219 protein-coding genes, 8 pseudogenes, 2 riboswitches and 1 other annotated feature (1 of these 230 only partly in view) are annotated in these 230,686 nt (G+C 34.3%); of the genes and pseudogenes, 158 read left to right on the top strand and 69 right to left on the bottom strand.

The window, feature by feature from the left end; translation table 11 throughout:
* From rarD to F0362_RS17295, 3 genes are all read left to right on the top strand, one after another.
* On the top strand, positions 1 to 381 hold the 3' portion of the coding sequence (gene rarD / locus F0362_RS17305) for an EamA family transporter RarD (protein WP_000535544.1). The gene continues 561 nt to the left of window position 1, outside the view; 381 of the gene's 942 nt are visible here — the last part of the coding sequence; the start codon falls outside the window, past its left edge; its stop codon occupies positions 379 to 381.
* A gap of 79 nt (positions 382 to 460) precedes the next feature.
* A complete protein-coding gene (locus tag F0362_RS17300; RefSeq protein WP_000447810.1) occupies positions 461 to 886 on the top strand; it encodes a divergent PAP2 family protein in 426 nt (141 codons plus the stop codon).
* A gap of 99 nt (positions 887 to 985) precedes the next feature.
* On the top strand, positions 986 to 2,839 hold the full coding sequence (locus tag F0362_RS17295) for a terpene cyclase/mutase family protein (protein WP_000928185.1): 1,854 nt from the start codon (positions 986 to 988) through the stop codon (positions 2,837 to 2,839).
* A 74-nt stretch (positions 2,840 to 2,913) separates the two neighbouring features.
* Here F0362_RS17295 and F0362_RS17290 read toward each other — a convergent pair whose 3' ends face one another.
* On the bottom strand, positions 2,914 to 3,063 hold the full coding sequence (locus F0362_RS17290; RefSeq protein WP_001035815.1) for a YfhD family protein: 150 nt from the start codon (positions 3,061 to 3,063) through the stop codon (positions 2,914 to 2,916).
* Positions 3,064 to 3,348: 285 nt separating this feature from the next.
* On the opposite strand from F0362_RS17290, the gene fabG reads away from it, so the two are divergent.
* The gene (gene fabG, locus F0362_RS17285) at positions 3,349 to 4,089 is read left to right on the top strand and encodes a 3-oxoacyl-ACP reductase FabG (RefSeq protein WP_000506443.1); all 741 of its coding nucleotides are present in this window, start codon (positions 3,349 to 3,351) and stop codon (positions 4,087 to 4,089) included.
* Positions 4,090 to 4,139: 50 nt separating this feature from the next.
* Here fabG and dhaS read toward each other — a convergent pair whose 3' ends face one another.
* The gene (gene dhaS, locus F0362_RS17280; protein WP_000080298.1) at positions 4,140 to 5,624 is read right to left on the bottom strand and encodes an aldehyde dehydrogenase DhaS; all 1,485 of its coding nucleotides are present in this window, start codon (positions 5,622 to 5,624) and stop codon (positions 4,140 to 4,142) included.
* A gap of 272 nt (positions 5,625 to 5,896) precedes the next feature.
* Between dhaS and F0362_RS17275 the strand changes: the two genes are divergently transcribed.
* The 6 genes from F0362_RS17275 (at position 5,897) to F0362_RS17250 (ending at position 12,524) form a co-directional block, all read left to right on the top strand.
* A complete protein-coding gene (locus F0362_RS17275) occupies positions 5,897 to 6,175 on the top strand; it encodes a YhdT family protein (protein ID WP_000800723.1) in 279 nt (92 codons plus the stop codon).
* A 3-nt stretch (positions 6,176 to 6,178) separates the two neighbouring features.
* Complete coding sequence (gene panF, locus F0362_RS17270; protein WP_001104810.1) at positions 6,179 to 7,612, top strand: sodium/pantothenate symporter; 1,434 nt, start codon at positions 6,179 to 6,181, stop codon at positions 7,610 to 7,612.
* A 108-nt stretch (positions 7,613 to 7,720) separates the two neighbouring features.
* Positions 7,721 to 8,668 carry a nucleoside hydrolase gene (locus tag F0362_RS17265; protein WP_073990662.1) on the top strand — a complete coding sequence of 316 codons (948 nt, stop codon included), beginning with the start codon at positions 7,721 to 7,723 and terminating at the stop codon, positions 8,666 to 8,668.
* A 115-nt stretch (positions 8,669 to 8,783) separates the two neighbouring features.
* Positions 8,784 to 9,893 (top strand): serine hydrolase, encoded by a 1,110-nt coding sequence (locus F0362_RS17260; RefSeq protein WP_000751360.1) that lies wholly within the window; start codon positions 8,784 to 8,786, stop codon positions 9,891 to 9,893.
* 222 nt (positions 9,894 to 10,115) lie between these two features.
* Positions 10,116 to 11,624, top strand: coding sequence for an argininosuccinate lyase (argH, locus tag F0362_RS17255; RefSeq protein WP_000813956.1), 1,509 nt, complete (start codon positions 10,116 to 10,118; stop codon positions 11,622 to 11,624).
* Between the two features lie 60 nt (positions 11,625 to 11,684).
* Positions 11,685 to 12,524 carry a GNAT family N-acetyltransferase gene (locus tag F0362_RS17250; RefSeq protein WP_002093485.1) on the top strand — a complete coding sequence of 280 codons (840 nt, stop codon included), beginning with the start codon at positions 11,685 to 11,687 and terminating at the stop codon, positions 12,522 to 12,524.
* Positions 12,525 to 12,559: 35 nt separating this feature from the next.
* Here F0362_RS17250 and F0362_RS17245 read toward each other — a convergent pair whose 3' ends face one another.
* Positions 12,560 to 13,309: a (S)-benzoin forming benzil reductase gene (locus tag F0362_RS17245; RefSeq protein WP_001271043.1), complete on the bottom strand. Its 750-nt coding sequence runs from the start codon at positions 13,307 to 13,309 to the stop codon at positions 12,560 to 12,562.
* Positions 13,310 to 13,425: 116 nt separating this feature from the next.
* On the opposite strand from F0362_RS17245, the gene F0362_RS17240 reads away from it, so the two are divergent.
* The gene (locus F0362_RS17240; protein ID WP_001116425.1) at positions 13,426 to 20,898 is read left to right on the top strand and encodes a DUF7507 domain-containing protein; all 7,473 of its coding nucleotides are present in this window, start codon (positions 13,426 to 13,428) and stop codon (positions 20,896 to 20,898) included.
* Between the two features lie 52 nt (positions 20,899 to 20,950).
* On the opposite strand, the gene F0362_RS17235 is transcribed toward F0362_RS17240, so the two are convergent.
* Positions 20,951 to 21,508, bottom strand: a complete 558-nt coding sequence (locus F0362_RS17235) for a CatB-related O-acetyltransferase (RefSeq protein WP_000966319.1) — start codon at positions 21,506 to 21,508, stop codon at positions 20,951 to 20,953.
* Between the two features lie 139 nt (positions 21,509 to 21,647).
* Between F0362_RS17235 and F0362_RS17230 the strand changes: the two genes are divergently transcribed.
* The 8 genes from F0362_RS17230 to F0362_RS17195 all read left to right on the top strand — a co-directional run bounded on the left by F0362_RS17230 (position 21,648) and on the right by F0362_RS17195 (position 26,772).
* Positions 21,648 to 21,989: an ASCH domain-containing protein gene (locus tag F0362_RS17230; RefSeq protein ID WP_001268354.1), complete on the top strand. Its 342-nt coding sequence runs from the start codon at positions 21,648 to 21,650 to the stop codon at positions 21,987 to 21,989.
* On the top strand, positions 21,986 to 22,381 hold the full coding sequence (locus F0362_RS17225; protein WP_000986157.1) for an NUDIX hydrolase: 396 nt from the start codon (positions 21,986 to 21,988) through the stop codon (positions 22,379 to 22,381). The genes F0362_RS17230 and F0362_RS17225 overlap by 4 nt, the downstream gene beginning before the upstream one ends.
* A gap of 86 nt (positions 22,382 to 22,467) precedes the next feature.
* Entirely contained in the window at positions 22,468 to 23,088 is a 621-nt protein-coding gene (locus tag F0362_RS17220) for an acetate uptake transporter (protein ID WP_000070943.1), read from the top strand.
* A gap of 139 nt (positions 23,089 to 23,227) precedes the next feature.
* Complete coding sequence (locus F0362_RS17215) at positions 23,228 to 23,671, top strand: flavodoxin (protein WP_149889909.1); 444 nt, start codon at positions 23,228 to 23,230, stop codon at positions 23,669 to 23,671.
* 16 nt (positions 23,672 to 23,687) lie between these two features.
* On the top strand, positions 23,688 to 24,587 hold the full coding sequence (locus tag F0362_RS17210) for a WD40/YVTN/BNR-like repeat-containing protein (protein WP_000449503.1): 900 nt from the start codon (positions 23,688 to 23,690) through the stop codon (positions 24,585 to 24,587).
* Between the two features lie 216 nt (positions 24,588 to 24,803).
* Positions 24,804 to 25,004, top strand: a complete 201-nt coding sequence (gene cspB / locus F0362_RS17205) for a cold shock-like protein CspB (RefSeq protein ID WP_001179148.1) — start codon at positions 24,804 to 24,806, stop codon at positions 25,002 to 25,004.
* Between the two features lie 189 nt (positions 25,005 to 25,193).
* Positions 25,194 to 26,039, top strand: coding sequence for an exonuclease (locus F0362_RS17200; protein ID WP_000786410.1), 846 nt, complete (start codon positions 25,194 to 25,196; stop codon positions 26,037 to 26,039).
* 385 nt (positions 26,040 to 26,424) lie between these two features.
* Positions 26,425 to 26,772, top strand: coding sequence for a hypothetical protein (locus F0362_RS17195; RefSeq protein WP_000609017.1), 348 nt, complete (start codon positions 26,425 to 26,427; stop codon positions 26,770 to 26,772).
* 451 nt (positions 26,773 to 27,223) lie between these two features.
* On the opposite strand, the gene F0362_RS17190 is transcribed toward F0362_RS17195, so the two are convergent.
* Positions 27,224 to 28,315: a DUF3900 domain-containing protein gene (locus F0362_RS17190; RefSeq protein WP_149889908.1), complete on the bottom strand. Its 1,092-nt coding sequence runs from the start codon at positions 28,313 to 28,315 to the stop codon at positions 27,224 to 27,226.
* A 114-nt stretch (positions 28,316 to 28,429) separates the two neighbouring features.
* Positions 28,430 to 28,756 carry a hypothetical protein gene (locus F0362_RS17185; RefSeq protein ID WP_000283716.1) on the bottom strand — a complete coding sequence of 109 codons (327 nt, stop codon included), beginning with the start codon at positions 28,754 to 28,756 and terminating at the stop codon, positions 28,430 to 28,432.
* A 381-nt stretch (positions 28,757 to 29,137) separates the two neighbouring features.
* On the opposite strand from F0362_RS17185, the gene F0362_RS17180 reads away from it, so the two are divergent.
* Both F0362_RS17180 and F0362_RS17175 read left to right on the top strand, forming a co-directional pair.
* The gene (locus F0362_RS17180) at positions 29,138 to 30,049 is read left to right on the top strand and encodes a VanW family protein (protein WP_000488649.1); all 912 of its coding nucleotides are present in this window, start codon (positions 29,138 to 29,140) and stop codon (positions 30,047 to 30,049) included.
* Between the two features lie 174 nt (positions 30,050 to 30,223).
* Positions 30,224 to 31,132, top strand: coding sequence for a VOC family protein (locus tag F0362_RS17175; RefSeq protein WP_000249862.1), 909 nt, complete (start codon positions 30,224 to 30,226; stop codon positions 31,130 to 31,132).
* 47 nt (positions 31,133 to 31,179) lie between these two features.
* Here F0362_RS17175 and F0362_RS17170 read toward each other — a convergent pair whose 3' ends face one another.
* Positions 31,180 to 31,698 (bottom strand): GNAT family N-acetyltransferase, encoded by a 519-nt coding sequence (locus tag F0362_RS17170; protein WP_001100446.1) that lies wholly within the window; start codon positions 31,696 to 31,698, stop codon positions 31,180 to 31,182.
* A 313-nt stretch (positions 31,699 to 32,011) separates the two neighbouring features.
* Between F0362_RS17170 and F0362_RS17165 the strand changes: the two genes are divergently transcribed.
* Both F0362_RS17165 and colA read left to right on the top strand, forming a co-directional pair.
* Positions 32,012 to 32,689: an MgtC/SapB family protein gene (locus F0362_RS17165; RefSeq protein ID WP_000052098.1), complete on the top strand. Its 678-nt coding sequence runs from the start codon at positions 32,012 to 32,014 to the stop codon at positions 32,687 to 32,689.
* Positions 32,690 to 32,891: 202 nt separating this feature from the next.
* A complete protein-coding gene (gene colA, locus F0362_RS17160; protein WP_149889907.1) occupies positions 32,892 to 35,807 on the top strand; it encodes a collagenase ColA in 2,916 nt (971 codons plus the stop codon).
* Positions 35,808 to 36,175: 368 nt separating this feature from the next.
* On the opposite strand, the gene F0362_RS17155 is transcribed toward colA, so the two are convergent.
* Positions 36,176 to 37,429, bottom strand: a complete 1,254-nt coding sequence (locus tag F0362_RS17155) for an ATP-binding protein (RefSeq protein ID WP_000513030.1) — start codon at positions 37,427 to 37,429, stop codon at positions 36,176 to 36,178.
* 636 nt (positions 37,430 to 38,065) lie between these two features.
* Here F0362_RS17155 and F0362_RS17150 point away from each other — a divergent pair.
* Positions 38,066 to 38,506, top strand: coding sequence for a hypothetical protein (locus F0362_RS17150; RefSeq protein WP_000773514.1), 441 nt, complete (start codon positions 38,066 to 38,068; stop codon positions 38,504 to 38,506).
* Positions 38,507 to 38,893: 387 nt separating this feature from the next.
* Here the strand turns inward: F0362_RS17150 and F0362_RS17145 are convergent, their stop codons facing one another.
* A complete protein-coding gene (locus F0362_RS17145; protein WP_149889906.1) occupies positions 38,894 to 39,247 on the bottom strand; it encodes a hypothetical protein in 354 nt (117 codons plus the stop codon).
* Between the two features lie 646 nt (positions 39,248 to 39,893).
* On the opposite strand from F0362_RS17145, the gene F0362_RS17140 reads away from it, so the two are divergent.
* Both F0362_RS17140 and F0362_RS17135 read left to right on the top strand, forming a co-directional pair.
* Positions 39,894 to 40,187 carry an ArsR/SmtB family transcription factor gene (locus F0362_RS17140; protein ID WP_000209596.1) on the top strand — a complete coding sequence of 98 codons (294 nt, stop codon included), beginning with the start codon at positions 39,894 to 39,896 and terminating at the stop codon, positions 40,185 to 40,187.
* A gap of 509 nt (positions 40,188 to 40,696) precedes the next feature.
* A complete protein-coding gene (locus F0362_RS17135) occupies positions 40,697 to 43,963 on the top strand; it encodes a VaFE repeat-containing surface-anchored protein (protein WP_000044814.1) in 3,267 nt (1,088 codons plus the stop codon).
* A 101-nt stretch (positions 43,964 to 44,064) separates the two neighbouring features.
* Here F0362_RS17135 and F0362_RS17130 read toward each other — a convergent pair whose 3' ends face one another.
* Positions 44,065 to 44,319 (bottom strand): SunI/YnzG family protein, encoded by a 255-nt coding sequence (locus tag F0362_RS17130; protein WP_002104927.1) that lies wholly within the window; start codon positions 44,317 to 44,319, stop codon positions 44,065 to 44,067.
* Between the two features lie 290 nt (positions 44,320 to 44,609).
* On the opposite strand from F0362_RS17130, the gene F0362_RS17125 reads away from it, so the two are divergent.
* Positions 44,610 to 45,353 (top strand): M15 family metallopeptidase, encoded by a 744-nt coding sequence (locus F0362_RS17125; RefSeq protein ID WP_001220647.1) that lies wholly within the window; start codon positions 44,610 to 44,612, stop codon positions 45,351 to 45,353.
* 303 nt (positions 45,354 to 45,656) lie between these two features.
* Here F0362_RS17125 and F0362_RS17115 read toward each other — a convergent pair whose 3' ends face one another.
* The gene (locus F0362_RS17115; RefSeq protein WP_002104930.1) at positions 45,657 to 46,001 is read right to left on the bottom strand and encodes an ATP-binding cassette domain-containing protein; all 345 of its coding nucleotides are present in this window, start codon (positions 45,999 to 46,001) and stop codon (positions 45,657 to 45,659) included.
* Between the two features lie 1,020 nt (positions 46,002 to 47,021).
* Between F0362_RS17115 and F0362_RS17110 the strand changes: the two genes are divergently transcribed.
* Positions 47,022 to 49,751, top strand: coding sequence for a sensor domain-containing protein (locus F0362_RS17110; protein ID WP_001225483.1), 2,730 nt, complete (start codon positions 47,022 to 47,024; stop codon positions 49,749 to 49,751).
* Positions 49,752 to 49,903: 152 nt separating this feature from the next.
* Here the strand turns inward: F0362_RS17110 and F0362_RS17105 are convergent, their stop codons facing one another.
* Complete coding sequence (locus F0362_RS17105; protein ID WP_000255295.1) at positions 49,904 to 50,548, bottom strand: TetR/AcrR family transcriptional regulator; 645 nt, start codon at positions 50,546 to 50,548, stop codon at positions 49,904 to 49,906.
* Positions 50,549 to 51,279: 731 nt separating this feature from the next.
* Here F0362_RS17105 and F0362_RS17100 point away from each other — a divergent pair.
* Positions 51,280 to 52,317 (top strand): glycosyl hydrolase family 18 protein, encoded by a 1,038-nt coding sequence (locus F0362_RS17100; protein ID WP_000769449.1) that lies wholly within the window; start codon positions 51,280 to 51,282, stop codon positions 52,315 to 52,317.
* Positions 52,318 to 52,689: 372 nt separating this feature from the next.
* On the opposite strand, the gene F0362_RS17095 is transcribed toward F0362_RS17100, so the two are convergent.
* Positions 52,690 to 53,193 (bottom strand): GNAT family N-acetyltransferase, encoded by a 504-nt coding sequence (locus tag F0362_RS17095; protein WP_000636222.1) that lies wholly within the window; start codon positions 53,191 to 53,193, stop codon positions 52,690 to 52,692.
* Positions 53,194 to 53,448: 255 nt separating this feature from the next.
* Here F0362_RS17095 and F0362_RS17090 point away from each other — a divergent pair, with 255 nt between their 5' ends.
* The 6 genes and pseudogenes from F0362_RS17090 (at position 53,449) to F0362_RS17065 (ending at position 57,226) form a co-directional block, all read left to right on the top strand.
* Positions 53,449 to 53,847 (top strand): DUF2871 family protein, encoded by a 399-nt coding sequence (locus F0362_RS17090; protein ID WP_000737890.1) that lies wholly within the window; start codon positions 53,449 to 53,451, stop codon positions 53,845 to 53,847.
* A gap of 129 nt (positions 53,848 to 53,976) precedes the next feature.
* Positions 53,977 to 55,368 carry an FAD-binding oxidoreductase gene (locus F0362_RS17085; protein WP_000406565.1) on the top strand — a complete coding sequence of 464 codons (1,392 nt, stop codon included), beginning with the start codon at positions 53,977 to 53,979 and terminating at the stop codon, positions 55,366 to 55,368.
* Between the two features lie 50 nt (positions 55,369 to 55,418).
* Positions 55,419 to 55,547: pseudogene (locus F0362_RS17080) on the top strand (transporter); the annotation flags it as partial.
* A 39-nt stretch (positions 55,548 to 55,586) separates the two neighbouring features.
* Positions 55,587 to 55,934, top strand: a complete 348-nt coding sequence (locus F0362_RS17075; RefSeq protein ID WP_001172067.1) for a DUF4260 domain-containing protein — start codon at positions 55,587 to 55,589, stop codon at positions 55,932 to 55,934.
* A 23-nt stretch (positions 55,935 to 55,957) separates the two neighbouring features.
* Positions 55,958 to 56,485 carry a GrpB family protein gene (locus tag F0362_RS17070; RefSeq protein WP_000813515.1) on the top strand — a complete coding sequence of 176 codons (528 nt, stop codon included), beginning with the start codon at positions 55,958 to 55,960 and terminating at the stop codon, positions 56,483 to 56,485.
* 141 nt (positions 56,486 to 56,626) lie between these two features.
* A complete protein-coding gene (locus F0362_RS17065) occupies positions 56,627 to 57,226 on the top strand; it encodes an FMN-binding negative transcriptional regulator (protein ID WP_000275803.1) in 600 nt (199 codons plus the stop codon).
* Between the two features lie 73 nt (positions 57,227 to 57,299).
* Here the strand turns inward: F0362_RS17065 and F0362_RS17060 are convergent, their stop codons facing one another.
* From F0362_RS17060 to F0362_RS17040, 5 genes are all read right to left on the bottom strand, one after another.
* On the bottom strand, positions 57,300 to 57,488 hold the full coding sequence (locus F0362_RS17060) for a Phr family secreted Rap phosphatase inhibitor (RefSeq protein ID WP_000592018.1): 189 nt from the start codon (positions 57,486 to 57,488) through the stop codon (positions 57,300 to 57,302).
* Positions 57,485 to 58,579, bottom strand: coding sequence for a response regulator aspartate phosphatase (locus F0362_RS17055; protein WP_001102702.1), 1,095 nt, complete (start codon positions 58,577 to 58,579; stop codon positions 57,485 to 57,487). Before F0362_RS17055 ends, F0362_RS17060 begins: the two co-directional genes overlap by 4 nt.
* A 255-nt stretch (positions 58,580 to 58,834) precedes the next feature.
* Positions 58,835 to 60,301, bottom strand: a complete 1,467-nt coding sequence (locus tag F0362_RS17050; RefSeq protein WP_000164898.1) for a protein adenylyltransferase SelO — start codon at positions 60,299 to 60,301, stop codon at positions 58,835 to 58,837.
* A 178-nt stretch (positions 60,302 to 60,479) separates the two neighbouring features.
* Positions 60,480 to 61,478, bottom strand: a complete 999-nt coding sequence (locus tag F0362_RS17045; protein ID WP_001202456.1) for an NADP-dependent oxidoreductase — start codon at positions 61,476 to 61,478, stop codon at positions 60,480 to 60,482.
* Between the two features lie 31 nt (positions 61,479 to 61,509).
* Positions 61,510 to 61,854 carry an ArsR/SmtB family transcription factor gene (locus F0362_RS17040; RefSeq protein ID WP_000571879.1) on the bottom strand — a complete coding sequence of 115 codons (345 nt, stop codon included), beginning with the start codon at positions 61,852 to 61,854 and terminating at the stop codon, positions 61,510 to 61,512.
* Between the two features lie 510 nt (positions 61,855 to 62,364).
* On the opposite strand from F0362_RS17040, the gene F0362_RS17035 reads away from it, so the two are divergent.
* Together F0362_RS17035 and F0362_RS17030 are read left to right on the top strand one after the other, a co-directional pair.
* Positions 62,365 to 63,978: an FAD-dependent oxidoreductase gene (locus tag F0362_RS17035; protein ID WP_000804118.1), complete on the top strand. Its 1,614-nt coding sequence runs from the start codon at positions 62,365 to 62,367 to the stop codon at positions 63,976 to 63,978.
* 574 nt (positions 63,979 to 64,552) lie between these two features.
* The gene (locus tag F0362_RS17030) at positions 64,553 to 65,497 is read left to right on the top strand and encodes a glycerophosphodiester phosphodiesterase (protein ID WP_001226355.1); all 945 of its coding nucleotides are present in this window, start codon (positions 64,553 to 64,555) and stop codon (positions 65,495 to 65,497) included.
* Positions 65,498 to 65,603: 106 nt separating this feature from the next.
* On the opposite strand, the pseudogene F0362_RS17025 reads toward F0362_RS17030, so the two are convergent.
* Positions 65,604 to 66,114, bottom strand: a pseudogene (locus tag F0362_RS17025) (DUF3916 domain-containing protein).
* Positions 66,107 to 66,958 carry a LysR family transcriptional regulator gene (locus F0362_RS17020; protein ID WP_000351717.1) on the bottom strand — a complete coding sequence of 284 codons (852 nt, stop codon included), beginning with the start codon at positions 66,956 to 66,958 and terminating at the stop codon, positions 66,107 to 66,109. The pseudogene F0362_RS17025 and the gene F0362_RS17020 overlap by 8 nt, the downstream one beginning before the upstream one ends.
* Before the next feature lie 86 nt (positions 66,959 to 67,044).
* Here F0362_RS17020 and F0362_RS17015 point away from each other — a divergent pair, with 86 nt between their 5' ends.
* Positions 67,045 to 68,277 carry an MFS transporter gene (locus tag F0362_RS17015; RefSeq protein WP_002039244.1) on the top strand — a complete coding sequence of 411 codons (1,233 nt, stop codon included), beginning with the start codon at positions 67,045 to 67,047 and terminating at the stop codon, positions 68,275 to 68,277.
* 112 nt (positions 68,278 to 68,389) lie between these two features.
* Here the strand turns inward: F0362_RS17015 and F0362_RS17010 are convergent, their stop codons facing one another.
* The gene (locus F0362_RS17010; protein ID WP_000798811.1) at positions 68,390 to 68,620 is read right to left on the bottom strand and encodes a hypothetical protein; all 231 of its coding nucleotides are present in this window, start codon (positions 68,618 to 68,620) and stop codon (positions 68,390 to 68,392) included.
* Positions 68,621 to 68,877: 257 nt separating this feature from the next.
* Between F0362_RS17010 and F0362_RS17005 the strand changes: the two genes are divergently transcribed.
* From F0362_RS17005 to F0362_RS16965, 8 genes are all read left to right on the top strand, one after another.
* Positions 68,878 to 70,005 carry a serine hydrolase domain-containing protein gene (locus tag F0362_RS17005; protein WP_149889905.1) on the top strand — a complete coding sequence of 376 codons (1,128 nt, stop codon included), beginning with the start codon at positions 68,878 to 68,880 and terminating at the stop codon, positions 70,003 to 70,005.
* A gap of 300 nt (positions 70,006 to 70,305) precedes the next feature.
* Entirely contained in the window at positions 70,306 to 71,463 is a 1,158-nt protein-coding gene (locus tag F0362_RS17000; protein WP_000758193.1) for an agmatine deiminase family protein, read from the top strand.
* A 322-nt stretch (positions 71,464 to 71,785) separates the two neighbouring features.
* Positions 71,786 to 72,202, top strand: coding sequence for a phosphate-starvation-inducible protein PsiE (gene psiE, locus F0362_RS16995; protein ID WP_000916784.1), 417 nt, complete (start codon positions 71,786 to 71,788; stop codon positions 72,200 to 72,202).
* 182 nt (positions 72,203 to 72,384) lie between these two features.
* Positions 72,385 to 73,317 carry a bestrophin family protein gene (locus F0362_RS16990; RefSeq protein ID WP_000233830.1) on the top strand — a complete coding sequence of 311 codons (933 nt, stop codon included), beginning with the start codon at positions 72,385 to 72,387 and terminating at the stop codon, positions 73,315 to 73,317.
* Between the two features lie 253 nt (positions 73,318 to 73,570).
* A complete protein-coding gene (locus F0362_RS16980; RefSeq protein WP_149889904.1) occupies positions 73,571 to 74,548 on the top strand; it encodes an agmatine deiminase family protein in 978 nt (325 codons plus the stop codon).
* 102 nt (positions 74,549 to 74,650) lie between these two features.
* Entirely contained in the window at positions 74,651 to 75,472 is an 822-nt protein-coding gene (locus F0362_RS16975) for a MerR family transcriptional regulator (RefSeq protein ID WP_000288097.1), read from the top strand.
* 183 nt (positions 75,473 to 75,655) lie between these two features.
* Entirely contained in the window at positions 75,656 to 77,398 is a 1,743-nt protein-coding gene (locus tag F0362_RS16970) for an amidohydrolase (RefSeq protein WP_000823350.1), read from the top strand.
* 107 nt (positions 77,399 to 77,505) lie between these two features.
* Positions 77,506 to 78,552 (top strand): agmatine deiminase family protein, encoded by a 1,047-nt coding sequence (locus F0362_RS16965; RefSeq protein WP_001244196.1) that lies wholly within the window; start codon positions 77,506 to 77,508, stop codon positions 78,550 to 78,552.
* 50 nt (positions 78,553 to 78,602) lie between these two features.
* On the opposite strand, the gene pepF is transcribed toward F0362_RS16965, so the two are convergent.
* Positions 78,603 to 80,390 (bottom strand): oligoendopeptidase F, encoded by a 1,788-nt coding sequence (gene pepF / locus F0362_RS16960; RefSeq protein WP_000137587.1) that lies wholly within the window; start codon positions 80,388 to 80,390, stop codon positions 78,603 to 78,605.
* A gap of 98 nt (positions 80,391 to 80,488) precedes the next feature.
* A complete protein-coding gene (locus F0362_RS16955) occupies positions 80,489 to 81,280 on the bottom strand; it encodes an arylamine N-acetyltransferase family protein (RefSeq protein WP_149889903.1) in 792 nt (263 codons plus the stop codon).
* Positions 81,281 to 81,497: 217 nt separating this feature from the next.
* On the opposite strand from F0362_RS16955, the gene amyS reads away from it, so the two are divergent.
* From amyS to F0362_RS16935, 4 genes are all read left to right on the top strand, one after another.
* Positions 81,498 to 83,039 carry an alpha-amylase gene (gene amyS / locus F0362_RS16950; protein WP_000919644.1) on the top strand — a complete coding sequence of 514 codons (1,542 nt, stop codon included), beginning with the start codon at positions 81,498 to 81,500 and terminating at the stop codon, positions 83,037 to 83,039.
* Between the two features lie 530 nt (positions 83,040 to 83,569).
* Positions 83,570 to 85,471, top strand: coding sequence for an endonuclease MutS2 (locus F0362_RS16945; RefSeq protein WP_001095216.1), 1,902 nt, complete (start codon positions 83,570 to 83,572; stop codon positions 85,469 to 85,471).
* 6 nt (positions 85,472 to 85,477) lie between these two features.
* Complete coding sequence (locus F0362_RS16940; protein ID WP_000256477.1) at positions 85,478 to 86,002, top strand: GNAT family N-acetyltransferase; 525 nt, start codon at positions 85,478 to 85,480, stop codon at positions 86,000 to 86,002.
* 160 nt (positions 86,003 to 86,162) lie between these two features.
* Positions 86,163 to 86,873, top strand: coding sequence for a histidine phosphatase family protein (locus tag F0362_RS16935; RefSeq protein WP_001042060.1), 711 nt, complete (start codon positions 86,163 to 86,165; stop codon positions 86,871 to 86,873).
* Positions 86,874 to 86,939: 66 nt separating this feature from the next.
* Here the strand turns inward: F0362_RS16935 and F0362_RS16930 are convergent, their stop codons facing one another.
* On the bottom strand, positions 86,940 to 87,905 hold the full coding sequence (locus tag F0362_RS16930) for a quinone oxidoreductase family protein (RefSeq protein ID WP_000645240.1): 966 nt from the start codon (positions 87,903 to 87,905) through the stop codon (positions 86,940 to 86,942).
* A 123-nt stretch (positions 87,906 to 88,028) separates the two neighbouring features.
* Between F0362_RS16930 and F0362_RS16925 the strand changes: the two genes are divergently transcribed.
* The 3 genes from F0362_RS16925 (at position 88,029) to F0362_RS16915 (ending at position 90,228) form a co-directional block, all read left to right on the top strand.
* Positions 88,029 to 88,922, top strand: a complete 894-nt coding sequence (locus F0362_RS16925; protein ID WP_000403868.1) for a LysR family transcriptional regulator — start codon at positions 88,029 to 88,031, stop codon at positions 88,920 to 88,922.
* 299 nt (positions 88,923 to 89,221) lie between these two features.
* Entirely contained in the window at positions 89,222 to 89,734 is a 513-nt protein-coding gene (locus F0362_RS16920) for a YjfA family protein (RefSeq protein WP_000473732.1), read from the top strand.
* 17 nt (positions 89,735 to 89,751) lie between these two features.
* A complete protein-coding gene (locus F0362_RS16915) occupies positions 89,752 to 90,228 on the top strand; it encodes a DUF2690 domain-containing protein (protein ID WP_000771157.1) in 477 nt (158 codons plus the stop codon).
* A 113-nt stretch (positions 90,229 to 90,341) separates the two neighbouring features.
* Here the strand turns inward: F0362_RS16915 and F0362_RS16910 are convergent, their stop codons facing one another.
* The gene (locus F0362_RS16910; protein WP_000902406.1) at positions 90,342 to 90,830 is read right to left on the bottom strand and encodes a DinB family protein; all 489 of its coding nucleotides are present in this window, start codon (positions 90,828 to 90,830) and stop codon (positions 90,342 to 90,344) included.
* Between the two features lie 192 nt (positions 90,831 to 91,022).
* On the opposite strand from F0362_RS16910, the gene F0362_RS16905 reads away from it, so the two are divergent.
* Positions 91,023 to 91,478: a DinB family protein gene (locus tag F0362_RS16905; RefSeq protein WP_001081119.1), complete on the top strand. Its 456-nt coding sequence runs from the start codon at positions 91,023 to 91,025 to the stop codon at positions 91,476 to 91,478.
* 192 nt (positions 91,479 to 91,670) lie between these two features.
* Positions 91,671 to 92,708, top strand: coding sequence for a DUF4003 domain-containing protein (locus F0362_RS16900; RefSeq protein WP_002039050.1), 1,038 nt, complete (start codon positions 91,671 to 91,673; stop codon positions 92,706 to 92,708).
* A 128-nt stretch (positions 92,709 to 92,836) separates the two neighbouring features.
* On the opposite strand, the gene F0362_RS16895 is transcribed toward F0362_RS16900, so the two are convergent.
* Positions 92,837 to 93,601, bottom strand: a complete 765-nt coding sequence (locus tag F0362_RS16895) for a DUF817 domain-containing protein (RefSeq protein WP_000499378.1) — start codon at positions 93,599 to 93,601, stop codon at positions 92,837 to 92,839.
* A gap of 275 nt (positions 93,602 to 93,876) precedes the next feature.
* On the opposite strand from F0362_RS16895, the gene F0362_RS16890 reads away from it, so the two are divergent.
* The 5 genes from F0362_RS16890 to F0362_RS16870 all read left to right on the top strand — a co-directional run bounded on the left by F0362_RS16890 (position 93,877) and on the right by F0362_RS16870 (position 97,943).
* Positions 93,877 to 94,911 (top strand): FecCD family ABC transporter permease, encoded by a 1,035-nt coding sequence (locus tag F0362_RS16890; RefSeq protein WP_000902729.1) that lies wholly within the window; start codon positions 93,877 to 93,879, stop codon positions 94,909 to 94,911.
* A complete protein-coding gene (locus tag F0362_RS16885; protein WP_000653816.1) occupies positions 94,912 to 95,928 on the top strand; it encodes a FecCD family ABC transporter permease in 1,017 nt (338 codons plus the stop codon).
* Between the two features lie 21 nt (positions 95,929 to 95,949).
* On the top strand, positions 95,950 to 96,849 hold the full coding sequence (locus tag F0362_RS16880) for an iron-hydroxamate ABC transporter substrate-binding protein (protein ID WP_000728189.1): 900 nt from the start codon (positions 95,950 to 95,952) through the stop codon (positions 96,847 to 96,849).
* Positions 96,850 to 97,064: 215 nt separating this feature from the next.
* Complete coding sequence (locus F0362_RS16875) at positions 97,065 to 97,616, top strand: GNAT family N-acetyltransferase (RefSeq protein ID WP_149889902.1); 552 nt, start codon at positions 97,065 to 97,067, stop codon at positions 97,614 to 97,616.
* 99 nt (positions 97,617 to 97,715) lie between these two features.
* Positions 97,716 to 97,943 (top strand): coiled-coil domain-containing protein, encoded by a 228-nt coding sequence (locus F0362_RS16870; protein ID WP_001047296.1) that lies wholly within the window; start codon positions 97,716 to 97,718, stop codon positions 97,941 to 97,943.
* A gap of 71 nt (positions 97,944 to 98,014) precedes the next feature.
* On the opposite strand, the gene F0362_RS16865 is transcribed toward F0362_RS16870, so the two are convergent.
* Positions 98,015 to 99,340, bottom strand: coding sequence for an ArsB/NhaD family transporter (locus F0362_RS16865; RefSeq protein WP_149889901.1), 1,326 nt, complete (start codon positions 99,338 to 99,340; stop codon positions 98,015 to 98,017).
* 261 nt (positions 99,341 to 99,601) lie between these two features.
* On the opposite strand from F0362_RS16865, the gene F0362_RS16860 reads away from it, so the two are divergent.
* Together F0362_RS16860 and bshB2 are read left to right on the top strand one after the other, a co-directional pair.
* Positions 99,602 to 99,952, top strand: coding sequence for a YojF family protein (locus F0362_RS16860; RefSeq protein ID WP_000407039.1), 351 nt, complete (start codon positions 99,602 to 99,604; stop codon positions 99,950 to 99,952).
* Positions 99,953 to 99,967: 15 nt separating this feature from the next.
* Positions 99,968 to 100,630, top strand: coding sequence for a bacillithiol biosynthesis deacetylase BshB2 (gene bshB2 / locus F0362_RS16855; protein WP_000439466.1), 663 nt, complete (start codon positions 99,968 to 99,970; stop codon positions 100,628 to 100,630).
* A 113-nt stretch (positions 100,631 to 100,743) separates the two neighbouring features.
* On the opposite strand, the gene F0362_RS16850 is transcribed toward bshB2, so the two are convergent.
* Entirely contained in the window at positions 100,744 to 101,487 is a 744-nt protein-coding gene (locus F0362_RS16850; protein ID WP_000768009.1) for an SDR family NAD(P)-dependent oxidoreductase, read from the bottom strand.
* Between the two features lie 577 nt (positions 101,488 to 102,064).
* Between F0362_RS16850 and F0362_RS16845 the strand changes: the two genes are divergently transcribed.
* From F0362_RS16845 to F0362_RS16795, 10 genes and pseudogenes are all read left to right on the top strand, one after another.
* Positions 102,065 to 102,454, top strand: coding sequence for a hypothetical protein (locus tag F0362_RS16845; RefSeq protein ID WP_000608945.1), 390 nt, complete (start codon positions 102,065 to 102,067; stop codon positions 102,452 to 102,454).
* 664 nt (positions 102,455 to 103,118) lie between these two features.
* Positions 103,119 to 103,397 (top strand): hypothetical protein, encoded by a 279-nt coding sequence (locus tag F0362_RS16840; RefSeq protein ID WP_000693588.1) that lies wholly within the window; start codon positions 103,119 to 103,121, stop codon positions 103,395 to 103,397.
* A gap of 419 nt (positions 103,398 to 103,816) precedes the next feature.
* The gene (locus F0362_RS16835; protein ID WP_000390465.1) at positions 103,817 to 104,041 is read left to right on the top strand and encodes a hemolysin XhlA family protein; all 225 of its coding nucleotides are present in this window, start codon (positions 103,817 to 103,819) and stop codon (positions 104,039 to 104,041) included.
* Between the two features lie 581 nt (positions 104,042 to 104,622).
* Positions 104,623 to 105,159 (top strand): DinB family protein, encoded by a 537-nt coding sequence (locus F0362_RS16830; RefSeq protein ID WP_001172124.1) that lies wholly within the window; start codon positions 104,623 to 104,625, stop codon positions 105,157 to 105,159.
* Positions 105,160 to 106,218: 1,059 nt separating this feature from the next.
* On the top strand, positions 106,219 to 106,443 hold the full coding sequence (locus F0362_RS16820; RefSeq protein WP_000486799.1) for a hypothetical protein: 225 nt from the start codon (positions 106,219 to 106,221) through the stop codon (positions 106,441 to 106,443).
* 188 nt (positions 106,444 to 106,631) lie between these two features.
* Positions 106,632 to 106,817: a hypothetical protein gene (locus F0362_RS16815; RefSeq protein WP_001253134.1), complete on the top strand. Its 186-nt coding sequence runs from the start codon at positions 106,632 to 106,634 to the stop codon at positions 106,815 to 106,817.
* A 434-nt stretch (positions 106,818 to 107,251) separates the two neighbouring features.
* Positions 107,252 to 108,580, top strand: coding sequence for a condensation domain-containing protein (locus tag F0362_RS16810; protein ID WP_000434823.1), 1,329 nt, complete (start codon positions 107,252 to 107,254; stop codon positions 108,578 to 108,580).
* Positions 108,581 to 108,844: 264 nt separating this feature from the next.
* A complete protein-coding gene (locus F0362_RS16805) occupies positions 108,845 to 110,044 on the top strand; it encodes a multidrug effflux MFS transporter (RefSeq protein ID WP_000758026.1) in 1,200 nt (399 codons plus the stop codon).
* A 113-nt stretch (positions 110,045 to 110,157) separates the two neighbouring features.
* Positions 110,158 to 110,862: pseudogene (locus F0362_RS16800) on the top strand (GNAT family N-acetyltransferase).
* A 517-nt stretch (positions 110,863 to 111,379) separates the two neighbouring features.
* Positions 111,380 to 112,771 (top strand): amino acid permease, encoded by a 1,392-nt coding sequence (locus F0362_RS16795; protein WP_001284434.1) that lies wholly within the window; start codon positions 111,380 to 111,382, stop codon positions 112,769 to 112,771.
* A gap of 45 nt (positions 112,772 to 112,816) precedes the next feature.
* On the opposite strand, the gene F0362_RS16790 is transcribed toward F0362_RS16795, so the two are convergent.
* Positions 112,817 to 113,836 (bottom strand): zinc-binding alcohol dehydrogenase family protein, encoded by a 1,020-nt coding sequence (locus F0362_RS16790; protein WP_000643755.1) that lies wholly within the window; start codon positions 113,834 to 113,836, stop codon positions 112,817 to 112,819.
* A 182-nt stretch (positions 113,837 to 114,018) separates the two neighbouring features.
* Between F0362_RS16790 and aiiA the strand changes: the two genes are divergently transcribed.
* A complete protein-coding gene (gene aiiA / locus F0362_RS16785) occupies positions 114,019 to 114,771 on the top strand; it encodes a quorum-quenching N-acyl homoserine lactonase AiiA (protein ID WP_149889899.1) in 753 nt (250 codons plus the stop codon).
* 40 nt (positions 114,772 to 114,811) lie between these two features.
* Here the strand turns inward: aiiA and F0362_RS16780 are convergent, their stop codons facing one another.
* From F0362_RS16780 to F0362_RS16770, 3 genes are all read right to left on the bottom strand, one after another.
* Positions 114,812 to 115,306, bottom strand: coding sequence for a hypothetical protein (locus F0362_RS16780; protein WP_000901693.1), 495 nt, complete (start codon positions 115,304 to 115,306; stop codon positions 114,812 to 114,814).
* A gap of 89 nt (positions 115,307 to 115,395) precedes the next feature.
* Entirely contained in the window at positions 115,396 to 115,860 is a 465-nt protein-coding gene (locus F0362_RS16775; RefSeq protein WP_000965810.1) for a DMT family transporter, read from the bottom strand.
* A gap of 13 nt (positions 115,861 to 115,873) precedes the next feature.
* Complete coding sequence (locus F0362_RS16770; protein ID WP_002155830.1) at positions 115,874 to 116,320, bottom strand: DMT family transporter; 447 nt, start codon at positions 116,318 to 116,320, stop codon at positions 115,874 to 115,876.
* Positions 116,321 to 116,428: 108 nt separating this feature from the next.
* Between F0362_RS16770 and yeiL the strand changes: the two genes are divergently transcribed.
* From yeiL to F0362_RS16750, 4 genes are all read left to right on the top strand, one after another.
* Positions 116,429 to 117,121, top strand: coding sequence for a transcriptional regulator YeiL (gene yeiL, locus F0362_RS16765; RefSeq protein WP_016091224.1), 693 nt, complete (start codon positions 116,429 to 116,431; stop codon positions 117,119 to 117,121).
* Positions 117,122 to 117,134: 13 nt separating this feature from the next.
* Positions 117,135 to 117,488: a glyoxalase superfamily protein gene (locus tag F0362_RS16760; protein WP_000632408.1), complete on the top strand. Its 354-nt coding sequence runs from the start codon at positions 117,135 to 117,137 to the stop codon at positions 117,486 to 117,488.
* 150 nt (positions 117,489 to 117,638) lie between these two features.
* Complete coding sequence (locus F0362_RS16755) at positions 117,639 to 118,682, top strand: flavin-containing monooxygenase (RefSeq protein WP_000653874.1); 1,044 nt, start codon at positions 117,639 to 117,641, stop codon at positions 118,680 to 118,682.
* A 280-nt stretch (positions 118,683 to 118,962) separates the two neighbouring features.
* Positions 118,963 to 119,211, top strand: coding sequence for a hypothetical protein (locus F0362_RS16750; RefSeq protein WP_000666948.1), 249 nt, complete (start codon positions 118,963 to 118,965; stop codon positions 119,209 to 119,211).
* A gap of 36 nt (positions 119,212 to 119,247) precedes the next feature.
* Here the strand turns inward: F0362_RS16750 and F0362_RS16745 are convergent, their stop codons facing one another.
* Positions 119,248 to 120,285, bottom strand: a complete 1,038-nt coding sequence (locus F0362_RS16745) for a serine hydrolase domain-containing protein (protein WP_001050191.1) — start codon at positions 120,283 to 120,285, stop codon at positions 119,248 to 119,250.
* Between the two features lie 100 nt (positions 120,286 to 120,385).
* Entirely contained in the window at positions 120,386 to 120,580 is a 195-nt protein-coding gene (locus F0362_RS16740) for a hypothetical protein (protein WP_000819659.1), read from the bottom strand.
* A 133-nt stretch (positions 120,581 to 120,713) separates the two neighbouring features.
* On the opposite strand from F0362_RS16740, the gene F0362_RS16735 reads away from it, so the two are divergent.
* Positions 120,714 to 120,995, top strand: a complete 282-nt coding sequence (locus F0362_RS16735) for a hypothetical protein (protein ID WP_000397728.1) — start codon at positions 120,714 to 120,716, stop codon at positions 120,993 to 120,995.
* Positions 120,996 to 121,024: 29 nt separating this feature from the next.
* Here the strand turns inward: F0362_RS16735 and F0362_RS16730 are convergent, their stop codons facing one another.
* Complete coding sequence (locus F0362_RS16730; protein WP_000171769.1) at positions 121,025 to 121,315, bottom strand: DUF3784 domain-containing protein; 291 nt, start codon at positions 121,313 to 121,315, stop codon at positions 121,025 to 121,027.
* Positions 121,316 to 121,439: 124 nt separating this feature from the next.
* On the opposite strand from F0362_RS16730, the gene F0362_RS16725 reads away from it, so the two are divergent.
* From F0362_RS16725 to F0362_RS16690, 8 genes are all read left to right on the top strand, one after another.
* Positions 121,440 to 121,721 carry a MazG nucleotide pyrophosphohydrolase domain-containing protein gene (locus F0362_RS16725; RefSeq protein ID WP_001028133.1) on the top strand — a complete coding sequence of 94 codons (282 nt, stop codon included), beginning with the start codon at positions 121,440 to 121,442 and terminating at the stop codon, positions 121,719 to 121,721.
* 34 nt (positions 121,722 to 121,755) lie between these two features.
* Positions 121,756 to 122,493, top strand: a complete 738-nt coding sequence (locus tag F0362_RS16720) for a glycoside hydrolase family 25 protein (protein WP_000739854.1) — start codon at positions 121,756 to 121,758, stop codon at positions 122,491 to 122,493.
* A gap of 136 nt (positions 122,494 to 122,629) precedes the next feature.
* Positions 122,630 to 123,403, top strand: a complete 774-nt coding sequence (gene bla2, locus F0362_RS16715) for a BcII family subclass B1 metallo-beta-lactamase (protein WP_000742460.1) — start codon at positions 122,630 to 122,632, stop codon at positions 123,401 to 123,403.
* A gap of 740 nt (positions 123,404 to 124,143) precedes the next feature.
* Positions 124,144 to 125,430: a hydroxylamine reductase gene (gene hcp / locus F0362_RS16710; RefSeq protein WP_002093521.1), complete on the top strand. Its 1,287-nt coding sequence runs from the start codon at positions 124,144 to 124,146 to the stop codon at positions 125,428 to 125,430.
* 486 nt (positions 125,431 to 125,916) lie between these two features.
* Entirely contained in the window at positions 125,917 to 126,237 is a 321-nt protein-coding gene (locus F0362_RS16705; RefSeq protein ID WP_000429488.1) for a PadR family transcriptional regulator, read from the top strand.
* Positions 126,238 to 126,312: 75 nt separating this feature from the next.
* Complete coding sequence (locus F0362_RS16700; RefSeq protein ID WP_000891987.1) at positions 126,313 to 126,654, top strand: DUF1048 domain-containing protein; 342 nt, start codon at positions 126,313 to 126,315, stop codon at positions 126,652 to 126,654.
* Positions 126,655 to 126,976: 322 nt separating this feature from the next.
* Positions 126,977 to 127,738 carry an ABC transporter ATP-binding protein gene (locus F0362_RS16695; RefSeq protein WP_149889898.1) on the top strand — a complete coding sequence of 254 codons (762 nt, stop codon included), beginning with the start codon at positions 126,977 to 126,979 and terminating at the stop codon, positions 127,736 to 127,738.
* Positions 127,739 to 128,488, top strand: coding sequence for an ABC transporter permease (locus F0362_RS16690; protein WP_000837814.1), 750 nt, complete (start codon positions 127,739 to 127,741; stop codon positions 128,486 to 128,488).
* A gap of 165 nt (positions 128,489 to 128,653) precedes the next feature.
* Here the strand turns inward: F0362_RS16690 and F0362_RS16685 are convergent, their stop codons facing one another.
* Positions 128,654 to 129,616, bottom strand: a complete 963-nt coding sequence (locus F0362_RS16685; RefSeq protein ID WP_000755055.1) for a helix-turn-helix transcriptional regulator — start codon at positions 129,614 to 129,616, stop codon at positions 128,654 to 128,656.
* 109 nt (positions 129,617 to 129,725) lie between these two features.
* Here F0362_RS16685 and F0362_RS16680 point away from each other — a divergent pair, with 109 nt between their 5' ends.
* Positions 129,726 to 130,205 (top strand): GyrI-like domain-containing protein, encoded by a 480-nt coding sequence (locus tag F0362_RS16680; RefSeq protein ID WP_000801034.1) that lies wholly within the window; start codon positions 129,726 to 129,728, stop codon positions 130,203 to 130,205.
* Positions 130,206 to 131,309: 1,104 nt separating this feature from the next.
* Positions 131,310 to 132,011: a hypothetical protein gene (locus F0362_RS16670; protein WP_000033277.1), complete on the top strand. Its 702-nt coding sequence runs from the start codon at positions 131,310 to 131,312 to the stop codon at positions 132,009 to 132,011.
* Positions 132,012 to 132,446: 435 nt separating this feature from the next.
* On the opposite strand, the gene F0362_RS16665 is transcribed toward F0362_RS16670, so the two are convergent.
* Both F0362_RS16665 and F0362_RS30990 read right to left on the bottom strand, forming a co-directional pair.
* Positions 132,447 to 132,668 (bottom strand): hypothetical protein, encoded by a 222-nt coding sequence (locus F0362_RS16665; protein WP_000265911.1) that lies wholly within the window; start codon positions 132,666 to 132,668, stop codon positions 132,447 to 132,449.
* Positions 132,669 to 132,686: 18 nt separating this feature from the next.
* On the bottom strand, positions 132,687 to 132,884 hold the full coding sequence (locus F0362_RS30990; RefSeq protein ID WP_002104975.1) for a hypothetical protein: 198 nt from the start codon (positions 132,882 to 132,884) through the stop codon (positions 132,687 to 132,689).
* A gap of 418 nt (positions 132,885 to 133,302) precedes the next feature.
* Between F0362_RS30990 and F0362_RS16655 the strand changes: the two genes are divergently transcribed.
* From F0362_RS16655 to F0362_RS16630, 6 genes are all read left to right on the top strand, one after another.
* Positions 133,303 to 133,935 (top strand): LysE family translocator, encoded by a 633-nt coding sequence (locus F0362_RS16655; protein ID WP_000254117.1) that lies wholly within the window; start codon positions 133,303 to 133,305, stop codon positions 133,933 to 133,935.
* Between the two features lie 98 nt (positions 133,936 to 134,033).
* Entirely contained in the window at positions 134,034 to 134,795 is a 762-nt protein-coding gene (locus tag F0362_RS16650; protein ID WP_000140994.1) for a glycosyltransferase family 2 protein, read from the top strand.
* A 583-nt stretch (positions 134,796 to 135,378) separates the two neighbouring features.
* Positions 135,379 to 136,101, top strand: a complete 723-nt coding sequence (gene sigI, locus F0362_RS16645) for an RNA polymerase sigma factor SigI (protein ID WP_002093524.1) — start codon at positions 135,379 to 135,381, stop codon at positions 136,099 to 136,101.
* Positions 136,091 to 137,428 carry an anti-sigma factor domain-containing protein gene (locus F0362_RS16640; RefSeq protein WP_016091222.1) on the top strand — a complete coding sequence of 446 codons (1,338 nt, stop codon included), beginning with the start codon at positions 136,091 to 136,093 and terminating at the stop codon, positions 137,426 to 137,428. The genes sigI and F0362_RS16640 overlap by 11 nt, the downstream gene beginning before the upstream one ends.
* A 204-nt stretch (positions 137,429 to 137,632) precedes the next feature.
* Positions 137,633 to 140,983, top strand: a complete 3,351-nt coding sequence (locus F0362_RS16635) for a trifunctional glycoside hydrolase family 18/polysaccharide deacetylase/glycosyltransferase family 2 protein (RefSeq protein WP_149889897.1) — start codon at positions 137,633 to 137,635, stop codon at positions 140,981 to 140,983.
* Positions 140,984 to 141,234: 251 nt separating this feature from the next.
* Positions 141,235 to 141,510 (top strand): ArsR/SmtB family transcription factor, encoded by a 276-nt coding sequence (locus F0362_RS16630; protein ID WP_000660069.1) that lies wholly within the window; start codon positions 141,235 to 141,237, stop codon positions 141,508 to 141,510.
* A gap of 284 nt (positions 141,511 to 141,794) precedes the next feature.
* Here F0362_RS16630 and F0362_RS16625 read toward each other — a convergent pair whose 3' ends face one another.
* On the bottom strand, positions 141,795 to 142,997 hold the full coding sequence (locus F0362_RS16625; protein WP_149889896.1) for an ankyrin repeat domain-containing protein: 1,203 nt from the start codon (positions 142,995 to 142,997) through the stop codon (positions 141,795 to 141,797).
* A 357-nt stretch (positions 142,998 to 143,354) separates the two neighbouring features.
* On the opposite strand from F0362_RS16625, the gene F0362_RS16620 reads away from it, so the two are divergent.
* Positions 143,355 to 144,155 carry an ABC transporter ATP-binding protein gene (locus F0362_RS16620; protein WP_149889895.1) on the top strand — a complete coding sequence of 267 codons (801 nt, stop codon included), beginning with the start codon at positions 143,355 to 143,357 and terminating at the stop codon, positions 144,153 to 144,155.
* A 261-nt stretch (positions 144,156 to 144,416) separates the two neighbouring features.
* Here the strand turns inward: F0362_RS16620 and F0362_RS16615 are convergent, their stop codons facing one another.
* Entirely contained in the window at positions 144,417 to 144,740 is a 324-nt protein-coding gene (locus F0362_RS16615) for a winged helix-turn-helix transcriptional regulator (RefSeq protein WP_001072967.1), read from the bottom strand.
* A 124-nt stretch (positions 144,741 to 144,864) separates the two neighbouring features.
* Between F0362_RS16615 and F0362_RS16610 the strand changes: the two genes are divergently transcribed.
* From F0362_RS16610 to F0362_RS16600, 3 genes are all read left to right on the top strand, one after another.
* Entirely contained in the window at positions 144,865 to 145,398 is a 534-nt protein-coding gene (locus F0362_RS16610; RefSeq protein WP_149889894.1) for an NAD(P)H-dependent oxidoreductase, read from the top strand.
* Positions 145,399 to 145,654: 256 nt separating this feature from the next.
* Positions 145,655 to 147,157: a class I adenylate-forming enzyme family protein gene (locus F0362_RS16605; RefSeq protein ID WP_149889893.1), complete on the top strand. Its 1,503-nt coding sequence runs from the start codon at positions 145,655 to 145,657 to the stop codon at positions 147,155 to 147,157.
* A 190-nt stretch (positions 147,158 to 147,347) separates the two neighbouring features.
* The gene (locus F0362_RS16600; RefSeq protein ID WP_149889892.1) at positions 147,348 to 148,124 is read left to right on the top strand and encodes a GNAT family N-acetyltransferase; all 777 of its coding nucleotides are present in this window, start codon (positions 147,348 to 147,350) and stop codon (positions 148,122 to 148,124) included.
* Between the two features lie 31 nt (positions 148,125 to 148,155).
* Here the strand turns inward: F0362_RS16600 and F0362_RS16595 are convergent, their stop codons facing one another.
* Complete coding sequence (locus F0362_RS16595) at positions 148,156 to 148,365, bottom strand: hypothetical protein (protein WP_000801649.1); 210 nt, start codon at positions 148,363 to 148,365, stop codon at positions 148,156 to 148,158.
* 84 nt (positions 148,366 to 148,449) lie between these two features.
* On the opposite strand from F0362_RS16595, the gene F0362_RS16590 reads away from it, so the two are divergent.
* From F0362_RS16590 to F0362_RS16570, 5 genes are all read left to right on the top strand, one after another.
* On the top strand, positions 148,450 to 149,199 hold the full coding sequence (locus F0362_RS16590) for a Nif3-like dinuclear metal center hexameric protein (protein ID WP_001027988.1): 750 nt from the start codon (positions 148,450 to 148,452) through the stop codon (positions 149,197 to 149,199).
* 164 nt (positions 149,200 to 149,363) lie between these two features.
* Positions 149,364 to 150,212 carry a phosphotransferase gene (locus F0362_RS16585; RefSeq protein ID WP_000355231.1) on the top strand — a complete coding sequence of 283 codons (849 nt, stop codon included), beginning with the start codon at positions 149,364 to 149,366 and terminating at the stop codon, positions 150,210 to 150,212.
* Between the two features lie 27 nt (positions 150,213 to 150,239).
* Positions 150,240 to 150,797: a DUF7010 family protein gene (locus tag F0362_RS16580; RefSeq protein WP_149889891.1), complete on the top strand. Its 558-nt coding sequence runs from the start codon at positions 150,240 to 150,242 to the stop codon at positions 150,795 to 150,797.
* 25 nt (positions 150,798 to 150,822) lie between these two features.
* A complete protein-coding gene (locus F0362_RS16575) occupies positions 150,823 to 151,650 on the top strand; it encodes an MBL fold metallo-hydrolase (protein ID WP_149889890.1) in 828 nt (275 codons plus the stop codon).
* Between the two features lie 16 nt (positions 151,651 to 151,666).
* On the top strand, positions 151,667 to 152,233 hold the full coding sequence (locus F0362_RS16570; protein WP_000855187.1) for an SGNH/GDSL hydrolase family protein: 567 nt from the start codon (positions 151,667 to 151,669) through the stop codon (positions 152,231 to 152,233).
* A 44-nt stretch (positions 152,234 to 152,277) separates the two neighbouring features.
* Here the strand turns inward: F0362_RS16570 and F0362_RS16565 are convergent, their stop codons facing one another.
* Positions 152,278 to 152,694: an SRPBCC family protein gene (locus F0362_RS16565; protein ID WP_000951541.1), complete on the bottom strand. Its 417-nt coding sequence runs from the start codon at positions 152,692 to 152,694 to the stop codon at positions 152,278 to 152,280.
* 79 nt (positions 152,695 to 152,773) lie between these two features.
* Positions 152,774 to 153,784: an aldo/keto reductase gene (locus tag F0362_RS16560; RefSeq protein WP_000040531.1), complete on the bottom strand. Its 1,011-nt coding sequence runs from the start codon at positions 153,782 to 153,784 to the stop codon at positions 152,774 to 152,776.
* Between the two features lie 613 nt (positions 153,785 to 154,397).
* Between F0362_RS16560 and F0362_RS16555 the strand changes: the two genes are divergently transcribed.
* Positions 154,398 to 155,459: an oxidoreductase gene (locus F0362_RS16555; protein ID WP_098141539.1), complete on the top strand. Its 1,062-nt coding sequence runs from the start codon at positions 154,398 to 154,400 to the stop codon at positions 155,457 to 155,459.
* 32 nt (positions 155,460 to 155,491) lie between these two features.
* The gene (locus tag F0362_RS16550; protein ID WP_000146293.1) at positions 155,492 to 156,229 is read left to right on the top strand and encodes a GntR family transcriptional regulator; all 738 of its coding nucleotides are present in this window, start codon (positions 155,492 to 155,494) and stop codon (positions 156,227 to 156,229) included.
* A 227-nt stretch (positions 156,230 to 156,456) separates the two neighbouring features.
* On the opposite strand, the gene F0362_RS16545 is transcribed toward F0362_RS16550, so the two are convergent.
* Positions 156,457 to 156,801, bottom strand: coding sequence for a winged helix-turn-helix transcriptional regulator (locus F0362_RS16545; protein ID WP_000860824.1), 345 nt, complete (start codon positions 156,799 to 156,801; stop codon positions 156,457 to 156,459).
* A gap of 527 nt (positions 156,802 to 157,328) precedes the next feature.
* Between F0362_RS16545 and spxA the strand changes: the two genes are divergently transcribed.
* The 8 genes from spxA to F0362_RS16505 all read left to right on the top strand — a co-directional run bounded on the left by spxA (position 157,329) and on the right by F0362_RS16505 (position 162,577).
* Entirely contained in the window at positions 157,329 to 157,724 is a 396-nt protein-coding gene (gene spxA / locus F0362_RS16540) for a transcriptional regulator SpxA (protein WP_000236192.1), read from the top strand.
* A 46-nt stretch (positions 157,725 to 157,770) separates the two neighbouring features.
* Positions 157,771 to 157,905, top strand: coding sequence for a BA3454 family stress response protein (locus tag F0362_RS16535; protein ID WP_000573525.1), 135 nt, complete (start codon positions 157,771 to 157,773; stop codon positions 157,903 to 157,905).
* A gap of 111 nt (positions 157,906 to 158,016) precedes the next feature.
* Entirely contained in the window at positions 158,017 to 158,151 is a 135-nt protein-coding gene (locus F0362_RS16530) for a BA3454 family stress response protein (protein WP_000573526.1), read from the top strand.
* Between the two features lie 218 nt (positions 158,152 to 158,369).
* Complete coding sequence (saiR, locus tag F0362_RS16525) at positions 158,370 to 158,783, top strand: Rrf2-family transcriptional regulator SaiR (RefSeq protein WP_001083461.1); 414 nt, start codon at positions 158,370 to 158,372, stop codon at positions 158,781 to 158,783.
* A 161-nt stretch (positions 158,784 to 158,944) separates the two neighbouring features.
* Positions 158,945 to 159,277, top strand: a complete 333-nt coding sequence (locus F0362_RS16520; protein WP_000987479.1) for an IDEAL domain-containing protein — start codon at positions 158,945 to 158,947, stop codon at positions 159,275 to 159,277.
* 296 nt (positions 159,278 to 159,573) lie between these two features.
* Positions 159,574 to 160,056: a DUF2975 domain-containing protein gene (locus F0362_RS16515; protein ID WP_000815888.1), complete on the top strand. Its 483-nt coding sequence runs from the start codon at positions 159,574 to 159,576 to the stop codon at positions 160,054 to 160,056.
* A 10-nt stretch (positions 160,057 to 160,066) separates the two neighbouring features.
* Positions 160,067 to 160,285 (top strand): helix-turn-helix domain-containing protein, encoded by a 219-nt coding sequence (locus F0362_RS16510; RefSeq protein ID WP_000974630.1) that lies wholly within the window; start codon positions 160,067 to 160,069, stop codon positions 160,283 to 160,285.
* 972 nt (positions 160,286 to 161,257) lie between these two features.
* Positions 161,258 to 162,577: an aromatic amino acid transport family protein gene (locus tag F0362_RS16505; RefSeq protein WP_001014167.1), complete on the top strand. Its 1,320-nt coding sequence runs from the start codon at positions 161,258 to 161,260 to the stop codon at positions 162,575 to 162,577.
* A 164-nt stretch (positions 162,578 to 162,741) separates the two neighbouring features.
* On the opposite strand, the pseudogene F0362_RS16500 reads toward F0362_RS16505, so the two are convergent.
* Positions 162,742 to 162,867 (bottom strand): annotated as a pseudogene (locus F0362_RS16500) (VOC family protein); the annotation flags it as partial.
* A gap of 476 nt (positions 162,868 to 163,343) precedes the next feature.
* On the opposite strand from F0362_RS16500, the gene F0362_RS16495 reads away from it, so the two are divergent.
* The 5 genes from F0362_RS16495 to F0362_RS16475 all read left to right on the top strand — a co-directional run bounded on the left by F0362_RS16495 (position 163,344) and on the right by F0362_RS16475 (position 170,295).
* Positions 163,344 to 163,715 (top strand): DUF1304 domain-containing protein, encoded by a 372-nt coding sequence (locus tag F0362_RS16495; RefSeq protein ID WP_000402901.1) that lies wholly within the window; start codon positions 163,344 to 163,346, stop codon positions 163,713 to 163,715.
* Positions 163,716 to 164,214: 499 nt separating this feature from the next.
* Positions 164,215 to 164,730: a heme-degrading domain-containing protein gene (locus F0362_RS16490; protein WP_002039094.1), complete on the top strand. Its 516-nt coding sequence runs from the start codon at positions 164,215 to 164,217 to the stop codon at positions 164,728 to 164,730.
* 549 nt (positions 164,731 to 165,279) lie between these two features.
* Positions 165,280 to 165,879 carry a nitroreductase family protein gene (locus F0362_RS16485; protein WP_000158953.1) on the top strand — a complete coding sequence of 200 codons (600 nt, stop codon included), beginning with the start codon at positions 165,280 to 165,282 and terminating at the stop codon, positions 165,877 to 165,879.
* A 340-nt stretch (positions 165,880 to 166,219) separates the two neighbouring features.
* On the top strand, positions 166,220 to 168,448 hold the full coding sequence (locus F0362_RS16480) for a putative mucin/carbohydrate-binding domain-containing protein (protein ID WP_172624227.1): 2,229 nt from the start codon (positions 166,220 to 166,222) through the stop codon (positions 168,446 to 168,448).
* Between the two features lie 149 nt (positions 168,449 to 168,597).
* On the top strand, positions 168,598 to 170,295 hold the full coding sequence (locus F0362_RS16475) for a M4 family metallopeptidase (protein WP_149889889.1): 1,698 nt from the start codon (positions 168,598 to 168,600) through the stop codon (positions 170,293 to 170,295).
* Between the two features lie 183 nt (positions 170,296 to 170,478).
* Here the strand turns inward: F0362_RS16475 and F0362_RS16470 are convergent, their stop codons facing one another.
* Entirely contained in the window at positions 170,479 to 171,474 is a 996-nt protein-coding gene (locus F0362_RS16470; protein ID WP_000647251.1) for a zinc-dependent alcohol dehydrogenase family protein, read from the bottom strand.
* Positions 171,475 to 171,787: 313 nt separating this feature from the next.
* Here F0362_RS16470 and F0362_RS16465 point away from each other — a divergent pair.
* The 8 genes and pseudogenes from F0362_RS16465 to F0362_RS16430 all read left to right on the top strand — a co-directional run.
* Positions 171,788 to 172,324 (top strand): annotated as a pseudogene (locus tag F0362_RS16465) (glucose-6-phosphate dehydrogenase); the annotation flags it as partial.
* 349 nt (positions 172,325 to 172,673) lie between these two features.
* Positions 172,674 to 174,158 carry a glucose-6-phosphate dehydrogenase gene (zwf, locus tag F0362_RS16460; protein WP_000445326.1) on the top strand — a complete coding sequence of 495 codons (1,485 nt, stop codon included), beginning with the start codon at positions 172,674 to 172,676 and terminating at the stop codon, positions 174,156 to 174,158.
* Positions 174,159 to 174,197: 39 nt separating this feature from the next.
* Positions 174,198 to 176,192 (top strand): transketolase, encoded by a 1,995-nt coding sequence (gene tkt / locus F0362_RS16455; protein WP_000193005.1) that lies wholly within the window; start codon positions 174,198 to 174,200, stop codon positions 176,190 to 176,192.
* Positions 176,193 to 176,304: 112 nt separating this feature from the next.
* Complete coding sequence (gene gnd / locus F0362_RS16450; RefSeq protein ID WP_001263676.1) at positions 176,305 to 177,198, top strand: phosphogluconate dehydrogenase (NAD(+)-dependent, decarboxylating); 894 nt, start codon at positions 176,305 to 176,307, stop codon at positions 177,196 to 177,198.
* Between the two features lie 198 nt (positions 177,199 to 177,396).
* The gene (gene fsa / locus F0362_RS16445; protein ID WP_000667695.1) at positions 177,397 to 178,065 is read left to right on the top strand and encodes a fructose-6-phosphate aldolase; all 669 of its coding nucleotides are present in this window, start codon (positions 177,397 to 177,399) and stop codon (positions 178,063 to 178,065) included.
* A gap of 361 nt (positions 178,066 to 178,426) precedes the next feature.
* Positions 178,427 to 179,752 (top strand): gluconate permease GntP, encoded by a 1,326-nt coding sequence (gene gntP / locus F0362_RS16440; protein WP_001057626.1) that lies wholly within the window; start codon positions 178,427 to 178,429, stop codon positions 179,750 to 179,752.
* Between the two features lie 109 nt (positions 179,753 to 179,861).
* Positions 179,862 to 181,403, top strand: coding sequence for a gluconokinase (gene gntK, locus F0362_RS16435; RefSeq protein ID WP_149889888.1), 1,542 nt, complete (start codon positions 179,862 to 179,864; stop codon positions 181,401 to 181,403).
* 120 nt (positions 181,404 to 181,523) lie between these two features.
* Positions 181,524 to 182,591: a lactonase family protein gene (locus F0362_RS16430; protein WP_000782234.1), complete on the top strand. Its 1,068-nt coding sequence runs from the start codon at positions 181,524 to 181,526 to the stop codon at positions 182,589 to 182,591.
* Between the two features lie 85 nt (positions 182,592 to 182,676).
* On the opposite strand, the gene F0362_RS16425 is transcribed toward F0362_RS16430, so the two are convergent.
* Positions 182,677 to 182,853, bottom strand: a complete 177-nt coding sequence (locus tag F0362_RS16425) for a DUF1272 domain-containing protein (protein ID WP_001162784.1) — start codon at positions 182,851 to 182,853, stop codon at positions 182,677 to 182,679.
* Between the two features lie 195 nt (positions 182,854 to 183,048).
* On the opposite strand from F0362_RS16425, the gene F0362_RS16420 reads away from it, so the two are divergent.
* Positions 183,049 to 183,870 carry a pentapeptide repeat-containing protein gene (locus tag F0362_RS16420; protein WP_000181437.1) on the top strand — a complete coding sequence of 274 codons (822 nt, stop codon included), beginning with the start codon at positions 183,049 to 183,051 and terminating at the stop codon, positions 183,868 to 183,870.
* Between the two features lie 50 nt (positions 183,871 to 183,920).
* Here the strand turns inward: F0362_RS16420 and F0362_RS16415 are convergent, their stop codons facing one another.
* The gene (locus tag F0362_RS16415; RefSeq protein ID WP_000814753.1) at positions 183,921 to 184,805 is read right to left on the bottom strand and encodes a DMT family transporter; all 885 of its coding nucleotides are present in this window, start codon (positions 184,803 to 184,805) and stop codon (positions 183,921 to 183,923) included.
* A gap of 348 nt (positions 184,806 to 185,153) precedes the next feature.
* Here F0362_RS16415 and F0362_RS16410 point away from each other — a divergent pair, with 348 nt between their 5' ends.
* On the top strand, positions 185,154 to 185,942 hold the full coding sequence (locus F0362_RS16410) for a glycosyltransferase family 2 protein (protein ID WP_000570311.1): 789 nt from the start codon (positions 185,154 to 185,156) through the stop codon (positions 185,940 to 185,942).
* Here F0362_RS16410 and F0362_RS16405 read toward each other — a convergent pair.
* The 5 genes from F0362_RS16405 to F0362_RS16385 all read right to left on the bottom strand — a co-directional run bounded on the left by F0362_RS16405 (position 185,911) and on the right by F0362_RS16385 (position 190,720).
* Positions 185,911 to 186,834 (bottom strand): NAD-dependent epimerase/dehydratase family protein, encoded by a 924-nt coding sequence (locus tag F0362_RS16405; RefSeq protein WP_000723096.1) that lies wholly within the window; start codon positions 186,832 to 186,834, stop codon positions 185,911 to 185,913. The genes F0362_RS16410 and F0362_RS16405 overlap by 32 nt on opposite strands.
* Entirely contained in the window at positions 186,831 to 188,054 is a 1,224-nt protein-coding gene (locus F0362_RS16400) for a class I SAM-dependent methyltransferase (RefSeq protein WP_000435756.1), read from the bottom strand. The genes F0362_RS16405 and F0362_RS16400 overlap by 4 nt, the downstream gene beginning before the upstream one ends.
* 12 nt (positions 188,055 to 188,066) lie before the next feature.
* Entirely contained in the window at positions 188,067 to 189,122 is a 1,056-nt protein-coding gene (gene rfbG, locus F0362_RS16395) for a CDP-glucose 4,6-dehydratase (RefSeq protein ID WP_000204568.1), read from the bottom strand.
* A gap of 1 nt (position 189,123) precedes the next feature.
* Entirely contained in the window at positions 189,124 to 189,891 is a 768-nt protein-coding gene (rfbF, locus tag F0362_RS16390; protein ID WP_000648793.1) for a glucose-1-phosphate cytidylyltransferase, read from the bottom strand.
* Positions 189,892 to 190,006: 115 nt separating this feature from the next.
* A complete protein-coding gene (locus tag F0362_RS16385) occupies positions 190,007 to 190,720 on the bottom strand; it encodes a hypothetical protein (RefSeq protein ID WP_000546526.1) in 714 nt (237 codons plus the stop codon).
* Positions 190,721 to 191,063: 343 nt separating this feature from the next.
* On the opposite strand from F0362_RS16385, the gene F0362_RS16380 reads away from it, so the two are divergent.
* The 4 genes from F0362_RS16380 (at position 191,064) to F0362_RS16365 (ending at position 194,110) form a co-directional block, all read left to right on the top strand.
* Positions 191,064 to 191,444, top strand: a complete 381-nt coding sequence (locus F0362_RS16380) for a MerR family transcriptional regulator (protein WP_002039109.1) — start codon at positions 191,064 to 191,066, stop codon at positions 191,442 to 191,444.
* A 119-nt stretch (positions 191,445 to 191,563) separates the two neighbouring features.
* Positions 191,564 to 192,892 (top strand): hemolysin family protein, encoded by a 1,329-nt coding sequence (locus tag F0362_RS16375; protein ID WP_000402262.1) that lies wholly within the window; start codon positions 191,564 to 191,566, stop codon positions 192,890 to 192,892.
* A gap of 52 nt (positions 192,893 to 192,944) precedes the next feature.
* A complete protein-coding gene (locus tag F0362_RS16370) occupies positions 192,945 to 193,358 on the top strand; it encodes an ATP synthase subunit I (protein ID WP_000613866.1) in 414 nt (137 codons plus the stop codon).
* A gap of 200 nt (positions 193,359 to 193,558) precedes the next feature.
* Positions 193,559 to 194,110 (top strand): DUF2179 domain-containing protein, encoded by a 552-nt coding sequence (locus tag F0362_RS16365; RefSeq protein ID WP_000938448.1) that lies wholly within the window; start codon positions 193,559 to 193,561, stop codon positions 194,108 to 194,110.
* A gap of 112 nt (positions 194,111 to 194,222) precedes the next feature.
* Here the strand turns inward: F0362_RS16365 and F0362_RS16360 are convergent, their stop codons facing one another.
* Both F0362_RS16360 and F0362_RS16355 read right to left on the bottom strand, forming a co-directional pair.
* Positions 194,223 to 194,462, bottom strand: a complete 240-nt coding sequence (locus F0362_RS16360; RefSeq protein ID WP_000747675.1) for a DUF3923 family protein — start codon at positions 194,460 to 194,462, stop codon at positions 194,223 to 194,225.
* A gap of 76 nt (positions 194,463 to 194,538) precedes the next feature.
* Positions 194,539 to 194,919 (bottom strand): hypothetical protein, encoded by a 381-nt coding sequence (locus tag F0362_RS16355; RefSeq protein WP_000727885.1) that lies wholly within the window; start codon positions 194,917 to 194,919, stop codon positions 194,539 to 194,541.
* Positions 194,920 to 195,291: 372 nt separating this feature from the next.
* Here F0362_RS16355 and F0362_RS30985 point away from each other — a divergent pair.
* A pseudogene (locus F0362_RS30985) lies at positions 195,292 to 196,205 on the top strand (tetratricopeptide repeat protein).
* A gap of 82 nt (positions 196,206 to 196,287) precedes the next feature.
* On the opposite strand, the gene F0362_RS16345 reads toward F0362_RS30985, so the two are convergent.
* Positions 196,288 to 197,484, bottom strand: a complete 1,197-nt coding sequence (locus tag F0362_RS16345) for an MDR family MFS transporter (protein ID WP_000834837.1) — start codon at positions 197,482 to 197,484, stop codon at positions 196,288 to 196,290.
* A gap of 112 nt (positions 197,485 to 197,596) precedes the next feature.
* Here F0362_RS16345 and F0362_RS16340 point away from each other — a divergent pair, with 112 nt between their 5' ends.
* Positions 197,597 to 198,139 (top strand): CGNR zinc finger domain-containing protein, encoded by a 543-nt coding sequence (locus F0362_RS16340; protein WP_002093554.1) that lies wholly within the window; start codon positions 197,597 to 197,599, stop codon positions 198,137 to 198,139.
* Positions 198,140 to 198,180: 41 nt separating this feature from the next.
* Positions 198,181 to 198,932 (top strand): annotated as a pseudogene (locus tag F0362_RS16335) (class I SAM-dependent methyltransferase).
* 297 nt (positions 198,933 to 199,229) lie between these two features.
* A riboswitch (cyclic di-AMP (ydaO/yuaA leader) is annotated at positions 199,230 to 199,372 on the bottom strand.
* Positions 199,373 to 199,415: 43 nt separating this feature from the next.
* Here F0362_RS16335 and F0362_RS16330 read toward each other — a convergent pair.
* Entirely contained in the window at positions 199,416 to 199,871 is a 456-nt protein-coding gene (locus F0362_RS16330) for a GNAT family N-acetyltransferase (protein WP_149889887.1), read from the bottom strand.
* 231 nt (positions 199,872 to 200,102) lie between these two features.
* On the opposite strand from F0362_RS16330, the gene F0362_RS16325 reads away from it, so the two are divergent.
* Together F0362_RS16325 and F0362_RS16320 are read left to right on the top strand one after the other, a co-directional pair.
* On the top strand, positions 200,103 to 200,351 hold the full coding sequence (locus F0362_RS16325) for a GlsB/YeaQ/YmgE family stress response membrane protein (RefSeq protein ID WP_000539733.1): 249 nt from the start codon (positions 200,103 to 200,105) through the stop codon (positions 200,349 to 200,351).
* 63 nt (positions 200,352 to 200,414) lie between these two features.
* Complete coding sequence (locus F0362_RS16320) at positions 200,415 to 201,536, top strand: AI-2E family transporter (protein WP_000416922.1); 1,122 nt, start codon at positions 200,415 to 200,417, stop codon at positions 201,534 to 201,536.
* Between the two features lie 28 nt (positions 201,537 to 201,564).
* Here the strand turns inward: F0362_RS16320 and F0362_RS16315 are convergent, their stop codons facing one another.
* The gene (locus F0362_RS16315) at positions 201,565 to 202,722 is read right to left on the bottom strand and encodes a 1-deoxy-D-xylulose-5-phosphate reductoisomerase (RefSeq protein WP_149889886.1); all 1,158 of its coding nucleotides are present in this window, start codon (positions 202,720 to 202,722) and stop codon (positions 201,565 to 201,567) included.
* 135 nt (positions 202,723 to 202,857) lie between these two features.
* Positions 202,858 to 203,065 (top strand) — a binding site (T-box leader).
* Between the two features lie 50 nt (positions 203,066 to 203,115).
* On the opposite strand from F0362_RS16315, the gene F0362_RS16310 reads away from it, so the two are divergent.
* From F0362_RS16310 to F0362_RS16285, 6 genes and pseudogenes are all read left to right on the top strand, one after another.
* A complete protein-coding gene (locus F0362_RS16310; protein ID WP_149889885.1) occupies positions 203,116 to 204,114 on the top strand; it encodes a tryptophan--tRNA ligase in 999 nt (332 codons plus the stop codon).
* Between the two features lie 221 nt (positions 204,115 to 204,335).
* Complete coding sequence (locus F0362_RS16305; protein WP_000845607.1) at positions 204,336 to 204,899, top strand: maltose O-acetyltransferase; 564 nt, start codon at positions 204,336 to 204,338, stop codon at positions 204,897 to 204,899.
* Between the two features lie 69 nt (positions 204,900 to 204,968).
* A pseudogene (locus F0362_RS16300) lies at positions 204,969 to 206,161 on the top strand (MFS transporter).
* Between the two features lie 122 nt (positions 206,162 to 206,283).
* Positions 206,284 to 207,324, top strand: coding sequence for an ROK family transcriptional regulator (locus F0362_RS16295; RefSeq protein WP_149889884.1), 1,041 nt, complete (start codon positions 206,284 to 206,286; stop codon positions 207,322 to 207,324).
* A gap of 46 nt (positions 207,325 to 207,370) precedes the next feature.
* Positions 207,371 to 207,751, top strand: coding sequence for a VOC family protein (locus F0362_RS16290; protein WP_001217527.1), 381 nt, complete (start codon positions 207,371 to 207,373; stop codon positions 207,749 to 207,751).
* A gap of 99 nt (positions 207,752 to 207,850) precedes the next feature.
* A complete protein-coding gene (locus F0362_RS16285) occupies positions 207,851 to 208,105 on the top strand; it encodes a YbeF family protein (protein ID WP_001292223.1) in 255 nt (84 codons plus the stop codon).
* 132 nt (positions 208,106 to 208,237) lie between these two features.
* On the opposite strand, the gene F0362_RS16280 is transcribed toward F0362_RS16285, so the two are convergent.
* On the bottom strand, positions 208,238 to 208,687 hold the full coding sequence (locus F0362_RS16280) for an NUDIX hydrolase (protein ID WP_000540494.1): 450 nt from the start codon (positions 208,685 to 208,687) through the stop codon (positions 208,238 to 208,240).
* Between the two features lie 17 nt (positions 208,688 to 208,704).
* Positions 208,705 to 209,544: a DUF2785 domain-containing protein gene (locus F0362_RS16275; protein ID WP_000355436.1), complete on the bottom strand. Its 840-nt coding sequence runs from the start codon at positions 209,542 to 209,544 to the stop codon at positions 208,705 to 208,707.
* A 123-nt stretch (positions 209,545 to 209,667) separates the two neighbouring features.
* On the opposite strand from F0362_RS16275, the gene F0362_RS16270 reads away from it, so the two are divergent.
* The 5 genes from F0362_RS16270 (at position 209,668) to F0362_RS16250 (ending at position 214,677) form a co-directional block, all read left to right on the top strand.
* Positions 209,668 to 210,390 carry an N-acetyltransferase gene (locus F0362_RS16270; RefSeq protein ID WP_070173518.1) on the top strand — a complete coding sequence of 241 codons (723 nt, stop codon included), beginning with the start codon at positions 209,668 to 209,670 and terminating at the stop codon, positions 210,388 to 210,390.
* A gap of 179 nt (positions 210,391 to 210,569) precedes the next feature.
* Positions 210,570 to 211,592: a tyrosine-protein phosphatase gene (locus F0362_RS16265; RefSeq protein ID WP_149889883.1), complete on the top strand. Its 1,023-nt coding sequence runs from the start codon at positions 210,570 to 210,572 to the stop codon at positions 211,590 to 211,592.
* 90 nt (positions 211,593 to 211,682) lie between these two features.
* Positions 211,683 to 212,627 carry a phosphotransferase family protein gene (locus F0362_RS16260; protein WP_149889882.1) on the top strand — a complete coding sequence of 315 codons (945 nt, stop codon included), beginning with the start codon at positions 211,683 to 211,685 and terminating at the stop codon, positions 212,625 to 212,627.
* Positions 212,628 to 212,675: 48 nt separating this feature from the next.
* Entirely contained in the window at positions 212,676 to 213,386 is a 711-nt protein-coding gene (locus F0362_RS16255) for a YjjG family noncanonical pyrimidine nucleotidase (RefSeq protein ID WP_000876835.1), read from the top strand.
* Positions 213,387 to 213,714: 328 nt separating this feature from the next.
* On the top strand, positions 213,715 to 214,677 hold the full coding sequence (locus F0362_RS16250; RefSeq protein ID WP_000955129.1) for a tubby C-terminal domain-like protein: 963 nt from the start codon (positions 213,715 to 213,717) through the stop codon (positions 214,675 to 214,677).
* Between the two features lie 79 nt (positions 214,678 to 214,756).
* On the opposite strand, the gene F0362_RS16245 is transcribed toward F0362_RS16250, so the two are convergent.
* The gene (locus F0362_RS16245; protein ID WP_000896311.1) at positions 214,757 to 214,957 is read right to left on the bottom strand and encodes a helix-turn-helix transcriptional regulator; all 201 of its coding nucleotides are present in this window, start codon (positions 214,955 to 214,957) and stop codon (positions 214,757 to 214,759) included.
* On the bottom strand, positions 214,945 to 215,304 hold the full coding sequence (locus F0362_RS16240) for a DUF3796 domain-containing protein (RefSeq protein ID WP_000859216.1): 360 nt from the start codon (positions 215,302 to 215,304) through the stop codon (positions 214,945 to 214,947). The genes F0362_RS16245 and F0362_RS16240 overlap by 13 nt, the downstream gene beginning before the upstream one ends.
* A 180-nt stretch (positions 215,305 to 215,484) precedes the next feature.
* Between F0362_RS16240 and F0362_RS16235 the strand changes: the two genes are divergently transcribed.
* From F0362_RS16235 to F0362_RS16215, 5 genes are all read left to right on the top strand, one after another.
* Positions 215,485 to 215,679, top strand: a complete 195-nt coding sequence (locus tag F0362_RS16235; RefSeq protein WP_000958861.1) for a hypothetical protein — start codon at positions 215,485 to 215,487, stop codon at positions 215,677 to 215,679.
* Between the two features lie 88 nt (positions 215,680 to 215,767).
* Positions 215,768 to 216,493, top strand: coding sequence for an ABC transporter ATP-binding protein (locus tag F0362_RS16230; RefSeq protein ID WP_000570205.1), 726 nt, complete (start codon positions 215,768 to 215,770; stop codon positions 216,491 to 216,493).
* A complete protein-coding gene (locus F0362_RS16225) occupies positions 216,486 to 218,144 on the top strand; it encodes a putative ABC transporter permease subunit (RefSeq protein ID WP_000036865.1) in 1,659 nt (552 codons plus the stop codon). Before F0362_RS16230 ends, F0362_RS16225 begins: the two co-directional genes overlap by 8 nt.
* Before the next feature lie 56 nt (positions 218,145 to 218,200).
* Positions 218,201 to 218,959 (top strand): SDR family oxidoreductase, encoded by a 759-nt coding sequence (locus F0362_RS16220; RefSeq protein ID WP_000716978.1) that lies wholly within the window; start codon positions 218,201 to 218,203, stop codon positions 218,957 to 218,959.
* A gap of 337 nt (positions 218,960 to 219,296) precedes the next feature.
* The gene (locus F0362_RS16215; RefSeq protein ID WP_000782529.1) at positions 219,297 to 219,998 is read left to right on the top strand and encodes a hypothetical protein; all 702 of its coding nucleotides are present in this window, start codon (positions 219,297 to 219,299) and stop codon (positions 219,996 to 219,998) included.
* A gap of 67 nt (positions 219,999 to 220,065) precedes the next feature.
* On the opposite strand, the gene F0362_RS16210 is transcribed toward F0362_RS16215, so the two are convergent.
* On the bottom strand, positions 220,066 to 221,001 hold the full coding sequence (locus F0362_RS16210; RefSeq protein WP_000790516.1) for a hypothetical protein: 936 nt from the start codon (positions 220,999 to 221,001) through the stop codon (positions 220,066 to 220,068).
* 71 nt (positions 221,002 to 221,072) lie between these two features.
* The gene (locus F0362_RS16205; RefSeq protein WP_001056341.1) at positions 221,073 to 221,549 is read right to left on the bottom strand and encodes a hypothetical protein; all 477 of its coding nucleotides are present in this window, start codon (positions 221,547 to 221,549) and stop codon (positions 221,073 to 221,075) included.
* Positions 221,550 to 222,056: 507 nt separating this feature from the next.
* Here F0362_RS16205 and F0362_RS16195 point away from each other — a divergent pair.
* Positions 222,057 to 223,109, top strand: a complete 1,053-nt coding sequence (locus F0362_RS16195) for a pyruvate kinase (RefSeq protein WP_000151137.1) — start codon at positions 222,057 to 222,059, stop codon at positions 223,107 to 223,109.
* A gap of 73 nt (positions 223,110 to 223,182) precedes the next feature.
* Here F0362_RS16195 and F0362_RS16190 read toward each other — a convergent pair whose 3' ends face one another.
* Positions 223,183 to 223,467 carry a DUF1292 domain-containing protein gene (locus tag F0362_RS16190; RefSeq protein WP_002039126.1) on the bottom strand — a complete coding sequence of 95 codons (285 nt, stop codon included), beginning with the start codon at positions 223,465 to 223,467 and terminating at the stop codon, positions 223,183 to 223,185.
* 157 nt (positions 223,468 to 223,624) lie between these two features.
* Positions 223,625 to 224,323 carry an NAD(P)H-dependent oxidoreductase gene (locus F0362_RS16185; RefSeq protein ID WP_073990651.1) on the bottom strand — a complete coding sequence of 233 codons (699 nt, stop codon included), beginning with the start codon at positions 224,321 to 224,323 and terminating at the stop codon, positions 223,625 to 223,627.
* Positions 224,324 to 224,433: 110 nt separating this feature from the next.
* On the opposite strand from F0362_RS16185, the gene F0362_RS16180 reads away from it, so the two are divergent.
* Entirely contained in the window at positions 224,434 to 224,814 is a 381-nt protein-coding gene (locus F0362_RS16180) for a winged helix-turn-helix transcriptional regulator (RefSeq protein ID WP_000340657.1), read from the top strand.
* Between the two features lie 253 nt (positions 224,815 to 225,067).
* Here F0362_RS16180 and F0362_RS16175 read toward each other — a convergent pair whose 3' ends face one another.
* The 3 genes from F0362_RS16175 to F0362_RS16165 form a co-directional block, all read right to left on the bottom strand.
* A complete protein-coding gene (locus F0362_RS16175) occupies positions 225,068 to 225,661 on the bottom strand; it encodes a hypothetical protein (RefSeq protein ID WP_000914493.1) in 594 nt (197 codons plus the stop codon).
* A 346-nt stretch (positions 225,662 to 226,007) separates the two neighbouring features.
* Positions 226,008 to 226,319, bottom strand: coding sequence for a hypothetical protein (locus F0362_RS16170; protein WP_044810051.1), 312 nt, complete (start codon positions 226,317 to 226,319; stop codon positions 226,008 to 226,010).
* Between the two features lie 161 nt (positions 226,320 to 226,480).
* Positions 226,481 to 227,758: a histidine--tRNA ligase gene (locus F0362_RS16165; RefSeq protein WP_000425306.1), complete on the bottom strand. Its 1,278-nt coding sequence runs from the start codon at positions 227,756 to 227,758 to the stop codon at positions 226,481 to 226,483.
* A gap of 345 nt (positions 227,759 to 228,103) precedes the next feature.
* Here F0362_RS16165 and ybaK point away from each other — a divergent pair, with 345 nt between their 5' ends.
* From ybaK to F0362_RS16150, 3 genes are all read left to right on the top strand, one after another.
* Positions 228,104 to 228,580, top strand: a complete 477-nt coding sequence (gene ybaK, locus F0362_RS16160; RefSeq protein WP_000710868.1) for a Cys-tRNA(Pro) deacylase — start codon at positions 228,104 to 228,106, stop codon at positions 228,578 to 228,580.
* 245 nt (positions 228,581 to 228,825) lie between these two features.
* A riboswitch (purine riboswitch) is annotated at positions 228,826 to 228,929 on the top strand.
* A 176-nt stretch (positions 228,930 to 229,105) separates the two neighbouring features.
* Complete coding sequence (locus F0362_RS16155) at positions 229,106 to 229,984, top strand: 5'-methylthioadenosine/S-adenosylhomocysteine nucleosidase (protein ID WP_000742447.1); 879 nt, start codon at positions 229,106 to 229,108, stop codon at positions 229,982 to 229,984.
* Between the two features lie 216 nt (positions 229,985 to 230,200).
* Positions 230,201 to 230,557, top strand: coding sequence for a hypothetical protein (locus tag F0362_RS16150; RefSeq protein WP_000896124.1), 357 nt, complete (start codon positions 230,201 to 230,203; stop codon positions 230,555 to 230,557).
* Positions 230,558 to 230,686 lie beyond the last annotated feature (129 nt).

The following is a 230,686-nucleotide window of genomic DNA, read 5'->3' as shown; positions in this document are numbered from 1 at the left end:
GAAACGATGTTAGTGACGCCGTTTGCGTTCATTTATCTCGTTATGACAGGGGTACATGGTTTCGGTTCATTTGGAGCTATTTCAATGCTATCGACGTTACTTTTAATAGGAGCAGGTATTGTTACAGCGCTACCACTATTTTATTTTGCAAAAGGAGCACAACTTATTCCGCTTTATATGGTAGGCTTTTTACAATATATTGCGCCAACGATTAGTTTAATTTTAGGTGTATTTGTATTTGGTGAACATTTTACAACTACTCATATGATGGCATTTTTCTGTATATGGGTTGCTTTATTTGTATTTTCAATAGCGAAGACAAAATTTTTAGTGCAGAAACAACCGAAATTTATAAAAAATAAATCAGCAAAAGTATCATAATGCGTAGTATTTTCTACGCATTTTTCTTTATACTGATACTATATAGAATTTCCATTATAGCTAGTAGGGAGCTGAGAACATGGAAACAATTTTACATAATGATCCGCTGATGGCTGCTGTAATTTCGTGGTTTATAGCACAGTTAACAAAAGTAGTCTTTAAATTAGTTAAAACGGGTGAATTTGATTTTGCAAAATTTTTTGCTTCAGGTGGGATGCCAAGTTCTCATGCTTCAACTGTTACAGCGCTTGCGACAGGTGTTGGAGTTGTGGAAGGTGTGGAAAGTACCATATTTGCAGTGGCTGCAATCTTTGCAATCATTGTTATGTATGACGCTTCAGGAGTAAGGCTTGCGGTAAGTAAACAGGCGAAAATATTGAATGAATTTTTTCATGGTAAACAAACAGAATATAAGAAGTTAAATGAGCTTGTCGGACATACACCGTATGAAGTAGTAGTCGGTGCTTTATTAGGGGTTATTGTCGGAGTGGGATATTGCTTATGAGCAGAACATAATATGTGTTCTGCTTTTCTTTGTTTTTACACATATTCGGTTGCTTTTTTGAATATCGTTATACGGATTTCGAAAGGGTAGGTGAATGCCTTGTTATTATATGGAAAAGTGCATGAAGAAATAGCGAGAAGGACAACTGCACTTCAAACGATGCAAAGGCAAGATGGTACGTGGAGATTCTGTTTTGAAGGAGCACCATTAACTGATTGCCATATGATATTTTTATTAAAATTATTAGGTAGAGATAAAGAGGTAGAACCATTTGTAAAAAGATTAGCTTCACTCCAAACGAATGAAGGGACATGGAAATTGTATGATGATGAAATGGGGGGCAATTTATCTGCTACCATTCAATCTTATGCTGCCCTACTTGCTTCGAAAAAGTATACAAAAGAAGATGCGAATATGAAGCGAGCGGAAATGTTTATTACAGAACGTGGGGGAGTGGCGCGTGCTCATTTTATGACGAAGTTTTTATTAGCAATTCATGGAGAGTATGAATATCCTTCGCTCTTTCATTTGCCAACACCGATTATGTTTCTGCAAAATGATTCCCCACTCAGTATATTTGAATTAAGTAGTTCGGCACGTATCCATTTAATTCCGATGATGTTGTGTTTAAATAAAAGGTTTCGTGTAGTGAAAAAGTTACTGCCTAATTTAAATCATATTGCGGGCGGGGGCGGAGAATGGTTTCGGGAGGACCAATCTCCAATGTTTCAAACATTATTAGGTAATGTGAAACAAATTATATCTTATCCGCTTTCCTTACATCATAAAGGAAATGAGGAAGTAGAACGTTTTATGAAAGAGCGTATCGATGAGAATGGGACGTTATATAGTTACGCAAGTGCTTCGTTTTATATGATTTATGCTTTACTTGCGCTAGGACATTCTATTCAATCGCCAATGATTCAAAAGGCTATAACGGGGATAACATCTTATATATGGAAGATGGAAAGAGGGAACCATTTACAAAATTCCCCGTCAACTGTATGGGATACAGCATTACTTAGTTATGCGTTGCAAGAGGCTCGTGTTTCGAAAGAAAGTAAAATGATTCAAAATGCGTCAGCATATTTATTAAAAAAACAACATAAGAAAAAAGCTGATTGGAGTGTGCATGCGCCCGCGCTTATTCCGGGCGGTTGGGGTTTTTCTGATGTGAATACGACAGTTCCTGATGTTGATGATACAACAGCTGTGTTAAGAGCATTGGCACAAAGTAGAGGGAACGGAAATGTGGATGATGCTTGGAAGAAAGGGACGAATTGGATTAAAGGATTACAAAATAATGATGGTGGTTGGGGAGCATTTGAAAAAGGCGTGACAAGCAAGTTATTAGCGAATTTACCAATCGAAAACGCAAGCGATATGATTACGGATCCTTCTACACCAGATATTACAGGCAGAGTGTTAGAGTTTTTCGGGACATATACGCAAAATGAATTGCCCGAGAAACAAAAACAAAGTGCAATCAACTGGTTAATGAATGAACAGGAGGAAAATGGATCGTGGTATGGAAAATGGGGCATTTGTTATATATATGGTACATGGGCAGTGATGACTGGCTTACGGGCGTTAGGAATTACTTCTGCTCACCCTTCTTTAAAACGAGCAACTTTATGGCTTGAACATATACAGCATGAAGATGGTGGCTGGGGAGAATCTTGTCAAAGTAGTGTGGAAAAAAGATTTGCTACTTTACCATTTAGTACACCATCGCAAACAGCATGGGCTTTAGATGCTCTTATTTCTTACTATGATAAAGAAACACCAGCTATTCGAAAAGGTATTTCATATTTGCTTGCGAATCCTTATGTAAATGAAAAATATCCTACTGGAACAGCTTTACCAGGTGGGTTTTATATTCATTACCATAGCTACGCTCATATATATCCGTTACTTACTTTGGCGCATTATGCAAAAAAATATAAAAAATAAACCGAGAGATGTTTCTCGGTTTATTTTGTTGGGTAGTAGGTCCCTGTTGAAAAGAATAAGGTTATGATTTCCCCTTATTTTTCTGTTGACTGGCGTTTTTGACGTGCATCAGCGGCATTTGCACGTGCGTTTGCTTCTAAGTCGTTGTGGTCAGCGAGTTCACGAGAGAACTCAACATCAATACCATCAGTGGCTTTGCTTTGTTTGAAATTTTTTTTGTTCATTCGACACAATCTCCTTGCACTTTATCCCGCATAGCGGGTAGTAAAACTCCCACCTCAAAATTCAGATGGAACAAAGAAGCTAGGTGGGAGATTAACTGCCCGTAAATGCCCGATTGGTGAGGGCTGATAATCAGTGGGGGATGAACAAACTTCCCACTGATTAAAGTTTCACTTTATGCGACGTTGCAAAGTTAGTTTGACACAAATAGACTTTTTTATACAAAGAGGATTTGGAAAGCAAAAAGCCGAAATATACAGTATAAGTAATAGAAATGGGGGATAGGGATGGGATTTTTAAATGGGAAAACAGCTGTTGTAACAGGTGGCGCCCAAGGAATTGGAAAAGAAATTGCACGAGTTTTTGCTAGGCTTGGGGCTAAAGTTTTAATTAGTGATGTAAATGAAGAAAAACTACAAAAAACGACACGTGAATTATCGGACGAAGGATATGAAGTAAGCTTATATCGATGTGATGTAAGTAATCAAAATGAAGCGAAATCATTAATTGAGTATGCAGTTCAAAAATTTGGGACACTGCATATTTTAGTAAATAACGCTGGAATTACAAAAGATGCAATGTTACATAAAATGGAGAAATCAGCTTGGGAACAAGTATTACAAGTAAACTTAACTGGCGTTTTTTATTGTATGCAGCCAGCTCTTCTTTATATGAGACAACAACAATATGGGCGCATTATTAATATTTCTTCAATAAGTAGAGAAGGGAATATTGGACAAGCAAATTATGCGGCAACGAAAGCTGGCGTTGTCGGTTTAACGAAAACAGCAGCGAAAGAAGTTGGAAGCTTCGGTATTACTTGTAATGCAATTTGTCCAGGATTTATGGATACGGATATGACAAAAACAATACCAGATAAAGTAAAAGAAAAAATGGTTGGAGCAATTCCGGTTGGTAGAATTGGAACGCCAGAAGATATTGCGAACGCGGCGGCCTTTTTAGCGTCAGAATACGCATCCTATATTACAGGGGAAGTATTAAATGTGAGCGGAGGGCTGCAAGTTTAAAGGAATACATAATGAAAAGAACCTGACCGAGTGGATCAGGTTCTTTCGATTTAATTTAAGTTTAACCAAACGCTCTTCACTTCTGTATAGTTATTTAATGCGTAAGATCCCATTTCACGGCCAAGACCAGATTGTTTAAATCCTCCAAATGGAGATGCTGCATCAAAGACGTTATAACAGTTTACCCATACTGTACCTGCGCGTACTTTACTTGCAACATAGTGTGCTGTCTTAACATTTTCTGTCCATACACCAGCTGCCAAGCCAAATTGTGATTTATTCGCACGTTCAATTACTTCATCAATATCGTTAAACGGTATTGCAGAAATAACTGGACCGAAAATTTCTTCTTTTGCGATTGTCATCTCATCATTGACGTCGGCGAATACTGTAGGAGAAACGAAGTAGCCTTGATCAAATGGATTACTTCCTCCACAAAGTACTTCAGCGCCTTCTTCAATCCCTTTTTCAATGAAGCCCATTACACGTTTTTGTTGTTCTTCGGAAACGAGAGGACCGATTGTAGTTTCTGGACTTAGACCAGCACCTTGATTTAATTTTTTAGAATAAAGGACGAGATCAGCCATGACATTATCATACATTTTCTTCGGAATAAATAAGCGTGATCCAGCAGAGCATACTTGTCCTTGGTTAAACATAACACCAGAAAGTGCACCAGGAATAGCGCGAGATAAGTCGGCGTCTGGTAAAATAATATTTGGTGATTTACCACCAAGTTCTAAAGTAACACGTTTTAATGATTCGGATGCTTGTCTCATAATTTGTTTGCCAACTGGAGTAGAACCAGTAAATGCAATTTTATCAACGAGTGGATGATTAACGAGAGCTTGTCCAGCTGATTCACCGAATCCAGGAACGATATTAATAACACCTTTCGGGAATCCAGCTTCTTCAATTAATTCAGCTAAGTATAGAGCGGATAGTGGAGTTTGTTCTGCAGGTTTTAAAACGATTGTACATCCTGTAGCAAGCGCCGCTCCCATTTTCCACATTGCCATAAGAAGCGGGAAGTTCCAAGGGATAATTTGACCAACGACACCAACAGCTTCATGGCGTGTATAGTTAAAGTAATCACCGGAAACAGGAATTGTTTGACCAACGATTTTCGTCGCCCAGCCAGCATAATAGCGCATATGCTCAATTGCAAGTGGTATGTCTGCTGCCATTGTTTCACGGATTGGCTTTCCGTTATCTAACGTTTCGAGCTGTGCAAGCTCTTCTTTATGTTCTTCCATTAAATCGGCAAGCTTGTACATAAGGCGGCTTCGTTCAGCAGTGCTCATGCGAGACCAAGGACCTTCGTCAAAAGCCATGCGAGCTGCGACTACAGCTTTATGAATATCTTCGCGACCAGCTTCAGAAACGATGGCAAGCGTTTCGCCAGTTGCAGGGTTAGGCGTTTTAAACGTTTTACCGGAAGCGCTTTCAACGAAAGATCCATTCACATATAACTTTTTCGTGCCTTGAAGAAACTTTTCTACCTTTTCATGAAGATTTACAGCTAGTTGACTCATTGTATAACCCCCTTGAAAATATAATGTAAACGCAGTACGAGACGGCGTTTATTCCGAAATCAAGGATGTAGGAACTAGATGGAAAGCCTCTAATTAAAATCATAATTAACAATTACTGAAAATTCAAATTTCATTTGTGTTACAATTGTAAAAAATATGTAATGTAAGAGAGTCTTCTATATAATTATAAAAAATCCTGCTTGTTTTTGCTTTCTAGTAGGAAAAACTAGAAGAACAATGGTACAATAATACATCGTGAGAGGAGGGAGAAAATGAAGAATTATCATGATGATCCACGCTTTCGAATCGCCCATAGAGAAGCGTTAATTGGTCTTGGACTTGCTATTATCAATTTTATAATATGGTACGGATTTGCTTATGGGCTTGGTAGTAAAAATCCAAGTGAATATACATATGTATTCGGTTTTCCAGCATGGTTTTTTTATAGTTGTATTGTTGGATTTGTCGTAATGGTTATTTTGCTTAGTTTAGTTGTTCGTTTTGTATTTCAAGATATTTCACTCGATGAGGAAGAAAAAAGTGAGGAATAATAGATGAATTGGTATGTAATCATTCCAATGATAATTTCGTTTATCGTTGTATTTTTAATTGGTATATATGCTTCAAGACGCGTGCAAGCGACTGCTCATAATAAATTTTTGCAAGAATATTTTCTTGGTGGACGTGAGCTTGGCGGTTTATTATTAGCGATGACAATGATTGCTACGTACGGTAGTGCAAGTAGTTTCATTGGTGGCCCTGGTATTGCTTACAATATGGGACTTGGATGGGTATTATTATCTGCGATTCAAGTTGTAACAGGGTATATCGTTTTAACAGTTATCGGTAAAAAGTTTGCAATTATTGCTAGGAAGATGGAAGCAATTACGCTTATCGATTATTTAAAAGGAAGATACAATAATAAAGCGGTTGTTATACTTTCGGCGTTATGTATTATTATCTTTTTATTTTCAGCAACAGTAGCCCAGTGGGTCGGCGGTGGACGATTAATTGAGTCGCTAACAGGTCTATCTTATACAACAGCACTATTTTTATTTACTTTTTCTGTACTTGTGTACGTATTAATTGGTGGGTTCCGCGCAGTTGCGTTATCAGATACGTTATTAGGTATCATTATGTTAGTTGGAACGACAATCATTTTAGTTGCTACTGTTATTGCTGGTGGTGGAATTGAAAAGATTATGCAGGAACTTGTTCAAATCAATCCGAATTTAATTACACCATTCGGAGCAGATGGTAGTTTAACGAAATCATATGTTACATCGTTTTGGATTTTAATTGGAATTGGCGTTGTCGGTTTACCACAAATTAGTGTGCGTGCTATGTCTTATAAAAATTCAAAAGCTATGCATCAAGCTCTAATCATTGGAACGGTTGTCGTTGGTACAATTATGATCGGGATGCATTTAACGGGTGTATTTGCACGAGTAGTACTTCCTGGTATAACGGTACCAGATAAAGTCATGCCGCTACTCGCGATGGAAGTGTTGCCGCCTTGGCTAGCTGGTGTTTTCTTAGCGGCACCAATGGCAGCGATTATGTCTACAGTAAATTCGCTATTGTTACTTGTAAGTTCATCGATTATTAAAGATATATATGTAAATTACATAAATAAAGATGCAGCAGACAGTACGATAAAAAAAGGAAGTTTGTGGATTACGGGTATTGTAGGACTGCTCGTTTATGCAGCGGCGATTAAACCACCAGATTTTTTAATATGGTTAAATTTATTTTCTTTCGGTGGATTAGAAGCAGCATTCATTTGGCCGATCGTCTTAGGGTTATATTGGAGAAAAGGGAATGCAACTGGAGCGCTTGCTTCCATTTTAGTTGGGGTAGGCTCATATATGTGTATTCATCTTTTCTACCCAAATCCGTTCGGTATACATACAGTTGTCTTCCCAATTTGCTTTGCGTTTATCGCTTACATAGTGGGAAGTATGATTGCTGTGAAAAAAACAGCATAGGCTAGATGAAGAACGTAGTCCGTATAGGACTGCGTTTTTTTTATATAAATTTCATCTTTTTTATTCTGTATATGTAGGGCTATTCATAAATTAATAACAACTGAGGGGATGGAGTTGAGGTCGATGAAAAAAGTGTTATTTTTAGGAGACCCGGGAATAGATGACTCTTTAGCAATTATGTATGGATTGTTGCATCCTGATATTGATATTGTTGGTGTAGTAACTGGATATGGGAATGTAACACAAGAAAAAGCGACAAGTAATGCAGCGTATTTATTACAGTTAGCAGGTAGGGAAGATATACCAGTTATTAATGGTGCGAAAATCCCTTTATCTGGAGATATTACAACGTATTATCCAGAAATTCACGGGACGGAAGGTTTAGGGCCAATTCGTCCTCCGAAAAACCTTTCTCCAAATATAAAGCCTTTTTGTGAGTTTTTCGATATTCTTGAAAAATATAAAGGAGAATTAATCATTGTTGATGCTGGTAGGTCAACGACATTAGCGACAGCGTTTATTTTAGAAAAGCCGATGATGAAATATGTAAAAGAATATTATATAATGGGCGGTGCTTTTTTAATGCCTGGCAATGTTACACCAGTGGCGGAGGCGAATTTTCATGGCGATCCGATTGCGTCACAGTTAGTTATGCAAAATGCGAAGAATGTAACATTAGTGCCGCTTAATGTTACATCCGAGGCAATTATAACGCCAGAGATGGTAAAATATATTACGAAACATTCTAAAACGAGTTTTAATAAGTTAATCGAGCCGATATTTACGTATTATTATAAAGCTTATAGAAAGTTAAATCCGAAAATAAAAGGAAGTCCAGTACATGACGTCGTTACAATGATGGTTGCGGCAAATCCATCCCTTTTAGATTATGTATATCGTCGTGTCGATGTAGATACAGCTGGAATTGCAAAAGGAGAAAGTATTGCAGATTTCCGTCCTCAACCTGATGCAAAAGCCTTGAAAAATTGGGTACGAATTGGTTGGTCATTACATTATAAAAAATTTCTTGAGGATTTTGTGAAAATCATGACGTAGACATAATAGGAGTATACAAGTTAAAATAATGGAGATGGTTATTTAAATGACCATCTCCATTATTTTGTTTTTTAAAGATAGAGAGAAGAGTTATACAATAGGAGAGGAATTTTACTTGAAAAAAACTATAGTATGCGCAGTAATTGTGGGTATTTTCGTTTTGCTAATATCGGGTAACTTTTTAGTGAAAAAAGTATGGAGTTCAAATAATGATGATGCACAGTATATTGCATCTTTTATTGAAGAACATAAAGATGAAAAAAATAGTGCGCTTCTAGTAAAGAGAAATGATAAAGTTGTTTATTCTGTAAATCCAAATGTTGTATTGCCAGTTGCTAGTACGATGAAATTAATTGTGGCGCTTGAATATACGAAACAAGTTACAGAAGGGAAAATTGACCCGGCTAGTTTCGTTTCAATTAATGATGTCAATCGATATTATGTACCGAATACAGATGGTGGTGCACAAGATAGATGGCAAAGGTATTTGGAGAAGACAGGCAAGATAACTGAAGGAGCCGTTACTTTAGAAGACGTGGCAAAAGGAATGGTTAAGTTTAGTTCGAATGCTAATGCGGAATATTTAATGGAAGTGTTAGGATTAGATAATATTAATCGAAATTTACAAAGTTTATCGCTCCCTGCACATCAACCACTATTTCCGATTGTTTCATCTTTATATATCCCAGGATATTTGCATAAAGAATTACATGTTCCAAAATATAAAATAGAGAAAAAATTAAAAGAAATGACTCAAGAGCAATATCGTGAATATGCGATGATTATTCATGAGCGCTTAAAAAAGAAGGGGTCATTATTACAGAAAGAAATTCCTCTTTATTTAGAGGAACGTTATGATAAAATTTGGTCAGATAGATTACCAGCTGCGTCCGCAAACGATTATATGGTATTGCTGCAAAAGGCAAACCATAAAGGTGGCCTGACAGAAGCTGAAGAAAAAGTGTGGGCGAGTATCGTTGAAACAGATATGAGTGCCAAGAAATATCGTAAAACATTCAGACACGCAGGACAAAAGAATGGGTATACGCCATGGACGGTTACAAAAGCGGTTTATGCTATGGATAAGCGCGGGAACTGTACAGAAATTGTATTCTTAGCGAATAATTTAAATGAAGATGACAGTGCAGAAATACGTAAACATTTAGCAAATTTACATTTCCAAGTGTTGCAAAGTGATAAGTATGATGCGACTTTTATTAAATAAACTCGGTGCATAAAGCACCGAGTTTATTTTTGTCCCGCTATTTGTGGACAGTAAGACTCCCATCTCAAAATTGGGCGAATGCGAGAGAGTTAGGTGGGAGTACAATTGCCTGTAAAAGGCCGATTGGTAAGGGCTAATTAAAGTTTCACTTTATGTATAAGCACTTTTTTACTATCTCTGGGTATGATGGGTAGTAATACTTAGGTGAAAGGGGAAAAGGTGATGAAACAGAGTAAAGAAGAATTTATAAAGAATGAAGGCGCTGATTTCCCTGGGAAAACATATGTGGATTGTGTATTACAACATGTATTTAATTTTCAGTATAACCACTTATTAAAAGATATGTTTCAAGTGCATAAAGCGCATATTATGATGCTGACTGAAGAAAGTTTAATAAAAAAAGAAGAAGCTACAGTTATATTAAAAGCACTAAAAAAGGTAGAAGGAATGCCCAAAGATCAATTGCGATATACAGAACAACATGAAGATCTCTTTTTTTTAGTTGAACATTTAATTTCTCAGGAAGCAAAGTGTGATTTTGTAAGTAATATGCATATCGGTCGAAGTAGAAATGATATGGGAGTAACGATGTATCGTATGAGCTTAAGACGATATGTATTACGATTAATGGAACACCATTTATTATTGCAAGAAAGTATATTGCAACTTGCTGATGATCATAAGGGAACAATTATGCCAGCTTATACACATACACAACCAGCACAGCCAACAACGTTTGGTCATTATATGTTAGCAATTTATGATACGATGCAAAGAGACTTAGAACGAATGAAAAAAACGTACCAAATTTTAAATCAGTCTCCGATGGGGGCAGCTGCACTTTCAACAACAAGTTTTCCGATTAAACGAGAACGAGTTTCTCATTTACTTGGATTTACAAATGTAATTGAGAACTCATATGATGCTGTCGCTGGAGCGGATTATTTATTAGATGTTAGCTCGTTACTTATGATAATGATGACAAATACGAGTAGATGGATTCATGACTTCTTATTATTAGCGACGAAAGAATATGATGGTATTACTGTTGCGAAGCCATATGTGCAAATTAGTAGTATTATGCCACAAAAACGAAATCCAGTTTCAATTGAGCATGCTCGTGCTATTACGAGTAGCGCTTTAGGAGAAGCATTTACAGTATTTCAAATGATTCATAATACACCATTTGGGGATATTGTCGATACGGAAGATGACTTACAGCCGTATTTATATAAAGGAATCGAAAAGACGATTCGCGTATTTTCTATTATGAATGCAGTCATTCGAACGATGAAAGTAGAAGAAGAAACGTTAAAAAGTCGTTCCTATAAACATGCAATAACGATAACTGATTTTGCAGATGTTTTAACAAAAAACTATAAAATTCCATTTCGGCATGCTCATCATGCAGCAAGTACGATTGCTAATATGTCATTGGTGCAGAAAAAGGAGCTTCATGAATTACATTTCAAAGATGTAAATATATACTTACAAGAAAAATTTAAAATACATTTATTGGAAAAAGAGTGGAAAGAAATTATATCGCCAGAAGCTTTTATTCAAAAAAGAAATGTATACGGAGGACCGAGTAAAAAAGAGATGGAACGAATGATTCAAAAGCGTAAAGAGTCATTTAAAAATGAAGAAGAGCGATTTGAAACGGAAAAACGGAGAATATTACGAGCTGAATATAATTTGAACATATTAGTTTCAAATATTATCGAATCGTAAAAGAAGGATTTAATGAATTAATCGCCAATACTTAATTAAAATATAAATGGAGAGAAGAGATTGTCGATGATTCAATTACACGTATATAAAGAGATTCTTCATTTTAAAGAAGATGTTACACCATTTTTAGAAAAGAATGAGCAGGAAAATAATTTAATGTTAGGTATATTACAAGTAGCTCAAGAACCGACGTTTATGGGGGTAGCGAAACGAGGAGAAGAAATTACAGTTGTATTTCTTCAAACAGAAGAGAAGATACAAATGATTGTTGCAACTTCTGAAAATTCGGAAGTAGATATAGTGAAACTTGCAAAAGAGTTATCGAAAGTATATCCGGACATTCCTGGATTGATCGGTAATAAGGAAATTGTACAGAAATTAGCTGAAGAGCTTGCGGTGTTAGAAAATAAGAAAACGAATGTTGTAATGAAACAAGGTGTATATGCATTACAACAAATTAAGAAGAAGTGGAACGAGGATGGAATTTTTCGAGAAATAACTAATGATGAGTTGCCATTAATAGAAAAATGGATATATCAATTTTGTGAAGATGTGAAGCTCCCAACTACGAAAGAAGAAGCGGAACAAACCGCACATACATTAATCACTAATAATCGTCTATTTGGTCTAGAAGTAGATGGGAAACTCGTTTCTGTAGCTGCAAAAACGAGACCAACTACAAATAATATAACAGTAAATTTCGTTTATACCCCGAAAGAAGCACGAAAAAAAGGGTACGCATCTAATTGTGTAGCGGCACTCAGTCAACGTATGTTAGACGAAGGGTACAAGACGACTACACTATATACTGATTTAGCCAATCCGACATCTAATAAAATTTATCAAGAAATTGGTTATGAACAAATTGCGGAGTCTGTGCTCATATTTTTAGAGAAGTAGAATAAAAAGGCGTGCTATTTTAGCACGCCTTTTTATTATTCATCAATTCTAATAACTTCGCCTTGCGGGAAGTTCTCAGTTTCTAGTAAGTTACGAATAGCTTTTGCCACATATTCAGGTGATAATAGCTTTCCTTCTTCTTTTAGTGTGATGAATCGGTCTAAATTTGTGAAGTCTTCTTTATTTGTTTCACGAATTTGTACTTGCATATTTGTATCCACAACACCAGGTGCAAAAGCGACGATTTTTACTGGATATTCTTTTTCCTCTTCTTCAGTCGCTACGCATTGTGTAAACATATTCACACCAGCTTTCGTAGTACAATAAGCGCCCCAGCCAAAGTAAGGTTTTTTTCCTGCACCAGATGAAATGTTTACAACGCGTTTATCTACTTTCCAGTCTTTCGTATGTTTCATGAACATAGATGTAAGAATCATAGGGGCAAGTAAATTAATGTGAACGTTCGTAATGAATTGTTCGCTTTCTGCTTTTTCAATCGGCTTCATAGGTGCAACTGTACCCGCATTATTAATTAAATGAATAGAAGATACATTGTCTTCTTTAATGGATGAAATGATTTCGTTAAAGTTAGTTTCTAAATGATGTACATCTTGAAGATCTAAGGAATGGAAAATACAATTGCTGTTATATTGTTCTGCAAGTTTAGTAAGCTCTTTATTTTCTCTTCTAGAAATAGAGATGATGGTTGTGCTTTCTTCTAATAATTGCGCGGCAATTGCCTCACCTAAACCTTGTGAAGTTCCTGTTATGATAACGTAGCGCATAGTTTTATAAACTCCTCTCGTATGTGCGGAATTTTGTTGGACAACGTACACTCTATAGTTTGTCTACATTTTATAGTATAGAGCACTTTTTACTATAAATGAAATGAGATGATTACGTGCCTTTTATGAATCGCTTTACAACGACAGTTACTGGTGCCGTCACGTTCACTGGGAACACGTTGGGACTCAGTCCTACATCTCCTGCACCAGGCAATAATTTCGGTACGATTGATGTATTTACTACGGTAAATACATCGCTTCAAGTGCCAGGATTCCCAGCAGGAACGACAAATGATTGGCGATTAAATTCTGCAAGTGCAATTTTGAACCTTCCAGCAGGGAGTAGTGTCTTATACGCAGAACTTGTGTGGGCTGGCACATACCGGACTGATACGGAGGATGTTACTGCGTTTTTAAATGATAATATTACCTTTACAACACCAGCGGGGACATTTTCTGTTACACCAGACCCAGCAACTGCCCAGCAAGGTTCAGTAGGGAAGCAGTTTTATTATAGTCGTTCTGCTAACGTAACGAACCTTATTAGTGCAGGTGGGGCTGGCACATATACAACAGGTGCCGTGCCAGCTGCAAGAACTTCAGCTGATTCAACAATTAGTCGTTCGGTTGGCTGGACGCTTGAGGTAGTTTATCAAAATGTGAGTTTACCACTAAGGAATTTATCGGTGTATGCAGGACAAGAAATTATTGAGGCATCATCACCACCAGTAGATGCTGTTATTTCAGGTTTTGCAACGCCGTCTACGGGAACAGTTACAGGAAGAGTACTTGTAACTGCCCAAGAAGGTGATGCTAACATTGTTGGAGATCAACTTCGTTTTGGGCCGAATGCAAATGCTACAGTTACTTTATTCGGACCGAGAAATCCTGCAAATAATTTCTTTCAGTCACAAATTTGTAATGACAATGGAAATTTAGATACGAGCGGAACATTTGGAAATCTGAATCAGCCGTTAGGAATAGCTTTAGCGATCCGAAGACAAGGGTGGGATATTACGAATGTAGATGCCTCCTCATCTTTAGTAAACAATCAGACGTCAGCAACTGTTCGCTTTGTCACAAATGGAGATGGATACGCTGCAGCTGGTTTTGGTGTTCAAATTGATGCAACAGGTCCAATCATTAATCCTGTTAAATCGGTAAATAGAACCGTTGCAGGGGTAGGGGATACTCTCACCTATACGATTACGGTCCCGAATACAGGAACAGGAAGTGCAGAAAACGTTGTATTACAAGATAGTATTCCGAACGGAACTACATTCGTAGCAGGTAGTGTAACGGTAGGTGGAGTAACGCAACCGAGTGCGAATCCCGCGAATGGAATTAATTTAGGTACAATCCCAAATAACACGCAAAGAATTGTTACATTTCAAGTTCGAATAACATCGTTCCCGAACCCAAATCCTATTCCAAATCGTGCAATGGTGTCATATCAATTCCGTCCTTTTGTCGGTAGTGCCCCTATTACAAGTACGTCTTCTTCAAACACAGTACAAACGACAGTGAATCAAGCGACTATAAGTATGCAAAAATCTGTAGATCTACAGACGGCAACTCTTAATGATGTATTAACGTACACAGTTAATGTGACGAATAATGGGAATGTTGCTGCAAACAATGTTATTTTTGTTGATAGTATCCCTGCAGGAACAACATTTGTAGCTAATAGTGTTACGGTTAATGGAGTAGCACGTCCAGGAGCGAATCCATCAAGTAGTATTAATCTTGGAAGTATTAATGCATCGCAAACGACTGTAGTACGCTTTCAAGTACGAGTGACATCGAACCCTCTTGTCAATCCAATACCGAACCGTGCAAGTGCAACCTTTACCTTTACCCCAGTGCCTGGTCAACAACCAATTTCAGGTCAAGCGACGAGTAATACCGTAGTTACTACAATTAATATAGCTGATATAAGAACGAGAAAAACAGTGGATAGAGCTTTTGCGACAGTGAATGACGTTCTTACGTACACCGTTACAATTGAGAATACAGGAAATGTACTTGCGACGAATGTTGTTTTTCAAGATCCAATCCCAATTGGAACGACTTTTATTGCAAATAGTGTGACTGTAGATGGGGTTTCGCAACCTGGGGCAAATCCAGCGACTGGGTTTGCGGTAGCAAATATATCTCCCGGCGGAAGTAGGACAGTGACTTTTCAAGTACGAGTGACATCTACGCCATCAGGAGGTACGATTGCGAATCGTGGAAATGTATCTGCTAATTTCGTCGTTAAACCAAATCAGCCGCCAGTAACGATTAATAGACAAACGAATACTGTAGTGACACAAGTTAATACGGGTGGTTTAAATGTAATAAAAGAAGTGAATACAACGCAAGCGGCAGTAGGGGACACTTTAACATACACAATTGCCGTCCAAAATACAGGAAATGTTCCGTTAACAAATGTGCTTTTCCAAGACATTATTTCTTCCGCTGTTTCTTTCGTTGCAAATTCTGTAACAATTAATGGAGTACCGCAAAGTGGATTGAATCCGAATACAGGATTTTCTCTTCCAAATATTCCTGCGGCTCAAACAGTTGTAGTCACATTTGACGTATTAATTGTACAGGATCCAGAAAATGAAGATATTTTAAATCAAGCAAATGTAACAGCAAGTTTTCAAGTGAATCCGAGCGAACCGCCAGTAACAATCAATGTACCGAGTAATATTGTGAATACAACTGTACAATCAGGGAATTTTGAAGTTGTGAAAGCAGTGAATACAGATGTTGCAACGGTAGGGGATGTTTTAGTATATACAATCGAAGTTATAAATGCAGGTAGTGTACCAGCTACAAATGTATTTTTCCAAGATTCAATTCCACAAGGGACATTATTTATTGAAAATAGTGTAGTTGTTAATGGTGTTTTACAAGAAGGGGCAGATCCAGAACTTGGATTCCCATTAAATAATTTGCCTACTGGTGCGAGTGTAATTGTTACTTTTGAAGTATTAATTGATGAAATTCCCCAAGGAAATAATGTCGTAAATAATGCGAATGTAACTGGAGATTTCCTTGTAAATCCGACAGAGCCACCGATTACTGTAACAGTACCAAGTAATACTGTTATGACAGTCGTGAATTCTTCAGGGTTAAATGTAATGAAAAGTGTAAGTGCTACTGAAGCAGGTGTAGGAGATACGTTAACGTATACAGTTCGTATACAAAATAGTGGAACAGTAGCAGCGACAAATGTATCATTCCTTGATCCAATTCCATCTGGAACAACGTTTGTAGCAAATAGTGTAACAATAAATGGAACGCCTCAGCCAGGTTTAAACCCAACAACTGGATTTCCACTTGCTAATATTCCAGTAGGAGGGATGGTAACAGTTACTTTTCAAGTGACGATCACGAGTGTACCACCAAATAGAGTTCTTCCGAATAATGCGAATGTAACTGCTGATTTCCAAGTAAGTCCTCTGCAGCCACCAATTACAATTGTAACGATTAGTAATATTGTTGTGACGCGAGTAAATGTAGGATCAATTAATGTAATAAAGAGTGTAAACACACCGCAAGCAGGCGTAGGAGATACGTTAACGTATACAATTCTTATTCAAAATACAGGAACTGTTCCTGCAACGAATATTATTTTTCAAGATCCGATTCCTGTTGGAACTGCGTTTGTAGCAAATAGTGTGACGATAAATGGAGTTGTTCAGCAAGGCGCGGATCCTATGGCAGGTTTCCCAGTACCAAATATTCCGGTCGGACAAACGGCTACGATTACGTTTCAAGTTACAGTGACGAGTGTTCCGAGCGGTGGAAATATTAGAAACCAATCGAACGTTACTGCAAGTTTTCTTATAAATCCAGCAAACCCTCCAATAACGACTGTTACGAATAGCAATTTTGTCGTGACACAAGTAAACACAGCACAGTTAAATATACAAAAATCTTCATCTGTACAACAAGCGGCATTTGGAGAAACTTATACGTATTCTGTTGTCATTCGAAATAACGGCACAGTACCAGCGACGAATGTTTCTTTCATCGATCCAATTGCTCCAGAAACAGCATTTGTCGCAAACAGTGTGACGATAAATGGAATTTCACAGCTTGGTTTAGATCCGAATATTGGTTTCCCGCTTCCTAATATTGCAGCTGGGGCATCAGTGACAGTAACGTTCCAAGTTACAGTAGTTACGCCATCCCCACGCGGAGCAGTATTAAATACGGCATCTGCTACAGCCACTTTCTTATTAAATCCTTTACAACCACCTGTAACAACGACAAATTCAAGTAATACGACAGTAGTTACAATACCGTTACCTCCTCCTGGTGAAGTAACAGCAACAAAAGCAGTTGACGTTGCGACTGGGGCTGTTGGAGATGTATTAACGTATAGCGTGCTAATTACGAACGTAGGAATTATACCTGTTACAGATGTACTCTTCCAAGATGTCATTCCGGAAGGAACGACATTTGTCGAAAATAGTGTAACGATAGGTGGGGTTCAGCAATTTGGTTTAAATCCAGAAATAGGATTTACTGTTACTCCATTATTAATTGCTGGTGGAAGTATTACGGTAACATTCCAAGTGACAATTACAGAGATTCCAGATAATGAAGTCATATTAAACGATGCTGACGTTACATTTACTTCACAACCGAATCCGCAGGAACCACCGATTACGGAAACGATATTAACGAATTTAGTCGTTACGACAATTAATATAGCGTTTATTTTTCCGTTAAAACTAGTAGATAAAGAAGTAGCGACTGTAGGAGAAATTTTAACGTATGATGTATTGATTTTTAATTTTGGAACAGTGGCAGCGACGAATGTTCAATTTATAGATACTACTTCCGCGGGTGTAGCATTTGTACCAGGAAGTGTGAGCATAAACGGGGTACCGGCACCAGGATTAGATCCTTTCATTGGTTTTACAGTTCCAGATATACCTGTAGATGATTTTGTACTTGTCACATATCAGGAGACGGTAACGAGCATACCAGAAGGTGGTACAGTTGTTAACTTTGTAGACGTTACCGCGACATTTGCTGTAAGTGAAACAGAACCACCTATTACTGAAACGACGACAAGTAACACGACATTAACAGAAATAAATGAATCTGGTTTGAATGTATTAAAATCAGTGAGTCAGCCGATTGTTGCAGTAGGGGATACAATCACCTATACAACAGTAGTTCAAAATACAGGGACAGTGACAGCAACGAATGTTCAATATAGTGATGTATTACCTTCTTCTATAGCATTCGTGCCGAACAGTGTAACGATAGACGGTGTGTTACAACCTGGATTCAATCCGAATAATGGATTCCCGCTTCCAGATATAAATCCAGGTGAAAGTGTAGAAGTAACATTTCAAGTAACAGTTGTTAGTGTTCCATCAAACGGAACAATTGTCAATACGGCAAATGTAACAGGTAGCTTTGTATTAGTACCAGGAGAACCACCAGTTATAGTAAACCAACCGAGCAATACAACACTCACAACTGTCAATAGAGGACAATTTAATGTTATTAAACAAGTAAATAGAGCGGCTACTCTCGTTGGAGATGTATTAACGTATACGGTTCAAATAACGAATACAGGAACAGTAATAGCTAACGATGTTCAGTTTGTTGATACGATTTCAGCAGGAGCGTCATTTGTACCAAATAGTGTAACGGTAAATGGAGTTTCGCAACTAAACTTAAATCCGATTACTGGCTTTGGAGTTGGAGATATACCAGTTGGTGAAACGGTTATAGTGACGTTTCAAGCGACAGTTACAACCATCCCGTCATCAGGAACAATTACGAACGTTGCAAATATAACAGGAAGTTTTACTTTAGTGCCAGGAGAACCACCGGTTATAGTGACAGATCCGAGTAATACGACTATAACAAGAATAAATAGAGGACGTTTCAGCATTATAAAATCTGTAAATAAAGAAGCGACACGTTTAGGAGATACGTTAACGTATAGTGTGCAAGTTACAAATACGGGAACGGTAACAGCGACGAATGTTCAGTTTATCGATGTTCCATCACCTAGTTTAGAATTTGTTCCTGGAAGTGTACAAATAAATGGGATTCCGCAAGTAGGTTTAGATCCTTTTGTAGGCTTTTCATTACCGGATCTTGCAGTAGGGGATAGCGTATTAATCACATTTGAAGTAAATGTAATTTCAATTCCGCCTTCTAGTAGCATTATGAATACAGCGAGAGTAACTGGTAATTTCGAATTGATTCCAGGAGAACCACCGTTTACAATTACCAATTCAAGTAATACGACAGTCACACCAGTAAATAGAGGCAGTTTAGATATGCTGAAAGAAGTAGATCATTCAATTGTTGGAGTAGGAGAAACGGTAACGTATCGTGTTCGTATATTAAATACTGGTACGGCTGACGCAATGAATGTTCAATTTATTGATGTGCTATCTCCGGAAGCTGTTTTTGTACCAAATAGTGTAACGGTAAATGGAGTAGCGCGTCCGGGAGTAAATCCGCAGGTTGGATTTACGATTTTGGACATTCCAGTCGGTGAGACGGCGATTGTAACATATGAAGCTACGATTACGAGTTTTCCAGATGGTGGTACAGTAGTGAACGTTGCTGGGGCATCAGCAGAATATATTTTAGTACCAGGTGAACCGCCAGTTACAGTGATGGACACGAGTAATACAGTTATTGTAACGGTAAATACTGCAATCTTATTTGTTGCAAAAGGAGCAAACTTTGAAGTAGCAATGGTAGGAGATGTTGTCACTTACGGCATTGCCGTCATAAATGATAGTACAGTTCCTGTGACGAATATTGTTTTAACAGATATCATTGATCCAAATACGTTATTTATAAATGGCACGGTAACGGTAAATGATGTACCTCTTCCATTTGCCAATCCGAATACGGGTATTCCGTTAGGTGATTTTCAGCCAAATGATGCGGCAATTATTAATTTCCAAGTTGTAATAACGGGAGGACAAATAAATAATTTAGTTACAAATACTGCTACAGCGACTGGGCTCGCAACTGTAAATCCGAATGAGCCGCCTGTAGTAGTTGAAGGTGATAGTAATACAGTTGTTATCCCGTTTATCCCTCAAAATGTCTCAACGACAGTCGTAAAAACGGCAAATCTTCAAACAGCAACAATTGGAGATGTCATTACGTTTACGACAGTCATTACAAATACAGGTGATACTGTCATGCAAAATATTCGTTTTCAAGACATGTTAGATAGTAGTGTTCGATTTATCCCTGGAAGCGTAATAGTCGATAGTGTTCCATTACGAAATGTAAGTCCAGTATCAGGGTTTCTTATAGGAAATTTAAATCCGGGTGAAGCGCGGACAGTTTCGTTTCAAGTAGTAGTTCAGAGCGCACCAAGTGGTTCAGGAAATTATATTAACCAAGCGAGTATTCGCTTTGAACATCAAGTAGGTACAGTATTGCCACCTGTTACACAAATAATAGAAAGTAACATGGTAGTCATCCCATTTGTTCCAACGATAGAACAAATTTGCGAAACGAACTTTAATTGCTTAGATAAAATTCCATTTCAATGTTCTCCATGTAATCACTTACAAATAAATAAAAAATAAATACCAAAAGAGCATCCTGTAAGAATAGGATGCTCTTTTTTATGTGTATCAATCATGTAGATTCTTTTTCGGGTGAGGTGAAAAATTCATTGGTTTTGTTGGAGAGTAGAAATGGAATAGCTCCTTTTATGACAGAAATATCCCAGTCCCACCATGCAAGTTTTTCTAGTTTTTCAATGGTTTCTTGTGAAAAACGATAGCGAACTAGTTTGGCAGGGTTCCCAGCTACAATTGCATATGGAGGTACGTCTTTTGTAACTACACTCTTTGCGCCGATAATGGCCCCGTTACCAATTGTAACACCAGATAAAACGCAGGATTGATAACCAATCCATACATCATTGCCGACTACGATATCACCTTTTGATGAAGGATGACCAGTAATATGTGCTCCTTCATCGAAGAGAGCATTAAATGGGTAAGTCGTTATCCAATCAGCACGATGCTCGCCGCCAAGTATGAAAACGACTTCTTCTCCTAATGAACAAAACTTACCTATTTTCAATTTCGTTTCATCATTCCAAGAAAAAATAGTTGGACCTACTTTACTATAAGTATAATCACCAATATCATATTTACTATATTCAGGTTTTTGATTTAAATATAACATAACAAATTTAGCATCCTTTCTAAAGCAAGTAATGGATATGGAACATTATATGCAAGGTGGAGTAAGGCGAACTGTGTTGTATGAATTAGTAAGATGTAAGTATGTTAGTAGAGAAAATGAATAACGGGGAGTGGAGTGGATGAGATACGAAATGGGGTTATATAATAAACCTTTTCAGTCAATTCAATCAGGAAAAAAGGTATATGAAGTACGCTTATACGATAAAAAACGTCAACTTATAAAACAAGGCGATGAAATTGTATTTACGAACCTTACGACAGCAGAAACGATGGTTGTAAAAGTAACGGAAGTAAAGCGATACGAAAGCTTTAAAGAAATGTACGAGCAAATTGATAAAAAGTTATTGGATTGTGAAAATGATAGTTTAGAGGAAATGTTAGAAAGTACATACAAAATATATACGAAAGAACAAGAAGAAAAGTGGGGAACAGTTGCGGTTCGTATTGAGGTAATAAAATGATGAGAAATCGCGGCGTGGCTATTATTGTACAGGATGGAAAAATTGCTCTAATAAAACGTGTTCGAGACGATGAAGTATATTACGTTTTTCCAGGCGGTGGAATAGAAGAAGGAGAAACATCGGAAGAGGCAACGAAGCGAGAGATATACGAAGAATTAGGGTTACATATAGAAGTAAAGCACCTTATTACAAAGATAAAGTATAAAGGTACCGAATATTATTATGAAGCCTATATTACGGACGGAGTATTCGGAAGCGGAAAAGGTGAGGAGTTTAAGCAGAAAGATAGAGGTTGTTATATTCCGTTATGGATACCGATAAATGAGTTGAAAAATGTGAATATAAAACCTTACGAAGTGGTCGAAAGTATATTCGATTATTATAAGATGTAAGGTCTGACAACATACAAAAAAAACCATTGACATAGCCTGCTGATTTAAGTATTGTATTCGAGTATGTTTATAATCAGGAGGTTTATATGAGCAATCAAACTACTACACATCATGTGAAAATGACAACAGCAGATCCATCTGGAATCGGTCTATTTGGATTAGCAATGGTAACACTTGTAGCATCATCTCAAAAGTTAGGTTTAACAGATGGCGTTTCACTTGTATTACCATGGGCAATCTTTTTAGGGGGATTTGCACAAATCTTTGCATGCATTCACGATGCAAAGCATAACAACACGTTCGGTACGACAGCATTTGGTGCGTACGGCCTGTTTTGGTTAGGTGTTGGAATGACTTGGTTAATTCAACTTGGAGTATTCGGCGAAAAATTAGCCCAAACTGCAGATTCAAAACAGCTTGGTGTAGCCTTTATCGGATATTTAATTTTCACAATCTTTATGACGATTGGTGCAATGGAAACACATAAAGTATTATTTATGATTTTCGTACTTATTGATTTCTTATTTATTGGTCTTTCATTAAGTACTTTAGGTGTTATGCCGCACGCAATGCATAATTTAGCAGCATATTCTGAACTATGTATTTCATTATTATCTTTCTATGGTTCAGCCGCAGCAGTGTTAAATACACACTTCGGAAAAGTTGTTTTACCAGTTGGAAAGCCATTTGGTATTTTTAAAAAGTAATAAAAAAGCACAGGTGATTGTATAGTCATCTGTGCTTTTTTGTATGGAATAAATAAAAATGAAAAATATAATTGAAATTGATTCTCATTATTAATATAATGAGAATGAGAATCATTCATTGCAAGAGGGGGATGCCAAAGTGGCGAAAATTTTAATTGCGTATGCGAGTATGTCAGGAAATACAGAGAGTATTGCTGATTTAATAAAAGTAAGTTTGGATGCTTTTGATCATGAAGTAGTATTGCAAGAGATGGAAGGCATGGATGCTGAAGAATTGCTAGCTTATGATGGAATTATTTTAGGATCTTATACGTGGGGCGATGGTGAATTGCCGTTTGAGGCAGAAGATTTCCACGAGGATTTAGAAAATATAGATTTGTCAGGAAAAAAAGCAGCTGTATTTGGATCAGGTGATACGGCATATGAACTGTTTTGTGAAGCGGTGACGATATTTGAAGAACGTCTTGTAGAACGCGGTGCAGAACTTGTACAAGAAGGATTGAAAATTGAATTATCTCCAGAAGATGAAGAGGATATTGAAAAATGCAATAATTTTGCAATTGCATTTGCTGAGAAGTTCTAAGAATGGGAGTGTCAACGTGGAGACAATGTTAAGTGCAACTGCTATTACAAAATTAAGAGATGGAAAACTTATGTTAGCTACTACATATGATGGCTTATTTATTGAACAAGACGGAGAATGGAAACAGATTTTAAATGGCTTTCAAAAACGAATTCGGGATTTACATAGCGTAGATAATATAGTTTATGGTGTAGGCGACGAAGGGACTTTTATTCGTAGCATGAATGGTGGAGAGAACTGGACAATTCAGCGTTTTCCAACAAAAGCAACGAGTTGGAATGTGTGTAGTAATGTACAAGGAACTGTCATTGCTCATGGAGATAAAACATTGTATCTTTCTAATAATTTCGGTTCTACATGGGAGACCATTCATCCATTTCTTGATTATGGCAGTGATGCACCGTCTATTCGTTCGTTATTCTTATATAAACATTACTTATTTATTGGTACGAAAATACATGCGAAATATGGTGGTGTTTGGCTTTTTGATTTAGAGAAACGTAAATTAAAAAGAATTAAAATAGCGATGAATCAAATGATTTCTGCGTTGACTCTACATAATTCTTATCTAGTAGCAGCAAGTGGATCGTGTAAAGGAATTGGTGGTAATATTTCTTTTTGTAAAATAGATGAAAGTATTGAGAATGAAAAACTATATTGGCATACATGTCAAAGTGAGCAGAAAGCTAGTAGCTATTTAGACTTAAGTGTAGATCAACATGTGCTATATACGACTTCAACGCAAAATAAGGCGGGCGTTAGCACGGTTTGCCGTGTGCATCTTAATGAAGGGATTGTTACAGTATGTGACTCGGTTAAAGGGCATGGTTGGCGCATTGTTAATCAAAAAGAAGGCTATGTTGTAGCTGGATCAGGTGAATCAAAAGCGATGCAGTGGAAGAAAAAAGTTGTTTAGCAAAAAAAACTTTGCTTTTATTATATTGATATGATATAGTATGTTTAAACCATTTTACTTTTAATAATATAGAGATTTAAATGAGCTGTAACTTCCGAGGAGGATAGCAATGTTAAATCTCCTCAGGGGTTGCAGTTTTTTAATGTCTGGTTTATTATTGTAAGGTGGTTGAAAATGAATATGTACATATAGGTACATTGTAGGAGGATTTTTTTCATGCAAAACGGTAAAGTAAAATGGTTTAACTCAGAAAAAGGTTTCGGTTTCATCGAAGTTGAAGGCGGAGAAGACGTATTCGTTCATTTCTCAGCTATCCAAGGCGACGGCTTCAAAACTTTAGAAGAAGGTCAAGAAGTTACTTTCGAAGTAGAACAAGGTAACCGTGGACCACAAGCTACTAACGTTAACAAGAAGTAATTTTTGAAAAAAAGAAGGGCTCGCCCTTCTTTTTTTTGCGTTCTTATTGAATATCCTCCAATGTACATATGATAATAAGACTGAATTTTTGTTTTTTATACGAGGTATTTCATGCATAAAGTGTATGAATAAATAGATACTGAAAATAAAGTATGTGTGTGAAAAGGATTTTAGAAAGAGGTAAATAAATTGAAAAACGCTACACATTTTATTGTGTTTGATATAGAGAGAAATTTTAGACCGTATAAATCAGAAGATCCGTCAGAGATAGTTGATATCGGAGCTGTAAAAATAGAAGCAAGTACAATGAAGGTAATTGGAGAATTTTCGGAGTTAGTAAAACCGGGTGCACGACTTACTCGTCATACGACAAAATTAACGGGAATTACAAAAAAAGATTTAATTGGTGTAGAGAAATTCCCTCAAATTATAGAGAAATTTATTCAGTTCATTGGAGAAGATTCTGTATTTATTTCATGGGGAAAAGAAGATTATCATTTTCTATCTCATGATTGTACATTACATGGCCTAGAATGCCCGTGTATGGAAAAAGACAGTAGATTTGATTTGCAAAAATTTGTTTTCCAAGCGTATGAAGAATTATTTGAGCATACACCAAGTTTACAATCTGCAGTAGAACAACTCGGTTTAACGTGGGAAGGAAAGCAGCACCGCGCTTTAGCAGATGCTGAGAATACAGCAAATATACTTCTTAAAATATATAGCGAGAGAGATATTAATAAGCGATACAAGAGACATGGTGAGCTTGAACTTGTAAAGAACGGAAAACTAACAGAAAAAGCGAAAAAAAAGATGCGAAAATGGGTGTTTAAAGAACTGAAGAAACATGCAGAACGACCATTTGTGTGGAGTACATTTGAAAGTAGTGAAACGTGGGAAAGTATAACGGAAAGGTATTATATAAGTGAAAATACAGTAGAACTTCTGAAAAAACATTTCCCTACAGCGGTGAGAAAAGCGGAGCGGCAGCTTAAATATTTGGCTGAGATGGAGGAGAATGCACAGTCTAGGTGACATTCTCCTCCATTTCTAGCTATATAAATTTAAAGTCATCGTATTGACGGATGAGTAAAGTATTCAAATTTAATTAGGAATCAATTTGTTGTTGTAATTTGGCTATTATAATTGCTTTGAAAATTAAGGCGTCGTAAGAATTTTAAAATATATTAATAAAATAAGAGCTCATAAAAATGAAAGAGGGTACAGTTAAATGGAAGCAATCTTTAACATTTTAACTGTTTTATTTTTTATATTATATTCACATCACTTTTTATTTTTATTACACTTCCTCTTATAGTAAAAAGGAGTTAGAAAAAGCTTAATATATCTTTAAACCGCGGTGGATTAAAGATTAAAATTGAAGAGTAAGATAAGCGTTATATATATGGGAGATGCGATGATGATAAATTTGGATATCAAAGATATTAACGTAAAGATGGAATTAAACGGTGTCTTTTGGAATGAGGATAGGATTGCTGAAATGATGGTGACTACAACAGCAGAACATTCTCTTATTCTTCATATATTAGTTGACTTAGAAAATAAAACTATTTGTGCGATGAGTGCCACGATAGTGAATGGGTTCTGCCCTCTGTGCAAACAGAGAAGGGACGAATGCAGTGAACTTAATGACCTACAAAATAAAATGGATATTTTAGAAGAAGCCTACGATTGGGTGAGAGAGCATCCAGAATATCGTTTTCAATTATCTTTTTACGAGTACAATAAATTTGAGGTAGTAAAGTGAAATTTTTATTTTAATAACATACATAGTGACTATAAGGAAAAACATCAAAAACTTATAGAAGGACTGGGTCTATTAGTAAAAAGTGAAAAAATTGTAGTACGTTGTATACAAGAACATATTGAAAAGGATATTTCAACTGGAAATATGTTTGTACAACAAGGAACGAATTTATTTAGATACTGCAACAAATTTTATCTTAAATCAAAAAAATTTAATAAATAAGCACATCTTGTTATAAAGCAGAGAAACCGATTCTTAGTAGAATCGGTTTTTAAAGTAAACGTCAAGTAAGTCCAAAATAAAAGAGCGCTTTGTTAATAGCGCTCAGTAAAAAAATAGTTATAGGGAAGCATTTATTCAATGTTAGAATCGAAATTTTTAGTATTGTGTGGTCTCATTTGTAGACACATAGTTGTTATTTAAAACATGTTTATTGGTTACTTGATTTTCTTTATTCAACCCCGTTCGGATTATATGAAAACTGTTGCTTATTCTCAATCCGCTCAATCACATCTTGCAACTCATCTGGCTTCAGAAACTCAATAGGAGAGAAGCCTTTTTCAAACGTAAGTGTATCAGCCTCAATCATTAATACGTATCGGTCATTTACCTTCGCGATATGTATTTGATCTCCGAAATCAGCAAGCAGGGCCTTCACAGAGATATGATCTGCTTTTAGCTTTAATTCCACTTCTGGGGCGTGCTCGACGATTTGAGCGGTAGCTTCCATTACTTCTTCGGTTGAAAATTGTTCCATAATCTCCCGCTTCGGACTGGCAGCCCATACTTCCATTGCTTGGTCGAATTGTTCGCGTTCTTCAGTACCTTCTTCAAATACATCTTCAATTTGGTCGTATACCATGTCCATTACTTGTGTTTTCATAATTTCAGGCATAGAGCGTTCGTATTCGACGAATTTTAAGAAGTCCTCGAAGTAGCGGGCATGTGATGCTTGGTGTATTTTTAGTTCGCCTACTTCAACCATACCTTCTTCAGGCATGTACGGATATTGGATAGATTTCATATTCTTCGTTGTGATGGCCATTTCAACGTTACGAATAAGCGTTGATTCATCTGAAATAGAGGCAACTTTCGGTTCAAAGTCACATTTCATAACGAATACGAACGGGTCATCAAAGTATTTACGTAGTTTTGCTTGAGCAATTAAAAATACACCACCACGAACAGCGCTTGTGTCAAGATATGTATAAACGAGAGGCTCGCTCATATCTTTGAAGTTTTCTTTTGTTTCTGCAAAACGAATACGATTAAATAGGTTGTAATGAGGGTTTGAATCGAGTTCGTGCCCTTCTTCTACAATAAAGCGCCCAATCTTTGTTGGGGCTTGTTCCGTTTTGGCATGACGTTCTACTTTTCGCTTTGAAATTTTTAATAATTCACCATTCAAAAATTCTTTTAAAGAGCTATCTTCATATTCTTCAGCGTCTAATGTTTGAAAATGTTTATAGCGTTTATCAACTGCTTCACCTTTTCCTTCTACTTGTACAACATAAAAAGAAAGATAATTTATTTCAAAATCCATATTTATCACCTTGTTTCATTTCATTAACTCTTATCAGTATAGAGATGGAGAAAACTTTCGTCAATTTATATAAGGAAGGGAAGACCCTTCCTTATATATTTTTTATTTTCAAAATTAAAATCCGTCTTCTAGCGCTGCAAATGGAATGTTAAGTCTGTTTTCTACTGTACGTAAACGTTGGTTTAAGCGATTTAGTCTACGTGTATGGCGCTCAACAGTATTTTCTAATTGACGTACTCTTTGCTCAAGCTCATTTACTCGTCGTTCTAGTTGACGGTTTCCAGTACCAGGGAAAGAGATTGGAAGTTGAAATTGTCTATTTTGGTCATATGGATTAACTTGTTCTGTTTGATCTATATATTGTTGGTATTGTGCTTGTAGATCATATTGAGGCTGATAACCGTATTGGTTATATGGATCATATGGATTGTAGGGATACATAAAAACGTCCTCCATTTCTTTAAAATAGGTTAAATACACGATACTGTATGTGTAAAAGCGGAGCAGTGGCACGGCAAATACCTAAATATATTTACGTGATTTACTTTTATAAATAAGAACAGGGAGTTGTTACATTTGTTTTTCATTTATTTAATGGTATATAATGGATAGAAGGGGAGAGGTTACATAAAGGTTACAAATTTGCTAAACTTACATTTTCATAAAAATATGTATAGACATTTACAAAAGAAAAGAGTAATTTAAATAGAGTAAAAAATAACTTGTAACATTTTATAAACATATTGTAAAATGATTGTAACAAAACATACATAAAAATGAAATAATACATAAAAGCAGTGTTGGGGAAAAGGAGAGAGTATATTGTTCCGTAAAATAAAGGGTATTTTAGTTGGGGTGCTATGCGTAGCTGTAGTGAGTGGTTGTGGTACAAAAGTAAGTGATGTTGCATTAGTAAGTGATATTGGTGGACACACTGTCGCGGCTAAAGCAGAAGTGCAGGATTCTATTAGTTTAGTTGATAGTCGAACAGGTACTGAAGTGAAAAAAATAGATTTGTCTAGTTTAGGCTATTTTGAAGACGAAGCAAAATTTAAAAAATCGGTAACGAAGGTTGCTAGTGAGGTTGGGAAAACCGTTGATAAAAAGATGGTTCCATCACGTATAGCACCTGATGGAAGTTGGCAAGAAGGAAAACCTTCTTATGAATTAATGGAAAAAGAATTAGTAGATAAATTGTTAAATGTTGGTATGTGGGATTCTTCATATCAGTTACCAATCACAGAGAAAAAGCCTACGGCAACATTAAGTGATGCGCAAGGAAGTGGTACGGTAATTGGTAGATATGAAACGAATTTAGGTGGATCAACAGGTGGCCGTATTGAGAATATTCGTTTGTCAGCGGCGAGCATAGATGGAGTTGTATTAGCAAAAGGAGACCGCTTCTCTTTTAATGCATTAATCGGTGATACAACGCCAGATAAAGGATATCAATTAGGAAAAGAAATTGTAGATGGTAAATTAGTAGATGGATATGGTGGAGGTGTTTGTCAAACATCTTCGACTTTATACAATGCAGCAGATCAAGCTGGTTTGAAAATGGTAGAGAGAACGACGCATTCTAAAACAGTTGGTTATGTGCCACAAGGAAGAGATGCTACAATTGCATATCCATACTTAGACTTAGTATTTGAAAATACGAACGACGCACCTGTGAAGCTTTATATGGGCATTCAGGGCGGAAAGTTAGTTGCTGAAGTACATAAAATGAGATAAGAGTTATAAAGTCACTTTTTCTGAAAGTTAGAAGAGGTGGCTTTTTTATTAAGAAAATAAAAATATGCATAAATTCTGACTTTTCTTATTTACATAGGGTGATTTTGGTTGTATTCTTCATAGTAACGGTTATATGTAATGGAAAAATATTGGGATAAGGAGATGGAGTTATCCATGGTACAAATTCATCCGAAAACACGTATTGGTCATGTTGCATTTAAAGTGAAAGATTTAGAACGTCAAATTGCTTTTTATGAGAATGTAGTAGGCTTAGAAGTAATTAAACAAGAGGGGAATAAAGCGTATTTATCTGGAAAGGGTGGTAAGAATACGCTGCTTGTTCTTGAAAAGTTGGAGGATGGGGCACTACAAGAACCACGTACGACTGGTATATATCATGTTGCTTTTTTAGTTCCGACTCGTGAAGCTTTTGCTTCGGCACTATTTGGGGTTCTTCGTAATAAGAATGTAATTGATAGCCCGGCTGAACAAGAAGGGCGTTATACATATTCAAATGAAATTTTACCAATTTCAAGGTTTAATAGTGCAAGTGATCATACGTATAGCGAAGCGTTTTATTTACAAGACTTAGAGGGTAATGGAATTGAAATATATGCAGACCGCCCGCGCGATCAATGGGGAGAAGGACCAGGAGGAAGTACGCCGCTTGATTTAAAAGCATTGGCAACGCTCGTTGATTATGAGTTTGCTGGTTTACCTGCTGATACTGTCGTTGGACACGTACATTTACGAATAGCTGATGTAGAAAAGTCACATGAGTTTTATGTAAAGACGGTAGGCTTTGAGGTACAGCAGCGTGAAGAGGATTGCTTATTTATTTCGGCAGGAGGCTATCATCACCATATCGGTGCAAATACGTGGAACGGAGTAAATAATCCGCACCCACCAACACATGCAACTGGACTAAAGGTATATACGATTGTACTACCGCATAAAGAAGCGTTAGATGAAGTGAAAGAAAGATTAATAGAAAAACAACATGAAATAAATGAAACTACAAATGGATTTACAGTAGTAGATCCAAGTGGTATTACAGTACAGTTTGAAATAGAAGTAGCATAAAACAAGCCAGAAAGTGTGTAATCACTTTCTGGCTTGTTTTTAATTATTCATAGTTCAATCCAATACCTTCTTACAATATTTCCATCTTCCTCAATGAAATCATCATCACGAAGCCCGCCGTTATGTAAGATTGTTTTTTCTGATCCTGTATTCACTTCGTCACAAACGACAAGTACTTTCTCGATGTTTAATTCCTTCGTTTTTTCTAGCGATAACTCTAATAACTTCGTAGCATAACCTTTTCTTCTTTCAGAAGGGCGAATGCCATAACCGATATGACCTCCAGCGTTAAATAAATGTTCGTTTAAACTATGACGTATATTAACAACTCCTACAATTTTATTTTCATCTGTAACGAGCCAATACGTAGAGTCTGGTACCCAAGATTCAGGAAGGTTTACTCCGTTATGTGCATCGAGTAATTCTTGAATCATAGCCGGAAAGTTAGAAGGGGCCTTTGAAATAACCCACGGAATCATCGTTTCACCGCTATCTTTCCATTCGTTATAAAAATCTAAGTATTCTTCTTGTAAATCAGTAGTAGGTGTAATCAAAAAGACATTCATTGCTAGTAAGCTCCTTTTATTTATGTTTTATTTCACAAAAATCAAGGTAGAAAATGAAAGCGTTTTCCGACTTTCTCAACCTCATTTCTTGCACTTCATATGCAATTTTTAACTGAAGATAAGTAAGGTGTTGAACTTAAAGGTTTTTTTTTATGAGAAATAGGTTATCTTGTTTATGCTAATATTTAAAATATTAGCATAAAAGAGTTGGAATAGTAAGTGAATTTTGATGGAATGTTTTTATATCGATAAATGGATGTGTGTGATAATTTTTGTTTTATCCATCTATAATGAATGAAAGGGGGAAGTGTTCGTGAGCTTACATATTGATTTTATTTTACGAATTGGTATTGCTGGTTTATTAGGAGCAATGATTGGTATTGAAAGGGAAATTCGATCAAAAGAAGCTGGATTAAAGACTCATTTCCTCGTAGCGGTAGGGAGCGCTTTACTAATGGTTGTTTCGAAATATGCCTTTTCAGATATTATGTTTGAAAATCATATGTCCCTTGATCCAAGTCGTATTGCAGCGCAAGTTGTTAGTGGAGTAGGTTTTTTAGGTGCAGGTACAATTATTATTCAAAAACAGGTAGTGAAAGGATTAACGACAGCGGCTGGTTTATGGGCTACAGCAGGAATTGGATTAGCAATTGGAGCGGGTATGTATGTAGTAGGGATTGGAGCTACGATTCTCGTTTTAATTGGGTTAGAGATTGTAAGTCGTATTTTTAAAGTGCGATTTTTATTTCCGCAAAATATAGCAGTGCAAATTTGTATGAATAAACATGAAACGATACAACAAATATTAGAGAAGCTTCATATGAAAGGTATTCCAATACTTTCATATGAAGTGGAATCTTTACAGCAAGATACAGGTGTAGTTTATAAGGTAGGAATGCAGCTGAAAAATATATCACCTGAAGAAAAGAATGCATTCATTCAATATATACAAACATTACCAGAAATAACATTTGTAAAGTTAAATTCATAGCGTTGAAAAAGAGGTTAGATGTAGCAGAAATTTCGCTATTATCTATCCTTTTTTGACACAAATCGCATGGAGAGTCAAGCGTTAATTTTACTATGAATGGATACATATGTGAACGTTACCTTATTTTTTCTCAATACAGAAAAAAAGTCAGAATAGTAAGATATTAGTGTAGGAAACTAAAAAATGTAAGGTAGGGGAGAGTATGAAAGGCTATTCAAAAAAAGTTTTAGTAGGGGTAAGTTTTGCTAGTTTACTGTTAGGGAGTTTTCAAGGGAGCATATCGGCGGAAAATACTAAGGAAGAGCAAGTTTCTTATCGAAATGTGCTCAAAATGGAGCCAGTTGGTGTACAATTGCCAGTGCAAGAATTAGCTCATTCATCAAAAGTGCTAGAAAATAAGTCTTTTGAAAAAAGGCTACAATTTGCTGATTTATCGCAAAGACCGCCAGAAGTCAAAAAAGAAAGTAAACAATTAGCTGTAGCGAAAACTTATACAATTGCTGAATTAAATCAATTAAGCAATCAGCAATTAGTAGATTTACTTGTAACAATCGACTGGGAGCAAATTACGGGGTTATTTCAGTTTAATAAAGACAGTCTAGCATTCTATCAAAATGATAGTAGGATGCAGGCGATTATTGATAAATTAAAGCAGCAAGGGCAAACTTATACGCAAGATGATTCAAAAGGGATTGAGACATTAGTAGAGGTATTGCGATCCGGGTTTTATTTAGGATTTTATAATACAGAATTAAGTAAACTGAATGAACGAAGCTATCATGATAAATGCTTACCTGCATTAAAAACGATTGCGAGCAACCCGAATTTTAAGCTCGGTACATTAGAACAAAATAGAGTTGTATCATCATACGGAAAATTAATAGGAAACGCTTCGAGTGATGTGGAAACGATAACATCGGCTGCGAAGATTTTTAAACAATATAATGATAGTTTTTCTACATTGGTAGATAATCTTTCAGCTGGAAATGCGATTTACGATATTATGCAAGGTGTGGATTACGATATTCAATCATATTTGTACGATACGAGAAAAGTACCGAAAGATACAGTATGGTATCAGAAAATAGATAGTTATATTAATGAGCTAAGTCGTTTTGCATTAATGGGAACGATTACAGCGAAAAACGGATGGCTTATTAACAATGGCATTTATTATACAGGTAGACTCGGTACGTTCCATAGTACAGGGACGAAAGGGTTACAAGTTGTAACAGATGCGATGAATATATACCCGTACTTAGGGGAGCAATATTTCGTAGCAGCTGAGCAAATCGCGACAAATTATGGCGGAAAAGATGCAAATGGAAATATGGTTAATTTAGATCAAATACGAGAAGATGGTAAGAAAAAATATTTACCGAAAACGTATACGTTTGATGATGGTGCAATTGTTTTAAAAGCTGGAGATAAAGTGACTGAGGAAAAAGTAAAACGTCTATATTGGGCAGCGAAAGAAGTGAAGGCACAATTCCATCGTACCGTTGAAAGTGACCAGCCATTAGAAAAAGGGAATCCAGATGATGTATTGACGATGGTTATTTATAATAGTCCAGCAGAATATCAATTTAATCGTCAATTGTACGGGTATGAAACGAATAATGGTGGTCTTTATATAGAAGGAACAGGTACATTCTTTACTTATGAACGTACACCACAAGAAAGTAGTTATAGTTTAGAAGAGTTATTCCGACATGAGTTCACGCATTATTTACAAGGTAGATATGAAGTGCCAGGACTATGGGGACAAGGTAAGATGTATGAAAATGAAAGATTATCTTGGTTTGAAGAAGGAAATGCTGAATTTTTTGCAGGAGCAACGAGAACGGATAATGTTGTACCGAGAAAGAGCATTATAGGAGGATTATCTTCAAATCCAGCAGAGCGTTATACGGCCGAGCGAACGTTAAATGCAAAGTATGGAACGTGGGATTTCTATAATTATTCCTTCGCTTTACAATCGTACATGTACAATAAGAGGTATGATATGTTTGATAAAGTTCATGACCTTATTAGGAAAAATGATGTGACAGCATATGATGCATATCGCTCTGCGTTAAGTAAAGATACGAATTTAAATAAAGAGTATCAAGACTATATGCAAATGTTAGTTGATAATCGTGATAAATATAATGTTCCGTTAGTATCAGAGGATTATTTAGCAACGCACGCATCGAAACCAGTTTCAGATATTGCAGCAGAAATTACGGCGGAAGCAAATGTAAAAAATGTATCTGTACAGAAAAATAAATCACAGTTCTTTAATACATTTACACTACAAGGAACATATACAGGTACTGCTGCAAAAGGAGAATATGAAGACTGGAAAACAATTACACAAAAGGTGAATGATACGTTAAAACGTTTAAGTACAAAAGAATGGACAGGCTATAAAACAGTAACAGCTTATTTTGTGAATTATCGTGTGAATGCATCAGGACAATTTGAGTATGACGTTGTGTTCCATGGTATGAATACAGAAGAAGGAGCTGTGAATAAAGCGCCGGTCGCAGTTATAAATGGTCCGTATAGCGGAAATGTGAACGAAGCAATCTCTTTTAAAAGCGATGGTTCAAAAGATGAAGATGGAAAAATCGCTTCTTATAAATGGGAGTTTGGAGACGGTACTGTAAGTAATGAACAAAACTCAACGCACATTTATACAAAAGAAGGAACATATACAGCGAAATTAACAGTAACAGACGATAAGGGAGCAACTAATACTGCTACAACGAGTGTGACAGTTAAAAAGAAAGAAGATAACAGTGTAGAAAAAGAGCCAAACAATTCATTCCAAACCGCAAATAAACTGCAGTTGAATCAAATTTTACGTGCTAGTTTAGGAAATGGTGATACAAGTGATTTCTTTGAAATAAATGTAGAAACAGCTAAAAACCTTCAAATCAATGTAACGAAAGAAAATAATATTGGAGTAAACTGGGTTCTTTATTCAGAAGCAGATTTAAATAATTATGTTACGTATGCCCAGCAACAAGGAAATCAACTAGTAGGTAGCTACTATACGTATCCAGGGAAATATTATTTACATGTGTATCAGTATGGTGGGGGAACAGGGAATTATACGGTAGAAGTGAAGTAGTAAAAGGGAAATTGTTTTTTCGATGAATAGCAAAAAGATCTATGCTTTTAATGAAAAAACAACTGTAGACAATGACTCTAATGGCATTAACAGATTAAGTGTCGAGAGATCTTATATTTAAATTAAACAAATCTGAACAGTAAATGAGATGAAATCGATAAATTATTAGTTCATCAAAATGTAAGAAAAGTAGTGAATTTTAAGTACGTTTAATTAAAGGATCAGAGTTTATCTGTTTTTACAGATAAACTCTGATCCTTATTATTTGAAAGTAAGATAATTGATACGTAAGGTAGCGGGATTTTTAAAATTCATTTATTTAAAAAGTTAAGTAGAAAATTTTTATCATCTAAATAACTTTCATTACATTAGCAGGGGATACTAATAGAAAAGCGTGTCCCTTTACCTAATTCACTCTCTATCTCTATATCTCCGTTTAATTCTTTAATAATACTGTAAGCAATCATAGTACCAAGTCCAGTCCCTTTTTCTGTTGTTGAATAAAACGGCAAAGCAATTCGTTTTATTTGTTGAGATGACATTCCAACACCTGAATCAATAATATCAACTATAATATTACCTTTTATTTTTTGTATATTTATTTGTAATACTCCACCATTTTTCATAGCCTCAATTCCGTTTTGTATGATGTTGTTTAGACAGAGTCTGAATTTTTCGGGGTCCCCATTTATATAAAAGGAATCTGTACTATTTTGTTTTATGTCAACTTTGTATGATAGAGCGAGTGGTGAAATAGTTTCTTTCACCTGATTTAATATGTAATTAATATCTATTTTCTCTTTTAGGGTGTTCTTTGGTTTGGTTAAAGATAAATAGTTATTGATAGTAGATTGTATTTGCTGCATTTCAATTAACATGATTTCTAAGTACTGATCCTGAGATAGCTTAGAGGCATGTTTTTCATTTAATAATTGAGTGAATCCATGAACCGTGGTTAGTGGATTGTGGATTTCGTGTGCAATTGACGCCGCTAGTTCGCTAGCTATATAAAATTTTTCAGCCCGTTGCAGTTTTTCTTTCATTTTATATTTCTCAATCATTCCCTCTATTAAATAAACTGATAATAATAATGTGAAAATATTAATGATTATATAATTTAATAAAAATTCTATGAGAGTAGCGTCTATTTTACCTCCTGTATTTATTTGAGTTACAATACCGCAGATAGAAAGTGAAGCTGTACATACTAAAATAAGGAGTAAGCTTAATAATATCTTTTTTTCTTTAAAATGCATAGGTAATAAGTAACGGAAGAGCATTGTTATACCAGAAATAATTGTAAAGATAATAAATGATGGAAGAACGCCATTTCCACCTAAGTAAAAGCGATAAGAAAGATATAAAATTCCTATAAGAACAATGTTTTTTGTATTTCCATACAGAAAAACTAATATGATAGGAATAAAACGTAAATCATAAATAAAGCCAGCGTGTAAATGAAAAGGAAAAGTCATACAAAAAATAATAGCAATAGAGGAGAGAGTAGAAATTAACATATTATTACATGTTATTTTTTCTCTAAATTCTAGCCAAAATACGTGATAGCTAAGGATACAAATTATTATAATAAAGGTATTTAATAAGAGAGTAGAAATTCCCATAGTTTTGCATCTCCGATAGTTTGTAAGTAGGATTATGTATAAGTTGGACCTAGATGTTTAGTATTAGTAGACTTTCTATCTAAAAAAGGAAGGGTACTTGAAAAAATGTTATTATATTACTCGTATTAGAATTGATGAGGAAGATAGAAAAAATAATAGATAAAAAATCTACTTGAATTTATGTACATATGAAATTAGAAAATAACTTTTGTATAGATAAAATTGGGATTGAATTACTGGTAAAATAATGGGTTTCTGAGTGTGAATATTCTGTGAAAACAATATATATGACGACCATTGTTTTGTAGCTTTCGTTATATTAACATGGAATTTACCGAATTACAAAGTGAAAATTTAAAATTTTTTTATTCATATAATTTATATGAAATGAAAACACTGTTCACTCGAGTATTGTGGTAATGAATCGTATACATTTTGTGTGAAAAAACCTTTGAAATTAACATGTTCTTTTTTATAAAACATAATACTGTAGCTTTATCTATGTGAGTTACTCAATAAATATTAATACGTAAAGTTATTATATGTATATTTAAGGATATGAATTATTACATAAAAACGCACTTAAAAAAGAATGTATGATGGTAATAGAATACAAACATCAAGGGGGAACTTAAAATGAAGTTAAATAAACTAGTGCTTAGTTGTGGAGTGATTTCGGCATTAACACTTGGTGTGTTAGGGAATAATACTTATGCTGAAGAAGTGCACAAAACGAATGATGCAATTAATATAGTTGAACACGTTCCTGCAGACATATTATTAACTCAAACAATGGATTATAGTGGAGAGGCTGTCACTTCTTTTGTATATAATGGGAGTACTGATTTAAGCTTCTTTATGAAAAATAATGGCCAAAATACAATGGGGTATAGTGTAAAAGGCCCAAATACGGAGTTAATTGTTGGTGGTTATATAAAACCTGGAGAACAACAAATTAATGTTACAAATGTACGGAATGCTTTATCTCCATTACCGATTGGAACATATAAAATTTACGTTTCAAATGATGATGGTTCTAAGGGACAATTCCAAGTTGCAGTAAGATCTATGAATTAAATTTAAAAAAACTTGTTTATGAGCTGATTTAATTTTTACCTTCTGGAAAGAGATGATATTGACCCGAGAGTCCCCCATAAAAGTAAAAACGAGCATCCTTATGTAATTGTGAGAGGGTGCTCGTTTTTTGTTATGAAACAGAAAAGAATTACTTCCAACCACTTATAAAGACATTTTGATATTTTCTTCGCTAATCTACTAGTTTGTGTAAACGAGAGAATATCCATTATGAAAGATTTCAAAATAAAGGTGACTTAACATGCAGCTAAATTATATTGGGAAATAGAAAAACCACTCTTATAGGAGTGGTTTCTAATCATTATTTTTAGGCTATACATTTAAAATTAGGCTAAGTTATAGAAATAATAAATATTTTATTCGTTGTTATTATTTTGGTTCTGGATAATGATTGTAGTATGAGATTCTAATAAATTCTTGGTAGACATTTGTTAATTTAGCATTTCTAAGAGTATCGTTGAATTTTTGCATACGTACACTACCTTGAGCGTAGCCCCCACCAGGAGTATAAGGATTTCTAGCTTCAAAGTCATCCATAAATACTTTTAATTTTTTATAGTCTTGAGATTGATAGAAAGCCGCGGCCTCTTCAGGAGTGACATCAAAGTAAGAGGATGATGTTGAGTTATAAGAAGCTGCTTGAGCAGTAGGTGCCTCTAGCATAGTTGTAGCTCCACCGAACATAGTAAGCGCCATAGAAGATACAATAATTTTTTTGAACATAATAAAACCTCCATGTAGAATATTTGGATTAATAGCAACCCTGTAATCATTATAGTTACAATGAAAATGGTTATCAAATGCAATGTTGCATAATTTATTCTTTGAATGAGAAGTTCCCCTTATATCTAAATGGAGGAGTGTAATAAGGAATTAATAGATTAAAAGAGGGGTACATATTATTCGAGGTAACAAGAAAATGAAATGAAAAGGCTATTTTTTAATTGGGGAAAGTTAAAAGTCCCTGTTATTAAAGAGAGGGACTTTCACAAAGGAATGAGAATTAACAGCTGAAGGTATCGTTATTGGGAATTTAATTTCGTTTATTTGTGTTGAGAAATAAATAGTATAAGTTGTATAAGGCGAAATGAAGGAAGATTTCTTATAGATTTTTCGCTTAACAAAGTATGTTAAACCTTGCTCAAAATCATGTAATAGACTATGAAATAATCTTTCTAAAATATAGTTTGGCTGAAAATTAGAGGACATTAATTCAATGAAGTAGTAATTACTGTTTTTCAGGATAGGGGTCTTTTTTTTATTTAATAAAGAGAATATATTTTCTCAACAGGACAAATGGTAATCATCTATAAGTACTACTTATAAGGATAATAGGAAAATAGAAATAAATAATAAAGGAGAATGTGAAATGACAACATTACTATCTAATAGAAATCGAGTTAAAATCAGTGAAGAAGATGTAGATGTATTAAAGGTAATGGCACATCCCGTTCGATTACAAATTGTAAATGAATTAATGCACCATAAAATGTGTAATGTTACACAGTTAACGAAAATATTAAAACTCCCGCAATCCACTGTTTCACAGCATCTATCAAAATTAAAGGGAACCGTACTCCGTGCAGAAAGACGAGGATTAGAGATGCATTATTATATTGATAATGCTAAGGCCCGCCAGATTATAGGGATTTTAGGTTTTTAGGTTCATACTACGTAAAAAGTTTCCTCATATAAAATAGGGAACTTTTTTTGTTGAACAAATTGTACATATTTATAAATAAAATGGAAAGAAGTAAACTAGTAATTTAAATAGTGGCCTCTTTTAAAGATAATTAAATATGCCAAAATATATGATTACAAAGCGAAACTTTTGATGCCTTTTTTTATTTATTAGGTAAAAGCAATTGGGTGGATTTTCTTACAGTAATGGTTGGATAAAATAGAAGATTACTAACTTGAACAAAAGAACTACTAGTTACATATTTAACATACATATTTATCTGGTTAATTGCAGTCGTGTTTTGGAATCTGTATATAGTAAACTCATTTAAAAACTTGAAAAATATTAAAATGTGTAAATTTTATGACTATTTAGCCAATTTTGTTTAATATTTGTAATTTGTTGTTTTATAATGATAATCGGGTTGCTCGTGAATGTTTTAGATATTGCGATATATACTCAGATAAATTTATTTTAGGGAGGTTTCAGAATTGAGTAAGAGAGTTATTATAAGAGTTTTTACATTATTATCAGTACTGGCATTATTCCTTAATGTGTTTTTACCAAGGGCTAGTGCAGAAGTTATGACGCATGAAAAATATTCAATGGACTGGAGTTATAGTAATAGTCTAGGTAAGTACATTCGAACTGAAATTATTAAAAATTCAAGTGGTCAAATTGCTTATTGCTTAACTCTTGGATTAAAATCACCAAATGGTGAAGATCTTCCTGAAATGGGGAAAACAGATAATGTAGTATATAAGGTCTTATTAAATGGTTTCCCACAAAAAAGTACTGAACAGCTGGGAGTAGCTAATAAAAATGAAGCGCATTATGCAACTCAGCTTGCGGTCTGGAATGCATTAGGACAACTTGATGTAAATGAATTAAAACATGAGAATAAAAATGTTGAAAAAGCAGCTAAGGCTATTATTAGTAATGCTAATAATAGTGAAGAGACGCAAGATATTTTTATGAATGTGATTCCTGCTGAAAAGCAAAAAGCAGAATTAAAGGGTGAGTTCTTTGAAACGAATCTATACACAGTGCAAACAAATGCTAAGAGTGGTTCTTATAAGGTAGTAGCGAAAAATGCCCCTAATGGAGTTAAAATTGTTAGTGAAAATGGTGAAGTGAGAGATCAGCTTTCAGTTGGGGAAAAATTCCGTATCCAAATTCCTAAGAACACAAAAACAGGTGAATTTAATTTAAGTGTTGCTGCTAATTTAACTAAAGTTCAAGCAATTGCTTACCGCGGCACGGATACTGTTCAGAATGCTACAGTATTATTAGAAAGAAATGAAGAAAAGCTTAGTGGTGATCTTGCAGTAAATTGGGAAGCAACTGGTTCTTTAAAAATTAAAAAGGTTGGAGAAAATGGGGAAGTTCTAGCTGGTGCAGTATTTGAAGTCTTTAATGCAAATAATGAATCAGTTGGAAAAATCACGACTGGTGCTGATGGTACTGCAGAATTAAATAACCTACAAATTGGTACATATACAGTAAAAGAAATTAAAGCACCAACAGGTTATGTTTCAGGTGATAAACCACAAACTATTGAAGTTAAAACAGGGGAAACAGGAGCTGTTCAAGTAGTAAACAATAAAGTAAAAGGTAACATCGAAATTAAAAAACTTAGTGATTCAGGAAAGGTTTTACCAAATGTTGAATTCACAGTCTTCACTGAAGATGGAAAAGAAGTGAAAAAAGTAGTAACAAAAGAAAATGGAATTGCAAACGTTGAAGGTCTTACGTATGGTAAGTATTATTTCTTAGAGACAAAAACACTTAATGGATATATTGAAAATAAAACAAAGTATCCTTTTGAAATTAAAGAGCACAATAAAACACTTACTTTTACAGTGGAAAATACCGAAGTAAAAGGTAGTGTAAAATTACTTAAAGTAGATAATGAAGATATCAGCAAAAAATTAGAAGGTGCAGTATTCGAGTTAAAAGATGCAAGTGGGAAAGTTATTGGTGAATATAAGACAGATAAAAATGGTGAAGTTAACGTCAAAAATTTAGCATATGGTAAATATTCATTTGTAGAAAAGGCTTCTCCAAATGGTTATGTTCTTATTAAAGAACCAATTGTGTTCGAAATAAAGGAACATGGGAAAATTATTGAGTTATTAGCAGTTAATCATCTTATCAAAGGTGATCTAGAAATTACAAAAGTTGATGTAGCTGATGGAAACAACAAACTTCCAAATGCAGAGTTTACTATTTATAATGAAGCAGGAAAAGAAGTAGTAAAAGGAAAAACAGACGATAAAGGTATCGCGAAGTTTGAAAAGTTACCATTTGGAAAATACACATATAAAGAAACTGTTGCACCAAAAGGTTATGTATTGAATGAAGAAACGTTCTCTTTTGAGATCAAAGAGAATGGTCAAATCATTAAACATATTGTCAAAGATGAAAAGATTCCTTCAATAAAAACAACAGCTACTGATAAAACTGATGACACAAAAGAAATGCACACTTCTAAGTCTGTAACAATCCAAGATAAAGTGGAATACAAAGACCTACAAGTAGGTAAAGAGTACACTTTAAAAGGTAAATTAATGGATAAAAAGACTAATAAACCATTAGTTGTAAATGGTAAAGAAGTAACTGCTGAAACTAAGTTTACATCAAAAGAAGCAAACGGATCTATCACACTAGATTTCACTTTTGATGCAACTGGTTTAGAAGAAAAGGAAGTAGTAGTATTCGAAGAGTTACTGAAAGACGGAAAAGTTGTTACGACACATACTGATATCAATGATAAAGGTCAAACAGTTAAGTTCGTTAAGCCATTAGTAAAAACAACTGCTACAAACAAAGCTGATGGTGGAAAAGAGATTCATGCAAAGGATGCTATCACTATCCAAGATAAAGTGGAGTATACTAACTTAGTTGTTGGTAAAGAGTACACTGTAAAAGGGAAATTAATGAACAAAGCTATTAACGAACCATTATTAATTGGTGGTAAAGAAGTAACAGCTGAGACTAAATTTATTGCAAAAGAAAAGAATGGTTTTGTAACATTAGACTTTATTTTCGTTGGTGCTGAGCAGCAAGGAAGAGAAGTAGTCGTGTTTGAAGACTTGTTACATGAAGGTCAAGTAATAGCAACTCACGCTGACATTAACGATGTAGGTCAAACAGTTCGATTTGTAGAGCCTTCTATTAAAACGACAGCTACAAACAAAGCTGATGGTTCTAAAGAGTTAGATGCTTCTAAATCTGTAACAATCCAAGATAAAGTGGAATACAAAGACTTAATCGTAGGTAAAGAGTACGTTGTAAAAGGCAAACTAATGGATAAAGCAACAAAAAAACCATTAGTAGTTGATGGTAAAGAAGTAACAGTAGAATCTAAATTTACAGCAAAAGAAAAAAATGGTTCTATCACACTAGATTTCACATTTAATGCTTCTGCATTACAAGGTAAAGAAGTGGTAGTGTTTGAAGAATTGTATCAAGATAATGTCTTGGTAGCTATACATGTTGACATCGAAGATAAGGGGCAAACAGTGAAATTTAAAGAAGTAAAACCGGAACAACCAAAACCTAATCAACCAAAACCAGATCAGCCGCATCCAGATAAAAGCATTCCAACACCAGAACAACAAAAAGCAGAAAAGACATTAAAATCAGGAATATTACCAGTTACAGGTGGAGATTTATCCATGTGGATCTCAATGGGCGTTGGCCTTTTATTATTAGCTCTTGGAACTGTATTATTTATCAAACGTAGAAACGCATAATAACTATATCATTTTTACAAAGAAGGTCTTCTAATAATTAGAAGACCTTTCATTTTTGAACTTAACTCGGATTTTGTTTGAGTCAGTTTGGACATTCGATTTTAAGCGTGAATAGCATTTAAAATCGAAAATTTATTCGTAGTAAATAATACATAATTTTGTTTTACCGTTTTAATTAAAATACGATCCGTTGTACCATATGCTGTTCCAATACGAATCACATTTGATTCTTCAACGCCAGCATAGGTAGAATCTTCGATAACCTCAATCACATCACCTAATGGAATCGTAACCTTCGCCAACTGCCATGAAATAATTAACTCTTCCTTTGTTTTTTTTACATGAATACCTAGCATCATACCAAGACCTTTCTATAATAGAATGCTACACTTTTCATCTTATTATACAAATTTTCAGATTGTTTTTCTATATGTAGGAATAGAATGGATTTTATATATTGGAATCTTAAGAGTGGCAAAGAAATAGGAAGATATACTGTCATTTGTGGCAAAGAAATAGGAAGATATACTGTCATTTTAGTAAGGAATACTGTATGAAGAAAAGTTCACGTCAAATTAATATGGATTTGATATGGTTCAAGTATGATGAACGAGAAACAGTAAGCGTGTTAGGAAGGAAATGAATAATGAGAATTAAATTAGTAGGGATTTTCACTTGTATGATTGTGATACTAGGTGTCTTTATCGTTTACACCAATCAATCTATTGGTAAAGAACCAGAAAAGACAAATTATGAAACTCGTGAAAACTCCATAAATAATGAGAATAATAGTAAGCAAAATGGGACTTCAAATAAGATAGCAAGTTCTTTTGCTAGTATACAGGCTGTAGTAAATAAGGAATATGGATTGCCCGAAGACTATAAGCCAAAGGATTTAGTAGTACCGAATGTACCATTCTCATTTAGTGGAACGGTAGAAAAGAGTTATCTGCGTAAAGAAGCAGCTGAAGCGCTAGAAAAGTTATTCCTTCTAGCTAAGCAAGAGGGGATCCAGTTGAATGCTGTTTCAGGGTTTCGTTCCTATGAATATCAAAAAACTCTGTATGCCAACAATGTTAAAAAGAAAGGACAAGAGCATACGGATCGTTTCTCGGCAAAGCCTGGACATAGTGAACATCAAACAGGATTAACGATGGACGTTTCATCTAAAAGTGCAAATAATGAACTAGAGCTAGCGTTTGCGAACACGAAGGAAGGCAAATGGTTGAAAGAAAATGCGCATCGTGCAGGATTTATCATTCGTTATTCTAAGGGGAAGGAAAGTATTACAGGTTATGCATATGAACCTTGGCATATTCGCTATGTAGGACATATTGCTGAAAATATATATAAGAAAAACCTGACTTTAGAAGAATATATGAATCTGTGAAAATAGAATTGAAAAGTTAAACTGTATTTAATGTTTAAGAATCCTACTTTTCTTATTAAAAGGCCTAATTTCTCAATGTATTATAGAGAAACTAGGCCTTTTTCATCATTTTATCAAAGTATTTTTCAGTTAATGATTCGATGTACTGATTATATTTTCAAGTGTTCGCTTTGAGCTACATAGATATAGTTTTTGTTGCAACTGTTTGTTGAAATACCTTATCATGCTCAACAATAACCATTGTGGGATTAAATTGTTGAATAAGCTCTTCAATCTGCATACGCGAATAGATATCTATAAAATTTAGTGGTTCGTCCCATATATATAAATGAGTTTTTTATAGAATATTTCACGTAGAAATTCCCGATCTTCTGCTTGGGGACAAATTTCTTCAAGGATTTCATGAGTAAGTTTGTTCTTATCTGCAACAGGATAGGGGAAGTAATTGAATTCTACTGAAGCAAGGATTTTCCCACTATACTCATAATTCCCTAACAATAAATTAAAGAATGTCGTTTTACCTCGTCCGTTTCTACCGATAAATCTCAGTTTCCAATCCGTATCTATTTGGAAGTTTACACCTTCAAAAATAGTATCAAAGCTACGTGGGTATGAAAAAGTTAAGTCTTGGACTTTTATCATTGACATAATAATTCCTCCTTTATATATCGAAACGTTTCATATAAAGGAGGAACATCCATCCATTTTTTAATTCCTCTATATAAGTTTGATGGATATTAACGACTTATATAGAGCATTACATGTGTAATAATAGTGTCTGAAGTACTCATTTTTTTCGCTCCTTTATTTGTTAGGTGTATGTAACAATTAATAAGTTTCAACTAACATAAAACGGGAATAAAAAAATCCCCCAATTTGTAATCGGAGAGATTAGTCTTTCGTCTATAATTAATAAGTACTTATTAATTATTTGAATCATGACAAATAAAGTATGAACTGAATTTTAAAAATGGATAGACTAACCCTATATTTTATAGTTTGAAGTTATAAAATTCAACTTAAAATATAAATTAGTTAATCATTATTCATCCATCATTCCTTTCATAATTCTATTTTTAAAGTAACATTCTTTTTTGAGATGCAATATCAGAATCAGCTTCACCTAATCCTAAATCATTTATAATTCTTTGAGTAAGGAAATAAAACATTACCTTCTTTTTATAAATATCGTATTATTGTTCAATATTTCATGCCTTTTGTCCATTAAAAGGGGAGAGATTTGAAATTGACATCAATCTTGGTTGTAACTATAATAGTTACAGTTAGTTTCGTAAATTAATTCGAATTTCCATGTTAATGATAGTATATTTTCATTTCTTTTAAGTGTGATAGTTAGCAACTAAATATAATCCAATAGAGGATTATATTCTATCTCATATTTAAAGAGTAGTTAAGTTGTACCATCCAAATTTACTATGCACAACACTTAAAAAACTACATTTTTCAACTTATCCTTTTTGGAATCCTCGGTATTAAAAATTGTAAACATATACAAAAAATTAACAAGACTGTTGTATGTAGAAAGAAATCTTTTAAAAAGGTCATAATATGGATAATAGGTGGCACACATTTTAATTAGTAGGAGTTGTGCCACTATCAAGACATTTTTTAATAAAAGTATAGAAAAAACTCAAGAAGGTGAGTCCATTGCGTAAACATGCATATGTGCAATTTTATGTATTGATATTGGCTTTAATAGCTTATATAAGCTTTTGCTTTATATTTTTATTTGTTTTTCCGAATCATTATTTCGTATCAGATTTTAATATCCGACTATCATCTTTAGTCATTGAAACTACTGTGTTTATCTCATTACTGTATTCTATATTAGCTAGAAAAATTAAGTTAGAAGTATTCTGGGTTTGCATTATTATTGCAATAGGGTGTTTCTTGATAGGGAATTTCATATCCGCTTTTCAAGTACTTAATGTGGAATTGCCAATACAAAATTTTAATATCTCTGATGTATTTTTGTTGTTTTTCTTATTTTTCTTTCTCTTTGCGTTCTTTTATAAAATCATGATGGAATGTAACAAGTGGGAGAAAGCGTATTTACTTTGTGATTTATGTATTGTTGTTACTGCTATTTTTACATTAGAGTGGTACCTATTTAATAAACCTTCTGCAAATATCTTATTTTTATCAATTGGAGATGTTTTTCTCTCATTTATTTTTCCGATTTTAGATTTATTGCTTCTATTACTTGGAGTTACCCTAATCTTTCGACCAGCTATTTTCAATACAAAAAGTAAATTGTTTATTTTTATCCTAGTATTAACCGGATTGGCTATTACGGACTACTTGTATTTTTATTTACAAGACGATTTATCAGATCGTTCAGTTATATTATTAAGGTGTTTGTATAGAGTTTTCCTATTATTTATCGCTATTGCTGCTACAATTCCAAAGAATGCATCTTCTAAAAGAAATTATTTTATTATTAATCCGACATTTGGAAAGAAAATTCTTGTCATTTTCCCTTATCTTGCAGTTACAGTTTTAATTGGCTTTACTTTGAAAGAGCAAACTTCTTCATCTACACTGATTATGGGAAATTGTATTGCTTTTGTATTTGTACTGATTCGTCATACAATCGTACGAATGCAAAACAAAGATTTAACTGAAACATTAAAAGTGTTTAATAATCAATTAGAACAAACAGTATCTCAAAGAACAATGGATTTAATAAACAAATCTAATGATTTGGTAAAAAATCAAGAGAGATTTAAGTCACTATATGAGTATCATCCGGATCCTATATTAACGATTGATTCAAATGGTACCGTATTAAATATAAACCAGGCTGGAAGTATGTTATTAGGAAAAGACAGTGCTGTATTAATAGGGAAAGAGTGCTTCTCTATTTTTTTAGATGAGGATAAATCTGAATTGGAATCGGCTATAAAAAAAGGAAAACGATGTAGTTCATCTTCGTTACAGTTACGTGTGAAAAATAACAATGAGAAGGATATACTCTTTTGGTATGTCACTATAGTTCCTATTATGATAGAAGGACAAACCTTTGGGAGTTATGTAATGGTAAAAGACATAACGAGGATGAAACAACAGCAGGATGAGATAAATTATCTTGCATTCCATGATACGGTGACGGAGATTGGAAATCGTATATTCTTCCAGCAGGAATTAGAAAAATCTATTAAGCGTGCACAAAAAACACAGGATAAGCTTGGGCTCTTGTATATTGATTTGAATCGCTTTAAGACTATTAATGATACACTGGGTCATTCGATTGGTGACAGGGTTTTAAAAGAAGTTGCCAACCGTTTTAGGACATGTCTGTCACCGACTATTCCTCTAGCAAGAATAGGGGGAGATGAGTTTGCGATCATTATCCATAACCAAACAGAGCAACAGCTATTGGATTTGTGTGAAACTTTATTTCGTATAACTGAAGAACCATTTGTAGTAAATCAGCATAGTTTTTACTTATCTCTTAGTATAGGAATAGCAGTGTATCCGTTTGGAGGAATAAATACTACTACACTTTTACAACATGCTGATATTGCTATGTATAGTGCAAAGGAAAAAGGTAACAATGCTGTTTGTATGTATGACGAGACATTATCTCGAAAAATAACCCGTCGATTACGATTAGAACAGGATTTACCAAATGCAATTGAAAATAATGAGTTGTTTTTATTGTATCAACCACAGATTGATAGTAAGGCAGGTAAGGTTATTGGTTCAGAGGCTTTACTACGTTGGCAACATCCAAAGCTCGGGCTGATTTCTCCTTTTGAGTTTATACCTATCGCAGAAGAAACGTCGCAGATTATTTCAATTGGGAAATGGACATTACAGAAAGCGTGTCGACAGCTGAAAGAATGGCATTCTGCGGGCTATTCAAATCTAAAGATGGGGATAAATTTATCAGCTATAGAGTTTGAACAGAAAGACTTTGTCCAAATAATTATATCGACCATAGAAGAAATAGGAGTACCTGCTAGTTCTATTGATTTGGAATTAACAGAGCGAATAGCAATGGTAGATGAAAAAGAAACTTTATCGAAGTTAAAAGCATTAAAATCATATGGTGTACATTTATCAATTGACGATTTTGGTACAGGTTATTCTTCATTAGCGTATCTGCCACTGTATCCAATTGATACTTTGAAAATTCCGAGAGAATTTGTTAATAGGATCGAAACTTCTACTGATGGAGATGAAATTATACAAACCATTGTTTCACTAGCGCATACTTTAAATATGAAAGTGATAGCAGAAGGGGTGGAAACGAAGGGACAGTTAACAGTGTTACAACAAAATGCATGCTATCTAATTCAGGGCTATTATTACAGTAAACCTGTAAATGAAGATGAGTTTCTCATGTTTTTAAACACGATGTGGAATGAATAAGTGAGAACTCCGTATATGTGAAGTAAAGTGAAAAGAAGTTCTATCTATATTGAGTAGAACTTCTTTTTTATACTTATTTATCAATAGATAATTAGTTAGACCTTCAACCTAAAATATAAATAGCTTTTCTAAATGTGAAGAAGCCTAGATAGTTATCTGTGAGAAACAGAAGTAATTAAAAAGTTAATTAAAGTTTGTAACAGTTCATCAGAGCAGTCAATACTTTCTTTTTCATACACATCACTTCTCGTAGCCATTCGATATAAGGTACCCAATAAGATATGGGTAATGGTTAAGGCAAGTAATCGAGGATCTATATCTTTACGGAATGAACCATCTTGTATTCCTTCTTCGATTAATTCTTGTAATGTGAATAAAGCTTGCCCTGTAATAGATGTATATTTTTCTTCTAACTCTGGTGTAGGATACGATTTAGAATACAATTGATCAAACAAGCCTATGAAGCGGAATTGGGAGGAGTTTGTTTGATATTGATGACTAATAAATTTAAACATAGATTCCATCTTTTCGAAAGCGTTAGTTCCGTTTTGTACTTCTTCTTTTTCAGCTTCTAGTAACTCTGTTAAGATTCGGATTTGAATATTAAATAAAATTTCATGAATGGATTTATAGTATTTGTAAAGGGTAACTCTACTAATTTTTGCTTTATTAACGATATCCACAATAGTGATATCCATTAATCCCTTTTCTAAGGCCAACTCCAATGCAACATCTAAAATTTGTATTCTTCTAGCATTACGCATCTGTTCTAATTCTTGTTTCCGTGTTGAGACCATTAATTTGCACTCCATATTGTAAATAGTTTTTATTTATTAATATTACTCACCATTTTAATATGAAATAAATTACAAATCAATATTAGTCATATGGTAATCAGGTTATATAAAAACATATAGTATCAGTTTATATTATTACCTTACTAAACAAATTGCTTATTTAGTAACGAGTTTGTGATTTTGGTTTTTGTGCGTATGTTCGTTTTAGTGTTCAAATTCTCAGCTGCGTCTGTATTTACTAATGTAAAAACTATACCTTCTTTTAAACTGAAAGTACTTGCTAAGTAATGTTTGTTATTTCCTGAATTTTTTCATTCAACAAGTTCCTTAGAGCTTTTGTATAGTGTACAAACTATCATTTTTAGAGAGGATAAAGGTATTAACATCGTGTAAATACCCTAGCGATTTGAATTATATATGTGTGTTAACACGTTGTAACTATCTTTTTGTGAAATTCTTAATTTTAAGCAAGATTATATATCTGGTCTAGAATTTTTAGTATTGTCTATTGCACACAATAAAAATGAGTGTTGACATTAAAAATACTTAGGGTTACTATTTGTTTGTGGTGTTTACACGGTGTAAACACTTGGAGTGATGAAGGGAGAGAATTTTTCAGTTGAGGTAATTTACTATAGAGTAATTTATATTGTATCTATATAATCTTTTTATAAAGATAATCAGATTTATATTCGTGAATATATATTACTCAAAAAAGGAGAGATAGAAAAATGAAGTTAAAACCGTACATAATCGCTTTCAGCCTATCTGCAATTCTAGCATACAATACTATGTTAGTTTCTGCCGATAGCACAGAACAACCTATTGTTCTCGGGTATACCTTATATGGTACATCCACTGATTCTCTAAAGGTAACACAACCAGCAATGAATCAAGTATCAACAGATAACTTTTTCTTTTATGCAGATGGTACTGTGCAAGGGGAAGCACCTAAAGAAGTATTGTCCTATTCGCAAAAAAATAAAATAAAAATTTATGCAGCTTTATCTAACTTTAATAATGATATTAATTACTTTGACGAGAATTTAGCTCATAACGTTCTTTCTAATTCAGGGAAAAGAACAAAATTAATAAATCAAATATATAATATAGTTGTTAAATATAAGTATGATGGCGTAAATATTGATTTAGAAAATATTAAGCCAGAAGATCGGGACTTACTTACTACTTTTGTAAAAGAGACATCAAAAAAATTCCATGGTTCAGGTCATTCTGTTGTGGTATCGGTTCCTGCCAAGAATGAGGATGATCGTGAGAATACATGGACATGGCCATTTGATTATGCTCAATTAGGTGAAAATGTAGATTTTCTTCAAGTAATGACTTACGATGAACATGGTACATGGAGTCAACCAGGATCTACTATTAGTAAGCCATGGTTAGAAGAAAATCTAAATTACACTACTAGAGTGGTAGATAATAAAAAAATTATTATGGGTATCCCTGCATACGGAAATGATTGGGATTTGAGTGATAAAAGTAATAGCAAAATGCTTGCTTGGAAGGACACAAATGAACTTATTCAAAAAACAAATGCAAAACCGCGTCGTGATGGAGCGTCTGGTTCGATGGTGTTTACGTATACGGATAAAAATAATCATAAGCATGAAGTTTGGTATGAGGATGAAACAAGTATTAAACAAAAAACTCACTATACAATCACAAAGAATCTTGCAGGGGTTTCCGTTTATGCAATAGGACAGGAGAATAAACAATTCTGGACAGCAGTATCTAGTGGCTTAAAATAATTCCTGGACATAATAATAAATCATATTTATTTTATAGAAATTATAGGTTATACTAAAGTTAGGTGCAAAAATGCACTGTTTGAAAAAGAGTGAAAAACAAAAAGGAATCCGTAAAGGGTTCCTTTTTGTTTTTTTCAATGAAGTAATATTCTAATTATCCCTGTCTTTTTTATATGCAAATGAACTCACTCATTATAAATTTACAATGAATTTTGGGGAGATTTAGGAATTCTTGCAATAAAATATAGGACACCATTTTGGTTGTCTGCTCGTGGAACAAATGCCAGAAATACTTTTTAAGTAATTGGCTGTTCTTTTCCTTGCCAAAACCTTCAGTTATAGGAAGAGGTTCAATGAATTGCGTCTTAAGTATTATACGTTATACCCGAATAATTTTAAATCTTCTCCTGAGTCTGAAATTATCTTTTCGAACTGCAATCCTACTTTTTCTAAAAGCTTTCCTGAGGCGGTGTTATCTATTGAAGTAATTGCTACAATTCGTTTCAGTCCAAATTTTTGTACACCGTATTCGATTACCGCAGAAGCAGACTCGTGGCCATATCCTTTTGAACGGAATTTTTCTAAAAAGGCAAAGCCGATATCAACATCTTCTAATGAATCTCTTTTAATAAGACCGCACATGCCAAGTGGCGTGAGGTCTTCTTTTCTCTCTACTAAGTAAAGGCCAAATCCGAGTTTGTTATACATATCGACTGGTCCGTTTACGATATAATTTTTTGCGTCTTCTAAGTTTCTAACCCCTTTATCGCCAATAAACTGAATCCATGCAGGATCGTTTACTAATTCAAGAATAAACGGAGCATCTTTTATATCGAGCCAACGAAGAGTGAGTCGTTCAGTTTCAAGAACTATCAATCTATTGCACCACCTTTAAATGTTATAACAATTAGTATGGATTGCGTAATACAAAAGTGCAACATATTTTAATTACGCTCTACTTGTTCACATAAAGTTCGTTTGTTTTGTATAAAAGGATATTTTATAATTAGATTTGATTGTAAAGAGTGAGATGCTTATACAATAACTCCTAGGTGACTAGGAGTTTTTACTATATAACTATCATTATTACTAAATATGACACACTACACATTCTACTCAAGGAGGTATATAATGAAAAAATTATATAATGCATCGTTTACGTATTTAATTATCGGTTTATTGTCAGGAATATTTGCTAGGGAGTATGGGAAGTATAAAGGGATTTTAGGCTCTACTTTATTAAATCTTTTACATACACATACACTTGTACTTGGTTTTTTCTTCTTTTTAATTGCTTTAGGATTAGCAAAAGTATTCGCGTTTCATGAAGTGAAAGGATTTAATAAATGGTTTGTTTTACATAACATTGCATTAACTTTAATGTTAGGTTCGCTGGCAGCGAGAGGGCTTCTTCAATTAAATGGAGCGGATTTTAAAGAGTTAACGTATATTGTAGGTTTCTCTCATTCATTGATGGCAGTTACTTTAATTTGGTTTATGTTGTTAATAAAGAAGTCATATAAAATGTAGTTTAAAAAGAACTTGTAGCGAGTGCTACAAGTTCTTTTTTGTATGCTTAAAGTTAAAAAATCTCATTTTTCTAATTATTTTGTATAAAAATGGTATACTTATTTTAAAATTAAAAAAGGAGAGTTAGTTATGGAAATAACAATTGAGCATTTAGTAAATGAATTAAAGGATATACTTCCTGAAGAGCGAGTAGTAATAAATGAAACAGTAAGAGAGTTACATAGTAAAGATGAATCTTACCATACTAGTAGTTTACCTGATGTAGTTGTTTTTCCAAAAACGACCGAAGAGGTTAGCGGGATAATGAAAGTAGCGAGTGAGCATAAAAGATCTGTCGTTCCATTTGGGGTAGGCTCTAGTTTAGAAGGACATGTAATTCCGTATGAAAAGGGAATCACAATGGATTTTTCTCTTATGAATAAAATACTTGAAATAAGGGAGAAAGATTTTCTTGTGAGAGTACAGCCAGGAGTGACCCGCTCTCAGCTCAATAAAGAACTGAAGAAATACGGTTTGTTTTTTAGTGTAGACCCAGGAGCCGATGCAACGTTAGGTGGAATGGCTGCTACAAATGCAAGCGGAACGACAGCGGTTAAGTATGGCGTAATGCGTGATCAAGTTCGTGATTTAGAAGTGGTTCTAGCTGATGGAGGCATAATACATACGGGGAATTTAGCAGCGAAGTCATCATCAGGTTATCATTTAAATGGTATTTTCGTAGGTTCAGAAGGGACGCTTGGATGTTTTACAGAATTAACTTTAAAAGTATATGGTATACCAGAGCATGTTATGGCTGCCAGGGCATCGTTTCCAACTATAAATGATGCAGTAGAAGCTGTAATTAACATATTACAAGCAGGTATTCCAATCGCGAGAATTGAACTCGTTGATGAATTATCTATGAAACAAGTAAATCATTACAATGAAACAAGTTACAGAGAAGAACCGACGCTGTTTTTAGAGTTTCACGGCAATGAAGCAGGGTTAAAGCAAGATATTGAATTTACGAAAGAAATCGTTCTTGATCATAAATGTATAGAAATTGCGTTTGAGACGGAAACAGCAGCGAGAAATAAACTGTGGGATGCAAGACATAACTTAGCGTACTCTTACGTGCATAGTTATCCTGGTAAAAAGCTAATGAGTACAGACGTATGTGTGCCAATTTCGGAATTAGCTGGCGCAATTCAACATGCGAAAGAGGTATTAGATAAAGTAGGCCTTATTGGTGGTATTCTCGGTCATGTTGGGGATGGGAATTTCCATGTACTCTTAATGATTGACACAAATGATAAAGAGGAAGTGAAGAAGGCAGACGAAATAAACGAAAGTATCGTTCTGTATGCTCTTAAACGAGGAGGAACGTGTACAGGAGAACATGGCGTTGGAATCGGAAAACGAAAGTATCAAGAAGAAGAACATGGGGCGGCATTATTTGTAATGGAGAAAATAAAGAAAGCTCTTGATCCGCAAAATATTTTGAATCCGAATAAGGTGTTTCAATTAAAAGATAGGGGCTGAGTGGATGAAAATACTAGAAGCGATAAGTAATATAGCTGGAAAGTATTTTGCATTTTGGACCGGCTGCTGCACTCCCAAGTGTATTAGCGGCAGTATGGCATAACATTGCAGGGCCAATATTAGCGACAGTTTGGTCAAAAATACAAAGGGAAAATTTATCAATAAATATAGAAAAATAAGAGATAAGCATTTCATTTGAAATAGAGGAATGATAAATAATGCAAAAACGTATTGTACATTTTGAAGGAATGGTTGTATTTTTAGCCACGATTTATATGTATTCGATATATGAATTTAGTTGGATTATATTTTTTGTATTCCTTTTAGCGCCGGATTTATCCATGTTAGCGTATGGGATCAATAATCACGTTGGTGCTAACATTTATAATTTATTTCACACATATATCATATCGATATTAATTGTTATCATAGGTGTTTATTTTAAGATAGATATAGTTATTATGATTGGTTTAATATGGATAGCACATATTGGAATGGATCGAATGTTTGGATATGGGTTGAAATATGAGACGGATTTTAAGGATACTCATATTCAACGTTTATAATTTATTTTGAGAAGAGGGATACGTTGAAGCAGAGAATTGCTATCGAAGAATATGATGTCAAATGGGAAAGTGAATTTAATAAAATACACACTCTTATTAACAATGTAATGGAAGACAGCATTGTATCTATTGAACATGTTGGGAGTACATCTGTTAAAGGGCTTGCATCAAAACCAATATTAGATATTGATGTTGTAATAGAAGAGTACGAAATTTTTCATGAGGTAGTAAAAAAACTGGAGAAGATAGGGTACTATCATCAGTTAGAATGGAGCTTTAAAGGAAGAGAAGCGTTTGGAAGAAAGGATGCGTTCGTTCCATGGAACGAGGGAAATACAGTTTGGATGGAACATCATTTATATGTGTGTGATAAAAATAGTGAAGAGTTGAGAAGGCATATAGCGTTTCGAGATTACCTGCGTGAACATACTGAAGTAGCTAATGAGTATGGAAACTTGAAGGAAGAGTTAGCAAGAGAGTCGAAAAATCGATCGAGCTATGGCGAAGGTAAAACAGCATTTATTACAAATATATTTGGAAAAATAAACTAAGGTCGCATTAAGTACATGCGACCTATTCTTATTAAATTGAATGCTGCCACTATAAAATAATGACAAACTGGCCCTGTTGATTGATGCGATTACTAAATATAATAGGAAAGAAAATAGAAAAGAGCGGAAAAGAGGGAGCTAATGTACATACCAAAATATTTTGCAATACAAGATGAAGAGATGAAGTACGAAACAATTGAACAAAATAGCTTTGCGACATTATTTTCTCAACATAACGGGGAACCATATGCAACGCATTTACCGTTGGTGCTAAATAGGGAAACGCTCACGTTATATGGTCACTTCGCACGTCCGAATGCACAGTGGAAAGATAGTGAGAATCAGCAAGTATTAGCTATATTTCAAGGGCCGCATAGTTACATCTCTCCGTCATGGTATGAAACAAACAAAGCTGTACCAACATGGAACTATGTTGCAGTACATGTATATGGAGAGTTAGAAGTTGTTGAAGATAAACAGGAATTATTAAATTCTCTTCAAGACTTAGTACATAAATATGAAGATCCACAGAGCACCTACTCACTTGATGATGTAGACCCGGATTATATGGCAGGGTTAAGTAAGGGGATAGTTGGGTTTAAAATAAAGATAAATAAAATAGAAGGAAAAGCGAAGTTAAGTCAAAATCATTCTATAGAGAGACGGAATTTAGTTGTGGAGAAACTTGAGAAAGTTGGTAGTGAGGGGAGTAAGAGGATTGCGGAGTTGATGAGAAAATAAAACCTGCATGAAAGGGAAATATTCTAAATAAGCGTATTTAAAAAGACCTTCTTAATTGAAGGTCTTTCATTTTTTAAAGTGCTTTTTCAGTTGTTGTTGAGTTGTAGTCTGTACTTACGCCAACGGATTGAACAAGGTCAGGTCTTTGTGGTGCAGGAAGATCAGCATGACCCGCTTGGTATGTAAATGAACTATGAATACCAGTAGCCAAAATACCGAAAACAGATAGTCCTAAAAAAACAGAGCTAATTTTTTTTATCATTTCAATGCCCCTTTCTCAAACGTTTTTTCTTTTGCTTGTAACGCTTTATGAAAATATTCACTTGCCTTAATGTGGTTATTTTCACTATAAAATTTAACAGCTAATTTTTCTGAGTATTCTTGAGTGTAGTTATATAATAATTCTTTGTCGAAAAACGTAATTCCTTTAAGAATAATTGTTTCTAATTCTTCAGAACCAACATTATTATTTAGTTCGTTTAGAATTTTAAAATGATATATATATTCTTCATTATTTAATTCCGTACAAATTTTTAACCCTTTTTGGATTAATCCTTCAGCGATAATTGTTTCATCTAGTTTAGAGTGTTCTCTTGCTTGCAAGAAGAGAGCTTTGAAATGTGTAGGCTTCTTTTCAGTTACTTCTGATAGGTGACGGATTGCGAGTGTGGAGAGGTTTTGACTCGCATATAACCAACCCAAATTATTACGTACACTTAAAATTAATTCTTTTTCATTAGATTTTTGTAAAAGGTGTATTGCTGAATTATATTGTTCTTCCGCTTGTTCATATTGTTTTAAATATACAAATGAGGCACCTAATGTATTTTTACATAATCCAACTTTAACTTCGTAGCCAGTTTGTTTATCGAAAATCTCTTTAGCTTTAGTTGCATATTCAATGGATTCAATTGGTTGGTAAAAGTGATAATGGAAAATCGCCATTCGATAATAAAATTCAGCATGCTCTAGATTATCAGTGTTATTTACTAATAATAACTTAGCCTGTTCATAATGTTCGCTAGCTATGTTATAGTCTGTGGTTAAAGTTGCATAAATGCCTTTAAAGAAGTGATAGTAGTAAGACAGTGGATGATTGGATGAGATTACGTAAGAATCTATTTTATCAAAGCTATCTTTTGAAATACTTAAACTATCTGTCAAAACTTTATGTCGAAACTCTAGTAAGGAATGATATAATGCTAAATTTTCATCTTCCTCGAAGTTTAGTTCCTTTTCCTCAATTTCATGCTTTAAGTTTGTCGCTTGGGATACATCTTGTTTTAGCATAGCAAAATACCAGTCATTAAATAATTTTGTAATTTGTTCATTACCTTGTAGTTGAACGTTCATGAAATCCCCTCACTTTTTGAATATTCTTATAAAATATAGTATCAAAAATAAAAATATTTAGAAATGATGTTTTATATTTCTCAATATTTGTTTAACAAGCTTACGAGTAAGTCTATTGGAATAGTGTAGAATTTGTTTTGGATTAAAGAAATGGCATCGGGGGATGTGCATTTTAAAGTTTTAGTTGAGTGGGGGGATATAAAAAGGGTGCGTTCACACAATTGGTATGAACACACCTTGTTACATATTAAACAATCAAGTCCCACAAAAAGTACGATAAGGACGATTCGTCGGCGCAGGTGGAACGCAGTATTCTTCTTGCTCTGCAGAATAAGCATAAGGATTTGATAAAGCTTCAAGAAGTTTCTCCATTACGCTATAATCTCCATCTGTAACAGCTGCTTCTAATGCTTCTTCCACACGGTGGTTCCTTGGGATGATCGACGGGTTATTATTTTTCATCATCTCATAGGCGTTCTCTTTTGATTCTTCTTGTTTTTCTAATCGAGATTGCCACAGTTTGTACCATTCTTTAAATGCAGGACTTTCAAATAGAGCTGTATTTTCGATAGTATCAAGAGTTAAAGAACGGAAGGTATTTGTATAATCCGCTTTATATTTCTCCATCATTTTTAAAAGTTGCTCAATAAGTGATTGATCTTGTTCCTCGTTGCTAAATAGTCCTAATTTCTTTTTCATTCCAAGGAACCAATTGTTTTCATACTGTACGCTAAATTTTGAAATTTCGTCTTGTGCAATCTTTAATGCTGCTTCTTCATCTTCATGTAGGATAGGTATTAAAGATTCAGCTAAACGAGCGAGATCCCAAGCAGCCATATATGGTTGGTTTCCATATGCATAACGGCCTTGTGTGTCAATAGAGCTAAATACGGTTCCTTGGTCGTAATTGTCCATAAATGCACAAGGACCGTAATCAATCGTTTCCCCACTAATCGTTATATTGTCAGTGTTCATTACACCATGGATAAATCCAACAAGTTGCCATTTAGCGATAAGACTTGCTTGTCTTTTAATGACTTCTTGTAGTAATGCAGTATATGGATTTTTATGAGATTCAATTTCTGGATAATGCCTTTTGATCGTATAGTCAGCTAGTGATTGAAGATCCTCGGTAGAACCACGAGCGGCAGCATATTGAAATGTGCCAACACGTATATGGCTACTAGCAACCCTAGTTAAAATTGCTCCGGGTAACTTTGTTTCACGATATGTTGGTTCGCCAGTTGAGACAACTGCTAAACTTCGAGTAGTCGGAATATCAAGTGCATACATTGCTTCGCTAATAATATACTCACGTAGCATCGGACCGAGTGCAGCACGACCATCACCGCGGCGTGAATACGGAGTAGGGCCAGAACCTTTCAGTTGAATGTCAAAACGTTTACCGGAAGGAGTAATTTGTTCGCCAATTAAAAGGGCACGGCCGTCGCCTAACATATTAAAATGTCCGAATTGATGACCGGCATACGCTTGAGCTAATGGATGAGCTCCTTCAGGGAATGCATTACCAGCGAAAATAGCAATTTCAACTTCTTTTTTCAATTCTTCAGGATTAAAGCCGAGAGATATTGCTAGTGAATGATTTAGTTTAACTAGCTCCGGTGAACTTACGGGAGTAGGGGGGATTTCTGTATAGAATGATTGTGGTAAAGTCGTATAACTATTATCTAAATTCCAACCAGCTTCATTATTTTTAGTCATTTTATCTCCTCTTCTTTTGTAATTAGGATATGTATTTGTACGTATGTATTCTTTGTAAAGTTAACTAAAAGTATAATATAATATTTCCCCTTGCAATCTATTGTAAGGACTTCATTGCACAATGTCTATTTAACAGCAAATTTAAAACCTCCATTTTAAGAAAATGGAGGTTTTATTATTATTTCATTTTTACAATTATTTTTCCTTTTGCTCTTCCAGACTCTGAATATTCCATTGCTTTTTGAGCATCTTCAAAAGGGAAAACTCGATCGATTACAGGTTTGATTTGTCCAGCTTTAATATAGTTTGCAATAGTACGTAATTGATCCCCGCTTGGCTTCATAAATAAAAATGAATATTGAGCATTATGCTTTTTTTCAAGTGCGGTAAGTTTTTTGCTGGCTAATGAAAATAAGAGAGTTTTAAAGAATCCTGAACCAAATTCTTTACCGAAGCGAGCATTCGGCATGCCTGAAACGGAAACAATGTTTCCTCCGCTTTTTATAATATTGAATGATTTTTCAAGTGTTGCACCGCCGATTGTATCAAATACCGCATCATAATTTTTTAGTATATCTTCAAATTTCTCTGTTTTATAATTAATAATTTCATCTGCGCCAAGAGACGTTACTAAATTTACACCAGCTTCACTAGCAGTCGTTGTAACAGTGGCACCCATTATTTTTGCTAACTGAATAGCAAAAGTACCAACACCACCGGATCCAGCGTGAATTAAAATCTTTTGTCCTTTTTGTAATTGTATGATGTCATGTAATGCTTGATATGATGTTAAGCCAACGAGTGGAATCGAAGCAGCTTCCTCAAAACTTAAATTATTAGGTTTTAAAGCTATATCATTTTCATGAATGGCTATATACTCCGCGAAAGTACCAATCTTATTTTTTCTTGGGCGTGCATATATTTCATCACCGACTTTAAAGTTAGTCACTTTTGCCCCAACCTTTACGATGACACCGGAAAAGTCATTACCAAGTATTAGGGGCATTTCATATTTCAGTAACATTTTTACTTTTCCGTCGCGTATTTTAAAATCAATTGGATTAATGCTAGCTGCATGAATTTCTGCGAGCACTTCATACTCATTTATTTTAGGAGTAGGTACCTCTGTCATACGCATTGGGACTTTTCCATATCTATCAATTATCATTGCTCTCATTTCTTATACCTCCAAATACCGTATCTTTATTTCAATAAAAGTTGTGCAATAGCTTTTCAATATCTAACACAAGATTTTTTAATAAACCTAATTTTGTACGTATATCAATATAATAAAAGTTTTTTGTGCCTTCTTTTCGCATTAAAATAATACCAGCTTCTCGTAAAATCTTAAGGTGATGTGATACTGCTGGGCGGGAAAGGTGTGTTTGCTTCGTAATTTCTCCTACACGTAATCCGGTTTGACATTCCGTTTCCATGAGAACTAACAAAATAGCTTGCCTTGTTTCATCGCCAATTGCTAATAATACTTTTTGAGAGTCAATAAAATCTTTTTTTATAACATTTAATTGTTCTTGTTTATTCATTTCAATCACTTTGCCTCCAATAAATTAGTCGAAAGGTTTAAGATGATGAACCATTGCATCGATACGGTAATGCTACATGATTGTTGTATGAGCTGCAATATTGGGAAAGAAAATCGAGACGAATGAATTTTTTATTGTTGAAAATTATAGAGGGATAGAAAAGGGATTGGAAGGACTACATAACTCAATAGATGAAGTTTTAAAAATGAAAAATGATTTAACAATAAAATAAGCAATCATAACCTTATATAATCCATAAGGTTATGATCGCTTATAATTTTTGTATTATTTCTGATTTCTATGATAGAACATGGCTCAACGTAAAGTAAGTTCTTTTGTTTTACTCTTTCATACACACACAATTCAGGTGGATTATAGATGTATGAAAAGGTAAAAGGGATTTTGGGGCGTAATCTATCTATATGATAATTCAAAATGAAATATAAGTCTATATTTTAATGGTTTTTTTAATTATATTTATGATACTGAGCTCAGAACAATGATGTGGAGGATAAATATATGAAACCAAATTATGTACCAGTTTTAATTGTTGGAGGGGGATTATCAGGATTAGCGTCTGCGTTATTTCTTGCAAAACATAATATTAGGTACTTACTTATTGAAAGACATCCGTCTACTGCAATTCATCCGAAAGCAGGCGGGCTTACTTTACGTACAATGGAGTTATTTCGAGAATTAGGTTTAGAAAATAGAATTAAATTGGCGGGGAAAGCACTAGAAAATTGCCGAGGAAGAATAGCGGTCCGTACAATAGCTGAGGCGAATAAGGAAGAATTGGAAAAAATGAGAGCCACTCAGTATGGAAACGATGAAAAGTTACTTCAAAAAATAGAAGAGATTAGCGCATCAAAACAAACTGCTTGTTATCAAATTATTTTAGAAGAAATGATGTTACAAGAAGCGAAGACATTAGGCGGAGAACTATCTTTTTATCATGAATTAATTTTATTTGAACAAAATGAGAACGGGGTAAAAGCAACGATTCGAGATCGTGAAACAGAAAAAGAGAGTGTCATACATTGTGATTATGTAATTGCAGCAGATGGGGCGAAAAGTAAAATGCGTGAGCAGTTAGGGATTAAAACTGAGGGTCGTGGAACCATTGGTGGCTATTATATGAATATTTATTTTGAAGCTGATTTAAGTGAGTTTATACAAGGAGACGCATTCGGTTTTTCTATGGTACTTCATCCGGAGGTTCTTGGTGCACTCATCCCGGTTGATAACGTAAAAAAATGGATTTATCATGTAGCCTACGATCCATTAAAAGGAGAGGGGCCAGAGGATTTCAATATAGAACGTTGTAAACAAATTATTCAAACAGCAATTGGAAGTACAAATGTTGAATCAGAAATATTAAGTGTTCTACCGTGGGAAGCGAGTGAAAGTACAGCAATAAAATTTCAAGATAATCGCATTTTTTTAGTTGGTGATTCTGCACATATTATGCCGCCAACAGGAGGATTTGGTTCAAATACGGGAATACAAGATGCGCATAATTTAGCCTGGAAGTTAGCTGCTGTTATAAAAGGGAAAGCAAAACCGAAATTGTTAGAAACATACCATGATGAGAGATACCCTGTTGCAAAATTAACGACGGATTATGCGAGTAGTTTATTATTTCGTGCTGCGAATAGAGAGGAAGGCAGTTTGAATAATATGGATGGTTTAGCTGTAACTGTTGGGTATCAGTATTGTTCAGAGGCGATTATAGATGACTCCAACACTCCGCATAGAATGGATGTAGTAGAGTTGAACGGAAGACCTGGCACGCGAGCACCACATTTTTTTGGGGTGTATGAAGGGAAAGAAGCTTCTATACTAGACTTATTCGGTAACAATTTTGTATTACTTACAGGAATAGAAAATTGTTCTTGGGATGAAGCTGCACATGATGCTTCATCTAAATTAGGAATAAATATAAAAGTGTATCGAGTTGGTCTAAGTGGAGACTTTATTGCTCAAGAAGATGTTTTTAGCAAATTATATGGGATAGAGAATGGAGGTGCTGTATTGATTAGACCTGATGGCTTTATAGGGTGGCGTTCAGGGAAAGAGGTTATATCTCCAATAAACACAGTACTTGAAGAGGTTATGAACAATTTATTATGAAATTTTCAAATAAATAAGGAAGTGTGGTTGTATATAAATTATCCACTTTTTAACTAAGAATTGTAAAAAATGAAAGTTGTTATAAAAGATAATAATATTATGTAAATAAAATAGTTGATAAAAACAAAAAGACATTATAGCTAATCATTGTCCATAAAAGTCTGATCAGTGTGGACTAATACTCAATGGAGGATGCATAAAACTTGGTTGATTGAAGTTTTACTTTATTAAAAAATCATATTCACAAAATTTAATAGGTTTGGTATGATTAATTTCGACAAGTTAATAGAGGCCGGAGATATTTGAGAAAAGCCATAAATTTATTTAGGGATACAGGAGTGTCCTCTAAATAAATTATGGCTTTTTTTATTGAATGAACCGTACACAATAGGGAGTTACATGTGAAAAGGAGGCTATAGGAATGAAATAGTTTTCTTTATTAATAACATAGAGAAAATATATTTGTAAGATTGGAATTTTAATATAGGCTTATAAAAATAATGAAAGTATGTCTTCTATTTCGTGTAAATCTCATTAGCTTGTTGAAATTTGCAACGTAGGAAGGGTTAGAAGGATGAGAAAAATTATTAGCGTTTTAGTTATTTTCTTTATGACGGGAAGTATCTTTGCTGGGGGAGCTGTTCATGCGAAATCAGAAGGGAAGCATGAATGGAATACGAATAAGTTTTTAAATATTGCACATCGCGGAGCAAGTGGACATGCACCTGAGCATACTTTTACTTCTTATGATCTTGTGAAAAAAATGAAAGCGGATTATTTGGAGTTAGATATTCAATTAACAAAGGATGGCCAATTAATTGCAATGCATGATACAGCAGTTGATCGAACTACAAATGGTACAGGTGAAGTACGAGATAAAACGTTAAGTGAAATAAAGAGTTTAGATGCAGGGTCATGGTTCAATAAAGCTTATCCAGAAAAGGCTAAGCAAGAGTATATTGGTCAAAAAGTTCCGACTCTTGAAGAAATCTTTCAGAAGTACGGAAGAAGTATGAAGTATTATATTGAAACAAAATCGCCAGATGTGTATCCAGGAATGGAAGAGAAATTATTAGCGTTATTAAAAAAATATAATTTAATAGGTCAGAACATGTCTTCTAGTCGTGTTATGATTCAATCATTTAGTAAAGATAGCTTAAAAAAGATTCATAGTATGAATGAAAATATTCCGTTAGTCCAACTACTTTGGTATTATCCAAATGATAACAACGAGATTGTTGAATGGTCTGGCATTACACATGAGCCGAAAAGTGTAACGCATGATGATTTTCAAGAAATTAAAAAGTATGCAGTCGGTATTGGGCCAAACTTACGTAATGATAATGGAGAGTTAATTATTGATGAGTCATATATGAAAAAGGCTAGGGAAAATCACCTGCTTATTCATCCGTATACAATTAATGAGAAACCAGATATGAGATTGTTAATTAAATGGGGTGCTACAGGAATGTTTACAAATTATCCGGATCGGTTACATAGTGTTTTAAAAGGAAAATAAATAGGGAAAAAGGTATACCAATATTTTAGGTATACCTTTTTCTATGATGTAAAATGAGTGGTTACTGTTTCAGGGTAGATTCAAATAATAGAGTTCAGTGCATTCTTCACGCTAATTCTCCAATAAACCAAATCTCTTTTTTAGAGCATTCATCTTCGTCATGAATGATTTCTTGAAAGTGCAATGTTTTGACGGTATGCCAAATTTTAATTCCCCATTTTTCCAAAAAAACAGATTCATTTGAAAGCGGAATCCATTTTTGTAATTCACTATTTCTATGGAAAAAAGTATGAAAGTAGTCATCGTTTTTAAATATGATAATTTGAGAGCGCCATAAATCTGCAATGGAAATCATAACTACAACTCGATATGTATTTGTGTCGTTCGGTTTCATTTTCAATAATTGGTTTGCTTGATTTAATAAAGTTTGAATACACAATCTCTTTACTTTCCTAGGTGTTTTTTTGAGAGTTAATAAAAGCTTGTGAAACAGGTAAAGGCATATACCAATATTCATCATGATAGAAAGTAGAAGGGAATGTATTCGTATATTCCTCAATTCGTTTTATCATAGTGTTTGTTTTTCGTTTCATACCACGTATTTTCTTTTCACGCATTGTGGGTCATCTCCATAAATTTTTGTAATGCAGCTGAGTGAAAAATATCTTTTCTAGTAATAAAAGTAGTAGGGATTTTTTTGAAGCTATTTGGTAAAGGGTTGAATGATACGTCATGTTTATGACCATTTAAAATAGATTTCATCATAATTGCTATGCCCATACCTGATTTTACACATGCGAGTATCGCTTCAATCGTTCCAAACTCTAAAACTCGTTTAGGTGAAATTCCTTCTTCTTGAAGCCAGTCTTCTAATAACCTTCTATAATAGCACCCGTGACTAAAGGTAAGTAAATTCATGTCTCCTATGTCTTGGAAAGAGGATAAAGGATTTTTGCTAATGAGAACTAATTCTTCTTCACGAAATACATTTGCACGAAGTTCAGCGTGCTGAGTAGTTCCAGCGATAAATGCTCCGTCTAGTTTTCGGTCTAATACGAGATGGGTTAGCTGTTCCGTCGTATTTGTTTCTAAAACTAATTCGACTTGTGGGTAATTCTCATAGTAGTTCGCTAATATGGAAGGAATCCGAACAGCTGTTGTGGATTCTGTACATCCGATTTTTAAAGTGCCTTTTGGTTCGGTTCCATTACTTTGGACCGCTTTAACAGATTGCTCCATTAAGTGGATGATTTGTTTTGCGTATGTTAATAAAATCTCGCCGTTAGAAGTTAAAGTAACACCTTTTCCATTTCGATAAAATAAAGGCACACCTAATTCGTTTTCTAGTTGTTTCATACGCATCGTTACGCCAGATTGCACATAGTTTAAATTTTTTGCTGCATGAGATATATTTCTTTCTTTTGCAACTTCGTAAAAAACAGTTAAATCTTTTATGTCCACGTATCATCCCTCCGAAAAAGGTATCAATTTTTTTGATGGATTATATGATTAATATTTATTTTATATGATATCAAAAATTTCATACAATGGAAGGGGATGGAGGGATCTTAATGCTAATGAAAGAGAATGTGAACAGTACTTATAAGTGGATGATGTTAATTTTTGCGACGATTGCTCAAACGACAGCGACACTTATAACGTATGGTGTCGGAGCTTTCGCTTTATTTTGGAAGGAAGAATACGCACTTACGAATATGGAGAGTGGGTTATTAGTAAGTGTTGTAAATATTGGACCGCTATTTTGCATGCTTTTTGTTGGGAAGCTACTTGATCAATATAATGAAAAGTGGTTAATTACTATCAGTTCATTTTTACTCGGTGGTTCGCTCTTACTGACTAATATAGTAAATGGATTTAAAGGGTTACTCTTTGTCCTTTTGTTAGTAGGAATGTTTTATAGTGTTTCCCAGCCGGGAGGAAGTAAAGTGATACTAAAATGGTTCTCAAAAGAAAATCGTGGGTTAGCAATGGGGATCAGGCAAGCCGGTATACCGATTGGTGGTGTACTAGCGGGAGTATTAATTCCGTTACTTGTAATAAAATATAATTTGTCTTATGCGATACATGTAATAGGAAGCATTTGTATAATAGGTGGTCTTTTATTTTCTATATTTTATCGAGATTCATGTGTTCGGAAGGAAGGGAAAGAAGAACGTATAAAAACCTCTTTTTGGGTGCAGTTAAAATCAGTGATGCATAAAAAAGCGTTGTATCCAATTTATATAACTGGTATTTGCATGATTTCATTACAAATGTTGTTAGTTGGACATTTTATAAATTTTTTAGTAATGGAACAATCAATTACACCTATTTTAGCCGGAAAAGTATTTTCAGTTATGTTCTTTTCTGGAATGATTGGCCGTATTACATTGGCAGCTGTTAGTGATTTGTGTTATAAGGGAAACCGGCGCATCCCTTTATTTATATCGGTCTGTACTTCTATCTGTTTTATTCTTATGTTAGTAATGAATATACATACAATAAGGAGTGAGTTCTTGTATGTTGTAAGTGCATTGTTAGGGTTCTTTTCGATTGGCTGGTTCAGTCTTTTTATAATTGAAGTTGCAGAAACGGCAAGTGAAGAATCTGTAGGGATGACAGTGAGTTTTGCTCTTACATTAAATCAAATTGCTATTATTGTTGCACCTGTCTTATTTGGGTATATTGTAGATCAGAAAGGGTATACGTATGCGTGGTTGTGTATAGTTGTATTACTAAGTATTTCAGTACTCAGCTTATATAGGGAGAATAAAAAATAAAGGAAAGTTAGCAATGTGAATTTTTGGTGAAGAAAATATAAAGAAATGCCATATGAGCGACATTTCTTATTGAATATGCTGTATAATCAAAAAAAGAAAATGAGATTCGTTTTCAATTACGTTCATTTCCTCTTTTGAAATTACCTGTAATTTTAGCCATAATCAGTTGTTGTTCTTTATCGTTATTTGCATGATTTATTTTGTTTAAAAATTTTTCAGCGTCATTTCCTTTTAAAATCATAATTTGTTTTCCGTAATATTCAATGAAAACTATATTGTTCTTTGTTATCCGATAATGAAACATTCTATCATCTAAACGATTGCGTCTATCGGTATTTTTCATATTACATCTCCATTCTGTATGATGTGTAATAAATGTTACATAAGAAATTGAAATTATAGTCAGGCGCATCCGATTGTATGCTGGATATTTTTTAAGAAAGAAATACAATAGAGAGTAGTTGAAAGTTGAATGTGATAAAAAGGAATCTAATTTAAATAAAGAGAATAGCAAGTAATATTATAAAATATCTGAAAATTAAAAGATATAGAATAGAATGGATGCACGTTAAGTGAAACTAGAAAAAGAGGGTTCCTATTATGTTAAAGAAATGGTTAATCGTTTTCTTTATTTTTGCTGTTTTTTGTGGGAGTGTCGTTGCACTAATACATGCAAAGAAAGATAAAAAATATGATATAAAGGCATTTTCGAATATAATTGATAAGCAAAAGGACGAGCAGCAAGAAGTTAGTATAAACGAGAAAAAACGCTATGAAAGTGCAGCGGGAAAACTAAATCAATATTTAAAAGATAAAGGGTTTAATGGGAGTGTTCTAGTAGCTAGCAAAGGTCATGTGATTTTACGAAAAGGTTACGGCTATGCGAATGTGAAAGATAAAATGTTAACAACGCCAAGAACGAAGTATCGTATCGGTTCCATTACGAAAACAGTCGTTGCGATATCTATTATGCAACTAAGAGAAAAAGGGAAATTAAATATTGAAGACAATGTCAATAAGTATATTCCATCGTTTCCGGCAGATAAAAACATTACGTTACGAAATTTGTTAACACATACGTCCGGGTTACCAGAACAGGGGCAAGGGAGTGTTGATGCAGCGTCACGTTTAAAGTTAGTAACGTGGATTGGTGCGCAAACGTTACAATTTCCTGCAGGGACAGGATGGAAATATACAGATTATAATTATATGGTGTTAGCGTATATTGTCGAAAAGATTACGAATAAACCGCTTGCTGAATATGTGAAAGAAAATATTTTTAATCCTGTTGGAATGCATGAATCTGGAATGGGGGCAACTCTACCGGAAGATATTTTCTTAGCAGAAGGTTATACGAAAAAAGATAATGAATTAATAGATGCGCCTCGCTTAAAAATGAACTGGCTATATGGTTGTGGTGAAATGTATACGACTGTTGAAGATATGAAAAAATTAGATGAGGCTATTATGGATGGGAAATTGCTTTCTAAGCAAGGCTTATCTGATATGTTTACTGTATCACCTGCAAGAAAATATGGATTTAGTTTCTATATTTACCCAGACTATTATCATAATCATGGGGTATTAGCTGGTTGGAACCCATTTAATAATTTTAACTGGGATAAACGAACGTTTGTTATATTATTCTCTAACGTACAGAATGGTATGAATGATACGTTTAATCAAGAGTTTAGAAAAATGGCGAATGATTTAATAGAAGAAAAATAAATGTTTAAAAATCGGTATTGATATGAAATGATCAATACCGATTTTTTTATTTAATAATGTTTTATTTAGTGAACAAGCAAGTATGAGAAGGGAGTAAGATTAGAATAAATTTATGAAGGAAGTTAAAAAATAGTAATGTTAAATAGAGGGGGTTACTTTGTGAATGCCCTCTATTTTTATTGGAATTTTACGATTATCACGTGGGAGAATAATTGGTAATTTTTACATCGATGAAAAATCTTGAGCTTCACACTATGTGAAGCTTTACATTATTGAAGACAAGAACAGGAGGGGCAGAAAATGAAAAAAGTAGTGAAGTTTTGTTTGATAGCTACATTAGCTACAACGATTATAAGTGGATGTTCTTATGAAGGTGGAAATGAAAATGCAAAAGGGAAAGAGAATGAGAAGGTAGAGGTACAGAAAAAGATTGGAAAATACACGATGCCGGATGAAACAGATAAACATGAAGGTACATGGCTACAATGGCCACATGAATACACATATGGTCAAGAGTATCAAAAAGAAGTTGAACCTATTTGGGTTAAGATGGCAAGTGCTTTAACTACGGGTGAAAAAGTCCACATTGTTGCATATGACCAGGAAGAAAAAGAGAGAATCAATAAGCTTTTAACAGATGAAGGGCTAAATATGGAGAAGATTGATTTCATTATAGCACCTACGGATGATGTATGGGCAAGAGATAGTGGACCAATTTTTGTTTATGACAATGATAAAAATCTAAAAATATTAGATCCAGCATTTAATGGTTGGGGGAATAAAACACCTTACAAAAATGATGCTCGTATTCGTGAGAACGTTAGTAAGCAATTAGGGATTGAAAGAATTGATTGGGGGAAATTTGTCCTTGAAGGTGGCGCAATTGAATTAGATAGCAATGGGACTGCTTTATTAACTCGAAGTTCTGTAACGAATAAAAATAGAAATCCTGATTTATCGGAAAAGGAAATTGAAAAATATATAAGTGACCTTGGGGTGTCAAACATTATTTGGTTAGATGGAGTACCTAATTTAGATATTACGGACTTTCATATTGATGGATTTGCTAAATTCCATAATAAATCTACTATTGTAACGATGAAAGAAGACGACCTAGCCGAATGGGGTTTGTCTAACAAAGATATGGATACATTGTTAGATGCAAAAAATGCTTCAGGAAATAAGTATAAGTATGAATACTTACCACTTAGTAAAGACAAGGTTGCTTTAGAAAATGGGAAAACTCTTGATTATAAGGGATCATATATCAATTATTATATTGGGAATAAAGTGGTATTGGTGCCTAATTATAATGATCCAAATGATAAAATCGCAAACGACGCGATTCAGAAGTTATACCCGGATCGTAAAGTAGTAGGTATTGATGTGAGAGAGCTTTATAAAAATGGCGGTATGATTCATTGTGTGACACAACAACAACCAATTCAATTGAAATAGTCGTTTGGAGTTTCGTTATACTGCTGTATAGACAAAATAGATGAAATACTATCTTTACCTATTTTGTCATGCTTTATTATTCGTAAAAATAAAACGTTTTAATATAATGATAATCGGAGTATAGTGTATTGTCGCTTTTCGTTTTATCCCGCTATTTGCGGGTAGTAAGACTCTCACCTTAAAACTCGACTCGAAAAAAGAAGTTAGGTGGGAGTCGGGCTGTCCATAAACGCCCGATTAGTGTGGGCTAATAATCAGTAGGGGGTGAACAACCCCCCTACTGATTAAAGTTTCACTTTATATGGAAAAGGAGAAAATGTTTGTGTTAAAGAACTTAAAAATAGTATTTTCGTTTTTCCCTATCGTTCTACAGTACATTTTAAATGTAGCTTTGATTTGTTTAGGGGTTGTTCTAAGTGTGTTTCTTGTGAAAGAAGTCATTCAATTTATACAAGAACTGAAATTAAATGGTGAGGAATCTAGTTATCATTTGATCGATAGTATCGTCGTATTCTTTTTATATTTTGAATTCATCGTAATGATTATAAAGTATTTTCAAATGAATTTTCATTTTCCATTACGATATTTTATATATATAGGTATAACAGCTATCGTTCGTCTCATTATTATAAATCATGATAGTCCAATAGATATATTGTTATACGCCTGCGCGATTCTTGTATTAATTAGTGCTTTATTCATTGCGAACTCTAAAATAATGCGTCGTGATTTAGAATAGTGAACATTTGTTGTCTAAATTTTAAAAGTGGTATATCTTTTGGCTCAAAAAGGAGTAAGAGTATTGAAAGAAATAATTTTCACCAGTTTCGTAATGATAGGGTTTATGATTCTACTATTTAATTGTATACTTTCGTAATTTTTAAGGATAAAAAGTTAAAAAGGGAAGAGGCTTTTGTAAATATGGTACATTACAATAATCAAAATAGTTTACATCGAATATTTACATTAAAGGGAACAGTTATAAGAGATATTTTCCCACAAATTTTATTATATATGTGCATTTCAACAGTAATCACTGTGATTAATTACTATTATGCAGAAATAAAAATTAATCAAACTCCTTGGGTAATTGTTGGAGGAGCTTTAGGTCTACTGTTAGTTTTTCGTACGAACACTGCCTATGATCGGTACTGGGAAGGTAGAAAGTTATTTGGCACGATTGGTGCTTCTACTAGAAACTTAGCAGTTAGTTTTTTATGTCATTGGGAGTCTGAAGAGAAAAAGACGGATCAGGAAAAGCTAAAATTTTTACATTTATTAATTGCTTTTCCTAAGATAGCGAAAGGGCATTTGAGAGACGATAAAGATCTAACTGAAATAAAAGCATTGCTTAATATTTGTTCCGAGAAGGAAAAGGAAATATTGGCGGAGTCTATTCATTTACCAATTAGTATAGTTTTTATGTTAAAAACTATACTATCAAAAGGTTTAAAAACGGGTCGAATTCATCCAAATGTAATAATTAATATGGAAGCTGATTTGAATAATTTGCTTACGGCTGTGGGTGGATGTGATCGTATTAAAACAACGCCTATCCCATTTGCATATTTTGCTCATATTAAAATTTTACTGCTCATATTTTGCGGGACTTTACCGATCGGGCTTGTTGATAGTCTTGGATGGTTTACAGTACTTGCAACTACGTTTATAAGTTTTGCATTTATAGGGATTGAAGCAATAGGGGTTGAAATTGAAGATCCATTTGGCCAGGACCCAAACGATCTTCCATTAGAAGGGATTTGTATAGGAGTAGAAACACATGTATTAGATTTATGTAATCAAAACGGTTTGCTCGAAGTAATGGATATGAATCTTGATAGAAAAATCAGCTAATCATTCATTGGGTATGATGATTATATTTTTAATGTTGTATGAAAAGCGTTATTTTCAAATCTTGTCAAGAGTTACTTTACGGCTTAACGACAGCTATATATTTTTATATAAATATATAATATTTCTCCGTGCTATAATCCATTCATGAAATGTGCACGTTTCAAAAATTGTAATGAAAAGAGAAATGGATTGGGGAATAGTTGGCTGATTGAAATCAGTTATGTAATCATTATTAAAAAGCGAGGTAAATAAAATGGAACAAAAACATAGTGGCATTATTTTTACTGCAATACCAGACGAATCGAATGAATATTATCAACCATTGTATGAAGACATTATTTACTTTAATGAATACTTAAATGAAAAAAAATCATTTACCGATCAACTTATATCTTTATCTGTTGAAGAGCAAGACTTTCATACAAACTTCTTTGAGTATGATGATATTTGGCTAAGAGATGTTGCGCCAGTTATAACGAATCATCTTGTTAAATTTAAATATTACCCAAACTATTTACCAGAGGATCAAGGGCGATATTTAGATCAACAATTTAATAAATGGTTGAAGAAAAATGAATTTGAGTATGTGAAATCACCATTAATATTGGATGGTGGCAATCTTATTTGGAATAAAAAAGATACTGTTATATTAACAGAACGCATATTTGATGACAACGATGATTGGACGGAAGAGGAAATAATTGAGCAATTAGAGTGGGATTTAGATGTAAGCCGGGTTATTATTATTCCTGCTGAAGAAGGAGATGTACTTGCGCACGCGGACGGAATGGTTAAATTTATTGATGAACACACAATGTTTATTAGTGATTTTCTAGGTGATAATGAATTTAGATATCATGTGCAAGAGATTATTCAAGAGCAAATGCCAGAAGCTGAATTTATCGTTGTTCCTTCGTCATATACAGAGAAAGGGCAATATGATCAAGAAATTGCATCGGCAAAAGGTTTATATATAAATATGTTAGAAACATGTGACGCCCTTTATGTTCCTAAGTTTGGATTAGTAAAAGACGGGGAAGTTTTACGATATATTCAACAGCATACGGAAAAACAAGTCATTCAAATTCATGTAGGAGAAATATCGACTATGGGAGGTGCAATGAATTGTTTAACGTGGTATTGTCCGAGTCATTTATTGCCTTCAAAAATGAAAAGATTGAGCAGTCAGGGTGAAAGTTCTTCAATTAGAAAAATTTTTGATTGGTTTTAATAAGGTGAAACTTTAATTAGAGGAGGTCATCCCCTCTAATTATTAGCCCATACCAATCGGGATGAATAAGTTTATAAGAAAATGTATTCAAGGGGTATTTATATGTATACAATTACTGAATTTTCACGAATTTGTAAAATGAGTACACGGATGCTAAGGCATTATGACAAAGAAGAGATATTAAAACCAGCATATGTGAATCCGGTAAATGGATATAGATATTATGAACAAGGGCAGCTGGAAGTAGCGTTAAAAATTAAAAAGCTGAGGGAGTACAAGTTTCCTTTACCAAAAATTAAAATCATTCTCCAGTCAGCAGATCAAGATTCGTTTGTTGAACATATGCAATCTCAAATTATGGAGTTATCTCATGAAGTGAAACAAAATTTACAGGTTATTTCAGAAATGAATGAAATAGTAAATATGAATAAAGGTCTAAATATTGCTCGCCATAGAAGTTACGATATATTAATTGGAATGAGAAATGAAATAACAGTAATTGCTCAAAAGTTACAAATAGATATAGACGATATGGATGATTATTTTTATGACTTATATGAACAAGTACAAAAAAATAGCTTTCAAATAGTCGGTTCTCCATCTACAGTTTTTTATGATGAAGAGTATATTCCAAATCGCAGCTATATAGAATTAAGAATTCCGATTATGGATGAAGATAATAAAGGTGTATTACAAGAGTGCGACATAAAAAGGTTAAAGCAGCATCAAATTGTTACCACTTTGCATTATGGCAGCTATGACTATATAGGTTATGCTTATATGGCGTTAGAAGAGTGGGTTGAAAGGAATGGCTATATACTAGAGAGTCATCCATATGAAGTCTATATAAAGGGACCAGAATGTGATTGTTTAACAGAAGAGTATGTGACACAAATTTGTTTTTTAGTTACGAAAATAGAATGAGAATAAGGATTGACATTAACATTATGTCAATCCTTATTCTATATACGAAAGCAATTTATCCCGCTATTTTTTGGGAGTCAGGCTGTCCGTAAAAGCCTGATGGATGTGGGCAAATAATTAGTGAGGGATGGAGTCCACCACTGATTAACGTTTCATTTTATCATAATAAAAAGGAGAAAGAATATGAAAAGAAAAATCATGATTATTTGTTTGATTCTAAGTATGGTATGGATTTCAGCGTGTACGCCTGAAGTAGGAGAAGGTGAGAATGGTAGCTCTGCTCTACCTAGTCAGTTGCCCAAGAATGTAGTGTTTAAAAATGGTACAATTTACACTTCTAATGAAAAGCAAGAAATGGCAGAAGCTATAGAGATTAAAGATGGGAAAATTACTTTTGTCGGTTCAAATAAGGATGTAGAAAAATTGATTAATAAAGATACGAAAGTGATAAATCTACAAGGACGTCAACTTCTTCCTGGTTTTGTGGATAATCATAATCATATTTTTGAAGCGAAATCACCAGCAGCAGGGAATTGTAGTGTCTCACCAGATGCTGCGTTGCAAGAACAACGCTCGTATTTAAATGCTTGTAAAAAAGATGTGAAAGATGGGGAATGGATAAGTGGAACAGGATTTAGTTTGGAAGAGCTGTTAAAAAATATGGATGAAAAGTCAGAACAACAAACGCCATTACAAGTTCTTGATGAGCTATTTCCTAATAACCCAGTAATAATTATGGAAAGAACCTCTCATTCTGTATGGGTTAACTCGAAAGCATTGGAGTTGGCTGGGATAAATAAAGATACGAAAGATCCACAAGGTGGAAGAATTATTCGGGATCCAGAAACAGGAGAACCGTTTGGTATTCTTTATGATACAGCTGGAGATATCGTAATGGAAAAAGCATGGAATGCCCAACCGAATTTGTTCGAAAAAAATTATGAAGGTTTGCTGGACGGCTTAGATGAAGTTGCGAAGAATGGTATTACTACAGTGGGGGATGGACGTCTCTATTGGAAACGAGGCTGGTTAGATGTTTGGAATAAAGTAAATGATGAGAAAAAGTTAACGTCACGGGTAGTACTTCGTCCGTGGGTGTATCCGAACTTAAATGAAGCAGAACAAATCGAGTATTTCCAAAAGATTAAGCGAGATGATTTGTCATCACGCATGCTTATTAATCAAGTGAAGATGTATAGTGATGGAATTAGTATTAACAGTACAGCGAAAACGCTTGAAAAATATAAATTTGAGTGGTTTAAAGGAACCCCGTATGGTTTGAACTATATTCCAGAAGAAAAAATGAAATGGTGGTTAACTGAACTTAATAAACTTGGTTACGGTGCACTTATTCACACAATTGGAGATAGTGGAGTAAGAGAGAGCTTAAATGCAATTGAAGCAGCGAAAAAAGAAGGGGCAAAACAGCCGTATACGCTTACGCACGTGGAAATGGTAGAAGATAGTGATATGAAGCGTTTTGCTCATTTAGGAGTTAGCGCTGATTTTCAAGTCGGTCATGATTTTGCGGAAGATCCTAAACAAAGCTGGGCAAGTACGTATTTTACAGCCCAGCAAATGAAACGAATTATGCCGTTAGGACAAATTTGGAAAACAGGTGCAAATGTATCACTTAGTAGTGATTGGGATGTAAATGAATTGAATCCACTTGTGACGATTTCGAACGCATTAAGTATTGATGAGAAAGGCTTGTCTAATGTACAGGCTGCTATTGATGCTTATACAATTAAGCCAGCTAAGGCACTAGGACTTGATAAGATTACTGGCTCAATTGAAGTAGGAAAATCGGCTGATATCGTAATACTAAATGAGGATATTACTAAAATGAGTGTCGATAAGATTCCGAGTGTGAAAGTATTAATGACAGTTTTACAAGGAGAAGTAGTGTATCACAAGGGAGAATAAAGAGTAACGTTATGAAGTAGTTACAAGCAAATGAATATATTGTTGTTGACCTTAACACGATGTCAAAGTATAGACTGGACTTACATTTAGAGAAGGGGTGAACATGTATGAGAAATATAGAAAATAGTTTGTTTTATATGCCTGCAGAATGGGAGAAACATGAGGGGACATGGCTCCAATGGCCTCATGATAAAACGCATAGAGGTGAAGGTTACAGAGCTAAGTTAGATGATATTTGGGTAACGATGGCGAAGGAGCTTCATTACGGAGAGAATGTGCATATTGTTGTATATGATGAAGAAGAAAAAACACATGTCCAATCGAAGCTAATTGAAGAGAACGTAAATATGGATAAAATTGATTTTTTAGTTCAAGAAACTGATGATATATGGATAAGAGATAATGGACCGATATTTGTAAAAGATAAGGAAGAAAATCTCTGCTTAACGCACTGGATTTTTAATGGTTGGGGGGATAAATATCCGTATGAAAATGATGCTGTTATTCCGGACGAAATAAGTGAAATGTATAGTATCCCAAAAGTTGCAGCAAGTGTTTGTCTAGAAGGTGGAGGAATAGAGATAAACGGAAACGGGACCTTAATGGCGGCAAAAACTTCTATTATAAATGAAAATCGAAATCCTACACTAAGTCAGGAAGAGATTGAAATGGAGTTAACGAAGTATTTAGGGGTAACGAATTTTATATGGATAACGGGTATTCGTGGTGAAGATAATTATGATGAAGATACGGATTATCATATTGATGGGGCAGCACGTTTTGTAAATGAAAATACGATTCTTTATGAATATGATCCTTTCGGGGAAGGAGAGGCGTACCTTTTGGATGCGCAAGAAAAGCATTATCAAGAATTGCGACAAGCGAGAAATATAGATGGAAGTCCATTTCAACTCCTCCCAGTACCAGTAACAAGAAAAGTGGTAAAAGAGGCAGACTGTAAAGGTTCGTATTTGAATTTCTATATTGGAAATGAAGTTGTATTGGTTCCTATATACGGTGATGAACATGATAAGTTAGGACTGCAAATCATTGAAGGGCAGTTTCCAGGAAGAAGAATCGTTGGTATTCATGTAAATGCACTGTATGCGTATGGTGGTATGATTCATTGTGTGACGCAGCAACATGTAGAATAAAGTGATTCGAATGAAAAAAGCATGCAGAGTATATACTCTGCATGCTTTTTTTATAATGCTGAAAACTCTTCAACAAGTTGAGTAAAGCGATTTAATGCACTTTCAATCGGTTCTGGCGTAGTTAAATCAACACCAGCTTTTTTCAGTAGGTTTAATGGATAGTCAGAACTTCCGCCTTTAAGGAATTCGATATAGTTTTTTTGTGCATTTGGATCACCGCTTAATAATTTATCGGCAATTTGAATGGCAGAGGCGAATCCAGTTGCGTATTTGTACACGTAAAATGGACGATAGAAATGAGGGATTCTAGACCATCCATATTTTACTTCTTCATCAAATACAAGTGAATCACCGTTATATTCTCTAAATAGCTTTTCATAAATTTCGCTAAAGACTTGGGCGTTTAATGGTTTACCTTGTTCGGCCATTTCATGTGTGATTTTTTCAAATTCTGCAAACATGATTTGTGTAAAGAAAGTACCTTTAAAGCTATCGATAAAGTAGTTAATTAAATGATTACGTACGTTCGTTTCTTTCGCTTCTTTTAATAAGTAGTGAATTAATAACACTTCATTTACTGTAGAGGCGACTTCTGCAACAAAAATGGAATAGTGTGCAGAAATTCTTGGTTGGTATCCGTGTGAATAATGCGTATGCATACCGTGACCACACTCATGAGTAAGTGTGAAAAGGCTATTTAGATCATCGTGATGATTTAAAAGAATGAATGGGTGAACGCCATATACCCCAAAGTTATAAGCACCCGAACGTTTTCCAGGTGTTTCTCTCACATCTATATATCGTTTATCTTTAAAACCTTTTAATGTTTCAATATACTTTTCTCCTAAAGGAGCAAGTGATGCAATCATAGTATCAAACGCTTCGTCATATGGAATGTCTTGTTTTACACCTTGTACTAAATCGACGCTTAAGTCGTATTGTCTTAGTTCGTCTACATTTAATTTTTCTTTACGAATTTCATTGTATGTATGTAATGTTTGAATGTTTTTTTTCGTTGTATCAATTAGGTTTTCATATACCTCTTTCGGAACCATATCGCCAAATAATGATTTCTCTAAAGCTGATGGATATTTTCTTAGCTTTGAAACAGTAACATTATTTTTAATAGCAGAAGATAATGTAGAAGCGATTGAGTTCTTTAACTGAACATACGGTTTGTAATATGCCTTATAAGCTTCTTTACGTTTCTCACGATTCTCATCTTCTATTAACTTCGAATACATTCCACGTGTTAAGTTCACTTTCTTTCCATCATCATTCGTCACTTCACCAAATGATATATCTGCATTATTTAGCATACCAAATGTATGTTGCGGAGAGGAAAGTGCTTCACCCATTTGGGATAAAATTTCTTCTTGATCCGTATTCAATACGTGTTTTTTATAACGGTATAATTCAAATAAGTCTTCTTTATAGTATAGTAACCCTTCCGTTTCTTCTATGTAAGAGTGTAAAGTGTTTTCTTCTACGCTAAGTAAGAATGGGGAGAAGAATGATTTCGCTGCGCTTACCTTTACATGTAATTGTGATACTTTATCGACAAGGGATTGGGCGTCAGTATCGCGTGTATCAAGATCAGATTGTAATCGCGCATAAGCGAACATTAAAGATAATATGCTAGATATTTCTTCACTCTTTGTTAAATAAGCTAATAAACGATTGCCATCGTGAATATCTCCATTAAATTCTTTTAGTTCAATTGTTAACATTTCTATTTTTTTATAATCATTTTCCCAATCATCAATCGTATCGTAAATATCTGTTAACTTCCATTTTTCATTATCGGGTACTTGTAATCGATCTTTAAGTTCTGTCATAATCATTTCCTTTCTAAACGTGTAGTCATATTCCTATATAACTATGAAATACAACAAATTGCAAAAAATCCCTGCTGTAAATAGCAAGGCTTAAACAGTTATAGTGTAATTCCGAACTTCGAATGTAAAAGGTTTGCATATTGCTCGTCTGTAACTTCTTCTTTAGATTTTGTACCGTCCTTTGTTATTGTAAGACGATCTTTTGTTAAAGAAACGTGTCCGTCATGTGTAAGTTTTACAATAAGAGGTACTTTGTTAAATGGTGAGCCCTCATGTTCAACGATGATTTTTTGTGCTGTATTCGCTTTCGTTTCATCCACTTCTTCTATATAAAATGCATAGCCTAATGTCCAATCATCAGCAGAAGATTGATCTAGAAACTCATTGTTTTTACGCATTTCTAAAATGTAATTTCCTTTTTCAGTTGTTTCTTTGCGAATACGATAATCTCCTGTTACTGAGTGAACGACTTCACCTGAGAAAGGAACAGGTGCAAGAGGTAAGTATGATCCGAACCCCACTTCAATTAAATAAAGTTCATGATGATGTTTTAAAACAGTTGCGATATGTCCGGAATCGACAGCCCATATAGAGTTCGCAGCATTGTAAACTGTTCCTGAAACTAAATAAACATCCAATCCAAAGTCTTTAAGAAAGTAATACATAGTAGGATTTAGTTCATAACAAAGACCGCCACGGTTGTTTACTAAAATTTTTTCTTTTAAATTCTCTTTTGATATTTCTTTAAAGTTATTTTCGAGAACATTTAAATTTTCAAATGGAACAGTTTGCGCCATTCCATACATAAGTTGAGATAAATCTTCAAATGATATGGTTTCTTTTTCTTCTATATGTAAACGTGCGAAAAATTGTTTTTGAAAGTCTGTCATAGAAATCCCTCCGTCATACTTTTATAGATAAATTGTATACAATTTTGAATACGATGTGAATTTTAAACTATGTGGGGGTACTTGTGGAATAGTTAAATTCATATTTTGAAAAATAATGTGAGAGATTAAAAGATTGTTACTTTACTAACTGTAGAACGAATATTATAATAATTTTAATGAGTTATGCAAACGTTTTCTTAAAGGGGATGGTGTAAATATGTTGAAAAGGATTACGGTAGTCTGTTTATTATTTATTTTGCTTTTTCCTAATATATATGGGAGGAATAAGGCGGAAGCAGCAACGATAAATAATGGAACATTAATGCAGTATTTTGAGTGGTACGCTCCGAATGATGGGAATCATTGGAATCGTTTGCGTTATGATGCTGAAAGTTTAGCTCATAAGGGAATCACATCTGTATGGATACCACCTGCATATAAAGGGACTTCGCAAAATGATGTAGGGTATGGGGCCTATGATTTATACGATTTAGGGGAGTTCAATCAAAAAGGAACGGTGCGGACGAAATATGGGACAAAGGCACAGTTGAAATCTGCAATTGACGCTTTACATAAGCAAAACATCGACGTATACGGTGATGTAGTTATGAATCATAAAGGTGGGGCTGATTATACTGAAACCGTAACAGCTGTTGAGGTAGACCGTAACAATCGAAATATTGAAGTATCAGGTGATTATGAAATTAGTGCGTGGACGGGTTTTAACTTTCCAGGGCGCAGAGATGCTTATTCTAATTTCAAATGGAAATGGTATCATTTTGACGGAACGGATTGGGATGAAGGAAGGAAATTAAACCGAATTTATAAATTTAGGGGTATAGGTAAAGCGTGGGACTGGGAAGTGTCTAGCGAAAATGGAAATTATGATTATTTGATGTATGCAGATCTTGATTTTGATCATCCAGATGTTGCGAATGAAATGAAAAGCTGGGGAACGTGGTATGCGAATGAATTAAATTTAGATGGATTTCGTTTAGATGCTGTTAAACATATTGATCATGAATATTTACGCGATTGGGTAAATCATGTCAGACAGCAAACGGGGAAAGAAATGTTTACGGTGGCTGAATATTGGCAAAATGATATCCAGACTTTAAACAATTATTTGGCGAAAGTCAATTATAATCAATCTGTATTTGATGCACCGCTTCATTACAATTTTCATTATGCTTCAACAGGAAATGGGAATTATGATATGAGAAATATTTTAAATGGAACAGTAATGAAAAATCATCCTGCACTCGCAGTTACTCTCGTTGAGAATCATGATTCTCAACCTGGGCAATCATTGGAATCTGTAGTAAGTCCGTGGTTTAAGCCGCTGGCATATGCATTTATTTTAACTCGTGCAGAGGGCTATCCTTCAGTTTTTTATGGTGATTACTATGGGACAAGCGGAAATAGTAGTTATGAAATTCCAGCGTTAAAAGATAAAATTGATCCAATTTTGACGGCACGAAAAAACTTTGCATATGGTACGCAGCGTGATTATTTAGACCATCCAGATGTGATTGGCTGGACAAGAGAAGGAGATAGTGTACATGCTAAGTCTGGTTTAGCGGCATTAATCTCCGATGGACCAGGAGGATCAAAGTGGATGGATGTTGGAAAGAATAACGCTGGGGAAGTATGGTACGATATTACGGGTAATCAAACAAATACTGTAACAATTAATAAAGATGGATCGGGGCAATTCCATGTAAGTGGAGGCTCTGTTTCTATATATGTTCAACAGTAAATTGGTGATGAAAAAGAAGAGGTAGACTGAAATATAAGTTTCCTCTTCTTTTTACATTCTGTATAGTTATAAAAGTATGACACCTTTACTTCTTGCAAAACATATAGTATGATGATTTCAATAAATTAGATTTCAATGACCATAAAATATAAATTAATGAGAGGTGCTTTTTGTGAGTGCGGTAGGTATTAAATAGGAAAAATTTAATGAAATAAATCGGATAAGACCAGGGGATTTTTATGTATATCATACCCCTAATTTTGTCATGCGTTTATTTCGAAACCTATGAAGATACCTACAATACTTTATAAAGCGTGTAATGAGAGGATTGCCATTCGTTTTTTATGGTTTATTTCCTCATATGTTATTACACATGCCTTGTAAATGTAAAAGCTGCGGTATCCCCGCAGCTTTTTTGTATACGTTTTAAATGTATAAAAATGGTAATTGAATAATGTAAAACTCATTGGGATCTAATGAGTAGGTATCTTCATTTATGATAAACATCAATCATAGTGAGGAGAAACAAAATGAATACGATGACTTTTGAAAAGTTACAATATAACGAATTAAAGGAAATAGTGAAATCTTATTGTGTAAGTGGATTAGGTAAGGAATTATTAAATAAATTAGAGCCGAGTACAAGTATAAAAGTAGTGAGAAATCGTTTAAATGAAACGACAGAAGCAAGGACTATATTAGATGCAGAAGGACATGTGCCTTTTTTCGGAATTTCAAATATCGCGAGTACAATTCAAAAATTAGAAAAAGGGATGATTTTAGATCCAGAGGAATTAGTAAGTGTTTCAGACTTTTTACGTGGATGTAGAAAGATTAAAAAGTTTATGTTAGATAAAGAATTTTTTGCACCAGTATTAGCTTCCTATGCAAATTCAATGACTGAATATAAAAGCATTGAAGAGGAAATTAACTTTTCAATTAAAGGAAATAGTATTGATGCAGCTGCAAGTAAAGAGTTAAAACGAATTCGAAATAATATCGATTCTGTAGATGGAAAAATAAAAGAGCGTTTAACGAAGTTTTTAAATAGTAGTGCAAATAAGAAATTTATTCAGGAATTCTTTATTAGTAAAAAGGATGACCGTTATACGATTCCAATTAAATCTTCCTATAAAAATCAAGTTGCTGGGAGTATTGTTGAAGCTTCTGCAAAAGGTTCTACTGTATTTATAGAACCACATACGGTTACAAAGCTAAATGTGGAACTAGCAAGTTTGAAAGCAGAAGAAGCAATGGAAGAGTATCAAATATTAGCGACACTATCAGGAATGGTAGTAGAAAATATTTATAGTATAAAAATTAATATGGAACTGATAAGTCAATATGACATGGTATTTGCGAAAGCGAAGTTTAGTAAATCAATCGATGGAATAGAACCGAAGCTAAACGATCACGGAAACATTCATTTAATGAATTGTAAGCATCCGCTTTTAACGGGGCAAGTTGTACCGTTAAACTTTGAAATTGGTCAAGAGTACCGTAGTTTAATTATTACAGGACCAAATGCAGGCGGCAAAACAATTGTGTTAAAAACAATCGGACTATTAACATTAGCGACAATGTCAGGCTTTCATATTGCGGGAGATAAAGAAACGGAAATTGCTATTTTCGAAAATGTATTTGTAGACATTGGTGATAATCAAAGTATCGAAAATGCACTAAGCACTTTTTCATCTCATATGAAAAATCTGTCTGAAATTATGAGGATGTCAAATAATAATACGTTACTACTATTTGACGAAATAGGGAGCGGTACAGAACCGAATGAAGGTGCGGCGCTTGCGATATCTATTTTAGAAGAATTTTACCTTGCGGGATGTATTACAATTGCGAGTACGCATTACGGTGAAATTAAACGCTTTTCAGAAATGCATGGTGATTTTATGAACGCAGCAATGCAATTTAATAGTGAAACACTAGAGCCACTTTATAAATTAGTTATCGGTAAATCAGGTGAAAGTAATGCGCTTTGGATTGCGAATAAAATGAACGTAAAAGAACATGTACTGCAAAGAGCGAAAGAGTATATGGGAAATAAAGAATACGCTATAGAAAAAGTGAATGAAAGTAAAATTAGAAAACCGAAATTTGTGCAAGCGAAAAGAGAATCTCATTATGAGTACAAAGTCGGCGACCGTGTGAATTTATTGGATTATGATGATTTTGGTATCCTTTATAAGGAAAAAGATAATTTCTATAACGTCGTTGTATATTATAACGGTGAATTCGTTGAAGTGAATGTAAAACGCATTACTTTAGAGGTAGCAGCGAAAGAATTATATCCAGAAGGGTACGATTTAAGTACACTATTTGTTGATTATAAAGAAAGAAAAATGCAACATGATATAGAGCGTGGATCGAAAAAAGCACTTCGTAAAATCCAAAAAGAAATAAGAAAGAATAGAGGATAATATAGAATGGTAACGATTAGACAAGAACAAAAAAATGATTATAGAAAGACAGAAGAAGTTGTAAAAGAGGCATTTTTAAATGAAGAATTTAGTGATAAAAAAGAGCATGAACTTGTAAAACGTATTAGAGAATGTGACGCATTTATTCCGGAGTTATCCATCGTTGCAGTAGATAAGGAAATAGTCGGTCACATTATGTTATCGAAAATTACAATAGAACAAGGTGGGACTACTGTAGATTCATTAGCACTTGCACCAGTGTCAATAGCGCCAAGCCATCAGAAGAAAGGAATTGGTGGAAAACTTATCACGGCTGCTTTAGAAAAAGCGAAAGAATTAGGATACGGGTCAGTTGTAGTATTAGGGCATCCAGAGTACTATCCGAAATTCGGTTTTGAACGCGCAAGTCAGTGGAATATAAAAGCGCCATTTGAAGTGCCAGATGAAGTGTTTATGGTGATGGAGCTAAGAGAGAACACTCTTCAAGGTGTAGAAGGAATTGTACAATATTCGAGTGCTTTTGCTGAGTAGAAGTATTGGCTAAGAAATGTAATCATAAAAGATGCTATCTTTTTGTAGAGATATACAGAAAGATAGCTTTTTTTATTCAGCAGATCTACTGACGTATATTTTGCTCAATGAATAATTGAGGTGGTAAAATTGATATAGAAACGTAAAGGGAGAGAATAGAATGAATAAGCGAGAAACAAATAGCAATGAGAATGTAGTTACGTTATATGTTACAAGACATGGTAAAACAATATTAAATACGAACCATCGCGCGCAAGGTTGGGCAGACTCTCCGTTAGTAGAAAAAGGTGTGGAAGTTGCCTCAAATTTAGGAACAGGATTAAAAGATGTTCATTTTACGAATGTGTATAGTAGCGATAGCGGCCGAGCGATTGAAACTGCTAATTTAGTATTAAAATATAGTGAGCAATCAAAATTGAAACTTGAGAAAAGAAAAAATTTGCGAGAATTAAATTTTGGTATTTTTGAAGGTGAAAAACTTGAAAATATGTGGGATGCGGTTGGAAAAGCTGCGGGTGTTGCAGCACCAGAAGAACTTATGAAGCTTTCTATTCAAGAAGTAATTAATCTTATTAGAGCAGCAGACCCTACGAAACAAGCGGAAGATTGGGAATTATTTTCTACTCGTATAAAAACAGAGATTGATAAAATTAGTGAAGAAGCTGCTGCAAATGGAGACGGTACCGTTTTAGTTGTCGTTCATGGGCTTTTGATTACTGCCTTAATAGAAATGATAGATAGTAGTAAAACAAAACTTGGAGTGGAAAATGCTAGTGTGACGAAGATTGTATATCAAGGTGGAACATACACAGTCGAGTCGGTTGGAGATATGAGGTATGTTGCAAAAGGGAAAGAAAGTGTGGAAATATAATTAAATCTCAAATAGAGATAAGAAAAGGAGGCTAGAAAATCTAGCTTCCTTTTTAAATATGAACGATTATGGTATCAATAAAATCTTCCCTGTGCTTTTACGGCTCTCTAATAATTCATGGGCGCGGGCACCGTTTTGTAAAGAGAATGTAGTAGGACTCGCAATGTTTAATTTTCCAGTAGTGATCCAATCAAATAATTGAGTAGAGCGCTGCTTACGTTCTTCAAAAGTAGTAAGCACGTTCCAAAGGTCTCCGCCAGTTAAAGTTTTTGAAGTATCCATAAGCATACGCGGATCAACAGGCACGGGATTACCACCAGCCATTCCGTAGAATACAACGGTACCACCAACTTTAGTAACTTTAAAACTTTCCTCTAATGTAGAACCTACTGATTCATATACAACATTTACTCCGGCATCATTAGTCACTTCAAGTACTTTCGTATGCCATTCTTCAGTATATAAAAATACGCGATCAGCACCAGCTAACGTGGCTACTTTTGCTTTTTCTTTTGATGATGTGAGGCCGATTACTTTTCCGCCCAGTAGTTTAATTATTTGTATAAGAAGTTGACCAACACCACCAGCCGAAGCATGTACTAAAGCAACATCACCTTGTTTTATTTGATAGCTATCTTTCGTTAAATAATGTGCTGTTAAGCCCTGCAATAAGACAGAAGCGGCTGTTTCAAACGGGATAGAATCTGGAAGTGGAATTGCTTTCTCTGATGGAACGGCAACTAATTCTGCATTTGCAAATGGGACGTCAGCAAATGCAATACGGTCTCCAGGATTGATAGTAGTAACGTCAGCTCCTACTTGTTCAACAATACCAGCCCCTTCATAACCTAATATATATGGCGGGTTACCAGCGAGATGATAATCACCGCGGCGTCTATAAATATCAGCAAAGTTTAAACCGATTGCTTTCGTGCGGACAAGAATTTCATTTGAATTTATGATTGGATCATGTATTTCTTTATATTGTAGTACATCCGGATTTCCGAACTGTTCGAAACAAAGTGCTTTCATATGGAATACCTCCATTTATATTGTTTGTCGATGCTCTTTATCATACAATATAAACATCGATAGGCAAAGAGGATTATTTCGATGGGATCAATCGAAAATATCGATTGAAAAGAGGGATGATAAATGGAGATAAAACAATTAATTACATTTAAAATAGCCGCGGAAACTTTGAACTTTACACAAACTGCGAAGAAATTAAACTTTGCCCAATCGAGTGTTACAGCACAAATTAAAACGTTAGAGGCTGAGCTCGGTACACCACTATTTGAGAGGTTAGGGAAACGTCTTTTCTTAACTGAAGCAGGAAGAAAGTTTCAACTATATGCGGACAAGATAATCGCACTTAGTAACGAAGCGAAGACGGCTGTGAAAGATGATGAGGAAATAGCAGGTACGTTAATAATTGGTGCACAAGAAAGTCAATGTACATATAGGCTTCCGTCTATATTAAAGAGGTTTAAAATACAATTCCCCAAAATAAAGCTTATATTTAAACCAGCGCATTCCAATAAAGATGCGAAGGAACAATTGATGGAGGGGAAAGTCGATCTTGCATTTATTTTGGACGAATGTAAAACAGAAGATGCTTTGCATGTGAATCCACTTATGAAAGAAGAATTAAAAGTAGTAGCGGCTCCAGGGCATTGTTTACTCGAACAGGCTTCCGTTTCTATAAAAGATTTAGAGAGTGAAACACTTTTGTTAACTGAACTAGGATGCTCATATCGGACTTTATTTGAAGAGTTATTTCGTGCGGAAGACGTATATCCAGCAAATAAGATTGAGTTTGTTAGTGTCGAGGCAATTAAACAATGTGTCATTGCGGATTTAGGTATAGCAGTTTTGCCAGCAATAGTAGTAGAAAAAGATATACGGGAAGGGACGTTAAAGGAGTTAGTGTTAAAAGAAACAATAGCTCCGATTTATACACAAATTGCTTGGCATAAAGATAAATGGATGACAGTGCCACTGCGACAATTTATTGATGTAACGAGGGAGTTTTTTGTAACGGATTAAGTGGAGAAATATTTATTTTATATAAAAGAAAAAATGGCAATTTTGTATAAAGAACCGATGCTTGAATATAACAAGTATCGGTTCTTTTATGTTTTAAATATAGAATGCTATAAAATGTGTATTTCTCAATTTTTTTCTTAAAAGGATAAGTAAAATTTTTCGTATATTCCAATAATCATAAGGGAATTTACAACGTTTATTCGTTTCTGTAAGATGCCTCTAGGAAGCGTGAAAGGAGGACTTACATAGCAGTATAGCTTGTCTTTAGTATACGTACTTATTGTGAGGAGGAATTTAAAATGTTTAAAAAGTTAATGAAAGTATGCGTGTTAAGTGCGGCAAGTATAGGTGTATTATTTAGTTTTCAAGGAAGTACATTTGCAGCTACTGATTTAAGTAGTTATTATGACGGGAAAAATCCAGCAACAACGAAAGTATACGGGGGAAGTACAACGTGTGATGCAGATGGATTTAATGCAAAATCTACAGCTGTATATGAAGGTAGTAAAAAAGTAGGGACAGTGTATTTACGTTACAGTAATAAATGTCATGCAGCATGGGCTAAGTTTGTTTTAGATCAACCAGCACCAGCTGTTTCGGGAGGAGTGTACGCGTACGCTGTTGTGAATAAATACAAAAATGGTGTATTCCAAAAATCAGTTACTTCTAATCAGGGGAACGGCACAATAAAAACAGGTCAAACGAGCACTTATACAGGAATGGTATTTGATTTAACTGCTGATTTCGGATACACAGCAGATGCTGAAGCAGTTACGTTTAATAACGGTTACGGAAAAACAGCACGTTATTAAGAAAGGAGTGAAATTATATGAAACTTTTAAAAAAGACGAGTGCATGTTTATTGCTATCTTTACTCATTGTAACTAGTATGTTTAGCACGACTAATAGCGATAAAGTATACGCAGAAGATCATTCATATGATGGGAAAAGTCCTTACTATAACAGCTGTGATCAATCCGCAGTAACGAAAGAAAAGAAGTGGATTGATTCAAATTCTTATGTAGAATTAAAATTTAGCACGACGTGTAAAACAGCATGGGCAAAAGTTACTGTAACCCGCCCGGCAGTTTATAATAACGAAGCTGATGCAAGGATTGTTAGAAAAACAGATGGAAAGGCCTACACTTGCGGAAGTGCTGGAGGAAATGGTGTTGTAAATAAAGGGCAAACATCATGCTATACGCCAATGGTATATGACTTAGATCCAAGAAAGGCACAAGCGCAGGGGAAACATGCCATTCCGAATAGTGATGCTTATAATTACGCGGAGACTATTTGGTATTGATAGGAATATGAAAATTGTAAGGTAGAATATTGTAAGAGCATGTTTTGATTGGATTTCAAAACATGCTCGATTTGTATTCATTCTAATTTTTTCAGTAATCATGGACCATTGAATTAACTAAGATCTGTATCAGGAGGAGTATATCCAAGGTGCCTAGCCATTGATACAATTTGTCCTTTATGATGAAACTCATGTGTCTCCGTATGAGTTAAAAGCCAGAGCGGAGTTGTGCTCCAAGGTTCTTTTTGCCATTTAACTTCATTTGCTATATTTTCGAGCCATCGGTCATTATATTCATCTAAAAAACGTAGTACAACCTCATCTACTAACTTAAATCTAGTACGAACTTTTTCGACATCGGCATGCTCAACTTCATAATCGCTGGCAAATGAAAAATCTGCTCTTTTTTGCTTGAATGCGAATGATCCAAGCCAGTATCGATAGCAATCGGCTACATGAATATGAGTCTTTATAATGCTACCGCTTCCGAAATTAGGAACTGTGCTATGTAATTTTTCTACTGGGATTTCTTCCAAAAACGAAAATAGAGTTTCTCTTGTAGAGCTAATAAGATTATATTGTTGTTTTAAAATATGCAACATGCAAGTACACTCCTCTTTTATTTACATAGTAAGTAATTCTATATTTACGAGGAGTGAACCTTTTTATTATTTTTAATAAGCATATTAGATGTATTTCTTATTTGTTTCTGATAGATTAAACAAGGTGAAACATTAATAAGTTGAACATTCTTAGTTCATAATAAATTGTACATCAAGAAGGAGAACGATAAAATGAATAGACTAGTGGGTTTAAAACAATTTGAAATAACGCGCGGGGCGTTACTTAAATTTATGGAAACGTTAGATGATAAAACTGCGGATACGCAGCCAGAGGGTTTTAACAATACAATTCGTTGGCATATCGGTCACGTGTTAACAGCAGCAGAAGTTTTCATGTTTGGAAAAGAATTCAAACAATTACCAACTGAATATCCAGGTATGTTTGGGTATGGATCACGACCATCTAAATGGAAAACAGAAGGACCATCGTTAGAAGTGTTAACGGCTCAATTAAAAGAACAAGCAAAACGTATTAACGAAATTCCAGCAGAAGCATTTGAAAATAAACTGCCAGAGCCATTCCTAGGATTGGAAACAGTAGGGGAGCTTTACGGTATGATGCTTTATCATGAAGCTGATCATATTGGGCAAATGAAAGCGATGGAACGTATTATTAAAGCTCTTTAGTCTTAATTGCATATAACAAGCAATACAGGTGTAATGTTAAATAATATATACAAAAAAGGTAGATAAATTATTATCTACCTTTTTTGTATAACTTCTTGAAGGATTAGGGATTATCATCGTGATGCTGATGAAGAAGGATAAGAGAATTTTATAATTTTTATGGTGTGATTATTAATTATAGTATTCCTAAATATGGAATATACGTATAATGATAGAGAAGAACTAGAAATAGGGGTGAATACTATGATTACATTAGAGCAAAAGTTGGAGCAATATAAACATACATATGTACAGTTAAAGGGAGAACTAAAATGGAAAACGAGTGATTCTCGAACAGCAATGATGATTGCTGCTATGTATGCAGGTAGTGATAAGTTGTTTGATCTCGGACGTTTTTTAGAAATTAGTAGTTATATTAAGAATCAGGTAGGGATGTTTTCATACTTAAAGTCTTATCATCGTTTTGTAGTGGCCGCAACATTAGATATTCACTTTACAGATTATAAGAAAGCTTTTCAGAAGTTTTTAGATTTATATGAACAATTGGTCACTGGTGGCTTTAGCCGGAGTATATTTACTTATCTCGCAGCAGCTGTGCTTTTAACAGAAGAAAATGAACAGCATGGCACACATATTCAGCGTTCGATGCAAGTATATAAACGCATGAAAAAGGATCACCTCTTTCTTACAAGTACAAATGATTATCCGCTCGCAGTTTTATTAGCAGGACAATCAGAGCATGTAGAAACACTTATGGACCGAGTGGAACGTCTTTATCAGAAACTAGCGACAGCTGGTTTGCGTAAAGGGAATGATCTTCAATTTTTGAGTCATATTCTTTCACTAAAGAAGGATGTCAGGGAAGAACTATTAGTTGCAAAATGTACAAATATATGGAATTTGTTAAAGCAAGAAAAGGTAAAAGTAAAACAGATGCATTACCCAGCTATCGGGCTACTAGCGTTACTCGAGGACGGAGAAAAAGAGATTCATTCTATTCGAGCATTTATTGAAAAATTGCAGGGGGATAAATTGTTCCGTTGGCATACAGATACAACTATTCTTATTGCTATTCAACTGTTCGTAAGTCAGAAAGGTGAGGAAAGTAAAGCTACTAACACAGGTTTACAAACAATGATAGAAGTCCTCATACAAGCACAACAGGCAGCCATGATGGCAACGATTGCCGCTTCATCTGTAGCAACATCTTCTGCTAGTAGCAGTTCATAATGTGTAATTGCTTATACTCTTGTAAATTATAACTTCCTTGATAAGGACGGTTTAAAAAATATTACTAAAAACAGTTAGCTCATCACTCTCTAATGAGTGATGGGCTAACTGTTTTTACATAATCAGCATTATCTTTTTGATTCCTTCAAATGTTTGAGCTGCGTGACAATCATAATGCTAATAACAACGAGTAAAAACCATGAACTAATTTTGCTTAAGTGAACGAGACTCCATGCTTCCCGTTGATTTGGATATTGCCATGCTCCGAAAAATGTTGCGATGTTCTCTGCAATCCAAATGAAAAATCCGATAAGGAAAAAGGAGAGAACGAGTGGCATTTTATATGTAACGCCTTGTAATGAAAATTGTACAAATGTGCGAGAGAAAACAATGAATAGTAGTAAAGTTAATATCCATCTAAAATCGTATGTAAAGTGGTGTGTGAAAAAATTGAAGTAAATCATAGCTCCTAACGGCACGGCAAAAATAGCTTTCGGCCAATGATGCATTTTTAAATGCAACCTTCTCCACGCTTGACATATGTAACTCGCGACACTCGCATACATAAAACCGCTGTAAAGCGGAACTCCAAAAACCTTCGAATATGCCTCTTCGGGATAACTCCATGAACCGAAATGTACTTTATATATTTCTAGTAAAAGGCCGATGAGGTGGAAGATGGTAATTACTTTTAGTTCGTCTTTTGTTTCAAGACCAGTCTTGTACATAATCCACTGCATAAGAAGGCATACGATGAGTATGAAATCATAGCGATATAACCCTGGGATAGAAATGATTTTTGAAAGGGCTAGTGTTAAAAAAATAGTGACTGGGAATAAACAAGATAATGCTTGTTCGTAAGTGAAATGTAGTAATTGTTTTATATAGAACATTGGGTCTCCTTTGATAAGTTTGTTAGAAAACTCGAAATAATGACTAAGTATACTACGATTTTAAAAATAAGCTAGTAGTCTATTTTGCATGTATTTGTAAGTTTTAGAAGGGAATTGTAATAAGTATTTTAATATTTTAACAAAGTAAAAAATAGTTTGCTATTTAAAAAAAGTGGGGATATAATATCTAAATGAAAATGATAATTATTATCAATATTAATTATAAATAAAAAATAATTATAAAAAACAACTGAATATAAAGGATGAAATGAAACATGTTACATAAGTCTACTGTACATGCTGGTAATAACCGCTGGATACATATTAAGTTCATATGTTTCATGAGCTTAACAATTTTATGTTTAATTGGATCTATATTTTTAGCCATTTCATTTGGTGCAAAGGATATTCATTTACAAACGGTGTGGGTAGCGGTTTTGGATTACAATCCGAAACTAACACAGCACCAAATTATTTATGAATTAAGGCTCCCGAGAGTAATTGGTGCAGCAGTTGTAGGGGCAGCTTTTGCGGTTGCTGGTGCTGTTATGCAAGGTGTAACACGAAATCCTTTAGCTGATGCAGGTGTACTCGGAATAAATGCAGGTGCGATGTTTGTAGTAGCACTTAGTTTTGCTTTTTTCCCACATATGCCGTATTCCTATTTAATGATTGTTTCCTTTATTGGAGCTGTCTTAAGTACAGTACTTATTTTTGTTATTGGATCAGCAACATCAGGCGGGTTAACACCAATGAGGTTAACGATTGCTGGAGCGGTTATGGCAGCGCTTTTACATTCATTAAGTTCAGGTGTTGCGATTTATTATGATTTAAGCCAAGATTTAGCGTTTTGGTATGCTGGTGGTGTTGCAGGGGTTAAGTGGGAACACTTGAAATTTTTAGTCCCTATTATTCTTATAACGATTATTTTTGCGATAGTGTTAGGGCGATCTATTTCACTCATATCAATGGGAGATGATGTTGCTACAAATTTAGGAGTGAAAACGAACCGAACGAGAATACTAGGGATGATTATAGTAGTTATTCTGGCAGGTGTTTCTGTTTCAGCTGTTGGTTCTATTGGATTTGTAGGACTAGTTATCCCGCACATTGCTAGAAAATTAGTTGGTGTTAATTATAGACTCATTATTCCTATGTCAGCATTATTAGGAGCTATGTTATTAGTTGTAGCTGATTTAGGGGCAAGAACAGTAAATCCTCCTAAGGAACTTGCGATAGGGATTATGGTAGCTCTTGTTGGAGTTCCGTTCTTCCTCTATATAGCACGTAAAGTTGGGAGGGAATTATAAGTGAAGGATCTTTTTAACACGGATAAAAAGAGAGCTATTACTGTAACTACAATCTTCGGATGTATAAGTATCGCTGTAATTTTAATTAGTTTAAATACAGGGACACTGAGTATAGCGCCACTTAGAGTAATTGAAACACTTTTGGGTTATGGTGATTTTGAGAGTGCAACCGTGCTATATGATTATCGTATGCCAAGAATAATAATCACGATGTTAGCCGGTATTGGTCTTGGTATTTCCGGTGCGATTTTGCAAGGGTTATCCCGTAATGCACTTGCAGATCCTGGTATTTTAGGGTTGCATTCAGGTGCATCTTTCGGTCTTATCGTATTTGTTACTCTCTTTCATTCTATTAATGAGAGTGCATCCATTTTAATACCGTTATTTACATTTGGCGGAGGAGTATTAGCTGCATTTCTTATTATTTTACTTGCGAGTGATCGGTCAAAAGGTTTACTTCCCATTAGACTTATTCTCATTGGTATTGCAGTTTCAGCTGGCTTTAGTGCAATTTCGCTATTTTTCTCTCTCAAGTTAAATGATGAGACGTATACATTCGCTTCTAGATGGCTAGTTGGTAACGTGTGGGGAAGGGATTGGATTCATGTCCTGGCATTATTACCTTGGATTTTCATACTAACCCCTTATGCGTGGCTAAAATCTAAAACGTTAAATGCATTGTCACTAGGTGATAGTGTAGCAGCAGGACTTGGTGTTTCTGTGCAAAAAGAACGGTTATTACTTTTAGCTACAGCGGTTGGATTATCTTGCGCAAGTGTATCGATGGCAGGGGGGATTGGCTTTATCGGCTTAGTTGCTCCGCATATCGCAAGAAAGTTAGTAGGTACTACCTATCAACACTTCCTTCCGTTAGCTGGCATAATCGGAATGATTATTTTAGTGCTCGCAGATACGATAGGACGCTCTATATTTGAGCCGAATTCTATTCCGGCTGGTGTAGTAGTAGCGGCTTTAGGAGCACCGTATTTTCTTTATTTACTTACAAAAACAAAATAACTACTTCAAAGAGGAGAACATATGAAAAAGAAACTTACTATTTTATTTAGCATCATGTGTATTTTAGTACTAGCAGCATGTGGTCAAACGAAAGCTAATGAAGAGGCAACGAAAAAAAGTAATGAGCCAAAAATCGCCTCTATGTCTATTCACTTAACGAATAATTTACTTGCATTAGGAATTACACCAGTAGGTTCTGTAATTGGTGGAGATTTAAAAGATTTCTTACCACACGCAAAAGAGCAGTTGAAAGATACGAAGAAACTTGGGGTTGTAACAGATCCGAATATGGAAGCATTACTACAATTAAAGCCATCTGAAATTTATGTGGATGAAAAATATGCTGGCAAAGATTTAGCGAAATACGAAAAAATTGCAAAAACACATACTTTTAATTTAGATGAAGGTACGTGGAGAGATCATTTAAAAGAAGTAGGTAAACTTGTAAACCGTGAGAAAGAAGCAGATAAATATATTCAAGACTATGAAGAACAATCAAAACGAGTGAAAAATTTAATAGATAAAGAGCTGGGTAATAACGAAAAAGTAATGGCAATTCGCGTTACTGCAAAAGAATTACGTGTATTTAGTACGAAAAGACCGATGGGACCAATTTTATTCGAAGACTTAGGATTACAACCTGCAAATGGTGTAGAGAAAATTGATGGAAACCGTCCTTTCGAAGTGATTTCACAAGAAGTATTACCTGACTTTGATGCAGATGCTATTTTCGTTGTTGTAAATAGAGACGATAAGGCAAAAGCTGCATTTAAACAACTTCAAGAAACACCAATTTGGAAAGACTTAAAAGCTGTTAAAGAAAAGCACATATACATTATTAATGACCAACCATGGCTAGACTATTCTGCTTTAGGTAACAAAATGGCAATGGATGAAGCGGAGAAAATGTTTACGAAATAATATCGATTCGATGTTAGGAAGATCCTCTGAATTTTGAGGGTCTTTTTTATTGTTAGAATAAATAAAAAATTATACAATAAATTTAATTTAATGCAGAGGAGATGTGCCGATGTCAGCACTTATTGTAAGTATCCCGTTTATAAAGCAGTTTATGGAAATAGGGGATAAATAGGCTAGAATAATTATCCCCATTATTTAATAAAGGGGAGTTTGAAATGACAATGAATCTTTTTCAAAATAAAACGATCAAATTATCAGCTAGTAGAGAAAAAGATGTTGAAGTAATGGCTATGTGGCAAGAAGATAGTGAGTATTTAAGAAATGTAGATACAGATGTAGCATTCCCGCAATCTTTAAATGAAATAGCAAGTGATGGGCTATTAAAAGGACGGAGATCGAATAGTGTTTCTTTCATGGTAAGGACAGTTCAAGAAGATCGCTTAATTGGTTTTGTGGCGATTCATGGTATAGAGTGGAATAACAGAACAGGTGTATTAGCTATTGGTATAGGAGATGCGAATGATAGAGGAAAAGGATATGGAAAAGAAACAATACATCTTATTCTAAAGTATGCTTTCTATGAATTGAATTTACACCGCATCGGTCTCGATGTTATTTCGTATAATAAACCTGCCATTGCATTGTATAAAAAGATAGGTTTTCAAATGGAAGGCTGTATGAGAGAAGCGGTTCAAAGAGATGGAAAGTGTTTTGATCGTATCATTATGGGGATATTGCGGGATGAATGGATAGAGCTGCAAGGTTAGAAAGTACATTCGAAATTATATATGTAGTATGCAGGAGATATAATTGTAATTGGCGAAAATTTACAGTGTACTGATTGAATTTATAAGGAGTCATGCAAAATGAATTTGGAAAAGGCAAAACCAGTAAATGAAGAGGTCGCCGAATTAAAAGAACTTATTAAAGAGTTACACGGAAGTGTGCACCAACTTGAAAGTGAGGTGCAGCAACTAAGGCACGAAAGACCAGTTGTTGAAGTGAGAAAAGGTGTTCAACTATCACCGACAATTGTCGGGCAAATTGGTGGTATGATTTTAGGTGGATTAGCAATTATCGGTATATTTTGGTGATGAAAAAAGGTTTGCAGCACTATGCTGCAAACCTTTTGTATTTGACGATAGAATTTCATACAGTACAACTTCTACATTAAATAACGTAAATAAATGTAAGCATGTGATAACAATAGTGCAATGATTGTTAACGGTAAACCGATTTTTAAGAAGTCCATATAAGAAAATCCATGTCCTTCACGTTTTGCAATACCAGCAACAACTACGTTTGCTGATGCTCCGATTAATGTTCCGTTTCCTCCTAAGCAAGCTCCAAGAGATAACGCCCACCATAGCACTTCGATTTGCGGCGAATCAACAGATAATCCGAGGCCAGTAGCTAAATCTTGAATAAGAGGAATCATCGTTGCGACAAATGGAATATTGTCAATTGTCGCAGATGCGATGCCAGATACCCATAAAATAAGTATCGCAGCGAAACCGATATCACCATTTGTTACGTCGATTACTTCTTTTGCGAGTGAAGAAATAAGTCCGATATCAATTAATCCGCCAACGAGAACGAATAGTCCGGCGAAGAAGAAAATGGTTACCCATTCAACGTGGGCAAATATATCTTCTATTTCATGTTCTTTTACGCCGATTAACATAAGAAGTGTAGCGCCTGTCATTGCGATAACGGCAGCATCTACATGAATAATAGAATGAAGTACAAAGCCTAAAATAGTTAGTCCTAAAATTGTAATCGATTTTAAAAGGAGGCTTTGATCTTTAATATAATCTTTTTCGTTTAACGCCATTAGTTTTTCGATTTGTTCAGGCGTTGTTTTTAGTTTGTTACGATACATGAAGTAAATAATGCCAAGTGTAACGATAGAAATAATAATTACGATTGGAGCTAAATTTAGTAAAAAGGCATTAAATTCTAAATGCTTATTAGCTGATCCAATCATAATGTTAGGTGGATCACCGATTAAAGTTGCTGTTCCACCTATATTTGAAAACAGTACTTCTGAAATCAAATAAGGAACAGGGTTAACTTTTAAAATACGTGTAATGGATAGTGTAACAGGAACGATTAATAAAACAGTCGTTACATTATCCAAAAATGCAGAACCGACGGCGGTTAATAAGGATAGTAATAATAAAATGCGAATCGGTTTTCCGTCAGCTGCTTTTGCTGCTTTAATAGCTACAAATTCAAATACGCCTGATTGACTCGTAATATGTACGAGAATCATCATCCCGATTAAAAGGGTGATCGTTTCCCATTGAATATGTGATGTGAAAGCAGTGTGTAAATCTACAATTCCAAAAATAATCATAATAGCAGCACCGAATAGTGCAATTACAGCACGATTCAATTTTTCAGAAATAATAAAACCATACGTGACTAAAAATACGGCAATTGCAAAATAATATTGCCAATTTGCTACTTCATGTGCTGATTGTTCCAAGCGAGTCACCTTCTTTAAAATATGTATTCAATCGTCAAAACGTATCCCGATGCATTCATACGGGATAAAATATATTGTAGCAAATTCAAAAAAGAAAGAAAACTATTTAATGAAGTGAAGGAAAAGTTCTGAATTCCACATATGATAAAAAAAATAACAAAACACAGTGCAAATTATTAGGAAAAGTGAGCGTTGTCCTCTAATATAGAGATAGCAATTTACATTATTTTTGCGTAAAATGGTTTAAAGAGGTGAATTCCGATGGAAATAGTAAAAGATAGTTCTCTTATTCAAAATGAAATTGAACGTTTTGTAAATAAAGATGTATATATTCATTTAGAAACAACGAACGGAGCGTATGCGTCACACTTTAATGAAAAGATGATGACAGTTGGAGCATTCATTCGAAATGCAATTATTCGCTTTGAGCGCGGGAAAATAACTGGAACAAACCCATACCGAGTTGGTTTGAAAATGGATCATGGCTGGGTATATGCAGAAGGTATTACGCACTGGGAAGTAGACGATAAAGAGCGTTTATTACTAGCAGGGCATGATAACCAAGGTCGCTTAGCGGTAGCACTTGAGTTAAGCTTAACGCCATTTAAGTAAGAAGGAGGGAAACTTATGGAGAGACATGTACTTGTTGTATTTCCGCATCCAGATGATGAAGCATTTGCTGCGGGAGGGACAATTCGCTTATTAACAGATCAAGGAGTACCTGTAACGTATGCATGTGGTACTCTTGGACAAATGGGACGTAACATGGGGAAGAATGTATTCGCTAACCGTGAAACGATTCCAAATATCCGTGAAAAAGAATTAAAAGATGCATGTGAAGCGATGGGGATTCAAGATTTAAGAATGCTCGGTTTCCATGATAAAACGTTAGAATTTGAAGATGTTGATTTCGTTGCAGATAAAATCGAAGCGATAATTCAAGAAGTAAATCCATCTCGAATTATTACATTTTATCCAGAACACGGCGTACATCCAGATCATGATGCATTTGGCCGCGCTGTCGTTCGCGCTGTATCACGTATGCCAAAAGAAGAACGTCCAGTTATTCATGCGGTTGCGATTACGAGAAATCGTGAAGCAGTGCTCGGTGAACCGGATGTTGTAAATAATATTAGTGAAGTATTTGAACATAAATTAGCTGCACTAGGCGCGCATCGTTCACAAACAGAAGCAATGCTTGAAGAAACACATGCAAAAATAAAAAACAAAGATGCAGCAACATTGAAATGGCTGCAACTTGAACAATTTTGGACCTATAAATGGGAGTAGGCTAGAAGTATATCTTCTAGTTGCTCTTACATAGAAAAAGCGCCGTCACTTGCGATGGCGCTTTTTCTTGTTAAAGACTATATTTCTTAGAGATGTGCATTGAAATTTTTTCATTAACGTGCAGTATAGCCTCCGTCAACAAGAAGTGTTGTACCATTAACAAAACTAGCATCATCACTTGCTAAAAATAAGACAGCTTTAGCCACTTCTTCTGGTGTTCCAAGTCTGCCTTGTGGATGAAGGGAAGCTAAATATTCTTTCTGTTGAGGATTAACACTACCTAGTAAAGGGGTGTCAATATAACCAGGGCACACCGCATTAATACGTATTCCATATTTAGCGTAGGCAGTACATAAATTTTGAGTTAATAGTTTCACACCACCTTTTGCAGAGGAGTATGCTGTTGGGGTAGGTAATGAAACAAAACTATGAATCGAACCAGCGTTAACGATGACACCACCTGTACCTTGTTTAAGAAATTGTTCAATCGAATATTTATCAGAAAGGAATACCCCAGACAAATTAATATCAATAGTTCTTTTCCACTTTTCATAGGATAATTCGTTTGCCGGTGCATCATCAGCAACGCCGGCATTTGCATACATAATATCTAATTTACCGTATGTACTTACTGTCTCATGAATGAGCTGTTTAATATCTGCCTCTTTTGTTACATCAGTTTTAATAAATAACGTATCATATCCATTTGCGTTCAATTCATCTGATAGGTCTTTTCCACGTTCAGAAAAGTCAGCGATAACTACTTTTGCACCTTCTTCAATAAAAAGACGAACGGTGGATTCGCCAATCCCGCTTGCACCACCAGTTATGATTGCTACTTTGTCTTTTAATTTCATATAAACCTCTCCATTCATTAATGAATTTAAGTCGAATTTTTTGAGCTGGTTATGTCACTATTAACCTTAAATAGTAAGTAGATAGAAGAAAAAGTTCGCGTTTACTTAACTGTGAAAGTACTGAATTTTTCTTTATTGTACTTTTTTATACAGTGATGAACGAAAATATTAATTGGGTCAATTTTATCATTAGATTGAATATTCGGTAAAGTGTTCTCGAATAAAGTGACTGCTGAAGTTTAACGACTAACCTACATAGATATAACGAGGGGTATTTACATATAGTTTCTCTTTTTTATTTTAGTAATTAACAAATTTTTAAACTTGCTGATGATGTAGTGCAATTAAATAAATGGGTTGTTTTTAGATTAACTAAAACTAAAAAACAGTAAAAATAAAATGTTATATAATAATTATTTATTAAAAAACGATAAATATCGTGTTAATATCAAATTGAAAATTAGTAAGAGAGGTGCTTTTTATAAAATGTAAAACGAATGTTATGTACTAAAAGAAATTGATAGAAATTAGGAAAGTTATATATCTTAATAGCAAAAGAAGAAAAAGGAGTTAGAGCATGATTAATAAAACAGTAAAAAAAGTTATCTTGTTTGCAGGTGGTTTGTATATTACTTATTTAGTAGGTGTAGTTATTTTAGCGGAATCTATACCGTATCCTACATCTCAGCAATTAAAGGCAGCCGAAAAAGTAGTTGAACGCTATGTAGGTGAAAATAATGGAGTGGAAATGATAAATACATCTAGCAGCTTCACGGCTGAGATGTTCGATCGTACAATTCATATTGAAGGAAATTCAAAGGAGAATCCGGAACAAGTATTTCGAATGGATTTAGACCGAGTTTCTAATGAAAATGAAAAAATAACCGAAAAATCGATAAATAAAATTTGTAAATCAAATGATGCAGGAGAGAATTTTACGTGTGCTGATGCTGAAAAGTTAAAATGAACATGCAGTGTTATTTATAGTATATAGCTAAAGATAGGAATGCGTAACAGCACAACTACTACTCTAGTTAAATAGGAAAAGCCTCGCAGGGGGGCGAGGCTTTAAACAGGGTATTAAAAATTATCGATTCATTAAGAATAACTTTTTCGAATAAACTAATTTTAGCATGATAACTCATGTATATGTGTTACGAATTTATGAACAAAAAATCAATCATAAAAATACGGGGAAGATGATAATTTATTTGAAATATATTACATAATTTTCAAGTGAGAAATAAAAAAGCAGCAATGAGCAAAATAATTTAGAGCCGCATTATATTAAACATAAGTGGTACTTCTAATATTAATCTGCTTCATTATATTGTTATTACCAATGCTACAGAATGCGTGAAGTGGTTTAGTAATGTTAAAACAAGAAATTCTCAGAATCTACGGGTTTAAAATGAAAAAATTTTAGTCATTGGACACAAGGGGGATTCTATATTAATTGGTTAAGTGGTTGAAAGAGAGACTTTGTTTATTTCGTTTCTTTTTCACTTAATTCATTAGAAATGATATTTAGTAATGATACATATGAAGCGTATATTTTGAATTAACTAATAGAATAATATATATTTATATTGATTTAATGATTTTAATTTATTAAAAATGAGGAAATCAATATGAAGATTAAATTTGCCGTAATAAAAGATGAAAACTTTGATTTTAGTTTATTAGAAACAAAATTATTGAAAACCTTTAAAGAAGTAGATTTTGAAGCAGATATTGTAAAGGTTGAAGATAAGATTTTTGAGGGAAATAATATTCAAACGAATTTAGCTGAAATCACCATTAATGTTACTGGAAAAAATATCGGCTATAGGTCCGTTTCAGCTAGTATATTTATTGTTCTAGAAAGTTTATCATTACAGTTATTTCAAATTAATATTAGTTTACATTAAGCAGCTAAAAAAGAGAATTTCTTCAGAAAATTATACTGACTATAATGAGTTGTAAATATGAGAATGGTGATTTAAATAATAGTAATTATTGTAGGTGCTCCCGTATGTTGGATTGCACCTTGTTTGTTATTAAAGAAATAAAAAAGCCTTTAAATAAGATGAAAGTCTTTATGAAACGGCATATAAAGAGTGTTCAGGATACGTTATGAAAGTAGAATAATTCAATGCTTATTCATATCGCATGTTATTTAAATGCTTGTTTATACAGAAAAATGGAAATGTGTAAATAATTCAATTAGATTGTACAAATAATTTGGTGCGCGAATATACGGAATGTATTCACGGGTAAAAGGGTTGTCTCATAATATATATATATATATATAGATTTTTCTATTAAGATGAACAGAGGGTGTGAATATATGGAAGATGTTTACGCGAAAATTGACAGCCTAAAAGCAGAGCAAAAAGAAATTATGAGAGACATTCGTACTTTAGAAACGCGTACCACTATTAATGAGAAAGACATAGCAACAATCAATAAGCAATTAGAGAAAATAAGTACAAACACAACTTGGATTTTGCGAATTATTATTAGTGCGATAGTAATGTCAGTTTTAGGATTGATATTAAAAGGGATTATTTAACCTTGTAAAATGGCTCAATATAAACGAAAGAGGGGCAATTCTCCCTCTTTTTATTATACGAATGAGAAATGGCTTTCCTCCAAGCGTTAAATGAAGGTGGAGGACGAACCTATTTTTTGCAAAAAAACTGAAACAATGTGCTAAACGAGTTTTATAAACTGAATCCAATTAGGAATGGATACTATAAGAACCGAGCATTATTTGTCAACGAAAAGAGTATTTAGGTCCTTCACATTATACTTGGCACAAAGCATATAGCAGTTAGATAAAACATACTATGCATGTATACGTATAAAATGTTTATTTTTAGATACAAATCAATTATAAATACTGAAAAATAGACCTACATAAATAGAGTCCTTTTTTAGTTTTAAAATTTTTAATTACTACTAGAACAATATGGATCTATTGAAAAATGTTCTAGATTGTAGCCTCATGTAGAAAACTTTGTAATAGAATCAAACCGCTTACCTTAAGTTGATGAACATATATGGAGACCGTTTGTTTTGTAATTTAAATAATTAGATTAATGTGATAACATTTTGAGGTAGGGTGTAAATGAAATACTGAGGAGGATAAGTATGCAAAAGAGACCAGGAACAAATGAATATAATCCATACTACTCAACGTACATAAAATTAGTACCAGATGGAGATATCATACATATTCTAGAGCAACAAATGAAGGAAACGAATCTTTTATTGAAGGATATTTCTGATAGTGAAGGACATTTTCGATATGCCCCTAATAAATGGAGTATAAAAGAAGTAATCGGTCATATTGCAGATACTGAACGTATTATGGCATATCGTTTGCTGTCCATAGCAAGAGGTGAGACAGCAGAACTTCCTGGCTATAATGACGATATGTATGTTCTTAGAGCAGCTTTTGATAAGCAATCTATGCAAGATCTTCTTACGAATTTAACAGTTGTTCGCCAATCTACTGTGCATTTACTTAAAAGTTTAGATAAAGATGCCTGGTTGCAAAGGGGAATTGCGAACAATTCTGAAGTCACGGTTCGTGCATTAGCAAACATTATTGCTGGTCATGAGCTTCATCATCGGCAAATTATAAAAGTACGTTATTTTGGGGCTAATGCATTTACAGAATGTTAAAATACGGAAAATAAAAGATGATGATTTGTAAAAAAATTACGATTCATCATCTTTTTATTTTTTCTCAATGACCAAATATTACTTAACAGTGGCAAGCTTAATTTATAAGAAAAGAATGACTACATTAGCAACAAGGGTTTAAAGAAAGGGGGATTGATAGTAAGTTGTTTAATTAAAATGGTAAAGAGTAACTTTTACCTTACTTTTTGTTATAAATAAAGGAGCAGTTAGCAAAAGCTAACTGCTCATCTCCAAGGGGGAGCAAGGAGAAAAATCTAATGTCATCTACAGTGTTGACGGAATATGGAGTTTTATTCAGGGGATTTACTGATTATGTAGGTTACATAAAAAGTCCTATTAACATTCAGGCTATTCCGATTAGAATTAAAGATTTGAGTGTAATCCAAAACTTTTTTTCTGGCTTTTGAAATTCTAAAAAGCCTTTTCGTAAGAGCAGAAATAAACCCGCTTCAAGACAGAGGAAAACAACTAGACCAAGAAATTAAAAGTACAAAAGGGATTTATTATGAGAATAAGGAAGAAATCGAAATTACCTTTGAATACTTAAGAAAAGAAATTGATAATGATGATGATGAGAGTCAGCAAATTATTACAGATTACAAAGAGGTATCTTAAAATAAAACTAGAAAAGCATCCAAAACTATTGTTTTTTCTTTTTTAATATAGAAATTACACATTAAACATATATTTATACGTGTTGTTACTAAACGCTAAGGAATAGTAATAAAAAAATGATGCTGATAAAACTGTATAAAAATAAAAAGAATCCTAAGATGGGGAATGTTTTATGAAAGTTGATCATGATAAACCTCCTTGATATATAAAGTATTTTAATATATTGTTGGTCTATTTAGAAGGAAAAACATAATTTGGTACATGTTAAACGAAAATTTGAACAAACTAGATATTGGAATAAATGATGCCTTCCTTAAAATAACCTTAATTAAAATATAGCTTTAATAACATTTGGGAATTAAATGGTATAATTTTCTAGGATAACCTAAATAAAGTTTATTTTAGAAAAGAGGTAGAGGGGAAATGTTTCAAAAGCTTAAGTTTTATTTAATGAGCATTTTAATTAGTTCAATGTTAGGTGGAATTATTATAGGTGCTAATTTCTTGGTCCATAACATATATAATTTGGTTGCAGGTAAAGAGTATCATTTTAATATGTGGTCTTCTATTATTATATTTAGTGTTGTATTTATTTCGGGCTTCTCGTACATGTTGAAGAAGGGGCCAGATATATTTGTTAATGATTAAATTAATAGCAATTATCAATAGGTGTTGCCGTGTGATTCGGTTGAAGTCTTTTCTAGCGTGTTAGTTATCTCAATATATATGTATCTCTTGGCACCTGGGCGAGGGTGCTCTCTTTTTATCGAAGGAATAATAAAATGTATATAATATAATTAATAGATTTATATTTGAATCTGAGGGGTACAAATTCGATGCGACGTAAAAAGGATTTGTTGAAACAATGGAAGGTGGATTTACAGGCTATTCAAGAAGAGAAGAGGATGAAGAAGAAGGCTAAAAATAAGAAATATAGCATTCCTGGTAATACAGCTGGATTCATGAATGGAAAGCATACTTATCGTAAAGAGAATGGGGTATGGAAGCAAAGAAATAAATGACGTGAGGATAAATAGATTTCATTAAGTTTGTAGCATTATTCTAGGCGTTCCCATGATTTGGGTGGCGTCTTGTTTGTTGTTTATGAAGTAATCCCTAAACGTATTATATTATTGTTTTTAATTAACAGATATAAAAAATGATTTATTTGTTTTATTGATAATTCGTAAACATTATTATAATATGTTTGTATATGATTAGACTAAAAGTGTTTTTGTTTGATTTTATTAAAAGATGGGGGATATCGATAACAATAAAATAATGGGTATATCACCTACAAAAAGCTGCAAAAGGAATGGAAGCAGTATGGAAAAGGTGCTTTCGTGAAAAAATTCGAAAAATAAGCAGTATTAGCTCTTGAAGAAAAATGACTAGAAAAGTTACAACTAGATGGAGCATAAGGTTATACAAAAAATCTTAAAAGGGGGACAAAATTATGGAACAAGGAAAGTATTCAGTAACACCTCAAGATCGAATGAATTATTTATTAGGTCTTTATTCTGCAGATCAACAAATTAATGCGGTTCTTTATTTTCCTGTAGGTCTATCAAAGGAAATACTTGAACAATCAGTAAGGATAACATTACAATTGCAGCCAGTTTTGAATAGTCGATTTGTAGAAAATGATACTCCTTACTGGGAGGAACATTCATCTGGCACTAACTCATCTATTTGCTTTTTTGCAGAAGGAAATGATCAAGAACTTGAAATAATGGCAATAGATTTTATTAAGGAACCTGGTGATCGTATTCAGGGGCCTATGGTTCAAACAATATTATTACGAGGAACTACAACAGATATGTTAGTTGTGAAATTATCTCATCTATGTTCAGATGGTGCAGGAGTCAAGGAATATATTAATTTGCTTGGAGCAATTTATACGCACCTTTCCTTAGGAGGATCTAAGGATCAAATTATAAAGGAATTTGGTGAGGGAAATGAGAGTTTTCGAGATCAATCACATGTATTCAAATATGCTGGAATATCGGACGTAAAAAGTGCGTATCGTCCTAACCAAGAACAGCAGGCATCGTTATGGTCTTTTCCATCTCAACCCAACAAAAATAAATCCCCCAAAATGTCTGTAGGGCGGTTGAGCCGTGAACAAACTCTATGTCTAACCAAATGGACAAAAGCACAACAGGCTACCTTGAATGATGTAATCATGACTGCATACTTCCGTGCTTTATCACATTTCACTGTGTATGCAGAACCTCGCACCGCAGAAAAAATGATCGGTTTGACAATTGATTTACGTCGATATCTGCCTAATTATACGACTGGTGCTATTTGCAACTTATCCGGAATGGAAATGCCAGTGATTAAAATGGAAGATGGTGAATCATTTAATCAGACTCTTGTTCGAGTTAAACAATCAATGGATAAAATAAAGGGCCAAAATCCAGGTCTTTCTTCAGCGGCAGGAATGGAGATACTGGCAGGTATGAAGCTATCTACGGTGAAGGAAATGTATAATCAGCAATACGAGCAGGCTGTACAGATGGGGATGGCGTTGCCATTAATGACAAATTTCGGGGTAATCGCTGATGAACCTATTCAGTTTGGTGAAATTCAAGCTGAGGACGGGTATATGACATCACCCATTATGTATGCACCATTCTTTTCAATGGGAGCAAGCACTTATAATGGAAGACTTACATTTACGATTGGTTATCATGCGCCGGATACATCAAAAGAAAAGGTAGACAAATTTTTAGAATGTGTTATTAATCAGCTCTTTTTACTGTTTTTTGAAATGAATTAGTTTTCAGATAATATAAAAATGATAATCTTCTAACAAATAATCAAGGCATCAACAATAGAAAAGTAGAGATAATATGTAATATAATTGAAAAAGTATATTTAAAAATCAATGTTAATATTACCCTCCTATAAGTATTAACATACGTAATTGAGGTGTTTTCTTTGTTGTTTTATGATCGGATTTCTATAATGGCCCCTCCTGTTCCGTAGCTTAGGAAAGTCTTTTTATTTCTGAGATTTTCAAAGTTATAGGAGGGTATGAAAAATGAAAAAAGTCTCAGTACCATCACTTTGGTTAATGATTATTCTTGTGGCATTTCCGCAAATTAGTGAAACAATTTATACACCGTCTTTACCAGACATTTCAAAGGCGTTACATGTAAGTAATAATGAGGTGCAGTTAACGCTTAGTGTTTATTTTGCTGGATTTGCTTTAGGTGTATTTTTTATTGGATGGTTATCCGATATAATTGGTCGTCGCCCGGCGATGTTACTTGGAATTGTCATATATGGCGCGGGGAGCTTCTTATGCTTTATTGCAAGTTCCATTGAATTTTTATTGTTAAGTCGTTTTATTCAGGCGTTTGGAGCAAGTGCAGGATCAGTTGTGACGCAAACGATTCTTCGTGAAAGTGTAGAAGGGCATAAACGTCACGTTATGTTTGCTCAAATTTCGGCAGTCATTGCTTTTACACCAGCAATAGGACCGTTAATTGGTGGCTTTCTTGATCAAATGTTTGGATTTAAAATAGTATTTTTAAGTTTAGTAGTTATGAGTATCGGAATTTTGCTGTATACGTTTGTTTCTCTTCCAGAAACAAAAACGGGTGCAGTAACGGATAAAATAAATGTGTTTTCTGTTTTAAAACGGTTGATTACAAATCCGAAAGTAGTAACATATGGGCTATTAATTGGAGGAGCGAATGGCGTTTTATTTAGCTATTATGCAGAAGCGCCGTTTATCTTTATTGAATACTTTAAGTTATCGCCTAGTATGTACGGATTTCTAGGAATTGTTGTTGCTTCCGCTTCTATTATTGGGGCGAAATTTTCAAAGCGGTTACTTACCACTTATAAACCAGAGAAAATTATATATATCGGTTGTTTTGTAATGACAGGTGGAGCAGTCGCTTTATCTATTATTACTTCAGTTGGATCAAATCCAAACATAATATATATGATTGGATTTTTAGTAGCGATGTTTATATTGCTATTAGGAATTGGGGTAGCATTACCTAACTGTTTAAGTTTAGCATTAGTAGATTTTCAAGATGTCATTGGTACAGCTGGAGCATTGTTTAGCTTAGGGTACTATATAATAGTGACGGTGACAATTTGGGGAATGAGTCAACTTCATACGGGCTCGTTACTGGTGATGCCACTTTATTTTCTAGCTATTGTAGCTATCATGTTGGTGTTTACTAAGGTGTTTATTGTTGGTAAACGAGTTGAAAAAGCAGTTTAATTATGTATTAGGAAAAGAGTCTCATTGGAAAATGAGGCTCTTTTTTATTATTTTTTAATAAGTTATTAGAATAGTGTTAAAATTAAATTAATTAAAAAGAAAGAAGGTACAATATGAACGGTCTAAATGTTAAAGCAACTACACAAGAAGATTTACAACAAATTTTAAAACTATGTACAATTTATGATCAAGCCATTTACGGTGAAGTTGATACAACGGTAGAGGATATTACGAACTCATGGAAAGGTATTGATGTTAGTAAAAGTTCTTACGTTGTTATGAATGAAGAAGAAATAATTGCTTATGGTATTTTGACAGGGAGTGAAAGACAGTTTCCATCTGCTGTACTTATTCATTCTAATTATATGAATCAAGGTATTGAACAAATAATATGGTCAAAGCTTGAAGGGCGGGCTAAGGAGCTTGTTAGTAATTCGTCTCGCTTGAATGGCAAGATTGTAACACAAGCAAATAATTTCTATGAGGAAAAAATGTTAGAAGACGCTGGTTTTATTCCAACTCGTATTTGGTGGATGATGGGAGATTACATCAAGCTTTTAATGAAGCCTTTGCGGAGCACTGAAATTACGCATCTAGGTGTAAGATGTTCTAAGCGGAAACAAGGGTTAGGATTATCACTATTAAACCATGCATTTAGTCAATTGTACGAAGAAGGGACTTTAAAAGTTCAACTGAATGTAGATTCTGAAAATATTACAGGCGCACCTCGCGTATATGAAGCAGCTGGAATGGAAGTACAGAGTAAATTTGTTCGCTTTGATAAGGAGGTCCTTGCTAAGGGTGTATATGGTATGTAACTTTACTAATATATTGTATTCTTGTTTGAGATGTTAATAGAGTGTTTAAAAAGTATGAAAATAAATTTTGAAAATGGTAGTAGCAATAGGAATGAAATTCTTTTAAAATACGTTATCAACTATAAAGATTGAAGTACATGAGATGTGAAACCGAGGAAGATATGCTCTCCTCGGTTATTTATATTGTAATAATATTCATATCGGAACCATTTTGAATAGATGTATTTTATTGCTAATTCAGTTAAAAATTAAACATAATTATGCATATTAATTTATTGAAAAAATAATTGAATTTTTCAGATAAATGAATTAATATAAAATAAGTAATTTTAAGATTTATAGAATATTGGAAGATGAAAGGTTTTGAGAATTTTGTAAGAGGCAAAAAACGATTTTAGGATAGCTTTAAAGCTAGTGTAAAATGACGTTTGCTTCATCATTTTCAGGCCAAAAGGAATTAGGGGAAAGCATCTTATTTTAAAATGCGGCTATGAATCATCTAAGAGGGGGAAGTGAAGTGGCAAACAAAGAATTGAAAAGAGGTTTAGAAGCACGTCATATTCAAATGATTGCTTTAGGCGGAACAATTGGTGTTGGTTTGTTTATGGGTTCAGCTAGCACGATTAAGTGGACAGGTCCGTCAGTAATGCTTGCCTATGCAATTGCAGGTATTTTTATCTTCTTCATCATGCGTGCCATGGGAGAAATGTTGTATATGGAGCCAAGTACAGGTTCATTTGCGACGTTCGGTCATAAGTATATTCACCCGTTAGCTGGTTATATGACAGCGTGGAGTAACTGGTTCCAGTGGGTTATCGTTGGGATGTCAGAGATTATCGCAGTTGGAGCGTATATGCAATATTGGTTCCCAGGTCTACCGGCTTGGATACCAGGTGTGATTGCAATGGTTATTCTTGGTGCAGCTAACTTAATTTCTGTTAAGTCATTTGGTGAATTTGAATTTTGGTTTGCGATGATTAAAATCGTTACGATTTTATTAATGATTATTGCTGGATTTGGCCTTATTTTCTTCGGAATTGGTAACGGCGGAGAAGCGATTGGCATATCTAATCTTTGGTCAAATGGCGGTTTCTTTACAGGTGGTTTTTCAGGATTCTTCTTTGCATTATCACTTGTAGTTGGAGCATATCAAGGTGTGGAATTAATTGGGATCACTGCTGGTGAAGCGAAAGATCCGAAGAAGACACTTACAAGAGCGATTCAAAGTACAATTTGGCGTATTTTAATATTCTATATTGGTGCTATTTTCGTTATTGTAACTGTGTATCCGTGGGATCAATTAAGTACAATTGGTAGTCCGTTCGTGGCAACTTTTGCGAAGGTTGGTATTACGGCAGCAGCTGGACTTATTAACTTCGTTGTTATTACAGCGGCGATGTCTGGCTGTAATAGTGGTATTTATAGTGCTGGACGTATGCTGTATACGTTAGGTGTAAATGGACAAGCACCGAAATACTTTACGAAAATTTCTAGTAACGGTGTTCCATTATTTGGTACAGTTGGTGTAATAATTGGTTTAGCGGTTGGTGTAGTTTTAAGTTATATTGCGCCAAAAAACTTATTTGTATATGTGTATAGTGCGAGTGTACTTCCAGGTATGGTACCATGGTTCGTCATTTTAATTAGTCAAATTCGTTTTAGAAAAGAAAAAGGGGCAGAGATGAAAGATCATCCGTTCAAAATGCCATTTGCTCCTGTTACAAACTATTTAACGATTGCCTTTTTAATTATGGTATTAATCGGAATGTGGTTTAACGATGATACTCGTATCTCACTAGTTGTAGGTATTGTTTTCTTAGCTATCGTTACAATTAGTTTCTATGCTTTCGGAATAGGGAAGCGAGCGCCATTAGATACTCAAAATGATCAAGAGATTTCAAGTAAATAAAGGTAAAAAAAGTCCGATTTCTTCTTTAGAAATCGGACTTTTTTATTAAAACTTCTCTAATACAATCTTCCCAATTGTACGTCCACTCTCAAGTAATGCATGTGCTTTCTTTAAGTTTTCAGCGTTAATTGGTGCTAATGTTTCATTTAAAGTGGTCTTTAAAATACCTTCATCTAATAATTCGCTCACTTTATTTAATAGTTCATGCTGCGTAATCATATCACCAGTTTCATACATCGGCTTTGTGAACATAAACTCCCAAACAAAGGTCGCACTTTTACTTTTTAGAATGCCCATTTCAAGAGGATGTTCATTTTCTACGATAGAGCAAATTTTACCTTGTGGTTTAATTACTTCACCTATACCATGCCAATGCTGATCTGTATTATTTAAGCAGAAAATATAATCTACATCGTTGAATCCAAGGCTTTGTAGTTGCTCTTTTAAAGGTTTATGATGGTTAATTGTATGGTCAGCTCCAAAGTTTTTCACCCATTCTATCGTTTCATCGCGAGACGCAGTTGCGATTACATTTAATCCAGCCCATTTCGCAAGCTGAATTGCGATTGAACCGACACCACCAGCTCCGCCGATAATTAAAATGTTTTTAAATGTATTTTCGCTTTTCTTAGCGTAATTAATGCCTAAACGCTCGAATAAACCTTCCCACGCCGTAATAGCTGTTAAAGGAATTGCGGCAGATTCAGTATCACTTAAAGTTTTAGGTTTTTTACCAACGATTCTTTCATCGACTAGGTGGTATTCACTATATGTACCTTGTCTCGTAATACTTCCAGCGTAAAACACTTCATCGCCTTCTTTAAATAACGTACAACCTTCGCCAGTTTGTACGACAACACCACTAGCATCCCAGCCAAGTATTTTCGCTACATCTTCTTTTTTATCTTTCGGAGAGCGAACTTTTGCATCAACTGGATTAACGGAAATCGCGTTAATTTTAACAAGTATATCTCTTCCTACGGCAACAGGTCTTTCAACTTCAATATCAATTAAACTGTTTTCTTCTTCAATAGGTAAGTATTCATGTAAACCAATTGCTTTCATTTGTAGTCCCTCCATTAAAGTAAGAATCATTTACTCCTTTATTATAGATGGTGAAATGCTGTTATGTAAAAAGTACATTTTTTTGTATGCTGGAATGAAAGAGTAGAAGGAGTTTATTTCTAAAAAGTAGAATTTTTTACTGTATTGTTTTATTCAAAACGAAATGTAAAGGTGGATACATAATGACGGTAAAGAAGCTTTATTTCGTGCCAGCTGGTCGTTGTATGTTAGATCATTCTTCTGTTAATAGTACGCTCACACCGGGGGATTTATTAAACTTACCAGTATGGTGTTATTTATTGGAGACAGAAGAAGGGCTAATTTTAGTAGATACAGGTATGCCAGAAAGTGCGGTTAATAATGAAAATTTATTTGACGGTACATTTGTTGAAGGGCAGATTTTACCGAAAATGACTGAAGAAGATAGGATCGTGAATATTTTAAAACGCGTTGGTTATGAGCCGGAAGACCTTCTTTATATTATTAGTTCTCACTTGCATTTTGATCATGCAGGGGGAAATGGTGCTTTTACAAATACACCGATTCTTGTGCAACGTGCTGAATATGAGACGGCACAACATAGTGAAGAATATTTGAAAGAATGTATATTGCCGAATTTAAACTACAAAATCATTGAAGGGGATTATGAAGTCGTACCAGGTGTTCAATTATTGTATACGCCAGGACATACTCCAGGACATCAGTCACTATTCATTGAGACGGAAAACTCTGGCCCAGTGTTATTAACGATTGATGCATCGTATACGAAAGAGAATTTTGAAGATGAAGTGCCGTTCGCGGGGGTTGATTCGGAATTAGCTTTATCTTCAATTAAGCGTTTAAAAGAAATTGTTAGGAAAGAGAATCCAATTGTTTTCTTTGGACATGATATAGAACAGGAAAAGAGCTGTAAAGTGTTCCCGGAATATATATAGTGCAAAAAGTCATGAGCTTACGTGCTCATGACTTTTTTGTTTAAATAATTTTTTTAAATAAGTTATAAACCTTTTTTGAACTACCTTCATTTAATTGATAGTACGTAAGGTTTACATCATCAGGAGTATCTTGCCGAGCAATCATCACTTCGTTACTATGATGGTCAACTACCCATATGAAATATTTTTTATAAGTTCCATCTTCGAAAGTAATCCACATATCACAATCTATTAAATCTGATCCTTCTTCATCTAATGTTAATTTTCCTTTTTTGGCGGTATCCATACTGTTAATAAACGTTTTTACTTCATCTGTTTTTGTAAGAAAGATATCCTTTTTTGTTTTAATTGACTCGACATGTATATCTTTTATTTCCTGTTTTCCTAAAAAGACAGGGGGCTCATTTGGGTCCCTTTGAGTTGAAATGATAGTAGCTTTCTTTTTCGGTTTATTTGCAGTATAGAGATCTTGAATAGATTTCCCCGAGTTTATAAACCATACAATTCCACAAATAATTAATACGCTACCTAGCAATAAAATAACTTTTTTAATAGGGTTTTCTCCTCTCTATTATTTCGTGTGAAGAGCTTTTCTATTAATATATGATAGGTAAGCGTAAAGTATTATAGTTGAACTTGGTTATGCTTCACAGTTTTTATCGGGCGATCTATGAGTAAATTGTAAGTGAGCCCAATTAATACGAAAATGCCACCGATAACTTTACCGATTGAGAGTTCATTTGTCAGGAAGAAATCAATAATAGTCCCCGCAAATAATTGTCCGATAAAGATGAGTAATGTTAAATAAAAGGCTGATATTTTAGGAGTAATATAGTTGGATAATGAAATAACGATAACGCCTACTAATCCGCCTAAGTATACAGCGATAGGAATGGATTGCAACGTATGAATTGGAATATAAAATGAATCTGAACTGAAAATTAAAAATAGAGCGGAGAAAAATAATCCAGTAATATAATTGAAAAAGGTCCCTTCCCAATTGCCAATTTCCTTTGCTAAATTCGCGTTAATAATTCTAGCAACAACGATAGAAACACCAGCTAAAATAGCGATAGTAATATATAACATTTTCTTGCCTCCATTAATAAATTGTCATGATTATAATTCCGGAAGAGATGAAGCATAATCCAATTAGTTTTTTCTTTTCAAACTTTGCAACCTTCATTCCTAATAAACCGAAATGGTCAATAACGATGGAAGCAATAGATTGACCGAGTAAACTTAATGCGATCGTAATAGAGGCACCAAGGACGGAGAAACTTATATTATTAAAAAGAACAGTGAATACCCCAATCGCTCCAGCACTATATAAAAAAAGTGGAATACTTTTATTAAAATGAATTTTATTTTTGTTTATGATTAAAATGAAGATAACTGCAATTAAACCGACAAGGTGAATGACAACGCTCGCTGTGTACTTGCCAATTAATTCAGATAAAATCCCGTTCAGTGGAAGCATAACGGCGATGAGCACACCAATAAAGACAGAAAGAAAGTTATACAATGTAATATCCCCTTTAATTTTCATATTTGTAATGACTGTATCATGCTGAAATTGTGTATTGTTATGACATATGTCATAGTGGAAGAAGAAAATTTTGATTACAATGGGGATGAGTTGTAAAGGTGGGGGACTATGAAGAAAGTATGTAATTCTATTAAATTAGCAGAGTATATGAAGCAAAATAATATTGATTCATTTTTTAGTCATGATATGAAGCCATATATGGAACTTATATTTTTTAAAAAGAATGAGTTTATTTGTAGAGAAAATGAAGAGATAGATTATTTATATTTCTTTGTTGAAGGAAAAGCAAAAGCGTTTAACACATTAAGTAACGGGAAATCGGTATTATTATGTTTTTACGATAGTTTGCAGTTACTTGGAGATGTGGAGTTAATTCATTCTCAAAGAATCACTTCAAACGTACAAGTGATGGCAGATTCGTATTGTGTGGGGTTACCTTTAGGAAAAGTGAGAAATAAGCTATTTCATGATGCGAAATTTTTAAGATGTATTTGCGGATCATTAGCACATAAATTAAACCGACTTTCAAAAAACAGTACAATTAATTTATTGTATCCGCTTGAAAATAGACTTGCGAGTTACATGTTAGCAGCAGGGGAACGAGCAGTTCAGCATGAAAATAGAATTGTATTTAGTGGGAATTTAACGGAAATAGCGGAATTGTTAGGAACGAGCTATCGGCATTTGTTGCGAACATTAAATATTTTTTGTGATAAAGAGATAATAAAGAAGAACGATGGATGCTATGAAGTAGTAAACGTGGATGTTTTGAGAGAATTGGCAGCAGATGTTTATAAATAGGAGGAGAGTATAAATGATAACACCTATATTTAGAATTTTTGATATTGAAAAAGCAAAACTATTTTACTTAGGTTTTTTAGGATTTAAACTGGATTGGGAACATCGGTATGAGGAAAATAGGCCATTATATTTGCAAATTTCGTTACAGGATGCTGTGATACATTTATCAGAACATCATGGTGATGCCTCACCAGGTGGTGCGATTCGGATCAAAATAGATGATGTAAAGGATTATCATTCTGTATTATTAAGTAAAGAATATGCTTATTCGAAGCCGAATATAGAAAAAACACCTTGGGGTACAATTGAATTAACTGTAATTGATCCGTTTTCAAATAGAATTACACTGTACGAGGAAAAATTGTAGAAATGGAATGAAGAGTAGTTCATAGAGCAGTGAACTGCTCTTTTTTATTTTGAGTAGATATTGAATCATATAAAAAGAAAATGTTATGATTATGGAAACGTATGAATATATGAACAAGTATTCATATGTTTAAGAAGAGGAGGGATTAGAATGAAAGATCTAATTATTATTGGGGCGGGTCAAGCTGGATTAACAATGGGATATTACTTGAAGCAAGAAGGGTATAATTTTTTATTACTTGAGGCAGGAAAACGAGTTGGTGATTCATGGAGAAATCGATATGATTCTTTGCAGCTTTTTACCTCAAGGTCTTACAGCAGCTTGCCGGGCATGACGTTAATAGGTGAAAAAAATGAATTTCCATGTAAAGATGAAATTGCAACTTATTTAGAAGAATATGCAAGACATTTTCAATTACCGGTACAATTACAAACGGAAGTTCTAAAAATAAAGAAAGAAAAAGAAATATTTGAATTACATACTCCTACAGAAATTTTACAAACGAAAAAAGTTATTATTGCATCAGGTGGTTTTCAGCAACCATTTATTCCCTCAGTTTCAGCAAATCTATCATCACATATTTTTCAAATACATTCATCACAATATAGATCATCATCGCAAATTCCACAGGGGAAGGCACTTGTAGTAGGTGGCGGAAATTCAGGAATGCAAATAGCAGTAGAACTTGCAAAAACGCATGAAGTTACGGTATCTATTAGTCATCCTATAACGTTTTTACCGTTACAACTTTTTGGAAAAAGTATTTTTAATCTGCTAGAAAAAGTGGGTTTATTGTACGCTGAAATAAATACAAAGAGGGGAAGATGGTTTCAGAAGAGAAAGGACCCTATTTTCGGTTTTGAAGGTAAGAAACTTATTCGTAATGGAGCAATCAAACTGCAAGAAAAAGTAGTAAGTGCATCAGGAAATAACATTATGTTTCAGAATGGTGATACTTATAGTGCAGAAAGCGTTATATGGTCAACTGGTTTTGTACAAAATTATAATTGGATTGAAATTGAACAGGCAGTGAATGAGAAAGGATTTCCTAATCATATAAAGGGAATCAGTCCAGTAAAAGGATTGTATTATATCGGTTTACCATGGCAATCTCAAAGGGGGTCCGCACTTATTTGTGGTGTAGGAAAGGATGCAGCGTATGTACTTTCTGAAATCAAAAAAATAGATCAGTAGCAGCAACTACTGATCATCCATATGTACATGAATTAGGAGAGGTCAAACATTTATTAACTTTATTATAATAGATTTTCATAGAATTAAAAACTGAAAATTCAAATTTAATGTTGAGAAAGTTTTTTGTATCGAAATATATGAAAAAATAGGGATTTTTATTAAAACAGAAAAAGATATTTCTATTTTAGTAAATTATGATATAGTCTAAATAAGCGTGTTTTTCCATAAATGTAATTATTTTCATTGTAGTTTTGTTTATATGAGGGAAGGAGAAGTAATTATGAAGTTTGATGATCAACGCTTACTAGGAGTCCGATTAGGTTCTGTACTTGTGACAGAGGAAAATCAATATTTAGTAATTAAGAAAAAAGATCATTATGCACTGTTAAATATACATAATTTAGAATGCACACATGTTGAAGTGCAGTTAGAACATTTGGAAGAAATGTTGCGGGAAGATTTCCAAGAAAGTATAACGGAGATTATCGCACCAGAACATATAAAAATTGTTGCGAAAAATGTTATATAGATAAAGAAGCTGGAAGGAACAGCTTCTTTATTTTCATTATAAGGATAACGTTTTCACAACCTCACCAATGATCCCTTCCATTTGATGAACACCTAAATCGGAATTAGTCATAATAACAGCACCATTCCCGCAGTATGGATAACAAACCATCATACATTGAAATCCAACGCCCCATCCGAGTGAATAAACCTGTAATTTTCCATTAGAATCATCTAGAAAAACACCTAATCCAGTCCATTTTGAGCAACCTTGAGGAGAAATCATGTCTATTACTAATTTTTGAGAAAGTTTTAGTTTGCCCTTTCCTTGTAAGGAATGAATGATTTCAATAACTAAAGCTGATAAGTCAGTTGGTGTTGTCCAAATGCCTGAAGCAGCTGCGAATGGATAAAATGGAAATCTCTCATTTGCTACAGTTCCATCTTTATTATGGCCGCAAGCAAAAACATCAGTTTTATCTATGTCTTTTGGAGAGAAGAGTGTACTATTTTTCATTTGTAGTGGCTGGAAGATATGTTCTTCTAATAACTGATTAAATGATTTTCCTGTAATATCTTCTAGTAGTAGCTCGATTATACAAAAGTTTGCGTCCGAGTAATGAAATTCACTTTCTGGTTTATAAGCTACTTCTATAGGTACGGGGCAATATAGTGTTTTACCGGAAAGGAGCTCAGACATATTAGGTAATCCTTTTGCAGGTGTATAATGTTCAAAACTATTAGGTGGATCAATGAGTCCAGATTGATGGCTTAATAAGTTTCTCGAAGTGATGCTTTTTTGTGAAGTAAATAGATTGGTAGGAATGTTCCAAGATGTGAGTTTATCATTTACGTCTTCATCTAAATATACGATACCTTGCTCTGATAATGTTAGTACGAGCATTGTAGTGATGAATTTGCTGATAGAGCAAGAATTAAAGAGAGAATTTGTAGTAACAGCTCTAGTTGTTCCAGCTTCAAGTGTTCCAAAGGCAGTCGCTTCATCTAGTTTGCCATTACGTATAACAGCGAGGCTTAAACCTGCAACGGAATATTGATTCATTTTTTCGTATATATTGCTACTTTTTAAGTTCATGGTGACTCCTTTCTTTAAAGACAGAATATTATTTTTATTATACAGTAGTAAAAAAAAGAAAACACTTCGTCATTCACCAATGAAGTGTTTTCTTTTTTAGTTAGTTTGAAGTGAACTTTTGAAAAAATTTGTCTCGGTACATGTACATAACCCATGAGATTGTTATTAAAAAAATAATGATTTGTTTGTTTTTAATTGGTGCATTGAAAACAAGCCAACCAACTATATCAAATAATAAATGTAGCACGATTGAAAGAACTACAAATTGAAGTAACGTATTTAAAAATCTTTTCATAAAGTGTCCCCCTAAAATAATAGGTTTTATTAACAGTTTGATATAGTAGTATTATACATTAAATGTTTGGTATGGTAAAATTTACATAATTTAGTGAAATAAAACAAATGAAAGTTAGTAAGGGGGAACATTCATGGAATTCTGGATGGTTATACCGATAGTAGCCTTTGGTTTCATTTATATCGCTGAAAAATTAACTACAATTGAAAAGAAAAATGATGCGCGTTTAAAGAGAATTGAAGATAGATTACAATTAATTACGAAAGAAATGGGAATTATAGAAAGAGAACCTGAAATTAATAAAGAACTACGCCAGCTTGTAGAAGAAGGCAAAAAAATTACAGCAGTTAAGAGAGTAAGAGAAGCTTTTGGTTTTTCCTTACTAGAAGCGAAGCAATATGTTGATAAATTATAAAAAAGATCATCCATTTGGGTGATCTTTTTTCACTGCACCATGCGTGTATTTACATAAGCGGCGATAATAAAGTGTCCAATTATAATGATAGGAATAACGATCGTGACATTAGGAGTAGTGAAGACACTACCGATTGTGGCAATGACACCAGCAACTAAATTATAAAGACCAACTATTTTTGATAACTTCACTTTATCAGGCACGCGGCGTTCGTTGAATCCTGATAAGAGCCAAGTGTATTGTTTTACTCCAATGAAATAAGCTAGTGCAAATGAAAGGATTGCCACTATGAATAATGATGGGGAAGCGAAGAGAGTCATTGCAAACACCTCCGTTAATGGGCTATAAATAAATTATAGTCCGAATGTTATAATTTAACAAAATATAATTTTGGTTTTAAGTATAATAGAAAAATGGAGTATTGGTAATGAGGGGAGATTAAGTATGAATATTGTGGAGTTTCAGAGGTATGTATCAAATTTCAGTAAAGAAAAAGGATTTCAAGATACAACAATTGAAGAGCGCACCATATATACGATGGCGGAATTAGGTGAATTAGCGGAAGTCATATTAAAGCGTGATACAATACAAGATGCGAAAAGAGAGATCGGTTTAGAAATGTTTGATGTAATTTGGAATGTATGTGATTTAGCAAATAAATTAAATGTTGATTTAGAGAAGGCGTTTGAAGAAAAAATGAAAATTAATAAAAAGCGTGAATGGTAAGTAGAATTTTAATTTGTAAAGATGGGTGATATGAATGAAAAAGAATCTTTTTATAGGAGGAATCTTTACTTTAATTAGTGTAATAAGTGTTGTCGTTTACTTAGTTTTTCAAGGCATATTCATTCCGAATCAAATAAGTGCTGATAAGTATGAAATAAAAGGTGTAGATGTCGCATCGTATCAAGGGGATATAGATTGGAGAGAGTTGGAAAAGCAAAATATGAAGTTTGCGTTTATAAAGGCGACTGAAGGAAGCTCGTTTGTGGATGAGTACTTTTCGAAAAATTGGACGAATGCGAATAAGACAGATATGCGCATCGGAGCGTATCATTTTTTTAGTTTCGATAGTAAGGGTGAAACACAAGCAGAGCAATTTATACGAACTGTTCCAAAATATAAACAAGCACTGCCACCCGTAATTGATGTTGAGTTTTACGCTAACAAAAAAGATAATCCGCCTAAGCGTGAAGATGTTGCGAAAGAGTTGTCGGTCATGATTGAAATGCTAGAAAAACATTACGGTAAGAAAGTAATATTGTATGCAACTCAAGAGGCATATGATTTGTATATAAAGGATGGGTATCCCAAATGTGATATATGGATTCGTAGTGTTCTTACAAAAACAAGTTTATCTGATGAGAGAAAATGGACGTTTTGGCAATACACGAATCGTGGGAAATTAAGCGGTTATAATGGAAAAGAAAAGTATATTGATTTGAATGTATTTTATGGGAATGAGGAAGAGTTTGAGAATTATGGAGTGAAAGGTTAAGTTTTAAAGCGTACAACATTTTGTACGCTTTTTTATTATTTCTAAAAAAATATGTAAGACATGATGGAACAAAGATTGGAGATGAATTGTCTAATATAGGTAATAACTATTTAGTTTGAAAGGAAGGATGGAGAAAATGAAAAAGAATACATTATTAAAATTAGGGGTATGTGTTAGTTTACTAGGAATAACTCAATTTATTAGTACAATTTCTTCTGTGAAAGCAGAACAAAAGCTAGAGCAAAAAGTAATAAAAAATGAGACGGGAACTATTTCAATATCTCAGTTAAACAAAAATGTATGGGTTCATACGGAGTTAGGTTATTTTAATGGAGAAGCGGTTCCTTCGAACGGTCTAGTTCTTACTACTTCTAAAGGATTAGTACTTGTTGATTCTTCTTGGGATGACAAATTAACGAAGGAATTGATCGAGATGGTAGAAAAGAAATTTAAGAAGCGGGTAACGGATGTCATTATTACACATGCGCACGCTGATCGAATTGGCGGAATAACAACGTTGAAAGAAAGAGGCATTAAAGCACATAGTACAGCATTAACTGCGGAACTAGCAAAGAAAAGTGGATATGAAGAGCCACTTGGAGATTTACAAACAATTACGAGTTTGAAGTTTGGCAATACAAAAGTAGAAACGTTCTATCCAGGGAAAGGACATACAGAAGATAATATTGTTGTTTGGTTGCCACAATATCAAATTTTAGCTGGAGGCTGTTTAGTAAAATCTGCGGAAGCAAAAGATTTAGGAAATGTGGCGGATGCGTACGTAAATGAATGGTCTGTATCGATTGGAAATGTATTGAAACGATATAAAAATATGAATTCTGTCGTACCTGGTCATGGTGATGTAGGGGACAAAGGGTTACTTTTACATACATTGGATTTACTAAAATAAGACATAGTTAGAAGAAAGAGAGGAGAAATAATTTTCTCCTCTCTTTCTTCTAACTATATTTAAATGCTGAATTTGTCGATTATGCCAGCATATATTACTGAGATTTTAATTCCAAGTATACAAATACTAGTACCGTCATAATTGCAATAACAACGTAAGTAGCATCAAGCATTATAAGTGTTTTTAAAGTTTCAGTCATCCTAATTCACCCCTGCTATAAAAATATAACATGATCTTTTTATCAATCAGATAAGAGATCACAAAGATACAATATACATGAAATTTCTTAAGTAGGTTCTATTTAAATATATCATATAAATAATGTAAATAATGTTAAGATAGTGTAAATGTATTGTAAATAAAAAGGTTTACAATAAAGACTTTAATAAAAAATGACAGTTCCTTAAAATTAAAAATACGCTCTTCTTTCTATTGAATGATAGAAAGAAGAGCGTATTTTTATATCTATTTTCATATGTGATGAATTGCAACTATTTGTACAAGGGATTCAAAAATTTTTTTCGTTGTATATATTTCTCCAAATTAATTATTTAGCTATTTAAAAGTATCGAAAGATGTGGACACACTAATGTATATTTTTTAGTGTCAATAAAAATATTATGTCAACAATATGAACTGTCACAAATCTTTATATATTATTGTGATTGATATCACATCACTTTTTTTCAATGGGTATTATGCTTAAGGTGTAATGAATGATTGGGAGAGGGTGGGATGATATGTTTTGTTATCAATGTGAACAAACGCCAACAGGCGGATGTAAAGTAATGGGTGTTTGTGGAAAGAATGAAACGATTGCTAGTTTACAAGACACGATTGTGTTTGGGCTAAAAGGAATTGCGGCTTATCGTACTCATGCTGCTCAGCTAGGGTATACGGATGCATTTGTAGATGCTACAACACAAGAAGCTTTATATATGACATTAACAAATTCTAATTTTAACGAACAAGAGCATATTGATATGGCTATGAAAGTTGGGAAATCAGCTTTACGGGTGATGGAGTTATTGGATGAGGCACATACGAATCATTTTGGTGTGCCAGAGCCTGTACAAATTACACAAAATCGTGTAGAAGGTAAAGCAATTGTAGTTACGGGTCATAATTTATTTGCATTAGAAGAACTATTAAAGCAAACAGAAGGAAAAGACATTAATATTTATACGCATTCTGAAATGCTACCAGCACACGGATACCCGCAGCTGAAAAAATATAAACATTTAAAAGGAAACATCGGTAAGGCATGGTATGATCAAAGACGCCTTTTTGAAAAATTTACTGGTGCCATATTAGCTACAACGAACTGTGTTATGCCAATTAAAGGCTCGTACTCTGATCGATTCTTTTCATATGACATTGCAGGCTTAGAGGGTATACAAAAAATTGAAAATGATGATTTTACACCATTAATTCAAAAAACGCTAGAACTTCCAGAAGTACATATGGAGTCGGATGAACAGTTAGTTACAGGGTTTCATCATAATACAGTATTATCATTAGCTCCAGAAATTATTGATGCAGTAAAAGAAGGGAAAATAAAGCGTTTCTTTGTTATCGCCGGTTGTGATGCACCGGGAAAAGGCGGAGAATATTATCGTGAATTAGCAACGTCACTTCCGCCAGAAACGGTTATTTTAACAACTTCTTGTGGGAAATTCCGCTTTAATGATGTGGATTACGGTGTTGTACCTGGCACGGAAATTCCGCGTTACATTGACTTAGGACAATGTAACAACTCCATTTCTACAGTGAAAATAGCGGCTGCTTTAGCAGATGCTTTTCAATGTGAAGTGAACGAATTGCCAGTAAGTATTGTCCTATCATGGTTTGAACAAAAAGCAGTTGCCATTTTGCTCGGGCTATTTAGTCTTGGAATTCAAGATATTCGCATCGGTCCAAAGGCTCCTGAATTTATTTCACCTGGCGTACTTGATGTATTACAAGAAACATTCGGTTTAAAACTGATTACAAATGCAGCAGAAGATATGGCTATGATGTTATCGTAATAAAAAATGATCTGTCTTATTAATAAGAAGAGCTAGCCATATTCATTAACTTTGGTATAGTATAGCGCCCCAAAATAAAAATGTAGAATTTTTGTTTTGGGGTATTTTCTTTTCTTAGTGGGATAGGTATGGGGCAAAATAAAAAAAGAAAATAGGCTGTATCGAATAGGTAATAGTTGATTTTAGAAAAAATATAAAAATCGAGTTGACATTCATCACTACTTAGTCATACAATGTACTTGTAATAAGCAATACTGAGTAGTGTTGTTTCTCAAAATATTTGCAGTAGACAATAGGTAATAGCGGATTTTAGAAAAAATTTGAAAATCAGTTGACATCTATCACTACTTAGTCATACAATGTAGATGTAATAAGTGATACTGAATAGTATGAATTCAAAAAAACCACTCAGTAAAAAATTCGCCTTAGTACTCTGTAATACTGAATATAAGTCAGACAGAATAGGGGGTAAAGGAGGATCAGGACATGGAAAATTTAACTGAAATGCTGAAAGGTTCACTGGAAGGGTGTGTACTGGAAATCATTAGTCGCCGTGAAACGTATGGCTATGAGATTACCCGCCACCTGAATGATCTTGGGTTTACCGAAGTTGTGGAAGGTACGGTGTATACCATCCTCGTACGATTAGAGAAGAAAAAGCTTGTGAATATTGAAAAGAAACCATCAGATATGGGACCGCCTCGTAAGTTTTATTCATTAAATGAAGAAGGCCGCCAGGAGCTTGAATTGTTTTGGAAAAAATGGGATTTTGTATCGTCAAAAATTAACGTCTTGAAGTCAAAATAGGTTCATAAGATAAAATGTTCCGGCCGATACTTTGGGAATTTCTTGCTCGGTTTTATAAAAAAGGAGGAAAATAAGATGTTAGAAATGTTTAAAAAGTTAATTGGTGATAAAAAAGAGTACAAAATGATGATGGCACGAGTTGAGGCTCTGCCAGAGGACTACCAATTTGTATTTAAGAAAATTCAAAACTACATGTGGAATTTCTCAGCGGGTAACGGGATGGATATGTTACACATACAGTATGAATTAATCGATTTGTTCGAAGCGGGTGCAGCGGAAGGAAGACAAGTGCTTGACATTACTGGGGATGACGTGGCATCCTTTGCTGACGAACTAGTGGCAAACGCTAAAACTTACGTCTCCAAGTATCGTGAAGATTTGAATGAAAGTATTATGACGAAATTGAGAAAAAAATAAATGGAATAAGTAATACCGACTGATTAGCTGGTTACACATATGAATTGCCACCATAGCTATTCAGTTATATTTTTAACTCAGTACTAAGTAATACAGAATATCAGTGATACTAAATAGGTAGAGGTAAATAAATTATCTTCGCAAAACATTTTTATCCCGCATTAACGGGCAGTAAGACCCCCACCTCAAAATTCAGCGTAAGCAAAGAAGTTAGGTCGGGGATCAATTGCCCGTAAAAGCCCGATTGATTCAACTAATAATCAGTGGGGGATGAACAAAACCCCCACTGATTAAAGTTTCACTTTATAGGGAGGAAAAAAGTATGAGTAATGCAGCGATTTCTATAAAAGGCTTGAAAAAATCCTTTAAAGACAAGGAAGTTTTAAAAGGGGTAGATTTTGAGGTGCAGCGTGGAGAAATTTTCGCGCTGCTAGGCTCAAATGGAGCGGGAAAGACAACAACGGTCAACATCCTTTCGACGCTAATGAAGCAAGATGGCGGTGAAGTAAGCATTTGCGGATTTGATGTACAGCGTCAACCAGATCATGTTCGTCAAAGTATCAGTTTGACAGGGCAGTTCGCAGCTTTAGACGGTATGCTTACTGGGAGGGAAAACTTGATAATGATCGCCAAGTTACGTGGTGTTTCCAATCCCGCTCAAGTTGCTGACAATCTACTTGCAAGATTTAGCCTGACTGATGCGGCAAACCAAAGGGCAGATCAGTATTCAGGCGGAATGAAGCGCCGGCTTGATATCGCGATGAATTTGATTGGAGCGCCAGCAATTATTTTTCTTGACGAACCAACGACTGGACTTGATCCTGAAGCGCGAATCGAAGTGTGGGATACAGTTAAGGAACTTGCCAGTAGCGGTACAACTATTTTGCTTACGACTCAGTACTTGGAGGAAGCAGAACAACTGGCAGACCGTATCGCTATTTTGCATGGCGGAAAAATTATTACGACAGGTACTCTTGCTGAACTAAAAGAGATGTTCCCACCGGCAAAAGTGGAGTATATCGAAAAGCAACCGACATTGGAAGAAATCTTCCTTGCGATTATCGGTAAAAAGGAGGAGATGTAAATGAAAAGTAAAACTGGTGTATTACTAGGTCGTTTAATGCGTAACATTATGCGCAGTCCGGATACAATTATTACGGTAGCGATTACACCGATTATGATGATGCTATTATTTGTCTACGTGTTTGGCGGCGCAATAAAAACAGGAACGGAAAATTACGTCAATTATTTATTGCCGGGAATTTTGCTAATGGCTATCGCATCCGGTGTAGCTTACACTTCCGTGCGACTATTTACGGATGTAAAGAGTGGGCTGATGGCACGTTTCATTACGATGCCTATTAAGCGCTCATCTATATTGTGGGCCCACGTTTTAACCTCTCTTGTTGCTAATGTACTTACTATCGTGGTGGTTATTCTTGTTGCACTCTTAATGGGCTTTCGTTCCAGCGCTAATATTCTAGATTGGCTTGCAGTAGCTGGGATACTAGGGATGTTTACGTTGGCGCTAACATGGCTAGCTATCATTCCAGGATTGAAAGCGAAGTCTATGGAAGGGGCGACTGCTTACTCGTACCCGCTAGTTTTTCTTCCATTTATTAGTTCGGCCTTTGTCCCTACCGAAACGATGCCAAAAATTGTTCGTGCGTTCGCTGAGAACCAGCCTGTGACTTCAATTGTGAATGCGATTCGTGCTCTATTATATGAAGGAACTGTTGGAAACGATATTTGGATTGCCCTCGCTTGGTGCGTCGGAATCATGGTTATTGCTTACTTCTTTGCTAGTAAAGCATTTAAACGTCAGTTAGGGTAAGAAACGAGATAAACGAAACCTTCAGGAATAATATATACGTTTAGAAAAGCACGGGAGATTTTCCGTGCTTTTATTATTTTTCATGCTCTCATTGTAGTAAATGAAATGGTATTTAAAAATAGGATGATTGTCCAGTGATAAAGCTTAATATTTGAGGCTCACTGCTTATGGAATATATAAGCACACTCGTTTTTGTAAATCTGCTAATACTTCATCGGGTATTTCCCTGATTTTAATATCCTTCCCTAGGAAAAGTAGCCAATTTGTTATTTCCGTCACTTCATCGGGATTGTTAACATTGATAAAAGTTTTTAAAATGGCTGTAGACTGGTAAGGATTTGTATAAGATATTGATCCTTTTAAAGGATGGTATTTTTTGAACTGGGCAATCGCTTTTGGTCCAAGTTCAAGTACCAAGTTGATTATTTCGTCCTTCTTACTTAGTTTTTCTAAAATCTTTTTCTTATTTAGCCTTTTTTTCGTCGTGTATGGTTCGATATTGGTGAGGTCATCGACAGGAAACATTATCTTCTTTTCTTCTTTTAAGTCAAACCCTTCAATGATCCAATGGCTTTTTTCTTGATAAAGGTGTAGTAGATAAATTGGATAAGATTTGATTTCCTTTTCTTCTTTGATGGTAATCAATAAATGGTTATCCAAAAGAAGGAGTTGAATGAGTTTTTCTAACATAGGATGGGGGAGGTCAGAAAGCTCAAGTAGATCGGGATTATGAGGGTTAGTCCCTTCAAACAGCAAGAGTTGATTTAAAAGAACAAGGTCATCTTGCTGGGTTTCTGAAATGAGTCCTAGTAGTTTTTCTGCTAATGACTGACGACTTTTTAGATAGGGAAGTTGTTGATTCCTCGTAGCCATAAAGGCAATAAAAAGAGCTTTCACTTCATTATCAGTAAAGCGAACAACGGGCAGGATAGAGTTATGCATAACAAAATATCCTCCGGTCCTTCCAACTTCAGCGACAAGTGGCATCCCCATAGCTTCAATTTCTCTAATGTCTCTAATAGCTGTCGATCGTGAGATGTTAAATTCTCGTATGATTTCAGAAATTGTAAAGTGGGAGCGGTTGTTGATATACCGCATAATTGTATTAATCCGTTCGACTTTTTTCATTTTGGTCTCCTAAACAGTATCATTTTTTGACATGGTTTAAAGGTATTATAAACGTATCAGATGAAAAGATAAATCGTTTGATTAATAAAAAAAGAGGCAGGTTTTGTATATGAAAAATTATACTATAGAAGAAAAAGATAGCTTTATCGTGTTAGGTATTGGAACTGAAATTAAGAGTGAATACACAGACTTTGCTGGAATAAATAAAGAAAAGGAAGACTTTTGGTCGGCTGTTAAAGAAGATGGAAGGCTGGACACTTTAAAAGCTTTAGCTACAAATGAATACATTTTTTCCGTGAGCGAAGCGGTGAATAACAAAATGATGTATTATGCGGGTGTCATGACAGAAGCACAAATAGAAGAAGAATCTAGAGTGATTCAGTTTCCTAAGGGGGAATATGTAGTAGTGAAAGGTGAAGGTAAGACGGCTGAAGAGCTAAGTAATAAGCTTACTGGCATCGCCTTCGGTCAAGCTTTACCAGAAGCAAAGGATTTTGCCTATGTTGGTGGACCGAATACAACGGTTGAGATGGGGCAGAGAAATGGCTTATTATTTGGTGAAATGTGGATTCCGGTTGTTAGGAAGTAAAGTGATAAAAGGTGCGAATATGGAAAGTAGAGGCTAACGATCTTGTATTGTTGGCCTTTTTTCTGTGAACATAATATTTATAGTCAGCTACACACTATATTCTGATAAAAGGGAATTACTGTAAGATTGTGTTGGGTGAACAAAAAAGCTAGGAGTTCTTCTAGCATAAGGGTACAACTTAAAGTCGTAAAAGATAAAATAAATTAACGTTGTAATTAAACTTTAAATGTTAATTACTGTAGCAGTTAAATTACTTTCATTAATAGTGTTAGTTGATGTACCAATTCCCGAGGCATTCAGATTTAGACTGTATATATAAGTGCCGGGGGAGGGGTATCTATCCAGACTACTGAAACATTGTGTGTTCAATTAGTTGAAACATTCGCTGGTTTTTGAATATTATCTTGAGATTCTGACTGAACCGTAATAATAAAGGCATCTCTTTTCAGAATAAGAATTGAAGATACACTAAATTCTGTGAGAGGAATTAGAGAAGTATAATTAGTTCGGAAAACCCCTTCTAACTTTACTATTTCATTAACGCCTACACTAATAGCTGGTAATACGAGGGTAGTTGGGCTAGTTGCAGTATTATCACTTTGGTTAAATGTCAGTGAAATAATGCCAGGCGGCCCAGTATCGCCCTTTAGGGCACTAAATCAGGTGCCTTTTTACATTGGAATCGATGATACGATATTCCTACAGTTACTCGTTCTTTGAAAAGAGCATAACGTGGGGATAACGTATCTATGCGCTCATAATCAATGATCATAGCCGCTTTATCAAAATGTTACTGGAGAACTGGCATGGGCGGTAAGAATCCGCAATAAGGACTAAAAGACCAATTACATTTAAATATTTAGCCACGGTGCGTGAGTGTCGTGGCTTTTGTGTTTCTTATTGAGTTTAGTGTTTTCTATACTAGATTCATAAGTGATATAAAGGAATTTATAAAAAAGGTTACTTCTCATTAACTTTAGATACAAGGATAGTGTAATAGTGAAGATTTTGCTATTCATTTTTTGAATATTACTTTAAAATTTAGATAAAAAGATAGTATTACTTTTGATTAATTTTAAATGTCGAAATTGAGGGTGAATGCTAGTGTCTAAATTTACACAACAGGACCAAGAGGATTTTAAAAAAAATCTGCTTTATAAAAAAGATAAGAAATTTGTTGAATTTATCGTGGATAGTTATGTACATACCAAGGAGTTTTCTAATGATACTGATAGTTTATCTAATAAGGATAAATTAATGGAGTTAGAAAAAAATGATTTAAAGTATGTGAAAGCAAGAATAGAAAGTTTATCTGAGTACCATGATCCACTTAAAATGGATTCAATGATTCTACCAGCTGTTACGGTTTTATTTTCTGTACTTGCGACTGGATTTTTCGTTAATGCAAAGATGATTAATGGATCCACTAATTCTATGCAGATTAGTGGATTTACCGTAACAGGTTTCTGGATTTTTACAATCATAACTTTTATTCTTTTCGTATTGAGACCTGGTAAAAAGAAGCATAGTAAGATTATTTTCTTTAGTAAACTGGTTGACATATGTATTGAAGAGAAAGAACAGAAAAAAGAGCAAGAAGAAAAGAGAAGAGAGCAGAAAGAGAAAGAACAGGAAGAGCAGGAAGAGCAGGAAAAGAGAAGAGAGCAGAGAGAAAAAGAAGAGAAAGAAAAGCAGCGAAAAGAGAGTGATTATAAGCTAGTACGTTTATACCTTGAAAAACTAGTTATGCAAGAAGAAATGAAGGAAGTAAAAAGAAGCAGAAGAAAAAGATATAAAAAAAGATGATTCGGTGAAAAGCGCCCATTTAGGTGCTTTTTTTGTACAAAACAAACGGACTCAATAAACGAAAAAACAGTGATGTATGAGAGGTGTATTTTATTAAATTGCATTTAATTTAAAATAAAATGTGAAACTTTTCAAGAGTAGCTATTTTTATTTTGTATAATAAATTTTAGGCGAACGATTCAAAACGTTAAAACAGGGATGTTCAACAATAAATACGCTATGATAATCCAGAATGGCTAAGCGAAAATGAAGATATAAGCGAACTTAATGTGAAAGATAAAAGAGAAAACGCTAAGAATCGTTGGCAAGGAAATGCAACCAAAACAGCTTATAGTAAATATACCGATTTTAAAGATTGGAACAAGTAAAAGTAGCGAATCCGCTTCTTTTTTATTTTGCATAGAAAAAAGGAAACCATAAAGGATTCCTTTTAAATTACGCTGTCTTATAAATTTTATTTTTAATCCTATTTTTAGTATCTATAAATGCGGCGTATGTAGCTATAGCACCACCTAAATAATAGACTTGGAATTTGTGGTCAAAAGCTAATCCTGTAATGAAATTGTAGCTGTATATAAAACAAGTTATACTGAACAACCATAACATGAACTTTAAATCTTTTAAGCTCAATCTATAATTCTTAATTCTTTTCCACATATGTATCAACTCTTATTGTCATGAGGCTCTGTAGTTTTTCTTTTTAAAATCACGCATGTTGAGGAAAAAGAATAAAAGGAAGATAACAGCTGCGATGCCATTAATCCAGTAGTATGTGCGTCCTGTTGTGAATCCGTTATAGAAAGAATAGACATTCCAAATTATAAGAAGTACTGAACAAACAGTAGAGATCATTAATGAGCCAAAACTTCTCATGATTTTCACCTCGATTCAAAATGTTAAAACTTATTTATAATTTTACATTCAAATAATTAGATTTACAAGAATAGGATGTAATAAAATGATTTAAAGAAATTACCATGGAAATTATTTGAAAGAACTTGGTGAAGGGGAAGGGGGAAGATTGGATGCATTAGCGGATGAGTTAAACGGTGTAGTAAATAACCATTGGTATTCGATCAAATAAAAAGTGCTAACAAGTTTGCAAACGAACTTGCTAACACCTATACGAATTAGACATAAAATGCCGTTGATATTTCATTTTAAAAAATAGATTTATTCAAGGAGATTTTAAAGTTTTACTTAAGGGAGCGAGAAGTATGAATCTTTTCTCTCCTCAATCATGATAAAATGTACAATAGGAAATTTTATGTAACATAAAGGGGGAAGGTTTATGGTCAGCTTGAGTACCTTGGTAGCTTTTGCAATTGTTTCGCTTAGCATGGTTTGTTCACCTGGGCCTAATATGATTTACCTCATTTCCCGTTCCGTTACGCAGGGACGTATGGCGGGATTCATTTCTTTATTGGGCATCATGCTCGGATTTGTAATCTATATAATCGCAACTATGTTTGGACTTACAGTTCTATTCGTTGCTGTTCCCGCTGTATATGAAGCAGTAAAGTGGGCAGGTGCTGCTTACTTGCTCTGGCTCGCCTGGAATTCGATAAAACCGGGTGCTACATCTATTATGGAACCTCGTATGATTTCTAATGAGCCACCACGGAAATTATTTCTGATGGGACTCATGACGAATCTTCTGAATCCAAAGATTGCTATTTTGTATGTATCACTTCTACCTCAATTTGAAGATCCAGAGAAGGGATCGTTGCTTTTTCAAGGTGCAGTTTTGGGGCTTACGCAAATCACTGTTAGCTTTATAGTTAACCTTGTAATTGTATGTACAGCAAGTAAAATTGCAAAATGGTTTGGCACACGCCCAACGTGGCTACGAGTACAGCGTTGGCTTATGGCAAGTGTTTTAACGGGGCTTGCTGTACGTCTTGCTTTTGAACGTCGACAGTAAGAGCCTCTTTATCTGCAGTTTCTATAATATAACCTAATAAATATTAATATAAGTTATGTATAGCAGATATTTACCTTATAAAATAAGGGGGGAATATTATGACTGAGACAAACGAATTTTCAGGAGTCAATTTGAAAAAAGATGTGAAATTTTCTATTATAATTCCTGCACATAATGAAGAAAAGTACATTAGAAAATGTTTAGATTCAATTGCAAAGGCATCAGAGGCATATAAAGAGCAAACGGAAGTTATAGTTGTTTTAAATCGTTGCACAGATAAAACAGAGGAAATAGCAAAATCTTATAATTGTGTTACATTGAAAAATAACGATAAAAACTTATCTAAAATTCGAAATGCAGGGGCTAAAATAGCTAATGGAGAAATAATCGTCACTATAGACGCTGATACCATAATGACAGAGTCTATGTTGTCTAATGTAGATAAATATTTAACTTCAGGTAAATACATTGGTGGTGGGGTAAATGGGAAGTTTGAAAGAATATCTTTAGGAATATTTCTCTCCGCAATGTTAATAATAATTCCCTTACTTTTTAAGTACGGAGCTATATCTGTAGGGATTTTTTGGTGCTATAGAAAAGACTTTATGGCAATCAACGGATTTAATGAAAACATGCTTATGGCAGAAGATGCAGATTTCGCTAAACGGTTAAAAGAATGGGGAAAGAAAAATAATAAGAAATTCGGTACTATTAAAAATGGAATGATAACTTCATGCAGAAGATTTGATACATATGGAGACTGGACTTTACTTAAAAATCCAAAAGTAATTTTAGCTTATCTAAAAGGAAATGATAGAAAATACGCAGATAAGACATATTATGATAACCAAGAAAGATAAAAATGGAGAAAATCGGCAGAGGATAGCTAGTACTTTTTTAGATATAATGAGAATCCAACTTAATTTAATAGATATTATAAGAAAACCATCAATTTGATTATCCTTTTTCAAATTGATGGTTTTTTATTTTTGAAATAAATATGTATTTTTTATAAAAATATTTTTTGACCCCCATAAAACTATGTATTCCTCCGAATATGTATAGTGAAGAAAATAATTAGAAGAAAAATGACTATGAAAGAATATAGAAGTATTAATAAAATTACTAGATTAGGTGGGCATCTAAAATAAAAGGATGAAATTACCAATGGTATAGAGGAGAGTTATTCAAGGATTGCAGATAAAATAGAAAAAGAATAAGCAAAACGAACGGTAGAAAATAAGAAAGTAGATAAAAATACAAACTTAACTTTAGTGCCGAGAGAAAAGGAAAATCATTAAGAAAACGTTGGAAAAAGTTAGACTCTAAAAATATAACTAACAGCAAGAAAACAAGACCGAAGAAAAGTACCAAGAAAATCTGGTTAAATGGTCACTTGTGTAGTGGCCATTTTGCTATTTGAAGGAGGCTGGGAGATTACAAGTGTTGAGTTTAGTAATGAAGATCTTAAGAAAACCGAAAATAGAAGATATCGTATGTAACATACAAAACAACGAAGCAGATAAAGAAGCATTTATCGTACAGTATCAGCCTTTTATTAGAAAATCAATTTCATCTGTCTGCCGCCGATATATTACAGAACAGGATGATGAATATAGCATTGGATTGTTTGCGTTTAACGAAGCAATTGAACAGTATTCATATACAAAAGGAAAATCCTTTTTAGCGTTTGCTGATCTTCTTATAAAAAGAGATGTAATTGACTATATACGTAAAGAGTCTAAACATAACTTTGTCTTTTTAAAAGAAGATGAGCAAGAGGAAATGTTAGAAATGCAAGTGTCGCTTACGGAGTATATGAAAGAGATGGAAAATAGTAACCGTAAGGAGGAAATTCTTCATTTTCAAAGTGTGCTAGCTGAGTTTAAAATCACATTCTCAGAGCTTGCTAAAGAATCTCCTAAGCATCGTGATACGCGTGAGCACTTAATAGAAATTGTGAAAATTATTATAAAAGAAGAGGAAATGATGGAAGAGCTGTTCCGAAAGAAAAAGTTACCGCTTAAACATATTGAACCGCGTGTTAGGGTAAGTCGTAAAACGTTGGAACGACATAGAAAATACATTATTGCAATGTGTATTATTTTTGCAAACAACTATACATATATTCTGGATTACATAAGAGGGGAAAAGCATGATGAATAAAGGAATTGTGATGGATATAAAAAAGCATAGCGTAGTTGTTTTAACACCAAATGGAGAGTTTATTACGTGTAAAAGAAAAGGGGATTCTTGCATGATCGGGGAGGAAATCTCATTTGATGAGCAAGAACAAAAAGCATCGCATTTTTCGATTCCTTCCTTTTTAAAGCCTGCATCAATACTTGTTGCTTGTTTTCTATTTGCAGTGTTGTTTTTCTACAACCAACCAGAAGAAAAAGTATTTGCTTACGTCTCAGTTGATATAAATCCAAGTTTAGAGGTGAGCGTAACGAGGGATTTTCGTGTTATAGATTTACAGGCTTGTAATGATGATGGAAGGCGTATTTTAAAAGAATTGAAGCAATGGGAAAATAAACAATTGCAAGAAGTAATACGTACTATTATAAAGCAAAGCCAAGAGGATAAGTATTTAACGAATGATAAGCAAGTTATGCTAACAGCTGTTGCAAAGGACAAGGCACTAGAACCACAGTTGGAAAAGGCAATGAAAGAATTAAAGAAAGAATATGAGCTAAAACATATTACAGTTGAATATCAAAGTAGCACGATGCAAGTACGAGAGAATGCTAGAAAAGCTGGAATTGGCACAGGTGTCTATATAAAGCAAGAGAATGAAAAGAACAAATCGCTTACTCCCCCTGCCATGCCGTCTAATCCGGTGGAAAATGAAGAAGAGGTGCAATCACAGCCGGAGTCATCTCCTAATGCATCACTGGATTTGTCTCCTGTAGACGAAAAAAAATATGAAAAGCAAGAGCAGAAAGAACAAAAGAAAACAGAGGAACAGCCATCGAAGCAAATAAAAGAAAACAATGGAAGAGGATCTCAGCAAGAAAATAGAGGGAATCAGCAGGAGAATAACAGTAGAGAATCTCAACAAGGAAATAATGGGAATCAGCAAGGGAACAACGGAAGAGGGTCACAACAAGGGAATAATGGAAATGGGCAAGGGAACAACGGAAGAGGATCACAACAAGGGAATAATGGAAATGGGCAAGGGAACAACGGAAGAGGATCTCAACAAGGAAATAATGGGAATGAGCAAGGGAACAACGGAAGAGGATCCCAACAAGGGGATAATGGAAATGAGCAAGGGAACAACGGAAGAGGATCTCAACAAGAGAATAATGGAAATCAGCAAGGGAACAATGGAAGAAATCCTCAACAAGGAAATAATGGGAATCAGCAAGGGAACAATGGAAGAGGATCCCAGAAAGAAAATGATGGAAACGAGAAAGGGAACAATAGTAGGGGGTCTCAACAAGAAAATAGAGGCCACCAGCAAGGGAATGAAAAGAAGAATCAATAGAATCTGGAAGTGAGAGAGTCATTTCAAAGCTAAAAGGATGTATCTCGCTATTGTGGGCAGTAAAACTCCCATCTCAAAATTTGGCTGGGGCAAAGAAGTTAGGTGGGAGTTGGGCTGCTTGTAAATGCACAATTGGTGAGGGCTGATTAAAGTTGCACTTTATTATTTTATAGTTCTATTAAGAAGGAGGATGTGAAAAATATAATGGAGAAAAACATTCAACAAGAGAAAGATAAAGAAAAACCTGTTTTTTATGATCCGAAAGGAAGGAGAAACATAGCCTTTATTTGGTTTCTATGTATCTCAATAGTTAGTGTAAGTGTTGTATTTTATTTTTTCTTTCAAAGTATTTTTTCAACACCAGAAATTCCAAATATGAATACCGCTGTACAACAAGATACTAAACTTGTACCAATTAATCAAAAACTTAGTGATCAGCAGTTAAAGAAGGAAGAATTTAAACTAAATACCGAAACGAAGGATAATAAAAATTTGGTGAATTCGCCGAAGGATAGTAAACAACCTAAAGAAGTGTATGGTTTTTATGTAAACTGGGATGAAAATAGTACCGCTTCTTTAAAAGAAAATATCGATTCATTAACTACGTTAGTACCAGAGTGGTATCATTTAAAAGCAGATTTAACGATTAGAAGTGAGATAAAACCTGAGATAGTAAAGTTGGCAGAAAAAAATCAAGTGAAGATTATGCCTTTGCTTACTAACTATACTGAGGAAGCTTCTGGTCCTGATAGTGGGCTAATTCATAAGTTACTGAATTCTTCAAACGATGTAAAGACAAAGTTTATTAATGATTTAGTAAGCCAAGTTAAAAAGAATCAGTTTTCAGGTATTAATATTGACTTTGAGGCTGTACCTGAAAGTGATAGAGAAAACTTAACAAATTTTATGAAAGAACTTACTACGGAATTTCATGAACATGATTTACTCGCTACACAAGATGTTCCAGCTAATGATAAGGCTTTTGATTATAGTGCGTTAGCAAAAATAATAGATCGAATGATTGTAATGATGTACGATGAGCACTATGGAGCTGGGGAACCAGGACCAATTGCTTCAAATAAATGGTTCCAACATACATTGAAAGAACTGAATATTCCGTCTAATAAGCTTATAGTTGCTTTCGGTAACTATGGATATGATTGGGAAGTAAATAGTAAAGTAGCTGCGAAGTCTTTAACTTTCTCAGAAGTTATGGCAATGGCTCATGATTCAAATATGAAAATACAATGGGATAAGATGAGTGGAAACCCTTATTTTAGATATAAAACAGGAGAGAAAGAACATACTGCTTGGTTCTTAGACGGTGTTACTCTCTATAATCAAGTAAAAATCGCAATGGACAACAATGCAAAGGGGTTTGCATTATGGAGACTAGGAGCAGAAGACCCTACAATATGGAAGGTTTTAAAAAATCCTATTGAGGTACAAAAAAATCCTAATGTATTACATAAAATCAATAGTTTAGATGAAGTAAATTATTCTGGACAAGGTGAAATGTTACAGATTGAGAATGAAAGAAAAAATGGAATGAGAGATTTTAAAGTAGGCAAAGATGGTTACCTTACAGATGAAGTATATCACTCCTTACCATCTGCGTATGAAGTGCAACGATATGGAAAACCAAATGGAAAACAAGTAGTATTAACATTTGATGATGGACCAGACCCGAAATATACGCCAGAAATATTAGATATATTAAAAGAGAATAAAATAAATGCTGCTTTTTTTGTACTTGGTGAAAACGCGCAACTAAATACTAATATTGTAAAAAGAATATACGATGAAGGGCATGAAATTGGCAATCATACTTTCAAGCATCCTAACATAGCTGATACGTCTTTACTACGAACGAAAGTAGAACTTAATACGACGCAACGTTTAATTCAGGAAGTAACTGGACATTCTACGGTTTTATTTAGACCACCATATGAAGCGGATGCTAACCCGGATTCATCAAATGAAATATTGCCTATTTTACGTGCACAAAATATGAACTATACAATGGTAGGGGAAAAAGTTGATCCCGAAGACTGGGCAACACCATCAACAAATGAATTAGTAAGACGTGCTCTTAATCCTATTTATAAGGGAGAGGGAAATATTATTCTTCTCCATGATGCGGGAGGGAATCGTACCCATACAGTAGAGGCGCTCCCGATCATTATTAAAGACCTAAAAAAGCATGGATATAGTTTTGTAACAATTTCAGATTTAATGAATAAAGAACGAGATGAAATTATGCCACCTGTTTCTTCTGAGGGTAAGCAATATTTACTTTACAATAAAGCTGTCTTTTCAGGAGCGGGATATGCAAAGCATATATTAACAACGATTTTTTATATTGCTATTGGATTAGGTATTTTTCGATTCCTATTTTTAATTTATTTTGCATACAAGCAGAAAAAGACAGTAAGCGCCCGCTTATTTACTAATTCTTCTTATCAACCTTTCGTTACTGTTGTCATAGCAGCATATAATGAAGAAAAGGTGATAGCTAAGACGATTCGCTCCATTTTGGATAGTGATTATAGAGAGTTTGAAGTTATTGTTGTGGATGACGGATCGAAAGATGGTACGTCAAAAGTAATGGAAGAAACATTTTATAAGCATCCTAAAGTTCGTTTAATTCAGAAAGAAAACGGCGGAAAATCATCGGCAATGAATTTAGGGTTTCAGCAATCACGAGGAGAAATCATTGTTACGTTAGATGCGGATACTATTATTGCACAAGATGCTATTTCTTTAATGATTAGACACTTTGAAGATCATAATGTAGCGGCAGTTTCAGGGAATGTTAAAGTTGGGAATAGACGGAATTTATTGACTACTTGGCAACATGTTGAGTATATTACAGGATTTAACTTAGAACGTAGAGCTTTTGATGAGTTAAATTGTATTACAGTTGTTCCTGGAGCGATTGGAGCATGGCGTAAAAAGAATGTAGTTGAATCTGGTTATTTAAGCGAAGACACATTGGCAGAAGATACGGATCTTACTATTACATTTTTACGTCAAGGACATAGAATTGTATATGAAGAAAAAGCATATGCTTTTACGGAGTCACCTGAAGATGTGAAAAGTCTCATTAAACAACGATATCGTTGGTCATACGGTACACTCCAATGTCTTTGGAAACATCGAAAAGCGCTGTTTCATTCCAAACATAAAGCATTAGGATTTATTGCATTGCCCAATATGTGGTTATTCCAATATGTTCTGCAATTTATTGCACCTTTAGCAGATATATTAATGATTATGGGGCTTTTTGGTAGCAATCCGCTAAAAGTATTAGGATTTTATCTTGTATTCTTTGTCATAGACCTTCTCGCTTCACTATTTGCATTTAAATTAGAGAAAGAGAATCCAAAACCATTAGCATGGTTAATTTTACAACGCTTTATTTATCGTCAATTTATGACGTATGTTGTCATTAAATCTATATTCTCATCGATTCGAGGAGTAGCAGTAGGGTGGAATAAACTAAAGAGAATGGGGAGTGTTAAACATTCCACGGAACATAAGGAGGCATCATAAGAGAACAGATTATCTGCTCTCTTTTTCATTGATTTTAGCTAGTTGAATATAGAGTAGTAACATAAAACCTTCTGCTTCCATAACGAAATTTCTATTTATTACTGATAGTGAAACGTTATGTTAAGGCACTCCTTTGTTTTCGGGGTAAAGTTTTTTTATATTTTTTTAAAATGACGGACACAAAAACATATATGCTTACGAATTATATATATGGATATCATTAATATTTATATAAAAGGGGAGAAAGAAACATGAAAGAAAAAAAAGAAATGTATGTAGAAATCGCTGAAGTATTAAAGGTATTGGCACATCCTGTCCGTTTATCCTTAGTAAAAATAATGCTTGCAAAAGGCGCTACAAATGTAACAACAATGTATGGAAATTTACAAATGCCCCAAAGTACAATTAGTCAACATTTATCCAAACTAAAGGCTGCTAAAATCGTAACAGGTACTCGAAAAGGATTAGAAATTTATTATGAGGTAACGGACAATCGCACAAAATCAATATTGGCATGTTTAGTATAAATGATGACTTGCTAGACTTCGCAGTAACAAATTATATAACTATCCATAACACTATTTATTTAAATGATATAGGCATCCTGTTGGACAATTTTTTTGCTACTCTTAACGTGAAGCTAGCAAGTAGCAAAATGAAACGATTTCAAAATGAAAAACGCTATTCTTTTCTATGATTTTACAGAGAGAATAGCGTTTTTTACTTTTAAGGAGTATCTTTTTAATTAGCTTGATAGTGATATGGTATTATCTCTAAAATACAAAAATATTGATTTTACTTTCATTCTTTCTCATAATTTTGAGCTCAAAAGTTCGACTATCTCATCGTATCCAAGGCGTTCGGCTGTTTCGATGGGGGTTTCTTTTAATTTTTCATTCTTTGGCATACTGTATAATGTTGCTTTCTCATGCAAGTTCGGTTGATGTTGTAGTAACACTCGAACTACTTCAATAAAGCCTTGTTCACATGCACTATGTAACGGTGTGATTTTTCCTTGTCCTGTACTATGAATATTAGCTCCATTTTCTAACAACAGCGCTGCCATCTCTGGTTTATTGCGGCCGCAAGCAAGGCTTAATGCACCCCTTTTGTATTCTTCTAGTAATTCCATATCAATACCGTTGTCTATTAAAACCTTTGCTGCTTCAAGATTGTTATCCTCCACTGCGTAGTGGAGAGCTGAACGTTTCCTGTTTGTCACCGCATTTATATTTGTAATACGCTCTAAAATATATTGAACAATTTCTTGATTACCAGAACTACTAATTAAATGAAGAGGAGTGACTTTTCCGACCATGATATCATTTGCATTTTCACCTTTAGAAATTAAATATTTAATAATTTCTACGTTACCTTTTCCGCATGCTAGGGCAAAAGGTGTTTCTCCATGATATTTAATTTTCAAATCTGCTCCTGCTTCTACTAGTAATGTAACAATCTCAATATTGCCATTTAGACAAGCGATGTGAAGTGGCGTTTTTCTATCAGGTCCTTTTTTATTTAATGTAGATAATTTAATGTTTACTAACTTTTCTTTAACTGTTTCTATGTCATTTCTCATACACGCGTAGTTTAACGTTTTCTTAAAACTTTCGGCTTTAATAGCGCTTTGTAGTTGTGATTTACCAAAATCAGAGGTTGGTTCAATATGATAATGGCTGTATGCAAGTAAAAGTAGTGCAGAACTGCACTCTAAAGTAGGATTTAAATCGTCATAATAATCAACTTCATATAAACCATTTGTTTTGACAGTTAAAACAAATGCAGTCCAGTTCGATTCCCCGGTATGACGTACTCTTTGAATATTGTCCATAATTTCATTAGATGGAAGTCCTTCTGAGCCATGTTCAAATACTTTCATAGATTCATAATGAAAGTAACTATACGTCGTGACGACCCCATTGTAAAATGCAAATAATATCGATTTCTCAGCTGCATTGGGTATATGCTTTAACACGATTTCGACAAGTGTTGCTATATATTGATTCTTCAATGATTTCACCTCTATTAATATTTGAACTGGTAACGTTATAATTATTTGGAATCTCTAACATACTAATAATCTTAAGCAGCACTTTACGTAATTTTTAAAGAATATTTGATTTTTACATATATTATAACATTTCATCTTAGTTTGTTGGTAAAAGGCTTTCATGTTCATTAAGTTATCTGTTCTTTATGTACAAAGTTTATGAAAACTCAATTGACAGCAATAAAATTTATTAAGTTGATAATTATGAAGAGTAACAAATGACATGGGCAGTGGAACCCATATTTTTGGATAGAGGGCATTCTGTATTTTTGATATATTAATAGTCAGGGAACACAAATAAGGGGTGGAAATATAGAAATGGAATTATTTGATTACTATAAGAGAAAAGGGAAGTTTAAACTGTTAATTGGAACGGGTATTTTTATTCTTGCGTTATGCGCTGTATATGACGATTGGGGACATGTTAATTGGGGGCAGATTATCTTTTTTGTTATCGCTTCTTCTATCTTTTTTGGAATTGGATTTTGGCAGTTAAGAAAAGGGAAGCTGATACAAAAAAATACTATAAAAAGTAATGCAACATTTTGGGATGTTGATACTTTTGTCGTATTAGAATTACCTAAACGAAACAAGCAATTTGGTTTATATCATCCTGATGGTGGATATATTGCAGGAACAAAGATAGTTTCATCTAATATTCTTTTTTCAGTGATACCTTTTTTACATAATAAAGATGTTTATGGATTAGAAACAAGTAGCGGGGAAATTATAGCATATTTTCATACTGAAGTGGACGGATATGATTGGGTAACTTATGGTTCGAATTATAACCAGATTGGTATGTTTAAAGAAAAAATGATACAAGGATTTACTATGATACGTGGTACTTTGATGACTGATAAAGCTACAAAATTGTCAGATGTAGAAGTTGAGTTTGATTTTATTCAAAGCACTCTCCGTACAATAGAAGGACGTACATTAGCAATCGGTAAACAAGGATATATGCTTATAGAATGGAGTGAAAGGTTTATGGGTTTAAATGTACCTACTATTACATTAGGTTCTAATGCGTCTAATAATGAAAAAATTCTTGGTTTAGGGGTGCTCCTTTATAGCTTACGTACAATTGAGATTAGAAAAAATAGAGCGAGCGTTTAATAAGGGAAATGTAGTAAGTATATACGAAACTTTATAAAATTTCATTTTCCTAATTAAATCTTCTTGGATTGATAGATGGTGGGTACGTCCCATGTCCATTAACTTAAGAAAACAAGTTATCCCAAAAAAACGATAAAAATACAAAATTACCATTTTTAGGAGAATTTTCAACCTTAGGTTAATCACATGTTACGGTACCCTATTATAAAATTTTAGAAAAATTCTTGACATAGAAGATTGAACAAAATTGATAGTGTTCTTTTAGTCATTTAATCTTTTCATCTGATGATCTTTTCCCCATTCAAATAGTTCATTCATAATATGCATTAAAGATTTTCCGTGTTCACTTATCGTGTACTCAACCTTTGGTGGTACTTCTTGATATACGGTACGATGGATAATCCCATCAGCTTCAAGTTGCCGAAGTTGCTGTGTAAGAACTTTTTGTGTAAGGTTTGGAATTTCTCGTTTAATTTCATTTGTTCGCATTTTTCCATCCATCAAAACACATAAAATATAAACTTTCCACTTTCCGCCAATTACATCGAGTGTCGTTGCAATTGGGCAGTCATCATTTTGATTCATATAACACCTCCAAAGGTACCTCAAGGTTCCTATAGTACCTGAAAGTACGTACTTTTCAATTATATGTGACTCATTCATACTAATACTAAAGCGTTTGAATTATTTATAAGGGGGAAGAAAATATATGAAAACACTTGTAATTGTAGCACATCCTGATATTGAAAAGTCTCGAATTAATAAAAGATGGGTAGAAGAACTTGAGAAATATTCGGATGAAATTACGGTGCATGAATTATATAAAGTGGCACCAAATTGGGAGTTTAATATTGAAGAAGAACAAAAGCTGTTAGTAGAGCAAGACCGATATATATTCCAATTTCCACTTTACTGGTATAGCTCACCACCATTATTAAAAAAATGGTTCGATGATGTATTAACATATGGATTTGCTTACGGATCTAAAGGGGATAAAGTGAAGGGAAAAGAGTTTGGTGTAGCTATTTCTATAGGTGGATTAGAAATAGACTATGAAAATAGCGGGATCACAATGGCTGAGTTGACGAAACCATTTCACGCTACAAGCTTATACACGGGAATGGAGTTTATACCTTCGTTTTATTTATATGGTGCAGAATATAAGCTAAGTGATGAAGAGATTAATAATAGTGCGCCTGAGTATGTGCAATATGTGATGAATAAGAAGTATTCTAATATATAAGGAGAAATAGCCATTTACTTGATAAGTAGATGGCTATTTTTAAATCCCGCTATTTGTGGACAGCAGGACTCCTACCTCAAAAATCAGCGAATACGAGGGAGTTAGGTGAGATTTGGGCTGCCTGTAAAAGCCCGATTGGTGAGGGCTGATTAAAGTTTCACTTTATTCGTTTTAAATTCACTAAGTGTAATCTTTAGTAAATTAATAGTTAATCTGGTAAAATAAAAACCCTAACATATATAAAGGGGAGTTTTATTTGAGAACGATGCGACAATTATTACAAAAGAGAGCAATGCAATCACCAAATTTGGAAGCGCTTGTAGGCGGAGAAAAAAGATATTCATTTCAGCAGTATAATGAACGAGTAAATCAGTTTGCGCATTATTTGTTACATAACGGTGTGCAAAGAGGGGATCGTATAGGAATCTTATGCAAAAATAATCACCCGTTTCCAAGCGTTATGATGGCAAGCTTAAAAATTGGAGCGATATTTATCCCGCTAAATCATCAGCTTACTGTTTATGAATTGGAAATGATTGTAAAAGAAGCGAAATTAAAAGTGCTAGTTATTGATGAAGAGTTTAGTGAAGTTTTATTAAAGGTTGATGCTGTTAAAGAAATTCCTTATGTAATTGAAACGACAAAAGAAGGCTTTGGTTCATTTGAATTAAAATTACAAGAACAGCCAATTACAGAGCCGACCGTAGACGTTCATGAAGATGATGATGCAATTTACTTATTTACTTCAGGAACGACTGGACAGGCAAAAGCATGTGTAATTGGTCATAAAAACTTACATCACTATTTTACTGAGATTGCGGGGCAAAGAGAAATCCCAGCAGGGGAACGCTTTTTATCCGTGCATCCATTGTTTCATATGAGTGGCGTGCTTTCTATTTTAAATTGCATTTATCATGGCGTTACGATGGTCTTCTTAGCTGATTCGAATCCTACTCTTATTTGGGATAAGATTGAAGAAGAGAAAATTACTACGATGCTTGCGTTCCCAGCTGTTTATAGTTACATGCTTGATGAATTAGAGAAAAAAGAGCGCAACATTTCGACCTTTAAAGTAGCACAAAGTGGTGGTACGAAGGTGCCAGAAACACTCATTCAAAAATATATGGAAAAAGGAATATATATGGTGCAAGGTTATGGCAGTACAGAAGGTTGGGTCGTAACTTCATGGCATCCAATGATGGGAAAAGAAAAGATGTCCTCTGTAGGAAAAACGCTTAGACATGTAGAGCTGAAAATTGTTCATCCAGAAACAGGTGATGAACTAACAACAAATGAAGTTGGAGAGATTCACGTAAGAAGCCCGTACATGTTTAAAGGATATTGGAATAATGAAATGGCGACGAAAAAGGTAGTAAAAGATAATTGGTTTAACATGGGTGATGCTGGCATGATAGATGATGATGGATTCCTACATATTATGGGAAGATATAAAGATGTTATCGTACGCGGTGGTGACAACGTATATCCAGATCAAGTAGAAGATGTTATTCATGAAATCAATGGTGTTTTAGAAGTTGCAGTAGTTGGAGTTCCCAATGATTTTTGGGGAGAGGTTCCAACAGCGTATATTGTAAAAGACATTCAAACATCTTTAACAGAAGAAGAGATTATGCAGCATTGTAAAGAAAAATTGGCAAGCTATAAAATACCAGAAGTTGTATTTATGGAAGAATTACCGAAAAATGCTTTAGGGAAAGTGTTGAAGAGGGAATTAAGGGATGCTTTTTTTGCAAAATAAAAAGGGTATTAAATAATGAGAAATCCAGTTATGCAGTATGTATAACTGGATTTTTGTTTATAAAAAACATAATAATTTACTAAATTTTGTATTTTGTGTAAGATAATAAAGAATATTCAATCAATAATCGAGGGTGAGATATAAATGAAACTTCAGGTGAATGTATTGAACCAGGGGTAGGGGAAACGAAGTGGTGAAGAACGATCTTACAGTTATCAAAAATTTATTTGGCTCTTCTAAAAAAGTATTAAATGGCTTACCAAATGCAGTCACAATTGAAGAAATAGAAGAGGATGTACTTTATGATGTACAAACTTATACAGAGAAGATATGTAGATTTGAAGAGGTTTGTTTTAACTGGGAGTTAAAAAGAGCGAGTATTGTATTAAACAAAAGGTTTAATGGTTATAGCTCAAGTGCGAGAGTGTTACTTGATGCAGGTTTTTCTTTGCACGCAGCAAAAATAGAAGTGTGTAGAGGGTTAAACAATGTAGAGGCGCTTGAAAAACAATATACATATTGTTCAATAGAAGAAACCTTATCAGAAAAAGAATTTAAATACATTTGGAAGCAATGTATGTTGAATTCAGGAAATCAAACTTCAATTTTAACTATCGATGAGCATTTTTATTCAGTGCAAACAGAGTTAGGTAAGGGCAGGGAAAAGTCATGTATTGTTTTTTATGATAAAAATGAGCCAATTGGTATGTCCATACCGCATATAGAATCTGGAACAGAAAGTGAAGGGCGATTATTTTATTTTGGGGTAATGCCTTATTGTCGCGGGAAAGGAATTGCTTCCCAACTGCATCTTCAATCTCTACATATGTTAAAGGAAATGTGTGCTACCTATTATATTGGGAGCACACATACGTCGAATGAAAAGATGCAGAGGATATTTTGGAGAAATAATTGTTTGTTTAAAACGGAGATAGAGCTTTATTATAAAATTTTTAATGAGGGTTAGAAAAAGCCCGGCATATAACCGGGACTTCTCCTTATCTATTCAACACTTCAATATATGAAGCATTTCCCGTTGTTCTTAAAGCGGAGCGAAAATTATTATTTTCTAAAGTCTCAGCAACTTGTTTTAATTGCTGCGCATCATCGTGGTGAATAAGTAAACTGTCTGCGCCACTTTCTTCTATATGAATGTGTTCGACATTTCCAATCGCATCATGTACAGCTTTTAAAAATTCAGGTTTCATATTGTCCTCCTATATGTATGTAACGTTGTTATTTAGTATTTCCTTATTTATGAAATATAAAAGTAAATGAAAGGAGAAATGAAAATGAATATAACGCAGTTTAACGAACATATAAAATCGCTATTTGGAGAGCATCTTCATAAATACGGCGATGATGAATATGGTTATACTCATATAAGTAAAGAGGAGTTTCACAAAATCGGTTACACAACAAATTTGACACTAGAGACGATTGAGGAAGCGTATAAAAATGGAGTCGATATGATAGTTACACATCATGCTCCTTGGAATTTTTTGTTTGGCATGGAAGAGGCTTGTATTGAGAAATTAAAACAATATGAAATGAATCATTTTTGGATTCATTTGCCGTTAGATTTTATTGAATTTGGTACGTGTACGTCATTATTTAATGAAATGGGGATAGATACAATTCTAGAATACTCTACGTATGAGGAAGAGGAATTACCTGGAATAGGAGAATTTGAAGAAGCGATTGCATTTTCAAACTTGGTTGAAAAACTTGAAGAAAGAATGGAAGAGAAAGTGAAGAGCTGGAGGAATCACGATAAACCAATAAAACGGATTGCGATTTTAACTGGTGCAGGTAACAATACAAATTTGATTGAGCGAGCATTAGAAAAAGGTTGTGATACGTATATAACAGGAGAAAAAACATTATATACAGTGCAACATGCAAAATTTAAAGGTATCAACTTAATAGTAGGTAGCCACACATTTACAGAAGTGTTTGGTGTAGAAAGTTTGGCTCGTAAATTACAAGAGAGAGATCGTGCAATAGAAATTACTAGATTAAATGAAGATCATTTGGAATAAAGAAATCGCATCGCAATATCATAAATGGAATGAATTATATGATGAAGTAATGAAAGTGTAATTTGTTATATTAAGATGGGTGGGAGGAATCCCCTTATGTCTGTCAAATAATAGTAAAGTTTCCTTTTGAATTAAGGGAATATTCAGAGTGTAAGGGTGAGGGAATGGACATTTCAATAATCGCTGCACAACTAGTTAAAGAGAAGGTTATTTTACATTATCCAAAAAACATGAAAGGTTTGAACGGGGGAACGACAAGTACAATATATTTGTTGGATGAACAATACGTTGTAAAACTGAATGAATCGGATGTAATACGTGAAGAAGCTTATTTTCTTCAGTTTTATAAAAAGAATGATGCGTTTCCAAAGCTTTTATATAAGGATCCGTTAAGTCGATATATTGTTTATTCATTTCTTGAGGGGACTACTTCGTGCAAATCTGGCCATAAACGAAGTATACTGTGCAAACTTGTAAAGGACGTTATCAATAAGTATGAAAAAGTTCCAAAGGTGAGTGGCTGGGGATGGAAGGACAGTACGGTTCAATCTTGGAATGAATTTTTAACAGTAACTGTGATGGAAGCTCACGAAAATGTAAAGTCGTACATAAGTGATGAAGAATGTAGACTTGTTTTTAAGTTAGCAAATAGTCCGAATAGAGGGGCTGGAATAGATGAGCCATTTTTATTACATGGCGATTTCGGATTCCATAATTTTATAGTTCAAGAGAATAGGTTACATGGAGTAATTGATCCTTTACCAGTATTAGGAGATCCTATATACGATTTAATTTACGCGTTTTGTTCAACTCCGGAAGATTTAACGAAAGAAGCAATTGATTATGTGATGAAACAAAGTGTATTTCATAGAGAAGACCGTAATTTATATGAAGAAATGGTCATAGGTTTATATTTGCGGATAGATACGTGTTTAAGACACCACCCGAAAGATTTAGAAGATTATTTAGCAGCTTGGCGTTATTGGATGGGCGAGGTTGAGACTACTTTATAGCACAAATATTTTTGGGGAGATGGTGAGATGAATATTGCAGAAGCGAAAAAGGATTTAGCAATCAAAACGAAGAGAGGATTACCGATTATATTAGCTGGTGTTTTATTTTGGATGGTTATGAGTATAACGGGCTTTGTTCTTTCTGAAAAACAAGTGGTGTGGGGATATTTAATCGGTATGGGATGTGTGTTTCCTTTCGGCTTAATGATAGCTGCTATATTGAAAATTGATATGTTTGCGAAAGGAAATCCGTTAGGGATTTTGGCAGGATTAATTGGTGGGATAAATGTATTGAATATTCCGCTTGTATTACTTGCCTATTTTCAATTTCCAGAATGGTTACCTTTTGTAGTAGCAATGTTAATAGGTGTTCATTTTATCCCGTACGTATGGATTTATGAAAGCAAAAGTTATGGTCTATTGTCAGTAGGGACTGTATTCGTGACGTCAGTTTGCGGGATTCTGTTTGCAGAAAAAGGATTTACGGTGATTCCATTGTCGGTTACAGCTGTTTATTTACTTACTTATATAAGTTTATTAATTGAAAATAAAAAAGTAGATCAGTATCAACAAAAATCAGCTTAATAAAAATATAGGGGTAGGGGGAATTATGATGAAAAATTTCGTTTGTACAACGTGTGGTGTGCAGTATGCAGCGAGTGTAGAGGAACCGGTGAGTTGTCATATTTGTGATGAAGAAAGGCAATATGTGAATCCGAAAGGGCAGTCTTGGAAGACTTTAGAAAACTTGCAAATAAGTGATACATATAAAAATGAAATAATCGAAGAAGAAAACGGGCTTTATAGTATTACGACAAAACCAGGGTTTGCGATCGGTCAAACAGCATTTGTAGTGAAAATAGAATCATATCGATTACTATGGGACTGCATTACTTATTTAGATGAAATGACAATTGCGAAAATAAAAGAGCTTGGCGGATTAGATGCAATTGCATTGTCTCATCCTCATTATTATTCAACGCAAGTAGAATGGGCAGAGACATTTGATGTACCAATTTATGTACACGAAGATGATAAAGAGTGGGTGATGCGCCCGAGTAGTCGTATTATTTATTGGTCTGGTGAGTCTTTACAATTAGCTGATGGATTGGTCATTCATCGTTTAGGAGGTCATTTTAAAGGTGGATCTGTCTTACATTGGGAAGAAGGTAATGATGGAAAAGGAATTTTGTTAACAGGTGATATTATTCAAGTTGTAGCGGATGAGCGATGGGTAAGTTTTATGTACAGCTATCCCAACTTAATTCCATTACCAGCGAGAAAAGTGGAAGAAATGGTGAATCGAGTGAAGCCGTTACAGTTTAATCGTTTATACAACGCTTTTCATCGCGTAGTAAAAGAGAATGCAAATGAGGCAGTGGAACGTTCTGCTGAAAGATATATTAAGGCGGTAGAAGGAAAGTTATTTCATACGTAAAAGGAGAGCAAGTCTAATGAAAACGTTAGTATGCTTCGGTGATAGTATTACAGCTGATGATGTATTTTTTGATGGTACACCTAGATTAACACCAAGGTTACAAAGGATATTCTCAAATTGGGAAGTGGTGAATGCAGGTGTTCCAGGTGATAATACATTCGATGCGTTAAATAGGATTGAAGAAGATGTATTATCACATAAACCAGATTTCGTAACAGTTTTTCTTGGCACGAATGATGCAGTTTCTTTTTCACAAGGGTCATTACAAGCATACAAAGAAAATTTAGAGAAGATTGTGAACCATATTTCGTCAGGTAAAGTACTGCTTATTAGTCCTGCACCAGTTGATGAAGAAAGACAGCATAATAGAACAAATAAAGTGCTCGGTCAGTATGCAGACGTGGTAGAGGAAGTGGCGAAAGAAACAGGAAGCTATTTTCTAAATTTGTATGCTGAAATGATTCAAGAACGGAATTATAAAACATTTGTAGAAAATGATGAAATAGATGGGCTACACTTTGGACCAGAAGGGTATGAGTATGTAGCGAAGTTGATTGGTGAAAAGTTAAAAGGGATTTTATAAAAAAGCAAAGCGATATCGCTTTGCTTTTCATTGTTTTTAGTAGCTCAATCTAGAAATGCTTGCTGCAATGCTTTCAGTCCATCGCTGTAGATGCTATGAAACAGATTTATTGCCTCTTCATCACTAACCTCTACAGGGGTGAAAGTGCCAGACCACTCTACTAACGATGTGTTACTTTCAGTACCTTCTTTCACCTGGATTGTAGATAGATAATTAGTGACTGGGAATGGTGCATTCATGATTGAATACGTGTAGTAGCGTTCTTTCTCATTGAATACTTCTAAGCGTTCTATAATCGTATCACCATCTGGATTAGCTAGGTGACGTACACGACCGCCTTCAGTTAATTTACTGCTAGGTATATAAGGTAACCAGTCTGGAAGGGAGTTGAAACCTCCGATTAATTGCCATACTTGTTCAAGGGAACCGAAAATTGTCATAGATGTAGTAGTATGTGCCATATTTATTATGCTCCTTTTTAACTCGCTATTTGCGGGGAAATAATCAGTGGGGGATGCTCCCACTGATTAAAGTTTCACTTTATTTTACGTTGATTGGTAGTGGTGCATTAGGTGCTACTAGTTTTTGTTCGCGCATTTCTTCCCAGAATGCTGCGGGAATTACTGTGTTTAATGCATTTTGGTCTTCTACAATTCGTTCCGGTTTACTTGCACCAGGAACAACGGCAGCAACCGCTGGGTTAGCCAATGAAAACTGTAAAGCAGCAGCTTTAATGCTGATTTCATGACGATTTGCAAGAGCTTTGATTTTCTCAACTTTTGCAATAATTTCTGGTGATGCTTTTTGATATTCGAAGTGAGCACCTCCAGCAAGAATACCTGAGCTGTATGGGCCACCAACAACAATATCCATATTATGCTTAACAGCTGCAGGCATTACTCGTTGCAAGGCACGCCCGTGGTCTAATAGTGAATAACGACCAGCTAACAAGGAGATATTTGGCTTCGCTTCTTCCAAATCAAGCATAAGTTCAATTGATTCTACTTTGTTTACTCCAAGTCCCCAACCTTTAATGACTCCTTCTTCACGTAAACGTGTTAGCGCACGGAATGCCCCTGTTCGAGCCGTTTCAAATTGTGAAATCCACTCGTCGCCATAAAAGTCTTGTGCTAAATCATGAATGAAAACAAAGTCTAGACGATCTGTTTTTAAACGTTTCAAACTTTGCTCGATAGAACGAAGTGTTGCATCTGCGCTATAATCATTGATCATTTTATTTTTACGACCAAATTCGAAAAGTCCGCCTTTTTCACCTAAATCACGTGCAGATGGATCTTCTAGCTCATCCGAAATAGTTCGACCCACTTTCGTGCTTAAAAAGTAATCATCACGATTTCTTTTTGATAGTGCTTCACCAAGACGGATTTCCGCTAATCCAGATCCATAAAGTGGAGCTGTATCAAAGTAACGAACGCCATTCTCCCAAGCAGCATCCACTGTAGCGATTGCTTCTTCTTCTGGGATATTACGGTACATATTCCCTAGTGGAGCTGTACCAAAACCGATTTTTTCTTTTAGTAATTTACTCATTATAGATATCCTCCTAAAATGTATTTAAAAATTAATTAATCATTGTGAATGGATGTGAAAATTAAAACATGCCATTTCATCGTCCGGCAAAATGCATGATAAAAGTATTGAAACAGTTAAAAAAGTAAGTACTTTAAAGTACGATGGATACCTAAAAGATAACATAGGTAATATTTACTACTGAATTACTTATGCAACTCTTACAAATGCTATTATGAAATGTATTTTACATAATGAAAAGTACGTACTTTAAAGTGCTATAGATACTTAAAAGTAATATTAAAATATTTTAGCTTATTTGTTTTATAAAATTATTAAAGGGGTTTTTACATGAAGACACACACTATTCCTGTGGAGGAAACTTTAGAAATTATTCGTGGAAAGTAGTTATTCTTTGTCATTTAAAGAAAGACAAATAGAGAACGTGCGAATTAAAAAAATTAATGTTTGGTATTACACAAAAATAGTAAAAAGTCAGGATGAAAATCGAAATGATTTTTATCCTGACTTTTTATTTAATATATAATTTCAAAAATAAAACTATATACTTTTTATCATAAAAATATATAATAAATATAGAAACGAAAATTTATGAGCAAGGAAGTTGAAGAACATGACATTAACAATGGGCTTTATTGGATTTGGAAAATCAGCTAACCGTTATCACCTACCTTATCTAAAGACACGTAATAATATAAAAGTAAAAACAATTTTTGTACGTCAAATAAATGAAAAATTAGCGGCTCCATATGAGGGAAAAGGTGTTTACTTCACTACTGATTTAGACGAATTGTTGAATGACAAAGAAATTCAAGTTGTGACAATTTGTACGCCAGCACATACGCATTATGAATTAGCAAAAAAAGTTATATTAGCTGGAAAATCAGTTATCGTTGAAAAACCATTTTGTGATACAGTAGAACACGCCAAAGAATTATTAGCATTAGGACGAGAGAAAGGCGTAGTCGTTATGCCTTATCAAAACCGCCGTTTTGATGGTGATTTTTTAGCTGTGAAGCAAGTAGTTGAACAAGGATTCCTTGGTGATATTATTGAGATTGAATCACATATTGATTATTTCCGTCCTGGTTCAATCACTCATGAAGCTCCAAAAGAAGAAGGTTCATTTTACAGTTTAGGTATTCATACGATGGACCGCATGATTTCACTATTCGGCCGTCCAAATACGGTGACATACGATATTCGTAATAATGAAGTGGAAGGTGCGGTTGATAACTATTTCGATGTTGGTCTACATTACGGAAATCAGTTGAAGATTAAGCTGAAAACGAACCATGTCGTAGCGAAAGATTATCCACGCTTTATCGTTCATGGAACAAATGGTTCATTTATTAAATACGGTGAAGATCAGCAGGAAAATGATCTGAAAGCGGGTATTATGCCTGAGAGTGCAGGATTTGGTGAAGATTCGCCGATGTACTATGGAATTGCTAAATATCGTAACGCAAACGGTGATTGGATTGAAAAACAAATTAAAACGCCGCTTGGTGATTACGGTCGTTTCTATGATGCAGCGTATGAAACAATCGTAAATGGTGCACCAAAACTTGTGAAAGACGAAGAAGCAGTAACGAATATTGAAATCTTGGAAAACGGATTTGCTGCTCCATCACCTTCTGTTTACAAACTTGAGGCTTTACATTTGAATGAATAGAAGAGGGAATACAGTATAAAGGAGGTATGGAAATGGCAAGTGGATCAACACAAGTAAAATACCTCGGCATTTACCAAAAAATTAAACAGCAAATTTTAGACAGCGAATATAAAATTAACGAAAAAATCCCGAGTAGCCCCGTCCTTGCTGAAGAATTTAGCGTTTCAGCACTTACTATTAAAAAAGCGCTGGATTTGTTAGTCAGAGATGGCTACATCATCCGCAGGCGTGGAAGTGGAACCGTGGTTCAAGATTGGCGTCAACAGGAAAAGGCACGAATGATTCAAACTTTAACAGGTACGAAAGCTGTTTACGGCAGTGAGGTAGAAAGTAAAATTATCGAGTTTACGATTGTCGGTGCCGATGAAATTGTTGCTGAAAAATTGGGAGTTTTAATCGGTGATTTCGTCTATAAAATCATCCGCCTTCGAATCATCCACGGCATTCCGACGATTATGGAGCATACGTGGATGCCGATTTCGGTCATCCCAGGTGTTGAAGCTTCCGTTTTAGAGGAATCGATATACTCACACATTCAAAATAAACTTGGTTTTGAAGTAGGGACATCCGTTGTCAGGGTTAAAGGAGTTCGACCAGATGATCGAGAAAAGCAGTTTATGAACTTAACAAATCAAGATTTTCTAATGAGAGTTGAACAAGTGGCCTACTTAACGGATGGACGCACATTCGAGTACTCTTATGCCGATCATCTACCAGAAACCTTTGAATTTGAAACAGTTATTACCGCAAAAAGTTATAAAGAGACATAAAAAAGGTTGAGGCAAGTAGTGTCTCAACCTTTTTTTATGTCTTCGGTAGAATTTACACAAATAGAGGAATAGGTATCCCGCTATTTGAGGGCAGTGAGACTCCCACCTCAAAATTCAGCGAAAGCAAAGAGGTTAGGTGGGAGTCTCACTGCCCATAAAAGCCCGATTGGTGAAGGCTAATAATCAGTGGGGGGTGAACACCCCCCACTGATTAAAGTTTCACTTTATTATTCATCAGCTGTAATAAGCATGGATGTGTTCCCGTTTTTTTCAAGATGACCTTCTCCCCAAGCGCAGAGGGAATCGAGTATGGCTCCTAAAGATGAACCGTAATCTGTTAAAGAATACTCTACTTTCGGTGGTACTTGATCATATACTTTTCTTTGGATTACATCGTCTTCTTCCAGTTCACGTAATTGCTGTGTTAACATTTTTTGTGTAATACCAGGCATTAAACGTTTTAATTCACTCGTTCTTTTTGTTCCTTTTTTTAAATGACAAAGGATAACAACTTTCCACTTTCCACCAATAACTTCTAAAGTCGCTTCTACAGGAATATTATATGTTTTCATAAAAAAACTCCTTTGATGAATTTAGATGACAGTTTTGGGCCTACATACGTTTGAATACTAAAATTATTTCTTTTTAGTGCCTATAACACTTTAAAGTGCGTACTATTTATTGTGCTAAATATATTCCATAATAGCACATGTAAGCAAGAAATGAGTATAATATACTTTGAAGTGCATTTGAAATTGGTGAGAATAATAACTATGGGGACATTCACACAAAAGAAAACGATTTGTTACGTTGATAGATTTAATCCAAGACTTAACAGTTGATTAATCTAACTGTAAAGTTTAAAATTACAGTATAGTTTTAAGAAGTAAGTTGTCATCGTCTGTAAAATGTAGATACAGTAATTGTATGAAAGCATCATTTTAAAAGGAAACGGATAGTTGAGATAAATTAAACATTGTCGAATAAATAACATTACGTGAATTTGATTCTAAACTGTAATTTTTTTTAATACATTTCAATAATCCATATTTAAAATAATTGTACGTTTGATAAAGAACATTAAAGGAGTGAATAAAATATGGTGATTTTATATACGACAGCAAGCTGTGGTTCATGCCGAAAAGCAAAAGCATGGCTTGAAGAGAATCAAATTGATTATACCGAAAAAAATATCGTATCAAACTCTCTTACAGTCGATGAACTTAAATCAATTCTTCGTTTAACTGAAGAAGGGGCTACTGAAATTATTTCAACTAGATCCAAAATTTTTCAGGAATTAAATATAAATATCGAGGCGCTATCGCTTAATGAATTTTATAAATTAATAATTGAGTATCCTCAAATGTTGCGCCGCCCAATAATGTTGGATGAAAAAAGATTGCAGATTGGTTTTAACGAGGAAGAAATTCGTAAATTTTTACCACGTAGCGTTCGAACAGTTCTGAACATAGAATTGCAAAAGTTGGCTAATTAATAAGTAATATTTCTTAAAGGGAATTTTTGGAAGGAGGAAGCAAGAGATGATTGAAGTATGCGTTACAGTGAATTATAAAAATAGAAACTATCAAACAAATGTTATTGTGAGCAAAGATACGATCTGGACAAAAATTAAACAATTGGCAGAAGATCAAGTTAAGAAACAGTGGGGTTTTTAAGTTTGATTATTTAAAAAATGAAGTTATAGGTTAGAGATTCTAGCTAAATCCAAAACTTTTCAGGGATTAAATATAAATAAGTGAAATTTTTTTGAAAGGAGGAAGCAAGAGATGATTGAAGTATGCGTTACAGTGAATTATAAAAATAGAAATTATCAAACAAATGTTATTGTGAGCAAAGATACAATCTGGACAAAAATTAAACAGTTGGCAGAAGAACAAGTCAAGAAACAGTGGGATTTTTAAAATTATTTTTAGACTTAAAAAACATAAATGATAATAGGTAGTTCAAAAAGATAAATGTAACTAATAGACATCGGTGAGCTCGTATAGAATATAAATGAATGTATTTCTTCATAGTAAAAATTATTTATAAATCTTAACGTTTGACAAACCTATCTGTAATATTTATAGTTACAGTAAGTTGGAAAGTGATTAGCAATTTATATCGTAGGAGGAAGACCATGAACAGTGACTTTACCTTGGCCATTCACAGTTTAACTTATTTAGCACTACAGCCAGACCGGATGTCAACAAGCAATGCTATTTCAGAAAGTGCAGGTGTTCATCCAGTACGCATTCGCAAAGTGCTAAGTTTGTTAAAAAAACATAAGTTTATACAATCAAAAGAGGGAATTGGTGGAGGTTTTATTTTCGCTCGAGATTTAAGTGAAGTTAATCTCTGGCATATTTATCAAATAACCTCAGAAGGTGCTTTGCAACCTAAATGTCCAGAATCGAATGACCAGTGTATTGTAGGTTCGAATATGCGAAAAGTTCTTTTCACTATTTTCTTAGGTGCTGAAGAACATCTAGGTGAATATTTAAAGAACTATACGATGAAAGAAGTAGTCGATCTAATCAATCAAGAACGATAAACGGCTTAATTTCTATATGGCCGTGGAGTTCTTAATATCTAAATGTAATGGAAAATATTACAGTTCGAGTTGTTTTGTCTATCTTGTTTGTCGTCTCTAAAAAACGAGGAACGAATCCTAATAAATTAATTCTAAAATCATTTGTAGGAAGGTGAAAAAGTATGATGTCAAATAATCCTGTTTTAAAAGTAGGAGATTGGGTTCGAGGAATATCAGTAGAGGGTGAATTAATACTTGGTTATATTGAATCATTTGATCATGTAGGGGAAGTAGTTAAGGTTAATGTTGTTAAATGTGACAACAGAGATACAATAAGTAGAACAATGTCCTTTTTAAGTAAACACGTAAAAAAACTCCCTGAATCAAAAGCAATAAACAAGGAACAAATCCTTTATCTTATAGATCTTGCATTATTAACAGGGGATGAAGAATGGTTTATCAAGCTTTCTTCAAAATTAAATTCGATAAACGAGCTAGTGAATGGGGGAGTTTAAAAATTATATTAAATATAATTTTTTTTGAAATCTTTAGTTGTGATAAAATCAATTGTTTTGTGTGAAAAAAACCCATTAAATTAGGGAGTTCAGGAGAAATTCAATAACATGATTTATAAAATTAATATTTTAAAGTAAAAGCATTTCTTTGTAATGAGAAATGCTTTTTATTTTTGTTGAAATGAAAAGGATATTATATTAACAATAATAATATAATAAAAAACAACTAATATTTATTGTTAAACAATAAATGGTGTGATAAAATCATTTTGTTATTAAATAAGCGAGGTGCTTTTATGAAACAAGTTACGACACTCTTTTTAAAGCTAGCTATTATTTTTATAGGAATCCTAGTCCTTATATTGTGCATATTTTTGGTGCCTAAGATTGGGGATTTTGCTGGAGAATTGTATCCGAATATTGCTTATATGAAATCTCTCGTTTTAATCGATATGTACGCGGCAGCGATACCTTTTTACCTTGCTCTGTATCAAGCATTTAAACTTTTAAGCTATATTGATAAGAACGAAGCGTTCTCGGAATTATCGGTAAAGGCTTTAAAGAATATTAAATACAGTGCCATCACGATTAGTACCTTGTACTTGCTAGGTATGCCACTCTACTATCTTATGGCGGCAAGAGTTGACCCTCCAAGTTTTATACCAATTGGATTGGTTATTATTTTCGCCTCTATGGTAATTGCCGTTTTTGCTGCTGTTCTACAAAGACTTTTACAAGAAGCTATTAATATAAAATCAGAAAATGATTTAACGGTCTGAGGTGGAGGATATGGCAATCATTATTAATATTGATGTGATGTTAGCAAAACGAAAAATGAGCGTAACGGAGCTTTCAGAGAGGGTTGGGATTACGATGGCAAATCTTTCTATTTTGAAAAACGGGAAAGCAAAAGCGGTTCGTTTTTCAACATTAGAAGCGATATGTAAGACTTTGAATTGTCAACCAGGTGATATTTTGGAGTATAAAAGAGACGAAGAGAATCAATAAAAATAGACAATGATTATTTTGTAAATAAGCCTTCCATATGGGGGGCTTATTATATTTTTCGGCTTAGCGTAGTTTTTGTAAAATGCTAGCGGGTTTCCTTATTGTCATCAAGTTAAAAAACGTATTGTCCGAAAAATGAGTTCAATTCTTATAGAAAACTTTGGTGGAAAAGAGATATCACTTTCCAATAAATGTATATAAATTCGGTATTAATAATATATATCCCAAAAATTTATTTTTCTATTTTGGAAATATATTCATTAATTATTTATTACAATAGTTTTAGTGTATGAGGTGGAATGCATTAAGTAACTGGTATATCTTAAAATAATGGAAAAAATTACTGCATTATGGCTGAAATTCATTATATATTGAAAATTTTTCCTGGTAAAAAAATCTGAAAATATAAAAATATTAATTTTATAAATATACACGTTATAATGAGGGCGTCGAGAGAAAATTTATTATCTCTGGAGAAAATATAAAAAATGCGATTACTAGTAAGAAAGGTGTGTGATTAGAGGCGGAAATGTATGTAAAGTGCTTCAGTGGCTTGTGTAATCAATACCATAAATGCTGCCGAAGTTATTAAAGTGATGTGTAGAATTGAGAAAGAAATGCCTCATAAATGAAGAGAGGCCGGTTTAGCTGAAATTACTGTTATAAGTAAAAAAAGAGAAACCACTAAAGTAATACACCGTTATTAGAAATGTTGCAACGTATTTATGAAGTCTATTCTATATTGTTCTCTTAAGGGTTCTTTATATAAAGAGCGGATACTACGAGTAAACTTTTTTGTTAACGCTAACAATTATATTAGGACGCTAACTAGCGAATGTTTCAATTTGGATTCATTATGATGAAGGACATGCAATGTGGGGCAACTTGTAAGGAATTCATTTTCCAAAAAAGGAAGATATTCGTTAGCTATAAAGAGAGACGTAAGAATAGGATACAAGGGGGAGTTATTATATGAACGGGAATACTGCAAAGAAAATAGAAGTTCAAGCTGAAAATACCGCACTAAAAAATGAGCAATATGCAGATCCGAAAAAGTGGCATAAGCAGGATACTACATGGGCATTGAGCCTATTTGGAACTGCAATTGGAGCAGGGGTGCTCTTTTTACCGATTAATGCAGGTTCAGGTGGTTTATTATCATTACTACTAATTACATTGCTTGCATATCCAGTTATGTATTACTCACATAGGGCACTTGCTAAAATGATATACGCTTCTAATTCTGCTGATGAGGGGATCACAGGTACAATTAGAGAGTATTTCGGAAATAAAGCGAGTATCATTTTTAACATCGTATATTTCGGTTCAATTTATACAATCGTACTAATGTATTCGGTTGCGCTTACAAATACTGCAAGTAGTTTTATCGTGCATCAATTGCACATGCCAGAACCTCCAAGGGCTATTTTATCACTTGTATTAGTTCTTGGTCTTATCGCTATACTGAATTTTGGTCAAGATATTACTGTAAAGGTAATGAGTATGCTAGTGTATCCTTTCATAGCTTCTCTACTTTTTATCGCAATATCTTTAATTCCACAGTGGAATACGTCAATGCTTAGTTTTTCAGCTGTTTCTACTGCTTCAACAGGTACAGGCTATTTTGGAACGATATTAATGATTCTACCAATCATCGTATTCTCATTTAATCATTCACCTATGATTTCATCATTTGTTGTGAAACAGAGAGCTACGTATGGAATAGAAGCTACTGATGCTAAATGTGCGCAAATACAAAAAGTTTGTTATATCATGACATTCGCTGTAGTTATGTTCTTCGTTTGGAGTAGTACATTAAGCTTGACTCCAGAGGATTTAAAAATGGCAAAAGAGCAAAACTTATCAATCCTTTCATATCTTGCTAATGAGCTTAATTCACCTGTAATCACTATTGCAGCTCCAATCATTGCTTTTGTGGCTATTACAAAATCTTTCCTTGGCCATTATATCGGAGCATTTGAAGTAATGCGTGACATGATTATTAAGTTCGGTAAATCACGTGGAAAAGATATAGAAGAAAAAACAATTAAGACAATCGTCCTTACTTTTGTTGTATTATCATGCTGGTTTGTTGCTTATACAAATCCAAGTATTCTTGGACTTATTGATTCTCTAAGCGGTCCATTAGTTGCTGCTATCTTATGTCTATTACCGATGTATGCAATCAATAAAGTACCAGTACTAGCTAAATACAAAGGGAAAATGAGTAACGTATTTGTTATTATTGTAGGTGTACTTACTGTTTTAGCAAGTATTAAGTCATTATTCTAATTCACGATTGTTAATTTTAGTGTGAAAATAGTGGACACGAAAAACTTTTTGGACAAACTTCTCGCATTGGAGAGTTTGTCCTTTTTTAGTCATTCCATCAACTTGCCGACAAACAGCCATCTTCCAGGCAGAAGATGGCTTGTTTCGGTATTAATTTATTTTAACTATTCACGTCTGAATGGCCCTTTTGGAGCAATTAGCTCTAAATTAGTACCATCTGGATCGGGGAAGTAGGCAACTCCTGTACCAAATCCAGATTTCTAGCCGTCTTCTTGAAAGATAATTGGTTCGTCATATGGTGCTATCCTATGCCCATCAAGCTAACAAAATGGATTGCCTCTGAAACAAAAAATGATTTTTATTACTATAAAAAACGTAAAGTATCTGTTTTTAGAAAAAATTAATTTTTATAAATTGATGGAGATATAACTCAATTCTTTTATATATTTAGTTAAATATGATTGTCAGAATGAACTTAAAGTAATTATGATTTCTAGAAATGCGAACTGATGTTTTGAATTGGTTTAAAGTTGCTGGAACAAAATAAAACCAATTGAACAAAAGAACTTGCAAAAATAAAAAGAGAGATGTATCAATAATTGATATATCAATTAATATTTTGACAAGAAAGAAAAGGAACATTTTATGAAGGAAATGTTCGTAAATATCAGTGGAGAAGAACGCAAAATACTTATTCATGTTCTATTACAGATGCAAAAAAATGTAGAGAATATTAAAGAATAGAGAGTGTAGGGGGCAGAATAGTGTGGAAATAATCGTAGCTATTTTAGTCGGGATCGTAGCATTAGAACATTTGTTTATCATGATCCTTGAAATGTTTTTTATTGATTCAAAAGTAGCGAAACGTGCTTTCAAATTACGGAAGCATTTAGAAGGAGATCGAAACGTAGCCATTATGTTTGCAAACCAAGGCTTATATAATGGATTTTTAGCGGCTGGTCTCATTTGGGGACTTGTACTTGGGCTCAATCCAATTGGTTATATGGTCCAATTATTTTTCGTGATTTGTGTGGTGATAGCAGCTATTTTCGGAGGTTTCACATCTAATAAATCAATTATTGTGAAACAAGGACTTCCAGCTGTTTTAGCACTAGTTGCTCTTTTATCTATAATATAGAATCAAAGTTTCTCAATAAAAGAACTCATTTTTGAAAAATACGCTATTCTTTCTGTAGAATCATAGGAAAAGATGGCGTTTTTGTATGTCTATTTCTATATGTAGTGAATTATAACTATTCCCTCAAGGGACTCAACTGCTTTTCAACTTTTGGATACATTTTCATCCATCTTTGTTTCCTCCTATTGTTGGATAGTGTAATAATTGATAAAAATTTTGATGACATTGGATTATAACGATTGATCAAAAAAGTTAGTGATTAAAAATATTATTCTTTAGTACATACATTTTTAAGATGTTAAATATATTTCATAATAGTCTCTGTAAGATAGGGATAAGTAGAATAGTACTTTTTATAACTTTGAATATCATTCATAATAGCACCAGTAAGAAGAAAACAAGCTTTACGGTACTACTATTTACCAACGATGTTACAGCAGTTTATTTAGAATCAGATTGATTAAAAGGTTGTACTATATGGCCTAATAATTTCGAAAAAATGCCAGAGTGGCATAAAACGATTATGGAGGTTAAAGATATGAGTACTTCAAATTTGAATGAAATTAGTAAACAAATTTTAAAAGAGGAGGAAACACTTCAATTTTCCTCTTTTACAAATGAAGATGCCTTGCAACTAGGTTTATTTATCGTTGAAACAGCAAAGCGAGAGGGGAAATTGATTGCTGTTGATATAACAAAAAACGGTGTGCAATTATTTCATTTTAAGATGACAGGGACAAATGCGGAAAATACGAAATGGATTGAGCGTAAAAAACGAGTTGTTTCCCTGCATGATCATAGCTCTTATTATATGCAGATACAAAGTGAAATAACTGGAATCTCATATAATGAAAAATATCTTTTAGATACTTCGGAGTATGCTGCGTTTGGTGGGTGCTTTCCTATCAGAGTAAAAAACGTAGGAGTTATTGGAATGATAACAGTTTCAGGATTGCCGCCAGAAGAAGATCACGAATTGGTAATAAGAGCAGTTAAACATCATTTGAATCAATAATAAAAGTAAATTCAATTGTTAAATATAGAGACAAAAACGAACACATTCCTGTTCGTTTTTGTGTTTTTTATTGTTTGTTTGCTGTAAGAGTATGGATGTTAAAACAGTATTAAAGTTTGACATGTAATTTATAAGATGTTAATCATTAAATAAGTGACGGGTATAGTTTTTAATACTATTCATTGGTAATGTTTAGCTGAATTTAAATTAAAACTGTAAAAAGCCAGGTAATGTGTTATTCATGCTACCTGGCTTTTTTGACCAGCAATTTAAGGTTATTTTCATATTTGTGTAAATATGAAACAAGCAGGATACATGAATAGAGAATGGGTAAAATAGTACCGAATGATCACTAGATTGTCTCAACGATGTTATAAAATGTTTTTTTAGTAAACTAAAGTGGTTTAAATGAAGCAGTTTAGTTAGATTCAGAATGACTAGCAATTGGTGTTATGGAGTTCAATGATTCAAAAAAGAACTCATTTTAACCCATATTATCTTCGCAATATATCATTTTGAAGAATATTAAAAATTAGGAGGAAATGAATTATGACAAAAGATTTCTATACCGCACTGAAAGAAAGACGTACTTACTATGGAATTAATAAAGAGGTACAAGTATCAGATGAAAAAATTAAAGAAATCGTGGAGTTTACTGTGAAACATACTCCATCAGCTTTCAATTCTCAAACTGCGCGATTAGTTGTATTATTTGGTGAAGCTCATGATAAATTATGGGATATTACAACTGAAACATTAAGAAAAGTAGTTGGAGATGGAGATTTTTCAGGAACGCAACAAAAAATGGATTCTTTTAAAGCTGGTTATGGAACAGTATTATTCTTTGAAGATGAGGCTATCGTTAAATCGCTTCAAGAAAAATTTGCTGCATATGCTGAAAACTTCCCAATTTGGTCACACCAAGCATCAGGTATGCACCAATTAGTCGTGTGGACAGGTTTAGAAGCAGAGGGATTAGGGGCATCTTTGCAACATTATAATCCATTAATTGATGATGAGGTAAAACAAGAATGGAATGTTCCTGCTAATTGGAAACTAATTGCACAAATGCCATTTGGTAATCCAACAGCTGCACCAGGTGAAAAAGAATTCCAACCGCTTGAAGAGCGTGTGAAATTTCATAAATAATAAACATTATTCATAAGGAATGAGTAAAAAGATTCTAGTTATTAATTCAATCACAAGTGTAACGATATATATTAAAAAAAAACACGAAGACATTTAAGTCTTCGTGTTTTTTTGATTAATTTTTGAAAGTGATAAAGGAGTATAGGCAAAGATATTTTATTATTAAATGTTAAATATTTTTATATGTAAAATTACATATATATAATGATTGATAATCATGAATTAATGTAACTATAATAATTACACTGGGAAATAACTTATGGACTACAGTTTTAAGTAACGAAGGAGGAATTTGTTTTATTGTATTTTGTATATAAAAAATAGAAAAGGAGATATGCAAATGAAAAGATTACTTGTTATAGGCATAATGTATACAATGTTTTTCCACATAGGAAATATACACTTACATGCTGATGAACGAACAAATGTAAAAGAAATTACTAGTTTAGAAGAGCCTACTTGGATATTTCAGGCGGGCATAAGTAAGGGGAAATATCATGATCGACAAAATTTAGGATTTATTTTGCAGAGAAATACACCATTAAAGTTAAGACAAACGAATCCTAATTTTAAAGACAAATTAACAGTACGTTTATTGTCTAATGACTCAAAAAATGAAAAATCCATACAAGTAGGAAATGAATGGATTACGATTCAAGGTGATACGCCTTTAGTTCCTTTCATAGATACTCCGTATGGTGAAGAGCACGCTACACTTGAGTACCAAATAGGATATGAAAGTGCTACTAAGCCTCTTCCCATTTATAAACAACAAGGAAGTGTATCTCAATTTTTTAGTACATGGGATCAATTTGATGGGGAGTATGCGTTAATTCAAGGGGAGAGTTTTCAATTATTTGTACCTAAAAAAGATAAAGAGTTAGTAAGATCTTTAAAAGATTTTCAATCGTTGGATGAGTTAATTGCATATTATGAGGATATTTTTGTGATGTATGATTCAATTATTGGTTTAGATGGCTCAACGATTGAAAATAAAAAAAGTCAAAATCGTTATTTCTTAAAAGCAGATATATCCGGTGCTGGCGGTGCCTATTATGGCGCAAATTGGACAGCCAATAGTACAGATAGTACAAAGATGTGGTTAGATAAACTAAGTTGGGGAACTTTACATGAAATCGCTCATGGATACCAAGCTGGTTTTGATAATCAAGGAATATTTACAGGAGAAGTTTCTAATAATCTATTTGGTGTTCAATATCAATATAGTAAATACGGCAAAAAAGCAGATCAAGTTGGTTGGTTGTTTAATTTTGGGAAGAAGGAACAAGTAGAACGGAATTTATACAATTCTTTAATGAAAGAAAATAAAAATTATGATGACTTAGATTTACGACAAAAACTTATTCTTTTAACGATGGCGAAACAAAAAGCTGGCGATGAAGCTTTTGCGAAAATGTATCAAGGTTATCGAAAACTAGCTAGCAATACAGCTTTCAAAAAAGGTGACCATTCTTTACCAGATTTAATGAATCAGTATTATAGTGAGAATGGACAAGTTGATTTTACACCTGTCTTTGAAAGATGGGGCTTTAAACTTAATAATAAACAAATAGAGATTAATAGGGCGAAAGGTTATCGGGCTGTTACTTCTTTAGCTTATATAGTGCCTGAATCACAATTAGTTAAAGCAAGAGCACTAGTTGATCCTGAGATTCCGATAAACTCCAACTTTGAAATAGTTACAAATCAGCAAATTGCTTCACTTGGGCTAAAAGGGAATTTACATATCCATTTAAATACAAATGAAATAGATACATTGAAAGGAGGAAAAATTAAATTAAAAGAAGGGAATAAAGTTATTCAAGAGAAAACAATTGAAACAACAGATATCAATTTACAAGACTTACCAAATGGAGTTTATACAGTTGAGATTTCAGGTGGAAAAACGGATAGTATGTACCATTTCAGTTCGTATTATGCCTATATAAAGGAAAAAGATAATAGTCTAACCATTGATATTAACGAAATGAAAGTGAGTAAGTTGGTAAATGAAACGATTCAATTCCTAGGATTAGGAGATGACCAGTTTGCCGAATTAAATACAGACTTAGAGCAAGATCAAGCTGTTTTTACGGTTACTACTAAAACGCCTCATAGCTATTATGCAGGTGAAAAATACGCATCAATAGAGGTGTTTAATAATAAGGGGGAAAAAATTTATACGAAGGAAATGGAAGGAACAAATGTAACGATTGTAAAAGATACAGTTCCACTAAAAGAAGGATATAGAATTAAAATCTATCATGATGAAATTAAAAAACGATTAACTAGTAAAGCTACTATTATGAATCCTATGAATAAAACAAATGAATTTATAATGACAAAATGGGGATTGAAAAATACTTATTTGCAAAATAATCCGGAAGAAAATCTTATGCAAAGAATTGATGAAGAAATGGAAGCAATTATAAGTAATCCTGTTTTAAAAGAGATACCAATGCAAAAATTAGAAATGAAAAAGAATGTGTGGATGGCAATAAATATGTTATCAGAACCACAAAAAATACTGTATATGAATAAATATAAAGATAGTTTATATAATGAGTAATTTTTGAGAAATGAATGGAATCTATCCATATTATGAGGAAGCACAATTTATAAACAGTAGATAAACATAGATAGTTTGAAATATCTATGTTTCCAATTCTGAAAAAACATTCATTTAACTTAATAATAAGATTATAAAGGAGTAAGAATATGAATAATTTCGTAAAGGTAGGTTTAACTACAGGAGTGGTGTTATCGGCGATTATGCCCTATGGAGGAGTGCATGCGGAAACAGAAGATTTAAAAGTGGAAACAAAGGAAGATACGTTCCGAACAGGTAATTTAACAGCACCTTCTCAAAATTCGGCAGAAAATGTAGCAAAGGATGCACTAAAAGGAAAAACAGAACAAGCATTATCATCAAAGCAAGTTAATACGGAATCCAAAGTTAATTATAATGTTACGCAAAGTCGTAAATCTTATGATGGTACTACATTGGTACGTCTTCAACAAACGTATGAAGGACGTGATGTATACGGATATCAACTAACAGCACATATAAATGATGATGGTGTACTTACGAGCGTTTCGGGGGATAGTGCCCAAGATCTACAACAACAGGAAGATTTGAAACAACCTATTACTTTATCAGAAGAGGATGCAAAGAAACAGCTTTTCAACATCTATGGAAATGATCTTATATTTATTGAAGAACCAGAAATTAAACAAGTGGTATATGTAGATGAAAATACAAATAAAGCTACAAACGCATATCAAATTACTTTTAGTGCATCTACACCTGAATATGTATCTGGTACGGTATTAATTGATGCTTTTGGGGGTAATCTATTAAAAGAACTCGTTCAAAAATTGGGTATACAAGTAGATAGTAGTATTGTCCAATCTGCGACAGCAAATAAATCACAAGATCCTTCGAAATTAACAGGTACAGGAAAAGATGACTTAGGTATTAATCGTACGTTTGGAATTACGCAGCGAAGTGATGGAACGTACATGCTTGCAGATTATTCTCGTGGTAAGGGAATTGAAACATATACTGCTAATTATAAAGATTATAATAATTATAGAAGAAATGTATGGGGTTATCTCGATGATTTAATAACAAGTAATTCTACAAATTTTACTGATCCTAAAGCAGTTAGTGCCCATTATTTAGCAACGAAAGTATATGATTTTTATCAAGAAAAATATGGCCGTAACAGCTTTGATAATAACGGACAAAAAGTAATTTCTGTCGTTCATGGTTGGAACACAAATGGTACGAATAAAGGAAATCCTGAGCAGTGGTTTAATGCATTTAGTAATGGAGCTATGCTAGTATACGGAGATCCAATTGTTAGAGCATTTGATGTGGCAGGACATGAATTTACACACGCGGTTACAAGAAATGAGTCTGGACTTGAGTATGCAGGAGAAGCTGGTGCAATTAATGAGGCCCTATCTGATATTTTAGGAGTAGCAGTTGAAAAGTATGCCAATAACGGAAAGTTCAATTGGACAATGGGAGAACAATCAGGTCGTATTTTTAGAGATATGAAAAACCCATCATCTATCTCTTCTAGATATCCGGAGGACTATAGACATTATAATAACTTACCTATTGATGCTGACCACGATCATGGTGGTGTACACACGAACTCTAGCATTATTAATAAAGTAGCTTACTTGATTGCTAGTGGTGGAAACCATAATGGAGTAAACGTACATGGCATTGGAGAAGATAAAATGTTTGATATTTTCTATTATGCAAATACGGATGAATTAAATATGACTTCTGACTTTAAAGAATTAAAAGAAGCTTGTATTCGTGTAGCAACGAACTTATATGGTAAAGACTCATTAGAAGTACAAGCTGTCCAACAAGCCTTTAAAGCAGCTTATATTTAAGACTACTATGATGAATTGTAAACCTTTTATTTTAATATGATTCTTTATTTAAATATATAGACAAAAACCTTGTAGAATTTCTCTGCAAGGTTTTTGTTACGCATGGCATTTTATTTTATGTATCATTATCTCATGTTAATTGGTAATTAGGATAACTAATAAGTTGTTTTTATCGAGTCAAAATTACCAAACGTTTTTTAACACTATTTTTCCTATTGCTTTATTCGATTCCAAATATTCATGTGCTTGGGCAACTTCATCAAACGTGAAAGTTTTCGAATCTAGCAATGGGCGAAGTTTTCCTTCTTCTACAATTTGCGTTATTTTCGTTAAGATTTCTCCGCAATCATTACGCTTATCAGTATGTAATATTTTTAATGCCATAAAAGTAACGTGCAGAGAGAGTCCTTTTGCGTGTAAAGGAGAGAGGTCATGGGTTGAACGAGCTGCAATTGTTACGACAGTGCCATTGACCGCAGCAGCTTCAAAAGAATGATCAAGATTCTTGCCACCTACTGTATCAAATATAACTTCAAATCCGTTTCCATTCGTATGTTTTTGCACATATTCTTGAACAGATACTTCTTTATAATTAATAGCTATATCGGCTCCTAGACGATGGGCTATTTCCATTTTGCTCTGCTGAGAAGCGGTTGTGAAAATTTTAACGCCTGCCCATTTAGCTAGTTGAATGGCTACGTGTCCTACGCCACCAGTAGCTCCATGAATGAGAACATTTTGACCAGGTTTAATATTTGCACGATCAAATAAAGATTCCCAAGCTGTAATTGCAACTAATGGTAGAGCAGCAGCTTCTTCCATTGTTAAATTGTTAGGTTTGTGAGCAATTAATCGTGCATCAGCAAGCATAAATTCTGCAAGTGCACCTCCAGTTTCTTTAAAACCTCCGGCACATCCGTATACTTCATCCCCTGATTTGAATTTCGAAACACCTTCTCCTACTTCAATAACAATACCAGCTACATCGCCGTGTAATATAGCTGGAAACTCAGGAGCGACTGCTGAAACGGCACCACTACGCATTTTTGTATCGATTGGATTTACACTTGTTGCTTTTACATCGATTAGAACATGACCTGGTAAAAGTTTTGGTTTTGAAACTTCTTCTAATTGAAATACAGATGAATCCCCAAAAGAATGGATAATTTGTGCTTTCATAGTTTATACCTCCTGTTTGTGGTTATAGCATAGCAAAGTACGAAAAATAAGTATAATATTTTGAATTTGGTTAGTGAGAATTTTATATAAAGAAGAGGAAAGTGCATGAAATGAAATAATGTAACGTACTTCTAAAAACTACTGTAAAGCTTTTTGAAGAAAGGGTAGATGTTATTTTTACAGCATGATTTATTCATTACGTTTATCTCGCATTCACAGGCAGTAAGACCCCCACCTCAAAATTCAGCGAAAGCAAAGAAGTTAGGTGGGAGTTGGGCTGCTCGTAAAAGCCCGATTGGTGAGGGCTGATTAAAGTTTCACTTTATTCGGAGCGACAGGGGATTTAGCGAAACGCAAAATTTACCCTGCTTTATACAAACTATTTAGTAATCAACATATACCGCAATCTATTTCGATTATCGGTATTGGCAGAAGGGTAATGTCAGATGTGGAATTTCAAACAAAGGTAGAACAATCCCTTGCTACATTTTCTAGAATATCTACTGATGACAAATCAGGAGTAGAAGAATTTATTAGCACATTTCGTTATTGTCAAGTAAATACAGCGAATATAGAGGACTATCAAGGTTTGTTGCGTCTTGTAAAGAGGCGTGAAACAGAATTAAACATTTCTGAAAACCGTATGTTTTACCTATCTGTTATACCAGAAGTGTTTGATATCGTTGCTTTGAATATTAAAGAGAGTGGATTGTGGGTTACAAAAGGGTTAAACCGTCTTATTATAGAGAAGCCTTTTGATTATAGTGTAACGTCTGCTCGCAAGTTTAATAGAAAATTAATTGAAGATTTTGATGAAACTGATATTTATTATATTGATCATTATCTTTGAAAATGGATGGTAACTAGGAATACACTTAGAAAAGTATTACGAAATAAATAGTATTTAATCCAAGACATTTTTATTGACGATAATAATTTATGTGGTTAATATACTAAACGTAAGATTATTTAATTACTAAAAGTAATCAAATATACATTATTTCGTTAAATTCGATAAATAAGTAAGTTGTGGTAGAAATGCTTTGAATTGCCACTATTAATATTGGGGACAATTAGAAAGCGAAAGGTATAAAAAGAATTGGAATTTGATAACTCTTTGTTTTTTATAAAACATGAGCTTCTGTACAATTCATTTTGAATATATTGACCAGGATTATACAACAAGAGGGGGACTAAAATTGGAATCAATGACCTTTGTTTTATTTGGAGCGACAGGGGACTTAGCGAAACGCAAAATTTACCCCGCACTATATAACTTATATAGAGATCAAAAGCTTCCAAAGCAAATATCCGTTATTGGGCTTGGAAGACGTGAAGTATCTCATATAGATTTTCAAAAAAGAATAAAAGAATCAATAGAGACGTTTTCCCGTCATAGAGAAGAAGGTACTCCAGAACTCGAAGGTTTTTTAGATAATTTTCGTTATTGTCCATTAGATGTGAGTAAGCCGGAAGACTATGAGAGATTATTACAAGTCGTTCGTGAAAGGGAAGAAGAACTACATATAAAAGGAAATAGAATGTTCTATCTTTCAGTGGCTCCTGAATTTTTCGAGACAATTGCTTTAAATATTAAGGAAAGCGGACTTGATAAAACGGATGGATGGAAACGTCTGATGATTGAGAAACCGTTCGGGCACGATCTTACATCTGCGCGTGAGCTGAATGACAAGCTTAGTCGAACGTTTGAAGAAGACGAGATATACCGTATAGATCATTATTTAGGTAAGCCGATGATTCAAAATCTTGAAGCACTAGAATTTGCAAATCCTGTTCTCCAATCGATTTGGAATAAAGAACATATAGCGAATGTGCAAATTACAGCGAGTGAAACAGTTGGGGTTGAAGAAAGAGCAGGATATTATGATCAGGCAGGAGCCATTCGTGATATGGTTCAAAATCATATGTTACAAATATTAATGATGACTGCTATGAATCTGCCGGAAAAAATTAACGCATGTGAAATTCGAGAGGAAAAGCGAAAGGTAATGGAAACGCTTCGTAAAGTGAAAAAAGAAGACGTTCACAATCATATCATTCGCGGACAATACGCTGCAGGAGAGATAAAAGGCGGGCAAGTTGTAGCATATAAAGAGGAGCCAGGAGTAAATCCTTCTTCTAACATAGACACATTTGTTGCTGCTCGCTTGTGGATCGATAATCCATTTTGGACTGGCGTTCCCTTTTATATACGAACAGGCAAACGAATGAAAGAAAAGTCTACTCGTATTGTAATCGAATTTAAAAATACGTTAAAACAGCAATATCAAGATAGTAATCCAAATGCAGCACCTAACTTGTTAATAATTGAAATTAGCCCAGGTGAGAACGTTTCATTACAGTTAAATAGTAAAAATCCATTGAAAAATGGAGAAATTGAACCGATGCGTATTAACTTTACTTGTGAGCAAGCGGATGTGGGAGTACCTGAAGCGTATGAAAGACTCATTCATGATGCTGTGAGTGGAGACGCTACATTCTTTGCACATTGGAGAGAAGTTGAATTGTCATGGGAATGGGTACAACCAATTCTTGAAGCATTCGAAGAAAACTTATTACCACTTCATGAATATGAGTCGGGTTCATATGGTCCAGATGCGTCTAATGAACTATTGCAAGAAAGTGAATTTAAATGGTGGTTAGATCAAGAAACGAAAAAATAGGTACTTTCTTTCATGAAAGCATTTAGGGGGACGATTACTATGACACAAAACATAAATCAATTAGCAGTGAATACAATTCGTACGTTATCAATTGATGCTATTAATGCGGCAAATTCAGGTCATCCAGGTCTTCCGATGGGAGCAGCGCCAATGGCTTATGCATTATGGGCGAATCATTTAAATCATAATCCTAATCATCCAAAATGGTTTAACCGTGATCGATTCGTTTTATCGGCGGGACATGGATCTAGCTTATTATATAGCCTACTTCATTTAGCCGGATATGACGTTTCAATTGATGACTTGAAAAACTTCAGAAAATTAAATAGTGAAACGCCAGGACATCCTGAGTTTGGTCACACTTCAGGAGTTGAAGCAACTACAGGACCGTTAGGGCAAGGGATTGCCAATGCTGTTGGAATGGCAATGGCAGAAGCGCATTTAGCAGCGAAGTTTAATAAGGATGGTCACTCTATTATAGATCACAATACGTATGCTTTAGTTGGAGACGGTGATTTAATGGAGGGTGTCGCTTATGAAGCGATGTCAATGGCAGGGCACATGAAACTTGGCAAGTTAATTGTGCTGTATGATTCAAATGAAATTTCACTTGATGGTGAATTAAACATTGCTTTCTCTGAAGATATGCAGAAAAGGGTAGAATCTGCACATTGGCAATATGTAAGAGTTGAAGATGGAAACGATGTTGATGCGATTACAAAAGCGATTCAATTAGCGAAAGACAATACGGACCAACCTACTCTTATAGAAATTAGAACCATTATAGGTTACGGAAGTCCAAAAGTTGCTGGAACGAACAAAGCACATGGTAACCCGCTTGGATTAGAAGAAGCGACAGCGACAAAACAAGTGTATGGTTGGCATTATGAAGAAGACTTTTTTGTACCTGAAGAAGTAACAGCTCATTTTAATGAACTGAAACAAAAAGGTATTGAAAAAGAACATGGCTGGAATGAGCAGTTCAACTTATACAGAGAGTCAAACCCTGCACTAGCAGATGAATTAGAAAAAGCGATTACAGGTGAAGTTTTAATCGAAGAGAAAGACATTTTATCCTTCGATACTGAAAAAACGATTTCAACTCGTGTTGCAAGTGGGGAAGCTATTAACCATTATGTGAAATCGATTCCTTCTATTTTCGGTGGAAGTGCAGATCTTTCTCATTCTACGATGACAGATATAAAAGGTGAAGCAGTGTATGCAGTAGAATCGTATGCTGGCCGAAATATATACTTCGGTGTACGTGAACATGCAATGGGCGCCGCAGCGAATGGACTGGCACTTCATGGAGGAGTAAAACCTTTCGTTAGTACATTCTTTGTATTTAATGATTACCTTCGTCCATCTATTCGACTGGCTGCATTGCAAAAGTTACCAGTTACTTACGTATTTACGCATGATTCGATCGCTGTAGGAGAAGATGGTCCAACGCATGAACCAGTTGAACATTTAGCAGCTCTTCGGGCAATTCCTGGTTTAACAGTTATCCGCCCGTCAGATGCGAATGAAACAGCGAGTGCATGGGCTTATGCTTTACAGCAAGCGGATGGTCCAGTCGTTTTAGTACTTAGTCGTCAAAATTTACCGGTATTTGAGGAAACGAAAGCGAACATAGAGAATCTTTCTAAAGGAGCTTACGTATTAACGCAAACAAATGAAAATCCGGATGTGATTTTAATTGCGACAGGTTCTGAAGTATCCTTAGCTGCTAGTGCGAAAGCAAAATTAGAAGAGGATCATGTTTCTGTTCGCATCGTTGCAATGCCGAGCTGGGAATTATTCGATCGCCAATCGAAAGAATATAAAGAATCGGTTCTTCCGTCTTCTGTAACGAAACGAGTATCGCTTGAGATGGGTGTATCTCTCGGTTGGGAACGTTATGTAGGACAAGAAGGAAAAGTACTATCAATTGAAACATTTGGAGCTTCAGGAACTGGAGCTGAAGTCATGAATCTATTTGGATTTACGACAGAAAACGTTGTTCAAATTACAAAAAATGTGTTGAATTCTTAAGTTATGACTGTGAATACCTTTCTGTACATACTAATTTATCGGTGCTGAAAGGTATTCCAGATTCTAGTGATATGGATTTTTAATAAAAGATGATTTGAGGAGGAATTATATTATGCGAGTAGGATTAATTGGTTTAGGTAAAATGGGATTAAATTTAGGGAAAAATTTAATGGATCATAAACATGAAGTAGTAGCATTTGATTTAAATACGAGCGCTGTGGAAGAAATGAAAGAGTACGGGGCTACAGGTGTATCTAGTTTAAGTGATCTTGTTCAGTCATTACAATCACCAAGAATTCTTTGGGTTATGGTGCCACACGCTGTTGTTGATTCTGTTATTGATGAGGTTACGCCATTGCTTTCAAAAGGAGATATTTTAATTGAAGCTGGTAATTCACATTATAAAGAGTCTATTCGCCGATATGAGCAACTAAAGAAAGATGGCATTCACTTTATGGATGCAGGAACTTCTGGCGGAATGGAAGGCGCTCGTAATGGTGCTTGTTACATGATCGGAGGAGATCAAGAAGCTTGGGACATCGTTGAACCTATCTTCCGGGATACAGCTGTAGAAAATGGATTCTTATATGCCGGAAAAGCTGGTAGTGGTCACTTCTTAAAAATGGTTCACAACGGAATTGAATACGGTATGATGGCTGCTATTGGTGAAGGATTTGAGATTCTAGAGAAAAGTGAATTTGACTACGATTATGAAAAAGTATCAAGAGTATGGAATAACGGTTCAGTCATTCGCTCTTGGTTAATGGAATTAACTGAAAATGCATTTTCTAAAGATGCGAAACTAGATGAAATTAAGGGAGTAATGCATTCTTCTGGTGAAGGAAAATGGACAGTAGAAACAGCATTAGACCTTCAAACAGCAACTCCTGTTATCGCAATGTCTCTATTAATGCGCTACCGCTCATTAGACAATGATACATTTACAGGAAAAGTTGTAGCAGCTCTGCGTAATGAATTTGGCGGACATGCAGTAGAAAAGAAATAAAGTGAAACTTTAATTAGTGGGGGTTCTTCATCCTCCACATTAGCCTTTACCAATCGGGCTTTTACGGGAAGCACGCCCCCCAACTTAACTTCTTTGCTTCGCTGAATGTTGAGGTGGGGTCTTACTGCCCGGCAAATAGCGGGATAAACATCCTAAACATGTAACTCATCAACGTTTAAAAACTGGAGGGAATTGATCATGAAATTTTTTATTGATACTGCAAATCTTGAGGACATAAAAAAAGCATATAAACTTGGAGTTTTAGCTGGTGTTACAACGAATCCTTCTTTAGTAGCAAAAGAGGGTGTTAAGTTTGAAGACCGTATCGCAGAAATTTGTCAGACAGTACCTAAAGTTGAGTCTGTTTCGGCAGAAGTAACGCCAGATGCTGTTACAGCTGAAGAAATGATTGCTCAAGCAGAAGAATTAATTAAAATTAACGGTGGCGATAAAAACGTCACGATAAAACTTCCAATGACGCTAGCAGGATTAGAAGCTTGTCGCTATCTTACTGAAAAAGGTGTGAAAACGAACGTTACACTTATCTTCACGGTGAACCAAGCACTTTTAGCTGCTCGAGCAGGTGCAACGTACGTTTCTCCATTTTTAGGACGTTTAGATGATATTTCTGAAGATGGTGTGCTCTTAGTTGCGAAAATTGCTGAGCTATTCGATATTCATCAATTAGATACACAAATTATTGCAGCTTCTGTCAGACACCCAGATCATGTAACTCGTGTAGCGATGGCAGGTGCTCACATTGCTACAATCCCTTATAAAGTAATTGAACAACTTGCTATGCATCCATTAACAGATCAAGGTATGGAAAAGTTTGCTGCAGATTGGGCGAAAGCGCCTAAATTATAATATATGAAAGTGGAGGAGACTTTCCGAAAATTACTTTTCATGAGAGGACAGATTCCTAGGTAACTTCATCGTTTAACTTTTTGGAGTCTTACTACGTGAATACAGCAAGAGAAGAAAGCGTCATGCACTTTAAAAAAAGGACAAATTGCTCGCACGAAGCGTTTATCATAATAACATTATAATTATTAAAGAGAAATCCCCTTATTAGAGAGAGTAGTTAACGTGTATCTCTGATAAGGGAGATTCTTTTTATATAAATCATTATTATGTGAAAATATCTCTTACTCAAGAAAGAACTATATAAGTTCTCTTAATTGTATAGTAATTTTGAAAGGGTTTACATAAAAGGGTGGAACTGAGTATGAATATGTACCTTTTAATGATTACATTATTATCAATTGTAATTGTTATTTTAGGAGTATCGTGGTGGAGATGGCATGCGTTTATTAGTTTAACGATTGCAAGTTTGTTTTTAGCAATTATGTCTGGAATGCCAATGGATAAAATAGTGAGCGCTTATGAAACGGGAGTCGGAAGTGTTCTCGGGCATTTAGTAGGTATTTTAGTATTAGGTACAATTCTAGGGAAAATGATGGCAGAGTCAGGTGCTGGAATGCAGGTGGCAGAGTTCTTTATTAAATCCTTTGGAATAAAAAACTTACCATGGGCGATGTTAATTGCAGGTTTTATTATTGGAATTCCGGTGTTTTTTGAAGTAGGCATTTTAATATTATTGCCGTTAGTAATTTCTATTCATAAAACAACGAGACAAAATATTTTATTGATAGCATTACCAGCAATTGCTGGGTTATCTGTCGTACACGGCCTTGTTCCTCCGCATCCAGGGGCAATCGTTGCAATTGGTATTTATAAAGCGAACCTTGGGAAGGTACTTCTTTATTCACTCATTATTACATTTTTTGCAGCGATTATTGCAGGTCCTATATTCGCTAAATGGATTCACAAACGTGTAATTCCTGAAAATGAACCAGAATTGATACGTGTAAATACAAAATCAACGAAATTGCCAGGAATAGGAGTTTCATTTTTAGTTATATTGTTACCCGTTATGTTAATGGTGTTAGCAGCAGCAGCTCCTTATGTTCCGCTTTCTAATACTCTAATGAAGATTGTCACATTAATCGGTAGTCCTATCATTGCGCTTTTGATTGCATGTTTTGCAGCTTTCTATTTTCTTGGATTTCGTCAAGGTATCGATAAAAAGGCTATTAAGAAGGTAACAGAAGATAGCTTATTACCAATCGGTTCTATTGTTGCGATTATTGGTGCTGGCGGCGGATTTAAGCAAATTCTTATCGATAGTGGCGTAGGGAATGCTATTGCTCAAATGTCTGAACATTTAGCTCTATCTCCAATTGTATTAGCATTTATAGTAGCTGGATTAATTCGAATTGCGACAGGGTCAGCGACAGTCGCCTTAACAACAGCAGCGGGCATAGTCTCTCCAATCGTTGAAAATACGACAGGTGTAAATTTAGAGTTACTCGTCATTGCAACAGGTGCAGGAGCACTCATGTTTTCACACGTAAACGATGCTGGGTTCTGGATGGTAAAAGAATACCTAGGTTTAACAGTGAAAGAAACATTTAAAACATGGACGGTATTAGAAACGTTACTTTCATTTATCGCTTTTGGAGGCGTTTTACTACTCGATATGTTTGTTTAAAATAAAGATGTTTCTATTTAGATAATTGTGGCATACAACGTTATCAGTAGATAAAAGGAATGTATTTTTATGGTGGGATACTGTCGCAATTTTTTGTTAGGAGGAAGAAATGGTGAGCTCAAAATATATGATTGGTGTAGACATTGGGACAACTAGTACAAAATCAGTTCTATTTTCTACTGATGGATCTGTTATTGCAAGTCATGGAATTGAATATCCTTTATATTCTCCTACGCCTGAAATAGCAGAACAAGACCCAGAAGAAATTTTTCATGCAGTAATAAATACGATTAAAGAAACTGTACGATCAAGTAGTGTACAGCCAAATGATATTCTTTGTGTCTCTTTTAGTTCGGCAATGCATAGTATCATTGCTGTAGATGAGAAGGGAAAACCGTTAACGAGATGTATCACTTGGGCAGATAATAGAAGTGCAAGCTGGGCAGAGAAAATAAAGAGTGATATGAATGGTCATGAAATTTATTTGCATACTGGAACACCAATTCATCCGATGTCACCACTTTCGAAATTAGTTTGGTTACAGAATGAGCAGGCAGAATTGTTTGCAAAAAGTTATAAATTCATTTCTATTAAAGAATATGTGTTTTATAAGTTATATAAAGAATATGTAATTGATTATTCTATAGCATCAGCAACAGGAATGTTCAATTTGAAATCTTTAAAATGGGATGAGGAAGCTCTTCGTGTTGCAGGGATTTCAGATGAAAAGCTTTCTAAACTTGTTCCAACGACGCACAGCTTAATAGGATTAGATGAAGAACTTGCAAAAGAGATGAATGTACTTGTTTCTACGCCCTTTGTAGTAGGAGCGAGTGATGGAGTGCTATCGAATTTAGGCGTAAATGCAATAGATCCTGGGGTTGTGGCTGTTACAATTGGTACAAGCGGTGCGATACGCGCTGTAACAAATTGTCCTGTGACAGATCCAAAAGGTAGAATTTTTTGTTATGCCTTAACTGAAGACCATTGGGTAATCGGTGGACCAGTTAATAACGGTGGTATGATTTTTAGGTGGGCTCGTGACCAATTAGGCACTTCAGAGATTGAACTTGCGAAGCGTTTAGGGAAAGATCCATATGAAGTGCTTACTGAAATAGCAGCAAAAGTAAATCCTGGATCTGACGGTTTATTATTTCATCCGTATTTAGCAGGGGAAAGAGCTCCTTTATGGAATGCGAATGCGCGAGGATCTTTTTTTGGACTCGGATTACATCATAAGAAAGAACATCTTATTCGTGCTGTATTAGAAGGAGTAATTTATAACTTATATACCGTTCTTCTCGCTTTAAAAGAGCTAATTGGCGAACCGAAAAAAATTCAAGCAACAGGCGGTTTTGCAAGGTCAGAACTTTGGAGACAGATGATGGCGGATATTTTTCATCAAGACGTATATGTTCCTGAAAGTTTTGAAAGCTCTTGCTTAGGAGCTGCAATCCTCGGTTTATATAGTTTAGGTGAAGTAGATACGTTACATGTAGTTTCTGAAATGGTAGGTGCGAATTTCCACCATGAACCAAACATTGAAAGTGTGGAAAAATATAAAGATTTAACACCAATCTATATTCGTCTGTCCCGTCACTTGGAAGAAGAATATGAAAGTATAGCAGCGTATCAAAAAAAGTGGGTTTAAAAGCTATTTACTAAGAAAATATGGTAACGTATAAAGAGATACTCCGATTTTTTAGGATACTCTTTCAACATAAAATATTTTAAGAAGTATGATGAACGAAAAATATAGGGAGAGAGGGTTATGAAAATGAAGGATAACAAAGAGTTTATTGGATATGTTGGAACTTATACGAAAGAAAATAGTGAGGGAATATATAAGTTTACTTTAGACACAGAAGCAAAAAAAATTAGTAATGTAACACTTGCGGCTAAGCTGGATAACCCTACATATGTAACGATTAACCGAAATAATGAATATCTCTATTCCGTTGTTAAGGAAGGAGAATCTGGTGGTGTAGCTGCTTATTCAATTGATAGTAAAACTGGAGAGTTAAAGGCAGAAAACAGACAAGTAGTAGAAGGGGCTTCTCCTTGTCATGTGAGCGTTGATAGTGGGAATCATACGGTAGTTACAGCAAATTACCATAAAGGAACGATTGAGTCTTTTGAAATAAATGAAGAAAATGGAACTGTAAATCCTGCTTCATCTATTATGGCGCATGAAGGTTCAGGTCCGAATAAAGAAAGACAAGAAAAACCACATGCACATTACGCGGGATATACTCCTGATGAAAAATATGTAGTGGGCGTTGATTTAGGGATAGATAAAATAATTACGTATGAAATAAAAGGTAGTGCATTAACAGAAGTGAATAGCTTATCTGTAAATCCAGGAAGTGGGCCGAGACATATTACTTTTCATCCGAATGGAAAGTATGCGTATGTGATGACTGAGCTGAGTTCAGAGGTTATCGTATTAACATATAATACGGAAGAAGGGACCTTTACAGAATTACAGTATATTTCTACTATTCCAGCAGAGTTTGATGAAAATAGTCAAGGAAGTGCGATTCATATTTCTTCTGACGGCAGCTTTGTATATGCAGGTAATCGTGGTCATAATAGTATTGCTGTTTTCAGTGTGGATCAAAATTCAGGTGAGCTTACATTTGTTGAACATACATCTACAGAAGGAAATTGGCCAAGAGACTTTGTATTAGATCCTACTGAAAAGTTCCTTGTTGCTACAAATGAAAAGTCGCATAATCTTGTGTTATTTTCAAGAAATGAATCTACAGGAAAGTTAACTCTTTTACAATCTGATGCTGTTGTGCCAGAGCCTGTTTGTGTTAAATTTTTAAATGTTTAAGTTATGTTCGATATATTTGAAAAATCGCTGATATAATTTTATATATCAAGAAAATAAAAAAAGCAAAGCGATATCGCTTTGCTTTTTACTGTTTCTTTTTCGGTCTACGTACTAACTCGCCGCCGCAATTTGGACAAACGTTATGTCTTTCTTCTGTACATGGTGCACAAAACGTACATTCATACACGCAAATGTAAGCTTCAGAATCTTGCTCCAGCAATTGATCACAAATTTGACAGTTTGTTTTCATTTCTAGTGCCATAGTAATTCTCCTTTTTGTTTGAAAATTTATAATTTAATTATAATTCATTAGATAGAATTAGTCTTTTTCAATTGAAAGGAAATCGAATGATAAAGTTGTGATTTGAAATGAAAGATGCCAATTTATTTTAAAATTGATTATTTTGTGCAGTTGGAATATTATGAAATAGTCAAAAGACAACAGGGGGTATACATTTTGACTAATCATAACGATCATTTAAAAGCAAACTGCGAAAAATGCTTCGGTCTATGTTGCGTGGCGTTACCGTTCGCAGCATCGGTAGATTTTGCAGTGAATAAAGATGGTGGTAAACCATGTTCCAATTTACAATCAGATTTTAAATGTAGTATACATAAAAATCTTAGAGGAAAAGGTTATAAAGGTTGTACAGTATTTGAATGTTTCGGTGCTGGGCAGAAGATTTCTCAAGTTATCTTTAAAGGGATTGATTGGCGGAAAGATGCTAAGCATGCGAGAAAAATGTATGATGCTTTTCCGGTTATGCATCAGCTCCATGAAATGCTTTGGTATTTGAATGAGGCGATTCTATTAAAGGCGACGCAGCCAATTCATAAAGAACTAAGTAAAGCGATTGAAGAGACAGAGCGACTTTCGAATTTAAATGCGGACGAGTTAATGAAAGTAAATATTCCATTACACCGTGCAGAAGTAAATGTTTTACTTTTAGAAACGAGTGAGCTAGTTTGGAAGGAAATGAATGCGACGCGTAAGAAACGAATCATTCACCGCGGAGCAGATCTTATGGGAGCAAACCTGAAAAAGAAAAATTTACAAGGCGCGAATTTAAGGGGTGCTTATTTAATTGCAGCGAACTTAAATGGTGCAGACTTAAGAGGAGCAGATCTCATCGGAGCAGATTTAAGAGATGCAGATATTCGCGGTGCAGACTTTACAAATAGTATTTTTCTTACGCAAGTTCAAATTAATGCGGCGAAAGGGGATAAACATACGAAATTGCCGGAATTGTTATCCCGTCCCGCGCATTGGAGTGCGTAAACAGTGAGTTTATACGAACAGGCAGAGACTAAGAATCTCTGCCTGTTTTTTTATTTCTTTTCAAAAGTAGTAATTAAAACGCTACATATAATAAGAATACCACCAATAAAAAAATTATTATTTAATGTCTCATTTAATAAGAGCCAGCCAAGTAATGATCCGACGATAGGTTGGAAGAAGAAAAATAAGGAGCCGATGCTTGCATCCATTAGTTCTAATCCTTTATTCCAAAGGAAAAAGGCACCTGCCGTTGATATGACTCCTAAATATAATACGCCTAGTATTACGTACGTATTTACGGTTCCGATAGAGGCTACTTGTAGTTCCCATATCATAAAAGGTGTAATAAAAAAGAGTGAAAAGAATATGGCGTACGTTGTAATAACTAAAGATGAAAACCGAGCTGAAGCAATTTTTACATAAATGGATAGTAAAGCCCACGTAATAGCGGCTCCCACTAATATGATGGTACCGATAAAATAGGAGCCAATTTCAATATCCCATCCGATTACGATAATGACACCGATTGTCGCTATTATAGTAGATAAAAGTCTACGAGCGGTTAGCTTTTCTTTTAAAATAATTGCTGCAAATATAACCATAAATGCAGGTGTTGCGGATGTTACTAAAGAGCCTGTATGGGCGTCGGATAATTTTGTTCCGATGAATTGACATGTGATTGAAATGAAATATCCGATAAATCCAATCCAAGCGAAGAGTAGCCAATCTTTTTTGCGAATGGTTACTTTTTTCTTTTGTTTTTTCTCTGCTATTTTCAAAATGCCATACAAAACAACAAAAGCGATAATAAAGCGTAGCCAAACGAGTGTAAGCGGTGGGATATAATCGAGTACGTATTTGCTAACAACATACATACCGCCCCATATACTTGCTGCTAGTGATAAGCATATAGCTCCTAAAATTGTTTGTTTCATTTGAAGTACCTCCGTCTATTTTTAGGGCATTATGAGTTCCCTAAGACGAGGCAAAGTGTATGTGTTAAATGAATGCCCGTCTTAGTTTATAGACGGCCTACAGGTTGATCGTTTTCGAATGAAGTGTTGTAGTACATGAGTGCATTCCTCCTTCATATTTTATAATGATATTATAACTTAATTTTCAGTTTATTTGGATGTTTATTGTTGTACGGAGTGGAATCTTTAGAGAATGGAAACGGTGGTTGTCTAAGAAAGCATAGTATATGGTAGAAAAACATATTTTTAAAATAAAAGAAACCAATTACATAACTGGTAAGTATATTAAGAGTAGTATGAAAAAATAGATTGATAGAGAAAGAGGAGGAGATTTACATTACTACAACCGTTATCTCTCATTTTTATAATGAAGAGTATTTATTACCATGGTGGCTTATTCATCATACGAAACTGTTTGATCATGGCATTTTAATTAATAAAGGTTCTACAGATCGTTCAGTCGAAATTTGTAAGAAGTTCGCACCGCATTGGGAAGTACGAGATTCTGTAAATCCAGAGTTTGATGCATTTGCGACAGATCATGAAGTGATGAGGGTAGAACAAGAAGTAAAAGGATGGAAAATGATTTTAAATACGACTGAGTTTCTTTGTGTGCAAGATAAAAATCAGTTTTGGAAATCGCTAAATGAATTGGGAGGGAGGATGTATTGGCTGGAAGGGCTTATTATGGTTGATGATCCTAACTATAATTATCCGGACCTTAACTTTGGAATCCCTTTAATGAAACAGCGATTTCACGGTTATTTACCAGAAGATTGGCCGTTATGGAGAAGAGGTAGATTTATTCATAATCATGAACACGGAAGTTATACGGTTGGAAGACATTTATCAGCGCATGAATCTATGATCTATCCGCCTCTTGCTTGTATATTATGGTTTGGGTTTAGTCCGTGGAACGATGCGATGAGAAAGAGAAAGTTACAAATTGGTCCGACGCTTTCTGAAGCTAGTAAGCATGGAGGAATGGGTACGCACCATATTATTACGCCGGAAAAATTAGAAGAATGGTATAAGGATTTAGCGAGAGGAGCGCAAGATTTACGTTTTAGTGCTGCATATCGGTATGTTTTTGTATAGATGATTCCCACCATAAAATTGTTTCTTCAATTCCTGTATTTAAATCGTATGTTGGTTTCCAGTTTACTTCAGTTGTTAAACGTTCCACATTCACGCCGACGAATAAAGGTTCATCTTTAGGAAAAGGGATAGCGCCTAGTTTAATTAAATTTTCTTTTCCTATTTTTTTAGCAATGATAGAAGCTAATTCTTTAATTTGTACAGAGTGACCAGAAGCGATATTGATTGTGCCTGTAACGTTGCAGTTTAATAATGTGACAAGAGCGTTAGCGACGTCACCCACATGGAGGAAATCTCTTGATTGTTTTCCATGTGTACATAGAGCTTCCTCGTTTTTTAATAAAGAAGTGATAATGTTAGAAATGAGTCGATTGCCGTGCTCATGAGGGCCATACATATGAAAAATTCGTCCCCAACATACGCTGAGGCTGGTTTGTTGTGCATACGACTGTAACCAGGAATGTAGTGCATTTTTACATAATGAATACGGGGTTTTATAGGAAAGGAGCGGAGAATCTTCAAATAGAATACCGTTAAACCACTCGTACTCTGCGCCAGTACCTGCTACAACGATACGTTTTCCACCGCATGCTGTAAAGTGTTGAATCAATGAGATACTGGACTTTAGCCAATAGAAATTATTAATGGATACGTAGCATGCAGGAGGAACCGCTTCCCAAGCTAAATGAATGAGGTCGCTAGGCTTAATGTCTGAAATAAATTGTTTTACTTCGTCATCACAAAGCAAGTTTACTTTATGCCAATGGCAGGAAAGGTGAGACGGTTTATTTCTATTGTATGTGGCGTGAACTTCATACCCTTTTTGTATAAGGGAATGTACAACATATTTACCTATCCATCCACTACCACCTGTTACAAGGATCTTCTTCATGGTTCAATCACCTCAACTTCTGGAACAGTTACTAAAAATTTGCCACCCCATTCACGAATGAAAGAGCATTCCTTCATAATTTCGTCTTTCAAATTCCAAGGAAGTATGAGAATGTAATCTGGTTTTGTACGTTTAATTTCTTCTGGAGACTTTATTGGAATACGAGTTCCTGGTAAAAGGAGATTTTGTTTGTGAGGATTTTTATCTACTGTATATGCTAGAAATTCTTTACCTATCCCGCAATAATTCAAAAGGGTGTTTCCTTTAGCTGGAGCGCCGTAGCCGATAATTTGTTTGTTTAAAGCTTTCGCTTCAATAAAAAACTTTAAAATATTTATTTTCAATTGTTCCACTCGTTTAGAAAAAAGGAGATAGCAATCTAATGTATCTAGCCCGTGATCTATTTCTTTTTGGATTAAATTTGTAACATTGGAATGGATAGTTGATTGGGCGCTTAGATGTTTTATGAAAATACGCAATGAACCACCGTGAGTTGAAAGTTCTTCTACATCAACAATTTGTAAATGATGATGAGCTAAAATTTTTTGAAGGCTTATAAGTGAGAAGTAGGAAAAGTGCTCATGATAGATAGTATCGAACTGCTTACAAGATATAAGGTTTAATAGGTGGGGGAATTCAATTGTTATCGTACCATCTCGTTTTAATAATGTTTTTAGGCCAGCGACAAAATCATGCAAGTTCGGAACGTGTGCTAATACGTTATTTGCAATGATTAAATCCGCTTGTGGAAGATTGTTTGCTAAGTCGTTACTGAAAAAATTCACTTCAGTAGGAATTCCTTTTTGAATTGCGATTTCTGCTACATTTTTTGCTGGCTCAATTCCTAACGTATTGATGTTTTCTTTAAGAAAGTATTGCAATAAATACCCATCGTTACTTGCGATTTCAATTACCTGCGAATTTTTCGTTAAATGGAATCGCTCAATTGCCATTTCTACGTATTGTTTGGCATGCTGTAGCCAACTTGAGGAATAAGAACTGAAGTATAAATAATCATGGAAAATATTATTAGGTGATTCAAATTCATCTAATTGCACAAGTAAACAAGAATTACAAACAAATGTGTGCAGCGGATAAAAAGGTTCCATTTTATATGAGTTTTTTGGAGCTATAAATGAGTTGGCGAGAGGGGAGACGCCTAAATCTAAAAACGAATTTGTTAGTAATGAGTGGCAAAAACGGCATTTTTTCTGTTCCATTTTATAGCCCCCTTATAAATTTTTGAATGCTTCGATTTGTTGTCGTGTGAACGATTCTATATTTTCACCGGATGCATGTTTTTCGTACCATTCAACGGTCCAAGCGATAGCAGTTTCTGTTGATAGCTTAGGAGTCCAGCCTAGTTTATTTACTGCTTTTGTACTATCGAGTGTTAAAATAGGTGATTCATAAGGAGTATTTATAGTGGGAGAAAGTATTGTTAATGGTTTATTCCATAATTTTATTACAGATTGAATGACATCATGGACGGTTCTGTTAGCCTCGTTAATTGGTCCGAAATTCCATGCTTCTGCATACTCTTTATGCTTCCAAAGTTTCTCAGCTAAAAGGATATATCCATGTAAAGGATCCAAAACATGTTGCCACGGTCGGATAGCATTTTTGTTTCGAATACTTAAAGGATGGTCTTGTAAATATGCACGAATGATATCTGGGAATAAGCGATTTTCTGCCCAATCACCACCACCGATGACATTGCCTGCCCTTACTGAGGCGAGTGAAAGGGTGTTCGTGTGAAAAAAAGATTTTTGATACGATGTTGCAACTAATTCAGCACAAGCTTTACTAGCACTGTATGGATCATAGCCCCCTAAACGGTCGGATTCTACAAATGCTTGATTACCGCTCCCATCATTCTCATAACATTTATCGCTTGTCACATTAATAATGAGACGTACGCTTTCGACGTACTTTGCTACTTCTAGTACATGAACAGTACCTAAAACATTCGTTTTAAATGTTTCAATAGGATCTTTGTATGAAGTGGTGACGATTGGTTGAGCTGCTAAATGAAATATAATGTCGGGTTTATGGTGCCCAATGGCATGTAATAAAGAATCGTAATCTGTAATATCTCCTTTCATTGTTGTGCACTCTTTCGCTACGTTACATTGTTCAAAAAGGTTAGGGATGGATGGAGGATGAGAAGAATAGCCGATTACTTCTGCGCCTAAAGAAGTTAAAAAAAGGGTGAGCCATGAGCCTTTAAAGCCAGTATGTCCTGTAATAAATACTTTTTTCTTATTCCAAAAAGATGATGAAGTCATATTACCAGACCTTCCATGGAGCGTTATTATTTTCCCATAGCTCGACTAATTTATTCTTATCACGTAATGTATCCATTGGATGCCAAAAACCAGTATGTTGAAATGCTGCCAGTTCATTTTTGTTGACTAACTGAACTAAAGTTTCGGTTTCAAAAACAGACTTATCTCCACTAATGTAATTGAAAATATCATGATTTAAAACAAAAAACCCACCGTTAATCCATCCACCATCACCTAGTGGTTTCTCTTGAAAAGATGTTACAGACTGTTTATCTAATATGAGAGAACCAAATCTACCAGGAGGTTGTACGGCAGTAACAGTAGCCATTTTTCCATGTTTTTTATGAAATGCAATCAGTTCTTTTATATTTACATTACTTAATCCATCGCCATAAGTGAGGCAGAAAGGTTCATCTCCGACATAGTTTTGAATCTTTTTCACTCGTCCACCCGTTTCGGTATTAAGACCAGTATCGATTAATGTAACTTTCCATGGTTCTACACGATGAGAGTGGCTGGTAATTGTGTTATCGCTTAAATGTATTGTGAAATCGGACATGTGTAAGTTGTAATTTAGAAAGAACTCTTTAATTGCATATCCTTTATAGCCTAAGCAAATAATAAACTCAGTAATCCCGTAATGACTATACAAACTCATAATGTGCCATAGAATAGGTTTCGTTCCAATTTCAATCATAGGTTTTGGTTTTAAATGTGTTTCTTCCCCAATTCTTGTACCGTACCCACCAGCAAGAATAACAGCTTTCATTTTTTCCTCCTAAAATAAAAATTTATTATATATACAGTATTCATATTTTATGCAAATGAGATTGTTTTTGATTAAACGGATGAAATTGTGTGAGGTGATGGCAAGGCAGAAAACATTAAGGTTTGAACTTTGGAAATAATTCTTGATATTCAGGATTATTACGGAGGTCTTGTGTTACGTTACTAAGTTCTAAAAAACGGGTTTCCAATTCTTCAGGAGATTGACCGTAATGTGTTTGAAGTCCCATTTGAATACCCATTTTTGAAAGGGTAGGTGTAATTTGTAATTTTCTTGCCTTGGACTGTTCATTCCAAGGGCTAAAATAAAATTTTAAAATAAATGAAGGGTAGTCATAAACTATATTCCCGTGCCGTGAATAATGTCTACCAGGTAAATATGCACCATCTAGATGATTATGAATAAATCTCCAAGCACACCCGAGTTTTGGGTTATAAGGGAAGACACCGTGGTATCGTTGTTCTACTAATGGGATAGAATATCTTGGCTTTGAATAATTGTAAATATGACTATCTATCATTAAAATCATTCTAATCGCATACATGTTTTGTCCTAGTGTATGAAGAGATGAGAAAAACTCTTCTTTATTATTACAACAAAAGAACTCTGTAGTATTTAAAACGATTTTCCAACCTGAAACTTCTCTTTCAATTTCCATCACTTCAATATCAGTATTAGTTGGATCAAACTCAAGAAATCTGGAGTCTCGCACTTCCCAGTGGGGTGCGAGTAGTTTACAAATCTCTACGGAACGATCAGTAGAACCTCTATTAATTAAAATACCGTGATCGAATATTTTTGTGTGATGCATAAGCCACCATGGGAGTAAATACTCTTCGTTATAAAAATGAGAAATGATAGTCCTTTTTATGTCAATCTCCTCCTATACAGGCAATCGTTATTAGTAGGATATGCTTTTAAATAAGAAAGGTTAAAAGGTGTGGGCTATATATTGATTAGGTAATAGTTTAGTAATTTTATTGTATAGCCGTAAATTACGGGTGTAATAGTAGGTTGATCTTGTAAGTTTGTATAAATTGTGAACAACAAACCATCACGTTTGACTGTACAGTTTATGTGTTGTATGATGGTAGTAATATAAACAAGGGGGGAAGATCGTTGGGAAGGTGTATCGAATCGGACAGTTGGCTCTCATGGCTCACGTGTCGAAACGAACGATTGATTATTATACGAATCTAGGTATCTTGAAAGCGGAGCGATCTCAATCTAATTATCGCTATTACGACGAAACAGCATTTGAGACATTACAATTTATTGAGAAGTGCAAAGAAATGCATATGCCGCTTTGTGAGATTAAAGAGAAAATCGAGGAGAACAAGAAGCTGCTCGGTATCAATGAACACGTTTCGAAACAAGTGAATGAAGTGACAGACCATATTCATCGATTAGAAGCAGAGTTAACAGAGTTAAAGCCGCTTTTAGATGGATTGACTGATTCACAACGTGAAAAAATATCGAAATCTTTATCATGTCAAACGACAGCTTTAATACAGACACTTGCTCTATTATTATAGAATAAGTGAAATCCGACCTCTTTAATTTTTGTATCGGGCTATGTTTTCTAACGAACAAATAAGAAAACATTATAGTATACAGGAGGTGGACACCTTAGTTTTTTAACTAAGGGGATTCATTGGAAATATTTAATTTAGTCATGGTTGCGATTTTAATCGCATTTACTGGATTTTTCGTAGCAGCAGAGTTTGCGATTGTAAAAGTACGTTCAAGTCGTATTGATCAGCTTGTTGCGGAAGGGAAACGCGGTGCTTTAGCAGCGAAAAAGGTAACAACAAATTTAGATGAATATTTATCTGCTTGTCAATTAGGTATTACAGTTACAGCTATGGGATTAGGTTGGTTAGGTGAACCGACAATCGAAAAGTTATTACACCCGTTATTTGAGAAATGGAACATAAACCCTTCTATCTCATCAGTATTAACTTTTGGTCTTGCTTTTATGCTAATGACATATTTACACGTTGTAGTTGGGGAGTTAGCTCCGAAAACGTTGGCAATTCAAAAGGCTGAAAAAGTAACGTTGTTATTGGCAACGCCGTTAATGATGTTCTATAAAATCATGTATCCATTTATTTGGGTATTGAACGGTTCAGCTCGTATTATAACTGGTTTATTCGGTTTGAAACCAGCTTCTGAACATGAAGTAGCTCATACAGAAGAAGAATTGCGTCTTATTCTTTCAGATAGCTATGAAAGTGGCGAAATTAATCAAGCTGAATACAAGTATGTAAATAATATATTTGAATTTGATAATCGCATTGCAAAAGAGATTATGGTACCGCGAACAGAAATCGTTGGTTTCTACCTTGAAGATTCAGTAGAACAACACATGAAAGTAATCCAAAATGAGCGATATACACGTTATCCGATTTTTGGAGAAGATAAAGATGATATTATCGGTATGGTCAATGTAAAAGATTTCTTTATTCGATATATGACCGAGGATCAAAAAGATTTATCGTCAATTCGCTCGTATATGCGTCCGATTATTGAAGTGATGGAAACAACTCCAATTCACGATTTATTACTGCAAATGCAGAAGAAGCGAATTCCGATGGCTGTTTTATATGATGAGTACGGAGGAACAGCTGGAATTGTAACGCTTGAAGACATTTTGGAGGAAATCGTCGGCGAAATTCGTGACGAATATGATGAAGATGAAGCACCACCAATTCAACATGTGAACGAGTACCATAAAATTGTTGATGGAAAAGTGCTTATTTCAGAAGTAAAAGATCTGTTTGGATTACACATTGAAGAAGAAGATGTGGATACAATCGGTGGATGGATTATGATGCAAAATCATGAAATTGAAGAAGGACAACATGTTGAAGCAGAAGGTTATGAATTTAAAGTGTTAGAAAAAGACGCTTACCAAATTAAACGTGTTGAAATTCGTAAAATGGAACAAGAACAAGAAGAAGAGAAAGCAGCAACTGTGTAAGTTGCTGCTTTTCTTCTAAAGCATAAAAAATGAGGAATTAGGAGCGGATATTTTGATTCAAGAAGCCTTACGTGTATATCGATTACAATTGTATGCGATCTTTAGTGGTTTACTACTTATGTGGACGATTACTCCGTTTGGAAAACAAGTGACAGGATTCGGTATTGGATTAGCTGTAAGTGCATACTGTCTTTGGTTATTAGCTCGCAGGGTGGAGAAACTAGGAAGAAGTATTGTAATGAAAGAAAAGGCTCCTGGATTAGGGGTTTTAAACCGATTTGCAGCTGCAATTTTAGGAGCTATCATTATGTATGAAATTGAGCATGAAATGGAAATGTGGGCATTTGGTACAGGTATTTTAGGTGGTCACTTTTTAATGATTGCGAATTTAGCTTATGCAAATATACAGTTAGTAAAAGAAGAAGAGAAGCGAAGAGAAAAGGCTTCTAATAACATAGAGCTATAATAAAAGGGGCCTAATGGGGGTTCCTTTTTTTATTTAAGCGAGTGAATGACAGGAATCAAATTCACGACAAATATAATACGCTTCTTTTTTCGGTTTTTCAATAGTACGAAAAATAATTTTAAAAAATTTAAAAACCCATCGATTTCTAAAGCTTATGTATGTTATCATGACAAAAGACTTTTTGAAAGAGGTGGATACCAATGTTACAAGCGTTACTTATTTTTGTGCTTCAAATTATATATGTTCCAGTATTAACAATCCGAACGATTTTGCTTGTAAAGAATCAAACAAGATCCGCTGCTGGTGTAGGATTGTTAGAAGGAGCTATTTACATTGTCAGTTTAGGGATTGTGTTTCAAGATTTATCAAATTGGATGAACATCGTTGCCTATGTCATCGGCTTTAGTGCGGGACTATTATTAGGCGGTTATATAGAGAATAAATTAGCAATTGGATATATTACGTATCAAGTTAGTTTACTAGACCGTTGTAATGAATTAGTAGATGAATTACGTCACTGTGGATTTGGCGTTACAGTATTTGAAGGTGAAGGAATTAATTCTATACGTTATCGCTTAGATATCGTTGCAAAGCGCTCTAGAGAGAAAGAACTTTTAGAAATTATTAATGAAATTGCACCGAAAGCGTTTATGTCTTCTTATGAAATCCGTTCGTTTAAAGGCGGATATTTAACGAAGGCGATGAAGAAGAGAGCGTTGTTGAAGAAGAAGAAAGACGATCATGCATCGTAAAAAGGGAATAGTGCCGCTTTAAAAGCACGGCATAATCACATATGTAAAAGAGAGGAATCGAATTAGATTCCTCTCTTTTTTATAAAAAGTATGTATCTGTTAATTTAAAAAACTAAATCGTATAATTGTTTTTTCTACTAACCCTCAAATTAATGATTAGCCATATAACTTGAATAAATATCGGTATGATAAACGCGATTAATAAAACAATAAGTGATATTGATTTAATTTCGGATGTTTGAGTAACACCAGCACCATCGACATCTCGTAGCCAAATAATAGCTGCCCACACTCCAAAAAGGATAATCCAAAATATGTTACCAATCCACCAAGAAATCCATCGTTTTTTCATGTTAGCACCCCTTACATTTACCCTCTGTTAAAAGTATATTTTCATACGTTACATTTATAATGAAATAACTCTAAAATTAATTTTTTTTAACTGTATATCTAACTTGCTTAAAAGTTATCATCTCTCCATCTTTATTATCATCCTTAGTCTGCAAAAGTTGAACTTTTGGCTTATAGTCTGTCCTATGAGCATCATTGATACCTGTAATATCAAGTTTGTAGGATTCACTATTCTTTATTTTTTGTTCCAATACTTTTTTATTAGCGACATAAATAAAAGTTACTTTATTTTCATCAATACCTTCCGTCTTAATTTCTAATTCATTATCTTTTGTTGTAATCGTTGGTGTTAATAATTCCATACTTCCGTTTCCGGTTTCTAAAGAATTTTCTGCTATAGTTGAACATCCAGATAATATGATTCCGATGAATAGAAGAACAATTAATTTCTTTTTCATAACATCCCCCAATTTCAAGTGATTTTTGATTTTGGCATTGCTAAACTGCTAGTGTGGAGCGTAAATGTTTAGCTAGTACTCATTTCAATTGTACCATAATATGTAAAATGTAACAGGGTGTATATCCAGTTTAAGAGAGATTGAAAAGTTTACTTATTGTTGTAAATCAGTATTTTTACAGTAGATATATATTTTCTTTCGAAAGCGGTGTTGTTAAAATCATTACGAATTGGATATCCAAATATATGATGAAATGTAGATAGGAGAAAGAACTTAATACGAAGTGAACTTATTTTTTATGGAAATTAAAATTGTTACATTTTAAAATAATAATATGGAATAGATGAATTCATTCACTTCGGAGGTAGTTACTTGAACATTAACGAGAAGGCAATTGAAATGTTTGAACAAAATGAATATGAGAAAGCAATGGAACTATTTCAACGAGCGGTACATGAATCTAGAGGTGTGCAATCTCTCAATAATCTTGCTTGGATGTACTTTTATGAGGAAGAGGATGATGCTAGAGCTCTTGAATTAATAAAAGAAGTTGTTAAGTTGAATCCTTCCTCATACTTTCCTTATAACATCTTAGGGGAAATTTACATAAAATAAAAAAAGTGGGAAGAAGCGAAAGAAGTATTACAAAAGTCTATTTCCATTCAACCATCCAATGAAGCATATCACAATGTAGCTGTAGCTCATTATAACCTTGGAGAGCTGGAAAAAACTTCGGAATTTTTCTTGCGAGTTGCAGGGGATTCGGACTATATCATGTATAGCTATGTAAAATGTTTAATTGATTTAGGGAGAACGACAGAAGCGAAAGAGAAGTTAGATACTTTTAACAGGGAATCTGATGATCTTATAGGAGAAATTCATGTAGCAGATTTATATGTCGAGTTGAATTGCTATAAAGAAGCAATTGAATGGTTCGAAAGGGGATACAAAGAAGTTTGGAAAAGCCCCAATTGGATTGGTAGATTTGTTTATGCTCTATATAAAGCTAATAATTTCACGCGTATAAATGAAGTGATACGGGAATCTATCGAAGCGAAAACAGCAGAAATAGAAGATGTTCAGACTGAAGAAGTAGAAGAAAACTGGACAGAAAAAGATAAGAAAGAGTTAATTGAGGAATATACAGAAGAGAATAATTGTTATAAAACAATGATAGAACGTATCAAATCTGGATATGTTCCAGGGTTAGAATTTGAAACTTGTCATATAGGGGGGGCTATTTATTTGGTTGTAAAAGACATAATCATCTTGAATATGAAGAATAAAGAGATTCGACTGTCAAACATGACGGTCGAATTTTTTTATTATAGGTTGCTTGTCTAAAGGTACCATCTCGACTGAAATTTGTTAAAGATGTTTCGTATCATTACATAGGTATATATCCTCCTTAGGTAATCCTTTTTTTATATTTAAAATATGTAGTGAAATAAAACCAATAAGTCCTATTCCGCTGAAAATAAGCCATGGTGTATACATTCCGTTTAAGTTGGATGTAAAAGATGTACCGGTATAATTACCGATGATAAAACCAAATGCGAGTGATAGTTGATAGAATCCGAAGTAAGTAGCTGTATATGATTCGTTACTGTAATTTGCAATAGCGATATCAGCGTTAGGTAATACGAGTGTTTCACCAATTGTAAATAAAATTACACAAATAAATAACCAATAGGGGTGCTGGAATAAAGGGATGAGTAAAAAGGAAATGCCCATTAATAAAATACCGTATTTAATAATCGACAGCGTGTTGTATTTGTGAAATAGTTTTCGAAATAACACCATAAATATAACGCCTGTTATTGCATTTATCGTAATAACGAGTGTAGCAAGCTGGTTGCTATTACTAATGTTTTTCATATGAAGTGGAAGTGCGACAGTAAGCTGAGTAAACATAATATAGAAGAAAATCATGATAAATGAAAACAGAAGAAAAGGCTTGTTTTGTAAGATAGCCTGTATTCCTAATGTAATAGATGTGTTTTCAGTAGTGACTTGGAAGTGATTTTTAAGTAAGTAAAAGATAAAAGCGAATAACAGCATAAGTGATCCTGTTAGAAAGAAAGCATAGATGGAATCGAGTAAGAGTAAGAATCCTCCTGCAATTGGTCCAATTATTGCACCGCAATTAAAACTCAGGTTTAAATATGTAAATAAATTTTTTCTCATATGAGCTGGTTGTGAGCCGAATATGGCGCGAGCAGCAGGTTCGTAAAATGCGGTTCCGAAGCCAATAAGTGCAGAAGAAATAGAAATTGTATAGAAATCAGAGCATATTCCTAAAGCGATAAATCCGATTCCTCTTAAAAATAATCCGGCTATCATCATGATGATATAGCCTATTTTGTCAGCAATTAACCCTGAGAATAATGGGATAACTCGTGATGTGATGGTCATAACCGTCAATACTGTTCCTACTTGGACAGCAGAAAAATGAAGAAAGGTTAATAGATAAATAGCTAAAAATGCGTATACTGCAAAATACCCAAAAGACATAAAGAATGAAGAAATAAGCATGAAACGTATCGGTATTGAGAAACTTTTCATAAAACTCCTCCTAATATTGTAACCGGTAAAATCATTTAATGGTTAACTATTTTATATTATAATTATACATAAAGTCAGAAAAAAGTAAATTTTAAGAAGAAGGTGAATGGAATTGAATCAGAACGCACCACATGAATTAGAATATATTCGAGAATTTTTAAATACATGGAGAATACCAAATGATACGAGAGAAGCAATTGATTTGCTGCAAACAGAAGATAATATAAAGCAATTTATGAATAAATATTTTCATGAAGAGTTTCCGTTTCATACGATAGAGGAATTAAGAGGTTTTCGAGAAGATATTCGGATGACAATTGAAGGCGAAGGATCATTGCAAAAATGGTTAGAAAAATACCCATTTCATGTACATATAAAGGAAGATATGAAAGGTATTACATATGAACCAGTATATGAAGAGAATGTGTATACAAAAGTATTAAACATTGTGTTAATGTCAATTCAAGAAAATGTGTGGGGAAGGTTAAAAGCATGTCCGGATTGTCGCTGGGTATTTTATGATCATTCGCGAAATGGAAGTAAAAGATGGTGCGGTATGTATGCTGGAGAAGAAGGAGGAAGAGCATGCGGTACGATTGCGAAAGTGAAAAACTACCGGGCGAAGAGAAAAGGGCGATCTGGTTATGATATGTAATTAATATTAGAGAAAGCAAAATGGATGGGGGAATGTAGAATATGAAAGGTACGCAAATGTTAGCTTTAAATAAAAAGTGTTGGGATACAGTTGCACCTTATTTCTTTCAAGTGGATTGTTTACCGAAATATGGACCATATACGGCGTCTGAAGATGAGATTCATTTGTTCGATTCAATTAAAGATAAAAAGGTACTTAATATTGGATGTGGAAGTGGGCATTCGTTGTAATATATGGCGGAACAAGGGGCAGAGGAATTATGGGGGCTTGATCTTTCGAGTGCACAAATTGAAATAGTGAATAAGACGTTAAAGGATTGGAATCCAAAGTTAATATGCGGAGCAATGGAAGAGAAAGGAGATATTCCGAAAGGGTATTTTGATATTGTATATTCCATTTATGCATTAGGTTGGACTTCGGATTTAAGAAAAACGTTGGAACTGATTTATTCATATGTAAAGCCAAGAGGAAGTTGTATTTTTAGTTGGGAGCACCCAGTATATTCAAACTTACAGTATGGTACAGAAGAAGTTGCTATAAAGTCTTCTTATCATGAGCGCCTATTACGTTTGAAACATTTAAAGGAGAAAATGTACAAGCGACATTATATAAGAGAAAAATAAGTACATACATAAATGAGTTAAATAGAGTGGGATTTAAAATTGAGAGAATAGAAGAGCCTGAACCATCGAGCTCGTTTGATGAAGAACTAGCTGAGCCGTCTACGAAATATTATTCTTTATATAAAGCTAGAATGGTGCCGACTACTTTTATTGTGAAGGCAAGAAAATGAAAAATACAGCGCACGCTTTTTTAGTGTGCGCTGTATTTTGTTAAAGGTCAGTACTTATCTTTTTGGTTGAAAAATATGTTGGAAAAAGTATTTGTGATGTAAGTTATCTACAACTTTATTTGCTTGATATGTGCGGTGTTGTTCGAGTCGAAGTCTTTGCTCCATCATTTTTATTGCGTGATCAGATAAACGTAACATAATACATCTCTCCTTTTCTATAAATATAGGTCTCTAAAATGATATCGATTCCAGATTTTATAGTTAAGGAGGTATACTGTGTAACATAGGCAAAAAGCACCTTCCTCTCCCATTACGCTTACGAGGTTAGCTGTCGGACTCGGGAAGTGAGAGTATCCCTACTTAAAAAAGATTCGCCCCAAGTAGCATTGCTACAAAAATGGTTCCCCCGCTCCAAAATTTGGACTCAGCAAAAGGTATTATAAAGTAAAAGATAACATAAATAAACTAATAAGTCAAACTATTTTATTTTTTCCGTCTCTTCAGTTGTGTAAGAATCATACGATCGGTAATTGTTATATCGGTTACTTCAATGAAGCCGTGTTTTTTATATAATGCAATAGCGGGGGTATTCGCTTTACCTGTTTGTACAATATATGCCATGGAAGAAGGGAACATGTTAAATATATAACTTAAGAGTTTCGTTGCAATTCCTTTTTGAAAAAAATCAGGCGATACAACTAGTCGGTGAATATCAATTAGCTGTTCTTCTTGCATAAAAGAAATAAAGCCGACAAGTTTATTTTCAGAAAAATATCCATAGAATGTTTCACCGCAATTTTGAATATCGTTTACAGTATCATATAAACGGGGGATTGCAGTACTGTTTAAATAATCTGCTTCAACTTTATAAGATGGAATTTGAACTTGTAAAATGGATGATGCAACTTCAAAAGAAGTGGCATTTAAATTAAGAATCATAGATAATGAAGCCTCCTTTGAATATGGTATATTAATATAATTGATTTTTGGGTAAGTTTGACAATGATTTTCTTTTTTGCATATAATATATGTATCTCCATACATATAATGTCCTTGCGTTTATTTTTATAGCAGAATATGGTTAGTGTAAATGAATTAGTAATCTTATATGAGAGTTTTGTTACTCTTGTATTTGATCATACAAACTATAATAGAAATGGAGGACTAAAAATGGGATGGATTATCACATTAATAGTTGGTGCTATTATAGGTGCAATTGCTAGTTCTATAACAGGTAAAAATTTCCCAGGTGGTATGTTCGGAAATATTATCGCAGGTTTATTAGGTGCTTCGTTAGGTGGTAGATTATTTGGATCTTTTGGGCCATCATTTGGTGGAATTCATGTCGTGCCAGCATTATTAGGAGCAATCGTATTAATTCTTATTGTATCATTTGTAGTGAAAGCTGCAAGGAAATAAAGATATAGATAATGATGAAAAGCCCTGAGTAAGGGCTTTTCATCATTCAAAGAGGTGGTTTCATTGGAAAAAGTAAATATAAGAAAAAGAGACAAGTTAAAAAAGTTTTTTAGGGAACAAAATTATTTAGCAGTGTTACTTGGATTTGCATTATTGTTCATTAACATATTATTGCTAACAAAAATTTCTTTCGTTTTTACTCCGTTTATCGTCTTTTTAAAAACAATATTCTTCCCGGTATTATTAGCCGGAGTGCTATTTTATATCTTGCACCCATTCGTTTCACTTTTAGAAAAGAAAGGTGTTTCAAGAATCGTATCGATAGCCTCGATATATTTAATAGTACTAGGATTATTTGTGTTTTTAGTTGTAACGGTTATCCCTATTATTAAAGATCAAATTGATGCATTAATAGATAACTTACCGTATTTCGGTCATGAAATCGAACGAGCAGCACGTAGATTTGGGGAAAGTAATTTACTTGGTAAAATTCAGGAGAATTTAAATATTGATGTAGCGAATATAGTAAAAGACTATACAGTTGATTTTACAAAGTCATTATCATCAGTAACTGGAAATGTAACTGGATTTTTAAGTACACTTACAGAAGTTGTTTTAACATTTGTCATGGTTCCGTTTATATTGTTCTATCTATTAAAAGATGGTGAACAATTACCGAATCACTTTTTGAAGTTTATTTCAGAGCAAAGACAACCGGCAGCAATGAGAATACTAGATGATATGCATTATGCGATTAGTTCGTATATAAGAGGGCAAATTATCGTTAGCTTGTTTATCGGTATCATGCTATTAATTGGCTATCTTATTATTGGTATTAAATATGCGGTATTACTTGCTATTTTAGCGATGATTGTAAATATCGTTCCGTACGTAGGTCCAGTTATTGCAATAACTCCAGCGTTAATTATCGCATTTATTGACTCGCCAGGAATGGTTTTAAAGGTAATTATCGTTATGATGGTTGTGCAATTAGCAGAAGGTAAGTTTATCTCCCCGCAAGTAATGGGGAAAAAGCTAGATATCCATCCGATTACAATAATCTTTATCATTTTAACTGCTGGTAATTTATTCGGTATTATGGGGATAGTTTTAGCAATTCCAGGATATGCGATATTAAAAGTGTTAGTTACACATGGTTATAGATTTGTAAAATTGAATACGTAAAAAAAGAGCTAAAACAGAGAAAACTGTTTTAGCTCTTTTTTATTAATAATTGATTTGCGTATTGGCGTGCCCATTGATCAGCTTCTAATATAGCATCGAGTGAAGGATCTTTTACGTTATGATGAGCTTCAACTGTATTGTAAATTGTTTTTTCGATATCAAAAAATGCAATTTCATTTTTAAGAAATAGTGCATTTGCAATTTCGTTCGCTGCATTTAATACGGCTGGAGTTGTACCGCCAATTTTGCCACATTCAAATGCGTATTGTAGACAGGGGAACTTCTCTAAATTTGGTTTTTCAAAATGCAAACTACCAATTTCTAATAAATTTAATTTTTCATAGGATGAAGGTAGTCGAGTAGGGTAGTGAAACGCATATTGAATCGGCATTCTCATATCAGGAGCACCGAGCTGTGCCATGACTGATCCATCAATAAATTCCACTAAGGAGTGAATGATACTTTCTTTATGAATCATAACATCAATTTTTTCATAAGGAATATTGAACAGCCATTTAGCTTCCATCACTTCAAACCCTTTATTCATTAACGTGGCAGAATCTATCGTTAGTTTTGCTCCCATTAACCAGTTTGGGTGTTTTAAAGCATTTTTCGCTTGTAATGTTTTCATTTCTTCACGTGTTTTATCACGAAAAGCGCCGCCAGAAGCTGTGACAATTAACTTCTCAATCTCTTTATTATTTTCTCCGTTTAAACATTGGAAAATAGCTGAATGCTCACTATCGACCGGAATTAGGCGGCATCCGTTTTGTTTCGCTAGTTCAGTTACGATATGACCAGCGGCAACTAAAGTTTCTTTGTTAGCGATGGCGATATCTTTCTTCGCCTTTAATGCTTCAATTGTTGGGAGTAAACCTGAAACACCGACAACTGAACTTAATACAAGATTTGTATCAGGATGGGTAGATACTTCATTTAAACCATCAGTTCCATATGTAATTTTTGTATTTGTTGAAATACGAGAACGTAATGTGTCCGCTAATTCTTTTGTCGCTACGCTTACAATACGAGGCTGAAACGATTCAATTTGTTTTTCGAGAAGATCGATATTATAATTTGCGGTTAAACCGACGATTTTAAAATGTTCAGGATGAGCGGAAACGACATCTAATGCAGATGTGCCAATGGATCCTGTTGAACCTAAAATGGATATATATTTTACCATGAAAAAACCTCCAAAGTTGTTTCGATTACTTCTGCAAACCTATATATTATTAGACAATTAAGGTGGAAATTCCTGCTATATAAAACAGAAAATTAGGGTTTAATTGGAAAGGGAATGTGATAAACTGTAAAAAACGAAAAAGCAATGAAAGAGAAGAGTACATGTTCAAAACTTTTCAGAGAGCTGATATGTGGTGGGAATCAGTAAGGGATGAATATGGAATGGGCTCTGGAGCTTCTAACTGAAATGAGTAGGTAAAGACGGTTACTTCACGTTATCGAAGTATGAAGTGAGCTAATGATAGCTAATAAAGGTGGTACCGCGGGAGTCTCTCGTCCTTTTTAAGGATGAGAGACTCTTTTTGTTTTTTATTTTGAGAAAGGAGGAGTTAGTATGAGCGAAAAAATAATGTTAACAGGAATTAAACCAACGGGTTATCCGCATTTAGGAAATTATATTGGTGCAATTAAACCTGCATTGCAAATGTCAAAAAATAATGAAGGAAAAGCATTGTACTTTATAGCTGATTATCATGCGTTAAATGCAGTGCATAATCCAGAGAAGTTCAGTAGTTATACAAAAGAGGTAGCAGCTACATGGTTATCACTCGGACTTGGAGAAGATGTTATTTTCTATCGACAAACAGAAGTGCCAGAGGTTTTGGAATTAGCTTGGATATTAGCTTGTCTAACTCCGAAAGGGCTTATGAATCGTGCCCATGCATATAAAGCGAAGGTAGAGCAAAATAAAGAAGCGGGATTAGAAATTGATGCAGGTGTGAATATGGGGTTATATACGTACCCGATTTTAATGGCGGCTGATATATTATTATTTCAAGCTACTCATGTACCTGTTGGAAAAGATCAAATTCAGCATATTGAAATTGCTCGTGATATTGCGACGTATTTTAATCATACATTTGGCATGACATTTACGCTTCCAGAGTATGTAGTGCAAGAAGAAGGGGCAATTTTACCTGGTCTTGATGGAAGAAAAATGAGTAAAAGTTATGGGAATGTTATCCCGTTATTTGCAGAGCGAGAAAAACTACGAAAGCTTATTTTAAAAATAAAAACAGATTCTTCACTTCCAAATGAACCGAAAGAACTAGAAACGTTATTTACAATCTATAAAGAATTTGCGACAAAAGATGAAATTCAGTCAATGCGTGAAAAATATGAAACTGGAATCGGATGGGGCGATGTAAAAAAAGAGTTATTTCGCGTTGTAGATCGTGAGTTAGCAGGACCTCGGGAAAAATACGCAACGTATATGAATGAACCGCATTTACTATATGAAGCGTTAGAAAAAGGTGCTGAGAGGGCAGGGACTATTGCGAAGGTGAATTTGGTGGAAATTAAAAAACGGATTGGATTTGAGAGGGAACGCTGAGCGTTCCCTTGTTTTTTCTATATGAATTTTAATTATTTATTCGTTATATCTACATGCAAAATGAGGAATTCGCATCGTCTTTCTAAATTTATTAATTGCACATTTTAAAAAGTATGTTAATATAGGGATGCTTATTAAAAGTGTTTAATAAGTGTAATTAAAGTCGCTTATTAAAGAGGTTTAATAAGTAGGACTCATTTGATTACAAAGGAGATGATTCTATGAAAACGGAAAAAGAAAAGATGTTGGCGGGAGAAATGTATATTGCAGATGACGAAGAATTAGTGGCTGATAGGGTGGAGGCAAAACGTTTAACACGCCTTTATAACGAGGCAATGGAGACAGGAGATGAACAACGTTTTACGTTATTAAATCAGCTTTTAGGTTCTTCAGCTGATGGGAAAACCCACATTAATCCTGATTTTCGTTGTGATTATGGTTACAATATCCATGTTGGAAAGAGCTTTTTCGCAAATTTTAATTGTGTGATTTTAGATGTTTGTGAAGTTCGAATCGGTGATAATTGTATGTTTGCACCTGGTGTTCACATTTACACTGCTACGCATCCGTTGCATCCAGTAGAACGGAATTCTGGCAAAGAATATGGGAAACCTGTAAAGATTGGTAACAATGTTTGGGTTGGCGGGGGAGCTATAATTAACCCTGGTATTTCAATTGGAGACAATGCTGTAATTGCTTCAGGAGCAGTTGTGACAAAAGATGTACCTAGTAATGTAGTTGTTGGTGGTAACCCAGCCAAAGTTATGAAAATGATAGACTTATAGAAATCGTTTTTCACGGATGATTGAATAAACTGGTGTCGTATTGTATAGACAATGTTAAAGGTGTTTCATATGAAGAAAAATAGTGCGGACAATCATACAAAGACATTACTTGCCTCTCGAAACGCTCTTTTTCTCTTATTTGCTTTGCCAGGTGTCGCGTTTGCTACATGGATTTCTAGAACAGCAGCGGCGCGAGATATTTTAGCAGTTTCAAATGCAGAAATGGGCTGGATTTTGTTCGGTTTATCTGTCGGTTCAATAATTGGTTTACTGAGTGCAAGTCATTTTATTGACTGTAAGGGAGCTAGAGACGTTATTATAGGCAGTATGTTTTTAATAATTGTTGGATTACTTTGTTTAAGTATTAATATTTATTTTGTTTCTAGCATAGGGGCTTTTGGTAGCTTGCTAGTATTTGGAGTAGGATATGGGTTGGCAGAAGTCTCATTGAATGTAGAAGGCTCTTCAATAGAGCAGAAATTAGGAATGGCACTTCTACCGAAATTCCACGGTTTTTTAGCGTAGGAACTTTAGTAGGCGCGCTCAGTGGCACTGTCGCCGCCTCGCTTCACATCCCAATCCTGTATCAGTTTCTTGCGATTTCGGCCGTGTTTTTATTACTTGTATGTATGGTGTATCGTTTTCTTCCGCACGGAACAGGAAAGAAAGAGAAATCGCAGAACAAAAAGCGAGCGAAGCGTACTTCCTTACGTATGGAAAAAAAGGTGCTTTTAATTGGTCTTTTTGTGCTTGGAATGGCATTTGCAGAAGGAAGTGCAAATGATTGGCTGCCTATCGTGATGGTAGATGGACATCAGCAAAGTGTAGTGACAGGTTCTATTATGTACACAATTTTTGTATTGGCAATGACGTTAGCTCGTATGTGTAGTAGTTATTTCCTTGATCGATTCAGTCGTGTCGCTGTCGTACGTGCTACTATTATGGTGGCGATTATAGGAATTTTAATCGTAATATTTGGGAATAACTCGTATTTTCTAGCAGTTGGTGTAGTGCTGTGGGGGATTGGTGCGGCGCTAGGTTTCCCAATTGGTCTTTCTGCTGCTGGAGATGATCGTGAAAATGCGACTTCTAATGTTGCTGCAGTTTCTATCATCGGTTATACAGCTTTTTTAGTCGGACCACCATTTTTAGGTATACTAGGGGAATCGTTCGGAATACGTAATGCCTTGCTAGCTGTTTTATTATTTGTTCTCTTATCTGGAATTGTATCGTCTGTTACGAGAGAGAATAAATCGAGCTAAACAAGGAGTGCATGCAGTGGAAATATATCATCTCTATTGCTTTAGAAAATGATGTGTGATATATTGTCAACGCAACTTATTAAAAGTGTTTAATAAGTATGTTGATTAAGGTGGTGAGCGATTTGAGTGAACAATTTGTTACTCAAAAATCGATTAAAGAGACGATCCTTCGCGGCATTCGTACAGCTCTTTTAGAGCGAGGTAGTGCAACGAAAGTTGAACTTAGTAATACATTAGAAATCAGTTTTCCAACGATAAGTAAATTTATAGAAAATATGAAACAAGACGGTGAAGTCACTTTAGTCGGTTTAGATGATTCAAGTGGTGGAAGAAGAGCGAAACGATATGCTTATAATCCGGAATATATGTTAGGTTTAGCGATATTTTTAGAAAAAAATGAGACAAACTATACGATTTTTAACTGTTTAGGGGAAGTAAAAGAAAAAGGAAGTATTTCAAGTGTATTAATTGATACTGGCGTAAACCTATTATCTAAACATATTGAAAGTCTTATCGCTACATTCCCGAAAATAAGCTCTATATCAATTGGTGTGCCCGGTTCGGTAGATAATGGTCGTATTTTTTATATACCTGGTTATGAAAAGTTCCAAAATTTTAATTTAAAAAGTCATTTGGAGGATCTGTTCTCTATACCTGTAGTAATAGAGAACGATATGAATGCCGCAGTGCTTGGTTATTATAAAAACACTGGAAACCATGACAATTCCTCTCTTGTATATTTGTATTCAGGTCAAAATGGTCCAGGTGCGGGTATTATGATAAATGGGGATGTAGTCCGAGGAAGTACATTTTTCTCGGGAGAGATATCTTTTGTTCCGCAGTATGATAATAAAAATTTCTTACAAGCTTTGAGAAGTGGAGATGAAGTGAGAGATTCGAATAATCCAGAGGAATATAATATAGATGCTATTACTCGATTAATTTCTACATGTATAGCTATTATTAATCCACATGCGTTTATTTTCTGTGATGATGAAGTGAATCAATTTGTAATAGATCAAATTGTAAAAAGTTGTCCACAGTACATTCCGGCGGAACATATTCCGAAAATAACAGTAAGCGATTGGGAAGAAGATTATTTATATGGATTAAAAAGCCTTGGACTTGATCTTATGATTACAAGAACAAGCAAAGAAAATTAAATATCAAATTGTTGGTTGAATACCATAAAAAGAAAAGGTGTCGATTATGAGAATTGAACATGTAGCAATTTGGGTGAATGATTTAGAAGGCATGCGTGATTTCTATAAACAGTACTTCAATGGTGAAGCGAATGTATTGTATCACAATCCGAAAAAAAAGTTTGAATCTTACTTTATAACTTTTGAAGGTGGTGCGCGTCTAGAACTTATGAGACAGGTAGGGATAGACGATGTAATAAAAAAACAAACAGTAGGATATGCGCATATGGCATTTTCTGTAGGTAGCAAAGAAAAAGTAGACCAATTAACGGATAGGTTAAGAGAAGCAGGATATCCTCTGTTAAATGGCCCACGCACTACAGGAGATGGTTATTATGAAAGTGTAGTAAGTGATCCTGAAGGAAATCAGATCGAGATAACAATCTAACATTTTATTTACTAATAACGAATAAAAAATATAAAACTTTGTTGTTCCCCAAAATGTTTAAGAGAAAGCTATTATTTCTTCAGAAAGGGGGACATAACATTGAGTGAGTTAATTTTTATTTTCTGTATATATCCATTGCTTATTTGTATGTTTTCAATAGCTGTGACATATAAAATAGGTACATTTTACGCGATGCCAATGGTAACATTTCTTATTTTTCTTATGTTCAATGTTACATTGTACGATCCATCATTTTTCTTTTGGGTGGGCATGTATACTGTTTTTTCATTCATTATTTCTTATATAACTATTTTATTTGTAAAGGGATATAAAGCTGTAGAAAAAGAACGTTAAATCATCTAATTATTTTTTGGGGAAATAGGGATTTACGGTGAACGATAACAACCTCATTTCACGTTGTAATGACGAGAAATGAGGTTGTTATATTTTTATATAAAATATAAGGTACTTATTTTGTAATGTTTTTTAATTAGAGTGCTGAAACTCTTTAATAATCCGCTCAATGACTGGATGAAGAGTAATAGGCAACCTATCAAGCGGAAAAAAGCGTAATTCTTTTGACTCAGCTTGATCACATATAAGTTCACCGTGGAATTCTCGGCAAATATAAATAACGAGTACACCGTGTACTTGATCGCCGTTTGGATAGATTTGAAAAAAATCTGGTCCTGAGTATGTACGGAACAGTTCTGGATTTTTAATGATAAGCCCAGTTTCTTCAAATACTTCTCGTTTTAAAGCATCTTCTAACGTCTCGTTATATTCTAAGGCACCACCAATAATACCCCAACGGTTAAAGTCTGTTCGGAGCTGTAGTAATACTTCATTTTTCTCATTTAATATAATGGCGTGTGAGCCTATTAATATAAGTGGATGATTTCCTACTAGATTTCTTACGTCTTCAATATAACCCATAATTTTTCTCCTTGTATTTAATAATAGTTTGGAAGTTCTTTTAACATTTTTTCTGTTTTACGTGCTGTATAGGCTAAGTTATGATCATCTTTTGTTCTAAAAAATAATGTACGTAAAAAGGTTTTAATGTTGGCACATAAAATACAATACTCATTAAGCGAAAGGCGTTTTCTAATTTGAGGAAGCCTTTTTATTTTTTTATAAATAATTGAAATTAACTCATCTTGCTGGAAGTCATGATACAGCATGGATATTAATGGCGTAACAATACGCTCATCTTCGTTATTATGAAAAATATCAGATGGAATGAAGATTTTATTTAATAAACAATGAATGAGCTCTTCATACCACTCAAAAGTCGTATGTGAATTATGAACAATTTCAGTGAAAGCATCAGATACGTGGGCGATACAATGAGCCCATCCTTTATTTTCGATATATCCTCGAAAGTCCATTTCTAAGTTTGTATATGTAATGAGTTTATTTTTTATCTCTTCAATATCCTCTTCTGTAAAAAAGTAGTGAGAGTTAGCGAATTGAAGTATTAACGCAATTAAAGAAACAGTGTAAGAACGTGTGAAAACCCCATCTGTATGTGGGGAGTAAATGTCACAATATAAATACTCATCACTTAAACATGTTTGCAACAGTAATTTCAGCTGATCGTCCATAAGGAATTCATGATGAATGAAATGCGCAAAACATTTATATATAAGTTGGTAACGAACGTAACTATCAGTCGTTCCGATGTACTGAAGCATGTTCAAAGTTAACTCATTTACATTTATATGATGCAGTTGCGTATAGTCATTTTGTTGTATAAGCTCTAACTGTTGTTGCAATGCTGTAATATCCAATGGAGAACCTCCTCCGCACTTTAAAGATGCGATCTTTTCTAGTATTCTATATATTCAAGGACAATCCTGCTCATGCAAGGAGAACCATTAGAAATTCGAGTATGACATAGATGAGGGAAGAATATGACGACAATAGAACAGTTAGAAAAACATTTTAAAATAAGAAGAAGTGCTTCTTCTATCATGATAAAAGAAAATAATGCAGAGGCTTTTACAGAAGAGCAATTAAAAGAGATCATGCAATATTGCGTTGCTGAGGCTGAAAAAGAGGGGGTAGAAAAATTACATTTTGAGATCTCTTCAAAAAGTCCAAATTATGATGTGTATAAGAAATGTTTTGAAACGTATTCATTTGAATATGTTACTGAAAACATGATTGTATTTAAGGATATATATGAAGTAGAAGATGTAGAAAGTGAAATTGATTTTAAGCTGATTGAAGAAGTAGGAGAGGATACTTTTTATTCTTTTTGGAACGAAATGACGGAAGAACAAGTCGACTATAATCAATTTGTACATATGATGGAACAAGAAATTGGTGAGCAATGGAAAGAACATTGTTTAACAGCAGTTGCAAGCGAAGAGCCAATAGGAATTGTAATCCCGCATATTGAGAAAGGTACGTTAGAAGAAGGGAAACTTATGTATTTCGTAATGGCTCCAAATATGCGAAATAAAGGGTACGAAGCAGCATTCTTTACAGGTGCAATGTTTGTCTTAAAGGAAATAGGTGCATCTTATTATATTGGCGAGACAAATGTACAAAATGAGTGGATGAAGGATGTTTTTGGGAAGAATGGATGTCAGCTGCTTAGTTCTACTGAGCGATATGTGAGGAAGTTTTAGGAGGATGAATGATGTACTCTCTCGAACTCATTTCGAGGCAATCCGTGTACAAATTATGAACAAGTAAAAGAACTTTTTGCCTGTTTGTAAGATAAAAAGAAAAATGAGAACGACAAAGTAGATATTCCTATAATACAATAGAGAAAGATTCGATTATAAGAGAAAGCGTTGGTGAAAGAATGGAGCAGCAAGAAAATTGGCTACAAGCAACTGTAGAACGAAATGAAGATAATATGTTACATATAAAGTGGGAAAATAATATAGAAGAAGTACGCATTTATTGGAGTACTTCACCAGATTATATTGAAGAAAATGGAGAATTACTTGTAACTGTAAACGGGGAATCATCATGCACTATTGAAAACCCGAGTGAAAATGAACGCCCATATTTTAGACTAGTAGGAAATAATGGACAAGCAGTGACAGTAGCTGAGCGTAGATTGCCACTACAAGGAGCGTTTAACTTCCGTGATATGGGAGGATATGAAACGACAGAAGGCCGTAAAGTAAAATGGGGCAAATTGTACCGTTCTGAAGAATTAGCGGGACTAACAGAGTGGGATATTGCGTATTTACAGAAGTCTGGATTAAAGTTAATCTGTGATTATCGTACAGACTTTGAAGTGAAGCATAAGCCAAATCCAGAGATTACAGGTGCTCGTCAAGTATGCTTACCAGTTATGCAAGACTTGGCGAAAGACTTAAATATAAATGAGTTTTTCCAAGTTGGTGACCTTTCTCTGTTGGGGAAACCAGGTGAATATCTTGTGAAAATGAACCAAGATTTCGTAAGTGGTAACGAGGCGTTCGTGAGCTTCTTACAACTTGCACAAAATCCGGAAAACTTACCATTAGTAAACCACTGTACAGCTGGAAAAGACCGTACTGGATTTGGATCAGCATTATTACTACTTCTATTAGGTGTGCCAGAAAAAACAGTAATGGAAGATTATTTACTAAGTAACGGTTTCCGTGAAAAATTAAATGAAAAAATGATGGCCTTTTTAGGTGCAAAACTACAAAACGATGAGAGTAGAGCGATATTAGGTGCAATGTTTGAAGCACGCGCCGAATATTTACAAGCTGCGATTGATGGAATCTATAAGCAATACGGATCAGTTGAAGCATACGCTGAAAAAGCTCTTGGCTTTACGAAAGAGTCGTTAGAGGAAATGAAAATGTTATTGTTAGAAGAAAAATAAGAAGAAGGGAGGCTGATTTGGATTAGCCTCCTTTTATTATTATTGCTATAATTTTGTTTATGAGGATGTTGTGCACCGAGGAGAAAATGGATGAAAAGAACTTACGAATCGGGGGATAAAATGATCCATACACGTTTAAAAGCAGAGGAGTTAAGGGAAAGTTTAACAACAATATTAAGTCAAGAATATAAGGAATTAGCTGTGCAGGATTTAAAGGTGATTGGAACGGGAGTGCAAAATATTGTTTTTCGCGGAGATTCAGGAAAGGGACCTTTAGCATTTCGAGTGCCGTGGGAAAGAGAAGTAGAAAATATAAATGAAGATTTATTTAATAGTCGGATTTCGTTGCAAAAGGAAGCAGAGCTTTCTAAGTATTGTCATTCAAAAAGTATTCCAGTACCAAGTATACACAGATTGCATCTTTCTACCGAACTTGATTTTTTAATATCGGATTATGTGGCTACGGATCATATGTCAATTTCGGCATACGAAATAGGGAAGTTAGTCAGCAAGCTTCATAGTATGCCAATTGAAGGTTTACATTACGAGCAGAATATTAAAGAGCCAATTAGTAAGTATATAGCGGAACGCATTGTGAAACGAGTAGAAGGTTTTAATACAATTACGAATTGTGGTATTAAACTTCCAGATGCACAAACAATTGAACATATTCTTAGTACAGCTAATCATGTAAAGTGTTTATTACATATGGACATTCGACCAGCCAATTTAATTGGGTATAATGGAGAAGTTAAAGCAATAGTTGATTGGGATAACGCTTTAATTGGTCATCCGTTATTGGAGCTTATGAGAATAGCTGAAACAAATGAGGTTAGTTGGGATGAATTTAAAGATGGATATAAGAATGATAGTATCTTTAATGCTACCCCTCATATTGTTAATTTATTTTATAGACTAGATACAGCGGTCATGCTAGCAAACTTATTTATAGCACATTTGAAAATAAAGGATAAAGGTGTATTCTATAAAGAGCGAGTCAAAGCACTTTATAATGAAATATATAAAAGTTTATAATGAAGCTATGAAAATGAAGTTTTGAAAATAGGAATTGAGGAGAACATCATGAAATACAACGTTATATTATTCGACGTAGACGATACATTATTAGATTTCCCTGAAACGGAAAGAAACGCATTACATAACGCGTTTGTACAGTTCGGCATGCCTACAGGGTATAATGATTATCTTGCAAGTTATAAAGAGATTAGTAATGGGTTATGGAGAGATTTAGAGAATAAAATGATTACGCTAAGTGAATTAGCGGTAGATCGATTTAGACAATTATTTGCACTTCATCATATAGAAGTAGATGCGCAGCAATTTAGTGATGTATACCTTGAAAACTTAGGGAAAGAAATACATCTTATTGAAGGTGCAGTGCAATTATGTGAAAATCTACAAGATTGCAAGCTAGGTATTATTACGAATGGATATACGAAGGTGCAACAATCGAGAATTGGAAATTCGCCTTTACGTAACTTCTTTGAACATATTATTATTTCTGAAGAAGTGGGGCATCAAAAACCAGCACGTGAGATTTTTGATTATGCGTTTGAAAAGTTTGGGATTACGGATAAATCAAGTGTACTAATGGTTGGAGATTCGCTAACTTCTGATATGAAAGGCGGAGAAGATTACGGCATTGATACGTGTTGGTATAATCCGAGTTTGAAAGAAAATATGACGGGTGTTAAGCCGACTTATGAAGTGGAGAGTCTGCTACAAATTTTAGAAATTGGGGAAGTGGCGGAAGAAAAGGTAGCTTCATTTTAATTGTGCTGATATTTGTCGAAAAATCGATATATTGAAAAAATCGTTGATATATTGTAAGTTGTGATAGATATATTAGAAAAATCGTTGATATATTGTAAGTTGCGATAGATATATTGAAAAAATCGTTGATATATTGTAAGTTACGATAGATATATTAGAAAAATCGCTCATATAAGTTCATATACTAAGATATAGAATAAAAAATAGCGCTACTATACAAGGTCATTCACGTGTTATAATGCGTGAATTAAATATACGTATATAAATAGTTTCTCAGAGTAATGCGATGTCATGTATGATTAGTGTAACAACTAGAGGTGAATAAAGGATGTTAACGTTTTTATTTGAGTTAGACAAAAGTCTCCCGCAGAAGGATGAGTCACGGTATGATGCTTATTCAAAGGGCTTTATCGAAGGAGATGTAACGATTTGCGCGAGTGAAAGAGTACTTTTTCAAAAGTCATGCATGAAGGTTGCAGAGCTCGGCATTTATTTAGGACAGTGGATGGAACAAGTTCAATACGGGCAGAACGTACATATGAATTATGAAACGGCTGACCGTGATGAGATAATTCTTGGTTTTTCCTATGAAGAGGAAAATCAGTGGAGAATTTATTCCAGTTGGCAACAATTTGAACTTCAGGAACGTATATCTACTACAGCATTAATAGAGAGCGTTGGGCGTTGTTTATATGAGCTAAATAAGGAACTGCGTGCGATAGAATATCCTGTGACGTTTGATCAGTACTTAAGAGGAGAGCGAATGATGCAGCTTTCTTACAAACGACCGTGTGATAGTAAAGCGGATACAATATCAATAGAAGTTTATAATGAAAGCAAACAAGTAGGCGTAGTACGGGGCTACTATAAAAATACGTTGATGAGAGTACTAGACTTCATTCCAAAAATCGGTAGTAATATCATTTATGAAATAAAGGATAGTAAGGATAATATTCGCGTCATTGCAAAGGATGTAAGTAGGCAGCGCCAAAGAAAGATTTTAGTAACGTACAAAGATAATAATGATGCAGAGCATGAAATACTTGTATGTGACGGAAAGTTATTAGACGCAAATTTCTTATTTACCTTTACATATAAGAGAGAAGAATATGTTGTTCACAAAACTTCAATTGGGCTTGGAAAGTTATTACGAAAGGGCTATGTAATCGCAGATTGGAATATTCGTCTTGAGGAAGATATGTATTACATCGAGATGAATGTGTATGATGATGATTATAAAGAGGATCAATACTTACTGTTAGGCGTATTTCATGCAGTTTTATATGGATAATCAATGAGAAATACCGTCATTCTTTTTGGAAAGAATGATGGTATTTTTTTATGTGATTCTGGTGACAGGATGCCTTTAATCAATCCTCAAAAATAAAAATCTCATCAATCGTACTATGTAGTGCCTTCGCTATATCGTGAGCAAGTTGTAAGGAAGGGTTGTACTTTCCTTTTTCAAGATGGCTAATTGTTTCACGGCGTACACCAACGCTCTTTGCTAAATCTTCTTGTGTCATATTCGATTTGGCGCGGTATTCTTTTATTTTCGTTACGAACGCCATGGTGCATCTTCCATTTCATCAACTGGTTTATCGTAAAAGAACATAGAGAAACCGAACGTAAGAATGAGTGTAGCGAAAATAACAGCAATATCAATCTCTTGTAAAGCAGGGTTTGGAAATAACATTTCAATAAACATAATGATAGCGGTAGTTAGTAATGTAACGATAAATGCATTGCGGCACGACTTATTGACAATTTGTTCAAACAGTTCATCGTGTTGAACCGTTCTATACGATGTGAAGAAGGAGAAGAAACAGAACATAGTAAACAATCCTTTTTCATAAAAAAATCCGAGAAAACCGAAGAAACCGAGGAATCCTAAATATTTAATCCAAGTTGTTTTCATAAATACATCCTCCTTATTATGTTAGAAATAAATCACATTATATTATAAATATATCACGTGTAGAGATGTATGGTTATAATAGTTTTCCAATTCTTTTCATAATAATAGTAAAAAGAGGAAATATACTGCGTAATAAAGAGGATAATATTGTAAAATGATTGTAAGGAGGGGGAGGAAGGAATGCTAACTTGGATCATGATTGTTGTATTACTTGTAGTGATTACTGTAATTGCGACGGTGTTAATCGGGAGAAATGGTGATGCGAATTATAGTAAAGCGACAAAAGGAAATATTAAACGTCTTACGATGATTTATATTATATTAGCCGTCGTTTTAATTGTTGGATTAGGGGTGTACATTTATTTTAAAGGTTAAATAAACTGAAAAATGTAAAAATCTTAAAATAGAAGTATGCTATAATATCAATATAGTTATTTGGTAATTAAGGAAAGGATTGGATGTAATGATTGAAATTACGAATGTGTCAAAAAGTTATAATGGGTCTACCTATGCAGTAAAAGATTTAAGTTTATCTGTGCCTAGCGGAGAAATCTTTGGGTTTTTAGGACCGAATGGTGCTGGTAAATCAACGACAATTAAGATGATTACTGGTATTCATGGGGTGGACAAAGGGACTATTACGATTAACGGCAAAAATATTATGGAAGAGCCGATGGAAGCGAAGAAGACGTTTGGTTATGTTCCAGATAGCCCAGATATGTTTTTACGATTAAAGGGAATTGAATATTTGAATTTTATGGCAGATATGTATGAAGTGCCGAAAGAAGTACGCCAAGAACGAATAGAGTCTTTAGCGAAGAAATTTGACCTTTATAATGCTTTATCTGATCAAATTCAAAGTTATTCACACGGTATGAGACAAAAGATTGTTATTATTGGTGTGCTCGTGCATGAGCCAGATGTATGGATTTTAGATGAACCGTTAACAGGGCTTGATCCGAAATCTGCCTATATTTTAAAAGAAATGATGAGAGAGCATGCGGATAAAGGAAAGATTGTATTTTTCTCTACACACGTATTAGAAGTCGCGGAAAAAATATGTGACCGGGTTGCTATTATTAATAAGGGGAATTTGCAGTTTAAAGGAAATTTAAATGAAATGAGAGATCATTTTAAATCCAATGAATCACTTGAAAAAATGTTCTTGGAGATGACGGGCAATGAGTAAAATTTGGACGTTAACGAAAGTATTATTGAAATTAAATTATGCAGATTTCATAACAGATAAGAAGAAGCGATGGGCATATGTATTTTCATTTGCAGCTATTTTATTTGTTGGTTTTTTAATATTTGGTTCGATGACGCACGGAATGTATGAAGGTATGAAACAATTAGGGCAAGACCCAGGAATGATTATCGCAATGGGACTTGCGATTGCGAGTATATGGGTATTTTTAATGAGTATTACGAACATTTTAACTGTATTTTACTACAGCAATGATATTGAAATGTTACTGCCGTTACCATTAAAACCAGCGCAAATTATTTCGGCAAAATTTTTAACGGTATTAATTACACAATACGTAATGAGTTCATTCATTTTATTACCAATCTTCATTACGTACGGTTTAAAAAGTGGCGCATTTATTACATATTACATATATATGATTTTTATTTACTTACTTTTCCCGATCGTTCCGTTAGTATTAGCTTCGTTACTGATGACAGTAATCATGAGGTATACAAATATAGCAAAAAATAAAGATCGAGGAAATATATTTATTGGAATCGTAAGTATACTATTTATTGTAGGAATTAACGTATTTATGCAGTGGAGAAATAAAAGTGCGTTTTCTGGAGATGGGGCTGCGGAATATCTTGTAAATAATCAATCTTCTCTTATAGTACAAATGACAAATTATTTTCCAACTACATATTTTGGAGCAGTGGCATTAGTAGAAAGTGCAAATTGGAAGGGACCTTTATATGTAATGATCTTTGCCCTTATTTCATTTGTCTTCTTTGTGTTGTTTTATTACATTGCAGAGCGTACATATTTAAAAGGGGTTATTGGACTTTCAACGAGTACAGCAAAAAAAGAGGTCATTTCAGCAGAAGGTTTACAGAAATCAACCGTACAAAGTTCACATTTGAAAGCGTATGTGAAAAAAGAATTTAAAACGTTATTCCGTACACCACAATTTTTCTTAAATTGTATCGTACAAACTTTCGTTATGCCGATTATGTTGTTCTTTATTTTATTTGTACAAGATGGGAATTTAAAGTTTATTACAGAGTATATTAACAATCCAGAGACAACGGGGTTTGCAATCGGTGTTGGTCTTTGTGCATCGTTATTTTTGATGGGTAGTAACGTCATTGCAACGACGTCATTTTCACGTGATGGAAACTCATGGTTTGTGAATCGATATTTACCAGTAAAAGCTTCGGATATCTTTTTTGCGAAAGCGATCACTGCTTGGTTAATTAATGTGATTATTTTAGCAGTATTTGGTATTACGATGGCAGTTGTAGCTGGAATTTCTCCAGTCTTCATGATACTGTGGTTTTTACTAAGTGCGAACGGGTTGTTATTAATTAATTTAATTGGAACACGCTGGGACGCACAAACTGCAGATATTCATTGGGATACAGAGCAGAAATTATTTAAAAGTCGATATACAACTTTGTGGAATTTTTTAGCTAATATTTTAATAGCTTTAATTATTGTAGCCGGAGTAAGTGTATTATACTTCTTCCTTCAAGTCGGACTTTGGGTTATGTTTATCGTTTTATTTGCAATGTTTACGATTGTAAATTATATCTTTATTAAAATTTTAAAATTAGGTGCAGAACGTATATTGTCAAATATTAATTAAGAAGGTAGATCCTCTGTATTCGTGCAGGGGATTTATCCATAGATGGGGGAGAAAAGGTGAAGAAAATAGCAATTGTAACAGGGGCAACTCGTCTGAATGGAATTGGTGCAGCTGTATGCAAGGTGCTTGCTCAAAAAGGGATAGACATTTTTTTCACATACTGGTCTCAGTATGATAAAGCGATGCCATGGGGAATGAATGATCAAGAGCCCTTTTTGTTGAAGAAGGAGATTGAAAGTTACGGTGTTCGATGTGAAATGGCAGAAATCAATTTATCACAGTCTTATTCACCAAATCGTTTGTTTTATATGGTATCAGAACGATTAGGTGATCCATCTATTTTAATTAATAATGCAGCGTATGCTACTCATACGAGAATTGAGGAATTAAATGTAGAACAGTTAGATAAACATTATACAGTGAATGTTCGGGCAACTATGTTATTAAGTTCATTATTTATAAAACATTATGCATACAAGAAGAGTGGAAGTATTATTAATCTTACTTCAGGGCAGTCATTAGATCCAATGCCAGATGAACTAGCATATGTGGCAACGAAGGGGGCAATTGAAGCATTTACAAAATCAGTAGCACCAGTTGCGATGGAGAAGGGGATTACCGTTAATGCCGTTGATCCAGGACCGACGAATACGGGGTGGATTACAGAGGAATTAGAACATTATTTAGTATGGAAATTCCCGCAAGGTAGAGTTGGAGAATCATTGGATGCTGCGCGCCTAATATCTTTTTTAGTAAGTGAAGAAGCGAAGTGGATTACTGGGCAAGTCATTCATTCGAATGGTGGTTTCTCATAAAAATATTATGTTAACAATAGTTGAGAAACAAAAAAATTAAGATATTTATATTTTTTTGTATAAATAAAATGTCAAGAAAGAGAAAAATTTGATAGGAGAGTATATCGTCATATGAGGATAGTAATTCTTGATGTGACAATATACTCTTTTTCTTTTACAGCAGAGAGGAAAAATGAAGTAGAAGAAACTCGAATATTCAAATCGGTTTATCAGTTTTTGTACGTATTATTATGAAGATTACTGTCGGAAAGATGGTGATTCGTATGAAAAGGGATTTTTTAAGGGGAAATAGAATCGTAAAGGGGAGGATAAATTAAGTAAACATAGGGGGATTTATATGAAAATGAAAAAGGTCGCTATCGCATCGATAACAATTGGTACAATGCTTACTATGGCAGCTTGTAGTCCATCAGCAGATAAAGAGGCAGAAAAGAAAGAGCAAGTAACAGCACAAAATGAAGGAGAAACAAAAACGACAAGTACAGATGAAGCGTCAAAAACAACGAAAGATACTGAAAAAGAAACAAATACTTCTTCAAATGAAAAAACAGATAAGGATGCAAAAAATACAAAAGAATCATCTGGAACAGAAAATAACGGCAAAACGACAAAAGAAAAAGAAACGACAGGAAAAACGAATGAGCAAACTACAAGTGGCAAAGCAACCGATCAAACTACTAGCGGGAAAACGACAGACCAAACGACAAGTGGAAAGACTACTAAAGATCCGAAGAAAAGTGTAGCTGTGAAAACAAATGTAAAAGAAGTTGTGGCATTAATTGAAAGCTTAGACAAGCAATTAGCTGCTAACCCTAAATTAGAAACAGTAAATAAACTTGGAAAACAAATTAATGAGAAGTGGGATGTCATTGAAAAAGAGTTGGAAGCATCACATCCGACGGATTCTAAAACAATCGGTCAAAGTATGTATCCGTTAATTGTAGGCGCGGAAAAAGAAAAGATCGATATTACGAAAATGAAGTCGTTAACGTCGAAAACGAAAAAAGATTTAAATCAGTTATTGACGAAGTTATCGTAGTATGAAAAAGCCTACTTGTGTGAGTAGGCTTTTTACGTTGTTGTAATTGTATAAAGTGGGAACATATTTATTTTTTATTTTCAATTACGATACGAAATGAACCGTATGCTTGTTGACTGACATAATGATCTTCACTAACTTTATAAGGAAATGGGAATGCGACTAGTTGAAAATTACTTTCCTGTTCCACTGTAGGTAGTGTGAAAGTAAAAGTTTGTCTCGTTTCTGGTGCCACTGTAGTATAAGCGACGTTTTTATTATGGAATAATTCAACTTGTTCCCAATCTTTAAAGGCCACGATTGCATAAGCTATTTCATCTTTTGTTTCATTTCCGTTCGATAAAGTTAATGTTTCACCTTCCTTTTCAGAAAATACCGTTTGTAATTTCTCTTCATTGCTCGTAACAAATAATGGCTCATAAAGACCATCTTTTAAAATAGTATGTGGCTGTATAGGGGTAAACTTTAATGTTTCACTTTCTTTATGAGGATGATGTATTGAATATCGCATACTTAAAATCTCTTCTAGTATAGACGCTTTATGTAAGTCATTATCTTTTAACTTATATTCAGGTTTTTTAATAATTAAAAAGGCTAATTCGCTTGCGTTAGGAGAAGTGTGTAAAGAGATTTTCGTAGTAATCGAACTATTTGGTTTCATATCGAAAGAGTAGTGTGATAGTTCATTTACAGTATTTTCTATTTTGAAAGGTTTTTGTACGTAATCTTCTAGAACAATTAATCCATACTTTCGGTCTTCGTCAATATTATGTATAAAGGATAACGATACGTTAATTGTATTATTCTCACTAGTAATTTCACTACCGTTGTTAATATGTTGGCCTTGATTATCCTTCAAGCCGTATGAAATAGTATTGGTTTGTTTCTCTCTCTTATTTTCTTTGGAAGGTGTATAAGGTTGTATAATTGAAGCATGGAACAAAACATACATTGTAAAGAAAGAAATAAGTAAAAAACCGATAATGATATATATATTTTTCATAAATAACACCTCAATATATTTAAAATATAAGAGAAAAAAGATATGCAAGATGCATATCTTTTTTCTCTTTCTTACCAGGAAGCTTTTGTTTCGTGATTCACATCATTATAACCATTTAATTTATAGGTATGATTACCAATAGCGTAATCATCTCCATAATAAACGCTTGTGTTGGTCGCTGTAGCACTTACATAAGATGATTTTTTTGCATTATTACTTTTCGTATTCACTAATGAGCCATCGCCATTGAAAGTCCTTGCTTTTGCATAAATATAGTCTTCGGTCGTAGTTGATTTCGATTTAGCAACTGCATATGGGTTACCAAAAAAGGGAGTATAGACGCTAATGTTAGAATCATTCTTAGGTGCAGCTGCAACAGTCAAACTAGAAACATTGGATGTTTTTGCTGATTGAATTGTATCAAAGTCAACTAAAACAGGCTGCTTGTCTGCAGCACCCACCTCTGAGGCACTTGCGTTATTAGTAAAACCAAAACCTAAAACCGCTAACCCTAAAGTTGTCACCGCTAAAGATTTTTTCATATTCACTAATTTTCCCACCTTTTTTAATTTTTGAGTTCGAACTCAACTCATACAATATACGAAAAATTCGAAACTCTCAACAACCTATCCGATACTTAACTTTTCTTTTACTTTTGATTTAACATATCTTCATTTTAATAATTTGAATATAGCTTTAACTGCTTAGCGAACATGGAAATAGGGTTACCAATATGAAATTCATGTAAATGTAGATTTACACTTATAGAAGAGCACATGAATGAAAAGTAGGGTGGTAATGAAAGAGAGTTAGAAGAATGTAATACAAAACAATCGGATTATGTATTCATTAATTGTAGCGGCGGAAAAAGAAAAGATAGTAAAGGAGAGTATTAACGGTAAAAACGAAACACGGTATAAATCAATCATGTACGAAGCAATTCTACGTTTGTATGTAGGATTACTTCGTTTGTAAAGTTTAAAGCTGTTATTGTATTCCCTATGTTATTTTTAAATTTTTGTGGGAAACCTATCTGAAAAAGGATGGTGGCAAGAATGACAATTGATCGAGTATGTACAATAGGACCAGCAAGTAATAATAAAGAAACGTTAGTGCAGTTAATAAAGAATGGTATGAAAATTGTTCGGCTAAATTTATCACATGGCACGCATGAAAGTCATAAAGACATCATTCGTTTAGTGAAATCTTTAGATGATTCTATTAAAATTTTAGGTGATGTGCAAGGTCCTAAAATAAGATTAGGTGAAATGAAGGAAGATCAAATTACACTTAAGGCCGGGGATTCTTTTCTTTTACATACGCAACCAGTCATAGGGAGTAATACAGAAGCAAGTGTGGATTATGTAGGTATTGCGAATGATGTGAAAGTAGACAGTAGAATTTTGATTAATGATGGAGAGGTTGAATTAATTGTTGAAAAGGTAAGTAAGGAAAAAATAGAAACAAAGATCAAAACAGGTGGTAATATCTCATCTCATAAGGGGGTGAATTTACCAGGTGCGACAGTTAGTTTACCGGCTATTACAGAGAAAGATAAAAAAGACATTCAATTTCTTTTAGAAGAGGATGTTAATTTTATTGCGTGTTCTTTCGTACGAAAACCTAGTCATATAAAGGAAATACGAAATTTTATACAAGAGCATAAAGAAACGTCCCCAAGTTTAATTGCAAAAATAGAAACGATGGAAGCAATCGAGAATTTTCAAGATATATGTAAAGAAGCAGATGGAATTATGATTGCAAGGGGGGATTTAGGAGTGGAATTGCCGTATCAAATTATTCCGCTTTTACAAAAAATGATGATTCGTGAATGTAATCGAACGAATATATATGTTATTACAGCAACACAAATGCTTCAATCTATGGTAGATCATTCTATTCCTACAAGGGCAGAGGTCACCGATGTTTTTCAAGCTGTACTAGACGGGACGAATGCAGTGATGCTTTCTGCTGAAAGTGCATCAGGAGAGCATCCAATCGAAAGTGTGAGAACACTACGTCTCGTTTCGGAATTTGCGGAGCAAGTTAAAAAAGATGGTCCTTTTGCGATGAAAGATGTACTGGAATGGCTGCATAAGTCTCTTTAATACATGTAGCTTGGTAAGTGATGAATAAAAAAAAGAGGGCGGATATGCATCCCCCTCGAGTTTTTAACGAATATTACTCTTGCTCTTCTTGCTCATCCAAAATCTTATCAAAAGCAGCCGATACTTTGTCAAACTCTTCGTCATTTTCGATGTATGAAAACTCATTATCTTCTTCTACTTTTAAAAAGAAGATATCAATGTCTTCCTCAGTTTCTGTTTGAATGTCTTCTACGAAGGCAACTGCAATATATTCTGCACCTTCGACATCCATCGCTCCAAGTACTTCTACTTCCTGATCCTCATTATTCTCATCACTAAGAGTAAACACTTCGCCAACTTCAATATCAGACATATTCATTCTCCTCCTGTTCGACTCTAAAAATAGAGTACTCAAACTGTATACATACTAACATATCTTTCCATGAAAAAACAAATTCATACGTAAGAAAACAACTGATTCTTCTTTAGTATGAGTATACAGCTATAAGGAGCATTATTTTTTGCGTGCTATGTTACTAAATCCATTCAACAATTATATCCGTAGTCTGTCTTGTTTTATCACGCTTTGGCTCTTCTTTACGGTAACCAAAGGCAACCATAACAGATACTTCAAAATTATCGTCTTTTACAATGCCTTCTTGACGAAGTAAAGAATCTACTTTCTCTTTATCAAATCCTTCTATTGGACAAGAGTCAATACCAATTTGAGCTGCACTCGTCATCATATTACCTAAAGCGATATAAGATTGTTTTGATGCCCAATCAAATACAGCACGGTCGGATTGTAATAAGTTAAAATCTGATTCCTGGAACTTTTTGAAGAATTCATATCTAATTTTTTGAGTGTCTTCAGGCAATCCAATAATATCGTTCATCATATATTTAATATAATCTGCATCATAATGCATATCTTTAATGTTTCTTGAAAGAACAATAACAAAGTGACTAGCTGTTGCAAGTTGCCCACCAGCACCCCATGAATATGGTTGTAGTTTTTCTCTTACTTCTTTATTTTGTACGATAACAAATTTCCAAGGTTCATATCCAAAAGAAGAAGGAGATAATCTGCCTGTTTCTAAAATGAAATTAAAATCCTCTTCTGAAATTTTTTGCATAGGATCGAACGCTTTACATGCATGTCTGAAATGAAAAGCCTCCATAATTTTTTCTTTTGTAATTTCTTTTATATTTGTCATAAAAGTTCCTCTTTTCATTAATTTATTTTGTAACCAAATTATATTTTTAAAGTAACATAGAAACAAGTACGCACATTTATGTGGTATAGTATCAAAAAAGATACTAATGTTAAGGGAAGGGATTTATTATGGATTGTTCAAACGAAAATAATATAAATTACCCATTTTTAAATAAATATTCTTGTCCAGTGGAAGCGATGGTTGAGGTCATTGGAGGGAAATGGAAAGGGGTTATTTTGTATCATTTATTAGATGGTACAAAGAGGTTTAATGAATTAAAAAGATTAAAACCTAATATCACACAAAGAATGTTAACACTGCAGCTTAGAGAACTTGAAGCAGATGGCATCATACATCGCGAAGTGTACCGCGAAGTACCTCCAAAAGTAGAATATTCGTTAACTGAGCTTGGTGAATCACTTCGTCCAATGATTCTATTAATGATGGAATGGGCAACTCATAATATGGAGAAAGTTTTGGAAAGTAGAAATACACAAAATAAAAGTTAAGAGTTGAAATGGATATAGGAGAGATATGTGAAATAGTTGTAGAAATAAAAGGTGTTTCCATATGTGGAAACACCTTTTATCCCGCATTAACGGGCAGTAAGACCCCCCACCTCAAAATTCAGTGGAAGCAAAGAAGTTAGGTGGGGATCGGGCTGCCCGTAAAAGCCCGATTGGTGAAGGCTAATAATCAGTGGGGGATCAACAAACCCCCCACTGATTAAAGTTTCACTTTATTTCTATGTTTTTTACTTTTTTACTTTTTAACTTCAACTGCTGAAGTTAAAAAGTCACTCAAGTTTGCAGTTTTACCATACCAATCAGCGTGTCTAAAAACAACACCTTTTCCATATCCTTCAGTTGAAGTACGTTCCCATAGCGTTGTTGAATAGCTAGCAGTAGGAGCTGCTGTACGTACAGAAACAATTTGATTTTGCCAACTAGGAGACAAGTTTTTATAACCGCTACTTAGAGAAAAATACTCGCTACCTGTACGTTTATAGAAGTCTGTACTACCAGGTCCGCTCCCTCCAACACCAAGGGGAGTGATTGTATGATTCAACCTTTGTTTATCTTTTTCAATAAAAGACTCTAAACTTTCTTTGTTCGAAAATCCATAAGATAACCAGTCTCCATTTTGATTTTGTTTCGGTAGAACTAAAGTTATTTTTACGTCTTCCTTTGATGGAGCACCCAATTTGTGAAACGAATCTACAGCCTTTTCATCCACAGTTACATATTCGAAAGAGGCAATCGTATAATCCTTTTCGGTACTAGCTAATACTGATCCCAATCCTACAGTTAATGATGAAGCAGCTAACATTGCACCTACTACCAACTTTTTAAGCATGAATTCATCTCCTTTAAACTTAGATTTTTTTGTGTAACTAAAATGTATGTTAATTTGAGTTTATTGTAAATATTTAGAATTTTATAAAAATAAATCGGAATATTCTTTCATTAATCCAAAGTAAGGAATTCGCTTTTCTATTAAAAAAGGATCTACTTAAAAAGTAAATCCTTTTTGGATATTAGCAATAAGGCTAGAGTGTGCTACTGATTTTGCTCTTTGCCGATTCACCTCAAAACTTTACTGAAGCAAAGGAGTTAGCGGGAGGCGTGCTACTTGTGAAAAAGACTTTGGTGTGTGCTAATATAGACAACACCATCGGTAATAAAAATTTCGATTTATCCTACTATGAGTTAAAAACTTCATTTTTAGTAGTGGAAGTAGCGTCTAATAAAAGGAAGATTGCTGCTATAATATGTAGAACGATTGCTATATAAGGAAAGAAGGCAACTAGAGTAACGATAATACCGATATAATGAGGATACGTATTCATGCTTTCTTTTTTAGCTAATAAAAAAGTAGTGATATGTAAAACAATCAATAGTAGTAAAGGTATCCCATATAGGTTAACAAGACTTGGAAATAAATAATAACAAGGAAGTAATAAAAGATGATAGATCCCTGTAGTCCATTTTAGTGCTTGGATGTAGGTTTTCAAAGTTAATCAGCCTAAAACAATATATATCTATATATTACCAAAAATAATAGGTAATTGGATATTATATATTTGTAGTTTTGAGTAGATTATAATCATTTTATGTAAACTAATTATAGGTTATCTATAAAATAGAAAAACCACCCAAACGAGGGTGGTTTTTATTATAAATAATTACTTAAAGAAGCAAGAGGAACCTTCACCCCACTACCTTCTTTCATATTTCTTAGCATAACGGTTTCTGCACTAAGTTCCTCTTCACCAATAATAAGTACATAAGGGATGTTCTCTTTATTGGCATAATTAAGGGCGCGTTTTAGTTTGCGTCCTGCTAGTTCAAGTTCGATTTTCAATGAAGTAGTGGATCGTAATTGCTGGGCAATTTGCAAGCATTGTAATTCTGTCCCGAGTGGGATAATAAATAAGTCCGCTGTAGAGGGTTTTGTTTCTTTCTGTGAGAGTGCTGTATAAATAACGTCTAAACCGAATGAAATACCGACTGTTGGATAGTTCATATTATCACCACGGAATGCTCCGATAATATTATCGTAACGACCACCACTACCGATGCTAGATGTAATCGAGCCATCTTTTAGAAAGATTTCATATACGGTACCTGTGTACATTGTGAGTCCTCGTGCTAAAAACGGATTGAATATAGCATTCTCGTTTATTCGAAGAGCAATTAAATATTGCTGTAATTGTTGTAATTCGTTTATTCCATCGGTAACGAGTTGATTATTGAAAGCTTCTTTAAAGTCAGCAATTGTAAGCTTTAGACAAGATAATACGGTATTACATATCGTATCAGCCATTTCTTCAGTAATTCCACGCCCCAATATATCTTTCCGTACACCATCAATCCCAATCTTTTCAATTTTGTCTAATGATAATATTACGTCACTCATTAATTCAGTAGGGATGTTAATCGCCTGAAGAATACCGTTTAATAATTTTCGGTTATTATATTGGATCGTTACTTCTAAGTTTAACGTTCGGAACAGTTCAAACGCCATGCTCATAAGTTCAGCTTCTGCCATGACAGACTCAACACCGACTATATCAACGTCGCATTGTATAAACTCACGAAATCTCCCTTGTTTAATCGGACCATCTCGAAATACTTTCCCAATTTCATACCGTTTAAAAGGTAGACGAATATTTGGATTCATCGCCACGACTTTTGCGAATGGAATTGTTAAATCGTAACGTAAAGCAAGCTCACGTTTTCCTTGATCTTGAAGTGTATATATTTCCTTTAAAATTTCATCACCACCGCCATACTTGTAAGACATAAGTTCATACATATTTAACGTAGGTGTCTCTAACGGTTTACAGCCATAACGTTCAAAAGTATCTTCACACGCTTTTTTAATTTTATTTCGCAGCACTTGCTCCTCTGGTAAATAGTCCTTTGTTCCTTTTACATTTTTCATTTCCACTGTAATCACTCCTTTTTTAAATTAAAAAAAGCTATGCGGGTATAAAAATACCCACATAGCTTTATGAACGCTTCGTGGGTAAACAGGAAAAGCCCTGTACCCACGAAGAAAAAATTTTCTTCGGATACACGGCGTTACGTATGATGATGAAGTTGGAAAGAAGTATTAAAATTTCGCATTACAAATCTCTCCTTAACATAAGTTTTTCCAAATTATATCAGATGATTTTTGAAATATCAATATTTTCAGTTTTGAAAAATGCGTGAAGTTATGTAGAAGAAATGGAAAAGGGTGTATAATAAAAGAAAACTTAATAATATGAAATAACCTTTTAAGGAGAAGCACATGAAAAAAGATAAAACGAATGCGATGCGAATATTAGATAAAGAAAAAATTGAATATTCGATGATGTCATATGATCCAGACGATGGGAAAATTGATGGCGTGTCAGTAGCCGAGAAAATTGGACGAGAAGTGAGAGAAGTATATAAAACGTTAGTCGCTCAAGGGAATAGTAAAAATTATCATGTGTTTATCATTCCGGTAGATGAGGAACTGAATTTAAAAGCAGCGGCAAAAGCAGTTGGTGAAAAGAAAATTGAAATGATTCCAGTAAAAGATATTACGAAAGTGTCAGGATACATTCGCGGTGGTTGTTCACCAGTCGGAATGAAGAAGTTATTTTCTACATGTATCGATGAAAGCGCCCGATTACTTGAAACGATCATTGTAAGTGGCGGAAAAATTGGTATACAAATTGAGCTGAAAGTGGAAGATTTGGCGAAAGTAACGAGAGCGCAGTTTGGTGAGATAACGAAGTAAATATACATAGGGGAAGAAGTTCTAAATATTATGGAACTTCTTTTTATTTTAGATAGATGTTTCTTAACGGTTGTTGTAGGATGATCTAATTAAGTATACGGATTATGTTTTTTACGGTATAAAACATAAAAAAAAAGATTTTTTCAGTATAAAACATTTTAAATACGAACATTTTTAGGGTGAAATAAAATAATGTTCATATTTATATTGCTTCTATACTAATAGTTTGTTATATTATCCATATAATAATTTTGAATAACATCACTCGTATATACTCGGTAATATGGTCCGAGCGTTTCTACCTAGTTCCCAATGAAAGAACTGGACTACGGGTTAAAGTATTCGGTCGGTTTGTGTATGGAGCCGCTACCGTTCTATAATGAAGCATTGACCTCGTCTTTTGCTTCATTAACTTTGACTACCGTAGTTCTAGAAAGTAGAGATTCTTCTACAATTTCTAGAACTTTTTTGTTTGGACCAAAAGTATCGAGTATAGAAAACAACAAGAGAAAGAGGAGATTATTTATGAAGAAGAATACGTTGAAAAAATGTGCTGCCCTAGTAACTACTGCTGCATTGTCACTCTCGATACTTGCGGGATGTAATGCGAGTCCGAAACAAGTTGAGGCAAAAACCAATCAAAAACCAATCTTAATTCAAGGGCCAATGCCGATAGAAGCTGAAAGTTTTGCGAAAAGGTTGAAAAATGTGAAAGAAGAAAAATCTGGAACATTTGTATTTTATAAAGGAACTGTCGACAATTATCCTGTAATCGTTGCGAAAACAGGTAAAGGAATGGAAAATACAGCAGCTGCTACAGCAGTGGCTATTGAAAAATATAAGCCTATAGCGATTATTAACCAAGGAACATCGGGTGGCCATGATCCTAATTTAAACGTATTTGATATTGTGTTAGGAAAACAAGTTGCAAATATAGGTACATTAAAAACCACAAATATGGATGAGAATCAAGGGATTGAGCCAACAAAATGGATATCTATGGATTTAATGGCTTCTGAAGGAAGTGCAGGAGAAGATCCAAATGCTGAGAAAATCCGATACTACGAGGGAGATAAGGATTTACTTGCAGCAGCTAATGCAGTGAAAGATACATATACAAAAGGTAAAGTGGTTGAGGGTACGATAGGTTCAGCAGACGTTTGGAATAATGAAGTTGATAGAATTAAGTGGTTCCATACAAAATACGGTACATCTGTAGAAGAAATGGAAGGCGCTGCTGCAGCGCAAATCGCAAAAGCTTATGACGTACCATTTTTAGGAATTAGAGTATTATCTAACAATAAAACAAACGGCGGAAAATACAATCCAAATACAGCAGCGGCAAATCAAGAATATGTATATGAAGTAGTTAAAAAGTATATAGCTTCGATGCCAAATAAATAGAAGTAGTTGTATGCTCAACATAAATGTCAATTAGCTCCAAAAGTTTCCGAGACAGATAGATTTACCTTAGGAATGATAGTTGAAAAAGAAAAGCTTGTTTCTTATTGAAAAATATAAGAAATGAGCTTTTTTATTTAGAAAAAAATTGAGTAATTAGTTTATAGCGTTAATATATAACATTGAATATCGTAATAATATAATGGAGGTGAATGTAAAATGGCTTTTACTACAGGTCCTATTGAAAACTTGGGAAATCAACCTGCTAATGCAAATAGAGTTAGGGTGAAAATCCTTAACCGTACTGCTGGCCCGCTTACTGGAGTAGCTAGAGTTTTTAGACTTGACGGTTCAATAGTATTAATTGAACAGGTGAATTTCAATGTGAATTCTAATGCTTCTACTATTGAAACTCTAAGTTTAGTTCATCCTGCTTTTGGACAAGCATTAGAATATGAAGTTCAAATTGTTCCTAATCAACCTGGTGGACTATATAGTGTTTATGGAATAACAGCTGAAAGTGTTATCATTACTGCACAACGTGTTGTCAATGCAGAATTAACACAGTTTCTTTAATAAAAATAGATTGGTGCCTACATGGTATCCAATCTATTTTTGTACTTATTTTTCAGAGAAAGAAGAGTTTTACACAAAAAATAAAGACAGTTATGGAAAAAGGAAGAGCCGAGCTATCATCTCGATTTG

This window comes from Bacillus sp. BS98 (genome assembly GCF_008432245.1).
Classification (GTDB): domain Bacteria; phylum Bacillota; class Bacilli; order Bacillales; family Bacillaceae_G; genus Bacillus_A; species Bacillus_A toyonensis.
Note: the sequence above shows the minus strand (reverse complement) of the source record. Positions and strands in the feature narration are given on the sequence as shown.

What these genes read in the sequence shown, in the direction of transcription:
- F0362_RS16770 (WP_002155830.1), bottom strand. Translation starts at nt 116,320, where the DNA reads ATGAAAATTAAAGGGGATATTACATTGTATAACTTTCTTTCTGTCTTT.
- F0362_RS16620 (WP_149889895.1), top strand. Translation starts at nt 143,355, where the DNA reads ATGGAATTATTTGATTACTATAAGAGAAAAGGGAAGTTTAAACTGTTA.
- F0362_RS17230 (WP_001268354.1), top strand. Translation starts at nt 21,648, where the DNA reads ATGAGATACGAAATGGGGTTATATAATAAACCTTTTCAGTCAATTCAA.
- pepF (WP_000137587.1), bottom strand. Translation starts at nt 80,390, where the DNA reads ATGACAGAACTTAAAGATCGATTACAAGTACCCGATAATGAAAAATGG.
- F0362_RS16870 (WP_001047296.1), top strand. Translation starts at nt 97,716, where the DNA reads ATGAATTTGGAAAAGGCAAAACCAGTAAATGAAGAGGTCGCCGAATTA.
- F0362_RS17100 (WP_000769449.1), top strand. Translation starts at nt 51,280, where the DNA reads ATGAAGTTAAAACCGTACATAATCGCTTTCAGCCTATCTGCAATTCTA.
- F0362_RS16790 (WP_000643755.1), bottom strand. Translation starts at nt 113,836, where the DNA reads ATGAAAGCAATTGGTTTACATGAATACTTACCTATTGAAGAAGAAAAC.
- F0362_RS16385 (WP_000546526.1), bottom strand. Translation starts at nt 190,720, where the DNA reads ATGCATCACACAAAAATATTCGATCACGGTATTTTAATTAATAGAGGT.
- F0362_RS17265 (WP_073990662.1), top strand. Translation starts at nt 7,721, where the DNA reads ATGGAGTTGAGGTCGATGAAAAAAGTGTTATTTTTAGGAGACCCGGGA.
- F0362_RS16360 (WP_000747675.1), bottom strand. Translation starts at nt 194,462, where the DNA reads ATGAAAAAACGATGGATTTCTTGGTGGATTGGTAACATATTTTGGATT.
- F0362_RS16635 (WP_149889897.1), top strand. Translation starts at nt 137,633, where the DNA reads ATGGAGAAAAACATTCAACAAGAGAAAGATAAAGAAAAACCTGTTTTT.
- F0362_RS16845 (WP_000608945.1), top strand. Translation starts at nt 102,065, where the DNA reads ATGATTAATAAAACAGTAAAAAAAGTTATCTTGTTTGCAGGTGGTTTG.
- F0362_RS16190 (WP_002039126.1), bottom strand. Translation starts at nt 223,467, where the DNA reads ATGAATATGTCTGATATTGAAGTTGGCGAAGTGTTTACTCTTAGTGAT.
- F0362_RS16255 (WP_000876835.1), top strand. Translation starts at nt 212,676, where the DNA reads ATGAAATACAACGTTATATTATTCGACGTAGACGATACATTATTAGAT.
- F0362_RS16810 (WP_000434823.1), top strand. Translation starts at nt 107,252, where the DNA reads ATGGAACAAGGAAAGTATTCAGTAACACCTCAAGATCGAATGAATTAT.
- F0362_RS16330 (WP_149889887.1), bottom strand. Translation starts at nt 199,871, where the DNA reads ATGATTCTTAATTTAAATGCCACTTCTTTTGAAGTTGCATCATCCATT.
- F0362_RS16225 (WP_000036865.1), top strand. Translation starts at nt 216,486, where the DNA reads ATGAGTAAAATTTGGACGTTAACGAAAGTATTATTGAAATTAAATTAT.
- F0362_RS16565 (WP_000951541.1), bottom strand. Translation starts at nt 152,694, where the DNA reads ATGGCACATACTACTACATCTATGACAATTTTCGGTTCCCTTGAACAA.
- F0362_RS16175 (WP_000914493.1), bottom strand. Translation starts at nt 225,661, where the DNA reads ATGCTTAAAAAGTTGGTAGTAGGTGCAATGTTAGCTGCTTCATCATTA.
- F0362_RS17170 (WP_001100446.1), bottom strand. Translation starts at nt 31,698, where the DNA reads ATGAATGTCTTTTTGATTACACCTACTACTGATTTACAAGAAGAATAC.
- F0362_RS16475 (WP_149889889.1), top strand. Translation starts at nt 168,598, where the DNA reads ATGAATAATTTCGTAAAGGTAGGTTTAACTACAGGAGTGGTGTTATCG.
- F0362_RS16835 (WP_000390465.1), top strand. Translation starts at nt 103,817, where the DNA reads ATGGAAGATGTTTACGCGAAAATTGACAGCCTAAAAGCAGAGCAAAAA.
- F0362_RS16545 (WP_000860824.1), bottom strand. Translation starts at nt 156,801, where the DNA reads ATGAAAACATATAATATTCCTGTAGAAGCGACTTTAGAAGTTATTGGT.
- F0362_RS17050 (WP_000164898.1), bottom strand. Translation starts at nt 60,301, where the DNA reads ATGACTAAAAATAATGAAGCTGGTTGGAATTTAGATAATAGTTATACG.
- F0362_RS16520 (WP_000987479.1), top strand. Translation starts at nt 158,945, where the DNA reads ATGATGTCAAATAATCCTGTTTTAAAAGTAGGAGATTGGGTTCGAGGA.
- F0362_RS16485 (WP_000158953.1), top strand. Translation starts at nt 165,280, where the DNA reads ATGACAAAAGATTTCTATACCGCACTGAAAGAAAGACGTACTTACTAT.
- F0362_RS17030 (WP_001226355.1), top strand. Translation starts at nt 64,553, where the DNA reads ATGAGAAAAATTATTAGCGTTTTAGTTATTTTCTTTATGACGGGAAGT.
- spxA (WP_000236192.1), top strand. Translation starts at nt 157,329, where the DNA reads ATGGTGATTTTATATACGACAGCAAGCTGTGGTTCATGCCGAAAAGCA.
- F0362_RS16930 (WP_000645240.1), bottom strand. Translation starts at nt 87,905, where the DNA reads ATGAAAGCACTTTGTTTCGAACAGTTCGGAAATCCGGATGTACTACAA.
- F0362_RS16560 (WP_000040531.1), bottom strand. Translation starts at nt 153,784, where the DNA reads ATGAGTAAATTACTAAAAGAAAAAATCGGTTTTGGTACAGCTCCACTA.
- F0362_RS16290 (WP_001217527.1), top strand. Translation starts at nt 207,371, where the DNA reads ATGAGAATTGAACATGTAGCAATTTGGGTGAATGATTTAGAAGGCATG.
- F0362_RS16755 (WP_000653874.1), top strand. Translation starts at nt 117,639, where the DNA reads ATGAAAGATCTAATTATTATTGGGGCGGGTCAAGCTGGATTAACAATG.
- F0362_RS16245 (WP_000896311.1), bottom strand. Translation starts at nt 214,957, where the DNA reads ATGGCGTTCGTAACGAAAATAAAAGAATACCGCGCCAAATCGAATATG.
- F0362_RS17060 (WP_000592018.1), bottom strand. Translation starts at nt 57,488, where the DNA reads ATGATAAAAAAAATTAGCTCTGTTTTTTTAGGACTATCTGTTTTCGGT.
- F0362_RS16850 (WP_000768009.1), bottom strand. Translation starts at nt 101,487, where the DNA reads ATGAAATTAAAAGACAAAGTAGCAATCATAACTGGTGGTGCAAGCGGG.
- F0362_RS16925 (WP_000403868.1), top strand. Translation starts at nt 88,029, where the DNA reads ATGGAGATAAAACAATTAATTACATTTAAAATAGCCGCGGAAACTTTG.
- F0362_RS16210 (WP_000790516.1), bottom strand. Translation starts at nt 221,001, where the DNA reads ATGAAAAATATATATATCATTATCGGTTTTTTACTTATTTCTTTCTTT.
- F0362_RS16680 (WP_000801034.1), top strand. Translation starts at nt 129,726, where the DNA reads ATGAAAAATTATACTATAGAAGAAAAAGATAGCTTTATCGTGTTAGGT.
- F0362_RS16310 (WP_149889885.1), top strand. Translation starts at nt 203,116, where the DNA reads ATGAGCGAAAAAATAATGTTAACAGGAATTAAACCAACGGGTTATCCG.
- rfbF (WP_000648793.1), bottom strand. Translation starts at nt 189,891, where the DNA reads ATGAAAGCTGTTATTCTTGCTGGTGGGTACGGTACAAGAATTGGGGAA.
- F0362_RS16975 (WP_000288097.1), top strand. Translation starts at nt 74,651, where the DNA reads ATGTATACAATTACTGAATTTTCACGAATTTGTAAAATGAGTACACGG.
- colA (WP_149889907.1), top strand. Translation starts at nt 32,892, where the DNA reads ATGAAAGGCTATTCAAAAAAAGTTTTAGTAGGGGTAAGTTTTGCTAGT.
- F0362_RS16430 (WP_000782234.1), top strand. Translation starts at nt 181,524, where the DNA reads ATGAAAATGAAGGATAACAAAGAGTTTATTGGATATGTTGGAACTTAT.
- bla2 (WP_000742460.1), top strand. Translation starts at nt 122,630, where the DNA reads ATGAAAAAGAATACATTATTAAAATTAGGGGTATGTGTTAGTTTACTA.
- F0362_RS16355 (WP_000727885.1), bottom strand. Translation starts at nt 194,919, where the DNA reads ATGAAAAAGAAATTAATTGTTCTTCTATTCATCGGAATCATATTATCT.
- F0362_RS16860 (WP_000407039.1), top strand. Translation starts at nt 99,602, where the DNA reads ATGGAAATAGTAAAAGATAGTTCTCTTATTCAAAATGAAATTGAACGT.
- F0362_RS16535 (WP_000573525.1), top strand. Translation starts at nt 157,771, where the DNA reads ATGATTGAAGTATGCGTTACAGTGAATTATAAAAATAGAAACTATCAA.
- F0362_RS16415 (WP_000814753.1), bottom strand. Translation starts at nt 184,805, where the DNA reads ATGAAACAAACAATTTTAGGAGCTATATGCTTATCACTAGCAGCAAGT.
- F0362_RS17275 (WP_000800723.1), top strand. Translation starts at nt 5,897, where the DNA reads ATGAAGAATTATCATGATGATCCACGCTTTCGAATCGCCCATAGAGAA.
- rfbG (WP_000204568.1), bottom strand. Translation starts at nt 189,122, where the DNA reads ATGACTTCATCATCTTTTTGGAATAAGAAAAAAGTATTTATTACAGGA.
- F0362_RS17045 (WP_001202456.1), bottom strand. Translation starts at nt 61,478, where the DNA reads ATGAGAGCAATGATAATTGATAGATATGGAAAAGTCCCAATGCGTATG.
- F0362_RS16760 (WP_000632408.1), top strand. Translation starts at nt 117,135, where the DNA reads ATGATAACACCTATATTTAGAATTTTTGATATTGAAAAAGCAAAACTA.
- F0362_RS17125 (WP_001220647.1), top strand. Translation starts at nt 44,610, where the DNA reads ATGAGAATTAAATTAGTAGGGATTTTCACTTGTATGATTGTGATACTA.
- F0362_RS16700 (WP_000891987.1), top strand. Translation starts at nt 126,313, where the DNA reads ATGTTAGAAATGTTTAAAAAGTTAATTGGTGATAAAAAAGAGTACAAA.
- F0362_RS16365 (WP_000938448.1), top strand. Translation starts at nt 193,559, where the DNA reads ATGTTACAAGCGTTACTTATTTTTGTGCTTCAAATTATATATGTTCCA.
- F0362_RS16615 (WP_001072967.1), bottom strand. Translation starts at nt 144,740, where the DNA reads ATGAATCAAAATGATGACTGCCCAATTGCAACGACACTCGATGTAATT.
- F0362_RS16775 (WP_000965810.1), bottom strand. Translation starts at nt 115,860, where the DNA reads ATGTTATATATTACTATCGCTATTTTAGCTGGTGTTTCTATCGTTGTT.
- F0362_RS16280 (WP_000540494.1), bottom strand. Translation starts at nt 208,687, where the DNA reads ATGGGTTATATTGAAGACGTAAGAAATCTAGTAGGAAATCATCCACTT.
- F0362_RS16585 (WP_000355231.1), top strand. Translation starts at nt 149,364, where the DNA reads ATGGACATTTCAATAATCGCTGCACAACTAGTTAAAGAGAAGGTTATT.
- F0362_RS16990 (WP_000233830.1), top strand. Translation starts at nt 72,385, where the DNA reads ATGGTACATTACAATAATCAAAATAGTTTACATCGAATATTTACATTA.
- F0362_RS16400 (WP_000435756.1), bottom strand. Translation starts at nt 188,054, where the DNA reads ATGGAACAGAAAAAATGCCGTTTTTGCCACTCATTACTAACAAATTCG.
- F0362_RS17000 (WP_000758193.1), top strand. Translation starts at nt 70,306, where the DNA reads ATGAAAAAAGTAGTGAAGTTTTGTTTGATAGCTACATTAGCTACAACG.
- F0362_RS16260 (WP_149889882.1), top strand. Translation starts at nt 211,683, where the DNA reads ATGAAAAGAACTTACGAATCGGGGGATAAAATGATCCATACACGTTTA.
- F0362_RS16570 (WP_000855187.1), top strand. Translation starts at nt 151,667, where the DNA reads ATGAAAACGTTAGTATGCTTCGGTGATAGTATTACAGCTGATGATGTA.
- F0362_RS16530 (WP_000573526.1), top strand. Translation starts at nt 158,017, where the DNA reads ATGATTGAAGTATGCGTTACAGTGAATTATAAAAATAGAAATTATCAA.
- F0362_RS16935 (WP_001042060.1), top strand. Translation starts at nt 86,163, where the DNA reads ATGAATAAGCGAGAAACAAATAGCAATGAGAATGTAGTTACGTTATAT.
- F0362_RS16940 (WP_000256477.1), top strand. Translation starts at nt 85,478, where the DNA reads ATGGTAACGATTAGACAAGAACAAAAAAATGATTATAGAAAGACAGAA.
- F0362_RS16305 (WP_000845607.1), top strand. Translation starts at nt 204,336, where the DNA reads ATGAAAACGGAAAAAGAAAAGATGTTGGCGGGAGAAATGTATATTGCA.
- F0362_RS17225 (WP_000986157.1), top strand. Translation starts at nt 21,986, where the DNA reads ATGATGAGAAATCGCGGCGTGGCTATTATTGTACAGGATGGAAAAATT.
- F0362_RS16215 (WP_000782529.1), top strand. Translation starts at nt 219,297, where the DNA reads ATGAAAATGAAAAAGGTCGCTATCGCATCGATAACAATTGGTACAATG.
- F0362_RS17175 (WP_000249862.1), top strand. Translation starts at nt 30,224, where the DNA reads ATGGTACAAATTCATCCGAAAACACGTATTGGTCATGTTGCATTTAAA.
- F0362_RS17090 (WP_000737890.1), top strand. Translation starts at nt 53,449, where the DNA reads ATGAAAAAATTATATAATGCATCGTTTACGTATTTAATTATCGGTTTA.
- F0362_RS16840 (WP_000693588.1), top strand. Translation starts at nt 103,119, where the DNA reads ATGAAGATTAAATTTGCCGTAATAAAAGATGAAAACTTTGATTTTAGT.
- F0362_RS16915 (WP_000771157.1), top strand. Translation starts at nt 89,752, where the DNA reads ATGAAACTTTTAAAAAAGACGAGTGCATGTTTATTGCTATCTTTACTC.
- F0362_RS16575 (WP_149889890.1), top strand. Translation starts at nt 150,823, where the DNA reads ATGATGAAAAATTTCGTTTGTACAACGTGTGGTGTGCAGTATGCAGCG.
- hcp (WP_002093521.1), top strand. Translation starts at nt 124,144, where the DNA reads ATGTTTTGTTATCAATGTGAACAAACGCCAACAGGCGGATGTAAAGTA.
- F0362_RS17150 (WP_000773514.1), top strand. Translation starts at nt 38,066, where the DNA reads ATGAAGTTAAATAAACTAGTGCTTAGTTGTGGAGTGATTTCGGCATTA.
- F0362_RS16815 (WP_001253134.1), top strand. Translation starts at nt 106,632, where the DNA reads ATGCGACGTAAAAAGGATTTGTTGAAACAATGGAAGGTGGATTTACAG.
- F0362_RS17085 (WP_000406565.1), top strand. Translation starts at nt 53,977, where the DNA reads ATGGAAATAACAATTGAGCATTTAGTAAATGAATTAAAGGATATACTT.
- F0362_RS16505 (WP_001014167.1), top strand. Translation starts at nt 161,258, where the DNA reads ATGAACGGGAATACTGCAAAGAAAATAGAAGTTCAAGCTGAAAATACC.
- F0362_RS16980 (WP_149889904.1), top strand. Translation starts at nt 73,571, where the DNA reads ATGGAACAAAAACATAGTGGCATTATTTTTACTGCAATACCAGACGAA.
- F0362_RS16480 (WP_172624227.1), top strand. Translation starts at nt 166,220, where the DNA reads ATGAAAAGATTACTTGTTATAGGCATAATGTATACAATGTTTTTCCAC.
- F0362_RS16590 (WP_001027988.1), top strand. Translation starts at nt 148,450, where the DNA reads ATGAATATAACGCAGTTTAACGAACATATAAAATCGCTATTTGGAGAG.
- F0362_RS17065 (WP_000275803.1), top strand. Translation starts at nt 56,627, where the DNA reads ATGTACATACCAAAATATTTTGCAATACAAGATGAAGAGATGAAGTAC.
- F0362_RS16515 (WP_000815888.1), top strand. Translation starts at nt 159,574, where the DNA reads ATGAAACAAGTTACGACACTCTTTTTAAAGCTAGCTATTATTTTTATA.
- bshB2 (WP_000439466.1), top strand. Translation starts at nt 99,968, where the DNA reads ATGGAGAGACATGTACTTGTTGTATTTCCGCATCCAGATGATGAAGCA.
- F0362_RS16380 (WP_002039109.1), top strand. Translation starts at nt 191,064, where the DNA reads ATGGCTCACGTGTCGAAACGAACGATTGATTATTATACGAATCTAGGT.
- F0362_RS16630 (WP_000660069.1), top strand. Translation starts at nt 141,235, where the DNA reads ATGAAAGAAAAAAAAGAAATGTATGTAGAAATCGCTGAAGTATTAAAG.
- F0362_RS17290 (WP_001035815.1), bottom strand. Translation starts at nt 3,063, where the DNA reads ATGAACAAAAAAAATTTCAAACAAAGCAAAGCCACTGATGGTATTGAT.
- argH (WP_000813956.1), top strand. Translation starts at nt 10,116, where the DNA reads ATGAAACAGAGTAAAGAAGAATTTATAAAGAATGAAGGCGCTGATTTC.
- F0362_RS16730 (WP_000171769.1), bottom strand. Translation starts at nt 121,315, where the DNA reads ATGACTCTCTTCGCTTCCCCATCATTATTCATAGTGGCAATCCTTTCA.
- F0362_RS16650 (WP_000140994.1), top strand. Translation starts at nt 134,034, where the DNA reads ATGACTGAGACAAACGAATTTTCAGGAGTCAATTTGAAAAAAGATGTG.
- F0362_RS16665 (WP_000265911.1), bottom strand. Translation starts at nt 132,668, where the DNA reads ATGTGGAAAAGAATTAAGAATTATAGATTGAGCTTAAAAGATTTAAAG.
- F0362_RS17185 (WP_000283716.1), bottom strand. Translation starts at nt 28,756, where the DNA reads ATGTATCCCTACAATCCATATGATCCATATAACCAATACGGTTATCAG.
- F0362_RS16910 (WP_000902406.1), bottom strand. Translation starts at nt 90,830, where the DNA reads ATGTTGCATATTTTAAAACAACAATATAATCTTATTAGCTCTACAAGA.
- F0362_RS17010 (WP_000798811.1), bottom strand. Translation starts at nt 68,620, where the DNA reads ATGAAAAATACCGATAGACGCAATCGTTTAGATGATAGAATGTTTCAT.
- F0362_RS16550 (WP_000146293.1), top strand. Translation starts at nt 155,492, where the DNA reads ATGGCAAGTGGATCAACACAAGTAAAATACCTCGGCATTTACCAAAAA.
- aiiA (WP_149889899.1), top strand. Translation starts at nt 114,019, where the DNA reads ATGACGGTAAAGAAGCTTTATTTCGTGCCAGCTGGTCGTTGTATGTTA.
- fabG (WP_000506443.1), top strand. Translation starts at nt 3,349, where the DNA reads ATGGGATTTTTAAATGGGAAAACAGCTGTTGTAACAGGTGGCGCCCAA.
- ybaK (WP_000710868.1), top strand. Translation starts at nt 228,104, where the DNA reads ATGAAAAAAGATAAAACGAATGCGATGCGAATATTAGATAAAGAAAAA.
- fsa (WP_000667695.1), top strand. Translation starts at nt 177,397, where the DNA reads ATGAAATTTTTTATTGATACTGCAAATCTTGAGGACATAAAAAAAGCA.
- cspB (WP_001179148.1), top strand. Translation starts at nt 24,804, where the DNA reads ATGCAAAACGGTAAAGTAAAATGGTTTAACTCAGAAAAAGGTTTCGGT.
- F0362_RS16685 (WP_000755055.1), bottom strand. Translation starts at nt 129,616, where the DNA reads ATGAAAAAAGTCGAACGGATTAATACAATTATGCGGTATATCAACAAC.
- F0362_RS16880 (WP_000728189.1), top strand. Translation starts at nt 95,950, where the DNA reads ATGAAAAAGAAACTTACTATTTTATTTAGCATCATGTGTATTTTAGTA.
- F0362_RS16735 (WP_000397728.1), top strand. Translation starts at nt 120,714, where the DNA reads ATGGAATTCTGGATGGTTATACCGATAGTAGCCTTTGGTTTCATTTAT.
- F0362_RS16725 (WP_001028133.1), top strand. Translation starts at nt 121,440, where the DNA reads ATGAATATTGTGGAGTTTCAGAGGTATGTATCAAATTTCAGTAAAGAA.
- F0362_RS16270 (WP_070173518.1), top strand. Translation starts at nt 209,668, where the DNA reads ATGACGACAATAGAACAGTTAGAAAAACATTTTAAAATAAGAAGAAGT.
- F0362_RS16240 (WP_000859216.1), bottom strand. Translation starts at nt 215,304, where the DNA reads ATGAAAACAACTTGGATTAAATATTTAGGATTCCTCGGTTTCTTCGGT.
- F0362_RS17055 (WP_001102702.1), bottom strand. Translation starts at nt 58,579, where the DNA reads ATGAACGTTCAACTACAAGGTAATGAACAAATTACAAAATTATTTAAT.
- F0362_RS16945 (WP_001095216.1), top strand. Translation starts at nt 83,570, where the DNA reads ATGAATACGATGACTTTTGAAAAGTTACAATATAACGAATTAAAGGAA.
- gntK (WP_149889888.1), top strand. Translation starts at nt 179,862, where the DNA reads ATGGTGAGCTCAAAATATATGATTGGTGTAGACATTGGGACAACTAGT.
- F0362_RS17220 (WP_000070943.1), top strand. Translation starts at nt 22,468, where the DNA reads ATGAGCAATCAAACTACTACACATCATGTGAAAATGACAACAGCAGAT.
- F0362_RS17195 (WP_000609017.1), top strand. Translation starts at nt 26,425, where the DNA reads ATGATAAATTTGGATATCAAAGATATTAACGTAAAGATGGAATTAAAC.
- F0362_RS16595 (WP_000801649.1), bottom strand. Translation starts at nt 148,365, where the DNA reads ATGAAACCTGAATTTTTAAAAGCTGTACATGATGCGATTGGAAATGTC.
- F0362_RS16640 (WP_016091222.1), top strand. Translation starts at nt 136,091, where the DNA reads ATGATGAATAAAGGAATTGTGATGGATATAAAAAAGCATAGCGTAGTT.
- tkt (WP_000193005.1), top strand. Translation starts at nt 174,198, where the DNA reads ATGACACAAAACATAAATCAATTAGCAGTGAATACAATTCGTACGTTA.
- yeiL (WP_016091224.1), top strand. Translation starts at nt 116,429, where the DNA reads ATGAAGAAAGTATGTAATTCTATTAAATTAGCAGAGTATATGAAGCAA.
- F0362_RS16655 (WP_000254117.1), top strand. Translation starts at nt 133,303, where the DNA reads ATGGTCAGCTTGAGTACCTTGGTAGCTTTTGCAATTGTTTCGCTTAGC.
- F0362_RS16890 (WP_000902729.1), top strand. Translation starts at nt 93,877, where the DNA reads ATGTTACATAAGTCTACTGTACATGCTGGTAATAACCGCTGGATACAT.
- F0362_RS16805 (WP_000758026.1), top strand. Translation starts at nt 108,845, where the DNA reads ATGAAAAAAGTCTCAGTACCATCACTTTGGTTAATGATTATTCTTGTG.
- amyS (WP_000919644.1), top strand. Translation starts at nt 81,498, where the DNA reads ATGTTGAAAAGGATTACGGTAGTCTGTTTATTATTTATTTTGCTTTTT.
- F0362_RS16150 (WP_000896124.1), top strand. Translation starts at nt 230,201, where the DNA reads ATGGCTTTTACTACAGGTCCTATTGAAAACTTGGGAAATCAACCTGCT.
- saiR (WP_001083461.1), top strand. Translation starts at nt 158,370, where the DNA reads ATGAACAGTGACTTTACCTTGGCCATTCACAGTTTAACTTATTTAGCA.
- F0362_RS16830 (WP_001172124.1), top strand. Translation starts at nt 104,623, where the DNA reads ATGCAAAAGAGACCAGGAACAAATGAATATAATCCATACTACTCAACG.
- F0362_RS16185 (WP_073990651.1), bottom strand. Translation starts at nt 224,323, where the DNA reads ATGAAAAGAGGAACTTTTATGACAAATATAAAAGAAATTACAAAAGAA.
- F0362_RS16235 (WP_000958861.1), top strand. Translation starts at nt 215,485, where the DNA reads ATGCTAACTTGGATCATGATTGTTGTATTACTTGTAGTGATTACTGTA.
- F0362_RS16425 (WP_001162784.1), bottom strand. Translation starts at nt 182,853, where the DNA reads ATGGCACTAGAAATGAAAACAAACTGTCAAATTTGTGATCAATTGCTG.
- F0362_RS16195 (WP_000151137.1), top strand. Translation starts at nt 222,057, where the DNA reads ATGACAATTGATCGAGTATGTACAATAGGACCAGCAAGTAATAATAAA.
- F0362_RS16970 (WP_000823350.1), top strand. Translation starts at nt 75,656, where the DNA reads ATGAAAAGAAAAATCATGATTATTTGTTTGATTCTAAGTATGGTATGG.
- F0362_RS16750 (WP_000666948.1), top strand. Translation starts at nt 118,963, where the DNA reads ATGAAGTTTGATGATCAACGCTTACTAGGAGTCCGATTAGGTTCTGTA.
- F0362_RS17035 (WP_000804118.1), top strand. Translation starts at nt 62,365, where the DNA reads ATGAAACCAAATTATGTACCAGTTTTAATTGTTGGAGGGGGATTATCA.
- F0362_RS16265 (WP_149889883.1), top strand. Translation starts at nt 210,570, where the DNA reads ATGGAGCAGCAAGAAAATTGGCTACAAGCAACTGTAGAACGAAATGAA.
- F0362_RS16965 (WP_001244196.1), top strand. Translation starts at nt 77,506, where the DNA reads ATGAGAAATATAGAAAATAGTTTGTTTTATATGCCTGCAGAATGGGAG.
- F0362_RS17075 (WP_001172067.1), top strand. Translation starts at nt 55,587, where the DNA reads ATGCAAAAACGTATTGTACATTTTGAAGGAATGGTTGTATTTTTAGCC.
- F0362_RS16820 (WP_000486799.1), top strand. Translation starts at nt 106,219, where the DNA reads ATGTTTCAAAAGCTTAAGTTTTATTTAATGAGCATTTTAATTAGTTCA.
- F0362_RS17130 (WP_002104927.1), bottom strand. Translation starts at nt 44,319, where the DNA reads ATGCTAGGTATTCATGTAAAAAAAACAAAGGAAGAGTTAATTATTTCA.
- F0362_RS16490 (WP_002039094.1), top strand. Translation starts at nt 164,215, where the DNA reads ATGCCAGAGTGGCATAAAACGATTATGGAGGTTAAAGATATGAGTACT.
- F0362_RS16580 (WP_149889891.1), top strand. Translation starts at nt 150,240, where the DNA reads ATGAATATTGCAGAAGCGAAAAAGGATTTAGCAATCAAAACGAAGAGA.
- F0362_RS16920 (WP_000473732.1), top strand. Translation starts at nt 89,222, where the DNA reads ATGTTTAAAAAGTTAATGAAAGTATGCGTGTTAAGTGCGGCAAGTATA.
- F0362_RS17145 (WP_149889906.1), bottom strand. Translation starts at nt 39,247, where the DNA reads ATGTTCAAAAAAATTATTGTATCTTCTATGGCGCTTACTATGTTCGGT.
- F0362_RS16555 (WP_098141539.1), top strand. Translation starts at nt 154,398, where the DNA reads ATGACATTAACAATGGGCTTTATTGGATTTGGAAAATCAGCTAACCGT.
- F0362_RS17245 (WP_001271043.1), bottom strand. Translation starts at nt 13,309, where the DNA reads ATGCGCTACGTTATCATAACAGGAACTTCACAAGGTTTAGGTGAGGCA.
- F0362_RS16895 (WP_000499378.1), bottom strand. Translation starts at nt 93,601, where the DNA reads ATGTTCTATATAAAACAATTACTACATTTCACTTACGAACAAGCATTA.
- F0362_RS16510 (WP_000974630.1), top strand. Translation starts at nt 160,067, where the DNA reads ATGGCAATCATTATTAATATTGATGTGATGTTAGCAAAACGAAAAATG.
- F0362_RS16315 (WP_149889886.1), bottom strand. Translation starts at nt 202,722, where the DNA reads ATGGTAAAATATATATCCATTTTAGGTTCAACAGGATCCATTGGCACA.
- F0362_RS16705 (WP_000429488.1), top strand. Translation starts at nt 125,917, where the DNA reads ATGGAAAATTTAACTGAAATGCTGAAAGGTTCACTGGAAGGGTGTGTA.
- F0362_RS17015 (WP_002039244.1), top strand. Translation starts at nt 67,045, where the DNA reads ATGGAAGGGGATGGAGGGATCTTAATGCTAATGAAAGAGAATGTGAAC.
- F0362_RS16720 (WP_000739854.1), top strand. Translation starts at nt 121,756, where the DNA reads ATGAAAAAGAATCTTTTTATAGGAGGAATCTTTACTTTAATTAGTGTA.
- dhaS (WP_000080298.1), bottom strand. Translation starts at nt 5,624, where the DNA reads ATGAGTCAACTAGCTGTAAATCTTCATGAAAAGGTAGAAAAGTTTCTT.
- F0362_RS16405 (WP_000723096.1), bottom strand. Translation starts at nt 186,834, where the DNA reads ATGAAGAAGATCCTTGTAACAGGTGGTAGTGGATGGATAGGTAAATAT.
- F0362_RS16695 (WP_149889898.1), top strand. Translation starts at nt 126,977, where the DNA reads ATGAGTAATGCAGCGATTTCTATAAAAGGCTTGAAAAAATCCTTTAAA.
- F0362_RS16875 (WP_149889902.1), top strand. Translation starts at nt 97,065, where the DNA reads ATGACAATGAATCTTTTTCAAAATAAAACGATCAAATTATCAGCTAGT.
- F0362_RS16180 (WP_000340657.1), top strand. Translation starts at nt 224,434, where the DNA reads ATGGATTGTTCAAACGAAAATAATATAAATTACCCATTTTTAAATAAA.
- F0362_RS16690 (WP_000837814.1), top strand. Translation starts at nt 127,739, where the DNA reads ATGAAAAGTAAAACTGGTGTATTACTAGGTCGTTTAATGCGTAACATT.
- F0362_RS16900 (WP_002039050.1), top strand. Translation starts at nt 91,671, where the DNA reads ATGGAATATACGTATAATGATAGAGAAGAACTAGAAATAGGGGTGAAT.
- F0362_RS17155 (WP_000513030.1), bottom strand. Translation starts at nt 37,429, where the DNA reads ATGGGAATTTCTACTCTCTTATTAAATACCTTTATTATAATAATTTGT.
- F0362_RS16155 (WP_000742447.1), top strand. Translation starts at nt 229,106, where the DNA reads ATGAAGAAGAATACGTTGAAAAAATGTGCTGCCCTAGTAACTACTGCT.
- gnd (WP_001263676.1), top strand. Translation starts at nt 176,305, where the DNA reads ATGCGAGTAGGATTAATTGGTTTAGGTAAAATGGGATTAAATTTAGGG.
- F0362_RS17105 (WP_000255295.1), bottom strand. Translation starts at nt 50,548, where the DNA reads ATGGTCTCAACACGGAAACAAGAATTAGAACAGATGCGTAATGCTAGA.
- F0362_RS17115 (WP_002104930.1), bottom strand. Translation starts at nt 46,001, where the DNA reads ATGTCAATGATAAAAGTCCAAGACTTAACTTTTTCATACCCACGTAGC.
- gntP (WP_001057626.1), top strand. Translation starts at nt 178,427, where the DNA reads ATGAATATGTACCTTTTAATGATTACATTATTATCAATTGTAATTGTT.
- F0362_RS17140 (WP_000209596.1), top strand. Translation starts at nt 39,894, where the DNA reads ATGACAACATTACTATCTAATAGAAATCGAGTTAAAATCAGTGAAGAA.
- F0362_RS16250 (WP_000955129.1), top strand. Translation starts at nt 213,715, where the DNA reads ATGTTAACGTTTTTATTTGAGTTAGACAAAAGTCTCCCGCAGAAGGAT.
- F0362_RS16955 (WP_149889903.1), bottom strand. Translation starts at nt 81,280, where the DNA reads ATGACAGACTTTCAAAAACAATTTTTCGCACGTTTACATATAGAAGAA.
- panF (WP_001104810.1), top strand. Translation starts at nt 6,179, where the DNA reads ATGAATTGGTATGTAATCATTCCAATGATAATTTCGTTTATCGTTGTA.
- F0362_RS30990 (WP_002104975.1), bottom strand. Translation starts at nt 132,884, where the DNA reads ATGAGAAGTTTTGGCTCATTAATGATCTCTACTGTTTGTTCAGTACTT.
- F0362_RS17300 (WP_000447810.1), top strand. Translation starts at nt 461, where the DNA reads ATGGAAACAATTTTACATAATGATCCGCTGATGGCTGCTGTAATTTCG.
- F0362_RS16345 (WP_000834837.1), bottom strand. Translation starts at nt 197,484, where the DNA reads ATGAAAAGTTTCTCAATACCGATACGTTTCATGCTTATTTCTTCATTC.
- F0362_RS16470 (WP_000647251.1), bottom strand. Translation starts at nt 171,474, where the DNA reads ATGAAAGCACAAATTATCCATTCTTTTGGGGATTCATCTGTATTTCAA.
- F0362_RS16745 (WP_001050191.1), bottom strand. Translation starts at nt 120,285, where the DNA reads ATGAACTTAAAAAGTAGCAATATATACGAAAAAATGAATCAATATTCC.
- F0362_RS16230 (WP_000570205.1), top strand. Translation starts at nt 215,768, where the DNA reads ATGATTGAAATTACGAATGTGTCAAAAAGTTATAATGGGTCTACCTAT.
- F0362_RS16610 (WP_149889894.1), top strand. Translation starts at nt 144,865, where the DNA reads ATGAAAACACTTGTAATTGTAGCACATCCTGATATTGAAAAGTCTCGA.
- F0362_RS17235 (WP_000966319.1), bottom strand. Translation starts at nt 21,508, where the DNA reads ATGTTATATTTAAATCAAAAACCTGAATATAGTAAATATGATATTGGT.
- F0362_RS16740 (WP_000819659.1), bottom strand. Translation starts at nt 120,580, where the DNA reads ATGAAAAGATTTTTAAATACGTTACTTCAATTTGTAGTTCTTTCAATC.
- F0362_RS16905 (WP_001081119.1), top strand. Translation starts at nt 91,023, where the DNA reads ATGAATAGACTAGTGGGTTTAAAACAATTTGAAATAACGCGCGGGGCG.
- F0362_RS16325 (WP_000539733.1), top strand. Translation starts at nt 200,103, where the DNA reads ATGGGATGGATTATCACATTAATAGTTGGTGCTATTATAGGTGCAATT.
- F0362_RS17005 (WP_149889905.1), top strand. Translation starts at nt 68,878, where the DNA reads ATGTTAAAGAAATGGTTAATCGTTTTCTTTATTTTTGCTGTTTTTTGT.
- F0362_RS17190 (WP_149889908.1), bottom strand. Translation starts at nt 28,315, where the DNA reads ATGGATTTTGAAATAAATTATCTTTCTTTTTATGTTGTACAAGTAGAA.